This window comes from Tsuneonella deserti (assembly GCF_014644315.1).
Taxonomy (GTDB): domain Bacteria; phylum Pseudomonadota; class Alphaproteobacteria; order Sphingomonadales; family Sphingomonadaceae; genus Tsuneonella; species Tsuneonella deserti.
In genome coordinates, this window is the sequence record NZ_BMKL01000001.1 from 1,623,578 (window position 1) to 1,841,902 (window position 218,325).

Annotated in this window: 239 protein-coding genes, 5 tRNA genes, 3 pseudogenes and 1 other annotated feature (2 of these 248 only partly in view); of the genes and pseudogenes, 112 read left to right on the forward strand and 135 right to left on the reverse strand. The window is 65.7% G+C overall.

What is annotated here, in order from left to right:
- A protein-coding gene (locus IEW58_RS07760; protein WP_188645721.1) for a DNA topoisomerase IB crosses the window boundary here: on the reverse strand, positions 1 to 405 show its beginning. It extends 606 nt beyond the left edge of the window; only the first 405 of its 1,011 coding nucleotides appear in the window; the start codon lies at positions 403 to 405; its stop codon lies beyond the left edge, outside the window.
- A 64-nt stretch (positions 406 to 469) separates the two neighbouring features.
- Here IEW58_RS07760 and yghU point away from each other — a divergent pair, with 64 nt between their 5' ends.
- Positions 470 to 1,363: a glutathione-dependent disulfide-bond oxidoreductase gene (yghU, locus tag IEW58_RS07765; RefSeq protein WP_229658495.1), complete on the forward strand. Its 894-nt coding sequence runs from the start codon at positions 470 to 472 to the stop codon at positions 1,361 to 1,363.
- A gap of 15 nt (positions 1,364 to 1,378) precedes the next feature.
- On the opposite strand, the gene IEW58_RS07770 is transcribed toward yghU, so the two are convergent.
- Entirely contained in the window at positions 1,379 to 1,741 is a 363-nt protein-coding gene (locus IEW58_RS07770; protein WP_188644605.1) for a c-type cytochrome, read from the reverse strand.
- Between the two features lie 164 nt (positions 1,742 to 1,905).
- Here IEW58_RS07770 and IEW58_RS07775 point away from each other — a divergent pair.
- The 3 genes from IEW58_RS07775 (at position 1,906) to IEW58_RS14190 (ending at position 2,983) form a co-directional block, all read left to right on the forward strand.
- Positions 1,906 to 1,980: transfer RNA gene (locus IEW58_RS07775), tRNA-Gln, on the forward strand.
- A gap of 327 nt (positions 1,981 to 2,307) precedes the next feature.
- Positions 2,308 to 2,565, forward strand: a complete 258-nt coding sequence (locus IEW58_RS07780; RefSeq protein ID WP_188644606.1) for a hypothetical protein — start codon at positions 2,308 to 2,310, stop codon at positions 2,563 to 2,565.
- A 172-nt stretch (positions 2,566 to 2,737) separates the two neighbouring features.
- Positions 2,738 to 2,983: a DUF2958 domain-containing protein gene (locus tag IEW58_RS14190; RefSeq protein WP_188644607.1), complete on the forward strand. Its 246-nt coding sequence runs from the start codon at positions 2,738 to 2,740 to the stop codon at positions 2,981 to 2,983.
- 42 nt (positions 2,984 to 3,025) lie between these two features.
- Here IEW58_RS14190 and IEW58_RS07790 read toward each other — a convergent pair whose 3' ends face one another.
- From IEW58_RS07790 to IEW58_RS07820, 7 genes are all read right to left on the reverse strand, one after another.
- Positions 3,026 to 3,625: a HupA family protein gene (locus tag IEW58_RS07790; protein WP_188644608.1), complete on the reverse strand. Its 600-nt coding sequence runs from the start codon at positions 3,623 to 3,625 to the stop codon at positions 3,026 to 3,028.
- A gap of 323 nt (positions 3,626 to 3,948) precedes the next feature.
- Positions 3,949 to 4,728, reverse strand: coding sequence for a sulfotransferase family protein (locus tag IEW58_RS07795; protein WP_188644609.1), 780 nt, complete (start codon positions 4,726 to 4,728; stop codon positions 3,949 to 3,951).
- Between the two features lie 10 nt (positions 4,729 to 4,738).
- Complete coding sequence (locus IEW58_RS07800; protein ID WP_188644610.1) at positions 4,739 to 4,966, reverse strand: hypothetical protein; 228 nt, start codon at positions 4,964 to 4,966, stop codon at positions 4,739 to 4,741.
- A 3-nt stretch (positions 4,967 to 4,969) separates the two neighbouring features.
- On the reverse strand, positions 4,970 to 5,281 hold the full coding sequence (locus IEW58_RS07805; RefSeq protein ID WP_188644611.1) for a hypothetical protein: 312 nt from the start codon (positions 5,279 to 5,281) through the stop codon (positions 4,970 to 4,972).
- Positions 5,282 to 5,429: 148 nt separating this feature from the next.
- A complete protein-coding gene (locus IEW58_RS07810; RefSeq protein ID WP_188644612.1) occupies positions 5,430 to 6,971 on the reverse strand; it encodes a winged helix-turn-helix domain-containing protein in 1,542 nt (513 codons plus the stop codon).
- Positions 6,972 to 7,011: 40 nt separating this feature from the next.
- A complete protein-coding gene (locus IEW58_RS07815; protein ID WP_229658496.1) occupies positions 7,012 to 9,072 on the reverse strand; it encodes a TonB-dependent receptor in 2,061 nt (686 codons plus the stop codon).
- A 781-nt stretch (positions 9,073 to 9,853) separates the two neighbouring features.
- Positions 9,854 to 10,834 (reverse strand): NAD(P)H-dependent flavin oxidoreductase, encoded by a 981-nt coding sequence (locus IEW58_RS07820; protein ID WP_308419264.1) that lies wholly within the window; start codon positions 10,832 to 10,834, stop codon positions 9,854 to 9,856.
- A 114-nt stretch (positions 10,835 to 10,948) separates the two neighbouring features.
- Here IEW58_RS07820 and IEW58_RS07825 point away from each other — a divergent pair, with 114 nt between their 5' ends.
- From IEW58_RS07825 to IEW58_RS07835, 3 genes are all read left to right on the forward strand, one after another.
- On the forward strand, positions 10,949 to 11,890 hold the full coding sequence (locus tag IEW58_RS07825) for a helix-turn-helix domain-containing protein (protein ID WP_188644615.1): 942 nt from the start codon (positions 10,949 to 10,951) through the stop codon (positions 11,888 to 11,890).
- Between the two features lie 311 nt (positions 11,891 to 12,201).
- Positions 12,202 to 14,652: a PAS domain-containing protein gene (locus tag IEW58_RS07830; protein ID WP_229658497.1), complete on the forward strand. Its 2,451-nt coding sequence runs from the start codon at positions 12,202 to 12,204 to the stop codon at positions 14,650 to 14,652.
- Positions 14,649 to 15,017 (forward strand): response regulator, encoded by a 369-nt coding sequence (locus tag IEW58_RS07835; RefSeq protein ID WP_188644617.1) that lies wholly within the window; start codon positions 14,649 to 14,651, stop codon positions 15,015 to 15,017. The genes IEW58_RS07830 and IEW58_RS07835 overlap by 4 nt, the downstream gene beginning before the upstream one ends.
- Before the next feature lie 132 nt (positions 15,018 to 15,149).
- Here IEW58_RS07835 and IEW58_RS07840 read toward each other — a convergent pair.
- Both IEW58_RS07840 and IEW58_RS07845 read right to left on the reverse strand, forming a co-directional pair.
- A pseudogene (locus IEW58_RS07840) lies at positions 15,150 to 15,284 on the reverse strand (bifunctional D-altronate/D-mannonate dehydratase); the annotation flags it as partial.
- Between the two features lie 9 nt (positions 15,285 to 15,293).
- On the reverse strand, positions 15,294 to 16,352 hold the full coding sequence (locus tag IEW58_RS07845; protein WP_229658498.1) for an ATP-dependent DNA ligase: 1,059 nt from the start codon (positions 16,350 to 16,352) through the stop codon (positions 15,294 to 15,296).
- 695 nt (positions 16,353 to 17,047) lie between these two features.
- On the opposite strand from IEW58_RS07845, the gene IEW58_RS07850 reads away from it, so the two are divergent.
- From IEW58_RS07850 to IEW58_RS07895, 10 genes are all read left to right on the forward strand, one after another.
- The gene (locus IEW58_RS07850; protein ID WP_188644618.1) at positions 17,048 to 19,402 is read left to right on the forward strand and encodes a heavy metal translocating P-type ATPase; all 2,355 of its coding nucleotides are present in this window, start codon (positions 17,048 to 17,050) and stop codon (positions 19,400 to 19,402) included.
- Entirely contained in the window at positions 19,402 to 19,701 is a 300-nt protein-coding gene (locus IEW58_RS07855; RefSeq protein ID WP_188644619.1) for a hypothetical protein, read from the forward strand. Before IEW58_RS07850 ends, IEW58_RS07855 begins: the two co-directional genes overlap by 1 nt.
- Positions 19,698 to 20,087: a Cu(I)-responsive transcriptional regulator gene (cueR, locus tag IEW58_RS07860; protein WP_188644620.1), complete on the forward strand. Its 390-nt coding sequence runs from the start codon at positions 19,698 to 19,700 to the stop codon at positions 20,085 to 20,087. The genes IEW58_RS07855 and cueR overlap by 4 nt, the downstream gene beginning before the upstream one ends.
- 396 nt (positions 20,088 to 20,483) lie before the next feature.
- A complete protein-coding gene (locus IEW58_RS07865; protein ID WP_188644621.1) occupies positions 20,484 to 20,753 on the forward strand; it encodes a hypothetical protein in 270 nt (89 codons plus the stop codon).
- A 62-nt stretch (positions 20,754 to 20,815) separates the two neighbouring features.
- A complete protein-coding gene (locus IEW58_RS07870) occupies positions 20,816 to 22,594 on the forward strand; it encodes a copper resistance system multicopper oxidase (RefSeq protein WP_188644622.1) in 1,779 nt (592 codons plus the stop codon).
- A gap of 488 nt (positions 22,595 to 23,082) precedes the next feature.
- Positions 23,083 to 23,841, forward strand: coding sequence for a copper resistance protein B (locus IEW58_RS07875; protein ID WP_229658500.1), 759 nt, complete (start codon positions 23,083 to 23,085; stop codon positions 23,839 to 23,841).
- A 146-nt stretch (positions 23,842 to 23,987) separates the two neighbouring features.
- Positions 23,988 to 24,470, forward strand: a complete 483-nt coding sequence (locus tag IEW58_RS07880; RefSeq protein ID WP_188644623.1) for a DUF2231 domain-containing protein — start codon at positions 23,988 to 23,990, stop codon at positions 24,468 to 24,470.
- A gap of 52 nt (positions 24,471 to 24,522) precedes the next feature.
- The gene (locus IEW58_RS13825) at positions 24,523 to 25,335 is read left to right on the forward strand and encodes a DUF305 domain-containing protein (RefSeq protein WP_229658501.1); all 813 of its coding nucleotides are present in this window, start codon (positions 24,523 to 24,525) and stop codon (positions 25,333 to 25,335) included.
- 151 nt (positions 25,336 to 25,486) lie between these two features.
- Positions 25,487 to 26,164: a hypothetical protein gene (locus IEW58_RS07890; protein WP_229658502.1), complete on the forward strand. Its 678-nt coding sequence runs from the start codon at positions 25,487 to 25,489 to the stop codon at positions 26,162 to 26,164.
- Positions 26,110 to 26,892 carry a PepSY domain-containing protein gene (locus tag IEW58_RS07895; protein WP_188644625.1) on the forward strand — a complete coding sequence of 261 codons (783 nt, stop codon included), beginning with the start codon at positions 26,110 to 26,112 and terminating at the stop codon, positions 26,890 to 26,892. Before IEW58_RS07890 ends, IEW58_RS07895 begins: the two co-directional genes overlap by 55 nt.
- 364 nt (positions 26,893 to 27,256) lie before the next feature.
- On the opposite strand, the gene IEW58_RS07900 is transcribed toward IEW58_RS07895, so the two are convergent.
- Entirely contained in the window at positions 27,257 to 27,667 is a 411-nt protein-coding gene (locus IEW58_RS07900) for a MerR family transcriptional regulator (RefSeq protein WP_126177281.1), read from the reverse strand.
- Positions 27,668 to 27,737: 70 nt separating this feature from the next.
- Here IEW58_RS07900 and IEW58_RS07905 point away from each other — a divergent pair, with 70 nt between their 5' ends.
- The 9 genes from IEW58_RS07905 to IEW58_RS07945 all read left to right on the forward strand — a co-directional run bounded on the left by IEW58_RS07905 (position 27,738) and on the right by IEW58_RS07945 (position 36,623).
- Positions 27,738 to 28,373 (forward strand): cation efflux transmembrane domain-containing protein, encoded by a 636-nt coding sequence (locus IEW58_RS07905; RefSeq protein ID WP_126177282.1) that lies wholly within the window; start codon positions 27,738 to 27,740, stop codon positions 28,371 to 28,373.
- Positions 28,366 to 28,713, forward strand: coding sequence for a DUF3703 domain-containing protein (locus IEW58_RS07910; RefSeq protein WP_126177283.1), 348 nt, complete (start codon positions 28,366 to 28,368; stop codon positions 28,711 to 28,713). Before IEW58_RS07905 ends, IEW58_RS07910 begins: the two co-directional genes overlap by 8 nt.
- 61 nt (positions 28,714 to 28,774) lie before the next feature.
- The gene (locus IEW58_RS07915) at positions 28,775 to 29,110 is read left to right on the forward strand and encodes a hypothetical protein (protein WP_188644626.1); all 336 of its coding nucleotides are present in this window, start codon (positions 28,775 to 28,777) and stop codon (positions 29,108 to 29,110) included.
- Positions 29,111 to 29,258: 148 nt separating this feature from the next.
- Positions 29,259 to 30,488 carry a TolC family protein gene (locus IEW58_RS07920; protein ID WP_229658503.1) on the forward strand — a complete coding sequence of 410 codons (1,230 nt, stop codon included), beginning with the start codon at positions 29,259 to 29,261 and terminating at the stop codon, positions 30,486 to 30,488.
- Positions 30,485 to 31,678 carry an efflux RND transporter periplasmic adaptor subunit gene (locus IEW58_RS07925; protein WP_126177286.1) on the forward strand — a complete coding sequence of 398 codons (1,194 nt, stop codon included), beginning with the start codon at positions 30,485 to 30,487 and terminating at the stop codon, positions 31,676 to 31,678. Before IEW58_RS07920 ends, IEW58_RS07925 begins: the two co-directional genes overlap by 4 nt.
- Entirely contained in the window at positions 31,679 to 32,086 is a 408-nt protein-coding gene (locus IEW58_RS07930; RefSeq protein WP_126177287.1) for a hypothetical protein, read from the forward strand.
- Positions 32,079 to 35,366, forward strand: coding sequence for an efflux RND transporter permease subunit (locus IEW58_RS07935; RefSeq protein WP_126177288.1), 3,288 nt, complete (start codon positions 32,079 to 32,081; stop codon positions 35,364 to 35,366). The genes IEW58_RS07930 and IEW58_RS07935 overlap by 8 nt, the downstream gene beginning before the upstream one ends.
- Before the next feature lie 118 nt (positions 35,367 to 35,484).
- Positions 35,485 to 35,709: a CopM family metallochaperone gene (copM, locus tag IEW58_RS07940; protein ID WP_229658504.1), complete on the forward strand. Its 225-nt coding sequence runs from the start codon at positions 35,485 to 35,487 to the stop codon at positions 35,707 to 35,709.
- On the forward strand, positions 35,709 to 36,623 hold the full coding sequence (locus IEW58_RS07945) for a cation diffusion facilitator family transporter (protein WP_126177290.1): 915 nt from the start codon (positions 35,709 to 35,711) through the stop codon (positions 36,621 to 36,623). The genes copM and IEW58_RS07945 overlap by 1 nt, the downstream gene beginning before the upstream one ends.
- A 168-nt stretch (positions 36,624 to 36,791) precedes the next feature.
- Here IEW58_RS07945 and IEW58_RS07950 read toward each other — a convergent pair whose 3' ends face one another.
- From IEW58_RS07950 to IEW58_RS07960, 3 genes are read right to left on the reverse strand one after another with little or no spacing between them, the layout of a single operon-like run.
- Positions 36,792 to 37,394, reverse strand: a complete 603-nt coding sequence (locus IEW58_RS07950) for a DUF5681 domain-containing protein (RefSeq protein WP_308419265.1) — start codon at positions 37,392 to 37,394, stop codon at positions 36,792 to 36,794.
- On the reverse strand, positions 37,370 to 37,900 hold the full coding sequence (locus tag IEW58_RS07955) for a DUF5681 domain-containing protein (protein WP_188644628.1): 531 nt from the start codon (positions 37,898 to 37,900) through the stop codon (positions 37,370 to 37,372). Before IEW58_RS07955 ends, IEW58_RS07950 begins: the two co-directional genes overlap by 25 nt.
- On the reverse strand, positions 37,897 to 39,201 hold the full coding sequence (locus IEW58_RS07960; RefSeq protein ID WP_229658505.1) for a site-specific DNA-methyltransferase: 1,305 nt from the start codon (positions 39,199 to 39,201) through the stop codon (positions 37,897 to 37,899). The genes IEW58_RS07955 and IEW58_RS07960 overlap by 4 nt, the downstream gene beginning before the upstream one ends.
- A 192-nt stretch (positions 39,202 to 39,393) precedes the next feature.
- Between IEW58_RS07960 and IEW58_RS13830 the strand changes: the two genes are divergently transcribed.
- The 3 genes from IEW58_RS13830 to IEW58_RS07975 are packed head-to-tail and all read left to right on the forward strand — an operon-like array spanning position 39,394 to position 41,674.
- The gene (locus tag IEW58_RS13830) at positions 39,394 to 39,690 is read left to right on the forward strand and encodes a DUF3489 domain-containing protein (RefSeq protein ID WP_229658506.1); all 297 of its coding nucleotides are present in this window, start codon (positions 39,394 to 39,396) and stop codon (positions 39,688 to 39,690) included.
- Entirely contained in the window at positions 39,687 to 40,094 is a 408-nt protein-coding gene (locus IEW58_RS07970) for a DUF2924 domain-containing protein (protein WP_188644630.1), read from the forward strand. Before IEW58_RS13830 ends, IEW58_RS07970 begins: the two co-directional genes overlap by 4 nt.
- On the forward strand, positions 40,091 to 41,674 hold the full coding sequence (locus IEW58_RS07975) for a recombinase family protein (protein WP_188644631.1): 1,584 nt from the start codon (positions 40,091 to 40,093) through the stop codon (positions 41,672 to 41,674). Before IEW58_RS07970 ends, IEW58_RS07975 begins: the two co-directional genes overlap by 4 nt.
- A 395-nt stretch (positions 41,675 to 42,069) precedes the next feature.
- On the opposite strand, the gene IEW58_RS07980 is transcribed toward IEW58_RS07975, so the two are convergent.
- Positions 42,070 to 42,160 (reverse strand) — tRNA-Ser (locus tag IEW58_RS07980).
- A gap of 82 nt (positions 42,161 to 42,242) precedes the next feature.
- Here IEW58_RS07980 and IEW58_RS07985 point away from each other — a divergent pair.
- On the forward strand, positions 42,243 to 42,644 hold the full coding sequence (locus IEW58_RS07985) for a metallopeptidase family protein (RefSeq protein ID WP_188644632.1): 402 nt from the start codon (positions 42,243 to 42,245) through the stop codon (positions 42,642 to 42,644).
- A gap of 39 nt (positions 42,645 to 42,683) precedes the next feature.
- Positions 42,684 to 43,631 carry a peptidylprolyl isomerase gene (locus tag IEW58_RS07990; RefSeq protein WP_188644633.1) on the forward strand — a complete coding sequence of 316 codons (948 nt, stop codon included), beginning with the start codon at positions 42,684 to 42,686 and terminating at the stop codon, positions 43,629 to 43,631.
- 6 nt (positions 43,632 to 43,637) lie between these two features.
- Here the strand turns inward: IEW58_RS07990 and IEW58_RS07995 are convergent, their stop codons facing one another.
- Genes IEW58_RS07995 through IEW58_RS08005 form a run of 3 tightly spaced genes read right to left on the reverse strand, consistent with a single transcriptional unit; the run spans position 43,638 to position 46,889 of the window.
- Positions 43,638 to 44,363: a methyltransferase domain-containing protein gene (locus tag IEW58_RS07995; protein ID WP_188644634.1), complete on the reverse strand. Its 726-nt coding sequence runs from the start codon at positions 44,361 to 44,363 to the stop codon at positions 43,638 to 43,640.
- Between the two features lie 38 nt (positions 44,364 to 44,401).
- Positions 44,402 to 44,830 carry a VOC family protein gene (locus tag IEW58_RS08000; RefSeq protein WP_229658507.1) on the reverse strand — a complete coding sequence of 143 codons (429 nt, stop codon included), beginning with the start codon at positions 44,828 to 44,830 and terminating at the stop codon, positions 44,402 to 44,404.
- Positions 44,799 to 46,889: a RelA/SpoT family protein gene (locus IEW58_RS08005; RefSeq protein ID WP_188644635.1), complete on the reverse strand. Its 2,091-nt coding sequence runs from the start codon at positions 46,887 to 46,889 to the stop codon at positions 44,799 to 44,801. The genes IEW58_RS08000 and IEW58_RS08005 overlap by 32 nt, the downstream gene beginning before the upstream one ends.
- 151 nt (positions 46,890 to 47,040) lie before the next feature.
- On the opposite strand from IEW58_RS08005, the gene IEW58_RS08010 reads away from it, so the two are divergent.
- Genes IEW58_RS08010 through IEW58_RS08020 form a run of 3 tightly spaced genes read left to right on the forward strand, consistent with a single transcriptional unit; the run spans position 47,041 to position 49,594 of the window.
- Positions 47,041 to 48,453 (forward strand): cytochrome ubiquinol oxidase subunit I, encoded by a 1,413-nt coding sequence (locus IEW58_RS08010; protein ID WP_188644636.1) that lies wholly within the window; start codon positions 47,041 to 47,043, stop codon positions 48,451 to 48,453.
- Positions 48,450 to 49,457 (forward strand): cytochrome d ubiquinol oxidase subunit II, encoded by a 1,008-nt coding sequence (gene cydB, locus IEW58_RS08015; protein WP_188644637.1) that lies wholly within the window; start codon positions 48,450 to 48,452, stop codon positions 49,455 to 49,457. The genes IEW58_RS08010 and cydB overlap by 4 nt, the downstream gene beginning before the upstream one ends.
- Positions 49,406 to 49,594: a DUF2474 domain-containing protein gene (locus tag IEW58_RS08020; RefSeq protein WP_373284732.1), complete on the forward strand. Its 189-nt coding sequence runs from the start codon at positions 49,406 to 49,408 to the stop codon at positions 49,592 to 49,594. The genes cydB and IEW58_RS08020 overlap by 52 nt, the downstream gene beginning before the upstream one ends.
- Here IEW58_RS08020 and IEW58_RS08025 read toward each other — a convergent pair.
- Both IEW58_RS08025 and hemF read right to left on the reverse strand, forming a co-directional pair.
- Positions 49,581 to 51,488 (reverse strand): M1 family metallopeptidase, encoded by a 1,908-nt coding sequence (locus IEW58_RS08025; RefSeq protein WP_188644638.1) that lies wholly within the window; start codon positions 51,486 to 51,488, stop codon positions 49,581 to 49,583. The genes IEW58_RS08020 and IEW58_RS08025 overlap by 14 nt on opposite strands.
- Positions 51,489 to 51,544: 56 nt before the next feature.
- Positions 51,545 to 52,402, reverse strand: coding sequence for an oxygen-dependent coproporphyrinogen oxidase (gene hemF / locus IEW58_RS08030; protein ID WP_188644639.1), 858 nt, complete (start codon positions 52,400 to 52,402; stop codon positions 51,545 to 51,547).
- Positions 52,403 to 52,446: 44 nt separating this feature from the next.
- On the opposite strand from hemF, the gene pdeM reads away from it, so the two are divergent.
- From pdeM to IEW58_RS08055, 5 genes are all read left to right on the forward strand, one after another.
- Positions 52,447 to 53,154 carry a ligase-associated DNA damage response endonuclease PdeM gene (gene pdeM / locus IEW58_RS08035; RefSeq protein WP_188644640.1) on the forward strand — a complete coding sequence of 236 codons (708 nt, stop codon included), beginning with the start codon at positions 52,447 to 52,449 and terminating at the stop codon, positions 53,152 to 53,154.
- Positions 53,155 to 53,249: 95 nt separating this feature from the next.
- Positions 53,250 to 53,771, forward strand: a complete 522-nt coding sequence (infC, locus tag IEW58_RS08040) for a translation initiation factor IF-3 (RefSeq protein ID WP_188644641.1) — start codon at positions 53,250 to 53,252, stop codon at positions 53,769 to 53,771.
- Positions 53,772 to 53,827: 56 nt separating this feature from the next.
- Positions 53,828 to 54,445, forward strand: coding sequence for a hypothetical protein (locus IEW58_RS08045; protein WP_188644642.1), 618 nt, complete (start codon positions 53,828 to 53,830; stop codon positions 54,443 to 54,445).
- Positions 54,446 to 54,510: 65 nt separating this feature from the next.
- Positions 54,511 to 55,794 (forward strand): MFS transporter, encoded by a 1,284-nt coding sequence (locus IEW58_RS08050; protein WP_229658509.1) that lies wholly within the window; start codon positions 54,511 to 54,513, stop codon positions 55,792 to 55,794.
- A gap of 161 nt (positions 55,795 to 55,955) precedes the next feature.
- Positions 55,956 to 57,254: a cystathionine gamma-synthase family protein gene (locus IEW58_RS08055; protein WP_188644643.1), complete on the forward strand. Its 1,299-nt coding sequence runs from the start codon at positions 55,956 to 55,958 to the stop codon at positions 57,252 to 57,254.
- Here the strand turns inward: IEW58_RS08055 and IEW58_RS08060 are convergent.
- Positions 57,251 to 58,078, reverse strand: a complete 828-nt coding sequence (locus IEW58_RS08060; RefSeq protein WP_229658510.1) for a phytanoyl-CoA dioxygenase family protein — start codon at positions 58,076 to 58,078, stop codon at positions 57,251 to 57,253. The two genes, IEW58_RS08055 and IEW58_RS08060, sit on opposite strands and share 4 nt — an antisense overlap.
- A complete protein-coding gene (locus IEW58_RS08065; RefSeq protein ID WP_188644645.1) occupies positions 58,066 to 58,599 on the reverse strand; it encodes a J domain-containing protein in 534 nt (177 codons plus the stop codon). The genes IEW58_RS08060 and IEW58_RS08065 overlap by 13 nt, the downstream gene beginning before the upstream one ends.
- A gap of 123 nt (positions 58,600 to 58,722) precedes the next feature.
- On the opposite strand from IEW58_RS08065, the gene IEW58_RS08070 reads away from it, so the two are divergent.
- Entirely contained in the window at positions 58,723 to 58,905 is a 183-nt protein-coding gene (locus IEW58_RS08070; RefSeq protein WP_188644646.1) for a hypothetical protein, read from the forward strand.
- Here IEW58_RS08070 and pal read toward each other — a convergent pair.
- The 15 genes from pal to hisB all read right to left on the reverse strand — a co-directional run bounded on the left by pal (position 58,902) and on the right by hisB (position 69,072).
- Positions 58,902 to 59,417 (reverse strand): peptidoglycan-associated lipoprotein Pal, encoded by a 516-nt coding sequence (gene pal / locus IEW58_RS08075; protein WP_188644647.1) that lies wholly within the window; start codon positions 59,415 to 59,417, stop codon positions 58,902 to 58,904. The two genes, IEW58_RS08070 and pal, sit on opposite strands and share 4 nt — an antisense overlap.
- A 63-nt stretch (positions 59,418 to 59,480) precedes the next feature.
- On the reverse strand, positions 59,481 to 60,857 hold the full coding sequence (gene tolB / locus IEW58_RS08080) for a Tol-Pal system beta propeller repeat protein TolB (protein ID WP_188644648.1): 1,377 nt from the start codon (positions 60,855 to 60,857) through the stop codon (positions 59,481 to 59,483).
- Positions 60,854 to 61,711 (reverse strand): cell envelope integrity protein TolA, encoded by an 858-nt coding sequence (gene tolA, locus IEW58_RS08085; protein ID WP_188644649.1) that lies wholly within the window; start codon positions 61,709 to 61,711, stop codon positions 60,854 to 60,856. Before tolA ends, tolB begins: the two co-directional genes overlap by 4 nt.
- Positions 61,712 to 61,724: 13 nt before the next feature.
- A complete protein-coding gene (locus IEW58_RS08090; protein WP_188644650.1) occupies positions 61,725 to 62,162 on the reverse strand; it encodes an ExbD/TolR family protein in 438 nt (145 codons plus the stop codon).
- Between the two features lie 2 nt (positions 62,163 to 62,164).
- A complete protein-coding gene (gene tolQ, locus IEW58_RS08095) occupies positions 62,165 to 62,872 on the reverse strand; it encodes a protein TolQ (protein ID WP_188644651.1) in 708 nt (235 codons plus the stop codon).
- Positions 62,869 to 63,321, reverse strand: a complete 453-nt coding sequence (locus IEW58_RS08100) for a YbgC/FadM family acyl-CoA thioesterase (protein WP_188644652.1) — start codon at positions 63,319 to 63,321, stop codon at positions 62,869 to 62,871. The genes tolQ and IEW58_RS08100 overlap by 4 nt, the downstream gene beginning before the upstream one ends.
- A gap of 63 nt (positions 63,322 to 63,384) precedes the next feature.
- Positions 63,385 to 63,759, reverse strand: a complete 375-nt coding sequence (locus IEW58_RS08105) for a histidine triad nucleotide-binding protein (protein ID WP_188644653.1) — start codon at positions 63,757 to 63,759, stop codon at positions 63,385 to 63,387.
- Positions 63,759 to 64,076 carry a phosphoribosyl-ATP diphosphatase gene (locus IEW58_RS08110; protein ID WP_188644654.1) on the reverse strand — a complete coding sequence of 106 codons (318 nt, stop codon included), beginning with the start codon at positions 64,074 to 64,076 and terminating at the stop codon, positions 63,759 to 63,761. Before IEW58_RS08110 ends, IEW58_RS08105 begins: the two co-directional genes overlap by 1 nt.
- Positions 64,077 to 64,116: 40 nt before the next feature.
- Positions 64,117 to 64,272, reverse strand: coding sequence for a PEP-CTERM sorting domain-containing protein (locus tag IEW58_RS08115; protein ID WP_229658511.1), 156 nt, complete (start codon positions 64,270 to 64,272; stop codon positions 64,117 to 64,119).
- A 73-nt stretch (positions 64,273 to 64,345) separates the two neighbouring features.
- Positions 64,346 to 65,104, reverse strand: a complete 759-nt coding sequence (gene hisF / locus IEW58_RS08120) for an imidazole glycerol phosphate synthase subunit HisF (RefSeq protein ID WP_188644655.1) — start codon at positions 65,102 to 65,104, stop codon at positions 64,346 to 64,348.
- 10 nt (positions 65,105 to 65,114) lie between these two features.
- Positions 65,115 to 65,843: a 1-(5-phosphoribosyl)-5-[(5-phosphoribosylamino)methylideneamino]imidazole-4-carboxamide isomerase gene (gene hisA, locus IEW58_RS08125; protein ID WP_188644656.1), complete on the reverse strand. Its 729-nt coding sequence runs from the start codon at positions 65,841 to 65,843 to the stop codon at positions 65,115 to 65,117.
- A gap of 36 nt (positions 65,844 to 65,879) precedes the next feature.
- Positions 65,880 to 67,031, reverse strand: coding sequence for a glycoside hydrolase family 130 protein (locus IEW58_RS08130; RefSeq protein ID WP_188644657.1), 1,152 nt, complete (start codon positions 67,029 to 67,031; stop codon positions 65,880 to 65,882).
- Positions 67,028 to 67,801 (reverse strand): SDR family oxidoreductase, encoded by a 774-nt coding sequence (locus tag IEW58_RS08135; RefSeq protein ID WP_188644658.1) that lies wholly within the window; start codon positions 67,799 to 67,801, stop codon positions 67,028 to 67,030. Before IEW58_RS08135 ends, IEW58_RS08130 begins: the two co-directional genes overlap by 4 nt.
- Before the next feature lie 55 nt (positions 67,802 to 67,856).
- Positions 67,857 to 68,486, reverse strand: a complete 630-nt coding sequence (gene hisH / locus IEW58_RS08140) for an imidazole glycerol phosphate synthase subunit HisH (protein ID WP_188644659.1) — start codon at positions 68,484 to 68,486, stop codon at positions 67,857 to 67,859.
- Positions 68,479 to 69,072 carry an imidazoleglycerol-phosphate dehydratase HisB gene (gene hisB, locus IEW58_RS08145; RefSeq protein WP_188644660.1) on the reverse strand — a complete coding sequence of 198 codons (594 nt, stop codon included), beginning with the start codon at positions 69,070 to 69,072 and terminating at the stop codon, positions 68,479 to 68,481. Before hisB ends, hisH begins: the two co-directional genes overlap by 8 nt.
- A gap of 83 nt (positions 69,073 to 69,155) precedes the next feature.
- On the opposite strand from hisB, the gene IEW58_RS08150 reads away from it, so the two are divergent.
- The 3 genes from IEW58_RS08150 (at position 69,156) to gmk (ending at position 70,879) form a co-directional block, all read left to right on the forward strand.
- A complete protein-coding gene (locus IEW58_RS08150; RefSeq protein WP_188644661.1) occupies positions 69,156 to 69,659 on the forward strand; it encodes an SspB family protein in 504 nt (167 codons plus the stop codon).
- 35 nt (positions 69,660 to 69,694) lie between these two features.
- Positions 69,695 to 70,135 carry a hypothetical protein gene (locus IEW58_RS08155; protein WP_229658512.1) on the forward strand — a complete coding sequence of 147 codons (441 nt, stop codon included), beginning with the start codon at positions 69,695 to 69,697 and terminating at the stop codon, positions 70,133 to 70,135.
- A gap of 63 nt (positions 70,136 to 70,198) precedes the next feature.
- Positions 70,199 to 70,879 (forward strand): guanylate kinase, encoded by a 681-nt coding sequence (gene gmk, locus IEW58_RS08160; RefSeq protein WP_188644662.1) that lies wholly within the window; start codon positions 70,199 to 70,201, stop codon positions 70,877 to 70,879.
- A 31-nt stretch (positions 70,880 to 70,910) separates the two neighbouring features.
- Here the strand turns inward: gmk and IEW58_RS08165 are convergent, their stop codons facing one another.
- The 4 genes from IEW58_RS08165 to IEW58_RS08180 all read right to left on the reverse strand — a co-directional run bounded on the left by IEW58_RS08165 (position 70,911) and on the right by IEW58_RS08180 (position 75,113).
- Positions 70,911 to 71,834 carry a hypothetical protein gene (locus IEW58_RS08165; protein ID WP_188645844.1) on the reverse strand — a complete coding sequence of 308 codons (924 nt, stop codon included), beginning with the start codon at positions 71,832 to 71,834 and terminating at the stop codon, positions 70,911 to 70,913.
- Between the two features lie 129 nt (positions 71,835 to 71,963).
- Positions 71,964 to 72,770 carry an SDR family oxidoreductase gene (locus IEW58_RS08170; RefSeq protein WP_188644663.1) on the reverse strand — a complete coding sequence of 269 codons (807 nt, stop codon included), beginning with the start codon at positions 72,768 to 72,770 and terminating at the stop codon, positions 71,964 to 71,966.
- A gap of 14 nt (positions 72,771 to 72,784) precedes the next feature.
- Positions 72,785 to 73,924: an acyl-CoA dehydrogenase family protein gene (locus tag IEW58_RS08175; protein ID WP_188644664.1), complete on the reverse strand. Its 1,140-nt coding sequence runs from the start codon at positions 73,922 to 73,924 to the stop codon at positions 72,785 to 72,787.
- A gap of 4 nt (positions 73,925 to 73,928) precedes the next feature.
- Positions 73,929 to 75,113, reverse strand: a complete 1,185-nt coding sequence (locus tag IEW58_RS08180) for an acyl-CoA dehydrogenase family protein (RefSeq protein WP_188644665.1) — start codon at positions 75,111 to 75,113, stop codon at positions 73,929 to 73,931.
- 172 nt (positions 75,114 to 75,285) lie between these two features.
- Here IEW58_RS08180 and IEW58_RS08185 point away from each other — a divergent pair, with 172 nt between their 5' ends.
- From IEW58_RS08185 to IEW58_RS08205, 5 genes are all read left to right on the forward strand, one after another.
- Complete coding sequence (locus tag IEW58_RS08185) at positions 75,286 to 76,143, forward strand: SDR family NAD(P)-dependent oxidoreductase (RefSeq protein ID WP_188644666.1); 858 nt, start codon at positions 75,286 to 75,288, stop codon at positions 76,141 to 76,143.
- Positions 76,140 to 77,567 carry an MFS transporter gene (locus IEW58_RS08190; RefSeq protein ID WP_188644667.1) on the forward strand — a complete coding sequence of 476 codons (1,428 nt, stop codon included), beginning with the start codon at positions 76,140 to 76,142 and terminating at the stop codon, positions 77,565 to 77,567. Before IEW58_RS08185 ends, IEW58_RS08190 begins: the two co-directional genes overlap by 4 nt.
- Positions 77,568 to 77,637: 70 nt before the next feature.
- On the forward strand, positions 77,638 to 78,930 hold the full coding sequence (locus tag IEW58_RS08195) for an acyl-CoA dehydrogenase family protein (protein WP_188644668.1): 1,293 nt from the start codon (positions 77,638 to 77,640) through the stop codon (positions 78,928 to 78,930).
- An 85-nt stretch (positions 78,931 to 79,015) separates the two neighbouring features.
- Positions 79,016 to 80,104, forward strand: a complete 1,089-nt coding sequence (locus IEW58_RS08200) for a Zn-dependent alcohol dehydrogenase (RefSeq protein WP_188644669.1) — start codon at positions 79,016 to 79,018, stop codon at positions 80,102 to 80,104.
- The gene (locus IEW58_RS08205) at positions 80,101 to 81,192 is read left to right on the forward strand and encodes a phosphotransferase family protein (RefSeq protein ID WP_188644670.1); all 1,092 of its coding nucleotides are present in this window, start codon (positions 80,101 to 80,103) and stop codon (positions 81,190 to 81,192) included. Before IEW58_RS08200 ends, IEW58_RS08205 begins: the two co-directional genes overlap by 4 nt.
- Here IEW58_RS08205 and IEW58_RS08210 read toward each other — a convergent pair.
- Positions 81,189 to 83,564: a S8 family peptidase gene (locus IEW58_RS08210; protein ID WP_229658513.1), complete on the reverse strand. Its 2,376-nt coding sequence runs from the start codon at positions 83,562 to 83,564 to the stop codon at positions 81,189 to 81,191. The genes IEW58_RS08205 and IEW58_RS08210 overlap by 4 nt on opposite strands.
- 169 nt (positions 83,565 to 83,733) lie before the next feature.
- Between IEW58_RS08210 and dapD the strand changes: the two genes are divergently transcribed.
- The 5 genes from dapD to IEW58_RS08235 are packed head-to-tail and all read left to right on the forward strand — an operon-like array spanning position 83,734 to position 85,866.
- On the forward strand, positions 83,734 to 84,573 hold the full coding sequence (gene dapD / locus IEW58_RS08215; RefSeq protein ID WP_188644671.1) for a 2,3,4,5-tetrahydropyridine-2,6-dicarboxylate N-succinyltransferase: 840 nt from the start codon (positions 83,734 to 83,736) through the stop codon (positions 84,571 to 84,573).
- Between the two features lie 53 nt (positions 84,574 to 84,626).
- Positions 84,627 to 84,989, forward strand: coding sequence for a hypothetical protein (locus tag IEW58_RS08220; protein WP_188644672.1), 363 nt, complete (start codon positions 84,627 to 84,629; stop codon positions 84,987 to 84,989).
- Positions 84,989 to 85,213, forward strand: coding sequence for a hypervirulence associated TUDOR domain-containing protein (locus tag IEW58_RS08225; protein ID WP_188644673.1), 225 nt, complete (start codon positions 84,989 to 84,991; stop codon positions 85,211 to 85,213). The genes IEW58_RS08220 and IEW58_RS08225 overlap by 1 nt, the downstream gene beginning before the upstream one ends.
- A gap of 13 nt (positions 85,214 to 85,226) precedes the next feature.
- Positions 85,227 to 85,415 (forward strand): DUF3008 family protein, encoded by a 189-nt coding sequence (locus IEW58_RS08230; protein ID WP_188644674.1) that lies wholly within the window; start codon positions 85,227 to 85,229, stop codon positions 85,413 to 85,415.
- 4 nt (positions 85,416 to 85,419) lie between these two features.
- Positions 85,420 to 85,866 carry a DUF1810 domain-containing protein gene (locus IEW58_RS08235; protein ID WP_188644675.1) on the forward strand — a complete coding sequence of 149 codons (447 nt, stop codon included), beginning with the start codon at positions 85,420 to 85,422 and terminating at the stop codon, positions 85,864 to 85,866.
- A 14-nt stretch (positions 85,867 to 85,880) separates the two neighbouring features.
- Here the strand turns inward: IEW58_RS08235 and IEW58_RS14015 are convergent, their stop codons facing one another.
- The 3 genes from IEW58_RS14015 to IEW58_RS08245 are packed head-to-tail and all read right to left on the reverse strand — an operon-like array spanning position 85,881 to position 88,004.
- Entirely contained in the window at positions 85,881 to 86,360 is a 480-nt protein-coding gene (locus tag IEW58_RS14015) for a membrane dipeptidase (protein WP_308419266.1), read from the reverse strand.
- Entirely contained in the window at positions 86,341 to 87,129 is a 789-nt protein-coding gene (locus IEW58_RS14020; RefSeq protein WP_308419267.1) for a dipeptidase, read from the reverse strand. Before IEW58_RS14020 ends, IEW58_RS14015 begins: the two co-directional genes overlap by 20 nt.
- 5 nt (positions 87,130 to 87,134) lie before the next feature.
- A complete protein-coding gene (locus IEW58_RS08245; protein WP_229658514.1) occupies positions 87,135 to 88,004 on the reverse strand; it encodes a DUF72 domain-containing protein in 870 nt (289 codons plus the stop codon).
- A 21-nt stretch (positions 88,005 to 88,025) separates the two neighbouring features.
- Here IEW58_RS08245 and IEW58_RS08250 point away from each other — a divergent pair, with 21 nt between their 5' ends.
- Together IEW58_RS08250 and IEW58_RS08255 are read left to right on the forward strand one after the other, a co-directional pair.
- A complete protein-coding gene (locus tag IEW58_RS08250) occupies positions 88,026 to 88,496 on the forward strand; it encodes a pyridoxamine 5'-phosphate oxidase family protein (protein ID WP_188644676.1) in 471 nt (156 codons plus the stop codon).
- Positions 88,478 to 88,909 (forward strand): DoxX family protein, encoded by a 432-nt coding sequence (locus IEW58_RS08255; protein WP_308419268.1) that lies wholly within the window; start codon positions 88,478 to 88,480, stop codon positions 88,907 to 88,909. The genes IEW58_RS08250 and IEW58_RS08255 overlap by 19 nt, the downstream gene beginning before the upstream one ends.
- Positions 88,910 to 88,930: 21 nt before the next feature.
- On the opposite strand, the gene IEW58_RS08260 is transcribed toward IEW58_RS08255, so the two are convergent.
- Entirely contained in the window at positions 88,931 to 89,182 is a 252-nt protein-coding gene (locus tag IEW58_RS08260) for an SWIB/MDM2 domain-containing protein (protein WP_188644678.1), read from the reverse strand.
- Between the two features lie 302 nt (positions 89,183 to 89,484).
- On the opposite strand from IEW58_RS08260, the gene IEW58_RS08265 reads away from it, so the two are divergent.
- Entirely contained in the window at positions 89,485 to 90,918 is a 1,434-nt protein-coding gene (locus IEW58_RS08265; RefSeq protein ID WP_188644679.1) for a S41 family peptidase, read from the forward strand.
- On the opposite strand, the gene IEW58_RS08270 is transcribed toward IEW58_RS08265, so the two are convergent.
- A complete protein-coding gene (locus IEW58_RS08270) occupies positions 90,915 to 91,523 on the reverse strand; it encodes a TetR/AcrR family transcriptional regulator (protein ID WP_188644680.1) in 609 nt (202 codons plus the stop codon). The two genes, IEW58_RS08265 and IEW58_RS08270, sit on opposite strands and share 4 nt — an antisense overlap.
- A gap of 107 nt (positions 91,524 to 91,630) precedes the next feature.
- On the opposite strand from IEW58_RS08270, the gene IEW58_RS08275 reads away from it, so the two are divergent.
- The gene (locus IEW58_RS08275) at positions 91,631 to 92,503 is read left to right on the forward strand and encodes a metal-dependent hydrolase (protein WP_188644681.1); all 873 of its coding nucleotides are present in this window, start codon (positions 91,631 to 91,633) and stop codon (positions 92,501 to 92,503) included.
- Between the two features lie 59 nt (positions 92,504 to 92,562).
- Here IEW58_RS08275 and IEW58_RS08280 read toward each other — a convergent pair whose 3' ends face one another.
- The 3 genes from IEW58_RS08280 to rplU form a co-directional block, all read right to left on the reverse strand.
- Positions 92,563 to 93,099 carry a GNAT family N-acetyltransferase gene (locus IEW58_RS08280; protein WP_188644682.1) on the reverse strand — a complete coding sequence of 179 codons (537 nt, stop codon included), beginning with the start codon at positions 93,097 to 93,099 and terminating at the stop codon, positions 92,563 to 92,565.
- A gap of 218 nt (positions 93,100 to 93,317) precedes the next feature.
- The gene (rpmA, locus tag IEW58_RS08285; RefSeq protein ID WP_143252034.1) at positions 93,318 to 93,587 is read right to left on the reverse strand and encodes a 50S ribosomal protein L27; all 270 of its coding nucleotides are present in this window, start codon (positions 93,585 to 93,587) and stop codon (positions 93,318 to 93,320) included.
- A gap of 15 nt (positions 93,588 to 93,602) precedes the next feature.
- A complete protein-coding gene (gene rplU, locus IEW58_RS08290) occupies positions 93,603 to 94,130 on the reverse strand; it encodes a 50S ribosomal protein L21 (protein ID WP_188644683.1) in 528 nt (175 codons plus the stop codon).
- A 192-nt stretch (positions 94,131 to 94,322) separates the two neighbouring features.
- Here rplU and IEW58_RS08295 point away from each other — a divergent pair, with 192 nt between their 5' ends.
- Positions 94,323 to 94,826 (forward strand): hypothetical protein, encoded by a 504-nt coding sequence (locus IEW58_RS08295; RefSeq protein WP_188644684.1) that lies wholly within the window; start codon positions 94,323 to 94,325, stop codon positions 94,824 to 94,826.
- Here IEW58_RS08295 and IEW58_RS08300 read toward each other — a convergent pair.
- The 14 genes and pseudogenes from IEW58_RS08300 to coxB form a co-directional block, all read right to left on the reverse strand.
- On the reverse strand, positions 94,823 to 95,158 hold the full coding sequence (locus tag IEW58_RS08300; protein ID WP_188644685.1) for a Rossmann fold domain-containing protein: 336 nt from the start codon (positions 95,156 to 95,158) through the stop codon (positions 94,823 to 94,825). The two genes, IEW58_RS08295 and IEW58_RS08300, sit on opposite strands and share 4 nt — an antisense overlap.
- A complete protein-coding gene (locus tag IEW58_RS08305; protein ID WP_188644686.1) occupies positions 95,158 to 95,529 on the reverse strand; it encodes a dihydroneopterin aldolase in 372 nt (123 codons plus the stop codon). The genes IEW58_RS08300 and IEW58_RS08305 overlap by 1 nt, the downstream gene beginning before the upstream one ends.
- 9 nt (positions 95,530 to 95,538) lie before the next feature.
- Entirely contained in the window at positions 95,539 to 96,429 is an 891-nt protein-coding gene (locus IEW58_RS08310) for a class I SAM-dependent methyltransferase (RefSeq protein ID WP_188644687.1), read from the reverse strand.
- Complete coding sequence (gene thrC, locus IEW58_RS08315; RefSeq protein WP_188644688.1) at positions 96,429 to 97,832, reverse strand: threonine synthase; 1,404 nt, start codon at positions 97,830 to 97,832, stop codon at positions 96,429 to 96,431. Before thrC ends, IEW58_RS08310 begins: the two co-directional genes overlap by 1 nt.
- 89 nt (positions 97,833 to 97,921) lie before the next feature.
- A complete protein-coding gene (locus IEW58_RS08320; protein ID WP_188644689.1) occupies positions 97,922 to 98,551 on the reverse strand; it encodes an SURF1 family cytochrome oxidase biogenesis protein in 630 nt (209 codons plus the stop codon).
- Positions 98,548 to 98,934 (reverse strand): DUF983 domain-containing protein, encoded by a 387-nt coding sequence (locus IEW58_RS08325; protein ID WP_188644690.1) that lies wholly within the window; start codon positions 98,932 to 98,934, stop codon positions 98,548 to 98,550. The genes IEW58_RS08320 and IEW58_RS08325 overlap by 4 nt, the downstream gene beginning before the upstream one ends.
- Positions 98,934 to 99,761 (reverse strand): cytochrome c oxidase subunit 3, encoded by an 828-nt coding sequence (locus IEW58_RS08330; protein ID WP_188644691.1) that lies wholly within the window; start codon positions 99,759 to 99,761, stop codon positions 98,934 to 98,936. The genes IEW58_RS08325 and IEW58_RS08330 overlap by 1 nt, the downstream gene beginning before the upstream one ends.
- A 70-nt stretch (positions 99,762 to 99,831) precedes the next feature.
- Positions 99,832 to 100,407 (reverse strand): cytochrome c oxidase assembly protein, encoded by a 576-nt coding sequence (locus IEW58_RS08335; protein WP_188644692.1) that lies wholly within the window; start codon positions 100,405 to 100,407, stop codon positions 99,832 to 99,834.
- A gap of 6 nt (positions 100,408 to 100,413) precedes the next feature.
- Positions 100,414 to 100,536, reverse strand: a complete 123-nt coding sequence (locus tag IEW58_RS13965) for a cytochrome c oxidase system small membrane protein (RefSeq protein ID WP_268237107.1) — start codon at positions 100,534 to 100,536, stop codon at positions 100,414 to 100,416.
- Positions 100,533 to 101,462, reverse strand: a complete 930-nt coding sequence (locus IEW58_RS08340; RefSeq protein WP_188644693.1) for a heme o synthase — start codon at positions 101,460 to 101,462, stop codon at positions 100,533 to 100,535. Before IEW58_RS08340 ends, IEW58_RS13965 begins: the two co-directional genes overlap by 4 nt.
- 247 nt (positions 101,463 to 101,709) lie before the next feature.
- Positions 101,710 to 103,139, reverse strand: a pseudogene (locus IEW58_RS08345) (SulP family inorganic anion transporter).
- Between the two features lie 93 nt (positions 103,140 to 103,232).
- Positions 103,233 to 103,285, reverse strand: a sequence feature (sul1 is cis-regulatory element that is thought to sense ions involved in sulfur or methionine metabolism; They are found in Alphaproteobacteria).
- A gap of 97 nt (positions 103,286 to 103,382) precedes the next feature.
- Complete coding sequence (locus tag IEW58_RS08350; protein ID WP_188644694.1) at positions 103,383 to 104,342, reverse strand: alpha/beta fold hydrolase; 960 nt, start codon at positions 104,340 to 104,342, stop codon at positions 103,383 to 103,385.
- Positions 104,343 to 104,415: 73 nt separating this feature from the next.
- Complete coding sequence (gene ctaD, locus IEW58_RS08355) at positions 104,416 to 106,140, reverse strand: cytochrome c oxidase subunit I (RefSeq protein WP_188644695.1); 1,725 nt, start codon at positions 106,138 to 106,140, stop codon at positions 104,416 to 104,418.
- 29 nt (positions 106,141 to 106,169) lie between these two features.
- Positions 106,170 to 107,312, reverse strand: a complete 1,143-nt coding sequence (coxB, locus tag IEW58_RS08360) for a cytochrome c oxidase subunit II (RefSeq protein WP_229658515.1) — start codon at positions 107,310 to 107,312, stop codon at positions 106,170 to 106,172.
- A 189-nt stretch (positions 107,313 to 107,501) separates the two neighbouring features.
- On the opposite strand from coxB, the gene pyrE reads away from it, so the two are divergent.
- The 7 genes from pyrE to ruvX are packed head-to-tail and all read left to right on the forward strand — an operon-like array spanning position 107,502 to position 112,846.
- A complete protein-coding gene (gene pyrE / locus IEW58_RS08365) occupies positions 107,502 to 108,080 on the forward strand; it encodes an orotate phosphoribosyltransferase (protein WP_188644696.1) in 579 nt (192 codons plus the stop codon).
- A complete protein-coding gene (locus IEW58_RS08370) occupies positions 108,077 to 108,805 on the forward strand; it encodes a pyridoxine 5'-phosphate synthase (RefSeq protein WP_188645735.1) in 729 nt (242 codons plus the stop codon). Before pyrE ends, IEW58_RS08370 begins: the two co-directional genes overlap by 4 nt.
- 10 nt (positions 108,806 to 108,815) lie before the next feature.
- A complete protein-coding gene (gene acpS / locus IEW58_RS08375) occupies positions 108,816 to 109,217 on the forward strand; it encodes a holo-ACP synthase (protein ID WP_188644697.1) in 402 nt (133 codons plus the stop codon).
- Positions 109,175 to 110,095 (forward strand): signal peptidase I, encoded by a 921-nt coding sequence (gene lepB, locus IEW58_RS08380; RefSeq protein WP_188644698.1) that lies wholly within the window; start codon positions 109,175 to 109,177, stop codon positions 110,093 to 110,095. The genes acpS and lepB overlap by 43 nt, the downstream gene beginning before the upstream one ends.
- The gene (locus tag IEW58_RS08385) at positions 110,092 to 111,174 is read left to right on the forward strand and encodes an AI-2E family transporter (RefSeq protein ID WP_188644699.1); all 1,083 of its coding nucleotides are present in this window, start codon (positions 110,092 to 110,094) and stop codon (positions 111,172 to 111,174) included. Before lepB ends, IEW58_RS08385 begins: the two co-directional genes overlap by 4 nt.
- Positions 111,174 to 112,379: a DUF3089 domain-containing protein gene (locus IEW58_RS08390; protein ID WP_188644700.1), complete on the forward strand. Its 1,206-nt coding sequence runs from the start codon at positions 111,174 to 111,176 to the stop codon at positions 112,377 to 112,379. The genes IEW58_RS08385 and IEW58_RS08390 overlap by 1 nt, the downstream gene beginning before the upstream one ends.
- Positions 112,361 to 112,846, forward strand: a complete 486-nt coding sequence (gene ruvX, locus IEW58_RS08395; protein WP_188644701.1) for a Holliday junction resolvase RuvX — start codon at positions 112,361 to 112,363, stop codon at positions 112,844 to 112,846. Before IEW58_RS08390 ends, ruvX begins: the two co-directional genes overlap by 19 nt.
- Here the strand turns inward: ruvX and ribB are convergent.
- The 7 genes from ribB to IEW58_RS08430 form a co-directional block, all read right to left on the reverse strand.
- Positions 112,843 to 114,138 (reverse strand): 3,4-dihydroxy-2-butanone-4-phosphate synthase, encoded by a 1,296-nt coding sequence (ribB, locus tag IEW58_RS08400; RefSeq protein WP_188644702.1) that lies wholly within the window; start codon positions 114,136 to 114,138, stop codon positions 112,843 to 112,845. The genes ruvX and ribB overlap by 4 nt on opposite strands.
- Before the next feature lie 52 nt (positions 114,139 to 114,190).
- On the reverse strand, positions 114,191 to 114,886 hold the full coding sequence (locus IEW58_RS08405) for an NAD(P)H-binding protein (protein WP_188644703.1): 696 nt from the start codon (positions 114,884 to 114,886) through the stop codon (positions 114,191 to 114,193).
- Positions 114,879 to 116,039: a deoxyguanosinetriphosphate triphosphohydrolase gene (locus IEW58_RS08410; protein WP_188644704.1), complete on the reverse strand. Its 1,161-nt coding sequence runs from the start codon at positions 116,037 to 116,039 to the stop codon at positions 114,879 to 114,881. Before IEW58_RS08410 ends, IEW58_RS08405 begins: the two co-directional genes overlap by 8 nt.
- Positions 116,040 to 116,173: 134 nt before the next feature.
- A complete protein-coding gene (locus IEW58_RS08415) occupies positions 116,174 to 116,872 on the reverse strand; it encodes an aspartate/glutamate racemase family protein (protein WP_188644705.1) in 699 nt (232 codons plus the stop codon).
- A gap of 72 nt (positions 116,873 to 116,944) precedes the next feature.
- A complete protein-coding gene (locus IEW58_RS08420; RefSeq protein ID WP_188644706.1) occupies positions 116,945 to 117,901 on the reverse strand; it encodes an alpha/beta fold hydrolase in 957 nt (318 codons plus the stop codon).
- Positions 117,898 to 118,905, reverse strand: a complete 1,008-nt coding sequence (locus tag IEW58_RS08425) for an SO2930 family diheme c-type cytochrome (RefSeq protein WP_308419269.1) — start codon at positions 118,903 to 118,905, stop codon at positions 117,898 to 117,900. Before IEW58_RS08425 ends, IEW58_RS08420 begins: the two co-directional genes overlap by 4 nt.
- Positions 118,902 to 120,107, reverse strand: a complete 1,206-nt coding sequence (locus IEW58_RS08430; RefSeq protein ID WP_188645736.1) for a parallel beta-helix domain-containing protein — start codon at positions 120,105 to 120,107, stop codon at positions 118,902 to 118,904. Before IEW58_RS08430 ends, IEW58_RS08425 begins: the two co-directional genes overlap by 4 nt.
- A gap of 114 nt (positions 120,108 to 120,221) precedes the next feature.
- Here IEW58_RS08430 and IEW58_RS08435 point away from each other — a divergent pair, with 114 nt between their 5' ends.
- Entirely contained in the window at positions 120,222 to 120,578 is a 357-nt protein-coding gene (locus tag IEW58_RS08435; protein ID WP_188644707.1) for a hypothetical protein, read from the forward strand.
- 6 nt (positions 120,579 to 120,584) lie between these two features.
- Here IEW58_RS08435 and IEW58_RS08440 read toward each other — a convergent pair whose 3' ends face one another.
- From IEW58_RS08440 to IEW58_RS08465, 6 genes are read right to left on the reverse strand one after another with little or no spacing between them, the layout of a single operon-like run.
- Positions 120,585 to 120,902 carry a hypothetical protein gene (locus tag IEW58_RS08440; protein ID WP_188644708.1) on the reverse strand — a complete coding sequence of 106 codons (318 nt, stop codon included), beginning with the start codon at positions 120,900 to 120,902 and terminating at the stop codon, positions 120,585 to 120,587.
- Entirely contained in the window at positions 120,902 to 122,392 is a 1,491-nt protein-coding gene (locus IEW58_RS08445; protein WP_188645738.1) for an NAD(P)(+) transhydrogenase (Re/Si-specific) subunit beta, read from the reverse strand. Before IEW58_RS08445 ends, IEW58_RS08440 begins: the two co-directional genes overlap by 1 nt.
- 26 nt (positions 122,393 to 122,418) lie before the next feature.
- Positions 122,419 to 122,727: a proton-translocating transhydrogenase family protein gene (locus IEW58_RS08450; protein WP_188644709.1), complete on the reverse strand. Its 309-nt coding sequence runs from the start codon at positions 122,725 to 122,727 to the stop codon at positions 122,419 to 122,421.
- Positions 122,727 to 123,068: a PH domain-containing protein gene (locus IEW58_RS08455; protein ID WP_188644710.1), complete on the reverse strand. Its 342-nt coding sequence runs from the start codon at positions 123,066 to 123,068 to the stop codon at positions 122,727 to 122,729. The genes IEW58_RS08450 and IEW58_RS08455 overlap by 1 nt, the downstream gene beginning before the upstream one ends.
- Complete coding sequence (locus tag IEW58_RS08460; RefSeq protein ID WP_229658516.1) at positions 123,065 to 124,198, reverse strand: NAD(P) transhydrogenase subunit alpha; 1,134 nt, start codon at positions 124,196 to 124,198, stop codon at positions 123,065 to 123,067. Before IEW58_RS08460 ends, IEW58_RS08455 begins: the two co-directional genes overlap by 4 nt.
- An 11-nt stretch (positions 124,199 to 124,209) precedes the next feature.
- The gene (locus IEW58_RS08465) at positions 124,210 to 124,335 is read right to left on the reverse strand and encodes an aa3-type cytochrome c oxidase subunit IV (protein ID WP_188644712.1); all 126 of its coding nucleotides are present in this window, start codon (positions 124,333 to 124,335) and stop codon (positions 124,210 to 124,212) included.
- A gap of 153 nt (positions 124,336 to 124,488) precedes the next feature.
- On the opposite strand from IEW58_RS08465, the gene IEW58_RS08470 reads away from it, so the two are divergent.
- Together IEW58_RS08470 and IEW58_RS08475 are read left to right on the forward strand one after the other, a co-directional pair.
- A complete protein-coding gene (locus IEW58_RS08470; protein ID WP_188644713.1) occupies positions 124,489 to 125,907 on the forward strand; it encodes a sigma-54-dependent transcriptional regulator in 1,419 nt (472 codons plus the stop codon).
- A gap of 47 nt (positions 125,908 to 125,954) precedes the next feature.
- Positions 125,955 to 126,718 (forward strand): annotated as a pseudogene (locus IEW58_RS08475) (SDR family NAD(P)-dependent oxidoreductase).
- Here IEW58_RS08475 and folP read toward each other — a convergent pair.
- From folP to rnhB, 3 genes are all read right to left on the reverse strand, one after another.
- On the reverse strand, positions 126,715 to 127,827 hold the full coding sequence (gene folP / locus IEW58_RS08480) for a dihydropteroate synthase (RefSeq protein ID WP_188644714.1): 1,113 nt from the start codon (positions 127,825 to 127,827) through the stop codon (positions 126,715 to 126,717). The pseudogene IEW58_RS08475 and the gene folP overlap by 4 nt on opposite strands.
- Before the next feature lie 31 nt (positions 127,828 to 127,858).
- A complete protein-coding gene (locus tag IEW58_RS08485; RefSeq protein ID WP_188645739.1) occupies positions 127,859 to 128,995 on the reverse strand; it encodes a site-specific DNA-methyltransferase in 1,137 nt (378 codons plus the stop codon).
- A gap of 299 nt (positions 128,996 to 129,294) precedes the next feature.
- Positions 129,295 to 129,927, reverse strand: coding sequence for a ribonuclease HII (rnhB, locus tag IEW58_RS08490; protein ID WP_188644715.1), 633 nt, complete (start codon positions 129,925 to 129,927; stop codon positions 129,295 to 129,297).
- On the opposite strand from rnhB, the gene IEW58_RS08495 reads away from it, so the two are divergent.
- The 6 genes from IEW58_RS08495 to IEW58_RS08520 all read left to right on the forward strand — a co-directional run bounded on the left by IEW58_RS08495 (position 129,926) and on the right by IEW58_RS08520 (position 134,808).
- Positions 129,926 to 131,122, forward strand: coding sequence for a PQQ-dependent sugar dehydrogenase (locus tag IEW58_RS08495; protein WP_188644716.1), 1,197 nt, complete (start codon positions 129,926 to 129,928; stop codon positions 131,120 to 131,122). The genes rnhB and IEW58_RS08495 overlap by 2 nt on opposite strands.
- A 46-nt stretch (positions 131,123 to 131,168) precedes the next feature.
- Positions 131,169 to 131,693 (forward strand): GNAT family N-acetyltransferase, encoded by a 525-nt coding sequence (locus IEW58_RS08500; protein WP_188644717.1) that lies wholly within the window; start codon positions 131,169 to 131,171, stop codon positions 131,691 to 131,693.
- 24 nt (positions 131,694 to 131,717) lie between these two features.
- Positions 131,718 to 132,263, forward strand: coding sequence for a DUF1285 domain-containing protein (locus IEW58_RS08505; RefSeq protein WP_188644718.1), 546 nt, complete (start codon positions 131,718 to 131,720; stop codon positions 132,261 to 132,263).
- Positions 132,260 to 132,859, forward strand: a complete 600-nt coding sequence (locus IEW58_RS08510; protein WP_188644719.1) for a CoA pyrophosphatase — start codon at positions 132,260 to 132,262, stop codon at positions 132,857 to 132,859. The genes IEW58_RS08505 and IEW58_RS08510 overlap by 4 nt, the downstream gene beginning before the upstream one ends.
- On the forward strand, positions 132,852 to 134,030 hold the full coding sequence (locus tag IEW58_RS08515; RefSeq protein ID WP_188644720.1) for a CCA tRNA nucleotidyltransferase: 1,179 nt from the start codon (positions 132,852 to 132,854) through the stop codon (positions 134,028 to 134,030). The genes IEW58_RS08510 and IEW58_RS08515 overlap by 8 nt, the downstream gene beginning before the upstream one ends.
- A 262-nt stretch (positions 134,031 to 134,292) precedes the next feature.
- Positions 134,293 to 134,808 carry a hypothetical protein gene (locus IEW58_RS08520; protein WP_188644721.1) on the forward strand — a complete coding sequence of 172 codons (516 nt, stop codon included), beginning with the start codon at positions 134,293 to 134,295 and terminating at the stop codon, positions 134,806 to 134,808.
- Between the two features lie 100 nt (positions 134,809 to 134,908).
- On the opposite strand, the gene parC is transcribed toward IEW58_RS08520, so the two are convergent.
- A complete protein-coding gene (gene parC / locus IEW58_RS08525) occupies positions 134,909 to 137,209 on the reverse strand; it encodes a DNA topoisomerase IV subunit A (protein WP_188644722.1) in 2,301 nt (766 codons plus the stop codon).
- 93 nt (positions 137,210 to 137,302) lie between these two features.
- Here parC and IEW58_RS08530 point away from each other — a divergent pair, with 93 nt between their 5' ends.
- Both IEW58_RS08530 and IEW58_RS08535 read left to right on the forward strand, forming a co-directional pair.
- The gene (locus tag IEW58_RS08530) at positions 137,303 to 137,848 is read left to right on the forward strand and encodes a type 1 glutamine amidotransferase domain-containing protein (RefSeq protein ID WP_188644723.1); all 546 of its coding nucleotides are present in this window, start codon (positions 137,303 to 137,305) and stop codon (positions 137,846 to 137,848) included.
- An 88-nt stretch (positions 137,849 to 137,936) separates the two neighbouring features.
- Positions 137,937 to 138,095, forward strand: coding sequence for a hypothetical protein (locus IEW58_RS08535; RefSeq protein WP_188644724.1), 159 nt, complete (start codon positions 137,937 to 137,939; stop codon positions 138,093 to 138,095).
- A 14-nt stretch (positions 138,096 to 138,109) separates the two neighbouring features.
- Here the strand turns inward: IEW58_RS08535 and IEW58_RS08540 are convergent, their stop codons facing one another.
- From IEW58_RS08540 to IEW58_RS08550, 3 genes are read right to left on the reverse strand one after another with little or no spacing between them, the layout of a single operon-like run.
- Complete coding sequence (locus IEW58_RS08540; RefSeq protein WP_188644725.1) at positions 138,110 to 138,439, reverse strand: 2Fe-2S iron-sulfur cluster-binding protein; 330 nt, start codon at positions 138,437 to 138,439, stop codon at positions 138,110 to 138,112.
- Positions 138,436 to 139,518, reverse strand: a complete 1,083-nt coding sequence (locus IEW58_RS08545) for a cysteine desulfurase family protein (protein WP_188644726.1) — start codon at positions 139,516 to 139,518, stop codon at positions 138,436 to 138,438. The genes IEW58_RS08540 and IEW58_RS08545 overlap by 4 nt, the downstream gene beginning before the upstream one ends.
- A complete protein-coding gene (locus tag IEW58_RS08550; RefSeq protein WP_188644727.1) occupies positions 139,515 to 140,612 on the reverse strand; it encodes a cysteine desulfurase family protein in 1,098 nt (365 codons plus the stop codon). The genes IEW58_RS08545 and IEW58_RS08550 overlap by 4 nt, the downstream gene beginning before the upstream one ends.
- A 90-nt stretch (positions 140,613 to 140,702) precedes the next feature.
- On the opposite strand from IEW58_RS08550, the gene IEW58_RS08555 reads away from it, so the two are divergent.
- Both IEW58_RS08555 and IEW58_RS08560 read left to right on the forward strand, forming a co-directional pair.
- Complete coding sequence (locus tag IEW58_RS08555) at positions 140,703 to 141,359, forward strand: alpha/beta hydrolase (RefSeq protein WP_188644728.1); 657 nt, start codon at positions 140,703 to 140,705, stop codon at positions 141,357 to 141,359.
- A gap of 113 nt (positions 141,360 to 141,472) precedes the next feature.
- On the forward strand, positions 141,473 to 142,144 hold the full coding sequence (locus IEW58_RS08560; RefSeq protein ID WP_188644729.1) for a TonB family protein: 672 nt from the start codon (positions 141,473 to 141,475) through the stop codon (positions 142,142 to 142,144).
- Positions 142,145 to 142,146: 2 nt separating this feature from the next.
- On the opposite strand, the gene IEW58_RS08565 is transcribed toward IEW58_RS08560, so the two are convergent.
- A complete protein-coding gene (locus IEW58_RS08565) occupies positions 142,147 to 142,350 on the reverse strand; it encodes a hypothetical protein (protein WP_188644730.1) in 204 nt (67 codons plus the stop codon).
- 107 nt (positions 142,351 to 142,457) lie between these two features.
- Here IEW58_RS08565 and IEW58_RS08570 point away from each other — a divergent pair, with 107 nt between their 5' ends.
- Both IEW58_RS08570 and IEW58_RS08575 read left to right on the forward strand, forming a co-directional pair.
- Positions 142,458 to 142,880: a DUF3597 domain-containing protein gene (locus IEW58_RS08570; RefSeq protein WP_188644731.1), complete on the forward strand. Its 423-nt coding sequence runs from the start codon at positions 142,458 to 142,460 to the stop codon at positions 142,878 to 142,880.
- A 46-nt stretch (positions 142,881 to 142,926) separates the two neighbouring features.
- Positions 142,927 to 144,756, forward strand: a complete 1,830-nt coding sequence (locus tag IEW58_RS08575) for a DUF885 domain-containing protein (protein WP_188644732.1) — start codon at positions 142,927 to 142,929, stop codon at positions 144,754 to 144,756.
- Here IEW58_RS08575 and IEW58_RS08580 read toward each other — a convergent pair.
- The 3 genes from IEW58_RS08580 to IEW58_RS08590 form a co-directional block, all read right to left on the reverse strand.
- A complete protein-coding gene (locus IEW58_RS08580; protein ID WP_188644733.1) occupies positions 144,753 to 145,259 on the reverse strand; it encodes a DUF937 domain-containing protein in 507 nt (168 codons plus the stop codon). The genes IEW58_RS08575 and IEW58_RS08580 overlap by 4 nt on opposite strands.
- Positions 145,260 to 145,264: 5 nt before the next feature.
- The gene (locus IEW58_RS08585; protein ID WP_188644734.1) at positions 145,265 to 145,570 is read right to left on the reverse strand and encodes an HU family DNA-binding protein; all 306 of its coding nucleotides are present in this window, start codon (positions 145,568 to 145,570) and stop codon (positions 145,265 to 145,267) included.
- A gap of 110 nt (positions 145,571 to 145,680) precedes the next feature.
- The gene (locus IEW58_RS08590; RefSeq protein ID WP_229658517.1) at positions 145,681 to 147,294 is read right to left on the reverse strand and encodes a phosphoenolpyruvate carboxykinase; all 1,614 of its coding nucleotides are present in this window, start codon (positions 147,292 to 147,294) and stop codon (positions 145,681 to 145,683) included.
- A gap of 177 nt (positions 147,295 to 147,471) precedes the next feature.
- Here IEW58_RS08590 and IEW58_RS08595 point away from each other — a divergent pair, with 177 nt between their 5' ends.
- The 7 genes from IEW58_RS08595 (at position 147,472) to IEW58_RS08625 (ending at position 152,802) form a co-directional block, all read left to right on the forward strand.
- Positions 147,472 to 148,224, forward strand: a complete 753-nt coding sequence (locus IEW58_RS08595) for a response regulator transcription factor (RefSeq protein ID WP_188644736.1) — start codon at positions 147,472 to 147,474, stop codon at positions 148,222 to 148,224.
- Positions 148,217 to 149,779, forward strand: a complete 1,563-nt coding sequence (locus tag IEW58_RS08600; RefSeq protein WP_188644737.1) for a sensor histidine kinase — start codon at positions 148,217 to 148,219, stop codon at positions 149,777 to 149,779. The genes IEW58_RS08595 and IEW58_RS08600 overlap by 8 nt, the downstream gene beginning before the upstream one ends.
- A 10-nt stretch (positions 149,780 to 149,789) precedes the next feature.
- Positions 149,790 to 150,218, forward strand: coding sequence for an HPr kinase/phosphorylase (locus tag IEW58_RS08605; RefSeq protein ID WP_188644738.1), 429 nt, complete (start codon positions 149,790 to 149,792; stop codon positions 150,216 to 150,218).
- Positions 150,219 to 150,263: 45 nt separating this feature from the next.
- The gene (gene rapZ, locus IEW58_RS08610; protein WP_188644739.1) at positions 150,264 to 151,187 is read left to right on the forward strand and encodes an RNase adapter RapZ; all 924 of its coding nucleotides are present in this window, start codon (positions 150,264 to 150,266) and stop codon (positions 151,185 to 151,187) included.
- A 79-nt stretch (positions 151,188 to 151,266) separates the two neighbouring features.
- Complete coding sequence (locus IEW58_RS08615) at positions 151,267 to 151,698, forward strand: PTS sugar transporter subunit IIA (protein WP_188644740.1); 432 nt, start codon at positions 151,267 to 151,269, stop codon at positions 151,696 to 151,698.
- Positions 151,695 to 151,973, forward strand: a complete 279-nt coding sequence (locus IEW58_RS08620) for an HPr family phosphocarrier protein (RefSeq protein ID WP_188644741.1) — start codon at positions 151,695 to 151,697, stop codon at positions 151,971 to 151,973. The genes IEW58_RS08615 and IEW58_RS08620 overlap by 4 nt, the downstream gene beginning before the upstream one ends.
- Positions 151,963 to 152,802, forward strand: a complete 840-nt coding sequence (locus IEW58_RS08625) for a TrmH family RNA methyltransferase (RefSeq protein WP_229658518.1) — start codon at positions 151,963 to 151,965, stop codon at positions 152,800 to 152,802. The genes IEW58_RS08620 and IEW58_RS08625 overlap by 11 nt, the downstream gene beginning before the upstream one ends.
- Here the strand turns inward: IEW58_RS08625 and IEW58_RS08630 are convergent, their stop codons facing one another.
- Together IEW58_RS08630 and IEW58_RS08635 are read right to left on the reverse strand one after the other, a co-directional pair.
- The gene (locus IEW58_RS08630) at positions 152,803 to 153,534 is read right to left on the reverse strand and encodes a hypothetical protein (RefSeq protein WP_188644743.1); all 732 of its coding nucleotides are present in this window, start codon (positions 153,532 to 153,534) and stop codon (positions 152,803 to 152,805) included. It abuts the gene before it with no gap.
- A 37-nt stretch (positions 153,535 to 153,571) separates the two neighbouring features.
- Positions 153,572 to 154,951, reverse strand: coding sequence for a DNA recombination protein RmuC (locus tag IEW58_RS08635; protein ID WP_188644744.1), 1,380 nt, complete (start codon positions 154,949 to 154,951; stop codon positions 153,572 to 153,574).
- A 93-nt stretch (positions 154,952 to 155,044) separates the two neighbouring features.
- On the opposite strand from IEW58_RS08635, the gene IEW58_RS08640 reads away from it, so the two are divergent.
- Positions 155,045 to 155,485: a four-helix bundle copper-binding protein gene (locus IEW58_RS08640; RefSeq protein WP_188644745.1), complete on the forward strand. Its 441-nt coding sequence runs from the start codon at positions 155,045 to 155,047 to the stop codon at positions 155,483 to 155,485.
- Positions 155,482 to 155,724 carry a DUF6582 domain-containing protein gene (locus IEW58_RS08645; protein WP_188644746.1) on the forward strand — a complete coding sequence of 81 codons (243 nt, stop codon included), beginning with the start codon at positions 155,482 to 155,484 and terminating at the stop codon, positions 155,722 to 155,724. Before IEW58_RS08640 ends, IEW58_RS08645 begins: the two co-directional genes overlap by 4 nt.
- A 24-nt stretch (positions 155,725 to 155,748) precedes the next feature.
- On the opposite strand, the gene IEW58_RS08650 is transcribed toward IEW58_RS08645, so the two are convergent.
- Both IEW58_RS08650 and recR read right to left on the reverse strand, forming a co-directional pair.
- The gene (locus IEW58_RS08650; protein WP_188644747.1) at positions 155,749 to 156,315 is read right to left on the reverse strand and encodes a peptide deformylase; all 567 of its coding nucleotides are present in this window, start codon (positions 156,313 to 156,315) and stop codon (positions 155,749 to 155,751) included.
- Between the two features lie 73 nt (positions 156,316 to 156,388).
- Positions 156,389 to 156,985, reverse strand: coding sequence for a recombination mediator RecR (gene recR / locus IEW58_RS08655; protein WP_188644748.1), 597 nt, complete (start codon positions 156,983 to 156,985; stop codon positions 156,389 to 156,391).
- 52 nt (positions 156,986 to 157,037) lie between these two features.
- On the opposite strand from recR, the gene fmt reads away from it, so the two are divergent.
- From fmt to IEW58_RS08670, 3 genes are all read left to right on the forward strand, one after another.
- The gene (gene fmt, locus IEW58_RS08660) at positions 157,038 to 157,943 is read left to right on the forward strand and encodes a methionyl-tRNA formyltransferase (protein WP_188644749.1); all 906 of its coding nucleotides are present in this window, start codon (positions 157,038 to 157,040) and stop codon (positions 157,941 to 157,943) included.
- Positions 157,940 to 158,704 (forward strand): tRNA pseudouridine(38-40) synthase TruA, encoded by a 765-nt coding sequence (gene truA / locus IEW58_RS08665; RefSeq protein ID WP_188644750.1) that lies wholly within the window; start codon positions 157,940 to 157,942, stop codon positions 158,702 to 158,704. Before fmt ends, truA begins: the two co-directional genes overlap by 4 nt.
- A 61-nt stretch (positions 158,705 to 158,765) precedes the next feature.
- On the forward strand, positions 158,766 to 159,878 hold the full coding sequence (locus IEW58_RS08670) for a zinc-binding dehydrogenase (RefSeq protein ID WP_188644751.1): 1,113 nt from the start codon (positions 158,766 to 158,768) through the stop codon (positions 159,876 to 159,878).
- Between the two features lie 16 nt (positions 159,879 to 159,894).
- On the opposite strand, the gene IEW58_RS08675 is transcribed toward IEW58_RS08670, so the two are convergent.
- On the reverse strand, positions 159,895 to 160,872 hold the full coding sequence (locus IEW58_RS08675; RefSeq protein WP_188644752.1) for an asparaginase: 978 nt from the start codon (positions 160,870 to 160,872) through the stop codon (positions 159,895 to 159,897).
- Positions 160,873 to 160,944: 72 nt separating this feature from the next.
- Here IEW58_RS08675 and IEW58_RS08680 point away from each other — a divergent pair.
- Positions 160,945 to 161,020: transfer RNA gene (locus IEW58_RS08680), tRNA-Val, on the forward strand.
- Between the two features lie 4 nt (positions 161,021 to 161,024).
- Here the strand turns inward: IEW58_RS08680 and IEW58_RS08685 are convergent.
- On the reverse strand, positions 161,025 to 161,603 hold the full coding sequence (locus tag IEW58_RS08685) for a TlpA family protein disulfide reductase (protein ID WP_229658519.1): 579 nt from the start codon (positions 161,601 to 161,603) through the stop codon (positions 161,025 to 161,027).
- Here IEW58_RS08685 and argH point away from each other — a divergent pair.
- The 4 genes from argH (at position 161,602) to IEW58_RS08705 (ending at position 165,337) form a co-directional block, all read left to right on the forward strand.
- On the forward strand, positions 161,602 to 162,978 hold the full coding sequence (gene argH / locus IEW58_RS08690; protein ID WP_188645740.1) for an argininosuccinate lyase: 1,377 nt from the start codon (positions 161,602 to 161,604) through the stop codon (positions 162,976 to 162,978). The two genes, IEW58_RS08685 and argH, sit on opposite strands and share 2 nt — an antisense overlap.
- Positions 162,978 to 163,214 (forward strand): lipoprotein, encoded by a 237-nt coding sequence (locus IEW58_RS08695; RefSeq protein ID WP_188644754.1) that lies wholly within the window; start codon positions 162,978 to 162,980, stop codon positions 163,212 to 163,214. Before argH ends, IEW58_RS08695 begins: the two co-directional genes overlap by 1 nt.
- A gap of 78 nt (positions 163,215 to 163,292) precedes the next feature.
- Entirely contained in the window at positions 163,293 to 164,552 is a 1,260-nt protein-coding gene (gene lysA, locus IEW58_RS08700) for a diaminopimelate decarboxylase (protein WP_188644755.1), read from the forward strand.
- Positions 164,543 to 165,337, forward strand: a complete 795-nt coding sequence (locus tag IEW58_RS08705; RefSeq protein ID WP_188644756.1) for a precorrin-2 dehydrogenase/sirohydrochlorin ferrochelatase family protein — start codon at positions 164,543 to 164,545, stop codon at positions 165,335 to 165,337. The genes lysA and IEW58_RS08705 overlap by 10 nt, the downstream gene beginning before the upstream one ends.
- Here the strand turns inward: IEW58_RS08705 and IEW58_RS08710 are convergent, their stop codons facing one another.
- The 9 genes from IEW58_RS08710 to IEW58_RS08750 all read right to left on the reverse strand — a co-directional run bounded on the left by IEW58_RS08710 (position 165,338) and on the right by IEW58_RS08750 (position 173,690).
- Positions 165,338 to 165,793 carry a pyridoxamine 5'-phosphate oxidase family protein gene (locus IEW58_RS08710; protein WP_188644757.1) on the reverse strand — a complete coding sequence of 152 codons (456 nt, stop codon included), beginning with the start codon at positions 165,791 to 165,793 and terminating at the stop codon, positions 165,338 to 165,340.
- 134 nt (positions 165,794 to 165,927) lie between these two features.
- Positions 165,928 to 166,317, reverse strand: a complete 390-nt coding sequence (locus IEW58_RS08715; RefSeq protein WP_268237108.1) for a response regulator — start codon at positions 166,315 to 166,317, stop codon at positions 165,928 to 165,930.
- A 65-nt stretch (positions 166,318 to 166,382) separates the two neighbouring features.
- Positions 166,383 to 166,697, reverse strand: coding sequence for a hypothetical protein (locus IEW58_RS13835; RefSeq protein ID WP_229658520.1), 315 nt, complete (start codon positions 166,695 to 166,697; stop codon positions 166,383 to 166,385).
- Positions 166,698 to 166,789: 92 nt separating this feature from the next.
- Complete coding sequence (locus tag IEW58_RS08725) at positions 166,790 to 167,758, reverse strand: winged helix DNA-binding protein (protein ID WP_188644759.1); 969 nt, start codon at positions 167,756 to 167,758, stop codon at positions 166,790 to 166,792.
- A gap of 63 nt (positions 167,759 to 167,821) precedes the next feature.
- Positions 167,822 to 168,331: a L,D-transpeptidase family protein gene (locus tag IEW58_RS08730; RefSeq protein ID WP_188644760.1), complete on the reverse strand. Its 510-nt coding sequence runs from the start codon at positions 168,329 to 168,331 to the stop codon at positions 167,822 to 167,824.
- Complete coding sequence (locus IEW58_RS08735) at positions 168,331 to 169,620, reverse strand: adenylosuccinate synthase (protein ID WP_188644761.1); 1,290 nt, start codon at positions 169,618 to 169,620, stop codon at positions 168,331 to 168,333. Before IEW58_RS08735 ends, IEW58_RS08730 begins: the two co-directional genes overlap by 1 nt.
- A gap of 160 nt (positions 169,621 to 169,780) precedes the next feature.
- On the reverse strand, positions 169,781 to 170,902 hold the full coding sequence (locus IEW58_RS08740) for an ATP phosphoribosyltransferase regulatory subunit (RefSeq protein ID WP_188644762.1): 1,122 nt from the start codon (positions 170,900 to 170,902) through the stop codon (positions 169,781 to 169,783).
- 20 nt (positions 170,903 to 170,922) lie between these two features.
- Complete coding sequence (serA, locus tag IEW58_RS08745) at positions 170,923 to 172,506, reverse strand: phosphoglycerate dehydrogenase (protein WP_188644763.1); 1,584 nt, start codon at positions 172,504 to 172,506, stop codon at positions 170,923 to 170,925.
- A gap of 53 nt (positions 172,507 to 172,559) precedes the next feature.
- Positions 172,560 to 173,690, reverse strand: a complete 1,131-nt coding sequence (locus tag IEW58_RS08750; protein ID WP_188644764.1) for a phosphoserine transaminase — start codon at positions 173,688 to 173,690, stop codon at positions 172,560 to 172,562.
- A 177-nt stretch (positions 173,691 to 173,867) separates the two neighbouring features.
- Here IEW58_RS08750 and IEW58_RS08755 point away from each other — a divergent pair, with 177 nt between their 5' ends.
- On the forward strand, positions 173,868 to 175,016 hold the full coding sequence (locus IEW58_RS08755; protein ID WP_188644765.1) for a glycosyltransferase family 4 protein: 1,149 nt from the start codon (positions 173,868 to 173,870) through the stop codon (positions 175,014 to 175,016).
- A 1-nt stretch (position 175,017) separates the two neighbouring features.
- Here the strand turns inward: IEW58_RS08755 and IEW58_RS08760 are convergent, their stop codons facing one another.
- Both IEW58_RS08760 and IEW58_RS08765 read right to left on the reverse strand, forming a co-directional pair.
- The gene (locus IEW58_RS08760; RefSeq protein ID WP_188644766.1) at positions 175,018 to 175,497 is read right to left on the reverse strand and encodes a hypothetical protein; all 480 of its coding nucleotides are present in this window, start codon (positions 175,495 to 175,497) and stop codon (positions 175,018 to 175,020) included.
- Between the two features lie 74 nt (positions 175,498 to 175,571).
- Positions 175,572 to 176,216, reverse strand: coding sequence for a PadR family transcriptional regulator (locus IEW58_RS08765; RefSeq protein ID WP_188644767.1), 645 nt, complete (start codon positions 176,214 to 176,216; stop codon positions 175,572 to 175,574).
- 93 nt (positions 176,217 to 176,309) lie between these two features.
- Here IEW58_RS08765 and IEW58_RS08770 point away from each other — a divergent pair, with 93 nt between their 5' ends.
- The 4 genes from IEW58_RS08770 (at position 176,310) to IEW58_RS08785 (ending at position 178,999) form a co-directional block, all read left to right on the forward strand.
- Positions 176,310 to 177,647 (forward strand): replication-associated recombination protein A, encoded by a 1,338-nt coding sequence (locus IEW58_RS08770; protein WP_188644768.1) that lies wholly within the window; start codon positions 176,310 to 176,312, stop codon positions 177,645 to 177,647.
- Positions 177,644 to 178,519 carry a hypothetical protein gene (locus tag IEW58_RS08775; RefSeq protein ID WP_188644769.1) on the forward strand — a complete coding sequence of 292 codons (876 nt, stop codon included), beginning with the start codon at positions 177,644 to 177,646 and terminating at the stop codon, positions 178,517 to 178,519. Before IEW58_RS08770 ends, IEW58_RS08775 begins: the two co-directional genes overlap by 4 nt.
- Positions 178,520 to 178,613: 94 nt before the next feature.
- Positions 178,614 to 178,871 (forward strand): hypothetical protein, encoded by a 258-nt coding sequence (locus tag IEW58_RS08780; protein WP_188644770.1) that lies wholly within the window; start codon positions 178,614 to 178,616, stop codon positions 178,869 to 178,871.
- Between the two features lie 52 nt (positions 178,872 to 178,923).
- Positions 178,924 to 178,999, forward strand: a tRNA-Thr gene (locus IEW58_RS08785).
- A 31-nt stretch (positions 179,000 to 179,030) separates the two neighbouring features.
- Here the strand turns inward: IEW58_RS08785 and IEW58_RS08790 are convergent.
- Positions 179,031 to 179,399, reverse strand: a complete 369-nt coding sequence (locus IEW58_RS08790; RefSeq protein WP_188644771.1) for a PilZ domain-containing protein — start codon at positions 179,397 to 179,399, stop codon at positions 179,031 to 179,033.
- A gap of 111 nt (positions 179,400 to 179,510) precedes the next feature.
- Here IEW58_RS08790 and xth point away from each other — a divergent pair, with 111 nt between their 5' ends.
- Positions 179,511 to 180,284, forward strand: coding sequence for an exodeoxyribonuclease III (xth, locus tag IEW58_RS08795; RefSeq protein ID WP_188644772.1), 774 nt, complete (start codon positions 179,511 to 179,513; stop codon positions 180,282 to 180,284).
- Here xth and fumC read toward each other — a convergent pair.
- Together fumC and queF are read right to left on the reverse strand one after the other, a co-directional pair.
- Positions 180,281 to 181,663: a class II fumarate hydratase gene (gene fumC / locus IEW58_RS08800; protein WP_188644773.1), complete on the reverse strand. Its 1,383-nt coding sequence runs from the start codon at positions 181,661 to 181,663 to the stop codon at positions 180,281 to 180,283. The genes xth and fumC overlap by 4 nt on opposite strands.
- Complete coding sequence (gene queF, locus IEW58_RS08805; protein ID WP_188644774.1) at positions 181,660 to 182,118, reverse strand: preQ(1) synthase; 459 nt, start codon at positions 182,116 to 182,118, stop codon at positions 181,660 to 181,662. Before queF ends, fumC begins: the two co-directional genes overlap by 4 nt.
- 106 nt (positions 182,119 to 182,224) lie before the next feature.
- Here queF and IEW58_RS08810 point away from each other — a divergent pair, with 106 nt between their 5' ends.
- The 9 genes from IEW58_RS08810 to IEW58_RS08850 all read left to right on the forward strand — a co-directional run bounded on the left by IEW58_RS08810 (position 182,225) and on the right by IEW58_RS08850 (position 190,488).
- Complete coding sequence (locus IEW58_RS08810) at positions 182,225 to 183,352, forward strand: hypothetical protein (protein ID WP_188645845.1); 1,128 nt, start codon at positions 182,225 to 182,227, stop codon at positions 183,350 to 183,352.
- Positions 183,353 to 183,392: 40 nt separating this feature from the next.
- Positions 183,393 to 184,241 (forward strand): 3-mercaptopyruvate sulfurtransferase, encoded by an 849-nt coding sequence (sseA, locus tag IEW58_RS08815; RefSeq protein WP_188644775.1) that lies wholly within the window; start codon positions 183,393 to 183,395, stop codon positions 184,239 to 184,241.
- Positions 184,242 to 184,243: 2 nt separating this feature from the next.
- Positions 184,244 to 185,449 carry a cystathionine beta-lyase gene (metC, locus tag IEW58_RS08820; protein WP_188644776.1) on the forward strand — a complete coding sequence of 402 codons (1,206 nt, stop codon included), beginning with the start codon at positions 184,244 to 184,246 and terminating at the stop codon, positions 185,447 to 185,449.
- On the forward strand, positions 185,449 to 186,453 hold the full coding sequence (locus IEW58_RS08825) for a mechanosensitive ion channel family protein (RefSeq protein ID WP_188644777.1): 1,005 nt from the start codon (positions 185,449 to 185,451) through the stop codon (positions 186,451 to 186,453). The genes metC and IEW58_RS08825 overlap by 1 nt, the downstream gene beginning before the upstream one ends.
- Before the next feature lie 97 nt (positions 186,454 to 186,550).
- On the forward strand, positions 186,551 to 187,306 hold the full coding sequence (cobA, locus tag IEW58_RS08830; protein WP_188644778.1) for a uroporphyrinogen-III C-methyltransferase: 756 nt from the start codon (positions 186,551 to 186,553) through the stop codon (positions 187,304 to 187,306).
- Complete coding sequence (locus IEW58_RS08835) at positions 187,303 to 187,599, forward strand: DUF2849 domain-containing protein (protein ID WP_188644779.1); 297 nt, start codon at positions 187,303 to 187,305, stop codon at positions 187,597 to 187,599. Before cobA ends, IEW58_RS08835 begins: the two co-directional genes overlap by 4 nt.
- 1 nt (position 187,600) lies before the next feature.
- The gene (locus IEW58_RS08840; protein ID WP_188644780.1) at positions 187,601 to 189,235 is read left to right on the forward strand and encodes a nitrite/sulfite reductase; all 1,635 of its coding nucleotides are present in this window, start codon (positions 187,601 to 187,603) and stop codon (positions 189,233 to 189,235) included.
- Entirely contained in the window at positions 189,228 to 189,695 is a 468-nt protein-coding gene (locus IEW58_RS08845) for a DUF934 domain-containing protein (protein WP_188644781.1), read from the forward strand. Before IEW58_RS08840 ends, IEW58_RS08845 begins: the two co-directional genes overlap by 8 nt.
- On the forward strand, positions 189,688 to 190,488 hold the full coding sequence (locus tag IEW58_RS08850) for a phosphoadenylyl-sulfate reductase (RefSeq protein ID WP_188644782.1): 801 nt from the start codon (positions 189,688 to 189,690) through the stop codon (positions 190,486 to 190,488). Before IEW58_RS08845 ends, IEW58_RS08850 begins: the two co-directional genes overlap by 8 nt.
- A gap of 7 nt (positions 190,489 to 190,495) precedes the next feature.
- Here the strand turns inward: IEW58_RS08850 and IEW58_RS08855 are convergent, their stop codons facing one another.
- The 26 genes from IEW58_RS08855 to IEW58_RS08980 all read right to left on the reverse strand — a co-directional run.
- The gene (locus tag IEW58_RS08855) at positions 190,496 to 190,918 is read right to left on the reverse strand and encodes a hypothetical protein (protein WP_188644783.1); all 423 of its coding nucleotides are present in this window, start codon (positions 190,916 to 190,918) and stop codon (positions 190,496 to 190,498) included.
- A 102-nt stretch (positions 190,919 to 191,020) separates the two neighbouring features.
- Positions 191,021 to 191,941 (reverse strand): NAD-dependent epimerase/dehydratase family protein, encoded by a 921-nt coding sequence (locus IEW58_RS08860; RefSeq protein WP_229658521.1) that lies wholly within the window; start codon positions 191,939 to 191,941, stop codon positions 191,021 to 191,023.
- On the reverse strand, positions 191,938 to 193,071 hold the full coding sequence (gene proB, locus IEW58_RS08865; protein WP_188644784.1) for a glutamate 5-kinase: 1,134 nt from the start codon (positions 193,069 to 193,071) through the stop codon (positions 191,938 to 191,940). Before proB ends, IEW58_RS08860 begins: the two co-directional genes overlap by 4 nt.
- A gap of 49 nt (positions 193,072 to 193,120) precedes the next feature.
- Positions 193,121 to 194,179 (reverse strand): GTPase ObgE, encoded by a 1,059-nt coding sequence (gene obgE / locus IEW58_RS08870; RefSeq protein ID WP_188644785.1) that lies wholly within the window; start codon positions 194,177 to 194,179, stop codon positions 193,121 to 193,123.
- 302 nt (positions 194,180 to 194,481) lie between these two features.
- A tRNA-Ala gene (locus IEW58_RS08875) sits at positions 194,482 to 194,557 on the reverse strand.
- A gap of 89 nt (positions 194,558 to 194,646) precedes the next feature.
- Entirely contained in the window at positions 194,647 to 195,507 is an 861-nt protein-coding gene (locus tag IEW58_RS08880) for a hypothetical protein (protein WP_188644786.1), read from the reverse strand.
- 182 nt (positions 195,508 to 195,689) lie between these two features.
- Positions 195,690 to 196,421 carry a Bax inhibitor-1/YccA family protein gene (locus IEW58_RS08885; protein ID WP_188644787.1) on the reverse strand — a complete coding sequence of 244 codons (732 nt, stop codon included), beginning with the start codon at positions 196,419 to 196,421 and terminating at the stop codon, positions 195,690 to 195,692.
- A gap of 99 nt (positions 196,422 to 196,520) precedes the next feature.
- On the reverse strand, positions 196,521 to 197,330 hold the full coding sequence (locus tag IEW58_RS08890; RefSeq protein ID WP_188644788.1) for a pyrroline-5-carboxylate reductase family protein: 810 nt from the start codon (positions 197,328 to 197,330) through the stop codon (positions 196,521 to 196,523).
- A 33-nt stretch (positions 197,331 to 197,363) separates the two neighbouring features.
- Positions 197,364 to 197,873, reverse strand: a complete 510-nt coding sequence (locus IEW58_RS08895; RefSeq protein WP_188645742.1) for a type III secretion system chaperone family protein — start codon at positions 197,871 to 197,873, stop codon at positions 197,364 to 197,366.
- Between the two features lie 132 nt (positions 197,874 to 198,005).
- Positions 198,006 to 199,775, reverse strand: a complete 1,770-nt coding sequence (locus IEW58_RS08900; RefSeq protein ID WP_188644789.1) for an SPOR domain-containing protein — start codon at positions 199,773 to 199,775, stop codon at positions 198,006 to 198,008.
- Between the two features lie 105 nt (positions 199,776 to 199,880).
- Positions 199,881 to 201,539, reverse strand: a complete 1,659-nt coding sequence (ftsZ, locus tag IEW58_RS08905) for a cell division protein FtsZ (protein WP_188644790.1) — start codon at positions 201,537 to 201,539, stop codon at positions 199,881 to 199,883.
- A gap of 134 nt (positions 201,540 to 201,673) precedes the next feature.
- On the reverse strand, positions 201,674 to 202,954 hold the full coding sequence (ftsA, locus tag IEW58_RS08910) for a cell division protein FtsA (protein ID WP_188644791.1): 1,281 nt from the start codon (positions 202,952 to 202,954) through the stop codon (positions 201,674 to 201,676).
- A complete protein-coding gene (locus IEW58_RS08915; RefSeq protein ID WP_188644792.1) occupies positions 202,955 to 203,896 on the reverse strand; it encodes a cell division protein FtsQ/DivIB in 942 nt (313 codons plus the stop codon).
- Positions 203,889 to 204,848, reverse strand: a complete 960-nt coding sequence (locus IEW58_RS08920; protein ID WP_188644793.1) for a D-alanine--D-alanine ligase — start codon at positions 204,846 to 204,848, stop codon at positions 203,889 to 203,891. The genes IEW58_RS08915 and IEW58_RS08920 overlap by 8 nt, the downstream gene beginning before the upstream one ends.
- A complete protein-coding gene (murB, locus tag IEW58_RS08925; RefSeq protein WP_188644794.1) occupies positions 204,845 to 205,816 on the reverse strand; it encodes a UDP-N-acetylmuramate dehydrogenase in 972 nt (323 codons plus the stop codon). Before murB ends, IEW58_RS08920 begins: the two co-directional genes overlap by 4 nt.
- Entirely contained in the window at positions 205,813 to 207,231 is a 1,419-nt protein-coding gene (gene murC, locus IEW58_RS08930; protein ID WP_188644795.1) for a UDP-N-acetylmuramate--L-alanine ligase, read from the reverse strand. The genes murB and murC overlap by 4 nt, the downstream gene beginning before the upstream one ends.
- A complete protein-coding gene (murG, locus tag IEW58_RS08935) occupies positions 207,228 to 208,394 on the reverse strand; it encodes an undecaprenyldiphospho-muramoylpentapeptide beta-N-acetylglucosaminyltransferase (RefSeq protein WP_188644796.1) in 1,167 nt (388 codons plus the stop codon). The genes murC and murG overlap by 4 nt, the downstream gene beginning before the upstream one ends.
- The gene (locus IEW58_RS08940) at positions 208,391 to 209,614 is read right to left on the reverse strand and encodes an FtsW/RodA/SpoVE family cell cycle protein (RefSeq protein WP_373284739.1); all 1,224 of its coding nucleotides are present in this window, start codon (positions 209,612 to 209,614) and stop codon (positions 208,391 to 208,393) included. The genes murG and IEW58_RS08940 overlap by 4 nt, the downstream gene beginning before the upstream one ends.
- Entirely contained in the window at positions 209,611 to 210,954 is a 1,344-nt protein-coding gene (gene murD / locus IEW58_RS08945) for a UDP-N-acetylmuramoyl-L-alanine--D-glutamate ligase (protein WP_188644797.1), read from the reverse strand. The genes IEW58_RS08940 and murD overlap by 4 nt, the downstream gene beginning before the upstream one ends.
- On the reverse strand, positions 210,951 to 212,021 hold the full coding sequence (mraY, locus tag IEW58_RS08950; RefSeq protein ID WP_188644798.1) for a phospho-N-acetylmuramoyl-pentapeptide-transferase: 1,071 nt from the start codon (positions 212,019 to 212,021) through the stop codon (positions 210,951 to 210,953). The genes murD and mraY overlap by 4 nt, the downstream gene beginning before the upstream one ends.
- Before the next feature lie 15 nt (positions 212,022 to 212,036).
- Positions 212,037 to 213,494 carry a UDP-N-acetylmuramoyl-tripeptide--D-alanyl-D-alanine ligase gene (locus IEW58_RS08955; RefSeq protein WP_188644799.1) on the reverse strand — a complete coding sequence of 486 codons (1,458 nt, stop codon included), beginning with the start codon at positions 213,492 to 213,494 and terminating at the stop codon, positions 212,037 to 212,039.
- On the reverse strand, positions 213,491 to 214,963 hold the full coding sequence (locus tag IEW58_RS08960; protein ID WP_188644800.1) for a UDP-N-acetylmuramoyl-L-alanyl-D-glutamate--2,6-diaminopimelate ligase: 1,473 nt from the start codon (positions 214,961 to 214,963) through the stop codon (positions 213,491 to 213,493). Before IEW58_RS08960 ends, IEW58_RS08955 begins: the two co-directional genes overlap by 4 nt.
- Positions 214,960 to 216,681, reverse strand: coding sequence for a peptidoglycan D,D-transpeptidase FtsI family protein (locus tag IEW58_RS08965; RefSeq protein ID WP_188644801.1), 1,722 nt, complete (start codon positions 216,679 to 216,681; stop codon positions 214,960 to 214,962). Before IEW58_RS08965 ends, IEW58_RS08960 begins: the two co-directional genes overlap by 4 nt.
- Positions 216,678 to 217,172: a hypothetical protein gene (locus IEW58_RS08970; protein WP_188644802.1), complete on the reverse strand. Its 495-nt coding sequence runs from the start codon at positions 217,170 to 217,172 to the stop codon at positions 216,678 to 216,680. Before IEW58_RS08970 ends, IEW58_RS08965 begins: the two co-directional genes overlap by 4 nt.
- A complete protein-coding gene (gene rsmH / locus IEW58_RS08975; RefSeq protein ID WP_188644803.1) occupies positions 217,169 to 218,122 on the reverse strand; it encodes a 16S rRNA (cytosine(1402)-N(4))-methyltransferase RsmH in 954 nt (317 codons plus the stop codon). The genes IEW58_RS08970 and rsmH overlap by 4 nt, the downstream gene beginning before the upstream one ends.
- Positions 218,119 to 218,325: the final stretch of a division/cell wall cluster transcriptional repressor MraZ gene (locus IEW58_RS08980; protein WP_229658522.1), read on the reverse strand. The gene runs 273 nt beyond the window's last position; 207 of the gene's 480 nt are visible here — the last part of the coding sequence; its start codon lies off the right edge, out of view; it ends in the stop codon at positions 218,119 to 218,121. Before IEW58_RS08980 ends, rsmH begins: the two co-directional genes overlap by 4 nt.

Sequence of the window (218,325 nt, forward strand, 5' to 3'; positions counted from 1 at the left end):
ATCGAGCAGGCGCACCACGCTCGCGATAGCGCGTTCCCGCGTGAGTTTGCTGGCGGAAAGATCGCTTTCCACCCGCTTGCGAACCAGCGGCAGGAGCTTGCCGAAGGAGACGCAGCCATCGAATTTCTCGCTTTCGCGCGCGGTGCGGAAATCCGGGTGATAGCGGTATTGCTTGCGCCCCTTGGCATCGACCCCGGTCGCGAGGATGTGTCCGTTGGGCGCGGGGCAGAACCACGCATCGACGTAAGCCGGCGGCAGGGCGACGGAATTCAGCCGGTCGCGCTCGTCCGGATCGGTGATCAGCTCGCCGTGGGGGTCGTAATAGGCCCAGCCCTTGCCGCTTCGCTTGCGGGTGATGCCTGGCATCTCGTCGTCGATGTAGATGAGCTTGGATGGAGCTGACATATCCCGCGCAACGTGGCGCGCATCCTTGCGGTTCCGGCGGGCCTCGACCATCTGGACGTGAAACATGCATCGGAGAAACCGCGTGGCCGACGATACCTACACCCCGCCCAAGGTCTGGACCAACGACACCGAGAACGGCGGGGCGTTCGCCTCGATCAACCGCCCCACGGCGGGCGCGCGCCACGAAAAGGATCTGCCGGTCGGCGAGCATCCCTTCCAGCTCTACTCGCTCGGCACGCCCAACGGGCAAAAGGTGACGATCATGTTCGAGGAGCTGCTCGCCGCCGGCCATCCGGCCGAGTACGACGCCTGGATTGTCAACATCCGCGATGGCGATCAGTTCGGCAGCGGCTTCACCGCGCTCAATCCGAACGGCAAGATCCCGGCCCTGGAGGATCGCACCGGCCCCGCGCCTTTCCGCGTATTCGAGAGCGGCGCGATCCTGCTGCACCTGGCCGAAAAATTCGATTTCCTTCTCCCGCGCGAGAACCCGGCTAGGGCCGAAGTGCTGAGCTGGCTGATGTGGCAGATGGGCACCGCACCCTTCATCGGCGGCGGGTTCGGGCACTTCTACGCCTATGCGCCGGCCAAGTTCGAATATCCCATCAACCGCTACACGATGGAAACCAAGCGGATCTTCTCGGTCGCCGACCTTCGGCTGGGCGAGACGGAATTTTTGGCGGGGAACGACTATTCGATCGCCGATATCGCGTCCTATGGATGGCTGTCGGCGATCATGCACGGCGATGCGTACAATGACGCGGCGACGTTCCTGTCGATCCATGAATACCCCAATGTCGAACGGTGGGTGCGCGCCATCGACGATCGCCCGGCGGTGCGCCGCGGCCGCATCGTCAACACCGCCGCCATGCGCGAACGCCACTCCGCGGCGGACTTCGACGCGGTGGAGGACCAGGGCGTGCTTGAACGCGTCGAATGGAAAAGCGCCAGCGGTTGACGCTCCGGCGGCCAGCTACTCCGCGTCAGGCTCGCCCCGGCGCAAAGTCAGCATGTAGGCGGCAAGATCGTCGATATGCTCGGCCGGGATCTCGAAGTACATTTCGTCCGGATAGTTCCGGTGATCCCTTAGCCACTGCGCGAGCTTCGCGGCATCCAGCCCGGGTGAGGCGGCGATCGCGGAAAAGCTCGGAGCATCGGGGCGCGGCGAGGTTTCACCGTAACCGACCGAGTGACAATCGGAGCAGCGGTTCTGCGCAAACCGCTGCCCCCGCCATTCCGGGGAGCTTCTGACCAACCCGTTCGCGGGGTCCACCGACGGAACGGGTTGGCAGGCGCCGAGCACGATAGCGAACAATAGCGGGATCGCGACCTTCATCGCCTCACGCTACGCCCGAGTCCCTTGGTGTGGAAGGGGCAATGCGAAGGCAGGCCGGGGCGGCAGGATTGGCCTTGCGGCCATCTCCGCCGCTGTCGCGGCTCCGATTTCAAAACCTGCGGACTTTCTTTCCGGAAAGGTGACGCTATAGCGCGCCGGTCTGCTGGGGCGTCGCCAAGTGGTAAGGCACCGGTTTTTGGTACCGGCATTCGCAGGTTCGAATCCTGCCGCCCCAGCCAGCTTCGTCGCAACTCATTACCAGCAATAGATTTTTTGACGGAGCCTGTAGCACGGTGGGGTTTTGCTACAGGATCCTGCTACTGTGGGCGCATGGGTTCGGTCCCAAATACAGTGCGACGGCGAGGGATCTTTCACTTCCGTCGTGCTGTCCCCACAGTGCTTCAAGAACTCTTCAACCGAGTTAAACGTGCAGTCTGCGGACGTCGCCGCCGCTCGCCGCCTGTCGCGTACTCTTTACGTCTGCACTGAGGAACTGTTCGAAAATTCCCTGCAGCAACTGTTCCGCGAGCATCTGCTGGCCAAATCTGTGATGATTTGCGGCAACTATGCCGAGGCCTACTTTGCTGGTCGCGCCGCGCCTCAACCACCTCGTGCAGAACAGCGCGTCACTCTACGCCAGCTCCCCCGCCAAGCCGACCACGGGACAGGTGCCCTTGATCAACGTCGAACTCGGGCTGCTGGTCGATATGTTCGGCTGGTCGGGCGCTCACGAGCACGCCGCTGCGCTCAACGGGCGTTATCTGGACTGGGGCGGGGTGGACAAACTCGTGCGCGCGGCGCTCAAGGCCACGAGCAAGACGTGACAGACCGAGCAAGCCGCACCGGCCAAGCCGGCGGTTATTCGCAGCTCTAAGCCGAAGGGGGCCTGATACGTGGCGGGCGGCGCGCCCTGCGTTAATCGACGAAGCCTCCTTCGCACATCTCCTCCCCAGCGGTCACTGCACCGCCGACAGGTAGACCGTCGCCCCCTGTCCGGTGATCAAGCAGTTCACTCCCGACGCGGGCGCTACCTGGCTCCTGACCGAGATCGACCCCGACGATGAAGACCGCGCCTTCGGGCTGTGCGATCTTGGCCAGAGCTGGGCTACGTTTCGCCTCAGCGAACTCGAAGACCTACGTGGATCCGCGGCGGAGCGGCCGAGCGCAATCCCTAGACGCTGGTCGCGGCCGTCGTTCCCTTCGAATCGGACGCTAGATTTTTCACTTGCGGCACCAATCTAGCGCGGACCCCGCCGAAAAATCCTGCAGCCGTTTGCCACCGTATCAGGGCTGCCTTGTGCCGGAGAATATGCTGATTGTTTGCCCAGATTTCAAAACGGTGAGCGCGATGAATTCCTCGCCGCTCGGGCCCATGAACATGCCCTGGATTGTGCCCTCAGGCGATCCATCCGGCGGTAGCAGACGGCCGCTGAAGCTCGCGCCGTCCGCGCTGATCACAACCTCTTTCAGTTGGCTGGACAGGGTCGGGCCGTTCACGAAGAACGGGATCGTGCCGGTAATTGCTTTCGTCGCGTAATCGGCGTGGAAGGCGAAGCCCTTGTCGTTGTACGACATCGCGTAATCGGCCGCGCCACTTGCGGGAAGTGCGCTCGGCGGGGTTGGAATGCCATATGCAAACGTCAGCAGCAGAGTGGACTGTGATTGGTTCGCTTCGGGGGCACTGACAAAGTACCCTTGCATCACATATTGCTGAAGCTTCTCCGCTACGATTGGTCGGACCAGCTGGCATATGCCGCCCAGCACATCGAAGGTCACGTCAACCAGTTCACCGCGGAAGGACCCGCCTACGGTGCGCGGAACGAGTTTTCCTTCGCCGAGCGTCGGAAGCTTGAGAAAAAGGCGGTTGGGCGCCTCAAACCGCATGCTGTGCCCAGGCTGAGACGTTAGTGAACCGGCTTCTGGAATGAAGTCCCAACCGCTTCCGCGCCCGCGCTCAGAATACCCGAGGGAGGCGAAAGCCTGCGAGCTCGACGCTCCGAGAGTGCCGAACGATCCCACATTCGGCGGTGGGGTCGGGGTCGGGGTCGTGGTCGGGGTCGGGGTCGGAGTGGGCGCGGGGGTTGGGCCTGAGCTGGTCGGTGGCGGAGAGCTACTATCTCCTCCGCCACATCCGGTCAGTAACACGGCTCCCACACCGACGAGCGCATCGCGTCGACTCAGTTGCACCATAAGTCACCTCCTGCTGATCACCCTGTTCGAGGACTCCGCGGAGGTGAATGATGGCGACCCGATGGGTTGCCGATGTTGTGCCGATGATTGGCTCCCGCGCCGGTTCGCGAGGCGAACGCGCGGTCGCGCATCTGCTCGATGTAGAGGCGCGCGAAGACCTCGCGCGTCTGCGGATCCCGCGAAACCGTGCCCGCCCCATTTGCGGCGCCGAGCTCGGCGCGGCTGTTAATGTGGGGAAAAGGCCGGCTGGGGACGGGCACACCCAAAAAGTTGCTCAGTGGCTCCCAACCCTCGCGAACGTCGAATTGGAGGATGCGCTCCGGTGCAATCCCTTCGATCACCGCGCGGTTACGCGCCCGATACCAACTGGTCACGAACTCCTTGTCGGCGACATCGCCGCCGATCGGGTCGTAGACGGTGGCCTGCATCAGCGCGCCAAGCGGCGTGCCATCGTGTGCCTGTTGCATCCAGGGCGACAAGATCGTCGTCGAAACCGAATCGAACCAGGATTCTGGCTCCCGCGTCGTCAGCACCACCTTGGCATCGGGATAGAAGGCTGCAATTTCGCGCCAGTAAGTGGCTGAGGGGTAGTCGCTGGTGGAGGCGAATCCGTCGAATATCGCGTCCCATTGTGGGCGCCCCCTTACCGCCTCGAGCCAGAGGGGCACCTGTTGCCGTTCGGCCGCGAAGACTTCGGTCATGTGATGGCAAGGCCCGAACCCGAGCGCCTCGAGCGCGAACTTCATCGACAGCGTCGCGTTGCGGCCCAACCCTGCGGCGATGACCCTGATCGTCATGCGGTTGCCGTCATTGGCCGGACCGCGCCGTAGACGACTGACAGTCCGCTTGCCGTACCGCGAAGTCGAGCAACTGCCGAATGTTGGCTCGCTCGCGCAGCAATCTGGTGCGGTCGTCCGAGTCCAGGCAGGTCTCGAGCCGAGCCGTGATTGCCGTGATCTCGCGTTCGCACACCGCGGCGATCCGGGCCGATTTGGACGCGCTCGCCGACGCGCCATGGGACGTTTGTTCGATCACGCCCTATTGCCGGCGCTTGAACCATTCGCTCGCGATCACCTCGCGGCGGTGGTCGGTGAGATACCAATAGCCGTCGTCCTCATCGTATTCGCAGGTGAATGCGCGAGTCATGAAGCTGCGTGCTTCGCCCAGGCTCGAGAAGAGATCAGGCCGCAAGGAAAACTGTCGCTCCGCGTCGTCATTGCTGAGCCGCGCATTTTCCGCCTCGCATTCGCCCCGCGTGGGAAACGGGGTCGGGGTGTAGATGTGATTGGCCGCCGCCGGGCTGGCGAGAAGCGTGGCCGCCAGAATGGCGGAAGGGATAGGCCTTTTCATCAAAGACTCCTGTAATGGTCTTCCGAAACATGCGGTCGACTGACAGGTACCGGCTCCGGACGCACACCGGCCATGATGGCGTCCCGACGAACAGCCGATGTTTTGCTGATGATTGTGGGATCGCGGGGTTTTTCCGCTCAGGGGCGGCCTAGAGGCTGAGCGAGCCTTTGACGAAAGGATCGGGTTCGACGCCGCGAGCTTTCCAATAGGCTAGGTGACCGGTGCGCCGACACAGCTCCGTGAACCGCGCATCGGCGCGCAAGTTGGCGCAAGCCGGCACGAAAACGAACTGGGTCCGCCCCCAAACCGGCCCGGAGTAGAGGTCCCGGACCAGCAAACCTCGGGCACCTTGGACGAAACGACCCTTCTGGGTCAGCAACCCGTCGGCAACGCCGTAAGCCATATCGACCAGGCCAAGGTACGAAAACGCCATCACCGCATTCGCGGCCATTCCGGGCGATTGTGTGGCAGCGGCCATCATCGCAGGTTCTGCCCTGCGCGCGCCATCCGCGGTGTGGTCAGCGATCGCCTCGATCGTCGCGCGCCAGGCGGCGATTGTCCCTTGATGAAGGTCGCCCGGCCTTCGCTGATCATCATAGAGCAGGGAGCGAGCTGCTTCCGGTCTGCCAGTAAAGGCCAGCGTGATCATCCGCGCGTTCCATACACTCGGATTTCCGGGCCAGAGTTGGAGCGCGCGGTTGGCGACTTGGTCGGCCTTGGCGAGGTCGCCGAAAATCCAGTGCTTCATCGCACGTCGCGCCTGATGCGCGGGGTTGAACGGCTCAACTGCGATGGCGCGCTCGTTGAAGCGGAGCGACTCACGGCAGCGCCCCATGCCCTGATAGAATAGCGTAAGCTGGGCTAGTGCGAGCGCGCACTCGGGAGCATCGCGGATTATGTCTAGCAGTGTGACTTCGTAGGTGACCCAATCGTCGAGATCGAGCCGCTGGCTTGCCATCACCGCACGCGCATTAGGCTCTCGCGGATGGAGGTCGAGAGCACGTTGCGCCGCCACGAGCGATGCAGGCTGGCTTGTTTCGACGGCAGCGAGCCACCCCCACGCATCCGCCCGCTCGGGATCCGCCATGACGACCTGGCGAAATAGCGAAGTCGCGCGCTCGCGCGATTGCGGCTCTCCAGAGGCTTGCAACATCCGGCCACGTTCGACCAGCGCATCGAGTTCGCGATCGCGCTGTAATGACCGATAAAGAGCGCCGGCGGCGACGGCAGCGACAGTCAGTGCCGCTCCGCCCGCGAGGAGGGCTCTGCGCCGCACCGGCTGGGATGCGGCCTGGTGTGCTGCGACGGGCGCCGTGCGTAGGGTGGCATCAGTACTCTTCAAACGGTAGCCGACACGCGGCACGGTCTCGATCTCGATGTCGCCACCGGTCACTACCACCAGCCTGCGTAACTCGCCGACCGCGCGATTGATCGCGTCGTCGCCGACGATGAGACCGTCCCAGCATTGATCGAGGAGAACTTCGCGCGAAAGCACCGACCCTTGTGCGTCCGAAAGGGCGAGCAAGACGCGGATCACTCGCGGCTCTCCTTTCGCCGCACCGTCAGGCCCTTCGATCGTGAGCAGTGACGGCCGGACTACCAGATTGCCGAGGTGAAAATCCTCACGCTCCGCCAACGGCCTGGCGCTCGTCCGCCGCCCTGGCGCCAGATGAGGATCAGCGTTGTTCATCGCCGCACGATTAGCGAAAGGACCGGAGATGCGCGAGGGGTCAGAACCGCATGTCCGCCGACAAGCCGAACTCGCGTGGATCGCCGGCGGTCGCCAGCCGGGAGCCCGGTCCGCTGTGATAGGTCAGGTAGAAGGCGTTCAGTGCATTGTGCAGGTATGCGGAGACGGTGAGAGGTCCGTGGGTCCAATTGGCGCCGGCATCGACCACCTCCGCCCCGGCAACACGGCGGGCCGGATCGTTCAGATCATCGCTGAAATAACCGCTGTGATGACGCGCCCGGAGCGAAAATCGCAGCGCATTGGTTGGACGCCAATCGGCGGCAAGCGATGCGGTCAGGTGTGGCGAAAGCTGGAATTCGTTGCCGAGCAGCGGATCCGTCGGCGAGAGCGTACGGGTCAACTTGGTGCGCAGGATACCGACCCCGCTGGAAAGCGTAAGTCGTGGCGTGGCCCGCCAACTCCCCTCCAACTCCGCGCCGTAGTTATAGCCGGCGAGCGCATTGCCGACCTCCGCTATCGTTACGACCCCGCCCGGAGTGATTATTTGACGCTGTAGCGTGCGCTGCAAGTTTTCCTGGTCGTAATAGAAGGCATTGATTGACGCCGTGAATGACCTGCCGGGCGGCGCGGCGCGGAGGAACAGTTCGTAGTCCCACAGCGTCTCCGCGCCAAAGGTCTGCACCACCCTCCGGCGCGCGTCCAGGCTCACTCCGCCCGGGTTGTACGCCCGTTGGACCAGAGCGCCGCCCCTCACCCCGTCGAATACTTCCCAACTCGCGCTGATCTTGGGAAGCATACGTTCGAATCGTTGATTGTAATCGATCGACTGCGGCAGCCCCGCGCCGGCTCCAAGCGTGCCGATGCGGTCCTGACCATCGCGCTGATAACGGACCCCTGCGGTGAGGGTCAGACGTTGCACCGGTTGCCACTCGCCTTGGCCAAACAACCCGAGCGACGATTGGCGGTCGTAAAACTCGCCTCGCCCCAACTGCGCGGCGCGCAAGTCGATGCGCTGTTCCAGCTTCGACCTCGTGATGTTCGCGCCCGCGAGCAGGCTCAGGGATGGGGCAGGTCGCCAGGTCAAAACTCCCTCGGTCCCTGCATCGCGACCGGTGACGCGGGTTACGCCGAAGCCTGGCGGCGCGGTGCGGCGGATCAGGGCGTCGCCGCCTGTGGTGGTCAGCTTCGCGCTCCAGCCGGTCGCGAAATCCCATACGCCTTCGATTACGCCAGAATTGGTGCGAACATCGAAGAAGCCGTATGTTGCTTCCGGGTCGCGCCGCTCCTTGAAGGGTTCGCGCACACCTTCAAACTGCGGCGCGGCCGAACGGTTGTGCGTGGCCGTGGCCGACACCTGAAGGCCCGGCAACGCGGTAGGCGTGGCGAGCAGTTTTAGGCGAACGACGGCGTAGCGGTCGCGGTTGTAACTTATCCCGGTTCCGGGCGCGGTGATCACGCTGGCCGGTCGGCTGGTCCGAAAGTCCGCAGACAATCGCATGGCGACGGTATCGGCGATGATGGGTCCTGACACCGTGGCCGAGACTTGGCGCGTGTCATAGTTGCCAACAATACCGCGGGCGCGCGCTTCCAACTGGAAAGTCGGCGCGCGGGTATAGGCGAAAATCGCACCAGCAATCGCGTTACGACCCTGCGTGGTGGTTTGGGGGCTGCGGTACACTTCGATCCGTTCGAGATCCCACAGATTGGTCACACCGTAGGCAAGCTCATTGTACGTGACCGGTCGGCCGTCGATCTGCAAAGTTACACGCGGCCGGTTGCCGCTGAGAAATGCCGGAAGATCGCGCAAGGGGCCGTTCCCGTCCTGGCCGCGGATTGTCGGGCCTTCGCTTCCAGATCCGAGGCGGACGTTGGCAAGGCTCGACAAGATGTCCTCGAGCCGCGGGCTGCCGATAGCATCCTCCAGTTCTTCTCCGGTGATCACGACCAGGCTCGAAGGAGTTTCAGCGGCCGTGCGTTGCACCCGCTCACCGGTAACTACCAGTACCGGCTCGGCCCCCTTTGCCAGAGTCCCGAAGCAGAGCGCAGGCACAAGGAAGATCAGGCCTGAGAGGCGGGCGGCCAGGGCGACACGTAAATTCAAAGGACGATCCCTGGCGTGGAGAATCTCGACGCTGCTCGGGTCACCCAAACGCCCTTTCTCGTTACATTTGGAGCTATAGCGCACCATGCACTACGCCGAAAGAATGCAGTACTTGTGATTGGTTAGGTGCACGGGGACTATCGCGTAGCTGCCATCCGTTCGATCGCGCACTGACGACAGCTTTAGGCACGAAGGGCAAACCGCTCGAATGACAGGGAGGGGCCGCGCAGCCGACGTTGCTAACTCGTCACCGCAACTTCAACCTCGGTAAAATGAACTAAGCCTCGCGACACCAAGCGAGGCGGCCTTGTGAAACTCAGCATCTTCGAGCGCATCACCAACCAGATCGTCGATACGATAGAGTCAGGCGCGGGCGATTCCATCATGCCTTCATCGCGTCGGCAAGGCGCTGGACTGTCCGACCAATGCCATCACCGGCGGGGCCTACCGCGGGCTCAACGTCTTGAGCCTGTGGATCGTCGGAGAGATACCCTCAAGTGTCCAGCTTGCGGCAGGCATGTCTCAGTAATCGCCCCTGTTTTGCACGGATAGCGGGCAAACAAAGAGATTGGAAAGGCCGTGTACAGAGGCGGCGATTCAGCCGGAAAGCGCCGCGAACTTCGCCCCCCGTGACCAACTGCAACAGTGAACTGCTACAGAGAAATCTCGAGCGGCGCCGCTTGAAAGGCCAAGAATGGCGGAATTGCTGGGGTGCGGATTTCTGGCTAAGGCTCCTGCCGCCCCAGCCAGGCTATCGGACAACGTAGCGAATCGAGCGCGTCTAGCCTGCGATCTGGTTGATCCGGGCGCGGGTCGCCTCTGCCTGCGCCATGATGTTCGCGACGAGCTGCTTGCAGGTCGGGATGTCGTGAACCAGCGCCTGGCTTTGCCCAGAGCTCCAGATGCCGCCGTCCATGTTCCCTTGGCCGTAGACGAGGTCGCGCCCCCGTGCCCCGGCCATAAGATGCTTCACTTCCTCGAACGTGGTGTCGGGATTGCGCTGGATCGTCGCGACCTCCTCTGAAACCGCGTTGCGGGCGACGCGCGCGGTGTTGCGGAAGGGACGCCCGACGAGGACGGTGTCGAGTTCGGTATTCTCGACGATCTTCTGCTTCACGTTCGGATGGATGGCCGCCTCCTGAGTGGCGCAGAAGCGCGTGCCCATGTTGACCGCGTCCGCCCCCAACGCGAGCGCGGCGATCAGGCTGCGCCCGTCCGCCATCCCGCCGCTGGCGACGATCGGCACGTCTGGCAGCGCGTCCACCGTGGCGGGCAGAAGCACGACCAAGCCGACATCGTCTTCGCCCGGGTGCCCTGCGCATTCGAAGCCGTCGATGCTGATGACATCCACGCCCTTGCGTACGGCGCTCTCGGAATGGCGGACGCTGGTGCACTTGTGGATCACCTTGACCCCCGCTTCCTTGAAGGCGGGCAGATGGTCGGTCGGTGCACGGCCCGCGGTCTCGACGATCTTGAGCCCGCTCTCGATTATCGCTTCGCGGTACTCGTCGTAAGGGATCGGATTGATCGAGGGGAGGAGCGTGAGGTTCACTCCGAACGGCTTGCTGGTGAGCGAGCGGACCTTGTCGATTTCCTCCTTCAGCGCAGCGCCCGAGGGGAACATGTGCGCCGTGATGAAGCCAAGCGCTCCCGCCTCGGCCACAGCCGCGACCAGCTCTCCGTAACCGACGCCGGTCATCCCGCCCATCAGGATCGGTGTATCGATGCCGAACATCTCGGTAATCCGGGTCTTGAAGGCCACGTTGCTCTCTCCCATCCGCTTTACGTTTGCGTCAACCTGCCGCCCGGCGGGGCATCTGGCAAGCGATTCGAGCCGACTGGACAGCCGCGCGGGGTTGAGACACAAACATCAGCGATGGCGGGGGACAATTCGGCTCAGGTCGCGGACGACGCTTTGCGGGCCCGCAAGCTCACCCGGGCTGGGCTGGTAAGGGTCGAGTTGATACCTCCCCCCGCCTCTGCCTCACCGTTCGTCACCACCTTCTTTCGCGTGCAGTGCGACGAGACTGAAATCCGCGACGTGCAGCCCTCGTCCATCGGGCTGGTGGCGGTGATGGCCCGCGGCAGCGGCCACATGCACTTCCTGGACGGACGGGTCGAGGCCAGCCACCCTCTGATGGTGCTGACGCCGACCAGCGCGGCGACCACTTTCGAGGTGGCAGGGCCATGGGACGCATTCGGCGCCATGCTGAGCCCGGCCGGATGGGCCGCGTTGACAGGCCTGTCCGCGACTGTTCACGGCAACCGGATGATGGCGGCCGCCGACGTGCTTCCGCCGCGCCTGGTGGCCGCTTGCGAACGCTTGCGTGAAGAGTTCGGCTCTCTGGAAAACCATCAGATGGCCGACCTGCTGTGCGAAGCTCTCATGCCATCCTTGCGCCGGCTGCCGCCGGGGCATGCCGAACTGATCGGCACTGTAGCCGAATGGCTCGCGCAGTCGCTGTCGCCAGAGCTTGCCGAACTGTTCGCGCGCTGCCGCTACGGCGAGCGCCAGGTCCAGCGACTGGTAGAGCGCTATTTCGGGTTGGCTCCGAGAACACTGGCGCGCAAATATCGCGCCCTGCGCGCGGCCGTCCTGCTATCGCGCCCGGGCGTCACCGCCGACGACATTGCCGCGGTTCAGGACCACTTCTACGATCAACCTCACATGATCCGCGAGATGCGGCTGTTTGCGGGCCGGACCCCCGCGCGCATTGCCGATCCAGATACGCCTTACCTTTCGGCTTTTCTCGATCTTCGGGATTTCAGCGAGGGTGGATCGCGCATGGCACCAATCCCGGACGACTTGCGCGCCTGAAACCCCAGCACTTTTATCCGAAGCGGCTCGGCAATTTATCAAGTCGCCGCAGCAAGTCATTGAAAGACTGGTCTTGTTGAACCGAATAGACCTGCTTCAGGCTACTCTGGAGCATGATCAGGTGCGCATCGAGACGCGACCTGGAGCGTAAGTCTGGCTGGTAATGCATGATACACCTGTTTCAACGCCAAGCGCCGTTAAGCAGATGAAGTTCCAAACTTAACTTCGGATCGAAAACGTTGCAGCGATGCAACAACCGCTCGCGTATGGAATGGCGACCCGATATAGCAGCGGCGATGAGGTCCCCGCCCTTGGACGAATTTCGCAACAGCAAGGGTCCGGTAGCGGATTTGATGCGGGTCCACGATTGGTCCGCTTCCCCCCTTGGCAACCCCGCCGGCTGGCCGCGCACGCTGCAGCTGGTGGTGGAGCTGATGCTTTCCTCCAAGTTCCCCATGTTCGTCGCCTGGGGGCCGAAGCTCGGGTTTCTCTACAACGATGCCTACTCCGAAATCCTGCAGGAGAAGCATCCCGCTGCACTGGGCCGGCGGTTCGATGATGTCTGGCGGGAAATCTGGCCCGATGTTTCGCCCCTGGTCGATGCGACCCTGAAAGGAGAAGCGGTATACCGGGAAAACCTCCCGCTCCTCATGAACCGGAAGGGGTTCGAGGAGGAAACCTGGTTCACGTTCTCCTATTCTCCCGTGCGCGACGAGCAGGGCGAGATTGCCGGCCTGTTCTGTGCGGTTGCCGAGACCACAACCGCGGTCGTTGCCGAGCGCAACCTTCGTGATAGCGAATCGCGCTTAAGGCTTGCCATCGATGGAGCGCGGATCGGTACATGGGACTGGGATCTCAAGACATCCCGGGGGACATGGTCGCCCCGAACGATGGAAATACTCGGCTCCGACGTCGGGGAGAACATCACCCTCGACCAGCGCATAGCCACAATCCATCCGGATGATCGTGAACGGGTCTGGCAGGAATACAAGGACGCGCTCAAGGCCCACGGGGATCTCGTCAGCGAATACCGGGCGGTCCGGCCGAACGGCGAGGTGCGCTGGATTTCTTCGCGCGGAGCGTTCGAGCGGGACGCGGAACGATGGGCCGTCCGCACCGCGGGCATCGTCATCGACATCACCGAGAGCAAGGTGGCCGAGACGGCGCTACGCGAAAGCGAGGCGCGTTTTCGCCTGATGGCCGACGCGGTCCCGCAGATCGTGTGGATCACCGACGCCCAGGGCCGTGCCGAGTTCTTCAACAAGCAGTGGGCCAATTACACGGGCATCGATCCGGCGCCGTCTTCGGTCGAGAGAGCAGCGGACCACATTCACCCCGACGACGCAGGAGCCACGCTCGCCGCGTTCCAGCAATGCACCGTCAGCGGAGAGCCCTTCCGCGTCGAACACCGGATTCGCTCGCGAACGGGCGAATACCGCTGGTTCCTCGTAAGAGCGGAAGCCTATCGCGATCCCGTGACCGGCAAAATCGCGCGCTGGTTCGGCGCGTCCGTCGATATCCACGACCGAAAGCTCGCCGAGGCACGCCTCCACCTCCTCAACGAAAATCTCGAGGACCAGGTCGCGGAGCGCTCGGCCGAGCGTGAGCGGCTGTGGAACCTGTCGCAGGACATGCTGGCCCGGGCCGATTTCAGCGGGATGATGTCCGCTGTAAGCCCGGCATGGGGCAGAGTACTTGGATGGAGCGAAGCTGAACTGCTCGCGCGTCCCTACCGCAGCCTGATCCATCCGGACGACCTGCCCGCGACGATGGCTGCCATCGACGACATGGACCGCTCGGGGCAACCGGCCCGCTTCGAGAACCGGATCGCGACCAAGAGTGGCGAATTCAAGCCCATCGAGTGGACTGTCACGCCCGAACCGGACGGCAAGAACTTCATCGCCGTCGGGCGGGACCTGACCGACAGCAAGATGCGGGAAGTGGAGCTGGAGAGGACGCAGGAGGCTCTTCGCCAGGCGCAGAAGATGGAGGCGGTGGGGCAGCTCACGGGCGGTCTCGCGCACGATTTCAACAACCTCTTGATGGGAGTGTCAGGCGCTCTTGAGCTGATGTCCCGCAGGTTGCAGCAGGGGAGAGCCGACGAGGTTGGACGCTATATCGAGATGGCGGAAGCAGGCGTTTCGCGCGCCGCGTCGCTCACCCATCGTCTGCTGGCTTTTTCCCGCCGGCAGACGCTGGACCCGCAGCCAACCGACCTTGGGCAGGTCATCGGCAACATTCTCGACCTGCTGAAGCGATCGGTCGGCCCCACGATCCGCATCGACGCCAGCGGAGTGGAAGCGGTGTGGCCCACGCTGCTCGATCAGAACCAGTTCGAGAACGCGCTCCTTAACCTGAGCATCAATGCGCGCGACGCGATGCCCAACGGCGGAGTAATCCGGATCGGGGCCGAAAATTGGTCGGCCGGTGTGGCGGACGAAAGCGATCCGGAACTGAACCTGGGCGATTATGTCAGGGTATGGGTAACAGATTCTGGCGAAGGCATGAGCCAGGAAACGATTGCACGCGCATTCGATCCCTTCTTCACAACCAAGCCGATCGGGGAAGAACCGGGCTTGGCCTGTCGATGGTGTACGGGTTCGTCCGCCAATCCGGAGGCGAAGTTAGGATCACCTCCATCCCGAGCGAAGGGACAAGAGTCGACCTTTATTTCCCGCGGTCAGCAAGGGTACAGCTGGCCGGGGCCAAGGATGAAGCCGCGGGATCCCTCCCTGTTCGAACCGAAGCCGGAACGATCATGATCGTTGATGACGAAGCGGTAATCCGCTCTCTCGTCGGCGAGGAGCTGGGCGATCGCGGGTATACCACGCTGGAAGCGAACGACGGAATCGAGGCTCTGTCGCTGCTCGATGACAGCGGTCCCATCGATCTGCTGATCACCGACGTCGGCCTGCCCAATGGATTGAACGGGCGACAGCTGGCGGATGCTGCGCGGGTTCGCCAGCCAGGCCTCCAGGTCCTTTTCATCACCGGTTACGCGGAGACTTCGGTAATCGGGGACACCCAACTCGATCCGGGTATGCACGTTCTGACAAAGCCGTTCGAAATGGACGTGCTGGCAAACCGGGTGATGGACCTGATGGCCCGCAACCAGGCCGCCAACTGACGCGGGGCGCGCCGCGCGTCGTCAATCCGCTCAGTAAGCTATCGAGATCCGGGATCGCGCCCCGCCGCATGATCGTCCACTGGGCAACCTGGTGGCCCTTGACCGCCGAGTCCGCCGGCGACAGGCCGTTAAGGCGGCCACCGCCAGTTCGCGGCCGTTGAGGGTCGCGTCGCCGATCCCGTAAATGCCTTGGTCGGTCTCTATCCTGAGGGTGACGAAGTTGCGTCCCGGACACGTGACGATCACCCTTGCCGACTGGATTTTCATACGGTGCTCCTAGCCTGGCACTCCGGAAAGAACGGTCTCCAGCTCTGCCGGTCCGAGTTCGGCGGATAGCTGGTCTAAGGTGCACTGGGTGGGGGACTTGTCAGGTCGCCAGCGAAGAAAGGTCGTGCCGTGGCGAAAGCGGCCTCCGGTCACCTGGTCGTAGCGGACTTCGGCAACGAGCTTCGGCTCGACCGCCATCCATTCGCTGCTTCGCCCGTTCTTCGACCATCGGCTGGCTCCGCCTGGCGCGCTGCCCGTGAAGGCAGAGGCGCCTTTCAACGGCTCCAGCAGCGCGCGGAGCTCCGCTCGCTGGTCCTCGTTGAACGACGAGGTGAAACCGACATGGTGGAGAAGCCCTTCCCCGTCATGGAGACCCAGCAGAAGCGATGCGATCTTGGTTCCCTTCGCGTCGTAGCGGAAACCGCCGATCACGCAGTCGGCCGTGCGCTCGACCTTGTGCTTGAACATGGCGCGTTCGCCTGGCTGGTAAGCCTGATCGCGGCGCTTGGCGATGACGCCGTCCAGTGCTCCGCCGCTTCGGGCAAGCCAATCGCGAGCGACGTCCGCTTTCAGCGTGACCGGGGAGAGCATGATCGATTCTGGCAAGCCGGCGGCGAACTTCTCCAATGCAGCGCGGCGGTTCGCGAGCGGCTCATCGATGAGCACTTGTGAGCCAAGCTGGAGGCAGTCGAAAAGCATGAGCTGCGCAGGCGTTTCTCTCGAAAGGCGTTCGATGCGTGAGGCCGCCGGGTGAAGGCGGCTCTGCAGCGCGGCGAACGACAGCACCCCGTTGATCGGCAGGACGATCTCCCCGTCTACGACGAATTGCTTCTGGCGCACGCTGCCGAGCGCTGCCGCCAGTTCAGGGAAATAGCGATGCAGCGGCTTTCCCGACTTGGACATAAGCGCGACATCCGCGTGATCGCGGAAGACGAGGCAGCGGAAGCCGTCCCACTTGGGCTCGTACTGCAGGTCATCGCCCTGCGGCAGATGATCCACCAACCGCGCCTCCATCGGCGGAGTGGAGAGTGGAATCTCCAGGCCATCCATGGAGCGCACGGTGTTCATAGCGGGTTTCGGGAGCGCGACGGGTGCATCGGGACGGGAAACGCACCGGGGCCCCGGACTATCCCGGGGGCCCCAATCCTTCTCACATGGCTCCCGCACACCGCGGCGCCCATCAGCGCAGTCTGGCGAGGATCGTTGACGCCTACCCTCCAATCGGCACTCCGACGAAAGCAGGTTCAGGCAATGTTGTGGCGGTGAAGGCAGTCAGTCAGCAACCGGTCTCCGAACAGCGACTGCTTTGCGCCCCCATTGCGGAAGTCTAGAGCGCGAGCAACCTTCCCCTCCAAAGCTGCCATTGCAAGGGACGCCCCTAGTCTGGCGCGATGCGTCGCTACCAGTTATCATGCGAATGGTCGCGAGCGGCTGGTCCGCAAGTTTTGAGGATCCGACATGAGAACTTGCCTCATCTCCCTGGCGCTGATGTCCCTCGCAGGATGCGCGACGACATCTAGCCGAAGCGCCGCTGGACTCTCTTACTGTCAGAAGATGGAGCGGGAGATGGGCACAGCCCACGTCCACGATCATGCCGAAGAAAAGGGCATGGGACTCAATCCGATGAATGTGACACATGCGCGTTGTCGGAGCATGCTCGGAATAAGATAACTTCGCGGCGCCTTCCGAATAGCGCTTGACCCTGACACGGTGTCAGACTCCATTGTCGATTGTGACGAGTCGCATCGATGAAGGGACTGGCAATGGCTAATAGTTGCCACAGCGCTGACGGCATGCACCACGGGCACGATAGCGACGGGGAAGGAGCGCTCGTAACGGATCCGGTCTGTGGGATGAAAGTGGACGCCCGCACGGCTGAACATCGGCACGAGCATGGCCGCACTGTTCACTATTTCTGTAGCGCAGGATGCCTTCAGAAATTCACGGCTGACCCGTCCAAGTATCTGATCGCGGAGCGACCGGACCCCGCCGTGATCGCTGCAGCGCCCGGCACGATCTGGACCTGCCCGATGCATCCGGAAATCCGGCGCGATGGGCCGGGAAGCTGCCCAATCTGCGGCATGGCGCTCGAGCCTCTTGAGCCGACGCTCGAGGAGGGACCCAACCCCGAACTCGCCGACATGACAAGGCGGTTCTGGATCAGTGCCGTGTTCACCGTGCCGCTGGCGCTGCTCGTGGTTGCGCAGGAGCTCATAGGCATCGAGCTGCTGCCCATGCGCACGTTCGTGTGGGTTCAATTCGTCCTGGCCACGCCAGTAGTACTGTGGGGCGGCTGGCCATTCTTTGAGCGGTTCTGGGCTTCTCTCAAGACCCGCAAACTCAACATGTTCACCTTGATCGGCCTCGGTATCGGGGTTGCCTATGGCTACAGCGTCGTCGCGACACTCGCGCCAGATGATTTTCCAGCCTCGCTGCGCACGATGGGCGGGCTCGTCCCCGTCTATTTCGAGGCGGCGGCGGTCATCACCACGCTGGTTCTGCTCGGGCAAGTGCTTGAGCTGCGAGCCCGGTCGGCCACCGGGCAAGCGATCCGTTCCTTACTCGGACTGGCCCCGAAGACGGCGCGCCGGGTCCATCCCGACGGGTCCGAGGAGGATATTCCTCTCGATCACGTGCAGGTGGGCGATCTCCTGCGCATTCGACCGGGCGAAAAAGTGCCGGTCGATGGCTTGGTGTCCGACGGCCGCAGTTCGGTCGACGAGTCTATGATCAGCGGTGAACCGGTCCCGGTCGAAAAGACCGCTGGCGACCGCGTGATCGGTGCGACGGTCAACGGGACAGGCAGCCTCGTGATGAAGGCCGACCGGGTGGGGCGGGACACCGTTCTTTCCCAGATCGTGCGCATGGTGGCCGAAGCGCAGCGTTCGCGAGCACCGATCCAGGCGCTGGCTGATAAGGTATCTGCATGGTTCGTGCCTGCGGTGGTGCTGGTCGCGCTCATTGCGTTCGCGGTGTGGAACTTCGTCGGCCCCGAGCCGCGAGTGGCGCACGCCTTGGTCAACGGGGTTGCGGTCCTGATCATCGCCTGCCCTTGCGCTCTCGGTCTCGCCACCCCGATGTCGATCATGGTCGGCACGGGGCGCGGCGCGATGGCCGGCGTTCTCGTCAAGAACGCCGAAGCACTCGAACTTATGGAGAAGATCGACACCCTGGTGGTGGACAAGACCGGAACGCTGACGCTGGGCAAGCCCAAGCTTGTCGGGGTTACGGCTTCTGGCGATTTCGTCCAAGATGATGTCCTCAAACTTGCCGCAGCGCTCGAACGCGGCAGTGAGCATCCGCTGGCGGCGGCCATCGTCGAAGGAGCGCAGGAGCGAGGCCTTGCTATACCTGTCTCTTCCGATTTCCAGTCGCACACCGGCAAGGGTGTGAGCGGGAAGGTCGGTGGCCGCGCGGTGTTCCTTGGCAACAAGGCGATGCTGGCGGACAACGGCATCTCGACCCAAGCTTTGGAAGGCAAGGCCGACGAGCACCGGGCCGATGGCGAGGGGGTGATGTTTCTCGGCGTCGATGGAGCACTGGCCGGGCTCGTCGTGGTGGCCGATCCGATCAAGGAAAGCGCCGTGGAAGCAGTCGCGGAGCTCCGCCGGGCAAATATCCACGTCGTGATGATGACCGGCGATAATCGCCGCACCGCCGAAGCGGTCGCGCGGCGCGTGGGAATCGACGAAGTCCTGTCGGAAGTGCTTCCCGACCAGAAGCAGGCGAAGGTGGAGGATCTGCGCCGGGCCGGGCGCCGGGTGGCCATGGCAGGTGACGGCATAAACGATGCGCCCGCGCTTGCAGCTGCCGACGTCGGCATCGCGATGGGAACCGGAACCGACGTGGCTATGGAAAGCGCCGCGGTGACGCTCGTGAAGGGCGACCTAAGCGGGATCGTCCGCGCGCGGCACCTAAGCCGAGCGACGATGCGCAACATCCGCCAGAACCTTTTCTTCTCGTTCGTCTTTAATGCCGCAGGCGTGCCGATCGCAGCCGGGGTTCTCTACCCTTGGTTCGGCATACTGCTCAGCCCGATCATTGCCGGGGCAGCGATGGCCTTCAGCTCGGTGGCGGTCATCGGCAATTCGCTCCTGCTCAAGAAGGTGCGACTGTGATGGCGGCCATTGGCATGGAGAGGGACCGCACGCTAACGATGCTGGGTTCGCTATCCTCGATCGGAGCGGCCGTTGCGGGGGTGGGCGTTGGGATCCTCTTCGCTAGCGAGCTTGCACCCGTGGCATGGCCTGCTCTCGCCATCGGGGTGATCGTCCATCTTTACGGAATGGTAGGCGGGGTGAGAGTTCGCGGACGGCATGGCTATCGCCCCGGATCGCTAGAGACTGCCGGTTTTTGGGCCTGTTGGGCGATCGTTGCCGGATTGCTCGTCTACGCTGCCATCGAGCTGGCGGCATGAAGATCGGTGAAGCCTCATCGGCCTCCGGGATCAGCCCGAGGATGATCCGCCATTACGAAAAGATCGGACTGATGCCTGCGGCGATCCGGCGCGATTCCGGTTATCGCGACTACGATGAGGACGATGTTCACACCCTGCGCTTCATCGGACATGCTCGTGACTTGGGTTTTCCGACCGATGAGATTGCCCAGTTGCTCGCGCTGTGGCGCGACCGGGCCCGGTCAAGCGCCGACGTGAAAACGTTGGCGCTCGCTCGCGCAGCTGAACTCGAGCGCAAGGCGCGCCAGCTCGATGAAATGCGTGAGGCACTTGTCGCGCTTGCGACGCAGTGCCATGGAGACAGCCGTCCCGATTGCCCGATACTGGGCGGACTAGAGGCGATTTGATGCGGGTCAATGCGGCCAAGCGCGGGATGAAGCAAAAGCGCGGCATGTTCGCTGCGCTCATACGACTGCTCATGATCGCGTCGTTCATTCTCATGCCGCTTAGCATGTTGGGAACGCCGGCCGTGGCGGTCGAACACGCGCCTGCCGCCGCATCCGTTCCCTGCGAAAGCCACGGCGAGCCATCCAAGGCTCAGCACGAGAACCGCGCACACTGCGCTTCTTGTGTCGGGATTGCACAGCCCCAGACACCCTTGCCGCCGGCCATTCTCCAGCTGGCTCCCGACTTGAACGAGGGTGCTACCCCATTCCTGCTAGGGCATCTCAACGACGTGGCAACGCCCCCTCCGAAGGCCGCCTGAAGTTCGCTTTCGCCAACTTCAATTTCGGAGAACAGACATGCTGAAATATATTCTGGGCGCTGCGGCGCTGACGTTTGCCGCCCCCGTCTTCGCCCAATCCGCTCCCGTGGCTGACCCACATGCCGGCCATGCCCAGCATGCGCAAGCCGCGCAAACTGAGCAGCAGGGTGGACACGCCGGTCACGCAGCCATGATGATGGATTGCTGCAAGAAGTGCTGCGAAGACAGCAAGGCCGATGCCAAGATGGACTGCTGCGACAAGCCCAAGGAGGGCGCGCCTGAAGCGCCTGCCGGGCACCAGCACTGATATCCTGAAACTCCGGGGCGCCGCGCAGAGCGGCGCCCGTCTTTCTTCCAGGGATAATGCACATGAGTAATGCTTTGCCGCTGTCCCGGCGGCGGTTTGTTATGGGTAGCGCTGCGCTTGCCGGGCTGGCGGGCGCTGTTCCCGCTTGGGCGAAGACCACCAGCCATGGGTCGGCCGCCAAGGGATTCGACACGCTGACGGGTCCCGAAATCGACCTTGCGATCGCTGCTTCCGACTTTCTCGTTAACGGAAGGACCGGTCATGCGGTCACCATCAACGGGTCGGTCCCAGCCCCTTTGATTCGACTGAAAGAAGGCCAGAACGTCCGTCTTCGAGTGACCAACCATCTAGACGAGGACACTTCGATCCATTGGCACGGCTTGATCGTGCCATTCCAGATGGACGGCGTGCCGGGGGTGAGCTTCCCTGGGATCAAGCCGCATTCGACTTTCACCTACGAATTCCCCGTCAGGCAAGCGGGCACCTATTGGTATCACAGTCACAGCGGGCTTCAGGAGCAGCTGGGCCATTACGGACCGATCGTCATCGATCCGGCCGATGCCGATCCTGTCGCACACGACCGCGAGCATGTGCTCGTGCTCTCCGATTGGAGCTTCCTGCATCCTCACACGATCTTCACCCGGCTGAAGCAGGAAGGCGGCTTCTTTAACCGGCAGAAGCTGACCCTCGCCGACCGCTTGAGCGGCAAGAACCAGCACTTGTCACCCGCAGACCGCGAGATGTTTGCGCGCATGCGGATGGACCCCACCGACATTTCGGACGTGACGGCCGCGGCCTACGATTTCCTGATCAACGGCCATAGCCCCGCCGAGAACTGGACCGGTCTGTTCCGGCCCGGTGAACGCGTGCGGCTGAGGATCATCAACGCGGCAGCGCAGACGACGTTTAACCTGCGCATCCCCGGTCTGCCGATGATTGTCGTCGCGACGGATGGCATCAACGTGCGTCCGGTCGAGACCGACGAGTTCCAGATCGGCAATGCCGAAACCTACGACGTGATCGTCCAGCCGGGCGACCAGCCATACAGTATCGTCGCGGAGGCGATCGACCGGTCCGGCATGGGTGTGGCGACCCTGGCTCCCCGCGCCGGAATGCGCGCCGCAGTCCCGCCTCTAAGAGAGCGGCCGACGCTAGACATGACCGACATGGGCATGAGCATGGACCACTCAGCCGCTCCTGCGACCGACGGAGCGGTCGATCATGCAGCGATGGGACATGGCGGTGACGCCCCGACTGCGAACCCGCCGGCGATGGACCACGGCAAGATGGATATGCGCGACGCCTCCAGCGTCGATTTCGCCGTCGGTCCCGCCGTGGATATGATTGCGCCGATGCCGATGGACCGCACCGGGCATCCTGGCGTCGGTCTCGACGATGTCGGCCACCGCGTGCTCACCTACCGGGACCTCGTATCTTTGAAACCGCGTTCCGATACGCGAACGCCGACCCGCATGGTCGAAATTCACCTAACCGGAAACATGGAGAGGTTCATGTGGTCGCTCGATGGGGAACGGCTTTCGGAGAACCCCGAGCCGTATCGCTTCGCCCGGAACGAGCGAGTGCGAATGCGGCTGGTGAACGACACCATGATGACGCACCCCATGCACCTCCACGGCCACTTCTGGGAACTCGTGAACGGCCAGGGGATCCATCAGCCCCTCAAGCACACCGTCCGCGTGCTGCCGGGTGGTTATGTCGATCTCGATCTCACGGCCGATGCCCCCGGCGACTGGGCGTTTCACTGCCATCTGCTCTACCACATGCACGCCGGAATGATGCGCATCGTGAAGATCCGGCCGATGGAAGGAGAGGGGGCATGAAGGCTCTTCTTCTCCTGTTGGTGGCTTTCGCGGCAGGACCGGCGATGGCCCAATCGGCTGCTGCACCGGCGGGTGCGCAGGCAGCCGCATCTACCTGTCTCCCCGAACACGCCGCCATGGGTCACTGCAGTCTGCCAGCCCCCGCTGCTCCGGTTTCGGCACCGGCGCCAAAGCCTGCGCCGGTTTGCCTGCCCGAGCACGCAGCCATGGGCCACTGCACTTTGCCGGCCTCGCCTGCCCCGAGCCCCGCACCGGCCCCACCAGCAGTTGCCTGCTCGCCGGAACATGCGGCCATGGGCCACTGCACGTTACCCCCACCGCCAGAGGCCACCAAACCAGCCACGCCCGAATGTCTTCCGGAACATGCGGCAATGGGTCATTGCTCCATCACCGCCCCGGTATCTTCGGCCCAAGCGTCTCCGACTCCGACCGCTCCTGGTCCTAGATGCTTGCCGGAGCATGCGGCCATGGGCCACTGCACGCTCCCCGTGGGCGAGCCCCCGGTAGCCCCGCCACCGACCGCAGCCTTCGAGGGGCCGCAAGACGCTGCCGACGCGATTTACGGCAGCGGCGCTATGGCGGCCGCGCGCGATGCGATGCGGAAGGCTCACGGCGGTGTGGCCGTTCACAAAATGCTGCTCGACCGGGCGGAAGCCCGGCTGCGCGACGGTGAGGACGGCTACCTGATTGACGGCCAGGCGTGGTTTGGCGGCGACATCGACAAGGCCTGGTTCAAGACCGAGCTGGAGGGCGGCTTTGACGAGGGCGTGGATGAGGCCGAGATCCAGGCACTATGGAGCCACGCGATCGGCCCCTGGTTCGATCTGCAGACGGGGGTTCGCTATGATGCTCGGTCCGGATCTGATCGCGCGCATCTGGTGCTCGGCGTCCAGGGCCTCGCCCCCTACTGGTTGGAAACGGAGGCAGCTGTCTTTCTCTCGACCAAGGGAGACATCACGGCGCGGGCCGAGGCCGAACACGATGTGCGGGTCACGCAGACCGTCATCTTGCAGCCGCGGGCGGAGCTCAACTTCTCTCTTCAGGATGTCCCGGAACTCGCTCTTGGCTCCGGCCTGACGAATGTCGCTCTTGGGGCCCGCCTGCGTTATCAGGTCACCCCGACGTTCGCCCCTTATGTGGGCGTCGAGTATGATCGAGCCTTTGGCGATACGGGACGATTTCGGACGGCCCGCGGAGAGAGTCGCGGTGGCTGGAATATCCTTCTGGGGGTGCGGACATGGTTTTAATTCGCCGCATGCTGGCGTTTTTGATGCTGGCAAGTCTCAGCGCCTCGGTGCCGGCCTTCGCTCACAAGGATCACGATAGAAAACAGCACGCGGCCGAGGCCATGCATAATTCCGCGCATCAGGAGGGCGCGCCAGCCGCAAGCAGGATGCACCAGGAACCGATGCACGGCGCGATGGAGATGGAGCATTCGGCGGACGAGCCGCCACTGACCTTCACGGATCGCCTTCTCAGCTGGATCGGGCGACTGCATCCAATCATCGTGCACTTTCCGCTCGCGTTCTTCCCCGCAGCATTGTTCACCGCAACCATCGGCCGGCGGCGGGCCTCGTTCGCAACGCCGGTGCAGTTCCTGGTCGTCGCAGGTGGCGCATTGGCGCCTTTGTCGGCGCTGCTAGGGTGGCTCGATGCAATAGGCATGGACCCGGATCCGCTCCTGACCGTTCATCGCTGGCTCGGCACGATGATTGGCGCGCTGGGCGCCGCTCTTGCGGTCTGGGCGTGGCGAAAACCCGATCAGGATCGCAGCGGGCTGATGATGGCTGCATTGACTGTGCTCACCGCGGCGATCGTCGTCCAAGGGTGGTTCGGCGGTGCGCTGGTGCACGGCGTGGACCACATGAACTGGTGAATTAGGCGAGCCGCGGCTCGCGAAAGGTATCAAGATGCTCAAAACACGACACGTGCTTTTCACATTGGTCGCCACCGCCGCGCTTGCTGCCTGCGGGGCGCCGTCCGATCAGCCCTCGGACGATGCCACCTCCGCGGCGGCGCCCGCGGAAGCCGCCGCTGACCCATACGCGGAATCCGAGAAGCGGATGGACGATGCGATGACGGCGGCGGTCGGCACCGACGTGGGCGACAACTGGGCCCGCAAGATGATCGCGCACCACCAGGGAGCGATCGACATGTCGCAGGTCGTGCTCAAGCTCGACCCGAGCCCGGACGTTGCCGAGATGGCGCGGATGACGATCGACAAGCAGGGGAAGGAGATCGAGGCGATCCGAAAGCTTCTGAAGGACGGCGTTCCGGACCAGAAGGCGGCCGAACTTTATCGACCTGTCATGACCGACATGCACCAAAAGATGATGGCCGCCAGCGGGGCGGATTCATCGGAGACGTTCCTGCGCAAGATGCTCGAGCATCACAAGGGCGCGGTCGCAATGTCCGACGTCGCCCTGCGGAACGGCGTGAGCGGAGCCGTTCGCACGCGGGTTCAGGCTACGCGGGCCGACCAGGTCAAGGAAGTCGCCATGGTCGAGGCAATGCTGCGCGGCGAGACGATGGATCACTCGGCTGAGCCGGCGGCCAAGGCCTCTGTCGCTAGCCCTGCGCCGGCCCCGAAGCCGACGCCCGTTGCCGCGCCAGTCGCGAAGCCAACCAAGGCAGCCAAGGTTGCCCCAAAGGCGACGGTCGCTCCTGCGCCTGCGGCTCAGCCTTCGCCGTCGGCTACCGCCTCGTGTTCGCCCGAACACCACGCGATGGGTCATTGCTGAGGCAACTTGCATGAGGGGGGGCGGCGAGAGAGTTGCCGCCCCCGCAATTTTACTGCAATCGCGCGACCGTTGTCGGTGGGAGGGCGTAAAGGCGCCTTGCCGGGTCAGGGGTTCGCGCTTGCGCTTTCGTCCACACATCTTGTCGCGAAGGGTGCACAAGTGGCTCGCCCTCGCAATCGGTGTTCAGGCCGTCATCTGGACCCTGAGCGGTCTCTACATGACGGTCGTGCATATCGACACGATTCACGGCGACCATCTCGTCCGATCGGCGTTGCCCGCGCCTACTTCTGCTCGAGATCTTGCCAGCCCGATAGCGGCAGCGGCCGCGCTCCCAGGGGCGACGTCGGTGCGGCTGACCCGCGTCCTTGAACGCCCCATCTATGTCGTGACGACCGGACAAGGCGAATACCGCTTCGATGCCCAGACCGCGAGGCCCTTGCCGCCCCCTACGCAAGACGAAATTAGGCGCGCCGCAGAATACTGGTTCACCGGTCCCGGGCAGCTTTCGACGATCGCATTGATCGATCAGATTCCAAGCGAACTGCGGGGCCGCAAGCCGCCTCTTTGGCGGGTGGATTTCGAAGGTTGGAACCAGCCGACACTCTATTTTGCACCATCGACAGGCGAGCTCGTGAGCCGACGTCACGAACTGTGGCGAGTGTTCGACTTCCTGTGGATGATGCACATCATGGATTACGAAACCCGCGATAATGTGAACAACCTGCTCCTGCGTGCATTCACGCTGGCCGCTCTCGCAACGGGAGCCTTCGGGGTGTGGCTGCTTTGGTTCGCCTTCTCGCGGCCCCGGCGGAAGGCCAGGGCTCGGTGATGGGCGTGCACACGCATACGCTGCGCGTGATCCACAAGTGGATCGGCCTAGTGATTGGCGCGCAATTTCTGCTCTGGACCCTCAGTGGGGCCGCGATGGCCCTCCTACCGATGGACGAAGTAGCCGGGGGCCCTGCGCGCAACCAAGATACTCGGCCAAACCTCAGCACGATCGATCGCTGGCCGGAAGTCCAGAAACAGCTTGGCGGAATTGCCGTTGAAAGCTTGAAGGTGCGCACCCTGCTTGGCCGGGAGGTTTATGAGATCTCCACTCCAACTCGCACACTACTGTTTGATGCCAAGAGCGCGACGACCATTCGCGTCGATGAACAAACCGCACGCGACATCGCCCTCTCATCGCACCCTGCCGCGGCGCCAGTGAAATCCGTCGATGCCCTCACCGAATTGCCAATGGCTGTGCGCGAACATAAGCTCCCGATCTGGCGCGTGAATTTCGCCGACGACAGGGGCAGCAGCTATTTCGTCTCGGGTTCAACCGGAGAAGTGCTGGAGCGCCGAACCTCAGCATGGAGGCTGTGGGACTTCTTCTGGATGCTGCACATCATGGACTACGGGGAGAGGGCGAGTTTCAACCACCCGCTCATAATAGTGGTTGGTTTCGCGGCGGTGTGGCTCGCGATCACGGGAACCTGGCTGCTATTGCGGACTGGTTGGCGCACGGATTTCAAGCGGCTGCATCGCAAGAGTAGTCCTAGCCGGCCGTTGTGAGGCGAGAGGTTAGCAAGGGGCCTGTATGCAGGAGCTCCGCTTAGGCGGGTTGCGGAATGGCAACTTTGCGCGGCGCGAGCTCATAAGCAGTCAGTCTGCTACCGGCCCAATTCCTGCCATTCACACCACGAGCGGAGTGGGGTCCGCTTCTGGGCCGATTTCTGCCTGTCTGCTTATAAAGGGAGAATGGGACAAGCTGACTCTATCACGCTCGGTCGGGAACGTTTCCCTCTGCCTCGGCTGGTCGCGCAAGGAATGACGAACATCTGGCCACGGCTCGACGAAGGCCAGCACATTGTCGTCCAGGACGCACGCAGACCCAAATTCAGGCTAAGTTACTGGCGAACCTGGCCTGCAATTAGGTTCACAACGGACTCTGCGAGGCAGGTGCCAGAGCTTCGATGATTCGGCAGTCGGTCACAGAACCACCCGAACAGGATGAAATCACCGCAGCCAACTCCCGACGCAGTGCGGTCAAGTCAGCGAGTTTACGGTCCACCTCCTCCAAGTGCCTTGCAGCGATGCCATCCACGCTTGAACAGTCAGGCCCCCTAGCGTCAGCCAGCTCCAATAACTGCCTGACTTGATCCAAGTTGAAACCAAGCTTCCGCGCTCTGCATATGAACGATAGCCGTGCAAGCTCGGCGCTGCCGTAGGACCGGTAGTTGCCTCCGGTTCGGCTTGGCGACCCCATCAGCCCGTTCTTCTCATAGAACCGTATCGTCACAGGCTTCACGCCCGTGGCCTTGCTCATCTGACCGATCGTGAGGCCCATCGCTTGACCCTATAGCTGGTATAAGGTGCATATGAGCTGCCGACTCGGATTTTGTCGAGAAGGATCAGGTATGAGCGCTAGTTGCTGCAGCCATAACTCCATGGATCAATCAATGAATGATCCAAGATGGCGCAGAGCGCTATGGATCGCGCTCATACTCAATGCGGGTATGTTCGGACTGGAGATCGTCGCAGGTCTGACCGCAGACTCACGCGCCCTCATGGCCGACGCGATCGACTTTTTGGGCGACAGTGGAAATTACGCACTGAGCCTCGCGGTGGCTTCCATGGCGTTGGCGTGGCGAGCGCGCGCCGCTGTGGTGAAGGCCGCAACGATGCTGGTGTTCGGACTTAGCGTTGTTGGAGTCACTGCATGGAGCGCGCTTTTCGGCACATCTCCGCAAGCCGAGACAATGGGACTGGTCGGTTTGCTGGCGCTCGGCGTCAATGTGTTTGTGGCGGCAATCTTGTATCGCTTTCGCGCGGGCGACTCAAACATGCGGTCGGTATGGATCTGCTCGCGAAACGATGCGATCGGTAACCTGGCCGTGATGCTCGCGGCGCTCGGCGTGTTCGGCACCGGCCAGGCTTGGCCAGATTTGCTAGTTGCCTCGATCATGGCGGTCCTCGCAGTCTGGGGAAGCATCAGCATCTTTCGCCAGGCGCGGGATGAGCTTCGTGCCTCGCCGCAGGTGAGCCATGCCTAAACACAACCGTTCGCGTCTCGTGGATCGTGAGTTGTCGCAGTTTGCCTCGGCTCGTTACGAGGGCGATGTCGCTGGGGCGTGGCGCGCGTTGGAACGCGCCCACATCCTGGGACAGACGGTTATACTGCTGCACTTCGTCGTGCACATGCGTATGCTATCATTTGCCTTGCAAACTCGAGATTTTCGCGAAACTGGGGGACAGCTTTTCAGATTGGCCTTGATACCGATCGGGCACGCTCTCAGGCGGCTGCCTTCAGGAAATACCGGAAGATCTGACGTGTCGGCTTTCGCAATTATGCCGGTCCCCAAAGATGTCGCGGTCGAACTTGCGCAAGACTGAGGCCAACCATCTCAATGGTTAGGGCCTTTCCGTTTGAAGTCGTTGCTGCTAGCGCCGCCGCGTGATCCATCGCGCGCTTCTCTTGCTGGCGACAATCGCATTCGCGGTTGGCGCGGTCGTATGCCAACCGGCCACGGCAGCGAGCGATGCCGATTGTATCCCGGAGATCAGCGAAGCCACCGGGCACTATGACGGCGATAGCGATCAGTCTTCGCATAGCGGGGGCAAGGAAGCAGCGCATCATCATGCGCCATGCTCCGGCCACTACGCAGCATCGTCGCGGCTTGAGTCGGTCGGGTTTGCTCGCTCCTTGTTGCTCGGCTTTGGGTCGCCATTATCTGATGATTGGCGTCCGCTCGCGCACGGCTTCGAGCAGTTGAGGCCACCGATCGCCTGACGAACTCCGCGCGCCGCACCCAGCGGCGCTGAGAGTGTTCGTCAGGAGCTAATCAATGAAATCGATGTTCGCTGCGGCATGTGCCGTGGCTGCGGTCGGGGCACATTGCTCCGCGGCCGCGCAAGTCCCGAACGTGGCGACCCCACGGATGGGCACCGAAGCTGCCGGTCCCCCGGCACCCGAAACGGCATATGAACCACTTGCGTCCGTGCGCACCGGTCCGCTGCCCCCATCCTTGTCCCTGGCAGATGCCCTGTCCGAAGGACTAGCACGTTCGCAGGCCATCATTGCCGCCGAGGCTGACGTGCGAGCAGCCCGTGGGCGTCTGCGTCAGGCTGGTTATCGAGCCAATCCCGAATTGAGCCTGGAAGTCGAGAATGTTCTCGGCACCGGCGAACTGGCGGGACTTCGGGCGATGGAGACGACGCTCTCCGTCAATCAGAGGCTCGATCTCGCCGGGCGACGGGGTGCGCGAGTGCGGTTCGCACAAGCCGAGCTGATCGTTCAGCAACTGCGCCTGGCGATAGTTCAGGCCGATCTGCAGTTTACCGTCCGAGAACAATTTGCTCGCGCGGTCGCGGCCCGAGAAAAGCTCGCGCAGGCCAGCGATACAGTGGCCCGAGCTCGTGAGCTATCTCGTGTAGCCGGTGTCTTGGTAGAAGTGGGTCGCGATCCTCCGCTTCGGGCGATCCGCGCTCGATCGGCGTTGGCCCAAGCCGTTGCCGATGAAGAAGCAGCTCGTGCCGAAGACTTGGCTGCACGTTCGTTGCTTGCAGCAGCTTTGGGATCCAGTCGCGCCATAGCGTTCGTCGAGGGCGACATGAGCCTCCCGCCACCAAGCGTCGTGGGCAGTCCACTCGAATTGCGATTGGCCGATGCTGAAAGAGCATCCGCGGAGGCTTCGCTGGCAATTGAGCTGACCGCTAACCGCCTTGATCCTGCAGTTGGGCTGGGAGTGCGGCACATTCGCGAGACCGGGGACATTGGCCTGGTCGGCGGTGTATCAATTCCGTTGCCCGTATTTGACCGCAATCGTGGCGGGATCTCCGCTGCGCGTGCCGCGCTCGAAGGTGCCGAAGCTCGGCGGGCAGGAGCGGAAATCGCGGCGGATGCTCGTGCCCGGAACGCGCGCGGCGCGGTGGACGCGAACTTGCGCAGGGTCGAAGCATTAGAGCAGTCGGCCATCCCCGAGGCTGCTGAAGCCTTACGCTTGGCCGAACTCTCGTATCGCGAAGGACGAGCGACCCTCCTCGAACTTCTCGACACCCAAGAATCCTACACAGCCGCGCGTGCCGCACTGACGGATGCACGCCTCGCGCTGGCGCTCGCGCAAGCAGAACTCGCCCGAGCCGTTGCTACCGGAGACACCGAATCATGAACACAATCGTCGAACGCGTCCGCATACTGCGCGACGAGCCAAAGGCCCGCCTATGGGCGGGGGTCGCGGCCGTGGCCTTGGTCGCCGGGATTGGGGGACTCCTCATCGGACGATCGTCCGCTCCTCAGCCGGAAGTGCCGACCGCACCTGCAGAAGAAGATCACGCCGAAGGCCCAGAAGGCTTTATCGCCATCGCTCGCGAGCAGCTTGCACCGAACGGAATCGTGGTGGAACGGGTCACGGCTGGCTCCCTCACGGATGAGATTATTGCGCAGGCCACCGTCGGTGCGCCGCCTGAAGGGGCCGGGGTGCTGACGGCACGGGCGGACGGCGCAGTGGTGCGCATGTTCAAGCAGCTCGGCGACCCCGTCGGGACAGGTGAGACCATAGCCCTCCTCGAAAGCAGGGAAGCGGCAAGCTTTGTCGCCGAGCGGAACACGGCCGCAGCACAGGCCCAGGCTGCAAGGGCTGCCGCCGCACGAGAACAACGCCTGTTCGACGCTAAGATCACCGCTCGGCAGGACTTGGAAGCGGCGATTGCCGCGCGCCGCATAGCCGAAGCGGAACTTCAGCGCGCAGACGCCGCTGTCAGCGCGGCAGGGGTTGCGGGGGGCGGGCGATACCTTGCTGTCCGCAGTCCGATTGGCGGTCGCATCACCGAGGTCAACACTCGGCTCGGCGCGTTCGTCACCGCAGGGGCGGAACTGTTCAACGTCGCGGACCCGACCCGCATCCAGGTCGAAGCTGCCGTCCCCGTGGCTGACGCCCGGCGGCTTGCACCTGGCGACAGGGCCTTTGTTGAGTTGTCGAACGGTGAGCGGACCGAAGCCGTCGTTCGTTCTTCAACCCCAGCGCTCGATCCGGAAAGCCGCGCAGCCACCGTGGTGCTTCGTGTGATCGGCCCAGCAGGCGGCCTGACACAAGGTCAGGCCGTGCGCGTGCGCATCGTGCCCAGCGGCAGCGTGGCTGGCGGAATTGTCCTGCCTGAAGAGGCGATCCAGCAGATAGAAGGCAAGGACAGTGTGTTCGTGGCGGTCAAGGGCGGATTTCGCGCTGTGCCTGTCGCAACGGGACAGCGTAGCGGCGGCCGGGTCGAGATCGTTTCGGGACTGAAGGAAGGCCAAACGGTCGTCACCCGCGGCGCGTTCGCGCTGAAGTCACAGCTCGGGGCCAGCGAGGCTGAGCATTAGGTGCGTGCTCTGTTCGTCGCGACAGCCGTGATGACATTGGCTACGGGTTGCGCAGCGACCAAGGCGTTGCAGAACCCTGCGCGGGTCGAAGTCCTGCCCAACGACGACTTCGAGCTTTCCGGCGTGCGTGTCGGCATTCGGGGTAGCTCACTGGAAGTCATCGGGGCCGTCCGACGACGGCACCCGCTAGCTCGCGCGATCGGCGCCCACCTTGTCGTGGAGGCCTTTCGCGGGAATGAGCGTCTGGCTGGCAAACGGGCCTGGTGGTCTGTGATGTCCATGCACCGGCTACCCGGGGGCCGCTTCCAGTCGCTGCTGGCCGGTGACGCGCTTCGCGCCGACCGCGTGCGCATCGCAATTCATCCTTTTCACCGGCGTGAAGCCGAACAGGACAACCTAAATGATTGACCGTCTCTTGGACGCTTCCGTCCGATTTCGCTGGGTAGTGCTCGCCGTAACCGCCCTCGTTGCTCTCTACGGAGCGTTTCAACTCGCCCGACTTCCGATCGATGCGGTGCCAGACATCACCAACAAGCAGGTCCAAGTGAACATTTCGGCCGGGCAGTTCAGTCCGGTCGATATGGAACGCCTAGTGACATTTCCGGTCGAGAACTCCCTCGCCGGGATTCCTGGCCTTGATTACACTCGCTCCATATCTCGGAACGGCTTCGCGCAAGTCACCGCTGTGTTCGACGAGAGCGCAGACCTCTACTTTGCCCGACAACAGGTGGCCGAGCGGTTGGCACAAGCGGCGGAAAGCCTGCCTGACGGTGTGCAGCCTCAGATGGGCCCCGTTTCGACTGGCCTCGGCGAGGTGTTGATGTGGTCGGTCGATTACGAATCAAGTGCCTCGCGTCAGTCACCCAAGATTTCAGGGCGTCCTGGCTTCCAGCCTGACGGCAGCTACCTCACCGTGGATGGTGAACTGCTAACAGATGAAACAGCGCGACTGGCATATCTGCGCACGGTGCAGGACTGGGTCATTCGCCCACAACTGCGTGCAGTCGATGGCGTAGCTGGGATCGATAGCATCGGCGGTTTCGAGAAGCAGTTCGTCGTCCAGCCCGACCCAAGTAAATTGGCGGGCTACGGTGTGTCTTTTAGCGAACTGGCTGATGCGCTCGAACGGGCCAACTTGTCGGTGGGGGCGAATTTCATCCAGCGTGGCGGCGAGGCCTTTCTCGTGCGCGCGGATGCTCGCATCCGGCATATCGACGAGATCGGCAGGACGGTAATCGCCAACCGAGGTGGGTTGCCCATCACGGTCGCGGACGTCGCCGCAGTCCGACTCGGCGGGGAATTACGCACTGGTGCCGCCTCCTACAACGGCAAGGAAGTGGTGATTGGAACCGCCCTCATGTTGGCGGGCGAGAACAGCCGCATCGTCGCTCAAGCGGTGTCGGAAAGACTGGGCGAGATCACAAAATCTCTGCCGCCGGGCGTTCGCCTCACTCCACTTTACAATCGCTCGGCGCTCGTGGACGCCACGATTGCCACGGTCGAGAAGAACCTGGTCGAAGGCGCGCTTCTAGTCATTGTCGCGCTATTCTGGCTGCTCGGCAATATCCGCGCGGCGGTCATCGCCGCGCTGGTCATACCGCTCTCGTTTCTCATGATGGCGATCGGGATGAACCGCTACGGCGTCTCCGGTAACCTCATGAGCCTTGGCGCGCTCGACTTCGGTCTGATCGTCGATGGTTCAATCATCATCATCGAAAACTGCCTACGTCGGCTCGCCGAAAGGCAGCATCACGAAGGTAGACTACTCGACCTAAGCGAGAGGCTCCATGAGGTGTTCGAGGCCGCCAAGGAAATGGTCCGTCCGACGTTGTTCGGACAAGCCATCATCCTGCTCGTTTTCGCTCCGCTGCTGACCTTCAATGGGGTCGAGGGCAAGATGTTCACGCCGATGGCTATCACGGTCATCTTGGCGTTGGTCGCAGCGTTCATCCTCTCGCTGACTTTCGTGCCCGCAATGGTGGCCGTGTTGATCCGAAACCGCGTGTCCGAAGAGGACGTGTCGGCAATCCGCTGGATCAAGGATCGATATCGTCCCCGGCTCAACCATGTGCTGGCCGCGCCGAAGAAGTTCGCCTTGGCCGGTGTAGGAGCATTCGCGCTCGCGGGCGTGCTATTCATGACGCTTGGACAGGAGTTCATCCCACAGCTCGACGAGGGCGACCTTGCGATGCAGGCCATCCGCATTCCCTCCACCTCGCTCGACCAGTCGCTCACCATGCAGCGGCGGGTCGAAGGAGCCATCGCGTCGTTGCCTGAAGTCTCGTTTATCTACTCGAAGACGGGCACCGCCGAGGTGGCCACCGATCCGATGCCGCAGAACGCATCAGACGCGTTTGTCATCCTCAAACCGAAGGAAAAGTGGCCTGACGGCGTGAACTCGAAGGAAGACGTCGTCGAACGCATCGAGGCAAAGATGAAGACGCTCACCGGCAATGGCTTTGAAGTAAGCCAGCCGATCGAGATGCGGTTCAACGAATTGATTGCCGGTGTTCGGGGAGACGTAGCGATCAAGCTTTTCGGCGATGATCTTGAACAGCTCGAACAGCTTGCCGGACAGGTAGCGCGAGCGATCGGGGACGTGGAAGGAACCGCAGATTTGCGCGTCGAGCAAACCGGTGGATTTCCCACGCTCGACGTGCAGTTCGATCGCGATGCAATTTCGCGCTACGGGCTGTCTGCCGAGGACGTTGCCGACACCGTCGCTGCTGCCTTGGGTGGGCGGGAAGCGGGTCTCGTGTTTGAAGGTGACCGCCGGTTCGATATCGTGGTCAGGCTGGACAACGCTACGCGCGACAGTCTTGACGCTATCGGCGCGTTACCCGTCATGCTCGAAGGCGGTTCCGGACCCCGTGCATCAGTTCCGCTGCGCGAAGTTGCCCGATTCACTTACAGCGAAGGCGTGAACCAGGTTAGCCGCGAAAACGGTCAGCGGCGCATCGTGGTTCAGGCCAACGTCCGTGGACGAGACCTCGGCTCCTATGTCGAGGCGGCACGCACTGCCGTGAACGAGAAGGTGAAAGTGCCACCTGGCGTCTTCATCACTTGGGGCGGGCAATACGAGAATCTTCAAGCGGCTTCGCAGCGCCTAATGATCGTTATTCCTCTCGTTTTCGCGTTGATCTTCGGAATTCTCTTCCTCGCACTGCGGAGCCTCAGTTCCGCGCTAACGGTATATTCCGCAGTTCCGCTCGGACTCGCCGGGGGCGTTTACGGGCTCTTCCTGGCAGGTTTGCCTTTCTCGATTTCCGCGGCAGTCGGCTTCATCGTGTTGTCCGGTGTTACCGTGCTCAACGGGTTGGTCGTGATGAGCGGCATTACCCAACGACTAGACCGGGGCGTTCCGATCGACGCAGCAATCTCAGAAGGGATGATGGAGCGGGTCCGCGCGGTGATCATCACCGGCGTTGTTCCAGCGATAGGCTTCGTGCCGATGGCGATCGCCACCGGACGTGGAGCAGAGGTCCAAAAGCCATTGGCGATCGTTGTGATTGCCGGGCTGGTCGTGGCCACGCTGCTGACACTGTTCGTCTTGCCCGCCATCGGCAAGCTCCTGCTCCATCGCAAGCGGGAGGATCACGTCCAAGGCAATTACGCCCACGAGGATCGGTTCGGGCGCGAACCGGAGGCCGCGGCCGCAAATCAAGGAGCACTTCCCAATGCGACCTAATTTCAAACGTCTCGGAGGCGCTCTCGCTTTGACGATGGTTGCGACCATCTCCGCATGTGGCCCCAAGACCACCACCCCGAGCTCAGATGGCCATTTAGCATCGCCCCACTCTTCCGACATGGCGATGAACACCACTGGCGACCCTGACACGGATTTCCTGAAGGCAATGATCCCTCATCACGAGGGCGCGATTGACATGGCGCGTCAGGAACTTGCGGCGGGTACCGACCCCCAAGTCCGGCAACTCGCCAAGGACATCATCGCGGCGCAAGAATCCGAAATACGACTGATGAAGGCTTGGATCACCGAGCGTGAAGGCCGCGCAAAGAAGGGAACCAACTGATGGGGCAGGAACACGCGGGTCACTCGCACGATCACACCGCTGGCGCGAATGCCAAAATGCTAGGCTGGGCTCTGGCGCTTACGTTCACCTACCTGGTCGCCGAAGTCGTCGGCGGCCTCGTCTTCAACAGCCTCGCGTTACTTTCGGACGCGGCGCACATGCTCACGGACGTTGCCGCTCTAGTGATCGCGCTAATGGCGATAAAGCTTGGTCAGAAGGCGCCAGACGAGAAGCGCACTTACGGGTATCGGCGTTTCGAGATTCTGGCGGCCGCGTTCAACTCGGTGCTACTCTTCGTCATTGCAATCTACGTGTTCGTGGAGGCCATCAAGCGCTTTGCGAACCCCGAACCGATACAGTCTTGGGGTATGTTGGCCGTCGCAAGTGTCGGCCTGGTCGTAAACCTAATCTCCATGCGCTTGCTCTCAGCGGGCAAGGACAAGAGCTTCAACGTCAAGGGCGCTTATCTCGAGGTATGGGCCGACATGATCGGCTCTGTCGGCGTGATCATCGGCGCGCTAATCATCCGCTACACCGGCTGGACATGGGTGGACGCGGTGGTGGCGGTGGGTATCGGCTTGTGGGTGCTTCCGCGCACTTGGGTGCTACTGCGCGATACCACCAATGTGCTATTGCAGGGCGTCCCGGCGGGGCTCGCCCTTAGCGAGCTTCGATCCTCGGTGGTCGCTGTGCCCGGCGTCGAAGGAGTGCATGATCTGCACGTCTGGTCGATCAGCAACGACGACGTGAGTTGCACGATGCATATTAGCCTGAGGGCACAGGAAAGCGCTAGCGAAGTTCGCCGTAACGTCGAACGATTGCTCCGAGAAAAGTTCGCAATCGTCCATGCGACGATCCAGACCGAGCAAGCAGGCGAACCTTGCGAGCTGACTGGGTCTGGCGCTCATGTCTAAAGCGCTTCGAAGAGCCGCCGTTGAGTATAAGTCTCAGCCGCACTTCTCGCCAAAGATGAGACGCGTGTTTGTCCGCCGTCTCGTTTAAACGTGATGCTTTTAGCGTGTCCGCTTTTCACGCTCCATTCTACGTTGCTCAATGACTGAAGTTGGGCGCAAAGCTGTCGTTCAGCTCCGGACAGACCACCAGCTGGGCCAGTTGACCTTCTCGGGCGTGCGGGTGTTGTTCCAGACCTCCTGCTGCTGGTCCGTGTTCAGCTCGCGCTTGCCTATTCGCTTCAGCGCGGCCTCGACGATCCAAGGCTGAAGCTCCCAGCGTACGCGCTGTTCGTCGCGCGGGAACTTCTTCACCGCCATTCCCAGCGTGTCCAGAATGGCATCGATCCCTTCGCCTATGACAGTTAGGCGGATTGTGCCGATCCGCGGCGAGTTGCGTTGCTGCTTTGCCCGGGCCGCTTCGATCGCGTCGAGCGAGGCTCGTGCAGCGGCGCTGTCGCCCGCGAGCCCCTTCTGCGTGAGCTGCAGAAGGAACGCTTCAGCGGCCGTCACTCTCCGCTCACGGCCCTCTTCGCGGATGGTGACCATCTGGCCGAGGACGCCGTTATAAGGGATCTCACTGCGCCTTCCGCGAGGCCGACCCTTCGGATTGCCAGACCTGCCCTTCTGGAACCGAGTTGCACGCGGAGGTCGGCCAAAGCCGGCGCGCTCCTCCGCTCGTCTCAGCTCATCAGCTGACTCGGGATCGCTCACGCGGATCTGCCCCGAGGCCACTTCAGCGCTTCCGAGTTCATGGTGAAGAACTTGATGTTCTGCACCTCCCGCTCGCTGAACTTGCGCCGGCCAGGCCGGCTCAGCGCAGCCTGGGTCGCCCAGGTCGCCATCCGCATCCGCGGGTGCTCGTCGCCCCAAGCCGGATCATAAGGTGCGATCTCAAGTATGCGAAGAGCCTCGTTGGTATTGGACGAGCAGTGCTCGATGACCATTTTCGCACCACGACCAGTGGGCTTGCCCTGCCTGGCGAGCGCAGCCTCGCGCTTCTCGATCATCTTGAGCACCTTGCGGATCGCCATCTTGCTCCCCTTGAGGGCCGCCTGGTACGTCTGCAGCTCCAGTGCCTCCTCGATCGTCAGCTCACGTTCGGCCCCGCCTTGCGTGACCGTGAGCGTCTTGTCGAAGATGATGTCGAACGCTGAGACATTGAGCCGCCGCTTCTTCGGCCTTCCGTTCGGGTTGCCCGAGCGGCCCTTCTCGAACCGCGTGTCGCCGCCACGGCTCATGCCGCCTCGTCCTGGCTGTCGCGGTGCACGAGCTCGGGCTCCCTGCCAGTGATCTCGGACCAGCGGGTCATCGCCACCTCGACATAGGCCGGGTCGATGTCGAGCCCGCGGAAAGCGCGGCCCACGCGTTCAGCAGCGATCAGGCTGGTGCCGGAGCCGAGAAAGATGTCGAGCACCAGCTCGCCCTGGCGGGTCACGTCGCAGATCGCATCGGCAACCATGGCAACCGGCTTGACCGTCGGGTGCAGCGCAAGGTCCTCGCGCCGGCTTCCGCGCATCGAGTTGACGCTCGGGTAGTCCCACACGTTGGTGCGGTTGCGACCGTGTTTGCCGAGCTCGACTGCATTGGTGTGGGGGCCGGTCCCGACCTTGTAGACGAACACCATCTCGTGCTTCGAGCGATAGAGCGAGCCCATCCCGGCGTTGCTCTTGTTCCACACGCAGATGTTGAGCAGGTCCGAGTAGATGCCGGGGATGGATGCGGTGACGTCGTCCATGTGGCGCCAGTCCATGCACACGAAGTGGACAGCGCCGTCGCGCGACACCGAAGCGCAGGCGCCCAAGGTATCGGCGAGGAAGGTACGGAACTCGGTCGTGGTCATCTCGCCCGAGGCCATCGCGAACTCGCGGTGCCGGCCCTTGGCATTGGCGTGCCCGTTGATCTTCACGTTGTAGGGCGGATCGAGGAACGCGCAGTCGATCTGTTGATCCTCGCCGATCAGCTGGCGCAGGAACGCGACATCGCGTCCGTCGCCGCAGCCGACCCGGTGTTCGCCCAGCTGCCAGATGTCGCCAGGGTGCACGCGGCTCACCTCGGGAACCGCGGGGATCACCTCGTCGTCGGGATCGGGAGTGTCACCGAGCACGACATCGATCTCGCCCGAGCTGAACCCGGTGAGCGAGATGTCGATGTCGAACTCGGGCAGCGAGAGATCGGCGAGCTCGAGCTTGAGGATTTCCAGGTCCCACCCGGCATTGAGCGCGATCTTGTTGTCGGCAAGGCGCAGCGCCTTCTTCTGGGCCTCGGTAAGGCTGGCAAGTTCGATGACCGGCACCTCGGCAAGTCCCATCTCCTTTGCCGCGCGCAATCGGCCGTGACCGGCGATGAGGTTGCCCGCCTCGTCGGCGAGCACCGGGTTGGTGAACCCGAACGCGCGGATCGACTGGACGATCTGTTCGATCTGCCGCTTTGGATGCGTGCGCGCGTTGCGGGGATCGGGGGTCAGGCTCGCGATCGGCTTGTAGACGACCGCGAGCGGGCGATGGGCAGCGCCGGCTGCCTCCATGGGTTGGGTAGCCATGGCAGGTACATTACAGGAACATCGCGCGATTCCCCACCCCGCCGCGACCTGAGTTATCCCCAGTGGATTATGGGTCCACTTCGGACTGGACTGTGCCCGCAACCCGAGCATTGCTGCCCCCGCGCCCGGCCTGTTCGGGCTCGAACCGGTAGCGGCGGAGACTGTCTCCGCCGCGCGAACCGGAGAACAAGCATGACAACGACCACCCACAAGCCCGCCGCCAGGCGCCGCATGGCGCGCGAGCCGAAGACCACGAGCACCGCCGCTACGCCGGAGAACACCACGGCGCCTTCGCGAATCGACCAGCTCGAAGCCCTGCTCATGCGCGAGCATGGCGCAACCATCGCCGAGATGGTCGATGCAACCGGATGGCAGCAGCACTCGGTCCGCGGCGCGATGGCGGGCGCGCTCAAGAAAAAGCGGGGGCTCGTCATCACCTCGGAGAAGATCGACGGCGTTCGCCGCTACCGCGCGAGCAAGCCCGCATGACCACCGATGTCGCAGAGCTCGTGGCCGAGATCGCTCGCATGAACCTCGAGCAGCTGCGGGCAGAGTGGAGGCGGCGCTACGGCCCGCCTCCTCGCCTGCGCTCGGTCCCGATCCTGCAGCAGCTGCTTGCCTGGCGTATGCAGGCCGAGGCCCATGGCGGGCTCGACGCCGATACGCGCAAGGCACTGGCGCGTACCGGTGCCGCTGCACCCGAAGGCCAGCACCTTGGGATCGGTGCACGGCTGACGCGCAAGTGGAAGGGCCGTTCGGTCGAGGTAATTGTCGAGGAGCAGGGGTTCCGTTTCGAGGACCGGCTGTTCCCGAGCCTGTCAGCTGCCGCCACTGCGATCGCCGGCTCCAAGTGGAACGGGCCGCGCTTTTTCGGGCTGCGGAACGCGTCATGAGCGGCAGGACGCTGCGCTGCGCGGTCTACACCCGCAAAAGCTCGGACGAGGGTCTCGACCAGTCGTTCAATTCGCTCGATGCGCAGCGCGAGGCGGGCGAGGCGTACGTCAAGAGCCAGGCGCATGAAGGCTGGAAGCTGCTGCGAGAGCGCTACGACGACGGCGGGTTTTCGGGCGGCTCGATGGAGCGGCCCGGTCTCAAGCGTCTGCTCGAGGACGTCGATGCCGGACTGGTTGACGTGGTGGTCGTCTACAAGATCGACCGGCTCACCCGAAGCCTTGCCGACTTTGCGCGGATCGTCGAGGCGTTCGACAGGCGCGAGGTGAGTTTTGTCTCGGTGACGCAGGCGTTCAACACCACCTCCTCCATGGGCCGGCTCACATTGAACGTGCTCCTGAGCTTTGCGCAGTTCGAGCGCGAGGTGACCGGCGAGCGCATCCGGGACAAGATCGCCGCCTCCAAGGCCAAGGGCATGTGGATGGGCGGCATCCCCCCATTGGGATACGACGTACCCAAAACGGGCTCGCGCAAACTGCGGGTCAACCATGCCGAGGCCGAGACCGTGCGGCACATCTTCAGCAGGTACCTCGATCTCGGGTCGGTCCACGCCCTCCAGCGGGAGCTGACAGGCCAGGGTATCCACTCCAAGCTCCACCTTACGCGAAGCGGCAAGCACCTCGGCGGGACCCCGTTCAGCCGCGGGGCGCTGTTCCACCTGCTGCGCAACCGCATCTACCTCGGCCAGATCGTTCACCGCGGAACGGTGCACGATGGCGAGCACGCGGGCGTGATCGACGCAGACCTGTTCGAAGCCGTCCAGCGCTCGCTCGATGCCAATGCCCGCCGTCATGGCGCGAGGAGCGAACAGCGGATGGTCCGCGCGCCCCTGACCGGCAAGCTCTTCGATGCGGCGGGCGATCCGATGAGTCCGTCGTTTTCCCGCGGGCGATCGGGACGAAGCTACCGCTACTACGTCTCGGGCTTGCTCCAGCAGGGAGACCGGATCGAACGCGATGACGCAGTGGTCCGACGGCTCCCTGCATCAGAAGTCGAGAAGCTGCTCGAGACATGCATCGGGCGATGGTTGCCGGCATGCCCTGGTCCAATCGATCTCATCGAGGCCGTTCGGCTGACGGGTGATGGGCTACTCGTCACGCTGACCGGTGATCTGGCAGCGGAGATTACCGCGAGACTAAGTGAGAGCGAGACGATCGTGCGCGCGACGCGTCAGCGCACCATCGTCCAGCTCGACGTGGCCCTTCCTTTGCGCGGTGGTCGGCGGATGGTCTTTGCCGGTGACCGCTCGCAAGTGCGCATCGATCCGGTGCTCGTTGCCGCGCTGCGCAAGGCGCATCGGTGCATCCGGCGCGATCGCAGTGGACTACCGCTTCTCGATGATGCTCCGCGCACTGCCTACGAGCGCAAGCTCCTGCGGCTCGCGTTCCTCGCTCCCGAGCTCCAGCGCGACATCCTGGCCGGCCGCCAACCGCCATCGCTCAACCTCGAGGGATTCCTTCGCAGCGAGCTCCCACTGGACTGGAAAGAGCAGCGAGTTGCTCTCGGTTGGCCGCGCACCTGAGCTACCCTGTTATGACGATCAATTAGCCTGTTACAGGCGAATTCGCTCCCTGTTACGGGCGATTAAACGCCCTGTTCCGGCGAATAACAGGGAAAGGGTATTTTGCCGCCCGTAAGCCACGGAAAGAAGGCAGATTTCTCCGAAACGAAATCGCTCGATCAGGCGAAATCAGCCTGTTTTGGCCCTGAAATTTGCATTTTTCCCTGTTCTTCCCTGTTTTGCAGGGAAACCGTACCGATGGCGATCGGCGCAGAGACCGGCGCGACGAAACGGCCCTGATAGTGGCGGAGACAAGCTCCACGTGCGCCGCCTGTTACCGAATGAACCCCTCAGTCCCGCTTGCTCCGCGGCTTTGCGCGGAGACCCTGTTAGTGGAGACTGGTGCTGGGGGTGACTGGCGGAGCGGGAGGGATTCGAACCCTCGATACGCTTTTGGCGTATACTCACTTTCCAGGCGAGCGCCTTCGACCACTCGGCCACCGCTCCGCATGTCCTGGTCAAGGAACGCGGGCACCTAGCGGGGCGCATCCCCGCTGACAAGCGCCGCGACAACCTCTAACGAATGCGGATGAGCCGCACCTTCGGTCCCCCGCCTTCCGCCGCCGAAATGGAAGCCATCGCTCGCGCCGCGCTGGACAGGTTGCCGAGCGATTTTGCGCGTCACGCCCGCGATGTCGCCCTGATGGTCGAGGAATTCGCCGATGCCGAGACACTCGCCGCTCTAGGCCTCGACGATCCTTTCGAACTGACGGGTCTGTTCGAAGGGGTCAGCCTGCCCGAGCAGTCGATCGAAGACAGTGGGCGGCTGCCGAACCGGGTTCGACTGTTCCGGCAACCCATCCTCGACGAATGGATCGCCGACGGGCACGATCTCGAGCATCTCATCACCCATGTGGTCGTGCACGAGATCGGGCATCACTTCGGCCTGTCAGACGAGGACATGCACGCGCTGGAGAGTGCAGACGATTGACGGCTTGCCTTGCGCTCGGCGCGTGGCACAACGCGGCGCATGAAATCGCTTCTCGCATGCGCCGCCCTTTTCGCCGTCCCCGCATATGCCGCGGAGGAGACGCGATCTCTCTCACCAGCCGAGATTGTCGCGGCCGCCCCGCAGGAGGCATGGAGCGAGATCGCGGCGGACGACCTCCTGGTGATGACGCTGGCGCCCGATCGGAATGGCACTCCACGACGGGTGGTAATCCAGTTGATCGCGGAGCCCTACAGCGAGGCCTGGACAGCCAACATCCGGACATTGGCGAAGGCGCACTGGTGGGATGGTCTCGCGATCGTTCGCGCGCAGGACAACTACGTCGTCCAGTGGGGCGATCCCGATGGCGAGGAGGCGGGCAAGGCGCGCCCTCTCCCGCAAGGCCTGCGCACGACCAGCGAAAGCCAGTACACCGTATCGGGTGACGCGCCCGGCTGGACCCGGTTCAAGGATGTCACCTGGCCACGCGGAGACGTAAGCCATTATGTCTCGTTCGATCGCGGCTGGCCGATCGAGGGTGCAGGCACCCCGGACAGCGCATCCCATTGGCCGGTTCACTGTTACGGCTCGGTCGGCGTCGGCCGAAACTTGTCGCCCGATGCGGGGACCGGTGCCGAACTCTACGCGGTGATCGGCCACGCACCACGCCAACTGGACCGCAACATCGCGGTCGTCGGACGTGTAGTCGAAGGCATCGAACACCTGTCGGTCCTGCCGCGCGGGACGGGTCCGCTCGGGTTCTATGCGACCCCGGGCGAGCGCACGGGCATCGTTTCGATCAGGCTGGCGAGCGACCTGTCGGAGGCGGAGCGACCGAGGTTTGAATACCTCATCAGTGATACGCCGGCGTTCGCCCGCTACGTCGATGCCCGGGCCAACCGGCGCGACGAGTTCTTCATCGCACCTGCGGGCGGCGTGGATGTGTGCAATGCGCCAGTGCCGGTGAGGAAACTTCCGACCCATCCGTGAGCTGGCTCATGCAGGCGGAGACAAGCCGAAAATGTCGCCGCCGCTGACAGACCCCACATGGAACCAGGGCTCGCGCCCGAACAGCTCGGGCGCCCGCGGGTTGATATAGATTACCCGAATCGTGCGCGGTTGCGCCCGCGCGGAGTCGACCAGGCGCGCGGCAATCCGTTCCACGAGAACAGGATCGAACGGGTTGTTCATGAAGACGACGAGATCGGTTCCGGGAAACCGGAATTGCGCGGCGTCGCCCAGTTCACAGGAGATCCGACGGTTGCCCAGCCGTTCCAGGTTGGTGCGGCAGATGGCATCGAGCTCGGCCGCAAACTCCACTCCGACGATCTTCGGGAAAGGATATTCGGCGGCCATCATCAGCGCCCGCCCCTTGCCAGAGCCGAGATCGACAAAGGTGGCGTCCGCGACATCGATGTCGAGGCCCTCCATGGCGGAATGGAACTGTCGCGGCACGGTGGCGATATGCGAACCGCCGAGAGCGGCGTTGGGAGAGTCGATCGTAAGGTCGAACAGCAACTGCGTCCCTCCGGTATCGACCCCGTGCGTCTCGTCGTACTCGCGGTCCATCGCCGCCTTGAACCGGCGATATTCGCGCATGTCTTTCGATGGCAAACCGATCATGAAGCGCACGTATTTGACGATGCGCTGGAACGTGCCCCATGGCCCTTCGCGTCGCATCACCGCGACTAACCGGCCGGTAATCCACTTCAGGTTGATCATCGGCGGCTCCCCCTCACCTCTGCAAACCTCCCATTTCGTCAGCCATCAGTTCCGCTGGACGAGCCGTCTCCGATCTTTTGCATCAGTTCGATCCGGTTGCCGAATGGGTCGCGGACATCCCCGCGCACATAGCCCGGCAGTGGGATACCCTCGGTAAAAGGAACCCCCGTCCGATCAAATGCAGCACGAAGGGCGTCGAGATCGCTGACCAGCAGGGCTGGATGGGCTTTCGCCGATGGATGGAAAGGATCTGCCACCCCCAGGTGGAGTTCGGCCCCAGCTGACTGGAACCAGCACCCGCCACGCCCGGCGAGGGCGGCAGGCTTTTCCCGCTCGGTGAAACCCAGCACGCCGCAATAGAAGGCTCGGGCTTGCTCCTCCCCTCCCGTCGGCATCGAGAGTTGCACGTGATCGAATCCGACGATCACCTCGGCATCACATGCGTTCGGCTTGCGCGACCGCGTCACTGGCGCGCAGCGCGCTCAGGATTCGCGTCAGGTGCGCAAGATCCTTCACGTCGAGTTCGACGTCGTAGGTGGTGAACGGGTGATCCTTCTGCGTCTGGTCGAGCGAAACCACGTTCGCATGGTTTTGAGCGAACAACCCCGCCATCTCGGCCAGCGTGCCGGGCCGATCGTAAAGAATCACCCGCAGCCGACCCGTGGCGCCCTGGCTGCGCTTGCCCCAGGAAAGATCGATCCAGTCGGCATCGATGCCACTGGCGAGTTGCAGGCAGTCGATCGCATGGACCTCGACCGCCTCTCCGGGCTTCCGAAGGCCGACGATCCGGTCGCCGGGCACCGGATGGCAGCATTCGGCGAGTCGAAAGCCGACCCCGGCCGTCAGCCCGCGGATCGAGATCGCCCGCTCCTGCCGCGGCCATTCCGATTGCTCTTCCAGGTTGGCGGTGCTGCCGGGAAGAAGAGCTTCCATGATCTCGCGGTCAGGCAGCTTGTTGGCCCCGATAGCATAGAGCAGTTCGTCCTCGTCTTCGAGTTCGAGCCGCCGAACCGCATCCTGCACCGCTTTCTTTCCGATCTTTGCCGGCAACCGCGCGGCGATCTCGTCGAAGAGCTTCCGGCCCAGAGCGGCGATTTCGTCGCGCTCTTTCAACCTGACCGCACGCCGGATGGACGCGCGCGCCTTGCCGGTGGTCACGAACCCCAGCCAGGAAAGCTGGGGTTCCGCATGCTTGCCCTTGATGATCTCGACGACGTCGCCGTTGTTGAGCGCCGTTCGCAGCGGCATGTGGCGCCCGTTTATCTTGGCGCCCACTGTCTGCGCGCCAAGATCAGTATGAACGGCGAACGCGAAATCTACCGGGGTCGCGCCCTTGGGCAGCTGGAACAGCGAGCCCTTGGGAGTGAAAGCGAAGATGCGATCCTGGTAGATCGCCATTCGCGTGTGCTCGAGCAGTTCCTCGGCATCGTGGCTGGCATCGACGATCTCGATCAGATCGCGCAGCCACCCGACCTGACCATCGGGACGGTCACCCTGCTTGTACGCCCAGTGCGCGGCGAGGCCGAACTCGTTCGTCCGATGCATCGCGCTGGTGCGGATCTGCACTTCGACCCGCATCGAATTCTCATAGATCAAGCTGGTGTGCAGGCTTCGATAGCCGTTGTTCTTGGGCGTCGAGATATAATCCTTGAAGCGGCCGGGGATGAATTGCCACGTGGTGTGCAGCACGCCGAGCGCACGGTAGCAATCGGCCTCGCTTTCGGTGATCACCCGGAAAGCCATGATGTCCGTGACCTGCTCGAAGTTCACGTGACGCTCGGCCATCTTGCGCCAGATCGAATAGGGGTGCTTCTCGCGCCCGGTCACTTCAACTTTCAGCCCGGCTTCCGCCAACGCCTGCTTGATGGCAAGGGCAATGGCATCGACCTGCCCGTGGTCGGCGCTGCGGATCTGGGCAAGTCGCCCGGTAATCGTAGCATATGCCTCGGGCTCGATCTGCTCGAACGCGAGCATCTGCATCTCGCGCATGTACTCGTACATGCCCACGCGTTCGGCGAGAGGCGCGTAGATCTCCATCGTTTCGCGGGCGATGCGCTGGCGCTTTTCCGGACTCTTGATGAAGTGCAGCGTGCGCATGTTGTGCAGGCGATCGCCCAGCTTCACGAGCAGGACGCGGATGTCCTCGCTCATGGCGAGCAGGAACTTGCGCAGGTTTTCGGCCGCGCGCTCGTTCTCGGGCATGGCCTCGATCTTCGATAGCTTGGTCACCCCGTCGACTAGGCGCGCTACTTCCTCTCCGAACAGCGTCTCGACATCCTCGATAGTCGCGAGAGTGTCCTCGACGGTGTCGTGGAGCAGCGCGGTGATGATCGTTTCCTGGTCGAGCTTCAGGTCGGTCATCAGCCCGGCGACTTCCACCGGATGACTGAAATATGGATCGCCGCTCGCGCGCTTCTGGGTGCCGTGCTTCTGCACGGTGTAGACGTAGGCGCGGTTCAGCAGCGCCTCGTCGGCGTCCGGGTCGTACTCCTTGACCCGCTCAACCAGTTCATATTGTCGCAGCATCCTGTGTTGTGATGTGCGGATTGATCGGGCGGGAGCAAGCCTTTTCGCCAGCCCGTCGCCGATAACACAGGCAGGACCGATGCATTAAGCTCAACCCATGATGGCAAATGCGCCATTGAGAGTGCTCCCGCTCAGGCCCATATCGCCCGCGATGCCAGATTTCGACGCCCTGTTCCTGGCGCGGCTGCAGTTCGCCTTCACGGTGAGCTTCCACTTCATCTTTCCGGCCCTGACGATCGGCCTGGCGAGCTATCTCGCCGTGCTGGAAGGCCTGTGGCTGCGGACCGGAAAGCAGCTTTACCTCGATCTCTTCCGCTACTGGGTGAAGATCTTCGCGGTCAATTTCGGGATGGGCGTCGTCTCGGGGATCGTACTCTCATACCAGTTCGGCACAAACTGGGCGGTGTTCTCGGACAAGGCGGGGCCAGTCATCGGACCGCTGATGGCTTACGAGGTGCTCACGGCTTTCTTCCTCGAGGCCGGGTTCCTTGGCGTCATGCTCTTCGGGATGGAAAAGGTTGGCAGGAAACTTCATTTCGCGGCGACGCTGGCAGTCGCGCTCGGAACGCTTCTTTCTTCGTTCTGGATCCTGGCTGCGAATAGCTGGATGCACACCCCCCAAGGGTACGAAATGGCCGCCAATGGCCAGTTCCTGCCCGGTCCGAGTTGGTGGACGATAATCTTCAACCCCAGCTTGCCCTATCGTCTCACGCACACGGTCATCGCAGCCTATCTCACCACGGCTTTGGTCGTCGGCGCTGTGGGCGCATGGCACCTCTTGCGCGGACGGGCGACGCCGCAGGTGCGCAAGATGTTCTCGATGGCGATGTGGATGGCGGCGCTGGTGGCGCCGGTGCAGATCTTCGTCGGCGACCAGCACGGCCTCAACACCCTGCAGCACCAGCCGGTTAAGGTGATGGCAATGGAGGGTCATTATGAGAGCCACGCCGATGGCGCGCCCCTTTACCTGTTCGGGATCCCCAACGATCGGGAACAGCGGCTGGACTATGCGGTTGGCATTCCCAAGCTCGGCAGCCTGATCCTCAAGCACAGTCTCAATGGCTCGATGCCGGGGCTCGATACCGTGCCAGACGCGGACCAGCCGCCGGTCGCCGTGGTGTTCTGGTCTTTCCGCATCATGGTGGGCCTTGGACTTCTCATGCTGGCACTCGGCCTGTTGAGCCTCTGGACGCGCTGGCGCGGGACTCTTTACGAGTCCCGCCTTCTCCAGAGGTTCGCCCTCGCCATGGGGCCGGCCGGCTTCGTCGCGGTGATTGCGGGCTGGGTGACGACTGAAGTCGGCCGCCAGCCCTTCATCATTTATGGACTGTTGCGCACCAGCGATGGCGTCAGCGCGGTTGGCGCGCCGGCGGTTGCTACTTCGCTGCTGGCATTCATCGGCGTCTACTTCGCGGTCTTCGGAGTAGGCATCTGGTACATCCTGCGGCTGATGAGCGATCCTCCCACGGCGCGCGAGCCGGGAGCAGAAGCCGAGGACGAGCCGATCCGGTCCGCCGGGACCACGCCCGCCGCCCAAGCTGCTCACGGCGGGGAAGGCGCATGAGCGTCAACTTCGATCTCACTGCCATCTGGGCCTTCATCATCGCCTTTGCAGTGTTCGCCTATGTGGTGATGGACGGGTTCGACCTGGGCATAGGCATCCTCTTCCCCACGCTGACCGTCGGCCACGGCCGGAACCGGGCGATGAATTCGATCGCGCCCGTGTGGGACGGCAACGAAACCTGGCTGGTAATGGGCGGCGGGGGGCTCCTGGCAGCGTTCCCGCTCGCCTACTCGGTCATCCTCCCGGCGACCTATCCGTTGATCATCGCCATGCTGCTCGGCCTGGTCTTCCGCGGCGTTGCGTTCGAATTCCGCCTCCGCGACGAAAGGCACCGCGCGCTTTGGGATGCCGGGTTCTTCGGCGGATCGCTGGTGGCGGCGCTGTCGCAAGGCATGGTGCTCGGCGCGATCCTGCAGGGCATCGCGGTCGAGAACAGGCACTATGCCGGCAGCTGGTGGGACTGGCTGACGCCCTACACCTTGCTGACAGGCCTTGGCGTGGTCGCAGGATACACCCTGCTTGGCGCATGCTGGCTCATCTGGAAGACGCAGGACGACCTGCAGGCCAAGGCCTACCGAATTGCCACCCGCGCGGGGATCGCCACCCTGGTGCTCATGGGCGCGGTCAGCGCGTACAACCTGGCGCTCCTGCCGCAGTATCGTGAACGCTGGCTGGAGATGCCGAACATCCTGTTCGCCAGTCAGGTGCCGTTGCTGACGGCGATCATCGCGGTGTGGCTGTTCCGCGCCATCCGCAAACGGCGCCAGCTTGCCCCCTTCATGCTTTCGCTGACGCTGTTCCTGCTCGGCATGGCGGGGCTTGGCGTGACTATCTGGCCTTATGTCCTGCCCGGCCAACTGACCATCTGGGATGCCGCCGCGCCGGAACGGAGCCAGGTGTTCATGCTCATCGGCGCGGCGATCACCATCCCGCTCATCCTCGGTTACACTGCGTGGTCGTACTGGGTCTTCCGCGGCAAGGTGGGCGACGAGGGATACCATTGAGCACTCCGCCATCAGCCGAGCCTCCGCCCGGCCCGCTTTGGCGGCGGCTCGCTTGGATGGCCGCAATCTGGGCGACGAGCGTCGCGGCGCTCGGCGTCGTTGCCTTCGTGCTCAGGCTGTGGATCACTCCTTCTTAAGCACGACCTTGTCCACGCTGCCCGTCGTCACCGCATGGTATCCGGGGCGCGTCTTCGCGTAGATCCGGCGGGCGATGGTGGTTCCCCACTCGCCTTCACCCATCAGGGTCGCGAACAGCGGCTGGACGAACTTGCGGCGGCCCACCCGCTCAAGGAACCGGTCGGCCACCGGCACCGCGGGTTCGTAGCGATTGGCCAGAGCGAGCTGGAGCCAGGCGAAAAGGATTTCGTCGTTTCCTTCGCCGGAGAGCCCCAGCGCCTGATCGAGCGCGGCAAGCTGCGCGGCAGTTCGTTCGGAAGGAGCCTTGGCCATGAAGCGCAGCCGTTCGGCCGTGGTCCAGTCGCGCCACGCGGCGGCGGGGATGGCCCCGCCCTGTCCGTAGGCAGCAGCCGCCGCATCGACGGCGGCGAATGCCGCGGGATCGGGGCGGGCCACGTTTGCAGGCAAGCCGGGTTGGTAGATCCATTCCTCGAGCATCAGCTTTTGCCCGAGCGCTGCGTCGCTGCCGACGAGATTTGCATTCATATCGGCCAGGATCATCGCGCTGGTGGCGGGCTGGAAGGCGTGATTGTCGAACCATTGGCGCAGCCAGGCATCGAAGCGCTCTCGCCCGGCGATGGTTTCGACCGTGCGCATGAAGGTTGCGCCCTTGTCGTAAATCACCCCGCCGAGGCCGCCATCGGGCCCGGCGACGCCGTCAGGCAGGTGGAGCGCGGTCGCCGGGTTGCTTGCTCCTGCACCGGCCAGTTCCCGCTCCATCTCGCCGAAGCTCAGAGCCGCTTCCTGCTGCGCGCGATGCTTGCCGTAGAGCGCCTCGATGATGCGGTTTTCGAAGTAGCTGGTGACGCCCTCGTTAAGCCAGGAATCCGACCAGTTGGCGTTGGTTACAAGGTTGCCGGACCACGAGTGCGCGAGTTCGTGCGCGACCAGCCCGTTGAGGCTGCGATCGCCCGCGATGAAGGTCGGCGTCAGGAAAGTGAGAGTGGGGTTCTCCATGCCGCCGTAGGGGAAGCTCGGCGGCAGGACGATCATGTCGTAGCGGCCCCAGCGGTAAGGGCCATAAAGCTTCTCGGCCGCCTCGACCATTTTCTCCGTGTCGGCCGTTTCGTAAGCCGCCGCTTCGAGCGTCGCCGGCTCCGCCCACACGCCGGTGCGGGGGCCAAGCTCGCGGAAAGCGATGTCGCCCGCCGCGATCGCGATCAGGTAGGGCGCGACCGGCTTGTCCATGGCGTAAGTGAAAGCGCGGCGATCGCCGAGATCCTCTGGCTCGCCCTGCTTCAGGCCGGACATGACGACCGTCAACGGCTTGGGCGCAGTAATGCGCGCGCGCCAGGTCTGGCGGATGCCGGGGCTATCCTGCGTCGGGATCCAGGTCCGGTTGAGGATCGCCTGGCCCTGGCTGAACAGGAACGGGTGTACCTTGCCGGCGGTCTGTTCCGGTGCGAGCCACTGAAGCGCCTCCGCGCCAGGCGCGGCGATGTACTGGATCGTAATCCGGCGGCGCTCCGGGCCTGGCCCCAAATCGATCGTCAGCGGCGCGCCCTTCCCTTCGGCCGCGGTACCCAGCTCAAACGGAAGCTGGGCCCCGCTCGCGTCGGTGATCCGCTTTATTTGCAGGCCCCGGCTGTCGAGGACCAGAGTTCGTGCATCAGGCGCCGCCAGCACATCGAGCATGGCCGTGCCGCTCACGGTCCTTCCCGCGAAGTCCAGCGCGAGGTCCAGGTCGACGTGCGTCACGCGCGCCACTTCGGGCTGGGCGTACGACGCGGTATCGCGCGCGTCCGCAGTGGTGAGAATCGGCGCCACCCGCGCACTCTCGGGCGCGGCAGGCGTCATCGTGGTGCAGGCGGCGGTAGCGGTGGACAGCAGGAGGGCGGCGGCAAGACGGCGCATGATTTTCTCCGGGGAGGATTTATGGCAAAAATGGTGATCGAGGGGAGAGGCGGGGCTCAGCTCCACACCGCCTCGGGCGGCAGGCTCATCAGGATGGCATCGATGTTGCCGCCAGTCCGGAGGCCGAAGAGAGTTCCCCGGTCATACACCAGGTTGAATTCGGCATAGCGGCCACGCCATTCGAGTTGCTGGAGCTTGTCCTGTTCGGTGAACAGCGAGTCCATTCGGCGGCGGACGATCTTGGGAAATACGTCGAGAAATGCGCGCCCGACATCCTGGGTGAAGGCGAAGTTCCGCTCCCACGCGGCCTCGTCGGCGCACTCCATGTGATCATAGAAGATACCGCCGACGCCCCGGTGCACCTTGCGATGGGGGATGTAGAAGTAATCGTCGGCCCACTTCTTGAACCGGTCGTAATATGTGGGATTGTGTCCGGCACAGGCGGCCCGGAAGGCTGCGTGGAACTGCTCCGTATCCTCGTCGTAGGGGATCGGGGGGTTGAGATCCGCGCCTCCCCCGAACCATGCCTTCGACGTGGTGAGGAAGCGAGTGTTCATGTGCACCGCCGGCACATGCGGGTTTGCCATGTGGGCCACCAGGCTGATGCCAGTCGCGGTGAAGCCGGGATTCTCCTCGCTCGCGCCGTTGATCGTGGCGGCGAAACCGGGCGCGAAATTGCCGTGAACGGTCGAGACGTTGACACCGACCTTTTCGAACACCTTGCCTTTCATGGCGCCGCGCGTGCCGCCGCCCGGTTCGGCCAGACCTTCTTCCTCGCGCGTCCAGCTGGCGTATTCGAAAGCGGCATCGGATCCGGCCTCGCGCTCGATTGCCTCGAACTCGGCGCAGATATCGTCGCGCAAGGTTTCGAACCAATCCTTCGCGCGGGCGGTGTAAGGGGTCCAAACGGTCATCCCCTCCCCTTGCCAAGCGGAATCGGCTCGGGCAAGAGCGCGCCATGGTTCCCCTTTCGTTCGCTGGCGAGGAATTTGCCATCACGCAGGGCCGCGCGCTCTACTGGCCGCGTGAACGCGCGCTGCTGGTGGCCGACCTGCACCTTGAGAAAGCGAGCTTCTTTGCCCGCCATGGACAAATGCTGCCGCCGTACGACAGCCGCGAGACGCTGGAACGGCTGGCATTGGCGATCCGCGAAACGGGCGCGAGGCGGGTTTACACGCTGGGCGACAATTTCCATGATTCGAGCGGTGCCGAGCGGCTTGAACCGCATGCCGCGGGAATGCTTGCCGCGCTGACCCGGGCCACCGATTGGGTGTGGATCACCGGCAATCATGACATCGGCAAGGACGGCAAGGTCGCAGAAGCCACGGCTGGCGGCACCCTGGCCGACGAACTCGAGATCGCAGGCATCGTGCTTCGCCACCGGGCGCTGCGCGGTGAGACTCGCGCGGAGCTATCGGGGCACTTCCACCCCCGCCTGCAGGTGACGGTTCGGGAGCGCCGCATCCGCCGGGCCTGCGCGGTCGTCAGCGGTGACGGACGCGGTTCGGGAAGGATGATCCTGCCTGCTTTCGGCGCGTTGACCGGGGGAATGGACGCAGGCGATCCGGAGATCCTCAAGGCCCTTCAACCGGCTCGCGCGATCGATGCGGTGGTGCCTGCGGGTGGCAAGCTTGCCACATTCCCGCTCTGGCGCGCAGCCGCCTGAATTGCGGCCCCTTCCGTCGCGGGCGATTCAGCACTAAGTAGCCTCCGACGATACAACCTTCAGGAGAACGCCCCATAGCCCGTCCCCCCCGTCGCATGCTGGCCCCGCCCGTAAAGAGCGGCCCCCGCTACGACAATCTGATCCAGTCCGATAAAGTCCGCGTGATCGACGAGAACGGCGAGAACCTCGGCGTCATGTACACGCGCGAAGCGATCGAGCAGGCCAATGGCATCGGCCTCAACCTGGTCGAGATCTCGCCTAACGCCGATCCGCCGGTCGCCAAGTTCCTCGATGTCGGCAAGCACCGCTACGAAGCGCAGAAGAAGGCGAACGCCGCGCGCAAGACCCAGCGGACCCAGGACATCAAGGAAATCAAGATGCGCCCGAACATCGACGATCACGATTACGATGTGAAGATGCGCAACGTCCGCAAGTTCATCGAGGAAGGCGACAAGGTGAAGATGACCCTGCGCTTCCGCGGCCGCGAAATGGCGCACCAGGAACTGGGCATGGACCTTTTGAAGCGGGTGCAGGAAGACACTGCGGAGATCGCCAAGGTCGAGGCCTATCCGCGCCTCGAAGGCCGGCAGATGCTGATGGTGATTTCGCCCAAGTAAGGAACCTCGTCGCGGCCCTGCCGGTTTGAATGGCAGGCCGCGACAGGAAAGTCCTTATGATCCGGAAGTCTCATGCGGTGCTGGTACTCGGCGCTCTATCGATCGTCTCCTGCCAACAAGGCGCCAACCAGCAAGGCGAAGGTAAACTCGATGCTGGGACCGCCGCAGAGGTTCCGGCTCCTGCCGGGTACCCTGCACGGCAGAGTTCCACGCCCGCACCTGCGCCGACAACGGTGGTCGCAAGCCCGGACACGGGCGAGAACGACGGCTCGCCCGACATCACGCCGGCCGCGCTCAGCGGCGACGCGGCGAAAGGCGTGAAAGGCGCGCGCAACCTACTCCTCGCCTGGGCGCGCGGCATAGAATTGCGCGAGTTCGACCAGGCGTGGAGCCTGATGGGCGATGCGGCAAAGGCGAAGATTTCCAGGCAGGCCTTCAACGCCATGTTCGCCCCGCTGCGCGATATCAGCGTCGCCGTCCCCGGCGGCACCCTGGAGGGGGCCGCCGGATCGAGTTACTACACCGTTCCCGCCACCGTCACGGGAACCCTTGCCGGCGGCAGCGGAGCCACTCTGCGCGGGGAGGTGATCTTGCGGCGGGTGAACGACGTGCCGGGCGCGACGCCGGAACAACTCCGCTGGCACATCGAGAGCATCGACCTGCGCCCGGCCTAGCGAGGCTTCCTCGCCGCCGCCTTCCGGTCTAAGCGCCGCAAGGGTAGAGGGACGGGGGCTTGGGAATGGCAAGACTGGCGATACCGCGCCGGCGGCTCGTATCGATCATGGGGGGCTCGGCGGGCAATCTGGTCGAATGGTACGACTGGTTCGCCTATGCCTCGTTCGCGATCTACTTCGCGCCGGTCTTTTTCCCGAAAGCGGACCCGACCGCACAATTGCTCAGCACGGCCGCGATCTTCGCCGCCGGTTTCGTCATGCGCCCTGTCGGTGCGTGGGTCATGGGCCGCTTCGCCGATGCGCGGGGGCGGAAGGCCGGCCTGACGCTTTCGGTGGCGCTGATGTTCTCCGGCTCGATCCTGATCGCGTTGGCGCCAACTTACGCCACCGCCGGCCTACTCGGTCCCGCCACCTTGCTACTGGCTCGCGTGGTCCAGGGCTTGTCGCTTGGCGGCGAATATGGCGCGAGCGCCACATATCTGTCGGAAATGGCTCCCAAGGAGAACCGCGGCTTCTGGGCAAGCTTCCAATACATGACCCTGTGCGGAGGGCAGCTCGCGGCGATTGCGGTCGCTGTCATCCTCCAGGGCTTCCTCAGCGAGGCACAGCTTACCGCCTGGGGTTGGCGCATCCCGTTCGTGATCGGGGCGATCCTGGCGCTTGGTGTATACCTGCTGCGCCGGAACCTGGCCGAAACGCCAACCTTCGAGAACCAGGCAGTCGACCGCCCGGTCTCCACCGCACGTCTCCTCTGGCGCGAACACCGGCGCGAGAGCATCCTCGTCGCCATGCTGTCCGCTGGCGGGGGGCTCGGCGCCTATACTTATACCAGCTACATGCAGAAGTACCTGTTCAACACGGTAGGCTTCGACAAGGCGACCGCCACTTACATCGTGGCCGCCGGGTTGCTGTGGTTCACCGCGATGCAGCCTCTTTTCGGGGCACTGGCCGACCGTTTCGGGCGCAAGCCGATGCTGCTCTTGTTCGGGATCGGCGGGGCGGTGGCCGCCATCCCGGTATTCATGACCCTGGAACGGACGAGTTCTCCGGTCATGGCCGCGCTCATACTTCTCATTCCGCTGACCTTGCAATCGGGCTACAGTGCCAACAACGCGCTGGTGAAGGCCGAACTGTTCCCCGCCCACATTCGGGGGCTCGGGGTCGCTCTGCCGTACGCAATTGGCAACGCGGCGTTTGCAGGCACGCTGGAAATGGTCGCGCTGGCCCTAAAGGGAGCGGGCCTCGAGCGATGGTTCTATCTCTACGTCGCCGTGGTCATCGCCATGGCCGGGGTCGCCACTTTGCTCCTGCCCGAGACCCGTGAGCGCAGCCTGATCGAAGACGACTGAGAACATATCCGGTTACGGTTGAAATCAATCACGCGCGCGATTAGTCGCGGCGGTCAACGGCGAGCCGGTGGAGATGCGTCCTGCGGAGGTTAGGACGCGAGCGCCCCGGCCCCCTTGCGCGGCTCCCGCCTCCCTGGGAGCGTTCGGCCCGAGGATGCCAAATGACTGACACCACTTCCCCAAACCGCAAGCCAAAGGCCGCCATCACCGCGATCGGCGACCACCAGCTTAAGCCGTCCACCCTGATGATGGGCGCGGGATACGATCCGGCGCTTTCGGAGGGCAGCCTCAAGCCGCCGATCTTCCTGACCAGCACGTTCGCGTTCGAAAACGCCGCGGCGGGCAAGCGCCACTTCGAAGGCATCACCGGCAAGCGTCCGGGCGGCTCGGAAGGGCTCGTCTATTCGCGCTTCAACGGTCCAAACCAGGAAATCCTCGAGGCGCGCCTGTCGATCTGGGACGGCGCCGAGGAGACGCTGTGCTTCTCTAGCGGCATGACCGCCATCTGCGTGCTGATGTTGGCGCTGTGTTCGGCGGGTGACGTGATCGTCCATTCGGGCCCGCTCTACGCCGCGAGCGAGGGCTTCGTCGCCAAGACCCTGAGCCGCTTCGGAGTCACCTACATCGACTTCCCCGCCGGCGCCGATCGTGCCGAGCTGGACTCGGTAATGGCGAGGGCCAAGGCCCAGGCCGAGAGCCAGGGCGGCAAGGTCGCGCTGATCTATCTGGAAAGCCCGGCCAACCCGACCAACGCCCTCGTCGATGTGGAGGCAGTGCGCGACGCCCGCGACGCCGCGCTCGGGGCGGATTGCCCGATCGCGATCGACAATACCTTTCTCGGTCCACTGTGGTCGCGTCCGCTCGACCACGGGGCGGACATGGTGGTCTATTCGCTCACCAAGTACGTCGGCGGTCATTCCGACCTCGTAGCCGGTAGCGTATCGGGTGCGAAGAAGTGGATCACGCCGATCCGCATGCTCCGCAACACGATGGGCGGCATAGCCGATCCAAACACTGCCTGGATGCTTCTGCGCAGCCTCGAGACGGTCGAACTGCGCATGGACCGCGCCGGCCAGAACGCCGCCAAGGTGTGTGAATTCCTCGCCGCTCACCCCAAGGTAGAGAAGCTCGGCTATCTCGGGATGATCGACGACCCGCGCCAGCAGGACATCTTCGATCGTCATTGCACCGGCGCAGGCAGCACCTTTTCCGTGTTCATCAAGGGCGGCGAAGCAGAATGCTTCCGGTTCCTCGATGCGCTGACGATCGCCAAGCTCGCGGTCAGCCTTGGCGGCACCGAGACCCTTGCCAGCCACCCCGCGTCGATGACCCATCTTTCGGTGCCCGATGAGCGCAAGACTGCCCTCGGCATCACGGACAACCTCGTGCGGATCAGCATCGGGATCGAGGACCCCGACGACCTGATCGCCGATTTCAGGCAGGCCCTCGAAGGGGTCTAGCCAGCGGGCTGCTCGCCGACCTTGCGCAGCACCTTGCCAAGGCCGGCGTGCACCCACCTTCCTCCGCCACTCGCCCTCGCGAAGCGCCGGTCGAGCAGCGGGACGACATCCTCGTCGACCATCAGTCGGGTGCGCGCGGTGCCGCCAAAGTTGGTCATGTCGGTCCAGAACGGACGGCACAGGGTCAGATAGAGCGCGGGTCGCGGACGGTCGCTGCGATTGGGAAGGCCCCAATGCAACGTCTCGTAGTTCCACGCGATGAGGGAACCCCGCGGCAGCGGGGCCATAGCTGGCTCGGGAAGGGAATCCGGCGGGGGATAGCGATGCGTTCCCAGGTGAAAGCCTGTGGCGCCATTGTCGCTATCGACGTCCACAAGTGGAATGAGCACGGTCAGAGCGAAAGGGGGCAGGATCTTGGCGAGTTGTGTTCCGGGAAAAAGCTCGGTCCCGTCCCGATGATGATGCTGCTCGGTACAACCCGGAAACGCCATGAGCATGCCGAATCCATCGACCACCCAATCCGGACCCAGCGCTCCTTCGGCCAAGGCCATCAAGGCCGGCAGATGGAGCACTCCGCTGTCGTAGACGGCACGGCTGATTGCGACCGGCGCGATGAAGCGCCCTTCGCCGTTGTTCTGGAAATCCGTCAGCAGAGCCTTGTCGGCAAATTCCGGGTGCCGGCGCATCACCGCTTCGCGCAGGGCATCGACCGTGTCGGAGGTCAGCAACCCGTCAAGTACGACGACCCCGTCACTGCGAAGAGCCGCGTTCGCGGGGGCCGGATCGGCTGCCGCGAATCGGGCAATCGACCTTACCCCTTCCACTCTCTTCGCTCTTCGGCCTGTCGCAACACCTCGTAGGCGACCTGGAACTTCTGGAATTCGGCTGCGGCTGCCTTGTCTCCGGGCTTCACGTCCGGGTGCACCTGCTTGGCTTTCTCGCGCCACGCTTTCTTGACGGCTGCAAAGTCCGCGTCGGCCTCCAGTTCCAGAAGCTCGAGAGCGCGCATTTCATCGCCGCTGCGGCTGCCGTCGCCGCTGCCGGCCCAGCCGTAGTGGGCCGACTCTGCATAACCGGCGTTGTCGCGCTGTTCGGTGCGCGCACGCTCGGCCGCCTCCTCCTTGTCGAGGCCCTCGAAATAATCCCACTTGCTGTTGTATTCGGCCGCATGGCGCTGGCAAAAATGCCAACGGTCGGGGTTGTTCGGGCTCTTGGGCGCGGGACAATTGCCCGGCTCGTCACACCCATGGCGATCGCACAAGCGTACCTCGACCGCCTCTCGCGCACCGCCGTAGCTGCGCCAGCGCGGGAAGCCCCAGTCCATCGATCGGCGAGCGCCTGTCATGTGGTTAGGATCACGTTCACGAGTTGAAATCTAGGAGGCGCGGACCGGCTTGGGAAGCACCCTCGCCGTGACCCTTGCAGAAATGTTGCACTGCAGCAATAAAGTCTCTATATGAAACCGGTCATGCCGAAAATGAGCCCCCAGTTGATGCTTTCCGCAGCTGCCTCGGTGCTGGCAATGGCGGCGTTTGCTGTGAGCGGACCGGGGGGCGATAGAGACCTTACTCTGGGCGCAGGCGCCAGCCCGATCATGGCCAGCTTGCCCGCGCCCTCGTTCTCGCTGCCTTCGCCCTTCAGCCTCCGCTAGTTGACGACGACTGACACGGCGCGGCGGTTCTGCGCCCACGCGGCCTCGTTCGAACCGAGCGCAACAGGGCGTTCCTTGCCATAGCTCACGGTACTAATGCGGCTTGCTGCCACCCCAAGGCTGACCAGGTAGTTCTTCGCGGCGTTCGCGCGCCGCTCGCCCAGCGCGAGATTGTATTCGCGCGTCCCGCGTTCGTCGGCATGCCCTTCGACGGTGATCGAAATCTGCGGGTACTGGGTCAGATAGGCCGCCTGCGTCTGCAGCGCGGCGGCGTCGGCGCTGTCCACGTTGTACTGGTCGGTATCGAAGTAGATCACGTTCTGGCCGTTCACGGCGTTCACGAAGTGCTGCTGGCTGCCAAGCACCGCCGCGCCGGTCTCGTTGCCCATATCGCCAGAGCTGGTTGACGTCGGCGTCGGTTCGGGCGGGAGCGAAGCCGGCGGCTCCTTCTTGCAGGCGCCCAGCGCGGCCGTGCCTGCAAGCAGCGCGGCGATGACGATGTGGCGGTTCATGTTTCTCTCCTATCGGACTTAAACGGTGCGACCCGTCGTTTCGTGTCAGTGGATCGAATGCGCTTATGGCAGGATCGGTCCCCAGGCGGGGTCCGAACCATCGACCGGAGTCGCGAGGCGGCGTTCGTTTCGACCGGTCAGATCGACCTGGTAAAGTGCTGTCTTGCCCGTATTCCGCTCGGTGCGGAAGAACTGGATGACCCGCCCGTTCGGCGCCCAGGTGGGCGCTTCGTCCTGCCAGCCATGCGTCAGGGTGCGGACGCCACCGCCAGAGGGGTTCATGACCGAAATGTTGAAGCTGCTCGCGTTGGTGAAGGCGATCTGGTCGCCGCGCGGGCTCCATTCCGGCGTCGCGCACCGTCCACCGCCGAAGCTGATCCGCCGCTGGTTCGATCCGTCGGCGTTCATCACATAGCACTGCTGGCTGCCGGAACGGTCGCTTTCGAACACGATCTGCCTGCCATCGGGCGAATAGGAGCCACCAATGTCGATGCCGGGAGTGTCGGTCAGGCGGACACTCTGCCCACCCTGCGCCGACACGCGGTAGATGTCGGTATTGCCCGCCACCGCCATCGAATAGAGCACCCACTTTCCGTCGGGCGACCAGCGCGGCGCGAATGTCGGATTGGTGGATTGGGTCACAAGTGTCTGCCGCCCGGTACCGATGTCGTAGACATAGATGCGCGGGTTCTTGTCCACGTACGAAAGGTACATCAGCTTGCGGTAGTCCGGCGAATACCGGGGCGTGAGCGCGGTCGCCCGGCCGTTGGTGATGAAGCGGTGGTTGGCCCCATCCGAATCCATGATCGCCAGCCGCTTGACCCGGTTCCCCTTGGGTCCGGTCTCGGCGATATAGGCGATCCGGCTGTCGAAGAACGGGCTTTCGCCGGACAGTCGCGAATACACCAGGTCCGCGCACTTGTGAGCGGCGCGCCGCCAGTCTGCCGGAGGTACGACCCATCCGGCCCGGGCCAGTTCCTTTTGAAGTTGCACGTCGTACAGGTAGCAGCCGACCGTCAACCGGCCGTCCGCCCCGGCGCGGACGTAGCCTTCGACCAGCATTTCGGCGCTGCGGCCCGACCAGATGCCCCACGCGGGTGCGGTGATCTCCCCGAAGCTCGGCTGGGGCAGTGCCGATGGGCCGACCGGCTTGAACAACCCGTTGTTCTTCAGATCGTTGTACACGACCTGGGCCAGCTCGCGTCCCAGGGCAGCGGTGCCGCCGGAATTGGCTGGGGTCGGCGCATCGCGGTCCGTGGCGAACGACGGGATCGCGATGCCGAGGTCTTCGAGGTTGCCCTCGAAGCTCACCGAGCCGGAGAGCCCCTCCTCCTCGGTCACTTCCACCGGCGTATCGCTCGGCGGTTTCTGGCCCAGGTCCTGCGCGGCCACAGGCAGGGATACAGTCAGCATCAGGAGAGCGGCGAATGTCTTCTTCATTGCGATAGCTTCCAATCGAAATCGACGGTGACGACCTTCCAGGCCTCGTAATATTCTTCCGGCAGATCGAACGGCGCGGCAAGTTGGACAGCGCGGATGGCGAGCTCTCCGTGACGCCCTGCCTGCGGCTGGTTCGTCTCGTTTATTCCGCTCTGCCGCACGATCTCAGGTCGACCTGCAAGACTGCCATCGGGATTGAGCCGGAAACGCACCTTGGTCACCAGTTCCTCGACGTCAGGACCGCTCGGCGGCTGCCACTTGGGGCGCAGCTGGCGGGCTACAGCCTGAAACAGGCTCGCCTTGGCGCTGGCTCCGATCTGGTTTGCGGGCGTGCGCGTTTCGCGGGTGGTGGTACTGCTCCCCGCGCCCGGCAGGAAGTCCGCCCCGATCCGGCTTCCACCGGCCGGCTTCGGCTTGGCGACGGGTTTCGGCGTCGAACGCGTCTTGCTCGCCGGAGCATCCGGACGGCGACGGGGTTCGCTCGAGGACGTCGTTTGTCTGGGCCTTGGGGCGGCGGTAGCGCGCGGAACGGGCCTGGGTTTGGGCGGCGTCGTGGCGACCGGGCGTGGAGCCTCTACGGGCCTGGCAATTTCAGGCTGCGGCGCGGCTTCGACGGGTGGCGCGGGCTCGGGAGCCAATGTCGGCGCGATCGCGGCGGCGCTTTCCGGCACAGGCTCCGGAGCCGTCGCTTCGAGACCGACTTCGGTCGAAAGATTGACCGTCATCTTCTCGACCGGCGGCAGCGGCTTGCGGTTTGCCGGCTGGACCAGCAGCGCGGCGGCGAGCGCCACGTGCAGCGCCAGCGCGATGCCAAGGCCAATGCGTTCTTCGCGGCGGAGATCGGCAAGAACCATCGTAGCCGCGGGGCTATGGCGCCGAGACTGAACTGTTGGTGACCAGCGAGATCGAGTTGAACCCGCCACGGTTCAGCTCGCCCATCACCGCCATCACCCGCCCGTAATCGAGCGACTTGTCAGCGCGGAGCGTCACGACAGGTGGCTCTCCCCCGCCCTGCCCGAGCCGCGCGAGTGCATCCGGAAACCCGCCGATCGGCACCTGCTCCTTGTCGATGAAGATGTAGCCCTTGCGGTCGATCGAGATCGTCACCTGCTTGGGATCCTGGTCGATCGCATTCGCCCGGCTGTCCGGAAGTTCGATCGGGACGCCCGCGGTGAGCAGCGGCGCGGTGACCATGAAGATGATCAGCAGCACCAGCATGACGTCGACCAGCGGCGTGACGTTTATTTCCGCCATCGGCGCCCGGCCGCGCCGTCCGCGACGCTTCGCATGCAGGCCCATCGCCATCGTCAGAGGGTCTCCAGCTCGCGGCTGAGGCTGCCGTGCAGGCGATCGGCAAAGCGCTGCAAGCGTCCCTCCAGGCCGTTCACCGAATGGCTGAAGCGGTTGTAGGCGATCACCGCGGGGATCGCGGCGAACAGGCCGATCGCGGTGGCGAACAGCGCTTCCGAGATGCCCGGCGCGACCACCGCCAGAGAGGAGTTCTGCTGCTGCCCGATCTGGAAGAAGCTGTTCATGATGCCCCAGACGGTGCCGAACAGACCCACGAAGGGCGCCACCGAGCCGACCGTGGCCAGGAAATTGAGGCGGTTCGACAGTTCATCGGCCTCCGCCGAAACCTGGCTCTCCATCGTCGCAGCAAGGCGCTGGCGCAGTCCGTCGCGGTCTATCACCCGGCCGCCCTTGGTCGAGTGGCGCCATTCGCGCATTCCCGCGGCGGCGACGCGGGCGCTGGCGATGTCCTTCTTGCCGCGCTCCTTCATCAGCGCGTCGAAGTTTTCCGCCTGCCAGAAGTCGTCCTCGTAATCACGGCAGCGGCGTCGCACCGCGCCCATCCGCAGCGAGAAGCTGACAATGATCATCCAGGTCCACACGCTCGCCAATAACAGGCCGATCATCACTGCCTGGACGACGATGTCGGCATCGAGGAACAGTTGAACCGGATTGAGGCGGCCCGGTGCTGCGCCGGCCGCGGCGAGTATTTCAAGCTGTGTCATTCGGCACTTTCTGAAAATTGGGCAAACGCCGCGCGCCACGCGGCGGGCTGCCGGCGCGGACGGCCGGCGGGATCGATGAAGCCGACGCGGGCCGTCTGCTCGGCGAGCAGTTCGCCGTCGCGGGTTGCGCGCTGGCGGATCTTCACGCTGGCCGCCCCAAGCTCGACGCAGCGGGTCTCGATAAGCACCGCATCGTCCAGCCGCGCTGGACGGGCGTAGCGGATATGCAGGTCGGCCACCGCGTAGGCGCCCTCGCCGGCTTCAACCGCTGCGCGCTGATCGATGCCGAGCACGCGCAGGAGGTCGCTCCGCGCCCGTTCGAACCAGCGCAGGTAGTTGGCATGATAGACGATCCCCGAAAGATCCGTGTCTTCGTAATAGGCGCGCACCGCGAACAAATGGCGCGGCCCGTCGATCACGCCGCCGGGAGGTTGAGGCTGCTCGCTCATCGCGAGGGGCCTTAGCCCTGACGCGAGTCGGCTGGCAACCTGCCGAAAGTCAGCCGGTGCCGCTCAGCCGACCATCCGTCCCAATGGCCGCCCGCCAAAGATGTGCGCATGAAGGTGAGGGACCTCCTGACCGCCGTTGCGACCGATGTTGTAGAGCACCCGATATCCAGCCTCCACCAGCCCGGCCTCACGCGCCACGTGGCCGATCGCCCGCGCGAAACCGGCAATCTCGGCGTCGGATGCCTTGGCCGAGAAATCGTCCCAGCTGACATAATTACCCTTCGGCACAACGAGAATGTGGACCGGCGCCTGCGGTGCGATGTCGTGGAACGCCAGGGTCCATTCGTCCTCGTACACCCTGTTCGCCGGGATTTCCCCCCGCAGGATTTTCGCGAAGATGTTGGCGTCGTCGTAAGGCTGCGTCGGGTCGATCGGCATCAGGCGCTCCGGCTGGCTTTCTCGTCGAGGCCCGAGGTGCCTTCGCGGCGATCGAGCTCGGCAAGCACTTCGGCGAGGGGCACGTCCTTCGCGGCAAGCAGGACGAGCAGGTGGAACAGGACGTCGGCAGCTTCCCCGACGAGATCGCCGCGTTCCGGCCCGAGCGCGGCAACGATCGCCTCCACGGCTTCCTCGCCCAGCTTTCGGGCAATTACGGGAAGGCCGCGCGCGTGAAGCTGCGCGACATAGCTCGAGCCAGGCTCACCCGAAGCGAGGCGGGCGGCGATCGTGTGCTCGAGGCGCAAGAGAGTGTCCATCGCCGCCGCATGGCCAAAGCCCCACGGCAAGGTCAAGCGATCAGTCGCGCTTCCCGCGCGCGCTGCGCCTGCCCACGATCACCCCGAGCACGCCCAGGCCGAACAACGCCATCGCCGACGGTTCGGGCACCGCCGCCCCTGCCGCCAGCGCCGGGGTGGCGAAACCAAGCAACATCAAGGAAATCGCGAACTTCACGCCGGCGATGAGAGCGCTTCCGGCCGAGTCTTGCCAATGCCCACGAGAGAGCTGTCCCGCAGGGGGACGCAACTCAGGCGCGGGCTGCAAGCCCGGCGGCGCGCAAAGCATCGTGCGCTTCCGCCACGGAATGTGTGCCGAAGTGGAAAATGGATGCGGCCAGCACCGCGCTCGCATGGCCTTCGGTTACCCCCTCGACGAGGTGCTCCAGCGTTCCCACGCCGCCGCTGGCAATGACGGGGACGCTGACCGCGTCGGCGATCGTGCGGATCAGCGCCAGGTCATACCCCGCCTGCGTGCCGTCTCCGTCCATCGACGTGACCAGCAGCTCGCCTGCCCCGAGTTCCGCCAGCCTGATGGCATGCCGGACGGCATCGACCCCGGTCGCTCTCCTGCCGCCATGAGTGAAAATCTCCCACCCTTCGCCGCTGCGCCGCGCATCGATCGAGGCGACGACGCACTGGCTCCCGAAGCGGGCGGCGATCTCGGCCACCAGCTCGGGCCGTTCGACGGCCGCGGAGTTGACCGCGATCTTGTCCGCCCCGGCAAGCAGTAACGCCCGTGCATCCTCGACGGAACGCACGCCGCCGCCGACGGTGAGCGGCATGAAGCAGACCTCGGCTGTGCGCCGCACCACGTCGAGCAGCGTGCTGCGTCCTTCGTGAGTGGCGGAGATATCGAGAAAGCACAGCTCGTCCGCTCCGGCGGCGTCATAGGCTTTCGCCTGCTCGACGGGGTCTCCGGCGTCCTTCAGGTCGACGAAATTCACGCCTTTGACCACGCGTCCGTTGGCGACATCGAGGCAGGGTATGACGCGGATGCGAACGGTCATGCACGGACCCTCATGCCTTGTTCGCTATCGCGATCGCGGTGGCAAGATCGAGACGCCCGTCATAAAGCGCCCGGCCGGTGATCACACCCTCGATCCCTTCGCTGGCGTGCAAGGCGAGCATGCGGATGTCGTCGAGGCCCTTGACCCCGCCGCTGGCGATGACCGGAATGTCCACCCGCCGAGCGAGATCGACCGTGGCGTCGATGTTGCACCCCTTGAGCATCCCGTCACGACCGATGTCTGTAAACAGCAGCGAAGCCACGCCCGCGTCCTCGAACCGGCGCGCCAGATCGACCGCAGGCATGTCCGAAACCTCGGACCAGCCTTCGGTCGCCACCATGCCGTCCCTGGCATCGACCGCCACCACGATCCCGCCAGGAAAGGCGGCCGCCATATCGCGCACGAAATCGGGATCCTTCAGCGCAGCGGTGCCCATGACGATGCGCGATACGCCGAGCTCGAACCAGGCGACGACCGCCTCGGCCGTGCGAATGCCCCCGCCGAGTTGCACATGCCCGGGAAAAGCCTCGACGATCGCCTCGACCGCGGAACGGTTCTCGGCGCGGCCTGCAAAAGAACCATCGAGGTCGACCACGTGCAGGTGCTCGGCGCCGGCCTCCGCGAAGAGCATCGCCTGGGCGACGGGATCGTCACCGTAGACGGTGGCCCGCGCCATGTCGCCTTCGGCAAGGCGGACCACCTGGCCGGACTTCAAGTCGATGGCTGGGAAGACGATCATTTCACGCGCGGTAAAGCCAGCCGTTGTTCCGCGCAATCATTCAGGCGTCGGTACGAACGCGTCCTTCGGAATATGGGTTATCCGGCAAGCCAGGTCCGCTTCGCCGCTTGCGACTATGAAATGATCGGCCTCCTCGACGATGCCGGTAGTGAACACCACGTCACGGACATACATCTGGTCTTCGAGCGGAACCGTCAGTTCGGGCGATGCCTCGAGCAGGGGAGGATGGCTGGTCGCAAGCACCTTCCATGGCTGCTGGGGGTCGAGCAGTGACCAATAGGTGCGGTAGATGCCCACGATCTCCTTCGGCTCCACCCCGTGCCACAAGGTCAGCCAACCGCGTTTCCCTGCCACTTCGGTCAGTATGGGAGGCGTGCCGCCGCCTATGCGAGCGGTGGCGGCAGTGCCTGCGTGAGGGCGGATCGCGGGTTCGATATGCGGCTTCCAGTGCAGCGCATCCGGGCTGGTGGCGTGGTTGATCGAGGGCCCGGCGTGCCACGGACTGCCCGGGGGATAGGCGAAAAAGAGCGCGCCAAGCGGGCGGGTCTGGGCCCAGTAGCGATCGCCGATAAGCCCTTCGAAGATCAGCATGTCCTTGTTCTGGTGATCGAGGACGATGCCTTCGAAGTGCCAATCAAGCGCTTCATTCGACGTGTATAGCGTAGTGGAATGACGTTCGGGGCTGACCGAACAGGTGGTCATCAGGTATTTGCCGTTCACCAGGCTGATCCGCGCGTCCTCCACCCCGTAGCACTGGTAGCTGCCCTGCGGCGCGATCGCCTTGTCGTAGTGGATCGCAATCCGGGTCAGCCCATCGGGGCTCAGCTCGACCGGCAGGAGCCACGACAGCGAAGTCAACGCCATGACCTTCCAGCCATAACCAGTCAGCTCGAACTTGCGCGGGTCGGCGGTATTGGCAAACTGGAGCGGCCAGGGATCGAGCACGAAGCGCCCCCCGCCGTCGCCGTCCCAACGGATGGCATGGACATTGCCCTCCCTGATCGGCTCGCGGAGGGCTTCCGCGATCCGCACCATCATCAGGAGATTGCCGTTCGGCAGCCGGGTAAGCGCCGGATTGAACGCGCCGAGGACGTAGGTTTCGGCATCCAGATGCCCGGCGAGCGGCGAGCGTGAAAGGTCGATGTCGTCCGGGGTGAGGACGAGGCGATCAACGGCGAACTGAGTCATTCTTCTTCGGACACCCGCTGCGAGACCACGATCTGCTGCACCACTGCCCGGCGGGGCTGGGTGAGCATGAAATGGACTCCGACGGCGATGTCCTCGGCACGGAGCATCTTTTCCGCGTTGATCATCTCACGCTGCTTGTCGGCCGGGATGTCGGGGTACTGGAAGTCAGCCCCGGTCAGCGCGGGTTCGACGAAACCGACCTTGATGCCCTTGGGGCCAAGCTCCTTGCGCAGCGCTTCGGCAAATCCCGCGATGCCCGCCTTGATCCCGGCATAGACGGGGCCGCTGCCGCCCAGCTCGTGCGCGCTGACCGACCCGACGAGCACGAGGTCGCCCTTGTCCTTCATGTGCTGGGCCGCGCGATGCGCGCCGGCGAGGTAGGCGGTGAAGTCGGTGGCGATGGCATAGCGGAGGTCGTCGGCGCTCATTTCGGTCAGCGCGTCGATCGGGATCGCCGCGTTCATGATCGCGATGTCGTAGCTGCCGAGCTTCTTCTCGGCCTCGTCGAAGAACCGGTCGAGTTCCTCGCGCCTTGCAAGGTCGAGCGCGACGCCGCTGCCCTTGCCCACTTCGTTGATCCGTTCGAGCCCGTCGGCCAGGTGCTGCTCGTCACGCCCGCAGGTGAAGATTTCCACGCCTTCACTGGCCAGCAGGACGGCGGTTGCCCGGCCGATGCCGGTGGTTCCCCCGGTGATGACGGCCTTGCGCCCTTTCAGCGAGGGCATCTCGGTGTGGGCGTCGGAAAGGTTCTTCGGATCGGCTTCGGCCATGCGCGGTACTCCTTCGCGCAAGAGACGCCCTGGCTCGCCCGCCCGTTCCCGTTCCTCAGGGTCGCCAGGACAAAAAGCGCTCCAGCAGCGACAGGCCGTACGACTGGCTTTTCTCCGGGTGGAACTGCACGCCAAGGATATTGTCGCGCGCCACCGCCGCCACCAGTCCGCCACCGTGATCGGTCATGGCGGCGATATTCTCGCCCTCTTCCGGCACGAAATGATAGGAATGAAGGAAGTAGGCTTCCCCGCGCTCCACCAGCGCAGCCCCGTCGCGGTGAGGCATGGGCAGCACGTCGTTCCAGCCCATGTGCGGTATCTTGATCGCGGGATCGGTGCGTTCGATCGGCAGGACGTCGCCCGGAATCCAGCCAAGGCCGGCGGTGGTGCCATGCTCGACTCCGCGGGTGGCGAGGAGCTGCATGCCCACGCACACGCCAAGGAACGGTACGCCCGCTTCCAGCACGCGGTCTTCCAGCGCCTCGACCAGGCCGGGAACGGCGGCAAGCCCCTCGGCGCAGGCCTTGAAGGAGCCCACGCCCGGCAGCACGATCCGCCGCGCCCCCCTGACGATGTCCGGATCGGCGGTGACGTGGACGTGGTCCGCCCCGGCGGCCTTCAGTGCGTTGTTTACCGAGTGGATGTTCCCTGCGCCGTAATCGATCAGGGCGATCGCTTCAGCCACCGAGCTGTCCCTTGGTGCTCGGCACCGAGCCGCCCTTGCGCGGATCGAGCTCTGCCGCGGACCGCATCGCGCGGGCGAAGCCCTTGTAGATCGCCTCGCAGATATGGTGGTTGTTGCTGCCGTAGAGCAGTTCGACGTGCAGGGTGATCCCGCAGGCCTGGGCGACCGAATGGAACCAGTGCTCGACCAGTTCGGTGTCCCATTCGCCCAGCTTTTCCTGGCTGAAGCCCGCCCGCCAGACGAGGTAGGGGCGCCCCGAGATGTCCAGCGCGACACGGACCAGCGTCTCGTCCATCGGCGAATAGGCCTGGCCGTAGCGGCCGATGCCGCCCTTGTCGCCGAGCGCCTGCAAGAGCGCCTGGCCGAGCGCGATCGCGCTGTCCTCTGTCGTGTGATGCTGGTCGATGTGCAGGTCGCCCTCGACCTTCATCCGCAGGTCGATCAGCGAATGCCGGCTGAACTGCTCGATCATGTGGTCGAGAAAGCCGATCCCGGTGGACACTTCGTAGGCACCCGTGCCGTCGAGGTCGACCTCGACCCGGATGGCTGTCTCGCTGGTGTTGCGTTCGATCAGGCCTCTGCGCATGGGCAGGCGCTATACGCGCGGGCCGGCGGCGCGCAAGCATTCCCGCTTGACCGGGCGGCGCCTCGCCGCCACCAGTTGTGAGGATGACCGACGACACGCCCGACAGCCTGATCCCTTATGACGAGATCGTGCAGGAAGCCCTGCGCGCAGTGGTTGGCCGCGTGCTGGGCGAAGTGGAACAAAGCGGCGGAACGCTGCCGGGGAATCATCACTTCTACATCACTTTCAAGACCGGTGCGCCCGGGGTGATCATCCCGCCTCACCTGCGCGAGCGTTTTTCCGACGAGATGACGATCGTGCTCCAGAACAAGTTCTGGGACCTGAAGGTGGGAGAGGATGGCTTCTCGGTAGGGCTGACCTTCAACCAGATTCCGGCAAAGCTGGAAATCCCGTTCGGCGCGATAACCGCGTTCGTCGACCCTGCGGTGGATTTCGGCCTGCAATTCCAGGCCACCGTCGCCGATATGATGCCTGAAACGCATGACGAGGCGGAAAACGACGGATCGGAACGCGGGGGCGCGCACGCCGTTACCGAAAGCGATGACGGCTCGAACGTCGTCACGGTCGATTTCGGCCGCAAGAAATAGCCTGGCGGCCGGACCGCCTTACACAGGGAGCGGTCATGGTTCGCAAATCAGCCCGTAAAAGCACCGCCAAGGCGCCCGAAGCCTCGGGCAGTGTAACCGACGCCGGCGGCAAGGCGATCGCCACCGCCACGGGCGAAAGCGACAAGGTTTTCGGCCCCAGCCCCAATCCGGCCACCAACTTGATCATTCAGGACGTCGCCATGCGCGCCAGCGGCCGGCTGATGCGGCACACGGTGGAAAAAGGTCTTCTTCGTGGTCGCTATGGCGGGCACGGGGCCAAGGCCATCGTTGAAAACCGCTCGATCGCGCAGACCGTCGTTACCGGACTGCTTGCCCGGTACGCGACCCGTTCCATTCCCGGTGCGGTGCTGATCGGCGGCGGCCTGGTGGTGAAGACGCTTTACGATCGCAGCCGCAGCAAGCGCGAGGCCAGGCGATCGGGCGACAGGACCATCGCGAAGATGGCCAAGGACTGAGCCGGCTGGCTTTCCTCGCCAGAAGGGGTTGATTTGTTAAGGTCGGCTGGCGCAGGTGCGCACATGGCCGGTGAACACGCTCTCCCCAATGCACTCAGGCGGCGCGGCCTGATGTTCGTCCTCTCGTCACCCTCGGGGGCGGGGAAGACGACGATATCGCGCATGCTCCTGGCCGCCGATCCCGAGATCAAGCTTTCGGTCTCGGTCACCACCCGTCCGATGCGCCCGGGGGAGCGCCACGGGGTGGATTACCACTTCGTCGACGACGCGGAGTTCGACCGGATGGTCGAGGACGATGATTTCTACGAGTGGGCGCATGTCTTCGGCCACCGCTACGGCACGCCCAAGGGGCACATCCGCGCGGCGCTGAAGGAGGGGCAGGATTTCCTGTTCGATATCGACTGGCAGGGTACGCAGCAGCTTATCCAGAAGGACAAGCAGGACGTGGTGCCGGTTTTCATCCTGCCGCCGAGCATCGACGAGCTGAGGCGACGGCTTGAAGCCCGCGCCCAGGACAGCGAGGCGGTTATCCAGGCGCGAATGGACCGCGCCCGGGCCGAGATCAGCCACTGGGACGCCTACGATTACGTGGTGATCAACGACAGCGTGGATTTGTGCTTCGCGCGGGTGCGCGAAATCCTCCATGCCGAGCGGATCAAGCGCCGGCGGCAGACGGGAATTATCGATTTCGTCCGCGAGCTGATGGGCCAGTCCGCTGTGACCACGGTGGCGGGGCCGGCCTGATCGACCGGCCTGACCGGGCCCTCCCCGACCCTTAGCCGCCGATCAGCGATCCGATAAGCTCGCGCCCGTCGGTGTGGGCGACGTTGAAGATCAGCACCACCTCTTCGCGCCCGGGTCCTGCCAGCGTGCCGACAAACTTGCCCTTGAAGCCATTGGTGGCATCGTTGATGTCACCCGCGAAGGCGCCGCCCGTCCCGATCGTGGCGGAAATGGGCAGGACCGCGCGCAGCACCGGACTGCCGTTCACGGTTTCGAAGACGCGAATCGTGCCGGCGATCTTCTTGGTGCTGGCGGTGAGTGTCAGGGTGCCAGGCTCGGCGGTGAAGACTCCCGGCGGAGTTACGCCGGTCTTGCCGCCGGCAACCTGGGCCGTGCCTGAATAAGCGCGATCCGCAGTGATATCCCCGGTCGCGGTGACAGGGTTGAAAAACAGCGAAACGCGAAACCCATGCAGGGTACCCGACTTCGTGTCGAGTACGAAGGGCTGCGTGCTTTCGTAGGTGACGCGCAGGACATGGTGGAACGGCAGTTCCATCACCAGACCGTCGGTCCCCTTGCGGTAAGCGCGGCGAGTGGCCTCGGCAGTCTTGAGGTCGGCCGCGCCGAAGCTCGTCAGCGTGGCGTTGTCGGGCCAGGCGAACTGGGCGCTTTCCGGTGAGACCGTGTAGGTGATCTTGCTCGCACCGTCGCGGCGCGAGCCGTCGCTCCAGGTTTCCGCCCCGCCTGTCGGCGTGAAGTAGGCATAGCTGTAGGATGTATTCGCGGCGTTTGCAGTAAACGCCTTGGTGAAGTCGAACACCACCGCGGTAGGCGTCGGGGTCGGCGTCGGGGTTGGCGAGGGAGTCGGAGTGGGCGTGGGGGATGGCGTGGGAGACGAATCGCCGCCGCCGAAACACGATGCCAGCATGAGGGAGAGCGCCGCCGCCCCCGCGAGATTGACGAACTTGCTACGCACGATGACCCCGATTCCCGTCGATTGCCCGGCCTGCTCCCGTGCAGGCCTCGAACGGCGAATAAACCCGCGCGCCGGTTCCGCAAGTGATTTGCGGCGACCGGCGCGGCGGGAACAGGTCCTCGCTGGGGTCTAGAGGCCGCCGGCCGGATCGGCGAAGTGGGTCGGCAGATGGGCGTTCACGATACCGCCATCGACGGTCAGCGTCTCGCCGATGGTGTAGTCTCCCGCCCGGCTGGCCAGATACACCGCGCTGCCGCCCATGTCGTACTTGTCGCCGACACGCTTGTTCGGGATGCCCTGGGCGGATTTTTCCGTCTGGTCCCGCGCAACCTTGTTCATGTTCGACGGGAAGGCGCCCGGCGCGATCGCGGTCACGTAGACGTTATCCTTCACCAACCGCGCAGCCATCCGGCGGGTCAGGTGGATGAGCGCAGCCTTCGATGCCTGGTAGCTGTAGGTTTCCCACGGGTTGATCCGCAGGCCATCGACGCTGGCGATATTGATCACCTTGGCGGGGCGCTCGGCACTCGCGGCGGCAGTCAGCAGCTTGTGCAATCGCTGGGTGAGAAAGAACGGCGACTTCACGTTGAGCTCCATCACCTTGTCCCAGCCCGCTTCGGGGAAGTCGAGGTAATCGGCGCCCCACGCGGTGCCGGCATTGTTGACGAGGATGTCGAGCTTGCTCTCGCGGCTGGAAAGTTCCTCCACCAGCGCTTCGATGCCGGTAATGGTGGAGACATCGCCCTGGATGCCGACGACGCGATCGCCCAGTTCGGCGCAGGTTTCCTCGATCTCGTGGATCTTGCGGGCCGAGATGTACACCCGGTCGATCCCGGCGGCGAGGAAGCCTTCGACGATCATCTTGCCGATGCCGCGGCTGCCGCCGGTGACGAGCGCGACGCGGCCTTTGAGGCTGAACAGGTCTTCGAGGGTCATTGGTGCAGTCCGGATCAGTAGCCGCTCAACCGCGCGACGCGGTCGGCGTGGTAGTAGACGTCGCCCATGAACTCGGCGAGCGCGCGGTCGCGCTTCATGTAGAGGCCGATGTCGTATTCGTCGGTCATGCCGATGCCGCCGTGCATCTGCACGCCTTCCTTGACCGCGAGCCCGGCCGCCTTGCCGACCTTGGCCTTGGCGACCGAAGCCATGAGGCTGGCGTTCTCCGCGCCGGCATCGAGCAGCTGCTGCGCCTTGATGACCACCGCGCGGGCGATCTCGACTTCGGAATAGAGGTGCGCCGCGCGGTGCTGGAGCGCCTGGAATTCCCCGATGAGCCGGCCGAACTGCTTGCGCTGCTTGAGGTATTCGACCGTGCGGTCCATCGCTCCGCGCGCGACTCCGACGCCTTCCGCCGCCGCGCCGACGCGCCCGGCATCGAGCACCCGGCCGAGCACTTCGCGCCCGCCGTCGACCTCACCGATCACCGCGTCGCCGTCGAGCTCCACGCCGTCGAGCGTGAGATGGCTGGCCATCGAGCTGTCGACCAGCCGAACCGAGTTGTGCCCCAATCCCGCCGCGTCCTTCGGGACCGCGAATAGCGTCACGCCCCCCTCGTCGTTATCGGCACCCGAAGTGCGCGCAGCCACCACTATCATGTCGGCGCTGGCGCCGTGGACCACGAAGTCCTTCTTGCCCGAGAGCTTGAACCCGTTGCCCGAGCGTTCGGCGCGCGTCGCGATCCGCTCGGGACGGTGCTTGGCACCCTCGTCGATGGCAACCGCGAACACGCTTTCGCCCGATACCAGGCCCGGCAGCCAGCGTCCGCGCGCCTCGTCGCTGGCCGAAGCAAGCGCGGTCGCCGCCATGACCGAACTTGTCAGGAATGGAGACGGGGTCAGGTTGCGGCCGATTTCCTCGAGCACGATGCCCGCTTCGACATGACCCATGCCGAGGCCGCCGTCGGTTTCGGGCACGAGCAGGCCGGTGAAACCCATCTCGGCCATCTGCTTCCACAGGTCGTGGCCGAAGCCGTCCTTGCAGCCCTGATCGCGCCACTTGCGCAGCTGCTTGGCGATTGCGCCTTCCTCGCCCATGAACTGCTGGGCGGTTTCGGCGAGCATCGCCTGGTCGTCGGTATGATACAGCGGCATCGGATCAGGCCCCCGGGAGTTCGAGAATACGCTTGGCGACGACGTTGAGCATGACTTCGCTCGTGCCGCCTTCGATCGAGTTGGCCTTTGTCCTTAGCCACGCGCGCGGGGCCGCGCCGCCGCGAGTCTCCTCGCTGTCCCATTCGAGCGCGGTCGATCCGCCGGCGGACATCACCAGCTCATGCCGCCGCTTGTTGAGCTCGGTACCGGCGTATTTCATCATGTTCGAATAGGCCGGGTGCGCCTTGCCCACCTTGACCTCGTCGAGGAACTTCTCGCCCATCGCGCTGAAGGCCAGCGCATCGACATCGAACATCGCGAGCTCGGCACGCAGGACCGGGTCGAGTTCGCCTCCGGCCTGGCGGGTCAGGGTCGCGCCGATGCCTGCGCCGCGTTCGGAGCTGTCGGCGCCGGAAATCATCTCGCGCTCGTGGCCGAGCAGGTACTTGGCGACGTCCCACCCGCGATTGATCTCGCCCACATAGGCCGGAATGCCGTCGCCGTATGACTTGGGCACCTTCACGTCGTCGAAGAAGGTCTCGCAGAACGGGCTGTTGCCGCTGATGAGGAGGATCGGCTTCGTCGCGACACCGGTGCTCTCCATGTCGAAGAGCATGAAGGTGATGCCCTGGTACTTGTTCGCCTTGTCGGTGCGGACGAGGCAGAAAATCCAGTCGGCCTTGTCGGCGTAGCTGGTCCAGATCTTCTGGCCGTTGACGATCCAGTGGTCGCCCTTGTCCTCGCCAAAGGTCTGCAGGCTGACCAGGTCGGAGCCCGACCCCGGTTCCGAATACCCCTGGCACCAGCGGATTTCGCCGCGCGCGATCTGGTTCAGGAAGTGAAGCTTCTGCTGTTCGGTGCCAAAGTGCAGCAGCGCCGGGCCCAGCATCCAGATGCCGAAGCTTGAAAGCGGCGGACGGGCGCCGATGCGGGCCATTTCCTCGCGCAGCACTTTCGCCTCGGGCGGGGTAAGGCCCGCGCCGCCATATTCCTTCGGCCAGGCGGGGACGGTGTATCCCTTGTCGCGGCAGGCTTCGAACCACGCCCTTTGCGCATCGTTCTTGAAGGTCGCGTTGCGCCCACCCCAATAGACGTCATCGTCGTCGCGCACTGGCTGGCGCATCTCGGGGGGGCAGTTCGCTTCGAGCCACGCGCGCGTTTCGGCGCGGAAGGCGTCCAGATCGGCCATAGGGCAGTCTCCTCTCGTTGACGCACACGTAAGGCCGATTCACTTGCCGGGGCAAGGGTCGATTTGGAGCATACCGCATCTACTAGGATGCCGTAAGGTAAGCCGATGCACCGTTGACGAAGCGGTGCAGCGGCTTAACCTACCGCGAAACCAAAAAGGCTCGGGAGAGGCCATGCGATTCTCAGGCAAGACCGTCGTCGTCACCGGCGCGGCATCGGGTATCGGCGCAGAAAGCGCCCGTCTGTTCGCCCGCGAAGGCGCGATCGTCTACGCGGCAGACATCGACGAGGCGGGCGTGACCGCGCTCATCGAGGAGGGCGTGGGCGATATCCGTTTCCAGCACTGCGACGTCTGCTCGACCGAGGCGATCAAGGCCCTGATGGACCGCGCCGGTTCCGAGACCGGCGGTATCGACGTGGTCTTCAACAACGCCGGTGCCGGCGGGGCGCGCCCCAAGATCGACGAGATCGAACCGGACGATTGGGACCGCACGTTCGACCTGCTGCTGCGCTCGGTCGCGTTCGGCATTCGCTATGCCGTGCCGCACATGAAGGGGCGGCCCAATGCCTCCATCGTCAACACCTCGAGCGTGGCCGCGACCGGCCCGGGCTACTCGCCCACCGCCTACGCCGTGGCCAAGGGCGCGGTGCTGCACCTGACCAAGTGCGCCGCCGCCGACCTCGCGCCGCACGGGATTCGCGTGAACGCGATCCAGCCGGGCTTCATCAATACGAACATCTTCACCACCTCGCTCGAGATTCCCGAGGAGAGCAAGGCGACCGCCAAGGCGATGATCGCGCAGATGTCGTCCAACGCCCAGCCGGTGAAACGCGGCGGACAGCCGCGCGACATCGCGGAAGCGTGCGCCTATCTCGCCAGCGAGGCGGGCAGCTTCGTCAACGGCGCCTCGCTACTGGTGGATGGCGGTCTCACCGTCGGTTCCCGCCATACCTGGGATCCGGAAGAGCCGGGAATGATGGGCGCACTTCAGGCGATGGAAGAGCAGGCTGCGGCACAGGCGGGCGCATGATCCCCGTACAGGGCCGCGTCCCGACGCGGCTGGCGCTTGCCAACGGGCTCGGCAGCGTCGGTTACGGCATCAAGGACAACGGTTTTTCGACCTTCCTGCTGTTGTTCTACAACCAGGTACTGGGGATGGACGCACGCCTCGTCAGCCTGGCGCTGCTGATCGCCCTGGTGTTCGACGGGCTGATCGATCCCGTCGTCGGTCACATCAGCGACCGGACGAACACCCGCTGGGGCCGCCGCCTGCCCTATCTTTACGTCGCGCCTTTCTTCCTCGCGGGATTCTGGGTGCTGCTATGGTCACCCGTCGGTGCCGCCAGCTTCCCGGTGCTGCTGCTTTCGGCCATTGCCGTGCGCGCTTCGGTGGCATTCTGCGAGGTGCCTTCCGCGGCGCTGGTGGCGGAGATCACGCGCGATTATGACGAGCGCACCCGCCTCACCCGGCTGCGCTACCTCTTCGCCTGGGGCGGCGGCTTGCTCATGCTGCTGCTGGCCTATGGCGTGTTCCTGCCCAAGGCGATGCTCGCGCGTGAGGGGTATCAGCAATACGGCATCGCCGGCGCGATCCTGATTCTTGCCACGGTGCTGCTGTCGGCCCGAGGACAGCACAAGTGGGTGGCGGTCCGTCCAGAGGCGAAGGCCCCCGCCCGACCGGGCATCACGGGAGCATTCGGCGAGATTCGCGAGAGCCTCAGCCATCCGGCTTTCGTCGTGCTGATGTTCGCCATCGCCGCCGGGATAACGAGCCAGGGAATCACCTTCTCGATCTCGAATTACCTCTACCTGTTCGTGTGGCGTTTTCCCCCTCTGGCGCTGCAGCTTTACCCCTTGCTGCTGTTCGCCAGCGTGGTCGGCAGCTTCCTGTTGGTGGGCCCGCTCCAGGCCCGTTTCGGCAAGCGGGAGACCGCGATGGTCACCGCGGTGCTCGGCATGGTGTTCTGGGTCACCCCGCTGACCTTGCGCCATTTCGGCCTGTGGTGGCCGGACGGGTCGACCCCGTCGCTCACCCTGATGTTCGCGGCGACTTTCTTCTCCAACATGTTCAGCGTCATCACCAGCATCGCGCTGTCATCGATGGTGGCCGACGTGGTGGAAGCGTCGCAGGAACAGACCGGGCGCCGTTCGGAGGGGACTTTCGCCGCTGGCGCCTTTTTCGCATCGAAATGCTCTACCGGCCTCGGCATCTTCATCACGGGATTGCTGCTGAGCATGTCCGGCATGCCGAACGGCGCGAGGCCGGGCGAGGTCGCGCCCAACATCATCGACACCATGGCGATGGCCTATGCCGCCTGCGTCTTCATCTTGGCACTGGTGCTTGTGCTGATCGTTCGCCGGTTCCCGATCACGCGCGAGGGACATGAGGCCCGGCTCGCCCTGCTGGGCGAGGCGGCGCGGGCCGATCCGGATGCGATCGGCCACCATCCGTGACAACAAAAGCTCTCTTGGCGGGACCGCGCTGCTCTGCCACCAATGAATCGATTGCAAGGAAGGACTGACGATGGATTTCGAACCGACCGAACGGCAGAAGCACTGGCGCGACCGCGTGCGCCACTTCATCGACAGCCATGTCCGCCCGCGCACGGAGGAATACCGCGCGGCGCACGAAAACGACCGCTGGGGCGTGAACCCGGTCCTCGAAGAGGAAAAGGCGCGCGCCAAGGCGCAGGGCATCTGGAACCTGTTCATGCCGCCGCAGAGCGGCCGCCCGCACGTTGACGATACCTTCGAATTCGACGGGCCCGGCCTCACCAACCTCGAATACGCGCTGTGCGCCGAGGAAATGGGCCGCGTGGGCTGGTCGAGCGAAGTCTTCAATTGCTCGGCACCTGACACCGGCAACATGGAAGTGTTCCACCGCTACGGCACGCGCGAACAGAAGGACGAGTGGCTGAAGCCCCTGATGGAGGGCGAAATCCGCAGCGCCTTCCTGATGACCGAGCCGCAGGTCGCCTCGTCCGATGCAACCAACATCGAAACCCGCATGGTGCGCGATGGCGAACACTACGTCATCAACGGCACGAAGTGGTGGTCGAGCGGCGCCGGGGATCCGCGCTGCAAGGTCGCGATCGTCATGGGCAAGACCGATTTCGAGGCCAAGCGCCACCAGCAGCAATCGCAGATCATCGTCCCGCTCGATGCCGAGGGCGTGCACATCAAGCGCTTCCTGCCGGTGTTCGGCTATGACGACAGCCCGCACGGCCACATGGAAATCGTGCTCAAGGACGTGCGCGTCCCGGTCGAGAACATGATCCTGGGCGAAGGGCGCGGGTTCGAGATCGCACAGGGTCGCCTCGGGCCGGGCCGCATTCATCACTGCATGCGGACGATCGGGGTTGCGGAAGAAGCGCTGGAGAAAATGTGCAAGCGTCTCCAGACGCGCGAGGCGTTCGGCAAGCCGATCTATCAGCATTCCGTTTGGGAAGAGCGAGTTGCCCGTGCGCGGATCGACATCGAGATGACCCGCCTGCTCTGCCTCAAGGCGGCCGACATGATGGACAAGGTTGGCAACAAGGCCGCGGCGCAGGAGATCGCGATGATTAAGGTGCAGGCGCCGAACATGGCGCTCAAGATCATCGACGATGCCATCCAGGCCCACGGTGCTGGCGGCGTCTCGGACGATTTCGGCCTCGCCAACGCTTACGCCCACCAGCGCACGCTACGCCTAGCTGACGGGCCGGACGAGGTGCACGCGCGCGCCATCGCCCGCATCGAGTTCGCCCGTCACGCGCCGAACATCGGCCCGACGGGTGAGCCCGAATTCAGCTCGGGAGACCTCGCGGTAACCCGCTGATCGATCAGCATCGGGAGGGCGCCAGCCGCCCTCCCACCAGTTCAAGCACAGGAACCGCCCAACAAGGCGGACCGGAGAGACCCGCATGAAAGCCGCCGTACTGATCCAGCCCAAGCAGCCGCTCGAAATCGAGGAGCTGTCGATCTCCAAGCCGGGCCCGCATGAAGTGCTGATCCGCACCGCCGCCTGCGGTCTGTGCCATTCGGACCTCCACTTCATCGAAGGCAGCTATCCCCACGCCCTCCCCGCGGTACCGGGTCATGAAGCGGCGGGCATCGTCGAGGCGGTGGGAAGCGAAGTGCGCACGGTTAAGCCAGGCGACCACGTGGTTTCGTGCCTCTCGGCCTTCTGCGGGCACTGCGAATTCTGCGTCACCGGGCGCATGTCGCTGTGCCTCGGCGCCGAGACTCGCCGGGCGCAGCGCGAACCGCCGCGCATCACCCGTCCCGACGGCAGCATGGTCAACCAGATGCTCAACCTGTCGGCGTTTGCCGAGCAGATGCTGATCCACGAGCACGCCTGCGTGCGCATCGATCCGGAAATGCCGCTCGACCGTGCCGCGGTAATCGGCTGCGCGGTGACGACCGGCGCGGGCGCGGTGTTCAATGCAGCCAAGCTGGTTCCGGGAGAGACGGTGGCGGTGATCGGCTGCGGCGGCGTCGGCCTTGCGGCGATCAACGCGGCCAGGATCGCCGGCGCTGGGATGATCATCGCGTGCGACCCGGTCCCCGCCAAGCGCGAACTCGCAAAGGTGCTGGGCGCGACCCACGCCGTGGATGCCCTGGCTGACACCGCCGTCGAACAGGTGGTCGAGATCAGCCGCGGCGGCGTCGACCATGCGATCGAGGCGGTCGGCCGCCCCGCTTCGGCAGAGCTTGCCACCAAGGTCCTGCGCCGCGGCGGTACCGCTACGATTCTCGGCATGATGCCATTGGACTGCAAGGTTGGGCTGTCCGCGATGGATCTGCTCTCGGGCAAGAAGCTGCAGGGCGCGATCATGGGCAACAACCGGTTCCCGGTGGACCTGCCTCGCCTCGTTGATTTCTACATGCGCGGACTGCTCGATCTGGACACCATCATCGCTGAACGGATCCCGCTGACCGCGGTCAACGAAGGGTTCGAGAAGATGAAGCAGGCCGATAGCGCACGCAGCGTTATCGTGTTCGACCAATGAGCACGCCCAGCCCGGAAATCGCGGACGCAACCGCTGCTTTCACCGGCACGGTTGAGCCGAGCGAAGCCGATCACCTCGACGAGGGCCGCCTGACCGAGTGGATGGAAGCCAACGTCGAGGGCTTCGAAGGTCCGCTGACGCAGGGCAAGTTCAAGGGCGGGCAGTCGAACCCGACTTACAAGCTCTCGACGCCCAGCAAGAGCTACGTCCTGCGCCGCAAGCCGTTCGGCCCCCTGCTGCCGAGCGCGCATGCCGTCGATCGCGAGTTCAAGGTCCAGTCGGGCCTGTACAAGACCGGCTTCCCGGTCGCCCGCCAGTTCGGCCTCTGCACCGACGATGCGGTCGTCGGATCGTGGTTCTACGTGATGGACATGGTCGATGGCCGGACCATCTGGGACGGCGCCATGCCGGGTGCTTCTTCCGACGAGCGGCGCGCGGTTTACAACGCGATGGTCGATACCCTCGCCAAGCTGCACAATACCGACATCGAGGCCGCGGGCCTTTCGGATTTCGGCAAGCCGGGCAACTACTTCGGGCGCCAGGTCGATAGGTGGACGAAACAGTACCGGCTCTCGGAGACCGAAACGCTGCCCTCGATGGAAAAGCTCATCGAATACCTTCCGGCCACCCTCCCCGAACAGACGCGGACCAGCGTGGTCCACGGCGATTACCGCATCGACAACATGATCTTTGCGAAAGATCGGCCCGAAGTGCTCGCGGTTCTGGACTGGGAGCTATCGACGCTGGGCGATCCCATGTCGGATTTCACCTACCTGTGCATGATGTACGTGACCGAGAACGGCGGCCGTTCGGGGGTGATGGACCTCGACCGCAAGGCCCTCGGGATTCCCGAGCTCGAAGAAGTCGTCGAACGCTATTGCGCGGCCACCGGACGCACGGAAGTCCCGGACATGAACTGGTTCTTCGCCTACAACTTCTTCCGCCTCGCAGGCATCCTGCAGGGCATCAAGAAGCGGGTGATCGACGGCACGGCGAGTTCAGCCCACGCAAAAGCGCAGTCCGACCGCGTCGCGCCGCTCGCCGACAAAGCGTGGGAATTTGCGAGGAAAGCGGGCGCGGCGGGCTAGAACCGCTTTGCCCACTTTACCGCCACGCCCTTGTCGTCGGGCATGCTGGCAATGTTCCCGGGATCGGTCCGGTAATAAAGGCTTGCCGAAGCATCGCCGCCCAGCATCGGACCATGCCATGCCAGTTCGGTGTCGATTTCGCGTCCCTGCGGCGTCAGAGCTAGCGGCCTGGTGCCATAGGTCGTGGCCAGAGTCGCGTAGTCGTAGCCCACCGGCAGCAGCAGATTGAGGCCGCCGGATTCGACTCGCAGTGGTTGGGATACCCGCAGGCCGAGGCTGTCGAAGCGGCTCGTCACCCCCTGCTTGGTCAGGTCTGCCGACCAGCCGCGGCTGACGAAGTTCGATCCCGCGGCCACCGCGCCCACGCGGTCCGCCCGGGTCCAGCCCTGCCGCACCGCGCCGCCCAGCCGCCAACCGTCGCCCATCCGCCATGCGGCATTGGCATCGAGGAACAGCGTGTCCGCCCCGCCCCCGCCGAAGGCATCGCTGAAATACGCGCCGAGGACGGTCCGTTGTTCGCTGAGCCAGGTCAGCCCGACCGCAGTATCGACATCGCCAAAGCGCCGATCCGCGGCGAGCGAGAAGCTGCTCAGCCCCCGTGCCTCGCGCTTCCGGTCGAAGCGCCCGTCCTGGATCTGCAGGTTGCCGAGCCAGGCCTTGCCCTGTTCGCTGCTGGCGGTCAGGCCCCACTTGCCGAGTTGCCGCCGGTAGGCGACCGACAGGTCTCCGCCTTCGGCAAAGCCTTTGTCCGCGCGGGCATCGCCGGCGATCAGGAACGCTGGCCGGTCCTGCCCCTGCAACTGCGCGACCAGACCTTCGGCCCGCTCGCGGAAGGCAAAGCCGATCTGCTGGTCCGGCGCGATCTTCAGCGCCACGCGGCCGGCAAGAACCCGCGCTATCTGCGCATCCTCGCGCGAAAGGCGCAGCGGCGCGATCCATTGCGACTGACCGTGAGATCCGTCAGTGAGAGTGAACGCCATGGACAGCGCGGGTCCGACCGCAGCCACCTGGCGGGACCCGGCATCGACCGCGCCCAGCAGCTTGGGCTGCACGCTGGCGCCGCGAAGTCCCGATCCCATGTCGTAATCGTAAGCGCGCGCATACTTGTCGAGCACCACCGCGCTCAAGGCTGTGCCGGCCGTGGCGTCGCCCATCGGACTCGAAGTGACAGCCGTCGTGTCGCCCAGCGGCACCGCGGTCGTGCTGCCGGCAAGCGTGGTGGTGCCCTTGGGCGCGAAGGCGTTGGCGATGTCGAGAATGCCGCGGCCGTACGTGGTATCCGTTCCCGCGGCCCCCGCATCGCGGGCGCTGATCAGCAGCAGCTCGACCATCTGCGCGCCGGTCAGGTTGGGAAACGCCTGCTTCAGCAAGGCCACGGCACCGGAAATCTGCGGCGCCGAAAAGCTCGTGCCGGATACGAGGGTCACGAAAGTGCCGCTGGAGGTGGTCTCCGTGTAGAGCTTGCCGTCCTTGTACACGCAGCACACACGCTCACCCAGCGCGGAGAGGAAGTACTGCGCCTGGGAACCGGCCCGGTTGCTGAAGGCGGAGAACTGACCGGACTCGTTGACCGACCCGGCGATGATCACGTTCGCACCCCCGGCATTGCGCACGCCGGCGGCAAACGGGTTCGGCTGGTTCGGATCCACATCGGGATCGCTGCCGTCGCCTTCGTTACCCGCTGATACGATGATCACCACGCCCGCCGCAGTGGCGCGCTTGACCGAGTCCAGCAGCGCGCTGCTTGGCGAATCGCCACCAAGGCTGAGGTTGATGACGGTCGCGCCGGCGCTCACCGCGCGATCGATACCCGTGGCGATGTTGCGGTCGCTGAAGGAACAACCGTCTGTACCGGCGCAGCTTCCCGGCGTATCGGCCCGAAGCGCGATGATCTTCGCGCCATAGGCAATGCCGACGATGCCGGTATTGTCGCGTGCCGCTGCGGCCGTCATCGCGACCTGCGTACCGTGATCGTCGACCGCTTCCACGGTGCCGTTTCCTGCCACGTCGCGGCTGGCGCCATCGATGCGGCCGGCGAACTCGGGGCTGTCGGTATCGATCCCGGTATCGATCACTGCGATCTTTGCGCCGGCGCCGGTCACTCCGCGCGTCCACGCAGCCGTCGCATTGTGGAACTCGGGGCCATCGGAGCGCCTGTACTCGGCCGTGTCGAATGTCGCGGTGGAAGTCGTCGGCGCCGGAGGGGGAGCCGGCGTGGGCGTCGGCGTGGGAGCAGGGGTGGGCGCCGGAGGAGGCGCGCTGATCACTCCGCCGCCACCACCGCTCCCGCCTCCGCATGCGGACAGCATTGCAAGCGCGCCTAGTGCGCAGCCAAGATGCAGCCGCGGCGCGCGGCACAAGCGGGTGGTCATGTCGGTTGCGTCCCCGAAGTGAGCTGGCGGTCATATCAGGGAACGCATAACCCTCGGGTGAACGTCCTGTTCGGCAGAAGAGCAGGAAGCGCGCCCGCCCCGTCACTGGCGGCTTGCCCGCGGGGTTTGCCACGGGTAGCCCGCCACCGACCTAACGGGAGCCTGAACCATGACCGCCGACCTTGAAGCCGCCATCGATCAAGCGTGGGAAGACCGCGCCAGCGTCACCCCGGCGAGCGCCGCGATCCGCTCGTCGGTCGAACAGGCGCTGGAGCTTCTGGACAGCGGCCGCGCCCGGGTTGCGCAGCCGGATGGAAATGGCGGCTGGCAGGTCAACCAGTGGTTGAAGAAGGCCGTGCTGTTGAGCTTCCGCCTGAACGACAACGCGGTGATCGACGGCGGCAGCGGCGGCGCGCCCGCGTTCGACAAGGTTCCCTCCAAGTTTGCCGGCTGGGGCGAGAACCGGTTCCGCGAGGCAGGCTTCCGGGTGGTGCCGGGCGCGGTGGTCCGGCGCGGGGCCCACATCGGACGCGGAGCCGTCCTGATGCCGAGCTTTGTAAACATCGGCGCCTATGTCGGTGAAAACACGATGGTCGATACCTGGGCGACCGTCGGCAGCTGCGCCCAGATCGGCGCGGGGGTGCACATTTCCGGCGGTGCGGGCATCGGGGGGGTGCTGGAACCCTTACAGGCAGATCCGGTGATTATCGGTGACGGCGCGTTCATCGGCGCGCGCTCGGAAGTCGCCGAGGGCGTGCGCGTCGGCGAAGGCGCGGTCCTTTCGATGGGCGTCTATCTTGGCGCCTCGACCAAGATCGTCGATCGGGCGACGGGAGAGGTGCACATGGGCAAGGTGCCGCCTTACGCGGTGGTCGTCCCGGGCGCGCTTCCCGGAAAGCCGCTGCCCGACGGAAGCACCGGCCCCAGTCTCTACTGCGCGGTGATCGTCAAGACGGTCGATGCGCAGACCCGCGCCAAGACCGGCATAAACGAGCTGCTCCGCGACTAGGAACCCCCCGCCCCGCCAACCGTAGAACCGGAAGGAACAAGGGAACCGGTTAAATGGAACAGCGGGGCGACGAAATTCACGCAACGGCGACGGAGGCGACCGGCGCGTCGCGCGAAGGGGTGGTCCGCTGGGTGCTGGGCGTTGGCCTTGTCCTCATCGTGCTCGCCTTTGCCATCATCGTGTTCGGCGGCGCGCTGTCGCAGGACGACGGCCCCGACAGCCAGGTCAATGTCAGCCGTGAGATGGCGGACCAGGAGAGCCAGGCAAGCCAGCGCGATGGCGAGCCGCGACCGCCAGCCTTCGGCGAACAGGCGGGCCCAACGCAATCTTCGAACTCCGCCCAAGATCCGGCCCCAGCCGCTTCCTCCACTCCCGGTGACGCTCCCGCGGGCGATCCGAAGCCCGACGCGCAATAATGATGCCGGAGTCCAGCTTTCGCAAGGGCCAGCAAGTTCGCTGGCAATGGAGCGGAAGCAAGGCCTCCGGCAAGATCGTCGAGCGGTTCGATCGGCGCGTCCAGCGCACGATCAAGGGATCGAAGATCGTCCGCAACGGATCGAACGAGGATCCCGCGTACCTTGTCGAGCAGGCGGACGGCGATCGAGTTCTCAAGCTCGGATCGGAGTTGGAGGGGGCTTAGGAGAACTTGCACCATGCCAGCCAAGTCGAAAGCACAGCAGAAGGCAGCCGGAGCCGCCCTGTCCGCCAAGCGCGGAGACACGAAGGTCAAGGACCTGCAGGGCGCATCCAAGGGCATGTACAAGTCGATGAGCGAGAACGAGTTGGAGGATATCGCCGAGACGAAACGCAAGGGCCTGCCCGACAAGAAATCGGACAACTGAGGCCATGGGGGCGGGAGATCCGCCCGGATCCCGCAACTCTCCACTGGAACGCTTCCTGCTCGCCCAATCGGGCGGGGTTTACGAGCGCGCGCTTGAGGAACTGGGAGCAGGGAGAAAGCGGAGCCACTGGATGTGGTTCGTCTTTCCGCAGCTCGCCGGCCTGGGCCGCAGCGAGATGGCGGCCAACTATGCCATCGCCGACCTTGCCGAAGCGCGAGCATACCTTGGCCACCCGGTTCTCGGTTCACGGATCGTAGAATGCACTGGCACGGTCCTGCGCTGGGGTAACCGCCGTTCGGCCGAAGCGATCTTCGGCAATACCGACGCGATGAAGCTCAGGAGTTCGCTCACGCTGTTCGAGCGCGCGTCCGAAAGCAAAGAACCGTTCTCCATTGCGCTCGAGACGTTTTTCGCTGGCGAGCGCGACCGGGCCACGCTCTGCATGCTTTGACGGGTCGAAACCGCCTAGAACGCGGTCGCACTCTCGATCGGCGGATCGAACCTGTGCGCTGCCGAGTAGGCCTCGGCACTGCGAAGAACCCTGGCGATGTTACGACTTGAAATCTTTTCCAGATCGGCCCGGCCGTAGCCGCGCCGCGCCAGCTCGGTGAACAGCACGGGATACCCGGACACGTCTTCGGCGCCGACTGGACCGGTCTCCATCCCGTCGTAATCACCGCCCAGCCCGATGTGATCGATGCCGGCGACCTGCCTGAGATGATCGATGTGATCCGCCCAGTCGGCAACCGTCGCCCTTACCTCCGGGTGGCTGGCGTTCCACTTGGCGAATTCTCCTGCCACCGTTGCCGGGTCGCCGGGCCAAAGCGACTTGAGGCGAGCTTCCTCCGCCGCCTGCTCGGCGCTCCACTGACGACGCTTTTCGCTGAGGAACGTCGGAAAACCCACTGCCATGACGATCCCGCCGTTATCCTTCAGCTTTGGCAAGCACGCTGTCCGGCACATTGCGGGGGTGGCCGTCGATCGCGCGTGCGCCGGAGTGGCTGAAGATTACCGGCGCCTTCGCCACATCGAGCGCGTCCAGCATCGTCGCCTCGCTGGTGTGGCTGAGGTCGACCAGCATCCCGATGCGGTTCATCTCGCGCACGACGTCGCGGCCGAACGCAGTCAGACCGTCATGTGCGGGAGCATCGGTGGCGCTGTCGGCCCACGGAGTATTCCTCGAATGAGTGAGCGTCATGTAACGCGCGCCAAGCGCGTACATCTGGCGCAACACGCCCAGGCTGGACCCGATCGAGTGCCCGCCTTCCATCCCGATCAGCGAAGCCACCCTGCCCGCCTTCATCGCACGCTCGGCACCGTCTGCGGTCGTCACGAACTCCATTCGCGCGGGATGGCGCGCAATGATCCGCTTCATCACGTCGATCTGCTCGAGCGTCGCCTGGACGGCCTGTTGCTCGGAAAGGCCCGCGTCGACGTAAACGGACCAGAACTGCCCGTCGAGGCGCCCTTTCGCGATGCGCGCGAGGTCGGTGTGCATGGCCCCCTTGCCGGTAGAGGCATCGGCGGTCCCGCTGGTTTCTGCGAAGTCGAGATCGGCGATGACGTTTCGGTATCGCTCGCGCAGTTGCTCGGGCACATCGTTGTGCCCGTCCCAAACGGGCGCGGCCTTGAGCGCCGCTTCGGCAACCCTTTGGGGACTGGGAGCGGCGTGAGCGACGCCCGCCAAGAACAGGGCGGCCAACGCGAATGGCATGAACTTCATCCGGTTTCCCCAATTCGTCCGGCAAGCGCGATGGCCGCGGCCGGGGCCCGCTCCTTCGCGCCGTTGATCATCATGGCGAAGACGTCGCCCGCACAGCCTTCGCTATTCGCGGGATCGCCGGCGTGCGGCAATTCCCGCACGACCTTTCCTTCGTGCCAGGCGCGGCAGACCCGCGCGAGACGATCGAGGTCGCGAGGCGCGTAGCCAGTTGCGCAATCGCTGTGCAGGCGCTGGAGCCGCATGTAGCTGAAGTCCGCCGTGCGGTCGCCGATCGGCGTGCGATCCTCGTCTTCGGAATAGACGATGGCCACTCGCGCCGCGCGTGCCAGTTCGACGAATTCCTCGCAGGCAAAGCTTTCGTGCCCCACCTCGACGGCATGGCGAAGCGGCAACCCGGCGTGCGTGCGCGGCAGAAGCGCGAAGAAGCCGCGCACGTCATCGGGCTCGAACCTCTTCCCGACCGCAAGCTGCCATACGATCGGGCCCAGCTTGTCACCAAGTTCCACGAACCCCTGCTCGAGAAATCGCGGGAGCGCCTGATCAGCCGTGACGAGGACCTTGCGGTTGGTGATGTAGCGCGAGCCTTTCAGGCTGAAGACGAAGCCGGGCGGCGCGACTTCTCGCCAGGCAGCGAAATTCTCCGGCTTCTGCAGCCGGTAGAACGTGGCGTTGATCTCGATGGCGGCGACGGCGCGCGTCGCAAACGCCTGCTCGTCTGCCTGGCGCAGCCCTTTGGGATAGAAAGTGCCGCCCCGCCAGGCGGGGTAGGTCCAGCCGCCGATGCCTGTGCGGATCGTCATCGCAAGGGTGATAGGGCGGGCGATCCGATCGTGCCACTGGAACCGGGTGGTCGTGCGAGGTTTCATCTCTTGAAGGAGAAATTCCGCATGACGAAGACCCTGGCCGACATCTCGGAGGCGATGAAGTCGATCGACTTCTGCACACTCGCCACGCACTCACCCGGCGGCACGATCGGCGCGCGTCCGATGAGCAACAACAGCGAAGTCGAATACGATGGCGACGCCTGGTTCTTCACTTACCAGGACCGGCAAATGGTCGCGGACATCGAACGCGACGCCAACGTGGGCCTGACATATCTCGGCAGCGCGGGGCTCAAGGGAATTCTCGGCGCCCCCGGCCAGTTCATCCATGTCGAAGGCAAGGCTGAGGTGATCCGCGACAAGACCCGCTTCGCGGAGCACTGGGACAAGTCGCTCGATCGCTGGTTCCCGCAGGGGATCGACACCCCCGGCGCCGTCATGTTGAAAGTCAGGGCGACCCGCATCCATTACTGGGATGGAGAAGACGAAGGCGAAGTATCGCTTCCAGACCGCTCGGTGTGGAACGAGGGCCCTTGATTCGCGGCCTTGCTCGCTGGTTTCTCGGGACCGCGTATCTCGCAGCGGGAGCGCTGCACCTCGCCAAACCCGCACCTTTCGTGAAGATTGTTCCCGAGTGGGTGCCGTCACCCGAAACAGTTGTCGCACTGACCGGGATCGCCGAACTGCTTGGGGCCGCTGCGCTGCTCCAAATCTGGTCCAAAGACCTGCGCCAGGCCGCGGCATGGGGGCTGGCGCTATACGCGCTGTGCGTCTGGCCGGCGAACTTCCACCACATGGTGCTCGACATGGCGCGGGCGGATCATGGCCTGGGCCTGGGCTATCACGTGCCCCGGCTGCTTGCGCAGCCGCTGATCGTCTGGCTGGCGCTGTGGGCGGGCGAAGCGACCGACTGGCCGCTCGCCCGCCGGGCCCGAAGCCCCGCCGGATAATCCGGCGAGGCTCCGCGGCAATCAGCTCATGTGCTTGGAAACGGCACCGGTCATCTTGAACATCGAGATCTGGTCCTTGCCGGTGACCTTGCCCAGCGTCTCGTCCGGGTTGATCATGCGCTTGTCGGCGGTGTCCTGCAGGCCGTTCTTCTTGATGTAGTCCCACACCTTCGAAGTCACCTGGGCGCGGGTCAGCGGACCCTTGCCGCAGACCGCCTCGAGATCGGGGGTCAGGTTGACGGGCTTCTGCAGTGCATTGTTCTTGCCAGCCATGATTTAGGTCCTTTCCTGCTAGGCTATGCGAATAAGCTAGTCGAACAGGGAACCGCCGTTCCACCTGTACCGCCGCTGGCGGCAGGCAGGTGTAAAGCGCCCTCTTCCGCCGGCGAGCCTAGGCGCAAGCTCGGGCAACGGCGAGGGGCAGTTCGCCCCGAGGACAAGTTTTCGACAGGCGCGACGGTGGTTTGTCGCTATTTCGGTTCGGAAATACGCTGATTTGGCACTATCATCCGGCTTTGGTGGGAAGAATCGCGTCCGGCAATCGAGCCGGCGGGCGATTCCGGGGACTGAACAGCATGGGCATGGGTCGCACTTCGCTCGCAATCGCATTGGCTGGAACGCTCGCTGCCTGCGGTGGCGGCGGCGGCGGGGGCAACTCGGGCGGGTCCATCGGGGGAGGAACCGCGCCCACTCCGACAGCGACAACCGCGTCCTGCTCGCTGTCCGCCCGGCAGGATTTCGCCAAGTCGGTGATCGATGAGTGGTACCTCTTCCCGGACCTGGTCAACAACTCGGTCAACAAGGCGAATTACAGCACGGTCCAGGCCTACATCGATGCGCTGGTTGCCCCGGCTCGCGCCCAGGCGAAGGATCGCTATTTCACCTACATCACCTCGATCGCCGACGAGGAAGCGTTCTATGGTTCCGGATCGAGCGCCGGTTTCGGCTTTCGCCTGAGCTACGACACCGGGCAAAACCGGGTGTTCGTGGTGGAGACGTTCGAAGGCACCTCCGCCCTCGCCGCGGGGATCGATCGCGGGGCGGAAATCATCGCCATCGGCACCTCGTCAAGCAACCTGCAGACCGTCGCATCCCTGATGCAGAACGGCGGAGCGCAAGCGGTCGTCAACGCACTCGGACCTTCGAGCGTGGGCACCACTCGGGTCCTCAGGATCAGCCGGGCCGGAGTGGTGAGCGACATCCTCCTATCCAAGACCGAGTACTCGCTCGATCCGGTGTCGGACCGTTACGGCGCGCGCATAATCGACGATGGGGGCAAGAAGGTCGGCTACATCAACCTGCGGACTTTCATCGACACCGCCGAGAGCGACCTGCGCGACGCCATCGCCGGGTTCAAGGCGCAGGGCGTGACCGAGGTGATCGTCGACTTGCGCTACAACGGTGGAGGCCTTGTCCGCGTGTCCGAGCTGTTCGGGGACCTGCTGGGCGCAGACAAGGTCGGCAAGGTGTTCAGCTACACGACCTTCCGCGACAGCAAGGCAGCCAACAATTCCACCAGGACCTTTGCGGCGCAGCCTCAGGCTATAGCCGCAACCAAGATCGCATTTATCGGCTTTTCCGGCACCGCTTCAGCGAGCGAATTGCTGGCCAATTCCTTCATTCCCTACCTGGGTGCCAACACCGCGCTCATCGGCTCGAATACCTACGGGAAGCCGGTCGGCCAGATCGCGCTCGACAAGCCCGAGTGCGACGACCGGATGCGCGTTGTCGCGTTCCGCACCGAAAATGCCAATCACCAGGGGGACTATTACACCGGCCTGGCCAGCGTTTTCCCCAATACCTGCGCCGCGCCCGACGATCTGACGCACCAACTGGGAGATCCGGACGAAGGGGCGATCAAGGCCGCGCTGGACTTCCTTGCGGGACGGGCATGTTCCGCCACCACGTCCGCCGAGGGCCAGCGTGCGTTGTCGGTCGCGCCGAAACGGGAACTGATCCGGCCGCAGGACGCAAACACCGGCGAGCGTGAGGCGCCGGGCCGGTTCTAGGCCTGGGCTTGCGGTTCCGCCGGGCGTGCGAGCGAGCTGACTAGAAGCTGCTCCGCCCGGTCGCGGGCCGACGTCTCGGGCAAGCCGAGCGAACGGGCGAGCGCGCGGCCCATCAGGGCGTCACCCAAGGCGAGAAGCACCAGGGTCAACGTATCTTCGTGCAGCCGGCGTGGGCTTTGCCCGTGCGAGGCTTCGTCGGGAGCAATCTCGTCCACCAGCTGATGGATCGTCTCGACAATTGGGTCGAGCGCGTCCTCGTTGCCACTGACCAGCATCCAGCTCGCCAGCGCACCCGCCCCTTCGCGGTCGAAAGCATCGAAAGTCAGGTCCACCACCTCGCGCGGCGAACCCAGCCCCGCCCGGCTGGCGCGCACCGCGTCCTTGATCGTCTCGCAGACGGTCTCAGCCAGGTGCTTGGCCAGCGCCTTCTGCAATCCGGACGCCGATCCGAAGTGGTGCAGCAGGTTTGCATGCGTCCGCCCGATCCGCGCAGCGACAGCCTTGAGAGTAACAGACTGCGGCCCGGTCTCGATCAGCAGGATGCGCGCGGCCACCAGAGCAGCGGTGCGCGATTCTTCAGGGCTCAGACGCTTGCGAGTGTTCATTGAGAACCGCTGCCTAAAGCGCGAGCCCACGCAGGGCAATCGGTTCCTTATTGACATTAGTGTCAGTAACGCGCATTTTCCATTGCAACACGAAGGAGTCCGATCTCTTGAACGCGCCCGCAAAATTCGATCTTCCCTCTCCCACCGCCACGCCTGATGATCTTGATATCGTCGTGCGCGACCGGCGCTTTTTGCGCGGCGCCGCCGCCAAGCGCTGGTGGCTCGGCGGCGATCCCGTCGCGACCGCGTGGTTCAATGCGCTGAGTGCGACGTTCCCCCGCGGCGAGGCGTTCTTCATCGAATCGGTGAAGGCCTTCCGCGAAGGCGCAAGCCCCCGGCTGGAACGCGAAATCCGTGCTTTCGTGAAGCAGGAGATCAACCACACCCGCGAGCATATCGTGCTCAACAAGCTGGCGGAGGCGAGCGGGTATGACGTGAGCTTCATCGACCGGCGGGTTGGCGAGATGCTCGCATTGACCAAGGGACGCCCGCCGATCCTCAACCTCGCCGCCACGATGGCGCTCGAGCATTTCACGGCGATGCTGGGCCAGCAGTTGCTTAAGAATCCGGCGCACCTGGCCGGAGCGGAAGGCGATCTGGGAGATATCTGGCGCTGGCACTCGATCGAGGAGATCGAGCACAAGGGCGTAGCCTACGACACGTGGCTCCACGCGACGCGCGACTGGTCCCGCTGGCGGCGCTGGAAGGTCAAGAGCCTCATGATGACGGTGGTGACCCGCCGGTTCATCTTCAACCGTGTGACGGACGTGCAGGACCTCCTCGCGCAGGACGGTCTGACCGGCTGGAAATGGAAGGCAAGGATCTGGGCCTACCTGCTGGTCCGGCCCGGTTTCCTCACCCGCATCGCGGGGCAATGGCTGGCGTTCTTCCTGCCGGGCTTCCATCCTTGGAACCACGACGACCGCGACCTGATCGCCAAGCACGAGGGCGAATTCGCCGACGCGCTACTGCCGGCCTGAAGCGGCTCCAACGAAATGAAAGCGCCGCCCCGGATCTGACGGAGCGGCGCTTTTCTTTTTCAGGCGGCGGCCTGCGTTGGGGCCACGGAAGCGGCATCGAGATCGATGGAGTATTCGGCAGCAACGGCTTCGCTGCCGCGCGCGCAGCTGAACCGCGGACAGACCTTTCCGGTGGCGACGAAGCCGAGCTTGCGAAGCACGCGCCCCGAAGCCGGGTTGTCCAGAAAGTGCCCCGCGCTCAGCCGCCGGTGGCCGATCAACCTGGCGATCTCGAGCACCCCGCCGCCAGCTTCGGTCGCATAGCCGAGGCCCCAGAACGGACGCGCGATCCAGTAACCGAGCTCCGCATCGCCGTCGCGGTCTCCCAGTCCCGCGCAGCCAATCGCGCGACCGTCTTCCGGCCGGATCAAGAGAAAGCTGGGGTAGCCCAGGTCTTGCCCACGTGAAACGAACGCCCGCGCCTCTTCGGGCCCATAGGGCCACGGCACCCGGGCGAGATTGCGCACGACGTCTTCGTCCGCGATTCCGCCAAGCACGGCCTCCCAGTCCTCGGGCCATGCCGGCCGCAGGAACAGCCTCTTCGTACGATGGAACACGATCGCCTTCTCCTCCGGCCCTGCGGCGCCCGCTACGGCATCCGCGTGACACTCTCGTTGCGGCGCCTCTGCGCGGGCACCTGTTGCACGAGGGAGATACGACAAGAGGGAGACGAGCCTCCCGATTGCTCGGGCTGGCCCCATCTCCCTCTACGAGCCGGAACTGAAGTCCCGGCGGGGGGCCATCCCGTGGACGGCCCCGTTATCGGTCCGTCCGGTTATTCCGCGGCTTGGGCCATCATGTCGACCGACACGTATTTGCGGCCGAGCTTGCCCGAGTGGAATCGCACGCGTCCTTCGGTCAGCGCGAAGAGCGTGTGATCCTTGCCCATGCCGACGCCGGTGCCGGGATAGAACTTGGTCCCGCGCTGGCGCACGATGATGTTGCCCGGAATCACTTCCTGGCTGCCGAACTTCTTGACGCCGAGGCGACGGCCCGCGGAATCGCGGCCATTGCGGGACGAACCGCCTGCTTTCTTATGTGCCATTGTTTCGTCCTACTCTTATTCGCTGTCGGTCTTCGGAGCGGCGGCCTTCTTGGCAGCCGGCTTCTTCTTGGCAGGAGCGTCGACCATGCCGTCGCCCGCAGTGCCGGTGTCCTTCATCGGCGCTTCGGCCTTCGGCTTGGCAGCCTTCTTGGTGTCGACACCCTTGGCCGGCTCGTCGGCCTGCGCGGAATGATCGGCCTTGGGAGCGGCTTCCGCCTTCGCGGCAGACTTCGGCGCGGCCTTCGAATCGCCGACCGAGACGATGCGCAGCAAGGTCATCTGCTGGCGGTGACCGGCCTTGCGGCGGTAGTTGTGCCGGCGGCGCTTCTTGAAGACGACGACCTTTTCGCTCTTCGCCTGGGCGATGATTTCGGCCGAGACGACGACCTTGGCCGCATCGGCCAGGTTCTCACCTTCACCGGCGACGAGGACGTCACCCAGCGTGATGGTTTCACCGGCGTCGCCCGCCAGCTTCTCGACCGCGATCTTGTCTCCGGCGGCAACCCGGTATTGCTTGCCGCCCGTGCGCACTACTGCGAACATGGTAGGTTCACTTCCACTTATGTGTGTGGCCGCCCATGACAAGGCGACGAGACCGGGTAGCCCGCAAAGGCCCCGGAAAGATGAGCGCCGTTAAGGGAAAGACTGGGCCAAGTCAACGCCCCGTTCGCCCTCCAGCGCCCGCAAGCGGCAAGCTGGGTTCCCGTTCCCGCCTGCCGTGCTAATGACCTGCGCGTGAGTATCGACCGCCGCCCTTTCGCCATTGCTCTCGCCATGACCGTTTCCGCTTGCGCAAGCTCGGGCGACTATCCCTCGCTCGCCCAGCGACCGGCGGAGCGCGTGGGGGGGCTTTTCGAACCCGATACGCCAGAAGTGATTCCGTCGCCACCTCCGGCGCCGAGCGCAGACCTTGTGGCGCGCCTGGCACAGCTTCAGCGGGACGCCGCTTCACTCCATGCGCAGTTCAATGCCGCCGCCCCCGCGGCGACGAGGCTGGCCGGAGCGGCAGGCGGAACCGGCAGCGACAGTTGGGCGAGCGCCCAGGTCGCGCTCGCCGATCTCGATTCGCTGCGCAGCCGGGTCGCTGTCTCTCTGGCCGAGCTCGATGCATTGTGGGTTGATTCGACGGTGGAGGCTGGTCCGCGAGACGCGATCGGATCCGCTCGCGACGCCGTGGAGGGGATGGTGCGGCAGGAGGACGAGGTGCTGGCCCGGCTCCGCTCGCGCGTCGGCAGCTAGCCTGGGGGCAGGATACCGTCGCTGAGAGGAAGGTACTGCCCCGTCACTCCCGGTGCCTTTTCCAGATAGGTCAATGCCGATCCGATCGCGTCCTCATCGGCGCTTGCGATCAGGTTGACCCTGGCCGGAGCGGACGCCCGGGCAAGATCGCGAACCGCCGATCGCCGCCAGTCGGAATGGTCATACCGGGCAGGCGGCATCACGATGGTAAGCGAGGCCTGGGGCTCCTCCAGAATCGCGCGCACTTTCGCCGACCAATGGCGATAGAAAACGGCCGCGGCCTCGATCGCACGTTCAGGCAGCGCGTCGATCCGCAGGACCGCGTGACCCATCAGCGCCGCTCGCGGGTGAGGGTCATGCCGATCTTCTCACGGCCTTCCGCGATCGCCAGCTTGACGATCTTGACCGTCACGGCCTCCACCCGGGGATCGCCCACGAACAGGGTATCGCAGATATGGTCGGCGACCGATTCGATCAGCTTGAAGTGCAGGCCGGGCGTCAAGGCCTCGGTCGCCGCGAACTTCAGGTCCATGTAATTCTTGCTCGCGGAAAGCGCGGTATCGGGCTCGTAGCGGTAGGCGGGCTTCATCTTCGCAGCGACCGAGATGCGCAGCGGCTGCGGCTTGCCGGTTTCCTCGGAATAGATGCCGGTGAGCACATCGACTTCGATGTCGTCCACCTGGAGGGTCAGGGAATCGTCCATCGGCGCCCCTTAGCCCGGATTGGACCAGCGCGCGAAGATTGCCGTAGGTAACAAGCGGCCACCCTCGCCTTCCTCACGCACCGCCAGGTCGCCGTGCTCGATGGTGCCGGGCAGGTCGGCGAACAGCTCGGCCAACAGCCCCGCCAGCGCGAGGCTGCTCATGCGAACGGCATAGACGGTCAGGAACAGGAAGCGGCTGTCGGCATCGAGCAGGCGGCGGCAATCGGCCACGAGCGGCGCGAGGTTCTCCTCGATGCGCCAGGTCTCGCCATTCGGGCCGCGTCCGAACTTGGGCGGATCGAGGATAATCCCGTCATAGCGCTTGCCGCGGCGCACCTCGCGCGCCGCGAACTTGGCCGCATCGTCGATCAGCCAGCGGACGGGACGGTCGGACATTTCCGACAGGGCGGCATTCTCGCGCGCCTGGGCCACCGACTTCTTGCTCGCGTCGACGTGCGTGACCGGGCCGCATGCGGACAGCGCGAGCGATCCCACGCCGGTATAGCCGAACAGGTTGAGCGTTTGCGCACCCGTCTTTCCCGCCAGTTGGGCTCGCATCCAGCGCCACACAGGCGCCATGTCGGGAAAGAATCCGAGGTGCCGGAATGGAGTGCACTGGGCGGTGAAGCGCACGTCCTCCCACGCGAGCGGCCAGCCTTCGGCCGGGACGGGTTGCGCGAACTGCCAGCGCCCGCCGCCATCCTCGTCCGACCCGGGAACGAACTCTCCGTCTGCCGACCAGTCACTCGCGCGCGGGGTCCACATGGCCTGTGGCTCCGGCCTGATGAAGCGAAAGCGCCCGTAGCGCTCGAGCTTGCGCCCTTCGCCGCTATCGACCAGCCCGTAGTCGGCCCACGGCTCGCCGGCCATGACCAGCGGCTGTTCGCACAATTCGGCCATCAGCGGGCCGGGGTCGCGCGGGCAGCGATGAAGTCACGCACGGCGGCATAATCGCCCGGCAGCTCGGCATAGCGCTCTTCGCGCGCAAAAAGGTCGCCGATGCGCGCAGGCAAGGACGGGCGCTGGCCGGTCGCCCGTTCGACCGCATCGCGGAACTTCGCGGGGTGTGCGGTTGCCAACGTGACGATCGGGACGTCGGCAGAAAGATCGCTCGCCCGCGCGGCATGGAGCGCGATCGCGCTATGGGGATCGATCAGCTCGCCACACGCCTCGCGCGCCCAGCGCATCGCGGCGGTCATGTCCGCAGGCTCCGCCCGCGCACTGGTGAATAGCGCCGCGATGCTTTCACGCTGGGAGTTGGTGAGGCGGGTCGCCTTGCTCGCCTCGAACTGGCGCATCTGGTCCGCCAGCGCGGCAGCGTTTCGGCCGCCCGCATCGTACAGCAGCCGCTCGAAGTTGGAGCTGACCTGGATGTCCATGCTGGGCGCGGCGGTTGGTGTGACTGCGGCAGCGGAGTAATCGCCTTGCGACAGCGCGCGATGGAGGATGTCGTTGACGTTGGTGGCGACGATCAGCTGCTCTATCGGGAGCCCCATGCGATGCGCCACGTAGCCGGCGAAGACATCGCCGAAATTGCCGGTCGGCACGCTGAACGCGACGCGGCGGTCCGGCGCTCCCAGCTGGAGCGCGGCGGCGAAGTAGTAGACCACCTGCGCCATCAGCCGCGCCCAGTTGATGGAATTGACCGCGCCGATGTGGAAGCGTCCGGTCAGCTCCGGATCGCCGAACATCCGCTTCACGAACGCCTGGGCGTCGTCGAACGAGCCGTCGATGGCGATGTTGTGGACGTTGGGCGCAAGCACGCTGGTCATCTGCCGGCGCTGGACGTCACTGATCCGCCCGTGCGGGTGGAGCATGAAAATCTCCACGCCCTCACGCCCGGCAACCGCGTCGATCGCGGCGCTTCCGGTGTCGCCGCTGGTCGCTCCGACGATCGTCAGCTTGCCCCCGTTGCGACCGAGGAACTCCTCGAACAGGAGACCGAGCAGTTGCAGCGCGACGTCCTTGAACGCCAGGGTGGGGCCGTGGAACAGTTCTAGCAGCCAATGACGCTCGTCGAGCTGGACCAGTGGAGTGACCGCGGCGTGCGCGAACCGGCCATATGCTTCCTCGCACAGCGCGCGAAGACGATCGGGAGCGAGGCTGTCGCCAACGAACGGCTCCATGACCCTTGCGGCCAGTTCGGGATATGGCAGTCCCCGCATGGCGGCGATTTCGGTGCCGGTAAGCCGCGGCCATTCGCGCGGGACGTACAGCCCGCCGTCGCTCGCCAGTCCCGCGAGGGTTGCGCCCTCGAAATCGATCGATGCCCCCTGCGAGCCGCGTGTCGAGACGTATTCCATTGAGCTGTGCGCCTAGCCGTGCGGCAAACGAGCGGCAAGCAAGCCGCCCTTGACCCGGGACCGCCTTTCCCTTTTGCCAGGCAACACGCTCAGGCGCTTTCTCGCCAGCGGCGGCGCAGGGCAATCACGTAGATCACCAGCGCCGTGAGCGCGAACAGGAACCACTGGCCGGCGTAGGACCATGAACTATTGGTTTCCTCGCTTGGGTCGGGCTGCCTTGACGGTGAAAGGCCGGGCGCCGGCGTCTCCGAAACTATCATTAACGGCCGGGCGACTTTCCTGCGCAGCGCGCCGCCAACGATGCCGCGTGTGTCGGGCGCGTGCACCGCGCGTCCAACGACGCTGCCGCCTGTCCAGGCCGGCCGGGCATCGGGAGCTGAGCTGATGCCCATATCAACCTTGAAGATCGCGTGATTTGACTGGGAAATGCAGGTGGCGATGTGGCGCCAACCGCTTCTGCCATCGACGGCCTCTCCGCCCCGCACTTCCCAGGAGTTGACCGCATCGCAGGTGGCTGACAGGCGCCGGAACATCAGGTCTTCGCGATCACCATCGCCATAGGGGTATTCCACGACCGGGAGGCGCGAATGGGCGACCATCTGCTGCTTGCCAGCGTCGCGCTCACGCGCCCGGCCCAATTGCCAGAAGCCGAGCGCGATCATCGTCGCGACCGCGAGCCCGACCAGCAAGGTGGCGAGCACCGGGAGGCGCCGCCTCATTGGCCGGACCGTGCCTCACCCGACTTGTTGCGAAACTCGCTGGCGAGCAGTGCCGCCTTGGCGATGCGCAGGCCGCCGATTACCAGCGCGGTGGTGACCGGAATCCAGATCAGCGCTTGCAGCCAGTAGGGTGGATCGGCGGTGAGCTGGAGCCAGATGGCAAGGCCCGCAACGAGCGCGCCGATAATCAGGATCAGCAGCGCCGCGGGTCCGTCTCCCACGTCGAAGCGGCTGAAGTCGAGCCCGCACACGCGGCACTTCGGCGCGAAGCGGGCGGGGCCGGCGAACAGGGTGCGCGCGCCGCAACGGGGGCACAAACCGGAAAGGGCAGCCGCGGCGATGCCGGGCTGCCCTTCCTCGTTGCCGGTATGACCCGATGTCATCAGTGGATCGGCGCGCCCCAGCCGCCCCAGACGTAGATCGACACGAACAGGAACAGCCACACAACGTCGACGAAGTGCCAGTACCACGCCGCCGCTTCGAATCCGAAGTGCTGCTGCGGGGTGAAATGCCCCTTGTACGCCCGCACCAGGCAGACGATCAGGAAAATCGTGCCGACGAGGACGTGGAAGCCGTGGAAGCCGGTCGCCATGTAGAACACCGAACCGTAGGTGTTCTCGCCGAAGTTGAACGGCGCGTGGGCATATTCATAAGCCTGGATGCTGCTGAACAGCAGGCCGAGCAGGATCGTCAGCCAAAGGCCCTTCTTAAGGCCATCGCGGTCCCCGTGGATCAGCGAATGGTGCGCCCAGGTGACGGTGGTGCCCGAGCACAGCAGGATCAGCGTGTTGAGCAGCGGCAGGTCGAACGGATCCATCACCGCCTCGATCGCCTTGGGCGGGAACTGCCCGCCGACGACTTCGGAAAGCTCGCTGGGGAACAGCGCGAAGTCGAAGAAGCTCCAGAACCAGCCGACGAAGAACATCACTTCGGAAGCGATGAACAGGATCATGCCGTAGCGCAGGTGAAGCTGGACGACCGGGGTATGCTCGCCGGCCTGGGCTTCCTTCACGATGTTAGCGAACCAGCTGAAGAACGTGGCGATCAGGCCCGCGATGCCGAGGCCGAGCACAATTGGCCAGCCGCTCATCGTGTCCCGGTGCATGAACAGGACCAGGCCGCTGGTGAAGGTCACCGCGGAGATCGAGCCGATGAGCGGCCAGATGTCGGGCGGCAGGATGTGATACTGGTGGTTCTTGGCGCCGGCCATGAGAATTCTCGTCCCTAATCGAGCGGTTTCGACCCGCCCTTAATGCGCAGTGGGGGCGCGGTCCAGTGGCCTATTGCGGCACGTCCGGAGCGCGGTGGAAGGTATAGCTCAAGGTGATCTGCTGGACCGGCGCGGCATCGGGATCGTCCGCGATCTTCGGATCCACGAAGAACAGCACCGGCATGTGCACTTCCTCACCAGGTTGCAGCGTCTGCTCGGTGAAGCAGAAGCACTGCACCTTGTTGAAATAGGCGCCGGTCTGGTCGGGGGAGACGTTGAAGCTCGCCTGTCCGGTGACCGGCACGTCCGAGTTGTTCTTCGCGTAGAAGAACGCCATCTGCCGCTGGCCGAGCTTGACGGTCTTGGTCACCTGCTCCGGCTTGAAGGTCCACGGCAGGTCGGCATCGATGTTGGCATCGAAGCGCACCGATACGGTCGCCCCGGCTACTTTCGCTCCCAGGGCTTCGGCCGCCTGCGCCTCGCCCGCGGTGGCCCGCTGGGTGGTGCCGGCAAATCCGGTCACCTGGCAGAAAATCCGATAGAGCGGCACGGCGGCGAACCCAAGACCCAGCATTGCAATTGCCACGAAGGCGGCGATGATGCCGGTGCGCGCGTTGCTTTTGGCGGAAGGTGCGAGGGAAGCCATGGATCGTCAGCCCAGTTTCACGAAGGTGATGGCGTAGAACAACAGCACGAAGAATACGAGCACGGCGGCGAGCGCCAGGTTGCGCCCCTTGCGGCGGCGCTTGAATTCGATCTCTTCGTCGGGGGTCATGACAGGAGTCCCTGCCCGTAAATGACACGGTCCGCAACCAGCGCGGCAAACAGCGCGAACAGGTACAGCACCGAAAAGCCGAACAGGCGTTTTTCGGGCTTCATCCGGTCACTACCGTCGGCGTTGGGGCCGACGCGGCGAAGTGCGACAGGCCCGGCGAGCGCGATGAACGCGAGGCTTAGCGCGATGGCGATGGCGCCATAGACCGCGCCCGTCCCGCCGATAAACCACGGAGCGGCGGCAATCGGCAGCAGCAGGACGGCGTACAGGATGATCTGCCGCCGCGTGCTTGCCTCGCCCTTCACCACCGGCATCATCGGGATGCCGACCTTGGCGTAATCGCTCTGCACGAACAACGCGAGCGCCCAGAAGTGCGGCGGGGTCCACATGAAGATAATGGCGAACAGCAGCACCGGCATCAGCGTGATGTGGCCGGTCACCGCCACCCAGCCGATCATCGGCGGAAACGCCCCCGCGCCGCCGCCGATGACGATGTTCTGCGGCGTGCGGGGCTTGAGCCAGATTGTATAGACCACCGCGTAATAGACGATTGAAACCGCCAGGATGATCGCGGCGAGCCAGTTTACCGCGATCCCCATCAGTCCAACCGACGCGGCGGATAGCGCGATGCCGAAATCGCGCGCATCGGTCCGCCGCAACCTTCCGGCGGGGATGGGGCGCTTGGCGGTGCGTTTCATGCCGGCATCGATATCGGCTTCCCACCACTGGTTGAGCGCCGCTGCCCCGCCCGCCCCCATCGCGATACAAAGCACGGCGACGAAGCCGATCAGCGGATGAATGGTGCCAGGTGCCGCCAACAGCCCGCACAGGCCGGTGAAGATTACCAGGCTCATCACGCGCGGCTTGGTCAGCGAGAGGAAGTCTCGCCAGTCGGTCGGCAGGTAGAGGGCGGCTGAATCGGTCATGGAAGGGCGGGCCGGCCTATAGGCACCCCGCCCGCACTAGGGAAGCGTGTTGGATCCGTGGACCACTTGGACCACTGTCCTGGAGTTAAGGCCCGGACCTGCCGCGAAAACCCGCAGGTCTGCGGCGAACAGGGATAAATCGCGACCGTCATCGAACGTCAATCGCACAGGCGAGTGGCTGTAGGAAACGCCAAGAAACTCGCCCCCCAGGAGCAGAACATCCGCGTTCCCCACTGTAGTGGTTCGTCTAATGAGGGGCGAGACCCATCTCGACACCGGTCTTGTCATGCAGAGCGAACCGGTCGACCAGGTCGGCGCTGGCGCGATTGTAGCCAACGACCTGGACCGACCGCCCGGCGCCGCGCAGGCGCTCTACGACCTGTCGAGCGCCGCGACGCCAGAGATGTCCCAAAAATGCGCAGAGGTCATGTCTATCAGGATGGTCTGCGCGGTTTCGGGCTGATTGAGCGCATTCACGAAACGATCGACCGAAGCGAAGAATATCTGTCCGCAGATGCGGTAGGTCGCGATGGCACCATCATCGGACACCGTCCGATCGACCCCGAACATCCGCTGCACCTTGCCCGTGAAGAAGATTCCCGACAGCAAGACCCCCGCGAGCACGCCCAGGGAAAGGTCGTGCGTGCTTACGACCACGACTACCGTTGTTAGCATGACCAGGGATGACGGCCAGGGGTGCCGCTTCAGGTTCGGAATCGAATTCCAGCTGAAGGTGCCGATCGACACCATGATCATGACTGCAACCAGCGAAGGCATGGGTATCCGGCCGACGATCGGCCCCAACAGGGTAAGCAGTATCAGCAGGAACGCTCCTGCCGTGAAAGTCGAAAGGCGGCCGCGTCCGCCGGAAGTGACGTTGATGACCGATTGTCCGATCATCGCGCAGCCACCCATTCCTCCAACCAGCGCGGCGGCGAAGTTCGCGCTGCCCTGACCGGCGCATTCCCGCCGCTTGTCGCTGCCTGTGTCAGTCATATCGTCCACAATCTGCGCGGTGAGCAGCGATTCGAGCAGTCCCACCGCCGCCATCGTCAGCGAATACGGCAGGATTGTCCGCAGCGTCTCCCAGTTCAGAGGAACGTCCGGCAAGACCAGGTTGGGCAGCCCGTGTGGCAGCTTGCCCATGTCACCGACCGTGTTGACCGGCGCGCCGGAGTAGATCGCGACGGCGGTAAGGATCACGATGGCCACCAGCGGGGATGGCACTGCTTTTGTCAGGCGCGGAAGCAGGTAAATGACGGCGAGGCCACCCGCGACCATCGCGTATGCCTGCCAGGTCACGTCGATGAGCTGCGGCAGCTGCGCCATGAATATCAGGATCGCGAGCGCGTTCACGAAACCGGTGATCACCGAACGGGAGACGAACTGCATCAGCAGGTCGAGCCGCGCGAGACCCGCCAGCATTTGCAGAATTCCCATCAGGATCGTAGCGGCGAAGAGGTATTCGACCCCGTGATCGCGCACGAGGGGGACGACGACGACGGCAACCGCGGCCGTAGCGGCGGAGATCATGCCTGGCCGTCCACCGGTAAGGGCAATCACCATGGCGATCGCGACAGAGGCGTAAAGGCCCACGCGTGGGTCGACTCCCGCGATCACCGAAAAGCCGATGGCCTCCGGAATCAGCGCGAGCGCGACGACCATTCCGGCGAGCATGTCGGCACGCGGGTTCGAGAGCCAATCGCGGCGAAGCGTGGCAAATGATGGCAATGAGAAGTCCAGAATATGATCAACGGCAGCGTGCTGCCGGATTGGCCCGGGGATAGGCGCCGGGCCGAGCCACTCGCGCATGCGAGTCCGTCGAAGGCGGGGCCAATGGCCTAATCGAATACGCCAGGCAAGTGCAGCAAGAGCGCGGTCGTCCACCTGAGACAGACACGTGCGGCCAGTCGCGGCTCCCTAAAGCAGTCGCAGCCAATCCAGCAGCAGGCGGTTGACCTCTTCAGGCCGTTCCTGCTGGGTCCAGTGGCCGACACCCGGCAGCACGTGACCTTCCACCTTGGGCGCGAATATCCGCATCATCGCCACCGGATCGCTCACCGCGCCGAACAGCGTGGTCGCCGGATCGCGGTCGCCGCCGATGAACAGGCATGGCTGTTCGATTTTCTTGCCCGCCCAGCCCTGCAACCACTCGTAATCGCGCTCGTGGTTGCGATAGCGGTTGAGCGGACCGCGAAAGCCATTGCGCGCGAATTCGTCGCCATAGAACGCGATGTCCTGATCGGTCAGCCACGGCACCGGCCTGGGCTCGGGCAAGCCGTCGAGAAACTTCGCGCCAAGCGGCTTTTCCCAGTAGCTCCCAGGCTCCACGTCGCCGCTGATCGAGTACATCATTCGGTGAACGAATTCGCGGGGATCGGCTTCCGCCTCCGCCTCGGCGACGCCGGGCTGCTGGAAATACTCCTGGTAAAAGAACCGGCCTTGCGAGGTGAAATGCTCGCGGAACACTTCGGTGAAGGGACGGCTCGGTACTCCCGCAAAGGGGACCGAAAGGCCTGCTACCGCGGAGAACCTCTCTGGATGAGTGAGCGCGGAATTCCACACGATCGGTGCGCCCCAGTCATGGCCGACAAGGATGGCAGGAGCGCCAGGCTGCAGCGCGTCGGCCAGCCCGACAAGATCGCCGACGATCTTCTCCATTGCGTAATCGGCCACTGCGGGGGGTTTGTCCGATCCGCCGTAGCCACGCACGTCGATTGCGCAGGCGGTAAAGCCCGCTCCTGCCACCGGCCCGATCTGATGCCGCCAAGAGTACCAGCTTTCGGGAAACCCGTGGACGAAGATCACCAGCGGGCCGGTGCCTTCGATGGCGCAGCGCAGGGTAACTTCGCCGGTATCGATCTGGCGCATCTCGGGCATCAGGCTTCCTCCAACGCGAACGGCCGGCCCTCGCGAGAGGACCGGCCGTTCTTGTTCAGTTGCGCAAGGCGGCTCAGGCGGTTGCCGGCGCTCCGCCCCGCGGCAGGTGGTTGTGATAGTCGTGGTCGTCCTCGATCACCGGCAGCGTTTCGAACTGGTGATACGGAGGCGGGCTCGACAGCGTCCACTCGAGGGTGGTCGCGCCCGGACCCCAGTAGTTGGCCGCAGCCTTCTTGCCCACGGTGAAGGCGTACACCAGGTTGGCGAAGAAGAAGATCATCGACCCGGCCATGATCATGTAGCCGATCGTGCTGACGTTGTTCCAGTATTCGAACGCCAGCGCGTAGTCCGGATAGCGTCGCGGCATGCCGTTCAGCCCGAGGAAGTGCTGCGGGAAGAAGATCACGTTCACGCCGATGAAGAAGCCCCAGAAGTGCAGGTGCGCGAGCAGTTCCGAGTGCATCCGCCCGCTCATCTTCGGGAACCAGTAGTAGAAGCCGGCGAACAGCGAGAAAACCGCGCCCATGGACAGCACGTAGTGGAAGTGCGCGACCACGAAATAGGTGTCGTGGACCACGTCGTCCACGCCGCCGTTGGCGAGGTAGACGCCGGTCACGCCGCCGACGGTGAAGAGGAAGATGAACCCGATCGCCCAGACCATCGGGCTCTTGAACTCGATGGAACCGCCCCACATCGTTGCGATCCAGCTGAAGATCTTCACGCCGGTGGGCACAGCGATGACCATCGTCGCCGCGGTGAAGTACATCTTTTCGTTCACCGACAGGCCGGTGGTGAACATGTGGTGCGCCCAGACGATGAAGCCGACCACGCCGATCGCTACCATGGCGTAGGCCATGCCGAGGTAGCCGAACACCGGCTTGCGGCTGAAGGTCGCGACGATCTGGCTGATCATGCCGAAGCCCGGGAGGATCATGATGTACACTTCGGGGTGGCCAAAGAACCAGAACAGGTGCTGGAACAGGATCGGGTCGCCACCACCGCTCGCTTCGAAGAAGGTGGTGCCGAAGTTGCGGTCGGTGATCAGCATGGTGATCGCCGCGGCCAGCACGGGCAGCGCCAGCAGCAGCAGGAAGGCGGTGACCAGCACCGACCACACGAACAGCGGCATCTTGTGCAGCGTCATGCCCGGTGCGCGCATGTTGAAGATGGTGGTGATGAAGTTGATCGCGCCCATGATCGACGCCGCGCCCGCAAGGTGCAGCGCGAAGATCGCGAAGTCAGTCGCCGGTCCGACCGACCCGGAGGTCGACAGCGGAGCGTAGACGGTCCAGCCGGTGCCCGAGCCCAGCCCAGTCGCGTCGCCGGGGACGAACATCGAAAGGCAGAGCGACACGAAGCCCGCGACCGTCAGCCAGTAGCTGATGTTGTTCATGCGCGGGAACGCCATGTCCGGCGCACCGATCATCAGCGGCACGAACCAGTTGCCGAATCCGCCGATCATCGCCGGCATCACCATGAAGAAGATCATGATCAGGCCGTGCGCGGTGATCAGCACGTTCCAGGCGTGAAGGTTCGCTTCGAAGCTCGCCTCTCCGCCCCAGAGGGCGACCCAGCTGCCGAGCACCTGGATGCCGGGCTGCATGAGTTCGGCCCGCATCACGCCCGAAATGGCGCCGCCGATGATTCCCGCGAAGATCGCGAAGACAAGGTACATCGAACCGATGTCCTTGTGGTTGGTCGACATGAACCAGCGGGCGAAGAAGCCCGGCTTGTGATCCGCGTCATGATGCGCGTGATCGTCGGTGTGAGCCTGGAAGTGGTCGGCGGTAGTGGCCATGGTCTGTCTTTCGGAACTTCGAATGCGGTTCAGGCGGCGGGCTTGGCAGCGGGGGCAGTCGCAGGTGCGGAGGCGGGCTGGCTGGCCTTTGCGTCGGCGGGGGCGCCGACAGGCTGCTGGGCCGAGCTTTCGGGCTGCTGGATCGGCGCGGCAGCCGGAGCAGCGGCCGCTTCCGGCTTACCAACGGTGCCGCCCTGCGAGCGGACCCACGCATCGAACTGCGCCCGCGGGACCGCTTCGACCGCGATAGGCATGTAGGCGTGCTTGGCACCGCACAGTTCGGAGCACTGCCCGTAGTAGATGCCCGGCTCCTCGATGAAGAGCCGACGCTCGTTGAGGCGACCCGGAACGGCGTCGAGCTTGAACCACAGGCTCGGCACGGCAAACGAGTGGATCACGTCCGCGGCCGTTGTCTGCAAGCGAATCCATTCGCCCACCGGCACGACCATGCGGTTGTCGACGCCCAGGTGGCTTGGCTCGCCGCGCTTGGCAGCCTCTTCCTCGGGCAGCATGTTCGAGATCACCTCGAACCCGCCGTTATCGGGATAGGTATAACCCCAATACCACTGGTAGCCGGTCACCTTGACCGTCACCGCATCCTTGGGCGCGGATTCGTACTGGGCGGAAATCAGGCTGATCGAGGGCAGCGCGATCGCCACCAGGATGAGGACCGGGATCAGCGTCCAGGCCACTTCGATCGCGGTGTTGTGCGTGGTGCGGGAAGGCACCGGATTGCGGCCCTTGCGGAAGCGCACCATCACGAAAATGAGCAGTGCGAGAACGAACAGGCTGATCGCGACCATGACGATGACGAGGCCGAAGTGCAGCTTGAACGCCTGGCGTCCGGTCGGAGAGTACTGCGACTGGACGTCGAGCGCGCCCGGCGTCGGCTGCCCCTTGATCCATTCCGGCCCCAGCGGCTTGTAGGCGCCTGCTCCCGGAGCGACCTTTTCGCTCGAAGCATCCACCTTGTCGTCCACCGCGCCGGAGGCGCCCACGCCTACCTCATCGGCGCCCGGAGCCACGCCTTCGGCCGGAACCGGGTTGCTGGCAATCGGCGCAGGCGCGACAGGCGCGCGTTCCTGCGCCATTGCCGCCTGCGGGGCGAGCGCCAGCAGGAGCGCGGCCCAGACGGGTGCAAGGAAACGGGCGGTCGATTTGCCGAGGATCATCGGTGCGAAGCTTTCCGTCTTATATACTTTTTTTGCGGCTCGATTTCCTGCCCCTCAAGACGAGCCGGAAACACCCCTCGGACAGGGGTTTGCGCGGGCCTATACGCGCGCTTGCCCCGCGCCTCAAGCGCTTCTAGGGAGATTTTTGCCGCCATTTCCCCACCCACTTTCAAGCGCAGCGACCCTCCGATGACCGACGAAGAAGTGCTGCACGAATTCCGTGATGCCGGAGCCTTGCTCGAAGGGCACTTCCTGCTCTCCAGCGGACGTCACAGCACGCATTATCTCCAGTGCGCCCGCGTGCTGATGAATCCCGAACGGGCCGACCGGCTCGCCCGCGCGCTTGCGCAGAAACTGCCGCTTGAACTGCGCGCGCAGATCGATGCGGTTGTCAGCCCGGCGATGGGCGGCCTCATCATCGGTCACGAAATGGGCCGTGCCCTCAACAAGGACGCGATGTTCCTCGAGCGGCCGACTGGCACGTTCGAGCTGCGCCGCGGTTTCCGCCTGCCAGAAGGCGCGCGCGTGCTGATGGTGGAGGACGTGGTGACGACCGGCCTCTCCAGCCGCGAGGCGATTGCCGCGGTCGCGCGCGAGGGAGGAGAGGTCATCGCAGAAGCGGCGCTGGTCGATCGCTCGAACGGGACCGTCGATCTGGGCGTGCCGTTCTACCCGCTGATCGACATCAACTTCCCCACTTATGACGAGAACGAGCTTCCTGCCGCCCTCGCAGCGACTCCCGTGACGAAGCCGGGGAGCCGCTCCTGACCGGACGCCTGCGCCTCGGGGTGAACATCGACCACGTCGCCACTATCCGCAACGCGCGCGGTGGCGACCATCCCGATCCCGTGCGCGCGGCCGGGATCGTGGCGGCGTGCGGCGGCGACGGCATCACGGCGCACTTGCGCGAAGACCGCCGCCACATCCGCGACGAGGACCTCGCCCGGATCCAGGCGGCGACCGACCTGCCGCTGAACCTTGAAATGGCGGCAACCGATGAGATGCTGGCCATCGCCCTGAGGCACAAGCCGCACGCCGCCTGCATCGTGCCCGAGAAGCGCGAGGAGGTGACGACCGAGGGCGGGCTGGACGCGGCGGGCCAGCACAACCGCCTGCAACCGGTGGTTTCGCGCCTCATCGACGCCGGCATTCGCGTCAGCCTGTTCATCGAGGCGAGCGAGCGCCAGCTCGAGGCGGCGCTGCGCCTGGGCGCGCCCGTGATCGAATTCCACACCGGCGAATATGCCCATGCGACCGGGGAGAAGGTGGCCGTTGAGCTCAAGCGCATCGCGGACATGGCAGCCCTCGCCGCAAAGAACGGCATCGAGCCGCACGCGGGCCATGGCCTCACCTACGAGAACGTCCAGCCGATCGCAGCGATCCCCCAGCTGGCCGAGCTCAACATCGGGCACTACCTTATCGGGGAGGCGGTGTTCGTCGGCCTGGAGAAAGCGGTGCGGCGGATGCGCGAGCTGATGGACGACGCGCGGTGAGGCTGTCCCAGTGATCATCGGCCTTGGCTCCGACCTCACCAACATGGACCGGATCGCCAACTCCCTCGAACGATGGGGAGAGAAGTTCGAGGCGCGGTGCTTTACGGATGTCGAGCGCGCCAAGGCTGCCGGGCGCCCCTACACCAGGGTGGGCACGTTCGCCAAAAGGTGGGCGGCCAAGGAAGCATTTGCCAAGGCTGTCGGCACGGGTTTCAAACGCGGCGTGTTTCACAAGGACATCGGGGTGGTGAATGCGCCCTCCGGCGCCCCCACCCTCGCACTGACGGGCGGCGCGGCCTTGCGGCTTGCCGAAATGATGCCGGAAGGCCATGAGGCGCGCATTCACCTGACCCTAACCGACGATCATCCATGGGCGCAGGCCTTCGTCGTAATCGAGGCCCTCCCCACTTGAAAGCTGTCAGCGAAACCCATCCCGTGAGCGAACCTGAAAAGAAGCGCGAGAAGATAAACTGGATCGCGGAAGTGCGCGGCCTGGCGCTGATGCTTCTCGCGGTGCTGGCGTTCCACAGCCTCGTTGCCAAGCCGTTCTACATCCCGTCCACGTCGATGGTGCCAAACCTGATGGTCGGCGACCGCCTCGTGGTGTCGAAGTATCCCTACGGCTGGAGCTGGGTTTCGGCATCCTTCCACCTGCTGCCACGCAGCGACACGCGCATCTGGCCCGCCACGCCGCAGTACGGCGACATCGTCATCGCCGTGCCGCCCGACCGGGACGAGGATTATATCAAGCGGGTGATCGGCCTGCCGGGTGACCGGATCGCGGTCGTCAACGGGCAGGTCATCCTCAACGGCAAGCCGGTGCCGCAGAAAGTCGAGCCCGACATCCGTATCCCCGTCGATGCCCAGCTATGCGAAGGTCGTCCATGCCTTGGCTACTGGGACAACTACCGCGTCCGCGCAGCCGACGGGAAGGACTACTATGAAGTCCCGGCCCTGCGCGAAACCCTGCCAAACGGTGCGACGTATCTCGTCATCGACCACGAAAACCAGATGCTCGACAATTATCCCGAGACGCTGGTGCCGGCGGGCCACGTCTTCCTGATGGGCGACAACCGCGATCATTCGGCCGACAGCCGGGCGGAGACCTGGGAACGCGGGCTCGGCGGGCCCGTGCCGCTCGCCAACGTCGGCGGTAGAGCGGAGTTCATCACGTTCTCGCTCGACGGAACCACCACCTGGAACCCCGCCACCTGGTGGAGCTCGCTGCGCGGCAAGCGTGCGTGGACGACGCTGCGACCGCCGCTGGTCAAGGGCGCCGCGAGCAAGTGAGCGTCACCGAACCGCAGGATGATAACGAGCCGGTCGGCACCAGCCCGACACGGATCGAGAATCCCGAGCTTCAGCGGGAGGCCAACCGCGCGCTCGTGTGGGCGCTGGTGATCGGGCTCCTCGTGCTGGCGGTATATCTCGCCCAATCGCTGCTGGTGGTATTCGGCGCGCTGGTGTTTGCGGCAATGCTCGATGGCGGCGCGCGGCTGCTCGGGCGCGTCCTGCCGATCGGCCGCGCCTGGCGCGTCATGATCCTGCTCGTCTGCGCGATCGGATTCCTGGTCTGGCTGGTGAACTTCGCCGGGTCGCAGATCGCCGCCCAGGCTGCCGAATTCCCCGCCATCATCAGCGAACAGGTCGGACGCGGCGTGGCCTATCTCCGTTCCAAGGGTTTTGCGATCGACGAGGGGAACCTGCAGGACCTGTTCAGCCAGCTTTTCACCGGCGTCGGCTCCCTCGGGCGTGCCATCGGCGGCGTGTTCGGCGGCCTTGCAACAGTGATTCTGTTGCTGACGATCGGCATCTATCTCGCAGTCGACCCGCGCCCTTACGAACGCGGGCTATCCTGGATGATTGCCGAGCGGCACCGCGACCATGTGGCCGACACGCTCGATCACATGGCTTTCAATCTGCGCCGCCTGCTGTTCGGCCGACTGGTCGGCATGGTCGCCGAGGGGTTTTTCACATGGGGCCTGCTGTCACTCATCGGCGTGCCGATGGCCGCATTGCTGGGCCTCATCACCGGCGTGCTGGCCTTCATTCCCAACATCGGAGCGCTCACCGCGGGCATCCTCATGACGCTCGTCGGCTTCTCGGGCGGGGTCGAGATGGGACTGTGGACGATCGCTAGCTATTTCCTGATCCAGAGCTTCGATGGCTACGTGCTGGTGCCCATGATTGCCAAGAAGACGGTCGATCTCGCCCCGGCGCTGGTGCTTGCATTCCAGCTCATCATGGGCGTGCTCTTCGGGGTGCTCGGCCTGACCTTCGCGGATCCGATGCTGGCGATGATCAAGGTGGCGCTGGAGCGGCGGGCCCACCGGCTGGCGAATGGCTCGGAAGTGCCGGCCGCAGGCTGATGGCGCGTAAGTTCCTTTACCTCGTCGCGTTCGTCGTCTTCCTGTTCATTGCAGGGGCGATCGCCCTGAGCATCTGGTCGAAAGAAGCGACCGAGCTCGCCTTCGTGCCGCGCGGGGAATTCGTGTCGCAGCCCGCGCTCGACAGCAACGCGTATGCCGATCCGGCCATGTGGTATTCGCGCCCCGGCATGGGCGCGGCCGATCCTGCCCGCTACGTGCCGCAGGTCTCCGATGGCGCCGCCTCGCCGGACAATCCCGCGGCGGAGCGGGCGCTGGGCGCGCCTGTACCCTCCCCGACAGCCGAAGGTCCGGCAGGCGCCCATCACTACGCGGTCTTCTTCGTCCACCCGACGAGCTACATTCGGCCTGCCATCGGGTCCGACGCGCCGTGGAATGCACCGCTCGGCAACAAGGAAGCCGAGGCGCGCGCGCGGCTGTTCCTGCGCGGAATGGCGAGCCCTTTCGGCCAAGCCGACGAGGTCTGGGCGCCGAAGTACCGGCAGGCGGTGATCGGCGCCTTCCTGACCGACAAGCCCGAGGCGCAGAAGGCGCTCGACCTCGCCTATCGCGACGTTGCGCAGGCGTTCGATTTCTTCGTCGGCACGATCGGGAAGGACGAGCCGATCGTGCTCGCCGGGCACAGCCAGGGCGCCTTGCAGATCATGCGACTGCTGCGCGAAAAGGTGCTCGGCACCCCGCTCGAGAAGCGCATTGCCATGGTCTATCCGATCGGGTGGCCTGTTTCGGTAGAGCACGACCTGCCCGCGCTTGGTCTGCCTGCGTGCGCCACGCCGGACCAGGCTGGCTGCATCGCCACCTGGTCCACTTTCGCCGAGCCGGCCGATCCCAGCCAGATGCTCGAACGGTTCACCGCGACCCCCGGCTTCGACGGCAAGCCGCGCGGAAACAGCTCGATCCTGTGCGTCAACCCTGTCACCGGCACGGTGAACGGCACAGCCACCGCGGACGAAAACCTCGGCACGCTCAAGCCGAACAGCGACTTTTCCGCCGGGGAGTTGATTGAAGGCGCGGTTGCGGCGCGGTGCGATCCCGCGACAGGCCTGCTACTGATCGGCGAAGGGCCCGACCTCGGCCCCGGGGTGCTGCCCGGCAACAACTACCACGTCTATGACATCCCCCTGTTCTGGGCGAACCTGAAGGCGGACGTGGCGCAGCGGATGGCGACATGGACGGCGCGGCGCTGATCACCGATCGGGCGGCCGAATTTTCCGCCGCCCTGCCCGATGGCGGCGTGCTGCTGGCGCTGGACCTCGGGACGAAGACGATCGGCACCGCGCTGTGCGACGCCGGCTGGCGTTTCGCTACTGCCGACAAGACCCTTCCGCGCGGCAAGTTCGGCCGCGACCGGGAAGCGCTGGCCTCGCTTGTCGCGGCGCGTTCGGTGCGCGGGGTGGTCATCGGCCTGCCGCGCAACATGGACGGCAGCGAGGGCCCGCGCGCGCAGGCGAGCCGCGCCTACGCGCGCAACCTGTCCGCCGCGCTGGGACTGCCGGTGCTGCTGTGGGACGAACGCTGGTCGACTGTCAGCGCCGAACGCGCGCTGATCGAGCAGGACCTGAGCAGGGCCAAGCGCAAGGAGCGGATCGATGCGCACGCCGCCGCGGTCATCCTCCAGGCGGCCATCGACACGCTCGCGGGAGCGGCGTTCTAGCCGGCCGGATCGTCCAGCGGTTGCTGGCCGACGATGCTCAGACCGTAGCCTTCGAGCGCCACCAGCGAATGCTCGGTATTGGTCAGCAGGACCATGTCGTGCACACCGAGCGCACCGAGGATCTGCGCCCCGCCGCCATAATCGCGCTGCTCCGTCACCTGGGCGTCCGTCGGCGGAGGCTCGCTGCCGCGCGCAATCGTGCGGCTGACATAATCGCGCGACACGCGGTTGATCAGCACGATCACGCCCGCGCCTTCCCTGGCGATGATCTCCATCGCCCGCTCGATCATTCCGCCGCGGGGACCGGTTTCGCCGAAGATGTCGTCGAACAGCGACAGCGAATGCATCCGCACGAGGGTCGGCTTTTCCGGATCGATCGCGCCCTTGACGAGCGCAAGCGTCTCCTCGCCGGTCGCCCGGTTATAGAACGCAACCGCCTGCCATTCGCCGCCCCAGCGGCTGGTGAAGCGTCGCTCGCCGCGGCGCTCGATCAGGTGGTCGTGCTTGCGGCGATAGGCGATGAGATCGCGGATGGTGCCGATCTTGAGGTCGTGCAGGCGGGCGAAACGGACGAGATCGTCCATCCGCGCCATCGTGCCGTCCTCGTTCATGATCTCGCAGATCACGCCCGAGGGATTGAGGCCGGCGAGCCGCGAGATGTCGACTGCCGCTTCAGTGTGCCCAGCCCGCACCAGCACGCCGCCGTCCCGCGCCACCAGCGGGAACACGTGACCCGGCGTGACGATATCGTCGCGCCCCTTGGTTCCGTCGATGGCCACCGACACGGTCCGCGCCCGGTCGCCCGCAGAGATGCCGGTGCTCACGCCTTCGCGCGCCTCGATCGAGGTGGTGAAGGCGGTTTCGTGACGGCTGCGATTGTCGCGACTCATCAGCTTGAGGTCGAGCTGCTCGATCCGTGACCTGGTCATCGCCAGGCAGATCAGGCCGCGGCCGTGAGTGGCCATGAAATTGATCGCATTGGGCGTGGCCATTTGCGCCGGAATGATAAGATCGCCCTCGTTCTCGCGGTCCTCGTCGTCGACCAGCACGAACATGCGCCCGTTGCGCGCCTCGTCGATGATCTCCTCGGCCGAGACGATGACCGGCCGCTCGTCGTTGGCCGAAAGAAAGGATTCCAGCTTGCCCAGCGTATCGGCTGTCGGGTTCCACTTCGGCTCAAGGCAATCGCGCAGGCTGTTTGCGTGAAGGCCTGCTGCGCGGGCGAGCGCCGTGCGGCTCATGCGGTCGTCGGCGACAAGGGTGCGGACCCGCTCGATGATGGACTGGCTCATGCGACTCGCTCTATCACATCAAAATGTGATTGTCACACCGCAGTGTGATTTGTCAGGCGCCCTCGGGCATCGGCAGGGTTGCAGCGGCGCGCAGCATGGCGTCGTTGTCGTGCACGAAGCGCCCCGCCGCACGGCGCATCGTCAGGGCGAGAGCCGCCTTCGCGACGAGTTCGGCCCGGATCGAGCGATATGCGCGCCAGCGGCCCTGCATCGCCAGGTCGGCCAAGGGACTGAGCGCGCTGCCGAGCCGCTCCAGCGGGCGCAAGTCGCCGATCCGCTGCCCCTTGAGAAGCCCCGGACGCAGGATGTCGAGCCGCTTGAACTTCATCCGGCCCAGCTCGCGCTCTACCTCGCCCTTCGTCCGCAGGTAGCGATTCTTGCTCATCTCGTCGGCCCCGGTCGAGCTGACCGCGACCATCCGCTCGATTCCCGCCGCCTTCGCCGCACGCGCGGTAGCCAGTACCAGGTCGTAATCGACCGCGCGGAAGGCATCCTCGTCGCGTCCGGACTTGCGCCAGGTCGTGCCCACCGCGCAGATCAGCGCCTGCGGCCGGACCGCTTCGAACACTTCCCCCCACTTCGACGGATCGGCGACGAACATCTCCATCCGCGCGCCCTGCGGCAGCGGCGATTCCCTGCGGGCGACTGCCACGAGCCGCATGTCCTCGCGCCTCACAGCCAGCTTCATCACCTCGCTACCGATGAGGCCGGTCGCGCCGACCAGCGCAATGCGCAGCGGATCAGACATTGCGCAGCCCTTCTGGCGCGCGTCCGAAGATCCGCACGCACTGGTCGATGGCGTAGCGGTCGGTCATGCCGGCGATGAAATCGGCCAGGTGCCTGCTGCGCTGTGGCTCCACTGTCGGCAGGCCCGCGCGCCAATCATCGGGCAGAAGCGACGGATCCTGATCGTAGGCCGCGAACAGCCGCGAGACGACCTCGCGCGCGTATTCCGCAGCGGCGATCTGCTCCGCGTGAAAATAGAGCTTGTCGTACATGAACCGCTTCAGGCCGCGTTCGGCGGACGACATCGCAGGCGAGAACGCCGCCAACTGACCGGGATGCGCGCGCACCTCCGACACGCTGCCGACGCCCGCGAGGTTTGTGCGGGTAGTCTCCAGCAGGTCGTTGACCATCGCACCGATCTGGCTGCGAACCAGTTCGCGAAGGCGCTGCTCGGTCTTCGCGCTGGGAAAGCGCCGTTCTACCTCGCGATAGCGGTCCGCCAGCAAGGGCAGTTCCATCAGGTCGTCGAGGCTGAGGAAACCCGCGCGCAACCCGTCGTCGATGTCGTGGTTGTCGTAGGCGATGTCGTCCGCCAGAGCGGCAACTTGCGCCTCGAGGCTGGGCCACGCGCCGAGGTCGAGCGGAAACGCGCGATCGAGTTCGGACAGCGCCCAGTTAGGCGCGCTCACCGGGCCGTTGTGCTTGGCGAGCCCTTCGAGCACGTCCCACGACAGGTTGAGCCCCTGGTGATCGCAGTAAGGGTTCTCGAGCCGCATCAGCACGCGCAGGGTGTGCGCGTTGTGATCGAACCCGCCGCGCTGCGCCATCGCCGCCTCGAGCGCAGCCTCGCCTGCGTGGCCGAACGGCGGGTGGCCTATGTCGTGGGCAAGGCACAGTGCCTCGGTCAGGTCTTCGTCAAGCCCCAGCGCCCGGGCGATGACGCGGCCGATCTGGGATACTTCCAGGCTGTGCGTCAGGCGGGTGCGATAGTGATCCCCGTCGGGCGCGATGAAGACCTGGGTCTTCGACCGCAGGCGGCGAAATGCGATCGAGTGGACCACGCGGTCGCGGTCGCGCTGGAACTCGCTGCGGGGCCCGCGCGCGCCCGCCCTGTCCTCGGCGAACTCGCGTCCGCGACCGGCGGGGGGTGTGGCGGCGTATGGGGCAAGCGTCATCGGCCACGGTCGATAGGGGCCGCGCGGGGTGCGGACAACGGGAACACAGGGAGAACCAGCAAGGTCCCCACCGGCCATGGAAGATTTCGTGGTCCGGGAGAACTGCGAGCTGTTCGCCGCCCTTGCTCCGCGCGCTACGATGCCTCAGCGAGGATCCAGTCAACCGCCGCTGCGGAGTGGATGCGGGTGGAATCGAAGACCGGCAGCACGTTCGCGTCCACGTCCACGATCATCGCCAGCTCGGTGCAGGCAAGCACGATGGCCTCGGCGCCGTCCTGTTCCTTGCGGGTGATCCACGTTTTCAGCGTGCGCTCCGCCTCGCGAGTGACCTTGCCGCGCATCAGTTCACCGTAGATTATGCCGTCGATCTCGCTGACCATGTCCATGTCCGGGGGCAGGAGGTCGACATCGTGCTGGACGAGCCGCCGGCGATAGAAGCTTTCGGTCATGACGTTGCCGGTCCCGATCAACGCGGCGTTGGTGGCGTTCGCCGCCTGCATCGCCCGGCCGACGCAGTCGGCGATATGGAGCATCGGCACCCCCGCCGCCTGGGCCACCTTGTCGTAAACCTTGTGCATCGAATTGGCACAAATGATCAGGCCTTCCGCGCCCGCGCCCACCAGGCGCTCGGCCGACTTCGCGAGCACCCCGGCAGCGCGGTCCCAGTCTTCGTCGTTCGCCAGGCCCCATAGCTCCGCAAAATCGAGGCTTTCGATCAGCAGCGGCGCGCTCGTCATCGGAGAAGTGCGGCGGCGGACCCCGCGGTTGATCTGTTCGTAATAGTCGCGGGTGGAGACCCAGCTCATTCCCCCGATCAGGCCCAACTTGCGCAAACTCTGCTCTCCCCCGACGCGACCCCGAGCTGCCATAGGCGAGACGCCGACGACGAGTAAAGCTGCCCCGCTTCAGTCCGCCGCAGGCTCCAGGCGCGCCAGCCAGTCGATCAGCAAACGGGCGCTCGCATCGGGTGCTTCTTCCATCGGAATGTGGCCGATGCCTGGCAGCACTTCGAAGCGGGACGAGGGAATGTGCTGCGCAAGCCAGCGCCCGGACGCGACCGGAATCAGCCCGTCCTCCTGTCCCCAGATTATCAACGTCGGCACCTTGAGGCGGTCCAGCGCCGCCGGTGAGAAGGCTTCTTGCGCAGTGGCAAAGCGGGCAGCGGTCGCCTGACGGTTGCCGGGATAGCGCAGGAGCTCCCAGTAGCGGTCGACTGCCGCGTCGGTCACGACCGACTGGTTCGAAACCGTCTGGCGCAGGCTCCGCTCGATCAGCGAGCGCGGGGTGATCTGCCCCATCAACCAGGAAAATCCCGGCGTCCGCGCCAGGGTGAAACCGATGTTGCCTTTCACCTCGCGCAGTCGCGGCGCACCGGCCGCATCGACCAGCACCAGCCCGGCCACCCGCCCGGGATGCGCCAGGGCGTACTCCAGAGCGATCCCGCCGCCCATGGAGTTGCCGGCGAGCACGAACCGCCGCAGATTGAGGGTGTTCGCCACTCGTTCCACATCGTCGGCAAATGCGCGGCGGGAATAGTCTCCGTCTGGCGCGGGACCGGTCAGCCCGTGCCCGCGCTGGTCGAACCGGATGATCCGGTGGGTCGCCTTCAGGCGATCGACCCATGGTTGCCATGTGTGGAGGTCCGCGTTCGAGCCATGCAGCAGCACGATCGGCAAACCATCGCGCGGCCCCTCGTCGCGCAAGTGGATCCGCTCGCCCCCGCCGATGTCGATGAATTGCGACGGCGCAGCGCCGTATTTCGCGCGCATCGCGGCGGGATCGCTATCCGGAGTGCGCAGGAGAAGAAATGTCCCGACGAGGAGGACAGCCAGAAGGCCGAGGACTTTGGCGGTTTTCCTCACAGACCTGCGATCCACCGCTCGACGACGGCGAGCCCTTCGTGGTCCAGCGTCGCCTTGCCCAGCTCGGGCATCGCCACTCCGCCTTCGAGGCTGCCCATGCGGTGGAGGAGGATGGATTCGGACGGCTTGCCGGGCACCACGTCGAACAGCAGGCTTCCCGCGCCGCGCCCTGCCGCAACCGGACGCTTCATGATTCCGAGCGCGTGCGGATCGTCCTGCTCCCACCGAAGGTCGAGGCCGGAGTTGGATGCCGACGCGCCCGGCTGATGGCAGTGCGCGCAGTTCGCCTCGAGATAGCCGCGTGCGGCCGCTTCGGAGCCGGCCTTCGCCCGGTCCTCCCACAGCGGGACCGGATGAGCGACCGCAGGTGCGGCGTCCAGCATCCCGGCGGCTGCGAACCGGTCGAGCCAATCGCGTGACAGGTTACGCGCCTTGGGCCCGATCGGGATCACCGCCCCGTTGAGGCCGTGGCATTCCTTGCACTGGTTCTTGTTCGGCACGCGGTACTCGATCGCCTCCCCGGCCGGAGAGACGACCGGAACCCTCGCCCCCGCCAGCGCGAGCTTCGCGTCGGTCTGCTCGGCATTCCACAAATAGGGCAGTGCGACCCACCCATCGGTGCGGTGGAGCAGCACGCGAGTCTCGATCAGCCGGCGCTTGCCGTGGTCCTGAAAGGCGAAAGTCTTGATCAGCGCCGCGCCGACGGGAAGTTGGAGCAGGTTCTCGCCTTCGGCCTTCGCCTGCGAACCGTCTGGAATATAGACGAAGCGCAGCTTCTCCGCGCCGTCGGACCACAAGGGGGTGTTGAGCCTGTACGGGGTGACACGGGCGGCGGGGATTTGCGCGGGGCCGTCAGCGAAGAAGCCGAATGCGGACAGGTTCGCAGGCAGTTCGTTCCCCGTCACCACCGCATTGTCGGGGACGGCCGGCGCCGAGGCGCTGGCCTGCGCCACCGCGCCTGCCGCCGACAGCAGGGCAAGCGCCAGGATGGCCCGCCGGATCACGGGACCAGCCGCGCCTCCAGTTCAGCCGGCGCGCCAACGCCGGTCAGCGACGCGCCCGCGACCGGGGCCGGCGCCTCGAGCGGGCCGGGCTTCACCGCCGCGTCGAGACCTCCGCCCTGCGTGGGCAGATTGAGCGACCAGCCCTTGATCGACGGATCGACCCGCAGCGCGACGGTGCCTGCCTGCGAAAGGCCGTCCCACAGCACCGGGGGGAGCGCGCCGCCGAACGCGGCAAGGAGCTGCTCCTTGCCCTCGAACTGCGGGTCGGTCCCGCCGGCATCGACCTGGTTCACCCCGATCGTGACATTGCGGGGATAGGGGTTGTAGCTCTTGTCATCGAACTTGAGCGGATAGGCCACGACCATGACCGGCGCCGTCGGGTTGTCGAGGATAGTGTTGCCTTCCACCAGCACGCCATCGTTCGCCATCACCATCACGCCCGTGCCGCGCCGCACTCCCGCGACGATGTTCCCTTTAGGCGCGAAATTGGGCGTGGTGTTGTGAACCACCAGGTTGCTGCGCACGATCGTATTGCCGCCGCCCATCACGGGCAGGCTGGGCAGGTCGAACACCAGGATCCCGCCTGTGTTGCCGGTGACGTAGTTCGCCTCGACCAGCGCATCACGGCTGTTCTCGATCTCGATTCCCGCGACGTTGTGGCGCGCGACCGAGTTGCGAACGGTGATCGCCTTCGACTGGCCAACGTATATGCCGGCGTCCGATGCGCCCGAGACCTCGCACTCGGCGATCAGCACGCCGTCGCTCTCTACCGGATAGAGCCCGTAGGCGCCGTTGGTTTCCTTCGGGCCGCCCGTCCAGGTAACGCGCACGCGCTGGTAGACGATGGCGTCGGCGCCTTTCGACTTGATCCCGTCGCCGTGCGGATTCTCGATCGCAAAATCGCGCAACGTCACCTTGTCGGACGTGACCAGTAGCCCCTCGCCCGCGTCCTTCTGGCCGGTGAAATCGAGCACGGTCGCATTCATGCCGGCCCCTCGCACGGTGACGCCATCGACGTCGAGGCTGAGCCCGTCGTCGAGCACGAACCTCCCGGCCCCAAGCACCACCTCGTCCCCGGGCTGGGCGACGATCAGGGCTTCCTGCAGCCGCTGCTGCCCGCCCTCGCCCGGGGCAACGGTGTGAGTCGCAGCCATGGCGGGAGCACCCGCGGCGGTGAGCGCGAGGAGCGCGAGACGGGACATTTTCATGGCGTCAAGCTGCTACTGACAGACATGTTAGTCAACGCTCAAAGGAAGCTTGCGCAATGGCTTGATGAAGCGCACCATCATCCTGTTCCTACGGGAAGGGAGCATCACATGGTTGCAAGAATCCTGCTCGGCGCGGCACTCCTGTCGCTCGCCGCGCCCGCTTATGCCGAAAGCTGGGACTTCGTCCTGGTCAACAAGACCGGCAAGTCGATCAAGACGATCGAAACGTCCGCCGCGGGTCAAGCGGCGTGGACGGCCGAACAGCTCGACGAGGACGTGGAAAACGGGCCCGTCAGGCCGGGCGTCAGCCACACCGTCCACTTCGACAAGACCGGCTGCGCGCTCGACGTGCGGCTGACCTTCAGTGACGGCAGCCAGGGCGTGTTCACGAACTTCAACGTTTGCGACTACGCGTTCGGCGAATTCGCCTTCAAGGGCGAACAGCCGGTCGTGAAGGGAAGCTAACCCGCCTCAGCCAAGCCCGGCGGCGCACAGGCCGGCCGAACTTGCGGTGACGGCGATGACCTCGGAGTCGCCCACGCGGCGCACCCGTTCGATGTATTCGCCGATGGTCACCGGCTTCTCCCGCGCGCCCGGACGCGCCTTGAGCGCTTCGAGCTTGCGGAGCTGGGCGATGGTCAGACGGTCGACCATGCGGCCGGCCATGCAATCCGCGTTGCCCTGCGATAGCCCGGCCTCTACCAGGGCGGAGCGGACGCGGCTTTCCGCGATCGTCTCCACGCAGCCGCCAAGCAGCGCGAGTGGGAGGAGAGCGACCGCCGGCCGCATCAGTCGAGCGCCTTGACGATATCCTCGACCATCTTCTTCGCATCCGCGAGGAGCATCATCGTCTGGTCGAGATAGAACACATCATTATCGACGCCGGCATACCCGACGCCGCCCATCGACCGCTTGATAAAGAACACCTGCTTCGCATTGCCCACGTCGAAGACCGGCATCCCGTAGATCGGTGAGGACTTGTCGGTCTTGGCCGCCGGGTTCACCACGTCGTTCGCGCCGATGACGAACGCGACGTCCGCCTGGGAGAATTCGGAATTGATGTCCTCCAGTTCGAAGACCTCGTCGTAAGGCACGTTCGCTTCGGCCAGCAGCACGTTCATGTGCCCCGGCATCCGGCCGGCGACCGGGTGAATGGCATACTTCACCTCGACGCCCTTGGCCTTGAGCTTGTCGCCCATCTCGCGCAGCGCGTGCTGGGCCTGGGCAACCGCCATTCCGTAGCCGGGCACGATGATGACCTTTTCGGCCTGCTCCAGCATGTAGGCGGCGTCTTCCGCGCTGCCGGACTTGTAGGGGCGCTGTTCGCGCGCCTCACCCCCGGCGATGGCCTCGTCCGCCCCGAATCCGCCCGCGATCACCGAGATGAAGCTGCGGTTCATCGCCCGGCACATGATATAGCTGAGGATCGCGCCGGAAGAGCCGACCAGCGCGCCGGTGATGATCATCGCCGTGTTGTGCAGCGTGAAACCCATCGCGGCCGCCGCCCAGCCCGAGTAGCTGTTCAGCATCGACACGACGACCGGCATGTCGGCCCCGCCGATCGGGATGATCAGCAGGAACCCGATCGCGAAACTGAGCGCGACGATGATCCAGAACAGCCCGTTCTCGCCCGGCCCCGCGTCGGCGGAGATCGCGAACAGCGCGGTCAGGACGACAATCGCCGCCAGGGTGCCGAGGTTGAGCAGGTGGCGTCCCGGCAGCAGGATGGGCTTGCCGCTCATGTTGCCGTTGAGCTTCGCGAAGGCGATGACCGAACCCGAGAAAGTGATCGCGCCGATCGCCGCGCCCAGGGCCATTTCGATCCGGCTGACGGTGAGGATATTGCCGTCCATCCCGAGGATGCCGAACGCCTCCGGGTTCATGAACGCGGCGACCGCCACCAGCACCGCGGCAAGGCCGACGAGGCTGTGGAACGCCGCGACGAGCTGCGGCATCGCGGTCATGGCGATGCGGCGTGCGATGAACCAGCCGACCGCCCCGCCAAGGGCAATTGCCCCGAGGATCTCGGCCGCCGTAAGCCCATCAATGATGAGGTGCGTGATCCCCGGAACCGGGCTTTCCGTCCGCACCGGAAAGTGCGTCGCCAGCGTCGTCCCCACCGCGATCAGCATGCCCGCCATGCCGAAACGGTTGCCGCGCTGGCTGGTCGCGGGCGAGGAAAGGCCGCGCAGGGCGAGGATGAACAGCACCCCCGCCGCCAGGTAGGCCAGCGCGACCCACGGGTTCACCGCGTGGGCAGCATCGGCGACGATCGACATGTCGCCTGGCTCGACCGGCTGGAGGGTCACGCCTTTTTCTCCGCGGCCGCGGCCGGCTTGTCCTTCTTCTTGTACATGGCGAGCATCCGCGCGGTCACCGCGAAGCCGCCGAAGATATTCACGCTGGCGAGCGCGACGGCAGTCAGGCCCAGCCACTTCGAGCTCGGGCTGCCCGCCGCGGCCGAAGCGATCAGCGCCCCGACGATGATGACCGACGAGATCGCGTTGGTCACCGCCATCAGCGGCGTGTGCAGCGCGGGCGTGACCGACCAGACGACGTAGTAGCCCACGAAACAGGCAAGAACGAAGACCGACAGGATCGAGATGAAGTCCACTACTGTGCCCCTTCGTAGCGCGGCATCGCCGACACGATGGCGCGCATGACCGACGAAAGGTCATCGCCGGACAGCATGATCTCGCCCATCGTGCGGCCGGGAACGGCGAGCTGGATGCCGCCTACCTTGCCCTTTTTCACGGTCGTCGACATGGTCGTGATGGCGCCCAGCGGGACCGATTCCGATCGCTCGCCAAGGATCGAACCGACCTTCACCCTCACGATCCGCCGATCGGTCACGGCGATATATTCGTCATCCTCGACCTGGTGGTGGAGGATGGTTTCCCCCGTCACAATGTGCCGTTGGGCCGCCTGCTGCAGCGCATCGACCGGGAAGCTCACGACTTGAGCCTCTCGCTGACGACCTGGCCGCCCCTGGTCAGGCGCACCGCGTCGCCGATTTCCGCGTCGAGCACCGGCTTGCCCTGCTCCTTGTCCCAGAACGCGGACAGGAAGTTGTACAGGTTGCGCGCATAGAGCGCCGAGGCGTCAGCCGGGAGCGTGGCGGGCGTGTTGGCGTAGCCCATGATCTTCACGCCGTGCTTCTCCACCACCTGGTCGGCCCGCGAGCCTTCGACGTTGCCGCCCGTCCCGTCGCCCTGGGCCACCGCGAGGTCGAAGATCACGCTGCCGGGCTTCATCGTCGCGATCTGCGCGCCCGTGATCAGCCGGGGTGCTGCCCGTCCGGGAATGAGCGCGGTGGTGATGACGATGTCCTGTTTGGCGATATGCCCGGAGACCAGCTCGGCCTGGGCCTTCTGGTACTCGGGGCTCATCTCCGTGGCGTAGCCACCCGCGCCCTCACCCTCGATACCGGCGACCTTCTCCACGAACACCGGCTTCGCGCCGAGCGACTGGATCTGCTCCTTCGTTGCCGAGCGAACGTCGGTGGCCGAGACTTGCGCGCCCAGCCGCCGGGCGGTGGCGATCGCCTGCAAGCCCGCAACGCCTACCCCCATGACGAAAACACGTGCCGCCTGCACGGTGCCGGCGGCGGTCATCATCATCGGAAAGGCCCGGCCATAAAGGTCCGCGGCGGCAATCACCGCCTTGTAGCCCGACAGGTTGGACTGGCTGGAAAGCACGTCCATGCTCTGCGCGCGGGTGATGCGCGGCATGAACTCCATCGCCAATGCCTCGAAACCCGCAGCCGCATAGGCATCGACCCGGTCGCGCCGGCCAAAGGGATCGAACACGGCCGCGACCAGCGCACCCGGGCTGGCCCCGGCCAGCGCGGCGGGCTCGGGGGGCTGGACGGCGAGCAGGATATCGGCGCCCTGCACGACCTTTTGCGCGGGTCCGACCTCGGCGCCCGCCTCCGCATAGGCGGCGTCGGTAATGCTCGCAGCGGTGCCCGCGCCGCTCTCGACCGCCACCTGGGCGCCAAGGGCGATGAACTTCTTCGCGGTCTCGGGCGTCAGCGCGACCCGGGTTTCGCCCGGAGCGGTCTCCCTGAGGACGGCGATCCGCAAGCGCGTCGTCGTCAGCTGGAAATCAGGACGAGGACGATCAGCGCAATCACCGCGACGATCGGCACGCTCCATTTCAGCAGCGTGATGAAGCTGCCGTATGTGCTCGTGTGCGCCTTCATGTCGTTGCCGGTTGCCATCGCCTGTGCTTGTCCCTGCTGGTTTGTTCGTTGGCCCGTCTCCTATCCCGACCGGCCTCCCCGCTCAAGCCCGCCGTAAGCGCGAGAGGGACTTAAGCGGACCTTTACTCCTGTCCCGTATCAGGTCGGCTGTATCGATACGGGACGAGGAACATGGTCGAAGGCGACAACCGCCTGCTGATGCTGATCGACGACGAACCGGCGCAGAGCCGGCTGATCTCGGCGCTGGCTGCGCGCGAGGGCTGGCGCACGCTGGTAGTGGGCGATTCCGAAACCGCAATCGCCACTCTCGGCACCCGCCAGGGAATGCAGCTTTCCGCGATCATCCTCGACCAGTGGGTGCCCGGAGACGACGCCTGCACGCTCATCGCCGAATTGAAGAAGCGCCGCCCGGCGCTGCCGATCCTGATGCTCACCGCGAGCGCCTCGCCCCTGCTGGCGGTCGAGGCGATGCGCGCGGGAGCGACCGACTACCTCATCAAGCCGGTGGCGCCCGACCGCCTGATGCTGGCGCTGCGCAGCGCGACCAAGCGCGAGGCGCCGCGCGACGAGCTTCAGCCGCTGACCGAGAAGCTGGGCCAGGTGCTCGATTTCGATGCCATGATCGGCAACGCACCCAACTTTCGCGCTTCGCTGGCGAAGGCGGCCAAGACCGCGCGCGGGCACGGCAATGTCCTCATCGAGGGCGAGAACGGCTCGGGCAAGGAGATGCTGGTGCGCGCGATGCATGCCGCCAGTCCCCGCGCCAGGGCGCCCTTGCGGCTGATCAATGCACGAGCGGTTCCCCCGGGCTCGATCGAATCCGTCCTGTTCGGACACGAGCAGGGCGCCTTCCCGGGCGCCTTCGAGCGCCAGATTGGCGCCCTGCAACATTGCGACGGCGGCTCTCTGGTGCTGGACGAGGTCGACCGGTTGCCGATGGACCTTCAGGAAAAGCTGGCGGAGGTCCTGAGGACAGGCGTGGTGCGTCCCGTCGGGGCGCGTCACGGCTTCCGCATCGATGTCCGCGTGCTTTCGGCGAGCAACCTGCCAGTCAGCGCCCTGGGCGCTGCGGGATACTTCCACCCCTCCCTTCACGAAGTGCTGGCGCCGGTGACCATTACGCTGCCTCCCTTGCGCGAACGCAGCGGCGACATCGCGGCGCTGGCCCGCCACTTCCTGGCCCGCATCGGCGAGCAGCCGGGCCTGCGGTCGCTGACCATCACCGACGGCGCGCTCGCGCTGCTGGCCGCGTACGACTGGCCCGGCAACGTGCGCCAGCTCCAGACGGTGCTGTTCCGCGCGGCGGTTTTCTGTGACGGCGATGCCCTGACCGCCGACAGCTTCCCGCAACTGTCCGACATGCTCGGCCAGCCCGCCGAAGCGCGCGACCCGCGCCAGGACGGGGTGGGAGTGATGCTCTACACCGACGACGGCAACCTGCGCTCGCTCGACGATATCGAAGCCGACGTCATCCGCCTCGCCATCGGCCACTACCGCGGCCGCATGACCGAGGTGGCGCGACGCCTGGGCATCGGTCGGTCCACGCTCTACCGCAAGCTGGGCGACCTGGGCATCGAGAGCGCGGCATAGGCTTTGCCGCCATCGACAGCGGGCGCGGGACTGCCTAACCTCGGCCGGTGGCAAACCTGATCGATTTCACCGGCAAGACCGTCCTGATCACGGGAGCGGCGAGCGGGATCGGGCTTGCCACCGCCCGCTTGCTCGCCACCCGCGGAGCGGAGAGCCTGGTCCTCACCGATCGGATGCCGACAGGCTCCATGAAATCCAATTGGCTTGTCCCTCGATCCGCATCGCGGGCGACGTTTCCAACGAGGCACATTGGGCCGAGGTGGAAAGTCATCTCACCCGGCTCGATCACGCAGTCCTCAACGCGGGGGTGGCAAGCGGATCCGCCATCGGACAGACCGAGTTCGCCGAATGGCGCCGCGTCCTCGCCACAAACCTCGACGGCGCTTTCCTATCGCTCCGGGCGGCGATGCGCACGATCGCCGATAATGGGAGCATGGCCCTCACGGCCTCGATTTCCGGAATAAGGGCCGAACCGGGCACCGCTGCCTACGGCGCTTCGAAGGCCGGGGTGATCCAGCTTGCGAAAGTGGCCGCGAAAGAAGGCGCACCGCGCGGCGTGCGGGTCAACGCCATCGCTCCGGGCGGGGTCGATACACCAATCTGGGACGATATGCCGTTCTTCCGCGGTTTGGTCGACGGGCACGGCGGCGACAGGGCAGCGGCCCTCGCCGACATGGCGAAAATGGCGACCCCACTTGGGCGATACGCGACTGCGGAGGAAATCGCTGGCCAGATCGCCTTCCTGCTGTCGGACGCCGCTGCAACCATCACGGGCGCCGTGCTCACCAGCGACGGCGGTTACTCGCTCTAGCCGGGCAGCATCGAAAAATCGGTTAGCGCCGCGTCGCGCAGTCCTCGCCAGACGTTACGGGCCTGCACCGTCTCGGCAACGTCGTGCACGCGGACGAGCTGGACGCCGGCGTCCATTGCTTTCAGCGCAAGCGCCAGGCTGCCGCCCAGCCGCTCGTGCGTGGCGGCTTCGTTGCTCAGCGCGCCGATCATCCGTTTGCGACTGGCCCCGACCATCAACGGCTGGCCAAGGGCATGAAACAGCGGCAGCGCGTTCATGAGTGCGAGATTTTCGCCCAGGGACTTGCCGAAACCGATGCCCGGATCGAGCACGATCCTGTCGCGCGCGATGCCGGCCGCGATCGCCGCATCGCGCCGCTCGGCGAGCCAGTCGAACACGTCGAATACGACGCAGTCATAATCGCCGTCGGCGTGAAGGTCATCGCCCTTGCCGGGCGCATGCATCAGCACCGCCGGACACCCCCGACCGGCGACGATCTCGGCGCTGCGGGGATCGTGGCGTAGCGCCGACACGTCGTTGACCATGTGCGCTCCCGCGTCGAGCGCCGCCTCCATCACCGCCCCGCGCCGGGTATCGACGGCGATGCCCGCGCCCATCTGCGCACAATATTCGACCGCCGGGACCACCCGCTTGATCTCGTCGCCCTCCCACACGGCGGGGGCGCCGGGACGCGTGCTCTCGCCGCCGATGTCGACCAGCGCCGCGCCGGCCTCGATCATCCTCGCGGCGTGCGCCGCCCCTTCTTCAGGCCGGTCGAGGAACTGGCCGCCGTCGGAGAAGCTGTCGGGCGTGACGTTGAGGATGCCCGCGACCTGTGGCTGGTCCAGCCGTACTGTGCGGTTGCCAAGCTGCATCGGTGGATGCGCCGTCCGCAGCGCCGACCACTGGTTCTCGGCATCGTCGCCAAGCCCCGCGGGAAGCTGCGCGAACGTCTCGGCCGCGGTTTCCGGCGTGAAGCGAAGCCGCTCGACCACCCGTCCGCCGCTGCGCACGATCGCGGCGAAGCGGTGGGCGTAGACCAGCCCGCCAGCCAGCCGGATGCAATCGCCTTCCTCGCTCTGCGGATTGGCGGCAAGGCCCACGGGCATGAGGTAGAGGCGCTCGGTCATTGCGCGGCCTTTGCCCCGGCGGGCCCGGGAATCAATCCTCGATGCTCAGCAGGTAGGTCTGCCGCACCGCGTCGATCGGCTTGATCGCGCCGCCATCGTCGTAGTGCCAGAACACCCAGCCGTTGCAGCTCGGCGCGCCCTGCAGTTCCTTGCCGAGGCCGTGGATCGATCCGCTTGCCTCGCCGCACAGCAGCGACCCATCGGTGCGCACGGTAGCGATCCAGCGCCGCTTCTTGTCGAACACCTGCGTGCCGGGCGGCAGCAGGCCGGATTCGACCACCGCGCCGAAGGCCACCTTGGGCGCATTTCGCGGGCTGGCCATCGTGGCGATGGCGCTCTCGTCGAGCGGCAGTTCCTTCGCGATGCGCTTCGTCGCGACCTCCCGGTATGCGGGCTCGCGCTCGCAGCCGATCCACTCGCGGCCCAGGCGCTTGGCGACCGCACCGGTGGTGCCGGTGCCGAAAAAGGGATCAAGCACCACGTCGCCCTTCTCGGTCGTTGCCAGCAGGACGCGGTACAGCAGCGCCTCGGGCTTCTGCGTGGGGTGCGCCTTGTGGCCGTCCTCCTTCAGGCGCTCGTTGCCACCGCAGATCGGGATCACCCAGTCGCTGCGCATCTGCAGCTCGTCGTTGAGCGTCTTCATCGCGCGGTAGTTGAAGTGGTAGCGCGCCTTTTCCCCGGTGCTCGCCCACAGCAGCGTTTCGTGCGCGTTGGTGAAGCGGGTGCCCTTGAAGTTGGGCATCGGGTTGGTCTTGCGCCACACCACGTCGTTGAGAATCCAGAAGCCCAGGTCCTGAAGAATCGCTCCGACCCGGTAGATGTTGTGGTAGCTGCCGATGACCCAGAGCGCGCCATCGGGTTTCAGCACGCGCTTCGCCTCGGTCAGCCATTCGCGGGTGAACTTGTCGTAAGCCGCGAAGCTGTCGAACCGGTCCCACGCGTCCGTCACCGCATCGACATGGCTGCCGTCGGGCCGGTTGAGATCGCCGCCCAATTGCAGGTTGTAGGGTGGATCGGCGAAGACGAGATCGACGCTCGCCGTCGGCAGGCGCCTCATCGCCTCCACGCAATCGCCCGCCAGGATGCGGCCGAGCGGCAGATCAAGCGGCGCCTCGAACGCGGCTTTCGCGGAGCGCGCACGCACCCTCGTGGTCTCGATGACCCCCATTCCCGTCATTCCCCCGTTGTACTTATCCACAGGGTGAGTCCAAGCGGACTCGGCGTCAAGCCGGCAATCTGGGCGCGGTATGGTTAACATCGAATCAATTCACACGGAACAGAAGGTGTCCGGCACAAGATATTGAGTCTGCACGGAATCCTGCCAGACGATATCGTGGGGGTGTGGCATGGAAGACTCGCTGGAAGCGGTTTTTCGCTCATCTCTACACGGGACTTGGCCGCCGGCGACGAAAGCGCCGAAGCGTTCGGTCGCGCCTGCATCGAGCAACCGCGCGCCAGGGCTTTTGACTAGGCGGCGATGTCGATTTGCGCCTGCGCCACCGGAGCAAAGCTGCGGCGGTGAAGCGGGCACGGCCCATGCTCGCGCAGGGCCTTGAGATGCTCGGGCGTGGAATAGCCGACGTTGGTATGCCAGCCGTACTGCGGGTGATCGAGCGCGTGTTGGCGCATGATCCGGTCGCGGTGGGTCTTGGCGAGGATGGACGCGGCCGAGATGCAGGGCTCGCTCTCGTCGCCGCCGACGATCGCCCGCGCCGGCCAGCGCCAGGCCGGCTGGCGTTTCGCAGGCGTCAGGTTGCCGTCGACCAGCACTTGCAGCGGATCGCAGCCAACCACCTCGCACAGGCGGGTCACGGCCAGCGTCATCGCCAGCATCGTCGCGTGGAAGATGTTCAGGCTGTCGATCTGGTCGACTTCGACCACCCCGATGCCGAACGCGCAGCGGCGGCGGATGCGCTCCTCGAGCCGTTCGCGCTCCTCGCGCGTCAGCTTCTTCGAATCGTCCAGCCCGGCCGGGCGCGGCTTGCACAATGCGACAGCCGCGGCGACAACAGGTCCGGCGAGCGGGCCCCGGCCTGCCTCGTCGACCCCGACGATAAGCGGGGCGGAGCCGAATTCTGGATGAGGTATTCCCGACAGCATGATTGAACCCGCGACCCGTGCCGCACTCCTATCCACTTTCGCGCTCGCTCTCGCAAGCTGCGGATCGGGCGCATCCGGGGAAAGCGGCGCCGATGCCCGCTCGACCCCCCGCGCCGCCGGCGAGATCTCGGCGACGACCGGGCGCGACCTGGCATCGAAATCATTCGGCACCTTCAACGAGCCCTGGGCCGCCGCATTCGCGCCCGGAACCTCGGTCCTGTTCGTCACCGAGAAACCCGGCACGATGAAGTTCGTCGACCTGCCGAGCGGGCGGCGCGGCACCGTCAGCGGCCTGCCGCAAGTCGATTATGGCGGACAGGGCGGCCTGGGCGACGTGGCCTTCCTCCCGTCCGAGGCCGCCGGCACTCTCGGCACCCGCACGATCTACCTCAGCTGGGTCGAAGCGGGGCAAGGCGACACGCGCGGCGCGGTGGTCGGACGCGGGAAGCTGGTATGCGAGGAGTCCGATGCCTGCCGCATCGAGGGACTCTCGGTGATCTGGCGCCAGCAGCCCAAGGTCACCGGACGGGGTCACTTCTCCCACCGGATCGCCATCTCGCCCGATGGCAAGTACCTGTTCGTCTCCAGCGGGGAACGGCAGAAGGGCGCGCCCGCGCAGGACCTGTCAACGAACCTCGGCAAGACGCTGCGCCTGACCCTCGACGGCAAGCCCGCGCCGGGCAATCCGTTCGCCACCCGCGGCGGCCCGGCCAACGAGGTGTGGTCTTATGGCCACCGCAACCTTCTCGGCCTGCAATTCGATGCCAGCGGCCAGCTCTGGGACCTCGAGCACGGGCCGGCCGGCGGCGATGAATTGAACCGCGTGGTGCGCGGCGACAACTACGGCTGGCCGATCGTTTCCAATGGCGACGATTACGACGGCACTCCGATTCCCGATCATGCGACACGGCCCGAATTTCACGCCCCGGCGATAAGCTGGAACCCCGTGATCGCGCCCGGGGATTTCGTGTTCTACTCGGGCAAGCTGTGGCCCGAGTGGAAAGGGCAGGCGATCATCGGCGGGATGAAGCCGACCGTTCTGGTGCGCGTGGCGATCGAGGGAGAAAAGGCGCGGGAAGTCGCCCGCATCCCGATGGAGCGGCGCATCCGCGAAGTCGTCGAAGGGCCGGACGGCGCACTCTGGCTGCTTGAGGATGGCAAGGACGGGCGGCTCATCGAACTGCGCCCCGGCTGAATCGGCTCGACAGGGGCGCGGCGCGGACTTATCGGCGCGCGCCTTCATGCCGCGCATCGTCCCCCTTTCCGCGATCGACCCGCACCTGGTCGAGGAGCTGCTCGACGCGGCGTTCGAGCCCGAGCGGCGCACGCGCACCGCCTATCGCATCCGCGAGGGAACCGAGTGGCTCCCCGGCCTCAGCTTCGCCGCAATGGATGACGAGGAATACCTCGTCGGGACCATCCAGCTCTGGCCCATCGCGCTGACCGATCGGGAAGGACGGGCGCATCCGCTGATCATGGTCGGCCCGGTGGCCGTGCTCCCGGCGCTGCAGGGCGAGGGATACGGCAAGGCGCTGATCGCCGCCGCGCTGGGCGCGATCGACCCTGCCGCGCCGCTGCCGCAGGTCCTCATCGGCGATGCGTCCTACTACGAACGCTTCGGTTTTCGCCAGGCACCGCGCGGCTGGCAGTGCCCCGGCCCGTGGCATCCCGCGCGGCTGCTGGTGCGCGGGGACGCGAGCGCCCTCCCCCCGAGCGGGATGCTTGGCCCCTGGCCAGCTCCTCAAGGGGGCGGGTTGGCGAACTAGCCGCCTTCTGGCATCGCGCTTCCGATGCCGTACGAGCCGCCACCCGAAATCGCCGCCCTCTCGCTGGCCGAGCTGGCCGAGGCGGTGGCCGCGCGCCGGCTGCCGCCGGTCGAGCGGTGGACCCCGGCAGAGACCGGGGACAGCCACATGCGCATCCTCGCTGACGGCACCTGGCTGCACGAGGGCAGCCCGATCACCCGCCCGGCGATGGTGCGCGCCTTCGGCTCGCTCCTGTTGCGCGAGGGCGACCGGCACTGGCTGGTGACGCCGATGCAGAAGCTCGCCGTGTCGGTGGACGATGCCGCGTTCATCGCCACCGACGTTACCGAGCGCGAGGGTACTCTCGCCTTTCGCCTGAACACCGACGAGATCGTCATTGCCTCCCCCGACCACCCGCTGTCCGCGCGCGGCGACCGCGACACGCCGGCGATCTATGTCGACGTGCGGCGCGGGTGCGAAGCGCGGCTCAACCGCTCGACATACGAACAGCTCGCCCAAATCGCTCTCGATCGCGGCGACGACTGGTCGGTGACGAGCGAGGGCGCGACGTTCTCGCTCCTGCCCGCATGAACACGCTGTTCGACCGCCTCGCCGGGCTGTTCGAGGCGGGGCATGCGCGCGATATCGAGCTGCTGACCGACGCCATGGCGGTGCCGGAAACCCTCCGCCCCGCCGCGGTGCTGATCGCGGTGACCGACCGCCCCCGGCCCGGCGTCCTGCTCACCCACCGCCCGCTTACGATGCGCAGCCATGCCGGCCAGGCCGCCTTTCCGGGCGGCAAGCTCGACCCGGGCGAGGATGCCGTCGCCGCCGCCCTGCGCGAGGCGCACGAGGAGATCGGCCTCGAACCTCGCCACGTGCAAGTCATCGGCACCTCCGATCCGTTCCGCACCCGCACCGGTTACGACATCACGCCCGTGCTCGCGGTCGTCCCGCCCGACCTGCCGCTGGTCCCCAACCCGCACGAGGTCGAGGAATGGTTCGAGCCGCCGCTCGACTACGTGCTCGATCCGGCCAATCACCTGCGCCGCACGGTCGAGTGGGAGGGCGCCCCGCGCACTTATTTCGAGATCATGTGGCAGCGCCACCGGATCTGGGGCGTGACGGCGGCGATAATCGGCAACCTCAGCCGCCGCATGGCGATCAGCGAGACATTCGATGGCTAAGTTGCCCCCGGCCCCATGGACCGCTCGTTCCGAACTGGCCGGGCTCGTCGAAGCGCTGGGCGAAGGCAACGCCCGCTGGGTCGGCGGAGCGGTGCGCGACACGATCGTCGGCGGAGAGGTGCACGACATCGATGCGGCGACCCCGCTCCTGCCGGCCGAGGTAATCCAGCGGCTCGACCGGGCGGGCATCCGCACGATTCCCACCGGCATCGATCACGGCACGGTGACCGCCATTCTCGAAGGCGGCAACGTCGAGATCACGACCCTGCGCAAGGACGTCTCGACCGACGGGCGGCGCGCTACCGTGAGCTTCGCAGGCGAGTGGCACGACGATGCCGCGCGGCGCGATTTCACCATCAACGCGCTCTACGCCGATCCCGAGTCGCTCGAAGTGTTCGACTACTTCGGCGGCCTCGACGATCTGACCCAGGGACGGGTGCGTTTCATCGGCGACGCGCGCGAGCGCATCCGCGAGGACTACCTGCGCATCCTGCGCTATTTCCGCTTCCAGACGCGCTTCGGATCGGAGCTGGACGACGATGCCGAGGCTGCCTGCGCCGAACTCGCGCCGAGCCTCAAGGGTCTCAGCCGCGAACGCGTTGGGTGGGAACTCCAGAACCTGCTCGCCCTACCCGATCCATCGCCGACCGTGGCCCGGATGCGCGAACTCGGCGTCCTGCAAGTGGTCCTGCCCGAGAGCGGGCTCGACGAGATCGGGAAGCTCGCCGCGCTGGTCGCGGCCGAGAAAGCCGCCGGAATCGCGCCCGACGCCATGCGGCGGATGGCCGCGCTGCTTCCGCCCGCCCGCCCGGTTGCCGAGGCGGTCGGCGCACGCTTGCGGCTTTCGCGCAAGCAACGCGAGCGCCTCGCATGCGCCGCGGCGCGTGACACCCGCGACGGCGAAAACCCTCGCGCCCTGGCCTATGCGGTGGGAGCCGCCAGCGCCATCGACCGCCTGCTGCTCACGGGACGCGATCCGGCCCCGGTCATGCAATGGGAGCGGCCCGAATTCCCGCTCAAGGGCGGAGAGATCGTCGCTCGCGGGGTGGCTGCGGGTCCCGAGGTCGCGCGCATCATGCGCACCGTCGAACAGCGCTGGGTCGGGGAAGGCTTCCCTCCCCGCGAACGGGTCGAAGCGCTGCTGGGCGAGGAACTGTCGGCGCGCCCCTGAAAATCGCTGCACACCGGAGCGCTTCATCCCGGCTTCATCTGCGTTCGGCAAAATGCGCGGGAGTTGCTTTCCGCAAGGGAACACGCTTCAAGCCCGTCTGCCGCCAATCGGCGGCCCAGCGCGACCGCGGCCAATCGGCTGCCTTCCCTCCTTCGAGGGTCCCCGCAAGGACACGCCTTGCATCCCCCGCGCTACCCAAGTTCCGCCACGTGCGGCCATCCGGCTGCATCGTGGCATCGATCGAAGTGACACGGAGTACCACATGAAATTTCACCGCTTTGCCGCCACCGCAGCCCTTGCTGCCGCCAGCCTCGCCACCGCCGCCGCCGCGCAGGTTGCGGTCGGCTCGACCGTTTACGGACCGCAGGGCGGCGAGGTCGGCACGATCGTGAGCGTCGAGAACGGGACCGCGACGGTCGATACCGGAGCGAACAAGGCCGCGCTGCCGGAAAGCGCCTTCGGCAAGGGTGACAAGGGCCCGACGATCACCGTCACCAAGGCCCAGCTCGACGAGATGGTCGCCGGCCAGCTTGCCCAGGCGAAGGCCGCGGTGGATGCCGCTCTGGTGGCCGGCGCCGCGGTGGTATCCGCCAAGGGCGCCGCGCTCGGCACGATCAAGTCGGTCGATGGCGACGCCGTGGTGCTGGAGAGCGCGGCCGGTCCGGTTGCCCTCAAGCGCGAACATTTCGCCCTCGATGCGCAGGGCGCGCTTATGGCGCTGTTCACCGCAGAACAGGTTGCCAGCGCGGCGGCTGGCGCCAATGCGGCGGCCCAGTAAGATACAGGCGGCACAAGTTCCGGAAGGCATCCCGTAAACGGAGCCCTTCGGGTCGTGGGAACGGGTCGGCGGCCAGGTGCTGCCGGCCCGTTCTTTCGTGCTAGAACCGGTTGTCCTTCGGGAAGCCGCGCGGTGGCATCCGCCCTGCCGCGCCCCGGGCGACCTTCCACTGCCACACGTCATCTTCGGTCCGGGTGCGGCCGGTTTCGCCCCCCATCGCCCAGCTCAACCCCTCGGCGAGCGTGAAGGTGATGGCATCGGACAGGCCGCCATCGCGATAGCGCTGCAAGGTCACGCCCTGCCCGCGCGACATGATCGGCATTTCCTCCAGGTTGAAAACCACCAGCTTGCGGTTGTCGCCCACCACCGCGACGTGGTCGTGAGCGGCGGCGATCTCCCGCACGACGCGCAGGCGCTGGCCGGGCTTGAGATTGACCACTTGCCGCCCCTTGCGCGTCTCGGCGAGAAGTTCGTCGGTCACGGCGGCGAAGCCCTTTCCGCTGGTTGCTGCAAGAAGCAGCTGGCCCTTTGGCCGGTGGACCAGCGCAGCCACGATCGCCGCTTCGGGATCGATGTCGATCATCGTGCGCAGCGGCTCGCCGAACCCGCGCGCGCCGGGCAGCTTGTCGGCGCCAATCGTGAAGAACCGTCCGTCATCGGTCGCCAGCAGCAGCTTGTCGGTCGTCTGCGCGTGCAGCGCGAAGGCGGGTCCATCGCCTTCCTTGAACTTCCAGTCCTGCTCCAGCGGCAAGTGCCCGCGCGCGGCGCGCACCCAGCCCCGCTGCGACAGGATCACCGTCACCGGCTCCTTCTCGATCATCGCGCTGGGATCGTATTCGACCGTCGGCGCGGCTTCCGCGATCGTGGTGCGGCGGCGGCCCAGCGGAGTATCCTCGGCGTATTCCTTGCGCAGCGCCGTGAGGTCGCGCTTCAACCGGGTCCGCTGGCGCGCGGGGCTTTCGAGCAGCTTGTTGAGCTCTTCCTGCTCCTTGAGCAGCGCATCATGCTCGCGCCGCAGCTCCATTTCCTCCAGCTTGCGCAACGAACGCAGCCGCATGTTGAGGATCGCCTCGGCCTGGCGGTCCGTCAGCTCGAACTCGGCCATCAGGACCGGCTTGGGCTCGTCCTCGGCGCGGATGATCGCGATCACCCGGTCGAGATTGAGATAGGCGACGATGTAGCCTTCGACGAGCTCCAGTCGCTTGGCTATCTGTTCCAGCCGGTGCCGCGTGCGGCGCTGGAGGATGTCGATCTGGCTGGCGACCCAGTGGAGCAGCAGCTCCTTCAGCCCCATGACCATCGGCGTGCGGCCCTGCCCGCCGGTGGCGTCGAGGACATTGAGGTTGAGGCCGAAGCGGGTTTCCAGGTCGGTCAGCTTGTAGAGCGACTCCTTCAGCAGCTCGGGATCGACGTTGCGGCTCTTGGGCACGAACACGATGCGCACCTGCTCGTCGCTCTCGTCGCGCACGTCTTCCAGGATCGGCAGCTTGCGGTCGGCGATGAGCTGGGCAACCTGTTCGATCAGCTTGCCCTTCTGCACCTGGTAGGGGATTTCGCTGACCACGAGCTGCCACTGCCCGCTGCCCAGCCGCTCGATGCCGGCCTCGCGGTCGCGCTCGTCCTTCGATTCGGCGGCATGGAAGCGGGCGCGCATGCGGAAAGATCCGCGCCCGGTCTCGTAGGCGGCGGAGATGACTTCCGGACTATCCACCACCAGCCCGCCGGTCGCGAAATCGGGGCCGCGGAACAGCTCCATCAGCCGCGAATGTTCGGCGTGCGGGTTGTCCACCAGCTCCAGCGTGGCATCGAGCACTTCGGCCACGTTGTGGCTGGGAATGTTGGTCGCCATTCCGACCGCGATCCCGCTCGATCCGTTGGCCAGCAGGTTCGGGAACAGGCCGGGGAAAATCTCCGGCTCCTGCTCCTCGCCGTTATAGGTCGGGATGAAATCGACGGTGCCTTCGTCGAGCCCCTGCATCAGCAGCAGCGCGGTGCGCGTCAGCCGCGCTTCGGTATAGCGGTAGGCGGCGGCGTTATCGCCATCGATGTTGCCGAAGTTGCCCTGCCCCTCGACCAGCGGATAGCGAAGGCTGAAATCCTGCGCGAGCCGGACCATTGCATCGTACACGCTCGCATCGCCGTGCGGGTGATACTTGCCGATCACGTCGCCGACGACGCGGGCCGACTTCTTGAACGCGTCGGTGGGATTGAGCTTGAGCTGCCGCATCGCCCACAGCAGCCGCCGGTGGACCGGCTTCAACCCGTCGCGCAAATCCGGCAGCGAGCGCGCGGTGATCGTGGACAGCGCATAGACGAGATAGCGTTCGGACAGCGCGCTATCGAACGGGGCATCGACGATCGCGTCGAACGGGTCTTTTTGGGCGTCCAGGGTATCGACCATGCCATGCGCCCTAGCAGGGCCACGGGCGAACGCTCAACGCCGGAACGCGCGGCTATCCCCACGCGTAGGAGTCTTCGAAAAAGGAGACCACCAATGGCCAAACGCGTAATGATCATCGCCACCGACGGATTCGAACAGTCCGAGCTGGAAAAGCCGAAAGCCAATCTCGAGCAGGCCGGTTTCGAAACCGTCGTCGTCAGCCCCGAGGACGGCGAGATCAAGGGCTGGGACCAGAAGGATTGGGGGCGTCCCGTGAAGGTGGACCTGACGGTAGACGAAGCTGAGGCCGCCGACTTCGACGCGCTGCTGCTGCCCGGTGGCCAGATGAACCCCGACATCCTGCGCATGAACGATCGGGTGGTTCAGTTGGTCAAGGACTTCGACCGGGCCGGAAAGCCCATTGCCGCGATCTGCCACGGACCCTGGCTGCTGGTCGAGGCGGGCATCGTCGACGGCAAGACCGTGACGAGCTGGCCCTCGGTCCGCACCGACCTGAAGAACGCCGGCGCCAACGTGGTGGACCAGGAAGTCGCCACCGACGGCAACCTGATCACCAGCCGCAAGCCGGATGACATTCCCGCGTTCAGTGAGGCCCTGATCGCCGCCCTGAACGAAGCGAAGGTCAGCGAAGAAGCCTGAGGATATCGCCGAAGCGACTGGAACGGGTCGGCGGATTCGGCGGTTTCATGGTGACTTTTCAAGCTCTTGCCAAAGCGAAAGGGTCACCATGTCCGCAATTCCCAGTTCTGCCATGCCGCATGCCTATGCCAATGACGACGACGGTCAGGATAGCGGCGCGAGGGAAGCTTCGTCGCGCACTCCGTCAAAAGGGATGCTGGTGGGCGGCGCCATCGCCGCGGGATTGCTGTACCTGATCCTGCGCTGAGATCGTCCGCTCTGCTAGCGGCGCATGTCGTGCGCCTCGGCGGGCACGCGCACCGTGAGCCCGTCGAGGTCCGCGGTCAGCTCCACCTGGCACGAAAGCCGGCTGGTGCGGCAGGCTTCGGCGGCGAGATCGAGCATGTCCTCCTCCTCCTCGCTCGCCGCGGGGAGGCGATCGAACCAATCGGGAGCGACGATCACATGGCAGGTGGAACAGGCCATCTGCCCCTCGCAGGTCCCCTCGAGTGGCAGGCCGGCAGCCTGGCCGACGCGAAGCAGGTTGTCGCCGGCCTGGGCCTCGGCAATCACCGGCTCGCCGCGCGGGGGGATGAAAGTGATCCGGATCATGGCGCCATCTCCTGCGCGTCCGCCGCGGTGTTGATGATGGCGGCGGCTTCCTCGATCTCGGCAAGCGTGGTGTAGCGTCCGAAGCCGAGCCGGATCGAGCTTTTCGCTTGCCCGTCGGAAAGGCCGATCGCCTTGAGCACGTGGCTCGGCCGCCCCGAGCCGCTGGCGCATGCGGATCCGGCTGAGAACATCACTTTGCGGCAGTCGCTCATCAGGCGGGCAACATCGAGCCCTTCCCGGCGAATGTTGAGGTTCCCGTGCCAGCGCGCCTCGGCACTGCCGTTGAGGGTCCAGCGTCCGAACAATGCGCGTGCGCGACTCCACAGTGTCTCGACGTGTTCGGCATCGGAATCGAGCGCTTCATTCGCAAGCTTCGCGGCCGCACCCATCCCCGCGATGAGCGCCGGACTGAGCGTGCCGGAGCGCAAACCGAACTCCTGCCCGCCGCCCGTCTGGACCTCGCGCAGCTCGACGCCGTCCCGCACCCACAGCGCTCCGACCCCCTTGGGACCATGAAACTTGTGCGCGCTGATGGCGATGAGGTCGGCTTCGGCCAGCGGCAATTTGCCGTAAGCCTGAACAGCATCGCACAGGAAGAAAGCGTTGTTTTCACGTGCTTTCCTCAGCCACTCGGCAGTCGGCTGAGTGGTTCCGATCTCGTTGTTGACCTGCATGACGGCGACAAGCCGGGTGCCTTCCGGCAGCGCCTGATCAGGGCGGCACAATCCCTCCCCATCGACCCCAAGCCGGTGACAGCGCCCCAGAGAAAGTGCCGTATCGAGAACCGCGGCATGCTCTATCGCCGATATTGCCACCGCTCCCTCACCGACAGTCCCCCGGATCGCCAGGTTGATCGCCTCGGTCGCCCCGCTGGTGAAAATGACCCGCCCGCCCGAAGGCAACAGGGCGGCGACCTGTTCGCGCGCCAGCTCGATCGCCGCCCTCGCCATGCGGCCCATCCGGTGTAGTGAATGCGGGTTACCGAAGCCGGTCCCGCCCGGCCCATCGAGCCAGCGCAGCATCTCCTCGCGCGCTTCGGGCGCGAGTGGCGTGGTCGCCTGGTAATCGAGGTAGATCATGCCGCCCGCCGCGCCATATCGAGCCAGGTCTCGCAGAACCGCTCGACCTCGGCTCGGGTGGTCGTCCAGCCGAAGCTCACCCGGATCGTGCGGTCGGCGAGTTCGCCGGGCAGGCCCATGGCCGTTAGGACGTGGCTCCGCTTCATGGTGCCGGACGAACACGCGGAACCCTGGCTGACCGAGATCCCCGCCATATCGAAGCGCATCAGCTGCGCCTGCGCGCTCATCTGGGGCATCGCGAGGGCGCGAATGTAGGGCGTGGGGTCCGACAACCGGTCCGACAGCCATTCTCCGCCGAGAGCGCGAACCCCTTCGGCAAAGGCGTCGAGCGGCTCGAGCACCTCGGGCGCGATGTAAGGCTGGTGGCATGCTTCGAGCGCCGCCACCATGCCGAGCACGGCAGGAAGGTTCTCGGTTCCACGCCGATAACCGCGCTCCTGCCCGCCGGATGGATGGAGCAACGCGAAGTCCTTTACCAGCAGAGCTCCGATGCCGACCGGCCCGCCGAACTTGTGCGCCGAGACGATCGCAAGGTCCGCCATGCGCGGCAGTTCGAACTTGCCGGCGCTCTGCGCGCAATCGACCAGCAGCAGCCCGCCGTTGTCATGCACCACTTCCGCGGTGAAGCCGATGTGCTGGCGATTGCCGGTTTCCGAATTGACGTGCTGCACGGCGACCAGCGATCGGTTCTCCGGGTCGCCCACCAGCAGTTCCAAGGGACGGCTTTCGTCCGACAAGGCCATAAGATCGGCCGCACCGTCGCCGCGCACGGGCAGCGTCCATTCCGGCAGGTCGCCGCGAAGGACGGCGTCGTGCTCGACCGCGCTGGCGACGTCGTGCACCGCGTTCACCGCATCGAGCGCCAGCGCCGCCGCCTCGCTCGCCCCGCTGGTGAAGATCACCTCCCCTTCCCAGCCGAGCAACTCCTTCACCCGCGCGCGCGCATCTTCCAGCGCGGCGCGCGCCCGGCGGCCTTCCGCGTGCGGGCTGGAGGGATTGGCCCAAAGCGCAAAGCCCTGCTCCATTCCCGCACGCGCTTCAGGGCGCAGCGGGGTGGTTGCCGCGTGGTCGAGATATATGCGGGAATTCGTCACGATTGCGATTTTCGCCTTCGGTCCTATATAGCCGCGCATCCGCGAGGCGCCAGCGTGTGCCGAAGCGCTTCCGTTCTTGCAGGTTCTTTCATGCCCTCAGTCATATTCCCCGGTCCCGAAGGCCGCCTCGAAGGCCGCTACAGCCCCGGACCGCGCCCGCGCGCGCCGGTCGCCATGATCCTTCATCCGCACCCGCACGGCGGTGGCACGATGAATGACCGGATGGTCCAGCGGCTCTACAAGACCTTCGTCGACCGCGGGTTCGCCACACTGCGCTTCAACTTCCGCGGCGTCGGGCGCAGCCAGGGCAGCTTCGACAACGGGGTGGGTGAGTTGTCCGATGCCGCGAGCGCGCTCGACTGGGTCCAGTCGATCCACCCCGAAGCGCAGACCACGTGGGTTGCCGGCGTCAGTTTCGGCGCGCTGATCGGCATGCAGTTGCTCATGCGACGGCCAGAAGTGCGGGGCTTCATCTCGGTTTCGGCACCTGCCAGCATGTACGATTTCAGCTTCCTTGCTCCCTGTCCGGCGAGCGGAATCTTCGTGCACGGCGGGGGCGACACGGTCGTCCAGCCCAGCTCGGTCACCAAGCTGGTCGAGAAGCTGCGCACGCAGAAGCACATCACGATCCATCACGACGAGATCCCTCGGGCAAACCACTTCTTCGAGAACGAGCTCGAGGACATGATGCAGTCGGTCGACAAATACCTCGACTTCCGCCTCTCGCCGGACTGCCCGATCCGCTGATACCCTTCAATCGGTAGCCAGCCGCAACGCGAAAGCGCTTCTCGGATTCGGGTTATGATGTAACATTGCTTCTCGCGGACCCGGCAGAAGGCCGCGATAAAGGAGTGATGCAGATGGCATATCTTCAACACAGCAACTGGCGGGAGCGGCCCGGTGCGGTAGCAGCGGTAGTCGCGATCCACGCCGCCCTCGGCTACGCGCTGGTCACGGGCCTGTCCTTTAGCCAAATTGTCGAAACCATCGACAATCCGCTGGGTTACGAGGTGCAGGTCCCCCTCGATCCGCCACCGCCCCCGCCCAGACCGGAGCGTTCACAGGACGCCACGTTGACCGACCCTATCGTGACCGCACCGATCCCGCCGCTCGATCTCATCCCCGAGCGCCCCTTGGTGGAGACTACGCCGACCGTCCTTCCCACGACGGACCTGCTCCCCAAGGTGATCCCCACACCGACACCCCTGCCTAGCGCCCGCCCCGATCCTCTTCTGGCTCCAAAGGCGGCGAGTCCGCGCAACGATCCGGGAACCTGGATCACCGAAGGCGACTATCGTTCGAGCTGGATCAACCGCGAGCTGGTGGGCACGGTGCGCTTCCGGCTGGAGATCACAGCCAGCGGCAGGGCCGGGACCTGCACGGTGACCGGGTCGAGCGGTCATCGCGAGCTCGACCGCGCAACCTGTGACCTGGTCACCCGCCGCGCCCGTTTCGAACCGGCGCGTGATCAGGCCGGAGCGGCGACCGAAGGCACCTATTCCAGCTCGGTCCGCTGGCAACTGCCCGAGTAATCCTAGCGCTCGTTCACTTGCGCTAGCGGCGAGCGGCCCTCGCTATCAGGCACCGTCCAGATCGCGATGTTGATCAGGGCGATGCCTGCCAGCACGAGCATCAGCACGGCCTGCTTGCGCATCCCCGGCTTGCGCCAGAGCCAGGCCGCCCCTCCGAGCAGCGCGAACACCGTGAGCATGACGAGAGAGAGTGCGGTGGACAGCATCGGGCGGTCGATAGCTCACGTCGGGCAGACGGAACAGCCCGCACGATGGACGGTTTCTCACGCATCGGGAGCGGGAAGTCCGCTCTTCACATAGGAGCCCTGCCACCATGAGCATTTTCGGCAAGATTCGCGACGCCATCTTCGGCAAGGCGCACGCCACTCCTGCGCCCGCGCCGGCGATCGACACCACGCAGGCACCGGGAACGCATGCCGCCGATCCGGCCCACGCTCCGGGAGCACCAGTAGGTGGTTATGGACGAGGCGGCGGCGGTTCGGCTCCGGTGATCGACATCGAGAATCACCTCGATTCCATGCCCGGTGCCGACCACCTCAATTGGCGCACCTCGATCGTCGACCTGATGAAGCTGCTCGGCATCGACTCCGATTACGAATCCCGCAAGGCGCTGGCCCAGGAAATGGGCCGTGCAGACTATTCGGGTAGCGCGGAGGACAACGTCTGGCTCCACCGGCAGGTCATGGCCGGCCTGTCATCGCATGGCGGCAAGGTGCCGGCCGAATTCCTCGATTGATTTCGGCGGTTTGACAGCCGGTGTGCGTCCCTGCACACCGGCCGACATGATTTCTCAATCGTTCGAACTTACGCGCCGTCAGGCCCTCGCCGGGCTTGGCGGCGTTTCCGTTGCCGCGCTGGCGGGATGCAAGACGGTCCCGGTCCCGACGACGGCCGCCACCCATGCTCTGCTCGATGACATAGCATGGAACTTGCTGCGGCATTATCCCGAAACGGCGACCTCTCTGGGCGTCGATATCGATGCACACGGGGCGCTGCGGAGCCGGCTAACCGATCGGTCATACGCCGGCCAGGCCGCAATCGCGGCGACCCTGCGCACCGATCTCGCGCGAGCCCGCGCCGTCGATACCGCCGCGCTCGACCCTGCGACGCGGACGAGCTTCGAGGTCGTGCAAAGCGCCTACGCCACGGCGCTCGATGGCTTCGCGCTGCCCTATGGCGATGTCGCCGTCGGCAGCTGGCGCAATTCGCCCTATGTCGTGATCCAGAACGTCGGCGCCTATCTCGACCTGCCGCGGTTCCTGGGCTCCGACCATCCGGTCCGGAATGCAGCCGATGCCGAGGCCTACCTTGACAGGCTGGCCGCAATTCCCGCGGTGATGGAGGGCGAGCTCGCCCGCATCCGGGAGGTGCGTGCCATCGGCCTCATTCCCCCCGGTTTCCTGCTCGACAAGGCAATCGCCGCGATGACCGCGTCGCTCGCGGATGCGCGAGAGGGCGGCGCTTACGTAGAGGGCCTGACCAGTCGCACCGGGGCCATCCCGGGCAATTGGGAAGCGCGCGCGACGCGGATCGTGACCGGACCGATCGCCGCGGCGCTCGAGCGCCAGCTCGCGGAACTGAAGACCGAGCGCGCAATTGCCGACGAAGATCCGGGCATGTGGAGCCAGCCGCGCGGCGCCGAGTATTACGCCTGGGCGTTGCGCGCGAGCACTACCACGCGCCTTTCTCCTGAGGAGGTTCACGGCATTGGCCTCACCCAGCTCGAGGAAATTCACGGCCGGATGGACACGATCCTCAAGGACATCGGCTACCGCCAGGGCACCGTAGGTGAGCGGATGCAGCGTCTCGCGGAAGACAAGCGGTACCAGTTCAAGGACGGTGACGAGGGCCGCGGCCAGATCATCCGCTTCATGGAAGAGCGGATCGACTGGATCCGGGCGCAGATGCCCCGCGCCTTCGACACCCTGGTCGATCCCAAACTGGAAGTGCGCCGCCTGCCCCCCGCGGAAGAGCCAGGCGCTCCCGGCGCCTACGGCGGCGCGGGATCAAAGGACGGGACGATCCCCGGCAAGGTCTGGCTCAACCTGCGCACGACCGATCTGCACCGCACTTATACGCTGCCCACGCTCGCCCATCATGAAGCGATCCCCGGCCATATCTGGGAAGGCGAGTTCTCGCACACGCTGCCGCTTATCCGCTCGGTGTTGGCCTTCAATGCCTTTTCAGAAGGCTGGGCCCTATATGCAGAGCAACTTGCCGACGAGCTCGGGGCATATGACGAGCATCCGGAATGGCGGCTAGGCTACTTGCAGGACCAGGCATTCCGCGCCTGCCGCCTGGTGGTCGATACCGGACTGCACGCAAACCATTGGAGCAGACAGCAGGCAGTCGCTTTCTTTGTCGAGCGCAACGGCACTCAGCGCGACGAAGCGGCGAGCGAAGTGGATCGCTATTGCTCATGGCCTGGCCAGGCATGCGGCTACAAGATCGGGCATACCGAGATCGTCCGCCAGCGCGCCCGCGCGCAGGCGGCGGTAGGCCCGCGCTATGACTTGCGTGCCTTCGACGGGGCAGTTGTGCGCGGCGGCAACGTCCCGCTCGATGTCCTGGCCAAGAACGTCGATCGCTACATCGCCGCGGCAGGCACCTAACGGCGGAGCATGCCCGTGACCACCTCGCTCAGGATACCACCCAGCGCACCACCAAGCATGCCGCCGCCGGACGCTTCTCCGGCGTTGCTGCCGCCGGCACGGTTTTTCATCATGTAGCCGACGACCGCCATCGCCAGCATCGGAAGCATCTTTTTGAGCAGGTCTGGCGGCAAGCCGGTCGAGCCGGAGACTTCCTCGGCCACTCCGCGGCTGACATCCTTGCTGCCGAAAATATGACCGAGAATTTCGTTGCCGGGCTGCGCGGGCGTCGGTTCGGGCTTGAGGATGCTGTCGAGCAACCCGCCGCCGAGACTCCCGCGCAGCACCTCTGCTAGGCCGCCACCGGCCCCGGCCTGGGGCGCCACCGCGGTCCGTCCCATTCCGGCGACGATCGCGGGAAGCAACGCACCGGCCGCTTGTTGCGCGGCAGCAGGGTCGATGCCCAGCTCCCGCGCGATGGAATCGATAGCCCCTGCTTGCTGTAGCCCCTGAGCAAGGTTCATCCGGTTCAATTCCCGCCGAAGCGCGACGCGTCGTCGAACGGGTTGCCCGAGTGGTCAGCTTCAAGCATCTGGCTGAATTGCGCCAGCGAGCCTTCGCCCCCAATCTGTTCCACAATCCGGTTCAGGACGTCATTCGGAAGGCCCGTGCGATCCGCCGCAAGGCTTACAGTATCACCCTGCTTCGTGTGCGCCTCTCCCAGCGCGGCGATCGCTTCTTCGGCCTGTCGCTGATCGATACCCAGCTTCTCGGCCAGGTTCTTGAGCGTGGGATGATCGTGGGCAGCGTTATGGATGGAATCGAAAAGGCTCATTGGAGTTCTCCTTCTTCCCGTCCAACGCTCTTCTGGGCCCGGCGGTCCCAATGAAAAAGCCCCGCGCCGGTTTCCCGGGCGGGGCTGTTTCTTTACGTCGGTGAGCCGCGTCAGGCAGCCACGGCCTGCGAGGTCGGCGCGGCGTCGCGGACGCCCTGATCGACGTGGTCCTCGAACTGGGCGAAGTTGTCGACGAACAGCTGCACCAGCTTCCGCGCCGTGCGATCGTATTCCTCGCCGTCGGCCCATGCAGCGCGTGGGTCGAGAAGCTTGCTGTCCACGCCTGGCACCTCGACCGGCACCTCGAAGCCGAAGTTGGGATCCTTGCGGAACTCGGCGTTGTTGAGGCTGCCGTCGAGCGCTGCATTGAGCAGTGCGCGGGTCGCCTTGATGGGCATGCGGCTGATGCCAGGCTCGGTCGCCTTGCCGCCCGACCAACCGGTGTTGAGCAGCCAGCACTGGACGTGGCCTTTGGCGATCCGCTCCTTGAGGAGGTTGCCATAGACGCTCGGGTGACGGGGCATGAACGGGGCGCCGAAGCAGGTGCTGAATGTCGCCTCGGGCTCGGTCACGCCGATCTCGGTCCCCGCGACCTTGGCTGTGTAGCCCGACAGGAAGTGATACATCGCCTGGTCCGGCGTCAGCCGCGCGATCGGAGGCAGCACGCCGAAAGCGTCGGCGGTGAGCATGACCACGTTGGACGGTGGCGGCCCCATGTTCTTCTCGCTCGTGTTCGGGATGAACTCGATGGGGTATGCGCCGCGGCTGTTCTCGGCGAGCGTGTTGTCGTCAAAATCCAGCTCGCGCGTGTGCGGGTCCATCACGACGTTTTCGAGCACGGTGCCGAACATCATCGTGGTGGCGTGAATCTCGGGCTCCGCCTCGGGCGAGAGCCGGATCATCTTGGCGTAGCAGCCGCCTTCGAAGTTGAAGACCGCGGTATCCGACCACCCGTGCTCGTCGTCCCCGATCAGCGTGCGCGAGGCATCGGCCGAGAGGGTCGTCTTGCCGGTGCCGGAAAGCCCGAAGAACACGGCGCTCTTGCCGTCCGGGCCGATGTTGGCGCTGCAGTGCATCGGCATCACGCCCTGCGTCGGGAGCAGGTAGTTGAGGATGCCGAACACGCTCTTCTTCATCTCGCCGGCATATTTGGTGCCGCCGATGAGAATGAGCTTCTCGGCGAAGTTGACCGCGATCACCGTCTGACTGCGGGTGCCGTGGCGCTCGGGATCCGCGCGGAAGCTGGGCAGATCGATGATCGTGTATTCGGGCCCGAAGTCTGCCAACTCATCCTTCGAGGGACGGACCAACAGTGTGCGGATGAACAGGTTGTGCCAGGCCAGTTCGTTGATCACGCGGACGTTGACGCGGTATTCCGGCTGCGAGCCGCCGAACAGGTCGGCGACGAACAGCTTGTCCTTGTCTTTCAAAGCGGCGAGGAAATCCGCTTTCAGCGCGGCGAAGTGTTCGGGCGTCATGGGCACGTTGACCTTGCCCCAGTGAACCGTTTCCTCGGTCTCGGCATCGCGCACGATGAACTTGTCCTTCGCGCTGCGGCCGGTGTGCTGGCCGGTTTCCACCACCAGCGCACCGTGCTTGGCCATGCGGCCCTCTCCGTGGGCGATCGCTTGTTCGATCAGGGCGGCGGTGCCCAGATTTGCCTTGATTTCGGCGGTCGTCTCGATGCCCTGGGCGGACAACGGCTGGGCGAGCGGGGTGGTCACAGGTATCTCCCAAGAAGCAAACAGCTTTGAAGAAACGGAATTTTGTCGCTTGCACGCGAGCATGCGGCGCACCTTTTCGCATAGGCGGCAAAGCGATTCTCGTCAAACCGCCGGCTCGACCTGCCCCGCGATGACGCTTTGTTGTCTCGCCCCCAGCTTCAAGCTAGTCCAGCGGCGATGCACGAACCGCAAACCGCGCCCGAAGAGACGCCGCCAAGCGACCGGCGCACGATCGCGCTGGTCGATGATGACCGCAACATCCTCACTACCGTCTCAATAGCGCTCCAGGCCGAAGGATTCGCCACCCGGGTCTATTCGGATGGCGAAGCGGCGTTGAAAGCCCTGACCGAGAACCCACCCGATCTCGCCGTTTTCGACATCAAGATGCCGCGAATGGACGGGATGGAACTGCTACGCCGGGTGCGGGAGCGCTCTGCCCTCCCCGTCATCTTCCTTACGAGCAAGGACGATGAGGGCGACGAGGAAGCGGGTTTCGAGATGGGCGCAGACGATTACATCGCGAAGCCCTTCTCCCTGCGGCTGCTCATTGCCCGCATCCGCGCCCTGCTGCGCCGCAGCGGCCTCGGAACCGGCGAGGATGCCGCGGCCGGCACGCCCGAGCCCGGCCCGGCTATCGAGAGAGGACGGCTGCGAATGGACCCGGCGCGGCACCTGGTGACTTGGGAGGGACACCCGGTGTCACTGACGGTGACCGAGTTTCTCATCCTGGAGGCGCTTGCCCAGCGTCCTGGGGTCATCAAGAGCCGCAACCAGTTGATGGACGCCGCCTACCCCGACGACGTGTTCGTCGACGATCGCACCGTCGATAGTCACATCAAGCGGATGCGTCGCAAGTTCCGTGTGGTCGACTCCACCTTCGGGGCGATCGAGACGCTCTACGGCGCGGGCTACAGTTTCGCCGATGGCTGATCATTCCCCGCGGGGGATCAGCTTCACTCCGGGGCGGTTGCTGTCGCTCACCCCGCGCATCCTGATCATCAACCTGCTGCCGCTGCTGCTGCTGGGCGGCGGCGTGTTCTACCTCGACAGCTACCGCAAGCAGCTGCTCAACGAACGGTACAAGCTCGCCCGCGTCGAGGCGCAGATCACGGCCGAGGCCCTCGCCGGTGCCAGTCGCGAACGCCAGGAGGCGGTGCTCGTACAGATCGGCAAGGAGCAAAAGATGCGCCTGCGCATGTTCGACGCCGAAGGACAGCTGTGGGCCGACAGCTTCGCGCTGGACGAACCCTCCTTCGCATTCGACACGCCGGGAGACGAGACCTGGCAGGAAAATCTGGCCCGCTGGATGGATCGGGCGGTCGACACCGTCGTCGGGGCCGACCCGATCCCCGACTATATGGAGCCGGCCAGCACCGATGCCGACGCATGGCCCGAGTTGAAGCGGGCCCGCGAGGAAAACCTCACCCAGATCCAGTTGCGCGACGCGCCTGATGGCACGCCCGTGATCAACACGGCGACTCCGGTCGGCTTGAAGGGCGCGACCCTGCTCACCACTCGCAACGCGGTCGACATCACCCTGGAGGTGCGCGAGGCCCGGTCCACGCTTGTGAGTGCGGTGCTGCTGGCTCTCCTGATGAGCACATTGCTTTCATTGTATATGGCGCGCACCATCGTCACCCCGCTTCGGATGCTCGCCAACGCGACCAACCGGGTTCGGCAGGGGCGCGACCGGCAGGTCGAGGTTCCCCGTCTGCCTGCCCGCCGCGACGAGATCGGCCAGCTCGCCCGCGCCATCTCCGATATGACCGCGGCACTTCGCCAGCGGATCGATGCCGTCGAGCATTTCGCTGCCGACGTGGCGCACGAGATCAAGAACCCGCTCGCATCGCTCCGAAGCGCGCTCGAATCGCTTGGCACGGTCGAGGACAAGGAACTGCGTCGCCAGCTCAACGACATCGCAGCGCACGACGTCCGGCGGATCGACCGGCTGGTAAGCGAGATTTCCGAAGCCAGCCGGATCGACGCCGAGCTGAGCCGCGCGATCTTCGAGCCGATCGATCTGGTTGCTCTTACCAACAACATTGTGGGCAGGCGCGAGGCGAGGGACCAGAACGGCGGTCACCGCGTGACGATTACCCACACCAGGAGCGGAGCCAACGTGATGGGCGTGCCCATCCGGCTCGAACGGGTGATCGACAACCTGCTCGACAATGCCGTCTCGTTCTCCCCGCCAGGAGCGCCGATCGAAATCGAGATCGGGCGGGCCGAGGGGCTGGTTACTCTGAGCGTGTGCGACCACGGCCCCGGCATTCCGGAGGACAGCCGCGAAAAAGTGTTCCGGCGCTTCCATTCCGATCGTCCGGAAGAAGAGGGCTTCGGCCAGCACAGCGGTCTTGGCCTCGCCATGGCCCGCACCATCGCAGAGGCGCACGACGGAAACCTGTCAGCCGGTGGCCGGAAAGACGGCACGCAAGGAGCGTGCATGGCTCTCAGCCTGCCCGAAGCGGTTTCTCGCCGCCAGTGAGCGCCCGCTCGTGCACCTGAGGCAATCCACCGCAGTAGCGATCGGCGGGCGCGCACTGCTCTTCGAGGGACCCCCAGGCACGGGCAAGTCGAGCCTGGCGCTGGCGCTGATCGATCGCGGGGCCACCCTTATCGGCGACGACGGGATCGCGACCGCGGTTCACGGGGGCGAGCCTTGGGCAGGGCCTGCTCCGGCCACGGCCGGGCTCATCGAACTGCGCAACATCGGTATCGTTCAACTGCCGACGACAGAGGCCCCCGTAGCGCTCGTGCTCGATCTTCGCGAGGATGCGCCGCGATTCGTCGAAGATCCCGGAAGCCTGGACATCGAAGGCTTCGCGATCCCCATGCTCGCGTTCGATCCACGCGGCCCCGCCGCGGCAGTTCGGGCCGAGTATGCTCTTCGGCTTCATGGATTGCCCGCCGCGCGCACGGCTTGATCGAGCGCACTTCCAAAGCCCGGCAGCTGTCGTAAGACAGTTTCAATGAGCGACGAACCCCGCCCCCCCCGCCAGCGAGTCGTGCTTGTCACGGGACTATCGGGAGCCGGCAAAACGACAGTGCTGCGGGTGCTCGAGGACCTTGGCTGGGAGGCCATCGACAACTTCCCCATCCGCCTCCTGGAGCGGCTTGTCGGCGTCGAAGGGAGTACGCGCAGCGAGCCTCGCCCCCCGCTCGCGATCGGTTTCGATTCACGAACCCGCGGCTTCGTGCCGAGCGAGATCATCGCCCGCTGGAAGAAGCTTGCCGCAAGGCCGGACCTGGACCTGACGACGCTCTTCCTGGACTGCAGCGGAGTTGAACTGGAGCGGCGCTACAACGAAACCCGCCGGCGCCATCCGATGGCGCAGGGCCGGCCCGTGATAGAGAGCATCCAGGCCGAGCGCGAGCTGCTTGAGCCGCTCCGTCGCTGGGCCGAAGCGGTGATCGACACGACGGCTCTGAGTTCAAGCGATCTGCAGCAGGCGATCCGGGAACGATTTGCCGAACGCGGTGCCCAGGACATGATGGTTACCGTCTCCAGCTTCGGTTTCGCCCGCGGGATGCCGCCGCTGGCCGACCTCGTCTTCGACATGCGCTTCCTCGACAACCCCCACTGGGATCCCGAGCTGCGCCCGCTGACGGGCCTCGATGCACCGGTCTCCGCGCACATCGTCGGCGATCCCGCCTGGGAAGAGTCGTTCGAACGCATCCGCGACCTCGTCCTGATGCTGCTTCCCCGCTACGCCATGCAGGGCAAGACGTACGTCAACCTCGCATTCGGCTGTACGGGAGGGCGGCACCGCTCGGTCCACACCGCCGAGGCGATGGCGGAGGCCTTGCGCAGCAGCGGGTTTTCGCCCACTGTCGTTCATCGTAACCTCGGATCGCGCGCCGCCGACCAGCTCGAAGGCTCGCCTCGGGCGTGACAATCCTTCAACGAACGGGCGAATGGGCCAGGTGGGTCCCGCTGCCGAAATCACCTGATAACGCGAGCAGCTTGCAATCATGATCGGACTGATCCTGGTCACCCACGGCCGACTGGCCGAGGAATTCGTCAGCGCGATGGAACACGTCGTCGGCCCGCAGAACGCGGTCGCGACAGTCTGCATCGGACCGAATGACGACATGGAGAAGCGCCGCAAGGAAATCGCCGACGCCATTCACCGCGTGGATTCTGGTTCCGGCGCGATTATTCTTACCGACCTGTTCGGCGGCACGCCTTCCAACCTCGCCATTTCGTTGCTCGACGCCGGTCGGGTGGAGGTAATCGCGGGGATCAATCTGCCGATGCTGATCCGCCTCGCGGGTGCCCGCAAGGCGATGAACGTGACAGATGCTGTCAAGGCGGCGCGCGATGCCGGCAAGAGTTACATCACCATCGCCAGCGAATTCCTCGGCGCTGGAAACTGCGAGCAAAAAGCCAAGGCCGGCTCGTGAGCGAATTTCGCCGAAGCTGCACGATCGTCAACCAGCGCGGACTCCACGCCCGCGCGAGCGCGAAGTTCGTCGGCGCGGTGGCGGCACTGCCGGACGGTTGCAGCGTCCGCGTGGTCAAGGACGGAAACGAAGCCGGCGGCGGTTCGATCCTTGGCCTGATGATGCTCGGCGCGGCGAAAGGCGATAGCGTCGAGGTGGTCGTCGCCGGAAGCGATGCCGAGGCGGTCCTCGACCAGCTCTGCGCTTTGATAGATGACGGTTTCGGTGAGGACTGACGGCAGCTCTCTTGTAGCGGGAGGCCCGGGCCGCAGGGTGATCACCGGCTTTTCCAACCCAACTGTCAAATCGCTGCGCGCTCTGCGGGAGAAAAAGCACCGGAAAGCGGCTGGCAAATTTCTTGCCGAAGGGCTGCGCCTGCTGACCGACGCGAGAGAGAGCGGTTTTCTGCCGGAGACGCTCGTCATGGCAGAGACGCGCGACACCCACCCGTTGCTCGCGGCACTCGAAGCCGACGTTCACGCGGCACGGGGCGAGGTTATCGTGACTTCGCCTGACATCCTCTCGAAGATCACCGGCAAAGACAATCCGCAAGCCGTTGCGGGTGTGTTCACCGAGTTCGATACCAGTCTCGCGAGCATAGACCGCTCGTCATCCCCCGTGTGGCTGGTGGCGCAGGCGCTGAGGGATCCTGGCAATCTGGGCACCATGCTCCGGACCGGTGATGCCATTGGCGCGGGCGGGCTGATCCTGATCGATGATTGTGCCGACCCTTTCTCCGCCGAGGCAGTCCGCGCCAGCATGGGAGCGATCTTCACACAGAAGGTCGCCCGCGCTCAGTGGGAGGAATTCCTGCCGTGGCTGCGTGAGGGCACCGGACAGCTGGTCGCAGCCTCGTTGCGCAACGCGGTTCCTTATCGCGGCGCTCCCTACGCGGCACCGTGCTTCATACTGGTCGGAAATGAATCACGGGGGCTGCCAGAAGAGTATGAGGCAGCATGCGATCTCAAGGTCACGATGCCGATGAAAGGGCGGGCGGACAGCCTCAATGCGGCAGTTGCCGCGGCCGTCCTGGCCTACGAAGTAATCGCGGCGCTGAGTCCCTGATCAGTCGCCCGCCACGAGGCTGGTGAAGCTCCACTTGCCGTCCCGGCTCGAGGCGATGAGACGATAATCGAGCAGGCTGCGCAGCTTGTCAGTGGCGATGAAGCCTTCGGTGCCGTCACTCGTCCGCACTTTCTGGAAAGGCTTGTCCGGTTCCAGACCTGAGACGAGCGTGACGATGTCCCATGACACTTCTTCCGCCTCGCCAGCCTCGGCTAAAGGATCGCTGCGCATGGGAACCCTCTCCCCAACGACGAGCATCGCGGATGCCGGATCCACGTTGTCGAAGGGCTCCTCGACATACCACGGAATGCTGAGGCCGCCCTGCTTGTTGACCCCGCAACCGAGCCTCATGAGCTGGTCGAGTTCCGCCCAGAGGTCACTGTCCTGTGATTCAAGCAAAGCGCGCAATTGGGCCCTGCCCGAGCCCCCTCCGAAGTCGAGCTTCACGTCGGGTGCGGCGAGTGCCGTCAGCGCGTCGGTGTCTCTTCGCTTGATCGCCGCGGCGAGTTGGCCGCGAAAATCCTCGGCACCCGGCAGATCCTGACAATCGTCGCGGGGAGCGTATTTACCGAGCGCGAGCCTGACCGGGCTCGAACCTCCCACCTGGTCCACCACCGTATCTGCGGCGTTACGGATCTTGTCGGAAGGCGCATTCTCCTGGCTGCATGCGGCAAGTGCCAGGGCGACCACGGCGACCAGTACTCCAGGCGTCCTGCCGGCGATCATTCTCATCGCGGCTTGGTAGCGGTCAAATCGCGGAGCTTTCAACCTAATCTTTGGAAAGAGCTTCGGGTTCGGGCCCTTCGACATAGCGCGGCGCCGCCTCCACCAATGGCACGGCCTCGATCTCGCGCTTGCCGATCTCGATGCCCTTGTCCTTGAGCCGGCGGCCTGCCGAAAGAACGTTGCGCTCAAAGCTGCCGACGAACTTGTTGTAATTGTTGACCGCTGTTTCCAGCCCGCCACCGACGCGCTTCATATGCTCGGCAGCGACGGCAAGACGATCGTACAACTCGGCGCCCGCCTTTCCAATTTCCACCGCCTCACGGGCAATGGTATCCTGCCGCCAGACCTGGGCCACGGTCCGCGCTATCGCCACCAGGTTGGTAGGAGTTGCCAGCAGCACCTTGTTGCGAAATGCAAAGTCCCAAAGCTCGGGGTCATGCTCCAGCGCAGCGGCAACGAAATGTTCGCCGGGGACGAACATCACCACGTAGTCGGGAGCCTCGTCGAACTGGCTCTGGTAGCTCTTGGCGCCCAACGTCTGCACATGGTTACGCATCGATTTCGCGTGCAGATCGAGGTGACGCCGGCGTTCGTCGTCGTCTTCGCATTCGAACGCCGCCTGATAGGCGTTGAGCGAGACCTTGGCGTCGATCACCAGTTTCTTCTGGCCTGGCACGTTCACAATCGCATCGGGGCGCAGGCGCCCCTCATCGGTGTCCATCGAATGTTCGAGATGGAAATCGGTGTGTTCGGCCAGGCCGCACTGTTCCAACACGTTCTGCAACGCGCGCTCGCCCCAGCGGCCCCGAGCCTTGGGCGCATTGGTGAGCGAATTGCCGAGCCGCTGAGCCTCGCGCCGCACCTGCTCCTGGCCGAGCTTCATGGACTCGATCAGCCCCGTGAGCTGCCCGAAGGCATCGACCCGCTTCGCCTCCAGACCGGCAACCTGTTCCTCGTAAGCCTTGAGCCGCGATCCCACTGGCTCGAGCAGGGCCTTGATCTTCTCCTCGCTGGCTTTTTCCGAGTGGCCGAGCCGCTCTGTGGCGGCGGCTAGAAACCTTTCCTGCGCCGCGCCGAGAACCTTTGCGCCGGTGTTCTCGAATTCCTTGAGCAGGTTCACCCGCGATTCCTCGAGCAGACGTTCCTTTTCCGCAAATCCGGCTTCCCGCGCCTTGAGCGCCACGTTTTCCTCGCGCGCCGCGTCGAGCGCCGCCGCCAGTGCATCGGCACGCGCTGCCCGCTCGCTCATTGTCGCCAACTCCGGCGCCATGCGGGTCAGCTTCTCACTGAGCGCCCTGCACTCGCTTTCGCGCTCACCATGCCGGTCGCGCCAGTCCGCTACCGGACGCGAACCAAGCACCCACCCCATCGCGAACCCGACTGCAAGCGCAACGATGACCAGAAAAACCGCAAGGATGTCCATGCCAAGAACATAGACAGAACGGCTTCAGGAGAAAAGCCCGCATCGGAACTATCCCCACCCTTCGCGCGCTGACCGAGGGAAGGAGAGCTGCCGATGTCGATCAAGGAAATGATCCGCGAGCATCCCGATGTGGATGGAAACGAGAACGAGGACCTGCTCGAGGCGGTCAAGCACGCGATGTACTGTGCGGCGATCTGCAACAGCTGTGCCGATGCCTGCAGCGCTGAAGAGATGGACATGCGCCGGTGCATTCGCCTGTGCGTGGACTGCGCGGACGTTTGCAGCATGACCTATCGCGTCGCCAGCCGGCGGACGGACGAGAACCGGCAGCTCATTCGCAGTGTGCTCGCTGTCTGCATCGAGGCGTGCCAGATTTGTCACGAGGAATGCATGCGGCACGACACCGCGCACTGCCGCCGCTGCGCGGAGATGTGCCTGGAATGCGCCGACGACTGCCGCAAGGCGCTCGCGGCTCTCAACGACGAAGTGCACGGCGATGGCGAACGCAGCACTTTCGAGCATGGTGCCGCATGAGCGAGCTGAGCGAAGAGAAGCGCGACGACTTGGACGACGACAAGTTCGCCTTTCCCAAGCAGCGCAAGGAGCCGCTCGAGGACGCGAGTCACGTGCGCAACGCGATCGCGCGGTTCAATCAGGTGGAGGATGTCACTGATGACGAGCGCGACGCCGCCTGGAAACGCATCAAGGCGGCTGCCAGGAAGTTCGATGTCGAGGTGAACGAGAAAAGCTGGCGCGAGATCGGCAAGGACTGATCCTGCCGCCAAGCGGCCTGCGGATCAGGCCGCCTTGCGCAGCTTGTCGAGCTTTTTCAACGCCATCTGTCGCTTGAGGCGGCTGAGGTGGTCGATGAACAGAATCCCTTCGAGGTGGTCCATCTCGTGCTGGATGCAGGTGGCCATCAGACCCTCCATCACCTCCTCGTGGAAAGCTCCGTCGAGATCTTGCCAGCGGACCCTGCAACGCGCCGGACGATCGACGTCGGCGTAGATCTCGGGCACCGACAGGCAGCCTTCCTGGTAGGTCGACAGCTCGTCCGCCGGGTCGAGGATTTCCGGATTCACGAAAATCCGCGGCTCCTTGAGCGTCGGCTGGTGGTGATGGTGATGGCCGTCGTGATTGCACGCCACCGGCTCTGCATCAGGATCTTCCGGCTGGAGGTCAATCACCAGCACACGCTTCGGCACCCCGACCTGGATCGCGGCAAGCCCGATGCCGGGAGCGTCGTACATCGTTTCGAACATGTCCGCGACCAGCGTGCGAAGCTCGTCGTCGAACTCTGTCACGGGTTCGGAAACGACCTTGAGACGGGGGTCGGGGACTTCGAGAATTTCGCGGATGGCCATGGCGGCGAGATAGTCACACTGTCCCTGAACGGCAAGTGAGTGTCCTGCCGGCAGTGGGCAGGTCTTCTGCGGCTCAGCTTACCGGACGCCTGGCGCGCAATGCCTGTGCCAGCGTACCCTCGTCGAGATAGTCGAGCTCTCCGCCGACCGGCAGGCCATGCGCAAGCTGGGTGATCCGCACCGGCAGCCCTTCGAGCCGCTCCGCGATATAGTGCGCGGTCGTCTGGCCTTCGAGAGTCGCGTTCATCGCCAGGACCACCTCGTCGATCCCGCCCTGGGAGGCCCGGTCGATCAATGAACCAATGGAAAGATCTTCCGGACGGACCCCGTCGAGCGCGGAAAGACGTCCGCCCAGTACATGGTAGCGTCCGGTGAACAGCTTTGCGCGGTCGAGCGCCCACAGGTCGGCCACTTCCTCCACCACGCACAGCGAGCGCTGGTCCCGCCGGGGGTCCGCGCAGATGCCGCACGGATTTTGCGTGTCGACGTTGCCGCACGTGTCGCATTCGACCAGCCTTGCCTGAACTTCGGCAAGGGCCGCGACCAACTGCCGTAGCGCCGTTTCCCGCCGCTTGACGAGCCACAGCACCGCGCGCCGGGCCGAACGCGGCCCCAGCCCCGGAAGCCGCGCCAGCGCCGAGGCGAGGGTTTCGATCTCTTGCGATGCCATGGGGCGACAGATAGGGCGTGCGCCCGCCTCACGAAAGGTTTCCGCCACCCTTATGCGCATCGTCTTCATGGGAACGCCGGCGTTCGCGGTGCCGACGCTCGCCGCGCTGCACGAGGCGGGGCATACCATTGTCGCCGTCTATACCCAGCCGCCCCGCCCCGCCGGCCGCGGCAAGCAGCTGCAGCCCAGCGCCGTCCAGGTGGAAGCGGAAATCCGGCATCTTCCCGTGCGATCGCCCGCATCGCTCAAGAGTACCGAGTCCCAGGCCGAATTTGCAGCGCTCGGCGCCGATCTTGCCGTGGTCGCCGCATACGGCCTGATCCTGCCCCAACCGATCCTCGACGCGCCGCGGATGGGGTGCCTCAACGTCCATGCCAGCCTGCTGCCGAAGTGGCGCGGAGCGGCGCCGATCCAGCGCGCAATCATGGCCGGCGATGCGATGACGGGCATTACGATCATGCGAATGGAAGCCGGTCTGGACACCGGCCCGATGCTCGCCTTTGCCCGCGTCCCGATCGCGGACAAGACCGCTGGCGAGTTAACCGAAGAACTGGCCGAAATTGGCGCGCAGCTGATGGTGGGCACGCTGATCGACTTGCCCGCGCTCCACGCGCTGGAGCAGAACGATGCAGAGGCAACTTATGCGCCCAAGATCGACAAGGCCGAGGCCCGCATCGAGTGGACTGGCGACGCAGAGACAATCGAGCGCAAGGTGCGCGGGCTCGCCCCGTTTCCCGGCGCCTGGTTCGAGCTTGATGGTGAGCGGATCAAGGTGCTCAAGGCGCAAGTGGTGCCGCGCGAAGGCAAGCCGGGAACGACACTCGACGACCGGCTGACGATAGCATGCGGCTTCGCCGCCTTGCGGCCCTTGCGCATCCAGCGAGCCGGAAAGCCGGCGATGGACGTGGAGTCGTTCTTGCGCGGCAAACCGATCCCGTCCGGGACGCTGATCGGGTGACCCGCTTCGCCCTCATGCTGGAATTCGATGGCACGCAGTTCGCCGGGCTCCAGCGTCAGGCAACGGCCCCTTCAATCCAGGCGGCGGTCGAAGAGGCGGCCTTTGCCGTTACCGGTGAGCGGCCGACCTTGCATGCCGCAGGGCGCACCGATGCCGGGGTGCACGCGCTGGCGATGATCGCGCACCTGGATATACAGAAGAACATCGACGCCTTCCGTCTGATGGAGGCGCTCAACGCGCACTTGCGGCCACAGCCGATCGCAGTGCTGGATTGCCGGGTGGTGAGCGGGGACTGGCATGCCCGCTTCAGCTGCGTCGGGCGCGCGTACGAGTACCGGATCGCGAACCGCCGCGCCCCTCTCACACTGGACCGCGAGCGCGCCTGGCTCGTGCCTCAGCCGCTGGACGAGACCGCGATGCATGAGGCCGCCCAGGCATTGGTGGGCCGGCACGACTTTACCACTTTTCGCTCGGTCCAGTGCCAGTCGGCCAGCCCCGTCAAGACGCTCGACTGCATTTCGGTGAGGCGCTATGGTGCCCATGTGATCGTGGAAACCGCAGCACGCAGCTTCCTCCATCACCAGGTCCGCAGCATGGTTGGCTGTCTTGCGTTGGTGGGCATGGGTCGCTGGCCGGTCGGGCGGGTGGCCGCCGCCCTGGAAGCACGCGACCGGCAGGCCTTGGGCCACAACGCCCCTGCTCACGGCCTCTATTTCGTCCGCGCGGTTTATCCCGACGAACCGTTTCCCCCTGCAACCTAGATTTCTCCCGCTCCCCGGCGTAGCGAAGCGCCACACAGAGCAACGGGAAAGGATCCAATCGATGCCCACCACCGGCAAGCAGCTTTTCACCACCCTCTCCGCCGACGGCAAGCTCACGGTCGAGGTCGCTGAAAGCCAGTTCCCCGATCCCACCGGCAACCAGGTCCTCGTCAAGATGGAGGCCGCGCCGATCAATCCTTCCGACCTGGCGCTTCTCCTGGGGCAGGCCGATGTCGAGAATGGCGAGTATTCCGCCGGCAAGCTGGTCGCGACGATGCCCGAACCGTTTCATTCAGCGATGAAGGGCCGCCATGACCAGCGCCTCCCAGTCGGCAACGAAGGTGCCGGCACTGTAGTCGCGGCCGGCGACAGCGAGATGGCTCAGGCGCTCATGGGCCAGCGCGTCGCTTGCGTCCCGGGCCACGCCTATTCGCAGTATGCCATCGCAGACGCCGCAATGTGCCTGCCGCTGGGCGAAGTTTCGTCCGAGGACGGCGCGAGCGCCTTCGTCAACCCGATGACCGCCCTCGGCTTCGTCGAAAATGCCAAGATGGACGGGCAGAAGGCAATCATCCACGCCGCCGCCGCATCGAACCTTGGCCAGATGCTGGTAAAGATCTGCCAGGAGGACGGGATCGAACTCGTCAATATCGTCCGCAAGGCCGAGCAGGAGCAGATCCTGCGTGACCTCGGCGCGAAGTGGGTGGTGAATTCTTCCGCGCCCGATTTCATGGCCAAGCTGATGGAAGCGATCGACGCGACCGACGCCTACTACGGTTTCGATCCGATTGGCGGGGGAACGACGGTCGACTCGTGTTTCAAGGCGATGGAGCGCGTCGCGGTCGGCAAGATGAAGGACTACAATCGCTACGGCTCGAACCAGCCGAAGCGGATGTTCATCTATGGCCGGCTCGACACCGGTCCGACCATCCTGACGCCGAGCTACGGGTTCGGCTGGACGCTGTCGGGCTGGCTGCTCACCCCGTTCCTCGCGCAGGCGGGAATGGAGACGATGCAGCGGATGCGCAGCCGAGTCCGCGAGGGCCTGACGTCAACGTTCGCCAGCCATTACAAGAAGAAAGTCACCCTCGAGCAGATGCTCGAGAAGGACGCGGCATGCGACTATCGTCTGATGAAGACGGGCGAAAAGTACCTCGTCACGCCTTGGGGCTGAACTTGGGCGCGACGACCTAGCGCCGGTCGAATTCGGACTGCATCGCGGCGGGATCGGTGATTCCGCTCGCGATCAGCACCTGCAGCAGGATGCGCGCCTTGGCCGGGCCGAGCGCGCGGGCGGCGACGAAGCCCAGCTCGTCATCGTCCACTTCGAGGTTGCGATCGACCGAACCCTGGTCGACCCGGCTGGAGCGGACAACGGCCACCTTGGCGGCGGCAAGCGCCTCGATCACCGTTGCCGGCGCGTTGCCTTGCCCGAGGCCCGCCAGGACGATTCCCTGGGCGCCGCTAGCGAGCGCGCAGCCCACCGTATCGGCCTCCATGCCCGCATAGGCAGTAAGTATCATGACCTTGGGCAGGGATTCGGGCCAAGGGAATCGAGCCGGACGACCCAGGCGATCGGCAGGCCCGAACCAGTCGAGCGACGTCGGCGTGACGGTTGCGATCGGGCCGCGCGGGAAACCGCGGAAGGCCTCGGTCCCACCCGTAGCCGCCTTGCGCACGTCGATCGCAGCAAACACGTGATCGCTCATCACCACCAGCACTCCGCGATGAGCCGCCCCGGCGTCCCCAGCGACACGCGCGGCATTGGCGAGGTTGCGCATCCCGTCGCTTCCGACCGCATCGGCGGGCCGCATCGCACCGACCAGAACCACCGGTTTTCCTGCCGGTAGCGCCAGATCGAGCAGGAACGCCGTCTCTTCGGCCGTATCGGTGCCGTGAGTGACGATCACTCCGTCCACCGCCTCGTCTTCCAGCGCAGCGGTTATTTCGCGGTAGAGCGCATCCCACTCGCGCCAGCCGATGTCCTGCGATCCGATGGCAGCGATTTCCCGCCCGTCGAATTCCGCATCGATTTCCAACGTTGCCGCTGACGCAAGCAGGTCTTCGACACCGATCTGGCCCGGTCGATATCCGCGCCGCAAAGCCGATCCTGCGCTACCGGCAATCGTGCCGCCGGTGGCAAGGATGCGGATACGTGGACGTTTCATATTGGGCCCCTACCCGCGATTGACCCGCCGCGCCAACCGGCTAGAAGCGCGCCTCGCGTGGACCTCTTGCGAGGGCGATTAGCTCAGTTGGTAGAGCGCCTCCTTTACACGGAGGATGTCGGCGGTTCGAGCCCGTCATCGCCCACCACGCCTTAGGTCGAAGGCTCGACAACCTCATCCACCAGGGCCTTCGCCTCCGGACCTTGCCAGTCGAATCCACCGGCGACGCGCGCCACTTCCTGGCCACTGGCGTCGTAGAGCACCGTGGTCGGCAAGACGCCTTCTCCGCCCAGAGCGGTGCTGAGCGCGTTTTCCCGGTCCAGCCACGGCTCGAGGTGCGCGAATTTGGCCTGGGCGAAGAATGGCACCACCTTTTCGGCCCCCTGCAGGTCCTGACTGGCGGTCACCACACGCACCTTGCCGTCGTAAGCCGCCGCCAGTGCATCGAGGGTCGGCATTTCCTCCACGCAGGGCGCACACCACGTGGCCCACAGGTTGAGCAGAACAGGCCTGCCGGCCAGCGCGCCGGTGTTGAGCGCCTTGCCGTCCGGATCGGTCAGCGCAACTCCTGGCAGCAGGTCGCCAGCATGGCTGCGGTCGATCTTGCCCGAGAGCGAGGCACCCTGCCCCCGTTCTTGCGGGGGCGCGGGCTCTTCCTTACTGCACCCGGCCAGCACCAGCACCGAGGCGAGCAGCGTGAGCGACAATCTGAGCGACAAGACGAACTCCATGTGGGGTGGGCGCTTCGCCGAGGGGCCTAGCGCGATCATGCGCGAAATCAACGCCTCGATCCCGTTCGACAAGGCGCTCTGGCGGCAGGACATCGCGGCCAGCAAGGCTCACGTCGCCATGCTCGCAGCGCAGGGTATTGTCAGCGCGGACGATGCCCGTGCGATCTCCGAAGGGCTCGACCGGGTGGCTGCGGAGTACGAGGTAAACGGGGTACCCGAGAACCTTGATCTCGAAGACATTCACATGGCGACCGAGAGCCGCCTCGCCGCGCTGATCGGCCCGGCCGCCGGACGCCTGCACACCGCGCGCAGCCGCAACGATCAGGTGGCGACCGACTTCCGGCTGTGGGTGCGGGAAGCCTGCGACCAGATCGACGCCGGTCTTGAAGACCTTCAGCGCGCGCTCGTGGGGCGAGCTGAAGAGCACGCGGGAAGCGTCATGCCCGGCTTTACCCATCTCCAGGCTGCGCAGCCGGTGACCCTGGGCCATCACCTGCTCGCTTATTACGAGATGCTGCGCCGTGACCGGAGCCGCTTTGCGGATGCACGAACCCGAATGGACGAATGCCCGCTCGGGAGCGCGGCGCTCGCGGGCACCGGCTTTCCGATCGATCGCGACGCGACTGCACAGGCGCTCGGCTTTGCCCGCCCGACAGCCAATAGCCTCGATGCCGTCTCGGATCGCGACTTCGCGATCGACTACCTTCAGGCAGCCGCCCAGTGCGCGTTGCACCTGTCTCGCCTGGCCGAGGAGCTGATCCTATGGGCCAGCCAGCCGTTCGGCTTCGTCCGCCTGCCCGACGCACTATCGACAGGCAGTTCGATCATGCCGCAGAAGAAAAACCCCGATGCTGCCGAGCTTGTGCGTGGCCATGCTGGACGGATCGTCGGCTGTCTCACCAGTCTGATGGTGACGATGAAGGGCCTCCCGCTCGCCTATTCGAAAGACATGCAGGACGACAAGCCGCCGGTGTTCGAGGCGCATGGCCTGATCGCCCTTTCGATAGCTGCGATGACCGGCATGGTAACGGATGCGACCTTCCGCACCGACCGGATGCGCGCGGCAGCAGAATTGGGCTATGCCACCGCGACTGATCTGGCCGACCGCCTCGTGCGGCATGCCGATGTGCCATTCCGCGAGGCGCACCACATCACCGGCGCCGCGGTCAAGCTCGCCGAGAGCAGGGGCGTGGCGCTCGACGCACTCTCGCTCGCGGAATTGCAGGCCGTCGATCCGCGCATCGATGCCGCGGTTCACGAAGCCCTGTCGGTCGATGCCTCGGTCGCTGCTCGCGCAAGCTATGGCGGCACCGCCCCGCTGCGGGTAAGGGAACAGGTAGCCGCGGCGCGCAAGGCGCTGGGCATGGAGTCGTGATGCGCCGCCTTGTTTTCCCTGCTGCCGTTCTGCTGCTCGCCGCCTGCGGGCAGAAGACCGATCTGGAGCCGCTCGCCGGACACTCCCTGCCGCCGGCGCCGCTGGGAGCCAAGGCGCAGCCCGACTCCGAAAAGCTGCTTGAACTCGACCCCCTCGCCGCGCCGCCGCGTTCGGTCGAACTGCGCAAGCGCTCGGAGGAGCGGCAGGACGATCCATTCGATCTCCCGCCTGAGTGACGCGCCAATGTCTTGGCATGCCCAGGCAAGCATCGCTTGCTCGACTCGCTCGCTGCCAAACGGCTAAGCGCACGGCCGATGGACCATTTTCAATTCCGTGACGGCGTTCTGCATGCGGAGGACGTACCGCTACCCGCGATTGCTGAAGCGGTCGGCACCCCCGTTTACGTTTATTCCCGGGCCACGCTGATCCGCCATGCCAAGGTGTTTCGTGAGGCGCTTTCCCTTCTCGACAACGCCCATATCGCCTTCGCGGTGAAGGCGAACCCCAACCTTGCAGTGCTCAAGGTGCTGGGGGATGAGGGGCTCGGCGCGGACGTAGTTTCCGGCGGTGAATTGACCCGCGCGCTGGCGGCCGGGATTGCGCCTTCGGAAATCGTTTTCTCTGGTGTGGGAAAGACCCATGCCGAGCTCATTCAGGGTATCGAAGCCGGCATCGGCCAGTTCAATCTCGAGTCGGAGGAGGAGGGCTACGAGCTGTCGCTGATCGCGCAGCGGCTCGGGCAGCGGATTCCCTGCGCCTTGCGGGTGAATCCGGATGTCGATGCGCGCACTCATGAGAAGATTTCCACCGGGAGAGCGGAAAACAAGTTCGGCGTGCCACTCGATCGGGCGACGGAAATCTACGCCGCGCTGTCCGCCGAGCCGGGGCTCGAAATGCGCGGCATCGCGGTGCATATCGGAAGCCAGCTAACCAGCATGGAACCGCTCGAAACGGCCTTCGGGAAAGTAGGCGCACTGATTGCCGAGTTGCGGGCTCACGGATGCCGCGTGACGCACGCCGATCTAGGAGGCGGATTGGGCGTTCCGTACCGCAAGGACGAATCCACGCCGTCGCCGGCCGAATACGGCGCGATGGTGGCGCGCGTGACCCGGGGTTGGGACGTCCGCCTGTCGTTCGAACCGGGGCGAGTCATCACGGGCAACGCCGGAGTGCTGCTCACCCGGGTGATCCGCACCAAGCGCAGCGGCAACGGTCCACCATTCGTGGTCGTCGATGCCGCAATGAACGATCTCGCTCGGCCGGCGATGTACGGCGCCTGGCACGATTTCGATGCGGTAACGCCCACCGGCGAGCGGATGACCGCGCACATCGTCGGCCCCATCTGCGAGACGGGCGACACCTTCGCGATGGACCGCGAGATCGACGCGGTAGCTGCGGGCGACCTGGCGGTCTTCCGCACGGCGGGAGCGTACGGCGCCACGATGGCTTCCAGTTACAACAGCCGCGGGTTCGTACCGGAGGTGCTGGTCGATGGTGGCCGGTTCGCGGTCGTCGCGGACCGAATTGCGCCTGCAGAAATTCTGGAAGCGGAGCGTGTCCCCGAGTGGCTCTGAGCAGCCTGCCGCTGTTCCACCGCTTGAACGGTGCGCGCGTAGTGGTGATCGGCACAGGCGCGGCGGCCGAGGCCAAGCGGCGCCTGCTTGAACGGGCCGGCGCTATCTGTTGCGGTGAGCCCGAAGCGCATCACGCCCGGATGGCGTTCGTGACACTGGAAGACCGGCGTGAGGCTCGGGCAGCCGCCTTGCGGCTGAAGTCGAAGGGTCTTCTCGTCAATGTCGCAGACCGACCGGACTTGTGCGATTTCACCCTGCCAAGTGTAGTAGAGCGCGGGCCCGTGGTAATCGCGGTGGGAACCGGCGGAGCCTCGGCCGGGCTTGCCAAGCAGCTGCGCCTGCGGCTCGAAACCCTGCTTCCGCACTCGCTCGGACGACTGGCTGAAGGTCTTTCGGCCGCCCGGGACCGGTTGCGAGCAAGGTGGCCGGACGCAAGCGAGCGCCGGCGGGCGCTAGATAGCGCGCTCACGAGCGGCGGAATACTTGACCCCCTGCGGGAGGATTCGGCCGATGCGCTCGACGGCTGGCTCGCAAGCTCGCCCGAGCCAGTGGGAACGCGCACGGTGGAAATCGTTCTGCTCAGCGATGATCCGGACGACCTCACCCTGCGCCAGGCGCGCTGGCTCGGGGAAGCCGACTTGATACTCCATGACGCCGGAGTTCCGGATGGCATCCTCAATCGCGCCCGCGCCGACGCTGAGCGGGGCCCAATCACTCGGTCAGTGTCGCAACCGTCCGGCCTGTGCGTGGTGGTTCGAGCTGTGGGCTCCGCCAGCGGGGACTGATCAGGCCAGGGTGAACAGGTCGGTGTGACCGAAGCCTTTCGTGTAATCGAGCAGCGAGATCACCCGGGGCATGACCCGGTAGATCCGCACGGCTTCGGGCGGCGGCATGGCCATGCCCGAATTGGCGTCGGCGGAATACCGGCTCGCCAGCAGTTGCATGATCCGCTCGCCTTCGGCGTGATCGCTTACTGGCTCGGCTTGGGCAGCCATCGAGAGCCCCCTGATCGCCATGATGTTATCGGTGTCGTGGTCGATCGTCAGCGATAGCCGGTTGTCGCGCTGCAGGTTGCGCGCTTTCTGACTGTCGAGGCCACACAGGAAATACAGCGTGAGATCTTCGCTCGCGTACTCCACGGTGGTCGCCTGCGGCCATCCGTCAGGCCGCACCGTGGCCACCGTCATGATCCTGTTTTCCTGGAGCAATGCCAGTATCCTGGCGCGCGCGGCTTGGTCCATCTTCCCCGCCGGGCAACGACCCGCTGAGGCCTTTGCTCAGGCGCTCGCGAATCTTCGGGATAACGTGCGTCCCCAACCGATCGGGTGGAATCGGTAAATGCCCGAAGCCGCTTCGGGCGCGACCGGATGCAGTATCAGGCCGCGCCGACAGACTGGAGGCGACTGAGAAGCGCTGCCTCGTCGAAGGGCTTGATGACATATTCGTCGGCGCCCGCCTCGATACCCTTGTGTATGTCCTTGGCGCCCGAGTTGGTGGTGCAGAAAACGACCTTGGGCGGACGGGCGGAAGGAATCGCGCGCAGGGCGGTAACGAATTCGATGCCGCTCATGACCGGCATGTTCCAGTCGGTGATGACGAGGTCCGGCATCGCCGCGCGGCATCGGGCGAGACCTTCCTCGCCGTTTTCCGCCTCGATCACCGCATAGCCGAGCGTTTCCACAATCCGGCGCGAGACCTTTCGTATCATCCGGGAATCGTCGACCAGGAGGCAGGTGCGCTGCGCCGGCTGCTGAAGCGGTGCCACGGAGTCGGGTTCGGCAATAGCAGCCCTCGGCGGAATTCCCCCGGAAGCCCCGTGCATTCGCTTGATCAGACTGTGTATGGCACGAACTCCTCTTCACCGAACACCGCCCGCGAATCGGCGAAGCTGGTATCCCCGATCGGCCTTTGGGCAGGCACAGCGGTTGCGGCGGCCTTTTCGGTCGGGGTCATGCAGACATGGAGATAGGGCACCCAGATGTCGCCATACTCGGCCTTCTGGTACCACAGGTCGAGCACGTCGTAGCTCGCCCAGCATCCGTCGGGTTCCCGCAGGCGCACACCCTCGCCGATGCGCGGCACAGCCGCGAAACGTATGCGGTGCTGCGTCTGATGCGTTTCGTTCTGGATTTCGATTTCGATCAAAGCGTCACGCCCCTAACGACTAGCCTGGAGCGTAGAGGGAATTGGTTGCCGAAGTTTCAACGCCGGCGGCGCGGCCACTTTGCCCGGACCCGTCAGGCGAGCAGCCTGGCATCCTTCCCCAGTTCGTGGAAATAGCGGGCCATCGCCTCGGCCGCCTTGTCCGACAGCTCGATGAAGGCGCGACGACGATCGGTCTCGTCCTCGATCCGCTCGAGCAGGCCTGCCTCTACCATCTGGCTGATCCAGCGCAGTGCTGTCGTCGGCGGGACGCCGCTGGCGATGCACAGCGATGTGACCGAGACTCGCGTGTGCTCAACCCGCGCGGCGGTGAGATCGAGCAGGATGTCCCATGCGGGATCGGCAAAGAGTTCCCCGTCGATGAACTGCGAGCGGAGCTGTCGATGGCGGATGATCAGGCGTACGAGACGGGCGTCTGGCAATGGCGGACGAGGCGTGCGCATGAACTTGCGATCCCCTTCCCCCGCGCCGTTGAACGTATCCGACGGGCTTCCCAGTCGCAGGCCGGCGCCTTCGCCCGAAGACAGGCGATCGAGCTGCGCCGCGATCTGCCCTACCTGCTCGGTCAGACGCAGCAATGTGACCCGGTCGCTTTCGCTCAGTTCGCGCACGCCCATGTGCCGCACCTTGGCCAAGGCGCGCGCAAGGGCAATTACGCGTTCGCCCTTAGTCGGCTCGACCAGGATGTCCGCGTCGGACTGGCCGAGGCACCCGAACACCGCGTCGAGCGCCGACAGAGTCGTCGAGACCACAAGTCTCGCCCCCTCGCGCGCCGCGCGCATATCGAGATGGACCAAGGCGGCCAGCGTCGCCCCGTCCTGCACCGGGCAATCGACCACGAGCACGTCTGCCGGAAATGGCGGAGGAGCCTGGTCGAGCTCGGCCAGAAGATCGTAATCGAGCAGGACCCAGCCGACCGCTTCGGCCGCTTCGCGAATCAGTGCGGTGGTCGCGGGGCGGGCGGAATAGACCCCGGCGCAGAACGCCTCACCGGAATCGACAACGCTCGTTTCGTCCGCATAGACGAAGTTGGCCTGCGCCATGTGTGGGAATTCTCCGTGCGACCTGCCGAACAGGTGTAGAACATTAGCCCGTCGAGTCAACGATCAGGGGCGAATGACGATAGGCGTGCCGTCCGGTATCGCGCTCCAGAGCACCTCGATCTGCGCGTTGGAAACCGCGATGCAACCGTCGGTCCAATCCCCCGGCACGCGCGCGCCGCGATCTGCGCCGTCGAAGCCGTTCGGTTGGCCGTGAATGAAGATTTCTCCTCCGGGCGATTGGCCGCCCGCTTCGGCCAAGGCGCGGTCGGCGGCGTTCGGATAGGAGATGTGCAGGCTGAGGTGATAGGCGCTGCGCGGATTGCGATAGTCGATCGTATAGCGCCCTTCCGGCGTGCGCTCGTCCCCCTCAAATTGCTTGTGCCCCTGCGGCGAAGCGCCGAATTGCAGCCCGGTGAAGGTCTGGAGCGGCCTCCCCGCCCGCATCAGCACAAGCGTCCTGTCCGATTTGTCGACCAGCACGAGATCGGCCGGCCCGAGGGGCAACTTCTCGCGCACCGGGGCGCATGAGCCCACCACCAAGGCCGCAGCCGTGATGGCGAGCCGCCAGCGCATCAATCGAGGAACGGATCGCGCACGAGGATCGTGTCGTCGCGTTCCGGGCTGGTGCTGATCAGCGCGACCGGGGTCTCGATCAATTCCTGGACCCGCTGGATATACTTGATCGCCTGCGCTGGCAGGTCGCCATAGCTGCGTGCGCCGGCAGTGGTCTCGCGCCAGCCGTCCATCTCCTCGTAGATCGGCTCGACCGCCGCCTGGTCGGCAGCATGCGAGGGGAAGTAGTCGAGGATCTTGCCGCGCAGGCGGTAGCCGGTGCAGATCTTCACGGTCTCGAAGCCGTCGAGCACGTCGAGCTTGGTCAGTGCGATGCCGGTGACCCCGCTGATCGCGCAGGACTGGCGCACCAGCACCGCGTCAAACCAGCCGCAGCGCCGCTTGCGCCCGGTGACGGTGCCGAATTCGTGGCCGCGCTCGCCCAGCTTCTGCCCGGTTTCGTCGTCCAGTTCGGTGGGAAACGGACCGCTGCCGACACGGGTGGTATAGGCCTTGACGATGCCGAGGACGAAACCGGTGCTGCCGGGGCCGAGGCCCGATCCGGCGGCCGCCGCTCCGCTCACGGTGTTGGAGCTGGTGACGAACGGATATGTACCATGGTCGACGTCGAGCAGCACACCCTGCGCCCCTTCGAACAGGATCTTGGCGCCCGCCTTGCGGACTTTCTTGAGCCGCTTCCACACGGGCTGGGCATATTGCAGCACGAACGGCGCGATTTCGCGCAGGTCGGCGAGCAAACGCTCGCGGTCGACCGGAGGCTCATCGAAGCCGGCGCGCAGTGCGTCGTGATGGGCGCACAGACGGTCGAGCTGCGGTTCGAGGTGATCGAGATGAGCCAGGTCGCAAACGCGGATCGCGCGGCGCCCCACCTTGTCCTCATACGCCGGGCCGATGCCCCGCCCGGTGGTGCCGATCTTGCCTGCGCCGGCGGCGGTTTCCCGCAAGCCGTCGAGGTCGCGGTGGATGGGCAGGATCAGCGGGCAATTGTCGGCCACGGCGAAATTGTCGGGGTTGATCGTCACCCCCTGCCCTTCGAGCTTCTCGATCTCCGCCTTCAAGGCCCACGGATCGAGCACCACGCCGTTGCCTATGATCGACAAGGTTCCGGTGACGATGCCGCTTGGCAGCAGCGAGAGCTTGTAGGTGGTGTTGCCGACGACGAGAGTGTGCCCGGCGTTATGGCCGCCCTGGAAACGCACGACCGCATCGGCGCGGCTGGCGAGCCAGTCGACGATCTTGCCTTTGCCCTCATCGCCCCACTGGGCGCCGATCACGGTGACGTTCGCCAAAACCCAATCCTTCGCTGATTTCGTGGCGGATGTTGGAGCCGTGGACCACTTGGACCACTGTCCTGAAGTTAAACTCTGCACCCCGCCCAAACAGGGCGAGCGGCGGGCGCCCTATGGCATGGAGGGGCGCGGTAGGAAACGGATGTTTGCGCTCCGGCCGCTAAAGCGCGCGCGGCATATCGCCTTCGAGCAGATGGGTGCAGCCGATCCTGGCCGGGTCTTCCCCGTCGTCCAGCGCGGCGATGGTCCGCCAGCCGATCGCGCGCAGTCGGGCTGCGATATCGGGATCGTGGCCGGGCGGGAGGTAGAGAAGGTCGGCGGCTGGCGCCTGGTCCATCGCATCGACCAGCGGATCGATGTAGAGCGTGAAGCCGGTCGCGGCCTCGCCGGTGCCGCCTAGCCGGTAGGTTCCGCCGCGCCCCAGCGTTCCGCGCACGCCCTCGGCATAGAGGGTGAAGCCGAACCAGCTCTGGTATTCGAAGCCGTGCCTCTCGGTGGGGTCGAGCGTGATGCGCGCGCTGTTGCCGAGGCGTTCGGCCACTTGCCTGAGCCCGTCGATGCGACTGGCGAGCGCCCCGCCCGCATCGATCTGCGCCAGCCGGGCAATCGCCTCGTCGAACGGCCCTGCGGCGTAGAGCAGCGGCAGGTAATCGGCTCCGCCGGCATCGCGCAACGCACCTGCATCCTTGCCATCGAGTTCCCGCCGGACGGCGTCGATCCGCGAAGCCTCGAGTGGCATGGCCCTGGCTGCAAGCGTATCGACCAGGTCAGGCAAGGTGAAATCCACCGAGACGGCGCCCGCTCCGGCAGCCTTCAACGCTTCCACCGCGAGCGCCACGACTTCACCCGCGGCTGCCGCGCTATCGCTTCCGATCAGTTCAGCGCCCAGTTGCAGGCGCTGGCGCGCCGGATCGAGCTGGTCACTGGTGATCGTGGCGACTTCGCCTGCATAGCAGAGGCGCAATGGACGTGGGGCCTCGGCCAGGCTGGTCGCGGCGATCCGGCCGACCTGCACCGTCATGTCCGACCGCAGCGCCAGCGTGCGCAGGCTTGCCGGGTCGACGAAACGGAACATGCGCCGGCTTGCGGAATCGCTGTCCCCTCCCTGCATCCTGCTCGCAAGCGACCGCTCGAACTCCACCAGTGGCGGGATGACCCGATCGTAGCCGTGCGCGTCCATCACATCGAGCGCGGCCCGCCGCGCGCGCGTCAGGGCGCGAGCGGCGGCGGGCAGCCGGTCTTCCAGCCCGATGGGCAACAGATCGCGGGTCGGGTCGGTCATCGGCTCGCCCCCTAGCGGCGTCAGAACTCCAGCGCCATGACGGTCTTCACGCCCTGCAGCTTGCAGGCCTTGTCGATGACCGCCTTCGGGATCGACTGGTCCACCGACAGCAGCAGCACCGCCTCCCCGCCCGCATCGCGCCGGCCGAGGTGGAAGGTGCCGATGTTGATGCCGCTTTCGCCGAGCAGCGTGCCGATGCGCCCGATGAATCCGGGCGCGTCCTCGTTGACGATGTAGAGCATGTGGCCGGCGAGCTCGGCCTCGATGCCGATGCCGAAGATCTCGACCAGGCGTGCGGTTTCGTTGCCGAACAGCGTGCCCGCGACCGAGCGGTCGCCCTGGCTCGTCGCGACGGTCACGCGGATGAGCGTGTTGTACGCCCCTTCCCGCTCGTGCCGGACGCTGCGCACGTCGAGCCCGCGCTCCTTCGCGAGGTATGGCGCGTTCACCATGTTCACGGTGTCGGAATACTGCCGCATGAGGCCCGCGAGCACCGCGCCCTCGATCGGCTTGCCCGACAGCTCGGCCGCGGCGCCTTCGCGCTCGATCGAGATCTGCGTAAGGTTGCCGTGCGCAAGCTGGCCGACGAGGCTGCCGAGGTTTTCCGCAAGCTTCATGTAGGGGCGCAGCTTGGGCGCTTCCTCGGCGCTCAGGCTCGGCATGTTGAGCGCGTTGGTGACGCCGCCGTTGACGAGGAAATCGGCCATCTGCTCGGCCACCTGCAGCGCGACGTTGACCTGCGCCTCGTTGGTCGATGCGCCAAGGTGCGGTGTGCAGATGAAGTTGGGCGCGCCGAACAGCGGCGATTCCCTGGCTGGCTCGCTCGCGAAGACGTCGAGTGCGGCACCCGCGATGTGACCGCTTTCGAGACCGTCCTTCAATGCCGCCTCGTCGATCAGCCCGCCGCGCGCGCAGTTGACGATGCGCACGCCGGGCTTGGTCTTCTCCAGCCGCTCGCGGCTGAGGATGTTGCGGGTCTGGTCGGTAAGCGGGGTGTGGAGCGTGATGAAGTCCGCCCGCGTGAGCAGGGTTTCGAGATCGACCTTCTCGATGCCGAGTTCGATCGCACGTTCCTCGGTCAGGAAGGGATCGTATGCGACCACTTTCATGCGCAGGCCGATGGCGCGCGAAGCTACGATCGAGCCGATGTTGCCCGCGCCGATCAGGCCCAGCGTCTTGCCGGTGACCTCGACACCCATGAAGGCGTTCTTCGGCCACTCGCCCGCCTGGGTGCGGTTGTTCGCCTCCGGGATCTGCCGGGCGAGCGCAAAGATCAACGCGATCGCGTGCTCGGCGGTCGTGATCGAGTTGCCGAACGGCGTGTTCATCACCACGACCCCCTTCGAGGAGGCATAGGGCACATCGACATTGTCGACCCCGATGCCGGCGCGGCCGATGACCTTGAGGTTGGTCGCCGCATCGAGAATCTCTTTGGTCACCTTGGTCGAGCTGCGGATCGCGAGGCCGTCATACTCGCCGATGCGCGCCTTGAGCTGCTCGGGGGTTTCGCCCGTGATCACGTCGACCTCGCAGCCGCGCTCTTCGAAGATGCGCGCGGCATTGGGGTCCATCTTGTCGGAAATCAGAACCTTGGGCTTGGCCATGATCGGCCTCCTTGTTCGAAATGGGTTTTCTGGCGCTGGTCGCGCCGGGAAAGTCAGGCAGTGACGGTGGCGTAGGCCCAGTCGAGCCAGGGACCGAGCCTCTCGATATCGGCGGTGTCGACGGTCGCGCCGCACCAGATCCGCAGGCCCGGCGGGGCATCGCGGTAACCTGCCACGTCATAGGCCGCGCCCTGCTCCTCGAGCAGCTTGGCCATTGCCTTGATCATCGCCTCGTCGGCGCCTTCGACCGTCAGGCACACGCTGGTGTTCGATCGGCTCGCCGGGTCGGCCGCAAGGTGGCCGAGCCAGTTGCGGCCCCGCACGATCGCATCGAGCGCTGCGGCATTGGCGTTTGCGCGCGCCTTGAGCGCAGACAGCCCGCCGATCGACTTGCCCCACTCGAGCGCGAAGATCGCGTCCTCGACCGCCAGCATCGAGGGCGTGTTGATCGTCTCGCCCTTGAACACGCCTTCGGCCAGCTTGCCCTTCGAGACCAGGCGGAAGACCTTCGGCAGCGGCCAGGCGGGGGTGTATGTCTCCAGCCGCTCGACCGCGCGCGGGCCGAGGATGATCACGCCGTGCGCGCCCTCCCCGCCGAGCACTTTCTGCCACGAAAAGGTGAGCACATCGACCTTGTCCCACGCGATATCCTGCGCGAACACGGCGCTGGTCGCATCGGCGATCGACAGGCCTTCGCGGTCGTCCGCGATCCAGTCTCCGTTCGGAACGCGCACGCCCGAGGTCGTGCCGTTCCAGGTGAAGATGACGTCGGTCGACCAATCGACCTGGGTAAGGTCGGGAAGCTCGCCGTAGTCGGCGCGGATGACGGTGGGATCGATCTTCAGCTGCTTGACCGCGTCGGTCACCCAGCCCTCGCCGAAGCTCTCCCACGCCAACGTGGTCACGCCGCGCGCACCGAGCATGGTCCACATCGCCATCTCGACTGCGCCGGTATCCGAACCGGGCACGATGCCGATGCGGTGGGTATCGGGCACCTCGAGCACTTCACGGATGAGGTCGATGCAGTACTGGAGGCGCGCCTTGCCGATCTTCGAGCGGTGCGAGCGCCCAAGCGATTCGGTGGCCAGCTTTTCGGGGGACCAGCCCGGCGGCTTCGCGCAGGGACCGGAAGAAAAATAAGGACGCGCAGGCTTTTGCGCCGGCGGCGGCAGGGTATCAATCATGTAGTCTCTCCTTGCAGAGAGCACGCGCGGCGTTGGGACCGCGTGGCCCGCCGGCCGAACTAATGTTGCGCCGCAGCAAGTCAAGCACGCAGGCAAATTATGCGACGGGCCACCGGGGGTTTGCGACCGATGCCCGCTCTCGCCAAACGCCGCTGAGGTCCTTATGGCGGCTCGTCCATGGAAATTGCCGACCTTCGCATCGCACTGTTCAGCGGCAACTACGCCATGACGGTCGACGGCGCGAACAAGGCGCTCAACCGCCTGGTCGAATACCTGTTGCGGCAAGGCGCGACGGTTCGGGTCTATTCCCCGACCATCGACAAGCCGCCGTTCGAGCCCCAGGGCGAGCTGGTCAGCCTTCCCTCGTTCGCGATTCCGGGCCGCAGTGAATATCGGGTGCCGACCTGGCTGGGCGCGCGGGTCGAGGCGGATCTCGCGGCGTTCGCACCGGATGTCGTGCACATCTCCTCGCCCGATTTCGCCGCGCGCGAGGCAGCCAGGTGGGCGCGCGACCGTGACATTCCGGTGGTCGCCAGCGTGCACACCCGGTTCGAGACTTATCCGCGCTATTACCACCTGGGCTTTCTCGAGCCGGCGATGGAGGCTTGGCTGCGCAAGCTCTATCGCCGCTGCGATGCCCTGCTCACTCCCAGCCCGAGCATGATCGGAACCCTGCGCGAGCAGAGGATGAACGACGACATCGGCTTGTGGTCACGCGGGGTCGAGCACGCCATCTTCAACCCCTCCCGGCGCGACCGGACATGGCGCCATTCTCTCGGTTTCTCCGATGACGACTTGGTGATCGGATTCCTCGGCCGCCTGGTCCTTGAAAAGGGGCTCGATGTCTTCGCGGAGGTCCTGGCGGCGCTCGGAAGAACGGGCGTGCCGCACAAGGTGCTGGTGATCGGCGAAGGCCCCGCCAGGTCCGCGTTCGAGGAGAAGATGCCCGACGCATGTTTCGTGGGCTTCCAGAACGGGGAGAACCTGGGTCGCGCGGTCGCTTCGATGGACGTGCTCCTCAACCCGAGCGTGACCGAGACTTTCGGCAACGTCACGCTGGAGGCGATGGCCTGCGGAGTGCCGGTGGTCGCTGCCGACGCGACCGGCGCAGCCAGCCTGGTGGAAGACGGCGTGAACGGTTTCCTCGTTCCGCCGGGCGAAGTCGGGGCCTTTGCCGAGCGGCTGTCCCGCTACGCGGGCGATCTCGAACTGCGCCGCCGGCACGGCGAGGCCGGCGCGGAGAAAGCGCGGGCGTTCGAATGGGACGCGATCAACCGCGCCGTCGCGGATACCTATCTTCGCCTGGTGAATGCGCGCCGGAACTAGTTCAGCGCAGCACCTCGCGCCGCCGCATGGCAAGGGCGTAGATCAACAGCAGCAGCGCGACCGCCTTGATCGCCCAGTTGAACGCCTGTGCCCCGGGTGAGTTGACCGAATCCGGCGCGGCATGGCCGAGCGTGTAGATCGTCATCACGACGACCCCCGCCAAGGATAGCCCGAAAGCCGTTACCGCATGTCGGCTGCGCGCCAGCAGCAGGAGCGACCCGGCAATCGCGCCCCAGACGCCGAAGGCCCATCCCGCGGTGGCCCACGCCGGAACGGCCGCGAACCACGCGACCACGTCATCGCTCATTCCCATCTGCCTGAGATATTCGTCGCCCCGCAAATGGGTCATCGAGTAATCGAACGCGCCCATGGCGTTCCACAACAGCGAGAGCACCCCGACGACCCACAGGTGCCAGGGAGCCCGCTCCGATCCGCTCGAGACCGTTCCGTCGGGACCTTGATCGACGACCGCCTGTTCCATGGCCTGCATCCTCCCCCCCCGGAAGCGACCCCGGGGGGAAGAATACCATCGACCGGGCTCCCGGGAAAGCGAGCTCAGAGCCGCTCGATACGCTTGGCCATTTCATCGATCATGTCGACGATCCGCTCGATAGCCTCGTTATCGAGCTGGCCGGAGCGGGCCTTGATCTTGAGTACGTTCGCCAAGTTGCCCATGGCCCGGAAAATGTGCGGCGAACGCCCCTTGCGCTGAGTGTCGCCGTGTTCCGACAGCCGTTCGAACAGCGCCTCAACCTCGTCCGCCTTGTCAACAAGCTCCCGGCGACCCTGATCGGTCGCGGTGAAAGCCTTGCGCGGCGAGCTGTCGTCCGCCTTCTCCTCGATCGCGCCCTCGTCGGCCAGCAACTGGAGGGTGGGATAGACCGCCCCCGGGCTTGGCGCGTAATCGCCGCCGGTCAGTTCCTCGATCGCCTTGATCAGTTCGTAACCGTGGCGCGGCTCGTCGGCGACGAGCTTGAGCAGCGCAAGGCGCAGTTCGCCTTGCCCGAACATCCGTCCACGGCGCCGGCCGCGACCGCCGCCACCTGCGCCAAAGGGTCCTCCCGGTCCGAACGGACCATCGGGGCCGAAGGGGCCATCCGGCCCGAACGGACCATCGGGGCCGAAACCGCCCCAGCGCTTACCGTTGAGATTGAACTTCCAGCTCTTGGGGCCGTCCCTGTGTTCGAAACCGTGTCGCATCGGAATTCCTCCTTAAGATGCGTCACGATATATCTTGGAAGTATCGAAATGCAAGCCCTCGCGGTTTCGCCAGGCAAATCCTACATGGAGTGGATGGCCGATCTTTTTCCTGAAACAGTGTCCAGGCCTCCGCTGGGCGGGTCGGCTCCCGAAGAGGAGCCGCGCGCCGACGCGCCGCTCGCCGATCGGCTGCGCCCGCGATCGCTGGACCAAGTTGTCGGCCAGGAGCACCTGACGGGCCCCGAAGGCGCTATCGGCCGGATGGTCGCAGCGGGCCGCCTGTCGAGCATGATCCTGTGGGGGCCGCCCGGAACCGGCAAGACCAGCATCGCGCGGTTGCTGGCAGACGCCGTCGGAATGCGCTTCGTCGCGATCAGTGCGGTGTTCTCCGGCGTAGCCGATCTCAAGAAGGTTTTCGCCGAGGCGGACAAGGCCGCGCAGGCCGGCCAGCGCACGCTGCTGTTCGTGGACGAAATCCATCGATTCAACCGGGCGCAACAGGATGGCTTCCTGCCCTTCGTGGAACGCGGCACCGTCACTTTGGTGGGCGCGACCACGGAAAACCCCAGCTTCGAACTGAACGCCGCGCTGCTCAGCCGGGCGCAGGTGCTGATCCTCCACCGGCTCGACGCGAAGGCTCTGTGCCGCTTGCTTGATAAGGCGGAAGAACTCCAAGGGCCCCTTCCCCTTACCGCCGAAGCGCGCGATGCGCTGGTCGCGAGCGCGGACGGCGACGGTCGATTCCTGCTCAACCAGGCAGAGACGCTCTATGCCGCGCGGGTGGAAGAGCCTCTCGGGCCGGCAGAGCTTGGCCACTTCCTCCAGCGGCGTGTCGCTGTCTACGACAAGGATCGCGAGGGACACTACAACCTCATCTCCGCATGGCACAAAAGCCTGCGCGGATCGGACCCGGACGCGGCGCTCTATTACCTTGCGCGGATGCTGGTCGCGGGCGAACAGCCCCTGTTCGTGCTGCGGCGACTAGTGCGCGCGGCGGTCGAGGACATCGGCCTCGCCGATCCGCAGGCTCTCGTGCAGTGTCTCGCGGCAAAGGACGCCTACGACTTTCTCGGCAGCCCCGAAGGCGAGCTGGCGATCGTCCAGGCCTGTCTCTACTGCGCCACCGCGCCGAAATCGAACGCCGCCTACAAGGCGCAAAAGGCGGCCTGGCGCAGCGCCAAGGAAACCGGCAGCCTGATGCCCCCGGCCAATATCCTGAACGCACCGACAAAACTGATGAAGGATATCGGCTACGGCAAGGGCTATGCCTACGACCATGACGCCGACGAAGGTTTTTCCGGCGCCAACTACTGGCCTGACGAGATGGAGCGCCAGACATATTACGATCCGCCCGACCGCGGCTTCGAGCGCGAGGTGCGCAAAAGGATCGAATACTGGAACCGCCTGCGCGCGGAACGCGCCGAGGGGTGAGCCCGGATCGCTTCCGGCACTTCGCGGCGATCGACTGGTCGGGCGCCGCGGGCGAGCGGCACGCTGGCATAGCGGTCGCCCTGTGCCGCGCCGGAGAAAGCGCTCCGCGCATCGTGCGGCCCGGCCATCGCTGGTCGCGCGCCGAGGTCCGCGACTGGATTGCGGAAGATATGCCACCGGAAACACTGGTCGGCCTCGATATATCGGGTTCGCTCGCGTTCGAGGATGCCGGGGCGTACTTTCCGGGCTGGGAGGCAAGCCCGGGTGATGCGCGGGCCTTGTGGGCGCTGGTGGAGGATTTTTCGGCTACGGACCCGCACCTTTCGGCGGGAAGCTTTGTCGATCACCCGGAGATCGCGCGTCATTATCGCCGTCATGGCGGACGCGAGGGCGACCTGTTCGGCGGTGGCATCGGCCGTCTGCGGGTGACCGAGAGAACGGGCCAGACCGCGCTTGGCTGCCGCCCGACGAGCAACTTCAACCTCGTGGGCGCGAGCCAGGTCGGCAAGGCCAGCCTGACCGGCATGCGCGTGCTGCACCGCCTCGATGGCCATATCGCACTGTGGCCCTATGACCCGCTGCCCGAACGAGGCCACGTCGCGGTGGAGATCTACACCACTATCGCGGCCATCGCAGCAGGCCGACCGGCGAGCCGGAGCAAGCTGCGCACTTTCGCCGAACTCAACGCCGCCCTGTCCGCCATCGGCAGCAAGCCGGTGCGTGGCTCGGGTCCGATCGACGATCATCGTTCCGACGCGCTTCTGGCCGCCGCGTGGCTTCGTACCGTGGCGCACGACGCGCGCTACTGGCAGCCTGCCGCCATGACAGAAGGAATTGCACGGACCGAAGGCTGGACCTTCGGCGCGCTGTAGCCTGCCGCCCGAGCGATGAAGCGTGGAGCGATTCCCCCCGTCCAGCCGTTGCCCCAGCGCAAGTACGAGTATTCGCGAAGGAATTTCAAACGGAGTGCCCGAAGGAAAGAACGTCGTGCGCGGATTGGGCGCGCGCGAGATTGCCGCCGGTATCGGAGTGCTGGCCCGTCCGCGCAGCCCGATCCCCTTTCTCGCCCGCGCGGCCGGGGATGCGCTCGATATCGGCGCGGCCGGCTATGCGGCACGCAAGGCCACGGGCGACAAGGCCAAGGTCGCGCGGTTCTCGCTTGCCACGGTAGCGGGCTTCCTCGTCCTCGACCTGCTGATCGCACGATCGCTCGCCAGGCGTTGAAGGTCTGGACGCCGGCCCCCGATTGCAGCAAAGCGCTCCCGCGCGATCGTGGGCCGGCTTAGCTCAGTTGGTAGAGCACCTGATTTGTAATCAGGGGGCCGCGGGTTCGAATCCTGCAGCCGGCACCATATCGATACCCGTCCGAAAAGAGCGCTGGATTCAGTGCGTGTGGCCCATCGTCCAGGCCTTGGCGGCATCGCGCACTGGATCAAAGTCCTGCACGATGTCCGGCGCGAGGGATCTTGTTGCCAGGATCGTTTCGGATGTCAGGGGTGGATCGAACTTCAGCCCGGCGAAGAGACCGTCCTGCCAGACGATGTCGCCGTAGGCTTCGAAGTCCAGCCAGCGCAGGATGCCCGAGCGGCCGGTTCCGGGCGCCTGCGTCTGCAGCCTCGCCCCCGTCTGCGACAAATCGAGAAGCTGGACGTGAGCCACGCCATCCAGCGTTTCCAGGCGAGAGGTGATGCCCACCCGGAGCCGGGGACGTTGCCGGCGGCGTTTGCCGGGAATGTCGCGCGCGTCGCTCATCCATGCAAGAATAGGCCGGACCTCCCCACAATTGGTGAAGTGGAATGGTTTCCGCAATATTGCGCCTGAGCGCATCCGGCACCGGCGGGAGGTTCGCGCGTTTCCTCGCCCGTGAAGATCGCCACATACAATGTGAACGGCGTCAATGGGCGCCTCCCTGTACTCCTCCGCTGGCTCGAGCAGGCACAGCCCGATGTGGTGGCGTTGCAGGAGCTCAAGGCGCCCGACGAGAAGTTTCCTGCCGAACCGATCCGCCAACTCGGTTACGAGGTCATCTGGCATGGGCAGAGCCGCTGGAACGGCGTCGCCATGCTGAGCCGCATCGGCGAAATCCACGAAACCCGGCGCGGATTGCCTGGCGATCCGGATCCGGCGCAGAGCCGCTACATCGAGGCGGCGATCAACGGTATCCTGTTTGCCGGCCTTTACCTGCCCAATGGCAACCCCCGCCCCGGCCCCAAGTTCGACTACAAGCTCGCCTGGTTCGAACGCCTGATCGAGCACGCCGCTCAGCTTCTCGCCAGCGGCCTCCCGGTCGTCCTGATGGGCGATTTCAACGTGATGCCGACCGAGCTGGACGTCTATAAGCCCGAGCGTTGGCTGGACGACGCGCTGTTCGCGCCCGAAACGCGCGCGGCCTGGTTCCGCCTGGTCGAGCAGGGCTGGACCGATGCCCTGCGCGCCATGCACCCGGACGAAACGATCTACACCTTCTGGGACTATTTCCGGAACGCCTTTGCCCGCGACGCCGGGCTCAGGATCGACCATTTCCTGCTCAGCCCCTCGCTCAAGGACCGTCTCCTTGCGGCGGAGGTCGACCGGGAACCGCGCGGGTGGGAAAAGACCAGCGACCACACGCCTGTGTGGATCGAGCTGGCGGACTAGACCATCGTTTCCGGGCGCACGAGCCGGTCGAATTCGGCCGCGCTCACATCGCCGCTCGCCAGTGCTGCTTCGCGCAAGGTCGTGCCTTCCTTGTGCGCCTTCTTGGCGATCGCGGCCGCCTTGTCGTAGCCAATCGCGGGAGCCAGCGCGGTCACCAGCATCAGCGAGTTCTCAACTCCTCGCTGGATGTTCTCCCGGCGCGGCTCGAGCCCGGCAAGCAGGTGCTCGGTAAAGCTCTCGCAGGCGTCGGCCAGCAGCCGTATCGAGCGCAGCGCATTCCATGCCATCAGCGGACGGTAGGTATTGAGCTCGAACTGGCCCTGGCTGCCCGCGAACGTCAGCGCGGCGTGGTTGCCGAAGACCTCGATGCAAACCTGGGTCAGCGCCTCGACCTGGGTGGGGTTGACCTTGCCCGGCATGATCGAGCTGCCCGGTTCGTTCTCCGGCAGCGCGAGCTCTCCCAGGCCCGAGCGTGGCCCCGAACCGAGCAGGCGAATATCGCCGGCGATCTTGTAGAGACTCGCGGCAAGGGCATTGAGCGCGCCATGGGCGAACACCAGCGCGTCCTGCGCGGCAAGCGCGGCGAACTTGTTGGGCGCGGTCACGAAGGGCAATCCGGTGATTGCGGCAATCCTGGCCGCCACCTTTTCCGCGAACCCGTGCGGCGCATTGAGCCCGGTGCCGACCGCGGTACCGCCCTGCGCCAGCTCGTAAAGGCCCGGAAGCGTCAGCTCGATCCGTTCGATTCCGGCCTGGACCTGGGCGGCGTAACCGGAAAACTCCTGCCCCAGCGTCAAAGGGGTGGCGTCCTGTGTATGCGTGCGGCCGATCTTGACGATGCCGCACCACGCTTGCGCCCTGGCGGCGAGATCCGCGTGCATCGCGCGCAGCGCGGGCAGGAGGTGGCGCACGATCTCACCCGCCACGGCCACGTGGATCGCGCTGGGAAAGGTGTCGTTGGAGCTCTGGCTCATGTTGACGTGATCGTTGGGATGGACCGGCTTCTTCGATCCGATCTCGCCGCCGAGTATCTGGATCGCGCGGTTGGCGATCACCTCGTTGGCATTCATGTTGCTCTGCGTGCCGGAGCCCGTCTGCCAGACGACCAGCGGGAATTCGGCATCGAGCCGGCCGTCGATCACTTCCTGCGCGGCGCGGACGATCGCATCCGCGAGGTTCGCATCGAGCACGCCGAGGTCGCGGTTGGCCTCCGCTGCCGCGCGCTTGACCGTGCCGAGCGCGCGGATCAGCGGCAATGGCATCGTCTCTCCGCCAATGCGGAAATTCTCCAGGGACCGCTGGGTCTGCGCGCCCCACAGCCGGTCCGCGGGCACCTCCACCGCGCCCATCGTGTCGGTTTCGGTGCGGGTATTGGTCATCCTCTTCCCCTGTAGGAAGCGACGCCCTGGTCGGGCACCCACAGACCCTCGGGCGGAGCGCCGGTCTGCCAGAACACGTCGATGGGAATGCCCCCGCGCGGATACCAGTAGCCGCCGATGCGCAACCAGCGCGGGCGCATCTCTTCCACCAGCCGCTGGCCGATGCCGACCGTCACGTCCTCGTGAAAACCGCAATGGTTGCGGAAGCTGGCAAGAAAGAGCTTGAGGCTCTTGGATTCGACGATCGTCTCCCCGGGGGCGTAATCGATGACGAGGTGAGCGAAATCCGGCTGGCCGGTGACCGGGCAGAGCGAGGTGAATTCAGGCGCGGCGAAGCGCACGAGGTAGAGCGCGCCCTGGCGCGGGTTGGGCACGTAATCGAGCGCGGCCTCGTCGGGGCATCCGGGCAGTTCGCTATGGTAGCCCAGGTGGATCGTATCGGGTGTGTCGCTCATGCCGCGCATCTGGGCCTAATTGCACCCGGCTGCAAGGCAGTGGTGGACTCGGCCAATTCAGTGCCTATTCAGCGCCGCCCACGCTTGAACGGCACGCCCGGGAGCCATGAGACCACTCGCCCACACCAGCCTGCTCGTGCTTGCCACGTTGAGCGCGCCCTTCGGCGCATCGCTGGCTGCCCAGGAGGCGCCTGGCGGTTTCCGTCTACCGACGCCCACTCCCACACCGACGGACATCCAGGGCCCTGTCGATCCCGACGCACCGATCCTGACTCGCCCCCGCGCAACCGCACCCACGCCGACCCCAACGCCGACACCGCGCGCGACCCCGACGCCGACACCCACGCCGACGCCGCGGCCCACGCCGACCCAGCGGCCGGCGATCCAGCCAAGCAACAGCTCGCTCCCCCCGCGCTTCACGCCCCCCGCAGCGGCGCCGGCGCAGGAAACCCCGTCCGTGACGGCTGGGGCCAGCGCGTTTCCGACGGCGCCGGCGAGCACCCTGCCGACTGAATCTGCGCCCGTTCCGCTGCCGACCGCCTCGGCCACCGCGCTTCCCGAAACGGCAACCCGATCCGAAGGCATCCCCGGCTGGCTCTACGCGCTCGGCGGCCTGCTCGTTGTGGCCGCAGGCGCGGCGGTGTTCTTCGTTCGCCGGCGCGCGGGCGATGAGGCGGAAGCTCCACTCATAGAGCGACCGGTTGCCGCACCGCCGCGGGCCGACAACATTGTCGCAGAGCCTCCTGTCGCCGTCAGCGGGCCGCGGCTGACGATCGAGGCGCGGGCGCTCCGCCTTGCCCGAAGCATGATGTATGCGACGCTGAGCTACGAAGTCGTCGTCACGAATCGCAGTGGCCAGCCGCTCACAGACGTGAGACTCGGCGCCGATCTCGTTACCGCCCATGCGCGCATCCCGACCGAGCAGCAGATAGCCGATCCGCTCGTCCCGCTCGACCCGGTCCGAACGATCGAGCGGATCGATCCGGGCGCCAGCGTGCAGGTTTCGGGTGAGCTGCGCCTGCCGGTCGCCCAGATCCGCCCGATCCCGCACGGCAAGGCCGTGGTCTATGTTCCGCTGCTCCGCGTCCGGGCGCAAGCACAGGGGATCGAACCGTTGGCCCGTACTTTCGTCGTCGGCTTGCGTCCTGCGGGCATGGGCCAGCGGCTGCAGCCGTTCAGGCTTGACGAGATGCCGCAGACTTACAGCGCGGTGAGCCAGCACGCCCTCGACTGACACGCTCGACTGGACGCCGGCGCGCGGCTACCGTTCGCCGATGGACAGTCTCGTAAGCACGGAGTGGCTCGCCAGGGAACTTGGCGCAGCCGATCTCAAGGTAATCGACGCCTCCTCGCACCTGCCCGCCGTGGGCCGCAACGCGGGCGAGGAATTCGCCGCGGGGCACATTCCCGGCGCGCTTTTCCTCGACCTCGCCGGCCTGAAGGATGCGGGCTCGAGCGTCCCGAACGCCTTGCCCACCGCGCAGCAGTTCGCACAGCGCATGACGGCGCTCGGCATTTCCGCTGACGACCGCGTGGTCATCTACGACGACAGCGACGTAAAGACGTCCAGCAGGGCGTGGTTCATCCTGCGCATGAACGGGCTGCGAAACATCGCCATCCTCGATGGCGGACTGGGGAAGTGGAAAGCCGAAGGCCGGCCCCTCGAAAGCGGTGCTTCAGCCGCCGGCCAGGCACGCGAAGTCGAGGCGAGCGGCGACTGGAGCCGGGTGCGCACCAAGGCCGAAATGCTGGCCAACATCGACAGCGGCGCGGAGCAGGTGATCGACGCACGCGATGCGGGTCGGTTCACGGCAGAAACCGCCGATGCGATCCACGGCCTTGCCGGAGGGCACATTCCCGGCGCGCGGAACCTGTTCTTCCGCGACCTGCTGAACCCGGACGGTACGTTCCGTTCCGATGACGAGCTTCGCGCCGCCTTCGAACGCGCCGGCATCGACCTGTCGCGCCCGATCGTGACGAGCTGCGGCAGCGGGGTGACGGCCTCGGTCCTGCTGTTCGCGCTCCATCGGCTCGGCGTCGACGACGCCGCGCTCTATGATGGCAGCTGGAGCGAATGGGGCGCCGATCCCTCGACCCCGAAAGAAAGCGGAGCGGCCGCCTGACAATGGCGAAGAGGAACGCGCACGGACGCGGCACCCGCCTGGTCGAAGCCGGCCGCCGGGTCGAGTGGACCGGCCCGGTCGTCAACCCGCCGGTGTGGCGGGCGAGCACGCACCTCTATGCCGACACCGCCGCGCTCGACGAGTGCAAGCACCACAATGCCGACGGGCATTTCTTCTACGGCCGGCGCGGCGCGCCGACCCAGTGGGCGTTGGCCGACGCGTTGACGAGCCTCGAAAGCGGCGCCGTGGGAACGGTGCTCTACCCCAGCGGGGTCGCCGCGATCGCCGGCGCGCTGCTGGCGGTGCTCAAGCCAGGCGACGTGCTGCTCGTGACCGACAATGCCTATGAGCCGACCCGCGCCATGGCTCGCGGGCTGCTCGCCCGCATGGGAATAGAGGCGCGGTTCTTCGATCCGCTCGACCTTGCCGCTTTTCCGGAACGGTTCTGCGAGCGCACGAAGGCGGTCATGCTGGAAAGCCCCGGCAGCCTGACCATGGAAGTGTGCGACGTACCAGCGCTCGCGGCGGCCGCCCGCGAAAGGGGCGCGGCAACGATCATGGACAATACCTGGGCCGGCCCGCTCGGCTTCCAGCCGCTCGCGCACGGGTGCGACATTTCGGTGATGAGCCTGACCAAGCACGTCGGCGGGCATTCGGACTTGATGATGGGCTCGGCCTCGGCGGGCGAGAAGTGGCACGCGCGGCTGCGGCAGACTGCCCAGGCGCTGGGCCACGTCGTTTCGCCCGACGACGCTTCGCTGGCCCTGCGCGGTTTGCGCACGATGGGGGTTCGCCTGGAGCGCAGCACCGCCAGCGCGCTGGCGATTGCTCAATGGCTGCGGCAGCGCGCCGAGGTGGCGCACGTCCTGTGCCCGATGCTGCCCTGCTCGCCGGGGCATGACCTGTGGCAGCGCGATTTCACCGGCGGTTGCGGCCTGCTGAGCTTCGTCCTCGCCGGCAGCGACGAACCGGCCCGTTCACGGTTCATCGACGCGCTCGAGCTGTTCGGGATCGGTTTCAGCTGGGGCGGGTTTGAAAGCCTTGTGACGCCCTTCGATCCCGCGCCCATTCGCTCGCGAACGAATTGGCCGCCACCGGGCTGGCAGCAAGCCGACCGGCTGGGCGTGCGCCTCTCGATCGGGCTGGAGGATACCGCCGATCTGGTCGCCGACCTCGACCGCGCCTTCGCGGCGATGGAGCCACGCTGATGCAGGCCCGCGCCGCCGGGGCGGAAAACGAGATCCATGCCGCGGACGGACTGAAGCAGGCGGTGGCGGAAAAAAGCCACACCGCCGCCGGCATGGTCGAGACTCTCGACGACCTGGCGATCGACCTCGGCCATTCGCGCGTCTCGCTGTGGGACGCGCTGGTGTTCGTCACCATCATCGTCGGTGTCCTCGTCGCGGCGTGGTTCCTGAGCCGCGGCGCCCGCCATCTGCTGCGGCGGATGACGCGGCTCGATACCACCCAGCGGCTGCTCGCCGAAAAGCTCGTCACCATCGCCGTCTGGGCGCTGGCCATTCTCGTCGGGATCGATATCCTCGGGATCGACCTGACCGCGCTGGCGGTGTTTTCGGGCGCGTTCGGCCTCGCGATCGGATTCGGCCTGCAGAAGACCTTCGGCAACCTGATCGCCGGGATCATCCTGCTGATGGACCGCTCGATCAAGCCGGGTGACGTAATCGCCATTGCCGATGCGGCGGGCAATTCCACCTTCGGCCAGATCCGCAAGATCGGCATCCGCGCCGTCTCGCTGACCACGCGCGATCAGAAAGAATACCTGATCCCGAACGAGAACCTGATGGTCAATCAGGTGGAGAACTGGTCGTATTCCTCAAGGAACGTGCGGGTCCAGGTGCCGATCGGGATTGGCTACAATTCCGACATCGAGTTGGCCGAAAAGCTTATGCTGGAGGCCGCGAAGGGCGCAAAGCGGGTGCTCACCACCCCTCCCCCCGTCGTCTGGCTGGAGAAATTCGGGGACAGCTCGATCGACTTCCGCATCCACTGCTGGATCAACGATCCCGAAGAAGGTGTCGGGAACGTCCGCTCGGCAGTGCTCAAGAGGTTGTGGGTGCTGTTCAGGGACAACGGCATCGAGATCCCCTTCCCCCAGCGTGACGTGAACCTGAAGGACAGCGCGCAGCTGCGCCAGCTGGTGGCCGCCCTCGAACGGAGGGCAGGCATCGCGGCAGGCGAGCCGGAAGCCTAGCTTCCCAGGGGCCTATCCCAGCTTTCAAAATCGGCGCTACCGCGCCTGACAGGCAATCTGGCTGGCGAGCGGTCCTGGCCTCTCCCAATCAGGCGGGATGAAGAAAACAGGCACCGTCTATCTTGTCGGCGCGGGTCCGGGCGACCCGGATCTGCTGACGCTGCGCGCCGCGCGGCTGCTCGAACACGCGGAGCTGGTCGTTCACGACGGGCTCGTCGATCCCGCCGTGCTGGCGTTGGCTCCTCCGGCGGCGGAGCTCGTCTCCGTGGCCAAGAGCCGCGCGCGGCACACGCTGGCGCAGGACCAGATTAATGCGTTGCTGGTGCGCGAGGCGCGCGCCGGGCGCGATGTGGTGCGGTTGAAGGGCGGCGATCCGCTGGTCTTCGGGCGCGGTGGAGAGGAAGCCGAAGCCTGTCGCTTCGCCGGCGTGCCGGTCGAGATCGTTCCCGGCATCAGCGCCGCCAACGGCGCCGCCGCCGCCGCGCAGATCACGCTTACGCATCGCGACGCATCCAGCGTGGTCAGCTTCGTCGCCGGCCAGTGCAAGGGCCTGGCCGAACAGGACTGGGCGGGCCTTGCCGACAAGGGCCGCACGCTCGTCATCTACATGGGCGTCAAGACCGCGCCGCAGATCGCTGAAAAGCTCATGGGCGATGGCCTCGCGCCGGACATGCCGGTGGCTGTAATCGAGAACGCCTGCCGCCCCGAGATGCGCGTGCTCCGCGGGCCACTCGCAGCCCTACCCGATCTTGTCGTGCGCGAACGCGTGAAGAGCCCGGCGCTGATCGTGATCGGCGAAGTGACCGCGCGCGAGGATGCCGTCGTCGCGCAGCTGATGGAGACCATGGCATGAGGATCATCACCGGGAACGACCTGAAGTCCGGCGCGGTGACGTGGTGGACCGGCTACGACTGGTCGCTCCATGTCGAGGACGCGGTCGACGCCGGCGACCAAGCCGAAGCGATCATGGCCCGCGAAACCGCGACCTGCCGGGTCAACAATCCCTACATCATCGAAGGCGAGAAGACCGCCGACGGCGTGCGCCCCGCGCATATCAAGGACCGCATCCGGGCACTCGGGCCGACCGTGCGCCCGGACCTGACGCTCAAGCCCGCCGACCCCGAAGCCCGTGAATGGGTGATCTGACATGTACCGCTACGACAAATACGACCAGGCGATGGTCGACACCCGTGTCGAGGAATTCCGCGAACAGGTCCGCCGCCGCATCGAAGGCAAGATGGACGACGACCAGTTCAAGCCGCTGCGGCTGAAGAACGGGCTCTATCTCCAGCTCCACGCATACATGCTGCGTGTCGCCGTCCCGTACGGCACGCTCAATTCGGCGCAGATGCGCACGCTGGCTGACATCGCGAGGCGGTATGACCGTGGCTACGGCCATTTCACCACCCGGCAGAACATCCAGTACAACTGGATCAAGCTGGCCGAGGCGCCCGACATTCTCGCCGATCTGGCGGAGGTCGAGATGCACGCGATCCAGACCAGCGGGGAATCGATCCGCAACGTATCGTCCGATCATTATGCCGGAGCCACCGCCGACGAGGTGATCGACCCGCGTCCGTGGGCCGAGATGCTGCGGCAGATGACCACCTTCATGCCGGAATTCAGCTACCTCCCGCGCAAGTTCAAGATCGCGGTGATCGCGAGCGCCGAGGACCGGGTGGCGCTGCGCTGGCATGACTTCGCGCTGCGGATCGTCCGCAACGCGGCTGGCGAGATCGGGTTCGAGGTGTTCCTCGGCGGCGGCATGGGCCGCACGCCCTTCATCGCCTACCGCAGCCGCGAGTTCCTGCCCGCGAACCAGATCTTCAGCTACCTGCAGGCCGTCCTGCGCGTGTGGAACCGCCACGCGCGGCGTGACAACATCCACAAGCAGCGCATGAAGATCCTCGTCCACGACCTTGGGCAGGAGGAATTCACCCGCCAGGTGGAGGAGGCGTTCCAGCACTTCCTTTCGCTGGGCGAGGATTTCCCGCAGGCGGAATACGACCGGATCGCAGCCTACTTCGAACCGCCCGCGTTCGAGCAGGGGCTGAGCGACGAGATCGACCTGTCGGACCCCGCCTTCGCCGCCTGGGTCAAGCAGCAGGTCGTCGCGCACAAGGCGCCCGGTTACGCGATTGCCAACATCAGCCTGAAGCCGGTGGGCGGCATCCCGGGCGACATCTCCGCCGAGCAGATGGAGCTGGTCGCGGATCTGGCCGAGCGCTTCAGCTTGGACGAGCTGCGCTCCACCCACGCGCAGAACCTCGTCCTGCCGCACGTGCGCAAGGCGGATCTCCACACCGTCTGGCAGGCGCTCGTTTCGGCCGGACTGGCGGATGCGAACCTCGATCTGGTGACCGACGTGATCGCCTGTCCGGGCCTCGATTATTGCAGCCTGGCCAATGCGCGCTCCATCCCGGTCGCGCAGAAGATCGTCGAGCGGTTCGCGGATGCCGGGCGCCAGGCCGACATCGGCGAGCTCAAGATCAAGGTATCGGGCTGCATCAACGCCTGCGGTCACCACCACGCGGGCAACATCGGCATTCTCGGCGTCGATCGGAAAGGCAGCGAGAGCTACCAGCTCCTCCTCGGCGGATCAGGTGACGAGGACACGACGCAGGCGAAGATCGCCGGTCCAGGGTTCGACGAGGACGGCATCGTCGACGCGGTCGAACGCGCGGTGGAGCATTACCGCGTGATCCGCGAGGGCGGCGAACGCTTCATCGACACCTACCGCCGCGTCGGAATGGAAGGCTTCAAGGAGGCAATCTATGGCTGAGAGCGGCAACCCCACACCCGCCGCGACCGAGGAATTCTCGGCCGGTCTGCGTTTTCGCGACGATGCCCCGGCGGATGAGCCGGCAGTATCGCTCGATGCGTTCCTCGAACAGGAGGAAGCGGATTCGGTGCGCATCGAGGCGGGCGAGGACGTCACCGTGCTCCTCCCCCATCTCGAACGCCTGCGGCTGATCGAGGTGGACTTCCCGAAGTTCCGCGACGGCCGGGGCTTCTCCACCGCGCGGATGCTGCGTGAGGCGGGCTACACCGGAGAAATCAAGGCGACCGGCGACGTGCTGGTCGATCTCATCTTCTTCATGCGCCGCTGCGGCTTCGACAGCTTCGCGCCGGACAAGCCGATCGACCCCGCCGACGCGGAGGTGGCGCTGACCCGGTGGGAGCACGTCTATGTGCCCGCCGCGGATGACCGGGTGCCGATCTGGAAATTGCGCCATGGCTGATCTCGGCATCGGCCGCCTCGTAGACCGGATCGACAGCGCGCCGCGCTTCGCCGCAGCCGACGCCATTCGCCTCAACCAGGCTTACCGCGCCAGCGACACGCGCGCGGTGCTCGACGCCGTGCTGCACGAAGGGGTGGCCGGGCGCGTGGCGGTCGTCTCCAGTTTCGGCGCGGAGAGCGCAGTCCTGCTGCACCAGGTGGCGCAGGTCGCCTCCCATACCCCGGTACTCTTCCTCGACACCGGCAAGCATTTCCCCGAAACGCTCGCCTATCGCGACGAGCTGGTCGCCCATCTCGGGCTGACCAATCTCCAGGTGCTGGCGCCCGATCCTGCCTTGCTGGATGCGCGCGACGGCAATGGCCTGCGTTGGTCGTTCGATCCCGACGGTTGCTGCGAGATTCGTAAAGTGCTGCCGCTCGCCGCCGCGCTGGCCGGTTTCGACGCGACGCTGACAGGGCGAAAGGCGTTCCAGGCGAGCACCCGGGCCAACCTGCCGCGGTTCGAGCTCGATCACTCCGATGCCCTGGGGCGGCTGAAGATCAACCCGCTGATCGACTGGCAGGCGGATGACCTTGCCACATACGTAGCGGCGCACGGCCTGCCGCCTCATCCGCTGGTGGAGGCTGGCTATCCCTCGATCGGCTGCTCGCCGTGCACCAGCAAGGTGGCGCCGGGGGAAGACCCGCGTTCGGGCCGGTGGAAGGGCTGGGACAAGACCGAGTGCGGCATTCACTCGCCGGTCAAGCTCGGGCCCGACGGCGAGCTGCCGCCGGGCTACGAACCGTTTCTCTGAAGCCTGGTCAGCCCTCGACCCGCTCTATGGTCGCCGTCTTCTTGGTGACCGGGTTGTAAGAGGTCCATTTGCCGTTCTCGACCTTCTCGTCGGAACAGATCTGCTGCTCGCCCGGACCGTCCTTGGTCCAGCAGTACTGCGCGCTCGACTTCTGCTCCCAGCGGCCGGTCTCGACGACTTTGCCATCGACGGTATCGGCATAAGTGCCGTCTGCCCTCACTTCTTCCATCACCACTTGGCCATCGGGCGAAGTGACCTTGAACGTACCGGTCGAAGGTTTGCCATCGGCGGCCATCGTGGTCGCAGCCGGAGCCGGCGCCGCGGCAGCGGTGTCGGTCGCCGCCGGTGTGGCGGTTTCGTCGGTATTGGTGGCAGGCTTCGAACATGCGGCGAGGGCCGCCACGGCTGCAATGAGAATGACCTTGCGCATCTTGTGAGTCCCCTGTCCTCAGCGACGGCGGCCTCGTGCCGCCAACACGACTCGCGATCCTGTGCGAAGACTAATCCCGATACTCGCGAAACGCCAAACGGATCAGAGCCAGCCCTGCTCGCGGTACCAGCGGGCAGTCGCCTTGATCCCGTCGCGGGTCTGGATGCGGGGTTGCCACAATTCGGCGGGCACGGCGCGGCTCTCGTCCACCAGCCAGTCGGGGTGGAGCATGTAGCCGACACGGTCGGCAGTCAGCCGCGCGCGGGAGCGGCGGACCAGCCGATCGGCACGCGCAGCGTGGGTCAGCATCGTGCGCGAAAGATGAATCACCATCGGCCGGCGTCCGACCGCCCAGCCGATCACGCGGGCAAGCTCCCGATGCGACCACCCGCCGTTGTGGCCGTCGTCCGGCTCGAAAGTACGGTGGACCGCGCTCTCGCTGGGCGGAACGAGCGCGACGAGCAGATCGGCAAGGTCATGAACGTGGATCAGCGAGCTGCGGCCGGGCGGCGGCACCGGCACGATGCCGCGTCGCGCCAGCTTGAACATCTCCAGATAATCGACGTCCCACGGGCCGTATACGCCAGGCGGGCGCACGATGGTCCAGTCCAGCCCGCTCGCCATGACCAGCCGTTCGGCCCGCTCCTTCGAAGCGCCATAGGCCGATAGCTGCGGCTCGCGCGCGGAGAGCGAGGAGACGAACACGAACCGCCGCACGCCGGCCCGCGCGGCGGACTCGATCATCGCCATGGTGCCGGCGACGTTGGCCTCCTCGAACCTGGCGGGATCAGTCGCTGTCGTCAGCCCGGCGACGTGTACGACCGCCTCCGCGTCCGCCACCAACCGCTCGATCGCCGCCCGGTCACCCAGGCCGCCCTGCACCCATTCGGTCGAACCGCCGGCATCCTGGGGCACGGTGCGCGCCAGTCCGCGCACGGCGTAGCCCGCCTGCTCGAGCGCGCCGCGGGTCGCCCGGCCGACGAATCCGGTACCGCCGGTGAGCGCAACCAGCGGCTTGCTCACAGCAGCACCATGTGATCGCGGTGCACGACCGCCGAGCGCGGCGCATAGCCGAGCAGCGCCGCCTGCTCGCCCGCCTTGCGGCCGGCGATCGCGCGGCACTCGGCGGCAGAATATTCCACCAGCCCCTGCGCCAGCCGGTCGCCCTTGCGCCCATGGATCGCGACGAGGTCGCCGCGCGCGAAATCGCCGTCGACCGCGACCACGCCAGCCGCCAGTATGCTCGACCCGCCTTCGAGAGCGGAGGCGCAGCCGTCATCCACCGTCAGCACGCCCGCCGGAGCCAGCCGCCCGCCGAGCCACGCCTTGCGGCCTGCATCGCGGCGATGCGCGTGGAACAGGGTGCCGCGATTCTCCTCCACCGCGCGCGCGAGCGCGCGCTGGAAAGTGCCGTTGACGATCGCCAGCGCGATCCCCGCACGCCCGGCAATCTCCGCTGCCTGCAACTTGGAGACCATGCCGCCCGACCCCATGCCCGAACCGGAACCCGCACCCGCCATCGCGCGCACGGTATCGTCCACCCCGCTGACCTCTCGCACCAGCTCGGCGGCAGGATCCGCCGGGTCGCGGTCGAACAGGCCGTCCACGTCGCTGAGCAGCACGACCGCATCCGCGCCCGCCGCCTGAGCCACCCGCGCCGCCAGCCGGTCGTTGTCCCCGAAGCGGATTTCGGCGGTGGCCACGCTGTCGTTCTCGTTGACCACCGGAACAGCGCCCTGCTCGAGCAGCCGCGCGAGGGTGGACGAGGCGTTGAGATAGCGCCGCCGATCCTCCAGGTCGTCGAGGGTGACGAGCATCTGCGCCGCCGTGAGGCCATGCGCCGCGAGCAGTTCGGCCCAGACCGCAGACAGCGCGATCTGGCCGACCGCCGCGGCGGCCTGCGCGTCGGCAAGGTTCGCCCTGCCGCCCTGGGCGAGGCCGAGCCGCGCGGCACCGAGCGCGATCGCGCCCGAACTCACCACCACGACTTGCTGACCGCGCACCCGCGCCGCGGCGATCTCGGCGACCAGGCTTTCGAGCCACTGCCGGCGAACGGCTCCCCCGCGCTCGACCAGCAGCGCGGAGCCGACCTTCAGCACCAATCGGGCGCACAGGGCGGGATCGTGAATCTGGGAGAGCGCGGTGATCGCCATGGCCCGCCGATTAGCCGAGGCCGCGCTCCCCGTCACCTGGATCGGTCACCTAGATCGGCGACCACTCGCCGCCGCCGGCTGGCTCTTCCTCCACTTCGCCGCCCTTGGTTTCGGTCGCGGTGCGGTCGGGCAGATAATCGAGCACTGCGTCGAGCAGGCGGTCGATCCCCGCGCCGGTCGCGCTCGATACGAAAAAGATCCTGTCGGCGCCCGCGGCGCGCAGTTCCTTGGCGTAATCTTCCGCCAGCTCGGCGTCCGCGAGATCGACCTTGTTGAGGGCGATCAGTCGCGGCTTATCCTCCAGCCCTTCTCCATAGGCGGCAAGCTCGTCCTCGACGATGCGCAGCGCCTCGACCGGGTCCACTCCGCCGATGTCTATCAGGTGGATCAACACCCGGCAGCGCTCGATATGGCCGAGGAAACGATCGCCGATGCCAGCCCCGTCGGCAGCGCCCTCGATCAGGCCGGGAATGTCAGCCAGCACGAATTCGCGATTGCGATGGCGCACCACGCCCAGCTTGGGCACCAGCGTGGTGAAGGCATAGTGTCCCACTTTCGCCTGCGCGTTGGAGACCTGGTTGATGAAAGTGCTCTTGCCGGCGTTGGGCAGCCCGACGAGTCCGACGTCCGCCAGCAACTTGAGCCGCAGCCAGACCCACGCTTCCTGCGCGGGAATGCCCTGCTGGTGCTGGCGCGGCGCGCGATTTGTGCTGGTCTTGTAGCTCGCGTTGCCGCGACCGCCCATGCCGCCTTCGAGCAGGACAACACGCTGGCCGACTTCGGTGAAATCGGCGAGCACCTCTTCCTTGTCCTCCGACAGGATCTGGGTGCCGACCGGCACCTCGATCACGAGGTCGGGCGCGGAGGCGCCGGTGCGGTCCTTGCCCATCCCATGCCCGCCGCGCTGCGCCTTGAAGTGCTGGGTGTAGCGAAAGTCGATCAGCGTATTGAGGCCGGCAACCGCCACGAACACGATGTCCCCGCCCTTGCCGCCATTGCCACCATCGGGCCCGCCGTATTCGACGTACTTCTCTCGCCGGAAGCTGACAGCCCCCGGTCCGCCCGCTCCGGACTTGAGGTAGATCTTGGCCTGGTCGAGAAAATGCATGAGAGACCTGATAGGTAGAAAGCGGGGGACGCGGGAGTCTTGTTTTTCGCACCCGCCTCCGCGGGTGCATCCTCGGTGCTACTTCCTTCGCCTCGCTACGGAGCACATGCGGGCGGCCGTTCGGCCTCGCGCCCCGCTGGTCGCGGTCCGATCCCGCGCGCAAGATCCGGGTCGCGAGAGCACGGACTTGTGTCCAGCAAGCGCGAACGCGCGCCCGCAGCACCGGAGGTGCGAGGATAACGCACGCGCGGAGGCGCGTGCGGAAACAGGAAACCACCAGTTTCTGATTTTCAATCGGAAACTGGTGGAGCCGAGGGGGATCGAACCCCTGACCTCGTCATTGCGAACGACGCGCTCTCCCAGCTGAGCTACGGCCCCGTTCCAGTTCCTTTCCTCGCCAGCCGGCGGGGAGCGCGCCCCTTAGGCCAAGCCGGACCGGCTTGCCAAGCGCAAATGCGCCGCTTTCGCTAGCTGTCGGTGCCGGTGGTCGTGGGCTGAACCGATGGCAGCGTGATGACGGGCTCCGCCGCCGGCTGCTGCTGCGGGGTCAGCACGATTACCGGCTGGCCGGCTGCGCTGGCGGTCGCCGTCGTCGTTGCCGGACCAAGCGTTGGCGTCGCCCCAACCACGGTCGCTCCCGGCGGAACGGTAACTGCCGGATCGAGCGGGTTGATATAGCCGGTCGTGGCAGCCGCAACGGCCGGGGGCGGCGGCCCGTACTCGGCATCCCACCGCGCCAGGTCGGTCCGGTAGGTGTCGTACAACCCGAAGAAATCGATGAAGACCTGCTCGATCCGGGGCAGCGAACGCGCGGCGAACGCATCGAGATCGGCCGGTGCGAGCGTGGGTATTTCCTGCGCAACCGCCAGCGAGGTGTCGCAGAAGTTCTTCCGGACCGGCGGGAGGGCGAAGTAGTTGTAGACCTGGGTCATGTAGCCATCGAGCACATCGCGGAAGCCGGGACCGTACTTCTGGCGGAACTCGCTCTCCAGCGTCTTGTTCGCAGCCGAAAGCCCGCGGGCCTGGTCCTTGAGCAACGACTTGTACCCCTGGAGGATCGGGTCGTACTCAAGCTCGAGGCAGTTGAGCGCGGCGACGTTGAGCGCCGAACGCAGGTTCCAGGTCGTCTGCGCCGGAGTCAGCCCGAAGTTCACGGTGTGGCGAAGGCCATCGAACTGCACCCCGGGGATCGGCATCCCTTCGTACGAGCCCATCGGCGCGATGGGACGCGGCGGGATGACCTTGGGCGGGGGCGGAGGAGGCGGCGGCGGGGGTGGAGGCGGCGTCGCGCAACCGGCCAGCACGGCAAGACCCGCCGCGACAGCCATCAATCTAATTCGGCCAGCAGTCATCGAAAACATGCGGCGCGGCCCTCCCTAGCCCGCATCGGATATCAATCCGCACCTTTCGCGCGGCTGAAGAGATATTGTCCTACCGGCTAACGCCGGCAAAGAAAATGCCCGGGATGCTTGGCACATCCCGGGCACGATGAAGCGAGTCCGTGCTGCGGTCAGTTGCGGCTCTGGCCCATGAAGCGCAGCAGGAAGAGGAACATGTTGATGAAGTCCAGGTAGAGGTTCAGCGCACCCAGGACCACTGCCTTGCCGGCCCACTCGGTGCCGCGCAGGTGAGCGTACTGCTCCTTCAGCTTCTGCGTGTCGTAGGCGGTGAGGCCTGCGAAAATCAGCACGCCGATGAAGCTGATGGCATACATCAGCGGCTCGGACTGGACGAACATGTTGACGATGCTCGCGACCAGCAGGCCGACCACGCCCATGATCAGGAACGTGCCCATCCCGCTGAGGTTCTTCTGCGTGGTGTAACCCCACAGGCTCAGGCCGGCGAAGGCCGCAGCCGTGGCGAAGAAGGTCACCGCGATCGAACCCCCGGTATAGACGAGGAAGATCGTCGACAGCGACAGGCCCATCAGGACCGCAAAGGCCCAGTACATGCCCTGAAGCGTCGTCTTGCTGAAACGGTTGGCACCGAAGCTCATCGCGAAGACGATGGCCAGCGGAGCAAGCGCCACGAGCCACATCAGCGGACCGGTTGCGAAAGTATATGCGAGGCCGGAATTGGCCGTCAGCAGCGCGACGACGCCGGTCAGCAGGACGCCGCTCGCCATGTAGTTGTAGATCGACAGCATGTGCTGCCGCAGACCTGCGTCGAAAACGACCGCGCCGCCGGCGCGCGGAACCGAGCCGAAGCCGGTCGTCGTCGTGCGTGGTTCATAATCGGCCATTTGTTTCCTACTCCAGATGCCCATCGCGAGATGCGCGGGCGGTAGGTGAAATATCGAGGTTCGGGCCGCTCTTTTCAAGCGAAACCGGACATGGCGCGATTAACCTTCTTCGCGCGCTGCCCCGGCCATTTCGCGGCCCCGATCACGCGCCGCGCGAAGGGTTTCGGTAAGCAGCCGGACGAGCGCCTCGTCGGCATCGAGCACGTCGAGACCCTTCTGCGTCATGCCCCCGGGACTGGCGACCCGACGCGCGAGCTCGGCGGGCGAATAAGACGATTGCGCAGCCAGCGCCGCCGCCCCTTCGACCATCTGCACCGCCAGCCGCTGCGCCTGTCCTGCATCGAGCCCCAGCCGCGTCGCACCCGCGGCCAGCGCATCGATGAAGCGGTAGAGGAAACCCGGCCCGGAACCCGCGAGCGCGGTGACCAGTTCGAACTGGCTCTCGTCCGCGAGCCATTCGGCCGTGCCGAGCGCGGCCGCCAGTTCGGTAACTTCTTCGCGCCTGCGCTCGTCCAGTCCTTGCGCCAGCAGCGCGACTGGGGATTTGCCGAGCGCCGCCGCGAGATTGGGCATCACCCGCACCGCGCCCGCCGCGCGGGGGAAAAGCCGCGCGAGGGTGGACAGCTCGATCCCGGCGAGCACCGACAGGACGACCGTCTCCGGCCCTGCAACCGGCTCGAGCCCGGGCGCCGCTTCCGCCAGCTTCTGCGGCTTCATGCCCAGCAGCAGGTAATCGAACTCGCCCTCCGGAACCCCGGTGACAAACCGCATTCCCGGCGGGACTGGCTTCGGACTGGGTCCGCACGCGGTGACGCTCGCGGGATCGAGGCCGGCGCGCAGCCAGCCCTCGACGATCGCGCCGGTCATCGTGCCGAAGCCTGCGACGAGGATGGTGGGAGTGCGGTTCATCCGCCGGGCACTACGCATCCCGCGCGGGCGGCGCTAGGCTTCTCCGGCGGCGTCCACCATCGCGCTTGCCAGCGCGTCCTTGGGGGACTTGTCGCCCCACAGCACGAACTGGAACGCCGGATAGAAGCGGTCGCACTCGTCGACGGCCGTCTCGACCAGTCCCTGCGCCTGGCTGAGGCTCAGTAGCCCTTCGTCACCGAGCAGCAGGCCGTGGCGGTAGACCAGCATCCCGCCCTGCGACCACACATCGAAGTGTCCGAGCCAGAGCTGCTCGTTGACCAGCGCAAGAAGCTCGTGCGCGGCGCGGCGCTTCGCCTCGGTCACGCGCACATCGGGCAGGCACAGCAGCTGGAGGACATTGTCGTGTGTGCGCCAGATCGCGCGGATCTGGTAATTCGCCCAGGCGCCCTGCACTTCGCCCGAGATCTCTTCCTGCGAGACCACCTCGTGCGGCCAGCCGCGCGCTTCGAACAGCGCCGCGAGCATGTCCACCGGCGCGGCGTCGTCACCCATGGGGGCGTAGTCTTCGTGCTCGGTTCTCATCATGGCTGGTCCGTCGGTCGCATCGGCTGGTGATTGGAGCGCCCGGCGCGGCCCGGCAATCGCCGCCTGGTTAACGGTTGGGGACAACCCGATAACCCTGTTCACAGCCTGTGCAAAACCGGTGGGCAGCCCCTACTTGAGCGGCGTGACGTCCTCGCCTTCGTCGCTGGTGAAGGTGAAGGAATCGATTTCCGCCGCCTTGAGGTCGTTGACGAATTTGGCGGCATCCTTTGCCGAGGCGAAAGGCCCCGTCACCAGCCTGCGCGTCTCGCCCCACTTGGCCGTGTAGGCGTCCCGCTTGCCGAGAAGCTGAGGCGCCTTCTTGCCGTACTTGCGCCAGTCGAAAGCGAGCGCCTTCACGTCCTTGCCCGTGGCGACCTGGACCCACACGCGGCTCGGCACTTTCGGCTTGGGAGGCGGCGGGGGAGGTGGTGGCGGCTTGGGCGGCTCGACCACCTCGCGCTTCGGCTTGATCGCGGTGATGTCGACCGCGCCGGCAGCGGGTGCCTTCGCAATGCTGGCGTTGTTGAACTCGGCAAACGCAGCGCCAAGGTCGATCTCGTTCGGCACCGCCTCGCTCGCGGGCGGAGGTGCCGGAGTGATGACCACGGGCGCGGCGGCCGGCGTGGTCACTGACGACTGAGACTGGCTCGGCCCCGATGCTCCCGGCTGAACCGGAGCGATGGCAACCCCCGGCGCGCCCGTCGCGGGCGGAAGCTGAGCCACGACCACCGGCTGCGGCGGCAACTCGCTAGCGCGCGAAGTAGGCGTGGGCGAAGGAGGCGGCGGCGTCGGGATTCGCGCCGAGCGTTGGATGCTCCCGGAGGCAGACCTGGTCCGAGCGACTGGCGCGGGATCGGCCCGGGCAACGACCACGGGCGGCTTCTTCGCGGCGGCGACTGCTGCTTCGCGCTGCTGGCGGGCCAGCGCGGCCGCGCGCTTCTCCTGCTCTCGCTGGCGCTTCCTGTCAGCGGAGGATTGCCGCGTGCTGGAGGCGGTGCCCCCTTTCGCCTTGGGGCCAAGCGGCGCGCCGGCCGGGGCGAGGCGGCTGTCCGGACTGCGCTGGCTGACCGGCACGCTGACCGGGCCCGCGTACTGTGCGAAGCGCGGATCGTCACGGCCGATCTGGGCCGCCCGGGGGAACGCGCCGAGGTTGCCTGCCGCGGCCTGCTGCGCGCGGGTCAGCTTCGGCATGTAGCTCAAATAGGGGGTGATGCGGCTTGCGAGGTCCCGGGGCATGACCGCTTCGACGATCGAAACCGCCTCGGCTTCTTCGCCGAGCACCGCCAGGCCGAAGGCCCGCGCGCGGTATGCGGCGAAATCACGGCGCTGGAGCAACGGCAGGAGCGCCGCCTCGAAACCCTTCTTGTCGCCCGATATCGCGAGGCTGAGACCCAGCCGGCGGCTGATCTCGGGATCGGGCCCCTGCGTCAGCGCGAGGCGGTATTGCGCCTGCGCCGAGGCATTATCGCCGACAAGGTCGAATGCCAGCCCCCGGTCCGCCGCCAGCGTCACCGGCGGCGCGCCGGCAGCCTGCGCCTGGTCGAACAACTGCAGCGCCTCGATCGGCCGATCCGACTTGAGGTTCGCCGCGGCCAGGCCCGCCTTCACCCGTGCATCGCCCGGCCGGATCACGTCGGCGCGCCCGAAGAACCCTGTCGCCGCGTCGATGTCGTCGAGCGCCAGCGAGGCGCGCCCCGCCGCGATAAGCGCATCGAAATCCGCCGGGCTGCGCGCCAGCCGGCGGAGCGCTTCCTTCAGTTCGGAAGCGGCGGGTGGTGGAACCGCCTGCACCACCGCGTAATCCTGCGCGGCCACGGCGGCGCTGCCCAGGACCATCGGCAGGGCCGCCAGCAACGGGGCGGCGGCGCGGTACAGAATGGTCGGCTTGCGATCTGGCATCGTCGTGCAGCTTCTGCCCGAACCGGGCTGAACCGAAGACGAACGGATCAGCCCGCTAGGGGAACCGCCCCGGGGCCGGTTCCACGGCTCCGGGGCAAAGCGTCCCTACTGGTTGTTCTGCCGGCCGAGGAAACGCGGGATCGAAAGCGACGCGGAGCCGCTGTCGTCATCACCCTCGTCCTCTTCTTCCTGTTCACCGGCACGATTGCCCCCGCGCGACAGGTTGGCCATCCGTTCGAACAGGGTGCTGCCGGCTCCGGAGCCGCCACCCGCTCCACCGCCAGCGCCGCCGCTGTCGCCGCCTGTCACCAGCCCGCGCCTGCGGCCACCGCCGAGCATCGGCTTGACCGGCTCGTCACGCTCGGCCAGCCGGTCGGCATCGAGCAGAAGCTCGTCCTGGCCGGAACCGCCAGGCGCCCCGAGATCGAGCGGCTCGTCATCGTCCGCATCGCCCCACAGGTCATCGCCCTCGGCTGCCGGCCCGCCATGCGCTCCGGCGGCATGGTCTTCGGGTTCCTCGTTGCGCAAGCCGGCGAGCGGATCGACGATGCCATCGACGTCGTCGTCGTATTCCTCGCCCTCGTCTTCCTCGTCGCCGAATCCCGAAGGCATCGCGCCAAGGTCGAGCGGCTCGCGCTCATCCTCACCGGCCGGGGAAGCGAACGCCGGCTCGGGCTGCTCCTCCGTTTCAGCCGGAAGTTCGAACTCGTCTTCCGCCGGCAGTTCGAGCACCGGCTTCTTGGGGGCGCGCGAAGCACCCAGTGCGAACGAGCGCGGCTGGTTCATCGCAACGTCGCCGGTGCCGTCTATGCCGGTCGCGACGACCGAGACGCGGATCTTGCCCTGGAGGTCCGGGTTGAACGCCGAACCCCAGATGATGTTGGCGTCTTCGTCGACCAGCTCGCGGATGTGGTTCGCCGCCTCGTCGACTTCGAGCAGCTTCATATCCTCGCCGCCGATGATCGAGATGATCACGCCCTTGGCGCCGGCCATGCTAACGCCGTCGAGCAGCGGGTTGGCGATCGCGCGTTCGGCGGCCTCGAGCGCGCGGTTCTCGCCCTCGCCCTCGCCGGTGCCCATCATCGCCTTGCCCATTTCCTGCATCACCGAGCGAACGTCGGCGAAGTCGAGGTTGATGAGGCCCGGCATGACCATCAGGTCGGTGATCGAGCGAACGCCCTGCTGGAGCACTTCGTCAGCCAGCCCGAACGCTTCCTTGAAGGTGGTTTCCGCCTTGGCGACCAGGAACAGGTTCTGGTTGGGAATGACAATCAGCGTGTCGACGTGGCGCTGAAGTTCGTCGATGCCTGCCTCCGCCGCGCGCATCCGCCGGGTGCCTTCGAAGAGGAAGGGCTTGGTCACCACGCCGACGGTCAGAACCCCCTTGCGCCGGGCCGCTTCGGCGATGACCGGCGCGGCGCCCGTGCCGGTGCCGCCGCCCATGCCGGCGGCGATGAAGCACATGTTCACGCCTTCCAGCGCGTCCTCGATCTCGGCGACCGTTTCTTCGGCGGCAGCCTTGCCGACTTCGGGACGCGCGCCGGCACCCAGGCCGCCGGTGATATCCGGACCAAGCTGGATGCGCTTGCCGGCCGACGAGGCGCCGAGCGCCTGCGCGTCGGTATTGGCGACGATGAAATCGACACCCTCGATCTCGGCGGCGATCATGTTGGCAATCGCGTTTCCGCCGGCCCCGCCGACCCCGATGACGGTGATCTTGGGCCGCAGTTCGTCGGTAGCGGGAGGACCGATATTGATGCTCATTGGGCTTCCCTCCGGGGAACATTCAGACAGTGATGGTTTCGCATCACAGATTGACACAAAGCGATAGAGGCGAGGATGGTATCCGAAACCTTATCCACAACGGTTAACGACCAATAGCGCAAGGAAATTCCACCTCAAAAATATTCCCGCATCGCGCGAAACACGCGCCCGGCGAGCCCGATGCCCGAATAGCGCGTCGTCGGCGTGTGCCGCGCGCCGACCGCGCGGATGTCCACCGGGTCGTCGGCGGCATAAAGGCAAAGGCCGGTCAGCGTCACGAAGCTGGGGCTCGCGTTCGCCTCCCCCAGCCCGCGCAAGGCCGGCGGCTTGCCGATCCGCACCGGGCGGCCAAGTGCGCTCTGGAGGAAATCAGCGATGCCCGCCAGCTCGGCTCCGCCGCCGGTGACAACCACCTGGCCGCCCTTGGCGCCTGAGAAGCCCATCGCCTTCAACGCGCGGCCGACCTCGTCGGTCAGGCGGGAAAGCTGCCCGGTGATGATGGAAATGAGCTCGGCGCGGGCAATCCGGTTCTTGTCGTCCGCCCCGCGCGCGATGGGGCCCGTGCTTTCCTCGCCCGGGCCGTTCACGGGGACCATTTCCTTGTAATCGCTCGGGCTGGCGACCGCCGATCCGTAGCGGCTCTTGAGCCGCTGGGCCTGGAAGCGGCGGATGCCGAACGTGCTGGCGATTGCATCGGTGATGTCGGACGATCCGAAGGGCACGGCGGTCAGGCCGAGCAGCATGCCGCCAGCGTAGAGCGAGACGTTGGTCACCTCGCCGCCGATCTCGACCAGCGCGGTGCCAAGCTCGCGCTCTTCCGGCGAAAGGCAGGCGTGACCCGCCGCGATCGGAGCGGCGACCACCGCCTCGACGTCGAGATGGGCGTTCTGCACCGCCTCGATCAGGTTGCGGATCGGCGCCCCGTCGGCGAGCATGACGTGGATATCGACGCCTAGGCGCTCGGCATGGAGACCGCGGGGGTTGGCGACCCCGTGAGCGCCGTCGAGCGTGTAGTGCGCCGGTTGCGCGTGGAGCACCATGCGCCCGTCGGGCTGGATGCTGTCGCGCGCTGCGACCAGCAGGTGCTCGATATCGTCTTCCTCGATCCGGCGGCCGCCGATGTCGATCTCGACCTTGGCGACCCTGCTGGCCAGCCCCGCGCCCGAACAGCCGACCCACACGCTGGAGATGGAGGTGCCGGCGTTCTTCTCGGCCCGCTCGACCGCGTCGCGGATCGCATAGGTCGCCGCCGCCATGTCGGTCACGTAACCGCGCTTGATGCCCTGGCTCTGGCGGTTGCCCGAGCCCAAGACGATCATCTCGCCCGTTTCGGAGAGGCCCATGATCATCGCCGAAATGCGGAACGAGCCGATATTCACGGCCCCGAATACTTTCGTGATGCGCGGCAAACCCATTTACTGTTCCCCCGCCGACTTTGCCCTGGCCGCCCTCGCAGCCTGGGCATCGAGCGCCTGCTGCTTGGCGCGCCCCGGAATGCGCATGTAGATCCGGTCGGGCGCGCGCATGTCGAACGCCGCGACCTTGCCGCCCAGCAGGCGATTGACCCCGTCGAGCCGCGCGAAAGAGACCAGCGCGGCGGCGGGCTCCTCGTCCCCGTGCGGCAGCGCCAGCACCTGGCCGGTCTTGAAGGTCAGGTTCCAGCGGCGGTTGCCGATCCATTCGGCCTGCGTCACCTGCGCCTTGAGAGCGGGCGCGGCGTCGAGCAGCGCATCGAGGGCGGCGACCTGGCGCGCCGCGCCGGGTCCGGAGACCTGCAGCATCCCCTTGGCGTTGGCGGGCGAGATCGGCTCCAGCTCGTGTCCCGCGCCGTCGATCAGCACCATCCGGTTGGGCTTCTTGAGGACGGCGCGCGGGGTGCGCTCGACCACGTCGACCACCAAGGTGTCGGGAAGCTGCCGGCTGACCCGCGCATCGGCCACCCATGACAAGGCGAGCAGGTCCTTGCGGATCGTGTCGAGCTCGACCAGCGGCATCGGCCTGTCGCGCTCGGCGAGCACGCGCTCATAGACCTTGAGCTCGTTCATCCGCTCGACCCCGGTGACCTGCACCCGGCGCACTTCGAACCCGGCGTCTGAGGCGACCGCGGCCACTTGCGCCGCCGCCAGCGCGGGCACTCCGGCAAGGCTGGCGATGAACAGGGCAAGCGCGGCAACCGCGGCGAGGATCGCGCCGACGAACACCTTGTGCAGCTGCTCTTCGGTGAACGGGAGCAGCGCGAGCGCGCCGCCGACGGCTCCGGTCGTCTTCGCCCTGGCCTTGCGGGCGGTCGCCGCGCGGCTGCGCGCCGCACTTGCCCGCCGAACACCCTTGCCCTTTCGATTGATCGTTTCAGCCATGTTCGGCCCCCCGATCAAGCGCTTCATTCACAAGTGTCTCGACCAGATCCTCGTAGCTCATGCCGCAATATTTCGCCTGCTCGGGCACCAGGCTGAGAGGCGTCATCCCCGGCTGGGTGTTGGTTTCCAGCACGAACAGACCGTCTTCGCCCTGCTCGTCGTCCCAGCGGAAATCGGTCCGGCTGCAACCACGGCAGCCCAGCAGCTTGTGCGCCTGCACGGCGTAGGCCTTGCACAATTCCTCAATGCGATCAGGAAGTTGCGCCGGACAGACGTGTTCCGTCATGCCCTCGGTGTACTTGGCGTCGAAATCGTAGAAGCCGGACTTCGGCACCAGCTCGGTCACCGCCAGCGCCCGCGGACCGTCCGGCCCGTCGAGCACCGCCGCGGTGAGCTCCCTCCCCTGGATATAGGGTTCCGCCAGAAGGCGGTCGAATTCCTGCCACGGCCCCACCGCATCGCGGCGGATCGGATTTCCGTAATTGCTTTCGGCAGTTACGATAGCCACCCCGACCGAGCTGCCCTCGTTGACCGGCTTGAGGACGTAAGGCCGAGCCAGCGGGTCTTTCTCGTAAAGCCCTTCGCTCTCGACGATCCGCCCGCCGGGCATGGGCACCCCGTGCGGCACAAGGGCCTGCTTGGTCAGTTCCTTGTCGATTGCGATGACCGACGTGGCGAGGCCGGAGTGGGTGTAGGGAATGCCCATGAGGTCCAGCATGCCTTGCACCGTGCCGTCTTCGCCGGGCACGCCATGGAGCGCATTGAACACCACATCGGGCGCGGCCTCCGCGATACGCGCTGCCACCTGCCGGTCCATGTCGATCCGCGTCACCGGGTAACCACGCCCTTCCAGTGCCTTGGCAACACCCTCCCCGGACATGAGCGAGACCGGGCGCTCGTTCGCCCAGCCGCCCATCAGCACGGCGACATGGGGTTTGTTCTCGTCACTCATGGCCGCCCCACTCGCTGGATTTCCCATTCAAGCGTGATGCCCGATTTCTCATAGACGCGTCGGCGCACTTCTTCTCCGAGGCTCTCGATGTCGGCGCTGGTGGCGTCGCCGGTGTTGATGAGGAAATTGGTGTGCTTGTCGCTCACCATCGCGCCGCCCAGCTTGAGCCCGCGGCAGCCGGCCTCGTCCACCAGTTGCCACGCCTTGTGGCCCAGCGGGTTCTTGAAGGTCGATCCACCGGTCTTGGTGCGCAGCGGCTGGCTCGCCTCGCGCGCGGCGGCGATGCGGTCCATCTCCTCGCCGATCTCAGCCGGGATGCCCTCGCGTCCCTGAAACCGCGCTGCGACCACGATCGCGCCTTCGGGCAGGACCGAGTGGCGGTAGGAATAATCGAGATCGCGCGCGGGAAGGGTGACGAACTCGCCCGTCGGCAGGATGACGTCGCAATCGATCAGCACGTCGGCCACTTCCCGGCCATATGCGCCGCCGTTCATGCGAACGAAGCCGCCGACCGTCCCCGGTATGCCCCGCAGGAATTCGAGGCCGGCGATGCCTGCATCCCGCGCTTTCGATGAAACGAGGATGCCGCTGGCTCCGCCGCCGCACTCGATCACCTTGTCCCGCCGGGCCTCGACCGTGGCGAACGCCTTGCCGAGCCGGATGACCACGCCGGGAACACCGCTGTCCCGCACGATCATGTTCGACCCCAGGCCGAGCGCCATGACCGGCATCTCGCCCTCGAGGCGCGACAGGAATTCCTTCAGGTCTTCCAGGTCGGCGGGCTCGAACAACCAGTCGGCATGGCCTCCGGTCTTGAACCAGACATAGGGAGCGAGGGGTGCGTCGGCAGTGAGCTTGCCGCGAATGCCGCGCGTGGAAATCGGCGCCACCGAGGGTTCCTCGATTGCCGAGGTCGGCGCGGACCCGAGCCGCCAGCGCGGCACTTCGCCGGCTTGGGCGCGGCTCATGCGGCCTGCTCCAGCTTCACCGCCTGCGCCAGCCCTGCTGCCCAGCGGGTAATGTCCCCCGCACCGAGGCAGACGACGAAATCGCCCACGGCGATCTCTCCCGCCAGTTCCCGCGCAAGGTCGGTGTTATCCGCCACCGTGGCGGCGGAACGGTGTCCCCGAAGTTTCAGCCCCGCCACCAGCGCCGACGCGTCGATGCCGGGGATGGGCTCTTCCCCCGCGGTATAGACGGGGGTGACATAGACCCGATCGGCGTCGTTGAAGGCGTTCTGGAAGTCGTCCATCAGATCGCGCAAGCGGGTGAAGCGGTGCGGCTGGACCACCGCGATGACGCGCCCGCCGCTCGCACGCGCGCTTTCCCTGGCAGCCGCGAGGACCGCGCGGATTTCGACCGGGTGATGCGCATAATCGTCGATCACCGTTGCGCCGGCCACTTCGCCTACTCGCGTGAACCTGCGGCGAACTCCGCCGAAATGGGAAAAGCCGTTGCGGATCGTCTCGTCGGCGCAGCTCATTTCCAGCGCCACCGCGATCGCCGCGAGCGCGTTCTGCACGTTATGCCGGCCGGGCATCGGCAGCCGCACGTCGGCAATGCGCCGATCCTCTTCACCAAGACGGCGGATCACGACATCGAACAGGTTTCCGCCCGCGTCGGGGCGGACATTCTCCGCTCCGACGTCGGCCTGCGGCGAAAATCCGTACGTCACCACCTTGCGGTCGCGAACCTGGCCGATCAGCGCCTGCACCTCGGGATGGTCGATGCACAGCACCGCCGCGCCGTAGAACGGCACGTTATGGATAAACTCGACGAACGCCCGCCGGACCGCGTCGAAATCCCCATAGTGATCCAGGTGCTCGGGATCGATGTTGGTGACGACTGCGATCGTTCCGTCCAGGCGCAGGAAGCTGCCATCGCTTTCGTCGGCTTCGACGACCATCCAGTCGCTGTCGCCCAGCCGCGCGTTCGAGCCGTACTGCTCGATAACCCCGCCGTTGATGACGGTCGGATCGATCCCGCCCGCATCGAGCAAGGCCGCGACCATGCTGGTCGTGGTCGTCTTGCCGTGCGTCCCGGCCACTGCGACCGTGTTCTTCAGCCGCATCAGCTCAGCCAGCATCTCGGCCCGGCGAACGACGGGAATCCGGTGTTCGAGTGCCGCGGCGACTTCCGGATTGGTGCGTTTGACTGCCGTCGACGTGACCACGACCGCCGCCCCCACGACGTTTTCCGCCGCATGGCCGATCATGACCCGAATGCCCCGTTGACGAAGGCGCTCCACGCTCGCGCCCTCGCTGAGGTCGGAGCCTTGAACGCTATAACCGAGGTTCTTCATGACTTCGGCGATGCCCGACATGCCGATCCCGCCGATGCCGACGAAGTGGATCGTGCCGATATCGGTCGGAACCCCCTTCATGCCAGCGCCTCACGCGCGGGCGCCGCCGGCGTTCCCTCACCGACGCGGATGACGTCCATCAGGTCCGCGCCGCCAAAGCTTTCAACGAGGTCCGCCAAGTCCTGCACCGCCTTGGGCCTCCCGCAATTCCACGCGGCATGGGCAGCGGTGGCGAGCGTTTCAGGACGCTGGGCGAGCGCCTGGATCTGCTTGGCCAGTTCCTTTGCAGTGAACTTGTCCTGACGGATCATCCGCGCGCCCCCCGCTTTGACGATCTCGCGGGTGTTCGCGGCCTGGTGATCGTCGGTCGCGATGGGCAGCGGCACGAGGATCGCCGGGCGGCCGACCGCGGTAAGCTCGGCAATCGTGCTCGCCCCGGCGCGGCCGATGAACAGGTGCGCGTCGGCCAGGCGGCTGGCCATGTCCTCGAAATATGTGCCCAATTCGGCCGGTATGTCATGGCTGCGATAGCGCGCGCGCACGGCGTCGAGATCTTCGGCCCGGCACTGCTGGGTGACCTGCAAGCGCTGACGCAGCGCCGGCGGCAACATCGCCAACCCGTCCGGCACGACTTCGCTCAGCACCCGGGCGCCCTGGCTTCCGCCGGTGACCAGCACCCGCAGCAGTCCTTCGGACGTGAAGGCCGGGAACGGCTGGTCACGCAGGTCCAGCACTTGCGCGCGAACCGGATTGCCGATCAGGTGAACCTTGTCTGCGTGCTTGGCTGACAACCGCGCAATCTCGGGATAGGCGGTTGCGATCGCGTCCACCCTTCCGGCGAAGAAGCGGTTCACCCGGCCAAGCACCGCGTTCTGTTCGTGGACGAGGCTGGGAATGCCCGCCGATCCTGCCGCGAGGAGCGCAGGGAACACGGGATAGCCACCGAAACCGATGACAGCCGAGGGCTGGAAGCTTTCAAACAGGCGCAGCGCCATGCGCCGCCCTTCGAGGATCGAGGCAATCGCTTTCGGCCAATGCAGCGGGTTCTTGCCGAGCTTGCCGGCCGGGATCACGTGCGCGGGCAGGAAGTCGGGCTTGCCAGGCAGCTTGGCACCGCGGCCGTCCGTCACGAGCGCGACGTGATGTCCACGTTGATGCAACTCGGCTGCCAGCGCGAAGGCGGGGATAAGGTGCCCCCCGGTTCCGCCGGCGGCGAGGACGTAGTGGCGGCTCGCCCCGGTCACGCTTCAAGCTCCTTGGTGATCAGCGCCTTCAGGCCCGGTGTCTGGCGATAGAGGAACGGGTTGCGTCGCGTCAGCGCCAGCAGCAGTCCGACCGCGAGGCAGACCGCGATGGTCGAGGAGCCCCCGTAGCTGACCAGCGGTAGGGTCATGCCCTTCGAGGGGAACAGTTGCAGGTTGACGAGGATGTTGATGAAGGCCTGCCCGCCGATTTGCGTGCACAGCCCCGCCGCGGCGAGCAGGGTGAACAGGTCTTCCTCGTCCACCAGGCGGGTCAGCACGCGAACGATGATGGCCAGGTAGAGCACCACGATCAGGGCGCAGACGATCAGGCCGAACTCCTCGCCGATGACCGAGAAGATGTAGTCGGCATGCGCTTCGGGCAGGTTCATCTTGCGCACGCCGAGCCACAGCCCCGCGCCTGTCCAGCCACCTGCCAGCAGCGTGCGGCTCGCAAGATCGACCTGGTCGAACGCGGTACCCCCGCCGAGGAACGCATCGATGCGGTGACGGGCGTTGTCGTAAAGGAAGTATGTCGCGGTAAGCGCCACCACCCCCGCGCCGGCGAGAATTCCGACCCGCTTGAGGGGAATGCCGGCCAGCAGCACGATGACGAACCACACCCCCGCGAACAGGATCGTGCCGCCGAAATCGGGCTGCATCATCATCAATGCGGCGACGAGGCCCATGACGCCCGTGACGGTCGCGACCACCGGCAGGTTGGGATCACGCAGGCGCCAGCTGACGATCCAGGCAAGCAGGATGGCAAAGCCGGGCTTGAGGAACTCGGATGGCTGGAAGCCGGCGAAACCCAGGCTTATCCAGCGCTTGGCGCCGTTGACCTCGCTGCCGAACACGGGGATCAGCATGAGGAAAAAAACCATCGCCGCGGCAAGCACGATGCCGACCCGCCGGGCGTTCTCCCGGCTGAGCGTCGATGCGCCGAACAGGAATACCAGGCCGACGGCCTGCCACTTGAGGTGGGTCCAGTAAAAATACAGCTCTGGCAGATGAATGCTGCGGGTCGATAGACGGTGCGCGCTCGCCGGGCTGGCGGCGGCCACGGCAGCGGTTCCGATCGCCATCAGCAACAGCACCAGGCCGAGAAGAACCCGGTCGACTTCGCGCCACCAGATCTTGAGCTCCGCGCGCCGCGACGCCGGGTAGCGGGCCTGCGCCGGCACCGGCTGGCCGCTGCGCGGAATATAGGGCCGCTCGTTCACGCGGCCTTCTCCGCGTCGGCGGCGCGGCACGGGTCGCTTGCGGGATCTTCCGTCAGTGCGGCAACGAACTGGCGAAAACTTTCGCCGCGCTGCTCGTAGTCCTTGAACTGGTCGAAGCTGGCGCAAGCGGGCGACAGCAGCACGACATCGCCAGGTTCCGCAGCGGCGATCGCGCAGCGCGTCGCCTCGCACAACATCTCGGCGCGGGTTACCGGCACGCGGCCTTCGAGCAGCTCGGCGAAGCGAGGTCCGGCTTCGCCGATTGTGTAAGCCGCCTTCACGTTGACGAGATGCTGCTCCGTCGCGCCGAGCCCATCCTCCTTGGGCAATCCGCCGACGATCCAGTGGATGCGCGGGCCATTGGGGCCGGGCGGAAAGGCGGCCAGAGCGGGTGCGGCGCTGTCGGTGTTGGTCGCCTTGCTGTCATTGACGAACATCACGCCGTCGTGCGTCGCGACACGCTCCATCCGGTGGGACAGTCCCGCGAAGGTCCGGAATGCGGCCTCGATATCGGCTGCGCTGATCCCCAGCCAAGTGCAGACTTGCCGGGCGGCGCCAGCATTTTGCGCGTTGTGCGGCCCCTGGAGAGACGGCCAGGAGGCTTGTTCGGCGGCACTGGCGTCGACGATCCAGTCGGCTCGGGCGGGTGCGCGGACAAGACCGGCGGAGACCGTCTCGCGGTTGACGAGCGACTTGTGGCCATCCGACTGCGTTTCGAGCAGCCGGCCCTTGGACGCTGCATAGGCCTCCAGTCCGCTATACCGGTCAAGGTGATCGGGCGTCACGTTGAGCAGCACCGCCACGTCGCAGTCGAGCGAGAAGGTCAGGTCGATCTGGTAGCTGGACAGCTCGAGCACATAGACCCCGCCTTCAGGCAAAGGGTCCTGCGCGAGGATCGGCAGGCCGATGTTGCCCCCCATGGTCGTCGGTGTACCGGCGCTCCGGAGAACATGGTGAACCAGCGCCGTGGTGGTGCTCTTTCCGTTGGTGCCCGTAATGCCGACAACCTTGTGCCGCGGAAGGCTGGCGCGGGCCTGTGCGAACAGTTCGATATCGCCGATCACCGGTACCCCGAACTCCGCCGCACGCGCAGCAATGGGATGAGTGTTCAGCGGTACCCCCGGCGAGACCACCACGCCATCGTAGCCCGAGAGATCCATCTCCAGCGGATCTGCCAGCAGCACGTTGGCCGGATCGACTTTCGCCCGCGCCACATCCTGCCGGTCCCACGCGGTGACCTGCGCACCGCTCGCGACAAGTGCTTCCACCGTCGCCAGCCCGCTGCGGGCAAGGCCAAGGACGGCGTAGCGCTTGCCGGTGAAGGCAGGCGAAGTGATCACCGGACCTTCAACGTCGCCAACCCGAGGAGGGCGAGTACGATCGAGACGATCCAGAAGCGGATCACCACGGTCGACTCTTTCCACCCCAGCTGCTCGAAATGGTGATGGATCGGCGCCATCCGGAACACCCTGCGCCCGGTGCGCTTGAACCATACGACCTGGATGATCACCGATAGGGCCTCGAACACAAACAGCCCGCCAACGATGGCGAGCACGATCTCATGGTGGCTGGCGACTGCAATGGCGCCAAGCGCGCCGCCCAAGGCGAGACTGCCTGTATCCCCCATGAACACCGCTGCCGGCGGCGCGTTGAACCACAGGAACGCCAGGCCCGCCCCCATGATGGAAGCACAGAAGATTGCCAGCTCACCCGCCCCCGGCACGTGGGGGATGCCGAGGTAGGCGGCGAAGTCGGCCCGGCCGGCAAGGTACGCGATGATCGCGAAGGTGCCGCTGGCGATGATCACCGGCATGATCGCCAGGCCATCAAGCCCGTCCGTCAGGTTCACGGCGTTGCCCGCGCCGACCATCACCAATGCCGCGAACACGAAGTAGAAGGGTCCGAGCGGGATGCCTACGCCGACCATGAACGGCACGTAGAGGAACGTGTTGATCTGGCTGACCACGATATACGATGCGATGCCGGCCACGAGGAATTCGAGCAGCAGCCGCACTTTGCCCGAAACGCCGCGATGGCTCGCCTTGGACACTTTGTCGAAATCGTCGAGGAACCCGATCAGGCCGAAACCGAGGGTCACCGCGATGCACGCCCAGATGAACGGGTTGGTGAGGTCCATCCACAGGATCGAAGCCAGCATCAGGCTGGTGAGGATCATCAGCCCGCCCATCGTCGGCGTGCCACGCTTTGCCAGGTGGCTCTGCGGCCCGTCCTCGCGGATCGGCTGCCCCTTGCCCTGCCTTACCCGCAGCAGGTCGATGAAGCGTGGACCGATCACCAGACCGATGAGCAGCGCGGTCAGCAAGGTCGCACCCGCGCGGAAGGTCTGGTAGCGGACGAGGTTGAAGAGCCCCTCGAAATTCATCCACTCGGCGAGCAAGTACAGCATTCAGCCTTCCGGCCCCTATCGTCCGTGGTCGACGAAATGCGCGACCAGCCTGCCGAGCCCAACCGAATTGGACCCCTTAACCAGGACCGCATCGCCGCCCGTCAGACCGAATTCCTCAAGCGCCGCGATCGCCTCGCCAGGTCCTTCGCAATGGGCGAAGGCGAAAGGCGCGGCAAGCGGCATGGCGCCGGGTTTCCCCAGTTCGCGGGCGAGAGAGAGCATCTCGTCGCCCACCAGCACCGCATAGTCGACGTGCGCCTCGGCCAACGGCTCGGCGAGCTGCGCGTGGAAACCGGGTGCGAAGTCACCCAGCTCCTTCATGCTGCCAAGCACCGCAACCCGGCGCGTTGCCGGGGTCTGGCCAAGCTGGCGCAGCGTGGCCCGCATGCTCGCCGGGTTGGCGTTGTAGCTTTCGTCGATCAGCAACGCGTGACCGCCGGTCACTGCGATGCGGTGCCGTGCGCCCCGCCCCTTGAGACCGCCCATTTCGGCCAGGGCGAGACCCGCTGCCGCGAGATCGCCGCCTGCCGCCTGCACGGCGGCCATGACGGCCAGCGAGTTCATGATCCAGTGCTCGCCCGGCTCGGCCACCGAATAGCAAAGCCGCGTTCCCGCGATATCGGCGGTGACCAGCGAGCCGCCGTTGGCGCTGGGAATAGCGTCGATCAGTCGTGCCTGCGCATGAACGGCCCGGCCGAACGCGACCACATTCGCTCCGGCCTCGCGCGCGTGGACCAGCAGGCGGTCGTAGTGCACGCTATCGGCGGGTATCACCGCGGTGCCCCCCGTCTCCAGCGCGCCGAATATCTCGGCCTTCGCATCGGCGATCGCTTCCTCGCTGCCGAGGTTCTCGATGTGCGCGGGCGCGATGGTGGTCACCACCGCCACGTGAGGGCGGACGTGCTCGGTGAGGCCGGCGATCTCCCCGGCGTGGTTCATTCCCATTTCGAAGACGCCGAAGCGGCTGCGTGCGGGCATTCGCGCAAGGCTCAGCGGCACTCCAACATGGTTGTTGTAGCTACGCACCGAACGATGCGCGGCCCCGCGGCTGCCGCGGTCCAGTGCCGCAAAAACAGCTTCCTTGACGCCGGTCTTGCCGACCGAGCCGGTGACGCCGATGCGAACGGCCTGGGCACGCGAGCGCGCGGCAGCGGCAAGCCGCGCGAGCGCTTCGGACGTATCCGGAACGAGAATGTGCGGTCCCTCGATCCGCTCACTGACAAGCGCGGCGGCGGCCCCGTTGGCGAAAGCCTGGGAGACGAAGCGATGGCCGTCCGAGCTCTCGCCCGTCAGCGCGACGAACAGGTCGCCAGAACGCACGTCGCGGGAATCGATCTCGACTCCGGCACACTGGAATGCGCCGCTGGCGATGCCGCCCGTGGCAGCGGCAATTTCGTCCGAAGTCCACAGGGCGATGCCCAAGGCATCACGCCTGTCACGCGGCCATGCCCGCAGGGCGGGGTGCAGGCTCACGCTTCGCTTCCCATCATTGCCGCAGCGGCCTCGCGGGCAACGCTGACGTCGTCGAACGGCAGTACGCGCATCTCATCTCCCGAGCCGATGATCTGGCCCTGTTCGTGTCCCTTGCCTGCGACCAGCACGATGTCTCCCGCCCGCGCCATCGCCACTGCCGCGGCGATCGCCGCACGGCGGTCGCCAATCTCCTGCGCGCCGGGGGCGCCTTCCAGCACCTGGAGTCGGATCGCCGCGGGATCCTCCCCGCGCGGATTGTCGTCGGTGACGATCACCACGTCAGCCTGTTCCGCGGCCACGCGACCCATCTCGGCGCGCTTGCCCTGGTCGCGGTCGCCGCCGGCACCGAACACCACGACAAGCCGTCCCTCGACATGGGGACGAAGCGCGGCGATCGCCGCTTCGAGAGCGTCCGGCGTGTGCGCGTAATCGACATATACGGGCGCGCCGGCCCGGTTCAGAGCAGCGCGCTCGAGCCGTCCTCGCACCGGCTGGAGCCGCGTGAGACTATCGAACGTTTGCGCCGGATCGCCGCCGGTTGCGATCACCAACCCCGCGGCAACGAGCGCGTTGGATGCCTGGTACGCGCCGATCAGCGGCAGCGCGACCTTGCGCCTCATTCCACCATGTTCGATCTCGAGCATCTGACCGAGAGTCCCGGGAATGCGGGCGACGAGGCGGATATCCTCCCCCTCGTCGCCCACGGAGAGCACGCGCAACCCCCTCTTTCGCGCATGCTCTTCGGCGCGGGCGGCCCATCCTTCGCCTCCGCGCCAGATCACGGCCGTGCCGTCCGCGGCTACTACTTCGTCGAATAGCCGCATCTTGGCCGCAAAATATTCTTCCATGTCGGCATGATAATCGAGGTGATCGCGCGACAGATTGGTGAACGCGCCCGCGCTCACCCGCAGGCCTTCGTTTCGGAACTGGCTGAGGCCATGGCTGGACGCCTCGAACGCGACATGGGTCACGCCCTCGCGGGCGAGGCCGCTCATGTTGGCAAGGAAGGTGACTATGTCCGGCGTGGTCAGGCCGGTGGAGACGCTCTCGTCAGGGGTGGTGACGCCCAGCGTCCCGATCGACGCGGCGCTGATCCCGGCCATCCGCCAGAGCTGGCGGGTCATCTCGACCGTCGAGGTCTTCCCGTTGGTGCCAGTGACTGCCACGATCGTTTCGGGCACCGGAGTGAAGAACTGCGAAGCCAGCCGCGCGAAAGCCCGTCGAGGCTGCGGGTCGGCGATGTGCCAGGCCCCATCCACTTTCGCCTCGGGCCTCGCCACGACGGCGATCGCGCCGGCTTCGATGGCGGCGGGAATGAAATCCTCGCCGTTGACCTGGCCGCCCTGGAAGGCGCCGAACACCGTGCCGGGCGCCACCTTGCGGTGGTCGATCGCAAAACCGGTGACCGTGCTGTCTGCTGCCGCGCCGGCGTCGAGGCCCGCTTCGCCGGCAATCCGGCCGAGCTTCATTCGCTGGTTCCCTTGGGAACAAGCGGCGCAAGGTCGGTCAGGTCGACGTCACGGCTGGCGTCGGGCGGAACGCCCAGGATGGGGCCGATCCGGGGGACCAGGCGGCCGACGATCGGCGCCGCGTTCCACGCAGCGGTGCGCTGGAAGCTCGATGCCACCGTGCCCTGAGGCTCGTCCAGCATGGCGATGACGACGTAGCGCGGCCGGTCCATCGGGAAAGCGGCGGCGAATGTCGCGACCAGCGCGTTCTTCTTGTATCCACCAGCGACGGGCTTTTCGGCCGATCCCGTTTTCCCGCCGATGCGGAAGCCCGGGGCATCCGCTTTCCGGCCAGTGCCGTAGACGACGATCATCCGCAGCAACTGGTTCAAACGTGCCGAGGTGCTCGCCTTGAACACCCGCCGGCCCGCGGGCACCTGGCCCTTTTCGAGCTTGCGCAGAGTGGCGGGGCGCCAGACACCGCCGTTGACCATCGCCGCGTAGGCCGAGGCGAGATGCAGCGGGGTGACCGCGATGCCGTGTCCATAGCCGACAGTCATCCCGCGCAGCAGCGGCCATTCGCCGCTCGCCCAGATCGGGAATCCCTTGGCGGGCAATTCGATGAAGGGGCGCTTGTTCATGCCGAGGTCGGCCATCGTTTTCTTCAGCCGGTTCGCGCCCAGGTCCTGTACGACGTGAGCGGTCACGACGTTGGACGAGTGGATCAGCATCTCGGGCACGTTGAGCGATGCGCCGAGATCGTGGCTGTCCTTGATCGTGAAGCCGCCGATCGGGAAAGGCCGGGCCGAATACCGGCGACTTAGATCGGTGACTGTGCCCGCATCGATCGCGGCGGCCACGGTCAGCGGCTTGAACGTGGAACCCAGCTCGTACACCTGGTTGGTGACGCGGTTGAACATGTTCGCGGCGCCCGCAGCGTCGATCTGGTTGGGATCGAACTCGGGAAGCGAGGCGAGCGCCAGAACCTCGCCGGTGTCCACGTCGAGCACGATGCCGGCAGAGCCAAGCGCATTGGTCGCGCGCATCCCGCGGGTCAGCTCGTCTTCCAGCGCTCCCTGCACGCGGACGTCGATCGACAGGGGCACAGCCTTGGCGCGGGTGGCGGGATCGCGCAGCTGATCGTCGAGTACGGCCTCCATCCCGACGCGGCCATGCCCGTCGGCGGCCACGTAACCGAGAACGTGCGCGGCCATCGAGCCCTGCGGATAATGGCGGTCGGTTTCCTGCGGCAGTTCGAGCGCCAGTTCGCCGATCGCCTGCACCCGGTTCGCTTCCTCGGGCAGGACGCGCCGGCGCAGATAGCCGCCCTTTCCTTTCGCCAGGCGTTCGGCCATCTCGAATTCATCAATGTCCGGGAAAATCGCCTTGAGTTCGAGCGCGACTTCCTTGGGCGATTTGACCAGCGCGCTGCCGTCGCCCAGGGCCTCCGGATTGTACCACAGGGCAAAGGCAGGGAAGGCGCGGGCCAGTGGCTGCCCGTTGCGGTCCGTGATTTCGCCGCGCGGAGGAAGAAGCGCTTCATAGAAGGAGGTGGCGGTATGGGTCGCGTCGGTCAGGCCGAGGAACGCTATCCGCACTACCGCCGCCAGCGCGAGGGCCGCGAACAGCGCAGCGACCAGAAGCACGCGCAGCCGGGCGACCGTCAGCGAGCGTTGGCGTACCGTGACGAGCTGGACCCGGCCGGAGTAGATCGCGGTGCTGACGGTCAGCGCATTCATGGATGCGCCTCGGCCAGGAAATCGCCCCCATTGGCGAGCTTTTCGGCCAGGCCCTGCTCATCGGTCGGATGCTGGACCGGCTTGCCGGTCAACGGTGAGACCATCGCCGGCAGCTTCATTTCGCGCTGATCGTCCTCGGCGCGCGCGACCCGGATCGGGGACGGCGCATTGATCGCGCGCGGCTCTCCGAGCGCGGCGAGCTGGCGCTCGCCTTCGAGGTACTGGTCCGCGCCCGGAGCCTGGTAGCCGAAATCGACTGCGTTCCATTGGGCCAGTTGCTGCTGGCTCGCGCGTGTCTCGAACTCGGTCTCGAGCAGGACCTTTTCCCGCTGCAGCGAAACGATCTTGCGCTCGGCAAGACGGACTTCGCTGCGGACGGAATTGACCTTGAACGTCAGCGCCACGAACAGCGCGCTGCACAGCGCCAGTGTCACTACCCAGCCGAGCTGGCGGAGGCGGCTGCCCAAAAGGTTGGAGCGCAGGGCGTTCATGCCGCGATCCTCGCCGGAGCCGCCGTGCGAACGGCGTGGCGGAGCGTGGCCGAGCGCGCCCGGGGGTTACGCGAAACCTCCGCTTCGGACGCGCGGACGGCCCGGGATACGCGGTTGAACACTTCCGGCATCACACTTGCTTGTGGCAAATGACGCGAGCCGCCGCTGACACTGGACGCATCGCGCAGGAACCGTTTGACGATGCGGTCCTCAAGGCTGTGGAAGGTGACCACGGCGAGCCGCCCGCCCTCGCCGAGCAGGGTTTCGGCGGCGCGCAGCCCTTCCTCCAGCTCATTGAGCTCTGCATTCACGTGGATACGCACGGCCTGGAAGCTGCGGGTCGCCGGGTCTTTGGGGGCGCCCGGTCGATAGCCAAGCGCCTTGCGCACGACGCGCGCCAGATCGCCGGTGGTGGATAGCGGGCGGGCAGCGACGATGGCACGGGCGACGCGGCGGCTCTGGCGCTCCTCGCCGTAGGTGTAGAGCACGTCGGCGATTTCGCCCTCGTCGGCAGAATTGAGAAAGTCTGCCGCGCTGGGCCCGGACTGGCTCATGCGCATGTCGAGCGGACCTTCGGCCGAGAACGCAAACCCGCGCTCCGCCTGGTCGAGCTGCATCGAAGACACGCCGATATCCATCACGATCCCGTCCACCCGCACGAGTCCCGATTCGGCGAGTGCGTTAACCATTTCGGAGAACCGGCGGGCATGGAGAACCAGCCGCGGCGGGTTTTCCGCAGTTTCGGGCCATTTCTCTCCCGCCGCGATCGCATCGGGATCGCGGTCGAAAGCATGAACGGTCGCTCCGGCATCGAGCAGCGCGCGCGAGTATCCGCCTGCACCGAACGTCGCATCGACGATCACCTCGCCCGGCCGGGGCTGCAACGCGGCGATGACTTCGTCCAGCAGGACAGGGATGTGCTGCGCATCGGTCGGAGGCATGGCGCTCATTTCGCCTTCCCTTCGGCGAGAAACTGCGCGCAGGCCGCCTTGGCGGCAGCCCAGTTGTCGTCCATCTGCATCAGTTCGGCAGGGTTCCAGATGGTGAAGGAGCGGCCGCCGCCCTGGAAGAACATCGCGCTGTCGATGTTTCCCAGCATGCGCAGGTGATCCGGCAGAACGAAGCGGCCCGAATCATCGAACGGGACGCGGGC

Excerpts from the sequence above, each read along its gene's own strand:
- yghU (WP_229658495.1), top strand. The coding sequence starts at position 470 with ATGCATCGGAGAAACCGCGTGGCCGACGATACCTACACCCCGCCCAAG.
- IEW58_RS07770 (WP_188644605.1), bottom strand. The coding sequence starts at position 1,741 with ATGAAGGTCGCGATCCCGCTATTGTTCGCTATCGTGCTCGGCGCCTGC.
- IEW58_RS07780 (WP_188644606.1), top strand. The coding sequence starts at position 2,308 with ATGCCGAGGCCTACTTTGCTGGTCGCGCCGCGCCTCAACCACCTCGTG.
- IEW58_RS07790 (WP_188644608.1), bottom strand. The coding sequence starts at position 3,625 with ATGCGGTTTGAGGCGCCCAACCGCCTTTTTCTCAAGCTTCCGACGCTC.
- IEW58_RS07795 (WP_188644609.1), bottom strand. The coding sequence starts at position 4,728 with ATGACGATCAGGGTCATCGCCGCAGGGTTGGGCCGCAACGCGACGCTG.
- IEW58_RS07805 (WP_188644611.1), bottom strand. The coding sequence starts at position 5,281 with ATGAAAAGGCCTATCCCTTCCGCCATTCTGGCGGCCACGCTTCTCGCC.
- IEW58_RS07810 (WP_188644612.1), bottom strand. The coding sequence starts at position 6,971 with ATGAACAACGCTGATCCTCATCTGGCGCCAGGGCGGCGGACGAGCGCC.
- IEW58_RS07825 (WP_188644615.1), top strand. The coding sequence starts at position 10,949 with ATGGCGGGGGACAATTCGGCTCAGGTCGCGGACGACGCTTTGCGGGCC.
- IEW58_RS07835 (WP_188644617.1), top strand. The coding sequence starts at position 14,649 with ATGATCGTTGATGACGAAGCGGTAATCCGCTCTCTCGTCGGCGAGGAG.
- IEW58_RS07845 (WP_229658498.1), bottom strand. The coding sequence starts at position 16,352 with ATGAACACCGTGCGCTCCATGGATGGCCTGGAGATTCCACTCTCCACT.
- IEW58_RS07850 (WP_188644618.1), top strand. The coding sequence starts at position 17,048 with ATGGCTAATAGTTGCCACAGCGCTGACGGCATGCACCACGGGCACGAT.
- IEW58_RS07855 (WP_188644619.1), top strand. The coding sequence starts at position 19,402 with ATGGCGGCCATTGGCATGGAGAGGGACCGCACGCTAACGATGCTGGGT.
- cueR (WP_188644620.1), top strand. The coding sequence starts at position 19,698 with ATGAAGATCGGTGAAGCCTCATCGGCCTCCGGGATCAGCCCGAGGATG.
- IEW58_RS07865 (WP_188644621.1), top strand. The coding sequence starts at position 20,484 with ATGCTGAAATATATTCTGGGCGCTGCGGCGCTGACGTTTGCCGCCCCC.
- IEW58_RS07870 (WP_188644622.1), top strand. The coding sequence starts at position 20,816 with ATGAGTAATGCTTTGCCGCTGTCCCGGCGGCGGTTTGTTATGGGTAGC.
- IEW58_RS07880 (WP_188644623.1), top strand. The coding sequence starts at position 23,988 with ATGCACCAGGAACCGATGCACGGCGCGATGGAGATGGAGCATTCGGCG.
- IEW58_RS07900 (WP_126177281.1), bottom strand. The coding sequence starts at position 27,667 with ATGGGCCTCACGATCGGTCAGATGAGCAAGGCCACGGGCGTGAAGCCT.
- IEW58_RS07905 (WP_126177282.1), top strand. The coding sequence starts at position 27,738 with ATGAGCGCTAGTTGCTGCAGCCATAACTCCATGGATCAATCAATGAAT.
- IEW58_RS07910 (WP_126177283.1), top strand. The coding sequence starts at position 28,366 with ATGCCTAAACACAACCGTTCGCGTCTCGTGGATCGTGAGTTGTCGCAG.
- IEW58_RS07920 (WP_229658503.1), top strand. The coding sequence starts at position 29,259 with ATGGGCACCGAAGCTGCCGGTCCCCCGGCACCCGAAACGGCATATGAA.
- IEW58_RS07925 (WP_126177286.1), top strand. The coding sequence starts at position 30,485 with ATGAACACAATCGTCGAACGCGTCCGCATACTGCGCGACGAGCCAAAG.
- IEW58_RS07935 (WP_126177288.1), top strand. The coding sequence starts at position 32,079 with ATGATTGACCGTCTCTTGGACGCTTCCGTCCGATTTCGCTGGGTAGTG.
- copM (WP_229658504.1), top strand. The coding sequence starts at position 35,485 with ATGGCGATGAACACCACTGGCGACCCTGACACGGATTTCCTGAAGGCA.
- IEW58_RS07945 (WP_126177290.1), top strand. The coding sequence starts at position 35,709 with ATGGGGCAGGAACACGCGGGTCACTCGCACGATCACACCGCTGGCGCG.
- IEW58_RS07955 (WP_188644628.1), bottom strand. The coding sequence starts at position 37,900 with ATGAGCCGTGGCGGCGACACGCGGTTCGAGAAGGGCCGCTCGGGCAAC.
- IEW58_RS07960 (WP_229658505.1), bottom strand. The coding sequence starts at position 39,201 with ATGGCTACCCAACCCATGGAGGCAGCCGGCGCTGCCCATCGCCCGCTC.
- IEW58_RS13830 (WP_229658506.1), top strand. The coding sequence starts at position 39,394 with ATGACAACGACCACCCACAAGCCCGCCGCCAGGCGCCGCATGGCGCGC.
- IEW58_RS07970 (WP_188644630.1), top strand. The coding sequence starts at position 39,687 with ATGACCACCGATGTCGCAGAGCTCGTGGCCGAGATCGCTCGCATGAAC.
- IEW58_RS07975 (WP_188644631.1), top strand. The coding sequence starts at position 40,091 with ATGAGCGGCAGGACGCTGCGCTGCGCGGTCTACACCCGCAAAAGCTCG.
- IEW58_RS07985 (WP_188644632.1), top strand. The coding sequence starts at position 42,243 with ATGAGCCGCACCTTCGGTCCCCCGCCTTCCGCCGCCGAAATGGAAGCC.
- IEW58_RS07990 (WP_188644633.1), top strand. The coding sequence starts at position 42,684 with ATGAAATCGCTTCTCGCATGCGCCGCCCTTTTCGCCGTCCCCGCATAT.
- IEW58_RS07995 (WP_188644634.1), bottom strand. The coding sequence starts at position 44,363 with ATGATCAACCTGAAGTGGATTACCGGCCGGTTAGTCGCGGTGATGCGA.
- IEW58_RS08005 (WP_188644635.1), bottom strand. The coding sequence starts at position 46,889 with ATGCTGCGACAATATGAACTGGTTGAGCGGGTCAAGGAGTACGACCCG.
- IEW58_RS08010 (WP_188644636.1), top strand. The coding sequence starts at position 47,041 with ATGCCAGATTTCGACGCCCTGTTCCTGGCGCGGCTGCAGTTCGCCTTC.
- cydB (WP_188644637.1), top strand. The coding sequence starts at position 48,450 with ATGAGCGTCAACTTCGATCTCACTGCCATCTGGGCCTTCATCATCGCC.
- IEW58_RS08025 (WP_188644638.1), bottom strand. The coding sequence starts at position 51,488 with ATGCGCCGTCTTGCCGCCGCCCTCCTGCTGTCCACCGCTACCGCCGCC.
- hemF (WP_188644639.1), bottom strand. The coding sequence starts at position 52,402 with ATGACCGTTTGGACCCCTTACACCGCCCGCGCGAAGGATTGGTTCGAA.
- pdeM (WP_188644640.1), top strand. The coding sequence starts at position 52,447 with ATGGTTCCCCTTTCGTTCGCTGGCGAGGAATTTGCCATCACGCAGGGC.
- infC (WP_188644641.1), top strand. The coding sequence starts at position 53,250 with ATGCTGGCCCCGCCCGTAAAGAGCGGCCCCCGCTACGACAATCTGATC.
- IEW58_RS08045 (WP_188644642.1), top strand. The coding sequence starts at position 53,828 with ATGATCCGGAAGTCTCATGCGGTGCTGGTACTCGGCGCTCTATCGATC.
- IEW58_RS08050 (WP_229658509.1), top strand. The coding sequence starts at position 54,511 with ATGGCAAGACTGGCGATACCGCGCCGGCGGCTCGTATCGATCATGGGG.
- IEW58_RS08055 (WP_188644643.1), top strand. The coding sequence starts at position 55,956 with ATGACTGACACCACTTCCCCAAACCGCAAGCCAAAGGCCGCCATCACC.
- IEW58_RS08065 (WP_188644645.1), bottom strand. The coding sequence starts at position 58,599 with ATGACAGGCGCTCGCCGATCGATGGACTGGGGCTTCCCGCGCTGGCGC.
- IEW58_RS08070 (WP_188644646.1), top strand. The coding sequence starts at position 58,723 with ATGCCGAAAATGAGCCCCCAGTTGATGCTTTCCGCAGCTGCCTCGGTG.
- pal (WP_188644647.1), bottom strand. The coding sequence starts at position 59,417 with ATGAACCGCCACATCGTCATCGCCGCGCTGCTTGCAGGCACGGCCGCG.
- tolB (WP_188644648.1), bottom strand. The coding sequence starts at position 60,857 with ATGAAGAAGACATTCGCCGCTCTCCTGATGCTGACTGTATCCCTGCCT.
- tolA (WP_188644649.1), bottom strand. The coding sequence starts at position 61,711 with ATGGTTCTTGCCGATCTCCGCCGCGAAGAACGCATTGGCCTTGGCATC.
- IEW58_RS08090 (WP_188644650.1), bottom strand. The coding sequence starts at position 62,162 with ATGGCGATGGGCCTGCATGCGAAGCGTCGCGGACGGCGCGGCCGGGCG.
- tolQ (WP_188644651.1), bottom strand. The coding sequence starts at position 62,872 with ATGACACAGCTTGAAATACTCGCCGCGGCCGGCGCAGCACCGGGCCGC.
- IEW58_RS08100 (WP_188644652.1), bottom strand. The coding sequence starts at position 63,321 with ATGAGCGAGCAGCCTCAACCTCCCGGCGGCGTGATCGACGGGCCGCGC.
- IEW58_RS08105 (WP_188644653.1), bottom strand. The coding sequence starts at position 63,759 with ATGCCGATCGACCCGACGCAGCCTTACGACGACGCCAACATCTTCGCG.
- IEW58_RS08110 (WP_188644654.1), bottom strand. The coding sequence starts at position 64,076 with ATGGACACTCTCTTGCGCCTCGAGCACACGATCGCCGCCCGCCTCGCT.
- hisF (WP_188644655.1), bottom strand. The coding sequence starts at position 65,104 with ATGACCGTTCGCATCCGCGTCATACCCTGCCTCGATGTCGCCAACGGA.
- hisA (WP_188644656.1), bottom strand. The coding sequence starts at position 65,843 with ATGATCGTCTTCCCAGCCATCGACTTGAAGTCCGGCCAGGTGGTCCGC.
- IEW58_RS08130 (WP_188644657.1), bottom strand. The coding sequence starts at position 67,031 with ATGACTCAGTTCGCCGTTGATCGCCTCGTCCTCACCCCGGACGACATC.
- IEW58_RS08135 (WP_188644658.1), bottom strand. The coding sequence starts at position 67,801 with ATGGCCGAAGCCGATCCGAAGAACCTTTCCGACGCCCACACCGAGATG.
- hisB (WP_188644660.1), bottom strand. The coding sequence starts at position 69,072 with ATGCGCAGAGGCCTGATCGAACGCAACACCAGCGAGACAGCCATCCGG.
- IEW58_RS08150 (WP_188644661.1), top strand. The coding sequence starts at position 69,156 with ATGACCGACGACACGCCCGACAGCCTGATCCCTTATGACGAGATCGTG.
- IEW58_RS08155 (WP_229658512.1), top strand. The coding sequence starts at position 69,695 with ATGGTTCGCAAATCAGCCCGTAAAAGCACCGCCAAGGCGCCCGAAGCC.
- gmk (WP_188644662.1), top strand. The coding sequence starts at position 70,199 with ATGGCCGGTGAACACGCTCTCCCCAATGCACTCAGGCGGCGCGGCCTG.
- IEW58_RS08170 (WP_188644663.1), bottom strand. The coding sequence starts at position 72,770 with ATGACCCTCGAAGACCTGTTCAGCCTCAAAGGCCGCGTCGCGCTCGTC.
- IEW58_RS08175 (WP_188644664.1), bottom strand. The coding sequence starts at position 73,924 with ATGCCGCTGTATCATACCGACGACCAGGCGATGCTCGCCGAAACCGCC.
- IEW58_RS08180 (WP_188644665.1), bottom strand. The coding sequence starts at position 75,113 with ATGGCCGATCTGGACGCCTTCCGCGCCGAAACGCGCGCGTGGCTCGAA.
- IEW58_RS08185 (WP_188644666.1), top strand. The coding sequence starts at position 75,286 with ATGCGATTCTCAGGCAAGACCGTCGTCGTCACCGGCGCGGCATCGGGT.
- IEW58_RS08190 (WP_188644667.1), top strand. The coding sequence starts at position 76,140 with ATGATCCCCGTACAGGGCCGCGTCCCGACGCGGCTGGCGCTTGCCAAC.
- IEW58_RS08195 (WP_188644668.1), top strand. The coding sequence starts at position 77,638 with ATGGATTTCGAACCGACCGAACGGCAGAAGCACTGGCGCGACCGCGTG.
- IEW58_RS08200 (WP_188644669.1), top strand. The coding sequence starts at position 79,016 with ATGAAAGCCGCCGTACTGATCCAGCCCAAGCAGCCGCTCGAAATCGAG.
- IEW58_RS08205 (WP_188644670.1), top strand. The coding sequence starts at position 80,101 with ATGAGCACGCCCAGCCCGGAAATCGCGGACGCAACCGCTGCTTTCACC.
- IEW58_RS08210 (WP_229658513.1), bottom strand. The coding sequence starts at position 83,564 with ATGACCACCCGCTTGTGCCGCGCGCCGCGGCTGCATCTTGGCTGCGCA.
- dapD (WP_188644671.1), top strand. The coding sequence starts at position 83,734 with ATGACCGCCGACCTTGAAGCCGCCATCGATCAAGCGTGGGAAGACCGC.
- IEW58_RS08220 (WP_188644672.1), top strand. The coding sequence starts at position 84,627 with ATGGAACAGCGGGGCGACGAAATTCACGCAACGGCGACGGAGGCGACC.
- IEW58_RS08225 (WP_188644673.1), top strand. The coding sequence starts at position 84,989 with ATGATGCCGGAGTCCAGCTTTCGCAAGGGCCAGCAAGTTCGCTGGCAA.
- IEW58_RS08230 (WP_188644674.1), top strand. The coding sequence starts at position 85,227 with ATGCCAGCCAAGTCGAAAGCACAGCAGAAGGCAGCCGGAGCCGCCCTG.
- IEW58_RS08235 (WP_188644675.1), top strand. The coding sequence starts at position 85,420 with ATGGGGGCGGGAGATCCGCCCGGATCCCGCAACTCTCCACTGGAACGC.
- IEW58_RS14020 (WP_308419267.1), bottom strand. The coding sequence starts at position 87,129 with ATGCCATTCGCGTTGGCCGCCCTGTTCTTGGCGGGCGTCGCTCACGCC.
- IEW58_RS08245 (WP_229658514.1), bottom strand. The coding sequence starts at position 88,004 with ATGAAACCTCGCACGACCACCCGGTTCCAGTGGCACGATCGGATCGCC.
- IEW58_RS08250 (WP_188644676.1), top strand. The coding sequence starts at position 88,026 with ATGACGAAGACCCTGGCCGACATCTCGGAGGCGATGAAGTCGATCGAC.
- IEW58_RS08260 (WP_188644678.1), bottom strand. The coding sequence starts at position 89,182 with ATGGCTGGCAAGAACAATGCACTGCAGAAGCCCGTCAACCTGACCCCC.
- IEW58_RS08265 (WP_188644679.1), top strand. The coding sequence starts at position 89,485 with ATGGGCATGGGTCGCACTTCGCTCGCAATCGCATTGGCTGGAACGCTC.
- IEW58_RS08270 (WP_188644680.1), bottom strand. The coding sequence starts at position 91,523 with ATGAACACTCGCAAGCGTCTGAGCCCTGAAGAATCGCGCACCGCTGCT.
- rpmA (WP_143252034.1), bottom strand. The coding sequence starts at position 93,587 with ATGGCACATAAGAAAGCAGGCGGTTCGTCCCGCAATGGCCGCGATTCC.
- rplU (WP_188644683.1), bottom strand. The coding sequence starts at position 94,130 with ATGTTCGCAGTAGTGCGCACGGGCGGCAAGCAATACCGGGTTGCCGCC.
- IEW58_RS08300 (WP_188644685.1), bottom strand. The coding sequence starts at position 95,158 with ATGGGTCACGCGGTCCTGCGGATCGACGCGCTGCCTGAACGTGCGATC.
- IEW58_RS08305 (WP_188644686.1), bottom strand. The coding sequence starts at position 95,529 with ATGGACGATTCCCTGACCCTCCAGGTGGACGACATCGAAGTCGATGTG.
- IEW58_RS08310 (WP_188644687.1), bottom strand. The coding sequence starts at position 96,429 with ATGGCCGAATTGTGCGAACAGCCGCTGGTCATGGCCGGCGAGCCGTGG.
- thrC (WP_188644688.1), bottom strand. The coding sequence starts at position 97,832 with ATGGAATACGTCTCGACACGCGGCTCGCAGGGGGCATCGATCGATTTC.
- IEW58_RS08320 (WP_188644689.1), bottom strand. The coding sequence starts at position 98,551 with ATGAGGCGGCGCCTCCCGGTGCTCGCCACCTTGCTGGTCGGGCTCGCG.
- IEW58_RS08325 (WP_188644690.1), bottom strand. The coding sequence starts at position 98,934 with ATGACATCGGGTCATACCGGCAACGAGGAAGGGCAGCCCGGCATCGCC.
- IEW58_RS08330 (WP_188644691.1), bottom strand. The coding sequence starts at position 99,761 with ATGGCCGGCGCCAAGAACCACCAGTATCACATCCTGCCGCCCGACATC.
- IEW58_RS08335 (WP_188644692.1), bottom strand. The coding sequence starts at position 100,407 with ATGGCTTCCCTCGCACCTTCCGCCAAAAGCAACGCGCGCACCGGCATC.
- IEW58_RS13965 (WP_268237107.1), bottom strand. The coding sequence starts at position 100,536 with ATGACCCCCGACGAAGAGATCGAATTCAAGCGCCGCCGCAAGGGGCGC.
- IEW58_RS08340 (WP_188644693.1), bottom strand. The coding sequence starts at position 101,462 with ATGACCGATTCAGCCGCCCTCTACCTGCCGACCGACTGGCGAGACTTC.
- IEW58_RS08350 (WP_188644694.1), bottom strand. The coding sequence starts at position 104,342 with ATGCCCGAGATGCGCCAGATCGATACCGGCGAAGTTACCCTGCGCTGC.
- ctaD (WP_188644695.1), bottom strand. The coding sequence starts at position 106,140 with ATGGCCACTACCGCCGACCACTTCCAGGCTCACACCGACGATCACGCG.
- coxB (WP_229658515.1), bottom strand. The coding sequence starts at position 107,312 with ATGATCCTCGGCAAATCGACCGCCCGTTTCCTTGCACCCGTCTGGGCC.
- pyrE (WP_188644696.1), top strand. The coding sequence starts at position 107,502 with ATGACCGACGAAGAAGTGCTGCACGAATTCCGTGATGCCGGAGCCTTG.
- lepB (WP_188644698.1), top strand. The coding sequence starts at position 109,175 with ATGGGCGCAGGCCTTCGTCGTAATCGAGGCCCTCCCCACTTGAAAGCT.
- IEW58_RS08390 (WP_188644700.1), top strand. The coding sequence starts at position 111,174 with ATGGCGCGTAAGTTCCTTTACCTCGTCGCGTTCGTCGTCTTCCTGTTC.
- ruvX (WP_188644701.1), top strand. The coding sequence starts at position 112,361 with ATGGACGGCGCGGCGCTGATCACCGATCGGGCGGCCGAATTTTCCGCC.
- ribB (WP_188644702.1), bottom strand. The coding sequence starts at position 114,138 with ATGAGCCAGTCCATCATCGAGCGGGTCCGCACCCTTGTCGCCGACGAC.
- IEW58_RS08405 (WP_188644703.1), bottom strand. The coding sequence starts at position 114,886 with ATGTCTGATCCGCTGCGCATTGCGCTGGTCGGCGCGACCGGCCTCATC.
- IEW58_RS08410 (WP_188644704.1), bottom strand. The coding sequence starts at position 116,039 with ATGACGCTTGCCCCATACGCCGCCACACCCCCCGCCGGTCGCGGACGC.
- IEW58_RS08430 (WP_188645736.1), bottom strand. The coding sequence starts at position 120,107 with ATGTCCCGTCTCGCGCTCCTCGCGCTCACCGCCGCGGGTGCTCCCGCC.
- IEW58_RS08435 (WP_188644707.1), top strand. The coding sequence starts at position 120,222 with ATGGTTGCAAGAATCCTGCTCGGCGCGGCACTCCTGTCGCTCGCCGCG.
- IEW58_RS08440 (WP_188644708.1), bottom strand. The coding sequence starts at position 120,902 with ATGCGGCCGGCGGTCGCTCTCCTCCCACTCGCGCTGCTTGGCGGCTGC.
- IEW58_RS08445 (WP_188645738.1), bottom strand. The coding sequence starts at position 122,392 with ATGTCGATCGTCGCCGATGCTGCCCACGCGGTGAACCCGTGGGTCGCG.
- IEW58_RS08465 (WP_188644712.1), bottom strand. The coding sequence starts at position 124,335 with ATGGCAACCGGCAACGACATGAAGGCGCACACGAGCACATACGGCAGC.
- IEW58_RS08470 (WP_188644713.1), top strand. The coding sequence starts at position 124,489 with ATGGTCGAAGGCGACAACCGCCTGCTGATGCTGATCGACGACGAACCG.
- folP (WP_188644714.1), bottom strand. The coding sequence starts at position 127,827 with ATGACCGAGCGCCTCTACCTCATGCCCGTGGGCCTTGCCGCCAATCCG.
- IEW58_RS08485 (WP_188645739.1), bottom strand. The coding sequence starts at position 128,995 with ATGGGGGTCATCGAGACCACGAGGGTGCGTGCGCGCTCCGCGAAAGCC.
- IEW58_RS08495 (WP_188644716.1), top strand. The coding sequence starts at position 129,926 with ATGATTGAACCCGCGACCCGTGCCGCACTCCTATCCACTTTCGCGCTC.
- rnhB (WP_188644715.1), bottom strand. The coding sequence starts at position 129,927 with ATGCTGTCGGGAATACCTCATCCAGAATTCGGCTCCGCCCCGCTTATC.
- IEW58_RS08500 (WP_188644717.1), top strand. The coding sequence starts at position 131,169 with ATGCCGCGCATCGTCCCCCTTTCCGCGATCGACCCGCACCTGGTCGAG.
- IEW58_RS08505 (WP_188644718.1), top strand. The coding sequence starts at position 131,718 with ATGCCGTACGAGCCGCCACCCGAAATCGCCGCCCTCTCGCTGGCCGAG.
- IEW58_RS08510 (WP_188644719.1), top strand. The coding sequence starts at position 132,260 with ATGAACACGCTGTTCGACCGCCTCGCCGGGCTGTTCGAGGCGGGGCAT.
- IEW58_RS08515 (WP_188644720.1), top strand. The coding sequence starts at position 132,852 with ATGGCTAAGTTGCCCCCGGCCCCATGGACCGCTCGTTCCGAACTGGCC.
- IEW58_RS08520 (WP_188644721.1), top strand. The coding sequence starts at position 134,293 with ATGAAATTTCACCGCTTTGCCGCCACCGCAGCCCTTGCTGCCGCCAGC.
- parC (WP_188644722.1), bottom strand. The coding sequence starts at position 137,209 with ATGGTCGATACCCTGGACGCCCAAAAAGACCCGTTCGACGCGATCGTC.
- IEW58_RS08530 (WP_188644723.1), top strand. The coding sequence starts at position 137,303 with ATGGCCAAACGCGTAATGATCATCGCCACCGACGGATTCGAACAGTCC.
- IEW58_RS08535 (WP_188644724.1), top strand. The coding sequence starts at position 137,937 with ATGTCCGCAATTCCCAGTTCTGCCATGCCGCATGCCTATGCCAATGAC.
- IEW58_RS08540 (WP_188644725.1), bottom strand. The coding sequence starts at position 138,439 with ATGATCCGGATCACTTTCATCCCCCCGCGCGGCGAGCCGGTGATTGCC.
- IEW58_RS08545 (WP_188644726.1), bottom strand. The coding sequence starts at position 139,518 with ATGATCTACCTCGATTACCAGGCGACCACGCCACTCGCGCCCGAAGCG.
- IEW58_RS08555 (WP_188644728.1), top strand. The coding sequence starts at position 140,703 with ATGCCCTCAGTCATATTCCCCGGTCCCGAAGGCCGCCTCGAAGGCCGC.
- IEW58_RS08560 (WP_188644729.1), top strand. The coding sequence starts at position 141,473 with ATGGCATATCTTCAACACAGCAACTGGCGGGAGCGGCCCGGTGCGGTA.
- IEW58_RS08565 (WP_188644730.1), bottom strand. The coding sequence starts at position 142,350 with ATGCTGTCCACCGCACTCTCTCTCGTCATGCTCACGGTGTTCGCGCTG.
- IEW58_RS08570 (WP_188644731.1), top strand. The coding sequence starts at position 142,458 with ATGAGCATTTTCGGCAAGATTCGCGACGCCATCTTCGGCAAGGCGCAC.
- IEW58_RS08575 (WP_188644732.1), top strand. The coding sequence starts at position 142,927 with ATGATTTCTCAATCGTTCGAACTTACGCGCCGTCAGGCCCTCGCCGGG.
- IEW58_RS08580 (WP_188644733.1), bottom strand. The coding sequence starts at position 145,259 with ATGAACCTTGCTCAGGGGCTACAGCAAGCAGGGGCTATCGATTCCATC.
- IEW58_RS08585 (WP_188644734.1), bottom strand. The coding sequence starts at position 145,570 with ATGAGCCTTTTCGATTCCATCCATAACGCTGCCCACGATCATCCCACG.
- IEW58_RS08595 (WP_188644736.1), top strand. The coding sequence starts at position 147,472 with ATGCACGAACCGCAAACCGCGCCCGAAGAGACGCCGCCAAGCGACCGG.
- IEW58_RS08600 (WP_188644737.1), top strand. The coding sequence starts at position 148,217 with ATGGCTGATCATTCCCCGCGGGGGATCAGCTTCACTCCGGGGCGGTTG.
- rapZ (WP_188644739.1), top strand. The coding sequence starts at position 150,264 with ATGAGCGACGAACCCCGCCCCCCCCGCCAGCGAGTCGTGCTTGTCACG.
- IEW58_RS08615 (WP_188644740.1), top strand. The coding sequence starts at position 151,267 with ATGATCGGACTGATCCTGGTCACCCACGGCCGACTGGCCGAGGAATTC.
- IEW58_RS08630 (WP_188644743.1), bottom strand. The coding sequence starts at position 153,534 with ATGAGAATGATCGCCGGCAGGACGCCTGGAGTACTGGTCGCCGTGGTC.
- IEW58_RS08635 (WP_188644744.1), bottom strand. The coding sequence starts at position 154,951 with ATGGACATCCTTGCGGTTTTTCTGGTCATCGTTGCGCTTGCAGTCGGG.
- IEW58_RS08640 (WP_188644745.1), top strand. The coding sequence starts at position 155,045 with ATGTCGATCAAGGAAATGATCCGCGAGCATCCCGATGTGGATGGAAAC.
- IEW58_RS08645 (WP_188644746.1), top strand. The coding sequence starts at position 155,482 with ATGAGCGAGCTGAGCGAAGAGAAGCGCGACGACTTGGACGACGACAAG.
- IEW58_RS08650 (WP_188644747.1), bottom strand. The coding sequence starts at position 156,315 with ATGGCCATCCGCGAAATTCTCGAAGTCCCCGACCCCCGTCTCAAGGTC.
- recR (WP_188644748.1), bottom strand. The coding sequence starts at position 156,985 with ATGGCATCGCAAGAGATCGAAACCCTCGCCTCGGCGCTGGCGCGGCTT.
- fmt (WP_188644749.1), top strand. The coding sequence starts at position 157,038 with ATGCGCATCGTCTTCATGGGAACGCCGGCGTTCGCGGTGCCGACGCTC.
- IEW58_RS08670 (WP_188644751.1), top strand. The coding sequence starts at position 158,766 with ATGCCCACCACCGGCAAGCAGCTTTTCACCACCCTCTCCGCCGACGGC.
- IEW58_RS08675 (WP_188644752.1), bottom strand. The coding sequence starts at position 160,872 with ATGAAACGTCCACGTATCCGCATCCTTGCCACCGGCGGCACGATTGCC.
- argH (WP_188645740.1), top strand. The coding sequence starts at position 161,602 with ATGTGGGGTGGGCGCTTCGCCGAGGGGCCTAGCGCGATCATGCGCGAA.
- IEW58_RS08685 (WP_229658519.1), bottom strand. The coding sequence starts at position 161,603 with ATGGAGTTCGTCTTGTCGCTCAGATTGTCGCTCACGCTGCTCGCCTCG.
- IEW58_RS08695 (WP_188644754.1), top strand. The coding sequence starts at position 162,978 with ATGCGCCGCCTTGTTTTCCCTGCTGCCGTTCTGCTGCTCGCCGCCTGC.
- lysA (WP_188644755.1), top strand. The coding sequence starts at position 163,293 with ATGGACCATTTTCAATTCCGTGACGGCGTTCTGCATGCGGAGGACGTA.
- IEW58_RS08710 (WP_188644757.1), bottom strand. The coding sequence starts at position 165,793 with ATGGACCAAGCCGCGCGCGCCAGGATACTGGCATTGCTCCAGGAAAAC.
- IEW58_RS08725 (WP_188644759.1), bottom strand. The coding sequence starts at position 167,758 with ATGGCGCAGGCCAACTTCGTCTATGCGGACGAAACGAGCGTTGTCGAT.
- IEW58_RS08730 (WP_188644760.1), bottom strand. The coding sequence starts at position 168,331 with ATGCGCTGGCGGCTCGCCATCACGGCTGCGGCCTTGGTGGTGGGCTCA.
- IEW58_RS08740 (WP_188644762.1), bottom strand. The coding sequence starts at position 170,902 with ATGACCGACCCGACCCGCGATCTGTTGCCCATCGGGCTGGAAGACCGG.
- serA (WP_188644763.1), bottom strand. The coding sequence starts at position 172,506 with ATGGCCAAGCCCAAGGTTCTGATTTCCGACAAGATGGACCCCAATGCC.
- IEW58_RS08750 (WP_188644764.1), bottom strand. The coding sequence starts at position 173,690 with ATGATTGATACCCTGCCGCCGCCGGCGCAAAAGCCTGCGCGTCCTTAT.
- IEW58_RS08755 (WP_188644765.1), top strand. The coding sequence starts at position 173,868 with ATGGAAATTGCCGACCTTCGCATCGCACTGTTCAGCGGCAACTACGCC.
- IEW58_RS08760 (WP_188644766.1), bottom strand. The coding sequence starts at position 175,497 with ATGGAACAGGCGGTCGTCGATCAAGGTCCCGACGGAACGGTCTCGAGC.
- IEW58_RS08765 (WP_188644767.1), bottom strand. The coding sequence starts at position 176,216 with ATGCGACACGGTTTCGAACACAGGGACGGCCCCAAGAGCTGGAAGTTC.
- IEW58_RS08770 (WP_188644768.1), top strand. The coding sequence starts at position 176,310 with ATGGCCGATCTTTTTCCTGAAACAGTGTCCAGGCCTCCGCTGGGCGGG.
- IEW58_RS08790 (WP_188644771.1), bottom strand. The coding sequence starts at position 179,399 with ATGAGCGACGCGCGCGACATTCCCGGCAAACGCCGCCGGCAACGTCCC.
- fumC (WP_188644773.1), bottom strand. The coding sequence starts at position 181,663 with ATGACCAATACCCGCACCGAAACCGACACGATGGGCGCGGTGGAGGTG.
- queF (WP_188644774.1), bottom strand. The coding sequence starts at position 182,118 with ATGAGCGACACACCCGATACGATCCACCTGGGCTACCATAGCGAACTG.
- IEW58_RS08810 (WP_188645845.1), top strand. The coding sequence starts at position 182,225 with ATGAGACCACTCGCCCACACCAGCCTGCTCGTGCTTGCCACGTTGAGC.
- sseA (WP_188644775.1), top strand. The coding sequence starts at position 183,393 with ATGGACAGTCTCGTAAGCACGGAGTGGCTCGCCAGGGAACTTGGCGCA.
- metC (WP_188644776.1), top strand. The coding sequence starts at position 184,244 with ATGGCGAAGAGGAACGCGCACGGACGCGGCACCCGCCTGGTCGAAGCC.
- IEW58_RS08825 (WP_188644777.1), top strand. The coding sequence starts at position 185,449 with ATGCAGGCCCGCGCCGCCGGGGCGGAAAACGAGATCCATGCCGCGGAC.
- cobA (WP_188644778.1), top strand. The coding sequence starts at position 186,551 with ATGAAGAAAACAGGCACCGTCTATCTTGTCGGCGCGGGTCCGGGCGAC.
- IEW58_RS08835 (WP_188644779.1), top strand. The coding sequence starts at position 187,303 with ATGAGGATCATCACCGGGAACGACCTGAAGTCCGGCGCGGTGACGTGG.
- IEW58_RS08840 (WP_188644780.1), top strand. The coding sequence starts at position 187,601 with ATGTACCGCTACGACAAATACGACCAGGCGATGGTCGACACCCGTGTC.
- IEW58_RS08845 (WP_188644781.1), top strand. The coding sequence starts at position 189,228 with ATGGCTGAGAGCGGCAACCCCACACCCGCCGCGACCGAGGAATTCTCG.
- IEW58_RS08850 (WP_188644782.1), top strand. The coding sequence starts at position 189,688 with ATGGCTGATCTCGGCATCGGCCGCCTCGTAGACCGGATCGACAGCGCG.
- IEW58_RS08855 (WP_188644783.1), bottom strand. The coding sequence starts at position 190,918 with ATGCGCAAGGTCATTCTCATTGCAGCCGTGGCGGCCCTCGCCGCATGT.
- proB (WP_188644784.1), bottom strand. The coding sequence starts at position 193,071 with ATGGCGATCACCGCGCTCTCCCAGATTCACGATCCCGCCCTGTGCGCC.
- obgE (WP_188644785.1), bottom strand. The coding sequence starts at position 194,179 with ATGCATTTTCTCGACCAGGCCAAGATCTACCTCAAGTCCGGAGCGGGC.
- IEW58_RS08880 (WP_188644786.1), bottom strand. The coding sequence starts at position 195,507 with ATGGCTGTCGCGGCGGGTCTTGCCGTGCTGGCCGGTTGCGCGACGCCG.
- IEW58_RS08885 (WP_188644787.1), bottom strand. The coding sequence starts at position 196,421 with ATGGCCGATTATGAACCACGCACGACGACGACCGGCTTCGGCTCGGTT.
- IEW58_RS08890 (WP_188644788.1), bottom strand. The coding sequence starts at position 197,330 with ATGAACCGCACTCCCACCATCCTCGTCGCAGGCTTCGGCACGATGACC.
- IEW58_RS08895 (WP_188645742.1), bottom strand. The coding sequence starts at position 197,873 with ATGAGAACCGAGCACGAAGACTACGCCCCCATGGGTGACGACGCCGCG.
- IEW58_RS08900 (WP_188644789.1), bottom strand. The coding sequence starts at position 199,775 with ATGCCAGATCGCAAGCCGACCATTCTGTACCGCGCCGCCGCCCCGTTG.
- ftsZ (WP_188644790.1), bottom strand. The coding sequence starts at position 201,539 with ATGAGCATCAATATCGGTCCTCCCGCTACCGACGAACTGCGGCCCAAG.
- ftsA (WP_188644791.1), bottom strand. The coding sequence starts at position 202,954 with ATGGGTTTGCCGCGCATCACGAAAGTATTCGGGGCCGTGAATATCGGC.
- IEW58_RS08915 (WP_188644792.1), bottom strand. The coding sequence starts at position 203,896 with ATGGCTGAAACGATCAATCGAAAGGGCAAGGGTGTTCGGCGGGCAAGT.
- IEW58_RS08920 (WP_188644793.1), bottom strand. The coding sequence starts at position 204,848 with ATGAGTGACGAGAACAAACCCCATGTCGCCGTGCTGATGGGCGGCTGG.
- murB (WP_188644794.1), bottom strand. The coding sequence starts at position 205,816 with ATGAGCCGCGCCCAAGCCGGCGAAGTGCCGCGCTGGCGGCTCGGGTCC.
- murC (WP_188644795.1), bottom strand. The coding sequence starts at position 207,231 with ATGAAGGGGGTTCCGACCGATATCGGCACGATCCACTTCGTCGGCATC.
- mraY (WP_188644798.1), bottom strand. The coding sequence starts at position 212,021 with ATGCTGTACTTGCTCGCCGAGTGGATGAATTTCGAGGGGCTCTTCAAC.
- IEW58_RS08960 (WP_188644800.1), bottom strand. The coding sequence starts at position 214,963 with ATGAAGCTCGGCCGGATTGCCGGCGAAGCGGGCCTCGACGCCGGCGCG.
- IEW58_RS08965 (WP_188644801.1), bottom strand. The coding sequence starts at position 216,681 with ATGAATGCGCTGACCGTCAGCACCGCGATCTACTCCGGCCGGGTCCAG.
- IEW58_RS08970 (WP_188644802.1), bottom strand. The coding sequence starts at position 217,172 with ATGAACGCCCTGCGCTCCAACCTTTTGGGCAGCCGCCTCCGCCAGCTC.
- rsmH (WP_188644803.1), bottom strand. The coding sequence starts at position 218,122 with ATGAGCGCCATGCCTCCGACCGATGCGCAGCACATCCCTGTCCTGCTG.